General features: G+C 63.1%; 201 protein-coding genes, 1 tRNA gene, 1 other RNA gene, 1 pseudogene and 3 riboswitches (2 of these 207 only partly in view). Of the genes and pseudogenes, 87 read left to right on the top strand and 117 right to left on the bottom strand.

The window, feature by feature from the left end:
• A protein-coding gene (locus ACK2VC_RS14760) for a DEAD/DEAH box helicase (RefSeq protein WP_486731140.1) crosses the window boundary here: on the top strand, window positions 1–939 show its 3' portion. It extends 456 nt beyond the left edge of the window; the window shows 939 of its 1,395 coding nt (coding positions 457–1,395); the start codon falls outside the window, past its left edge; its stop codon occupies window positions 937–939.
• A 207-nt stretch (window positions 940–1,146) separates the two neighbouring features.
• On the opposite strand, the gene senA is transcribed toward ACK2VC_RS14760, so the two are convergent.
• Window positions 1,147–2,352, bottom strand: a complete 1,206-nt coding sequence (senA, locus tag ACK2VC_RS14755; RefSeq protein WP_486731139.1) for a selenoneine synthase SenA — start codon at window positions 2,350–2,352, stop codon at window positions 1,147–1,149.
• Window positions 2,353–2,421: 69 nt separating this feature from the next.
• Here senA and senB point away from each other — a divergent pair, with 69 nt between their 5' ends.
• From senB to ACK2VC_RS14740, 3 genes are read left to right on the top strand one after another with little or no spacing between them, the layout of a single operon-like run.
• On the top strand, window positions 2,422–3,429 hold the full coding sequence (gene senB / locus ACK2VC_RS14750) for a selenoneine biosynthesis selenosugar synthase SenB (RefSeq protein WP_486731138.1): 1,008 nt from the start codon (window positions 2,422–2,424) through the stop codon (window positions 3,427–3,429).
• Window positions 3,426–4,484 carry a selenide, water dikinase SelD gene (gene selD, locus ACK2VC_RS14745; protein ID WP_486731137.1) on the top strand — a complete coding sequence of 353 codons (1,059 nt, stop codon included), beginning with the start codon at window positions 3,426–3,428 and terminating at the stop codon, window positions 4,482–4,484. Before senB ends, selD begins: the two co-directional genes overlap by 4 nt.
• Window positions 4,481–4,930 (top strand): GNAT family N-acetyltransferase, encoded by a 450-nt coding sequence (locus ACK2VC_RS14740; protein ID WP_486731136.1) that lies wholly within the window; start codon window positions 4,481–4,483, stop codon window positions 4,928–4,930. Before selD ends, ACK2VC_RS14740 begins: the two co-directional genes overlap by 4 nt.
• Window positions 4,931–4,964: 34 nt before the next feature.
• Here the strand turns inward: ACK2VC_RS14740 and pbpC are convergent, their stop codons facing one another.
• From pbpC to ACK2VC_RS14710, 6 genes are all read right to left on the bottom strand, one after another.
• Window positions 4,965–7,199, bottom strand: coding sequence for a penicillin-binding protein 1C (gene pbpC / locus ACK2VC_RS14735; RefSeq protein ID WP_486731135.1), 2,235 nt, complete (start codon window positions 7,197–7,199; stop codon window positions 4,965–4,967).
• A gap of 16 nt (window positions 7,200–7,215) precedes the next feature.
• Window positions 7,216–12,972 (bottom strand): alpha-2-macroglobulin family protein, encoded by a 5,757-nt coding sequence (locus ACK2VC_RS14730; protein ID WP_486731134.1) that lies wholly within the window; start codon window positions 12,970–12,972, stop codon window positions 7,216–7,218.
• Window positions 12,973–13,212: 240 nt separating this feature from the next.
• A complete protein-coding gene (gene egtB, locus ACK2VC_RS14725; RefSeq protein WP_486731133.1) occupies window positions 13,213–14,445 on the bottom strand; it encodes an ergothioneine biosynthesis protein EgtB in 1,233 nt (410 codons plus the stop codon).
• Between the two features lie 78 nt (window positions 14,446–14,523).
• Window positions 14,524–15,486, bottom strand: coding sequence for an L-histidine N(alpha)-methyltransferase (gene egtD, locus ACK2VC_RS14720; protein ID WP_486731132.1), 963 nt, complete (start codon window positions 15,484–15,486; stop codon window positions 14,524–14,526).
• The gene (locus ACK2VC_RS14715) at window positions 15,452–16,018 is read right to left on the bottom strand and encodes a TlpA family protein disulfide reductase (protein ID WP_486731131.1); all 567 of its coding nucleotides are present in this window, start codon (window positions 16,016–16,018) and stop codon (window positions 15,452–15,454) included. Before ACK2VC_RS14715 ends, egtD begins: the two co-directional genes overlap by 35 nt.
• A 21-nt stretch (window positions 16,019–16,039) precedes the next feature.
• The gene (locus ACK2VC_RS14710; RefSeq protein WP_486731130.1) at window positions 16,040–17,113 is read right to left on the bottom strand and encodes a transglutaminase-like domain-containing protein; all 1,074 of its coding nucleotides are present in this window, start codon (window positions 17,111–17,113) and stop codon (window positions 16,040–16,042) included.
• A gap of 220 nt (window positions 17,114–17,333) precedes the next feature.
• Here ACK2VC_RS14710 and ACK2VC_RS14705 point away from each other — a divergent pair, with 220 nt between their 5' ends.
• The 8 genes from ACK2VC_RS14705 (at window position 17,334) to ACK2VC_RS14670 (ending at window position 26,758) form a co-directional block, all read left to right on the top strand.
• Window positions 17,334–18,041, top strand: coding sequence for an ABC transporter ATP-binding protein (locus tag ACK2VC_RS14705; protein ID WP_486731129.1), 708 nt, complete (start codon window positions 17,334–17,336; stop codon window positions 18,039–18,041).
• On the top strand, window positions 18,038–20,584 hold the full coding sequence (locus ACK2VC_RS14700) for an ABC transporter permease (RefSeq protein ID WP_486731128.1): 2,547 nt from the start codon (window positions 18,038–18,040) through the stop codon (window positions 20,582–20,584). The genes ACK2VC_RS14705 and ACK2VC_RS14700 overlap by 4 nt, the downstream gene beginning before the upstream one ends.
• On the top strand, window positions 20,584–21,672 hold the full coding sequence (locus tag ACK2VC_RS14695) for a lipocalin-like domain-containing protein (protein WP_486731127.1): 1,089 nt from the start codon (window positions 20,584–20,586) through the stop codon (window positions 21,670–21,672). The genes ACK2VC_RS14700 and ACK2VC_RS14695 overlap by 1 nt, the downstream gene beginning before the upstream one ends.
• 7 nt (window positions 21,673–21,679) lie before the next feature.
• Window positions 21,680–23,497 carry an ABC transporter transmembrane domain-containing protein gene (locus ACK2VC_RS14690; protein ID WP_486731126.1) on the top strand — a complete coding sequence of 606 codons (1,818 nt, stop codon included), beginning with the start codon at window positions 21,680–21,682 and terminating at the stop codon, window positions 23,495–23,497.
• A 451-nt stretch (window positions 23,498–23,948) separates the two neighbouring features.
• A complete protein-coding gene (locus ACK2VC_RS14685) occupies window positions 23,949–24,923 on the top strand; it encodes a thymidylate synthase (RefSeq protein ID WP_486731125.1) in 975 nt (324 codons plus the stop codon).
• 422 nt (window positions 24,924–25,345) lie between these two features.
• Window positions 25,346–25,540, top strand: coding sequence for a hypothetical protein (locus ACK2VC_RS14680; protein WP_486731124.1), 195 nt, complete (start codon window positions 25,346–25,348; stop codon window positions 25,538–25,540).
• Window positions 25,541–25,643: 103 nt separating this feature from the next.
• Window positions 25,644–25,973: an HPF/RaiA family ribosome-associated protein gene (locus ACK2VC_RS14675; RefSeq protein WP_486731123.1), complete on the top strand. Its 330-nt coding sequence runs from the start codon at window positions 25,644–25,646 to the stop codon at window positions 25,971–25,973.
• The gene (locus ACK2VC_RS14670; protein ID WP_486731122.1) at window positions 25,970–26,758 is read left to right on the top strand and encodes an RNA polymerase sigma factor; all 789 of its coding nucleotides are present in this window, start codon (window positions 25,970–25,972) and stop codon (window positions 26,756–26,758) included. Before ACK2VC_RS14675 ends, ACK2VC_RS14670 begins: the two co-directional genes overlap by 4 nt.
• Window positions 26,759–26,816: 58 nt before the next feature.
• Here the strand turns inward: ACK2VC_RS14670 and ACK2VC_RS14665 are convergent, their stop codons facing one another.
• On the bottom strand, window positions 26,817–27,668 hold the full coding sequence (locus ACK2VC_RS14665; protein ID WP_486731121.1) for a DUF5996 family protein: 852 nt from the start codon (window positions 27,666–27,668) through the stop codon (window positions 26,817–26,819).
• A gap of 199 nt (window positions 27,669–27,867) precedes the next feature.
• Window positions 27,868–28,203, bottom strand: coding sequence for a DUF5335 domain-containing protein (locus tag ACK2VC_RS14660; protein WP_486731120.1), 336 nt, complete (start codon window positions 28,201–28,203; stop codon window positions 27,868–27,870).
• A gap of 318 nt (window positions 28,204–28,521) precedes the next feature.
• Between ACK2VC_RS14660 and ahpC the strand changes: the two genes are divergently transcribed.
• From ahpC to ACK2VC_RS14620, 8 genes are all read left to right on the top strand, one after another.
• Complete coding sequence (gene ahpC / locus ACK2VC_RS14655; RefSeq protein WP_486731119.1) at window positions 28,522–29,085, top strand: alkyl hydroperoxide reductase subunit C; 564 nt, start codon at window positions 28,522–28,524, stop codon at window positions 29,083–29,085.
• Between the two features lie 135 nt (window positions 29,086–29,220).
• Complete coding sequence (gene ahpF / locus ACK2VC_RS14650; RefSeq protein ID WP_486731118.1) at window positions 29,221–30,816, top strand: alkyl hydroperoxide reductase subunit F; 1,596 nt, start codon at window positions 29,221–29,223, stop codon at window positions 30,814–30,816.
• A 120-nt stretch (window positions 30,817–30,936) separates the two neighbouring features.
• Complete coding sequence (locus tag ACK2VC_RS14645) at window positions 30,937–31,674, top strand: transporter (protein ID WP_486731117.1); 738 nt, start codon at window positions 30,937–30,939, stop codon at window positions 31,672–31,674.
• 118 nt (window positions 31,675–31,792) lie between these two features.
• Window positions 31,793–32,305, top strand: coding sequence for a dihydrofolate reductase (locus ACK2VC_RS14640; protein ID WP_486731116.1), 513 nt, complete (start codon window positions 31,793–31,795; stop codon window positions 32,303–32,305).
• Between the two features lie 253 nt (window positions 32,306–32,558).
• Complete coding sequence (locus ACK2VC_RS14635; protein WP_486731115.1) at window positions 32,559–34,811, top strand: Orn/Lys/Arg family decarboxylase; 2,253 nt, start codon at window positions 32,559–32,561, stop codon at window positions 34,809–34,811.
• A gap of 397 nt (window positions 34,812–35,208) precedes the next feature.
• Window positions 35,209–37,071 carry an AAA family ATPase gene (locus tag ACK2VC_RS14630; protein WP_486731114.1) on the top strand — a complete coding sequence of 621 codons (1,863 nt, stop codon included), beginning with the start codon at window positions 35,209–35,211 and terminating at the stop codon, window positions 37,069–37,071.
• Window positions 37,072–37,311: 240 nt separating this feature from the next.
• Window positions 37,312–37,722, top strand: a complete 411-nt coding sequence (locus ACK2VC_RS14625) for an MAPEG family protein (RefSeq protein WP_486731113.1) — start codon at window positions 37,312–37,314, stop codon at window positions 37,720–37,722.
• Between the two features lie 4 nt (window positions 37,723–37,726).
• Window positions 37,727–38,275, top strand: a complete 549-nt coding sequence (locus tag ACK2VC_RS14620) for a BON domain-containing protein (protein WP_486731112.1) — start codon at window positions 37,727–37,729, stop codon at window positions 38,273–38,275.
• Between the two features lie 415 nt (window positions 38,276–38,690).
• Here ACK2VC_RS14620 and ACK2VC_RS14615 read toward each other — a convergent pair whose 3' ends face one another.
• The 19 genes from ACK2VC_RS14615 to ACK2VC_RS14525 all read right to left on the bottom strand — a co-directional run bounded on the left by ACK2VC_RS14615 (window position 38,691) and on the right by ACK2VC_RS14525 (window position 56,564).
• The gene (locus ACK2VC_RS14615) at window positions 38,691–39,719 is read right to left on the bottom strand and encodes a P1 family peptidase (protein ID WP_486731111.1); all 1,029 of its coding nucleotides are present in this window, start codon (window positions 39,717–39,719) and stop codon (window positions 38,691–38,693) included.
• Between the two features lie 32 nt (window positions 39,720–39,751).
• A complete protein-coding gene (gene dcd, locus ACK2VC_RS14610) occupies window positions 39,752–40,318 on the bottom strand; it encodes a dCTP deaminase (protein ID WP_486731110.1) in 567 nt (188 codons plus the stop codon).
• A 109-nt stretch (window positions 40,319–40,427) separates the two neighbouring features.
• Entirely contained in the window at window positions 40,428–41,255 is an 828-nt protein-coding gene (locus ACK2VC_RS14605; protein ID WP_486731109.1) for an ABC transporter substrate-binding protein, read from the bottom strand.
• Window positions 41,256–41,356: 101 nt separating this feature from the next.
• Entirely contained in the window at window positions 41,357–41,911 is a 555-nt protein-coding gene (locus tag ACK2VC_RS14600) for an NADPH-dependent FMN reductase (RefSeq protein WP_486731108.1), read from the bottom strand.
• 170 nt (window positions 41,912–42,081) lie between these two features.
• Window positions 42,082–43,281: a LytR C-terminal domain-containing protein gene (locus tag ACK2VC_RS14595; protein WP_486731107.1), complete on the bottom strand. Its 1,200-nt coding sequence runs from the start codon at window positions 43,279–43,281 to the stop codon at window positions 42,082–42,084.
• A gap of 42 nt (window positions 43,282–43,323) precedes the next feature.
• Window positions 43,324–44,262, bottom strand: a complete 939-nt coding sequence (locus ACK2VC_RS14590; protein ID WP_486731106.1) for a type II secretion system F family protein — start codon at window positions 44,260–44,262, stop codon at window positions 43,324–43,326.
• 24 nt (window positions 44,263–44,286) lie between these two features.
• Complete coding sequence (locus ACK2VC_RS14585) at window positions 44,287–45,264, bottom strand: type II secretion system F family protein (protein WP_486731105.1); 978 nt, start codon at window positions 45,262–45,264, stop codon at window positions 44,287–44,289.
• A 13-nt stretch (window positions 45,265–45,277) separates the two neighbouring features.
• Window positions 45,278–46,645: a TadA family conjugal transfer-associated ATPase gene (locus tag ACK2VC_RS14580; RefSeq protein ID WP_486731104.1), complete on the bottom strand. Its 1,368-nt coding sequence runs from the start codon at window positions 46,643–46,645 to the stop codon at window positions 45,278–45,280.
• Between the two features lie 138 nt (window positions 46,646–46,783).
• Window positions 46,784–47,956: a CpaE/TadZ family protein gene (locus ACK2VC_RS14575; RefSeq protein WP_486731103.1), complete on the bottom strand. Its 1,173-nt coding sequence runs from the start codon at window positions 47,954–47,956 to the stop codon at window positions 46,784–46,786.
• Between the two features lie 93 nt (window positions 47,957–48,049).
• Window positions 48,050–48,481, bottom strand: a complete 432-nt coding sequence (locus ACK2VC_RS14570; RefSeq protein WP_486731102.1) for a TadE/TadG family type IV pilus assembly protein — start codon at window positions 48,479–48,481, stop codon at window positions 48,050–48,052.
• Window positions 48,478–49,020, bottom strand: coding sequence for a TadE/TadG family type IV pilus assembly protein (locus ACK2VC_RS14565; protein WP_486733253.1), 543 nt, complete (start codon window positions 49,018–49,020; stop codon window positions 48,478–48,480). The genes ACK2VC_RS14570 and ACK2VC_RS14565 overlap by 4 nt, the downstream gene beginning before the upstream one ends.
• Window positions 49,020–50,357: a Tad domain-containing protein gene (locus tag ACK2VC_RS14560; RefSeq protein WP_486733252.1), complete on the bottom strand. Its 1,338-nt coding sequence runs from the start codon at window positions 50,355–50,357 to the stop codon at window positions 49,020–49,022. The genes ACK2VC_RS14565 and ACK2VC_RS14560 overlap by 1 nt, the downstream gene beginning before the upstream one ends.
• Entirely contained in the window at window positions 50,338–50,643 is a 306-nt protein-coding gene (locus ACK2VC_RS14555; RefSeq protein WP_486731101.1) for a hypothetical protein, read from the bottom strand. Before ACK2VC_RS14555 ends, ACK2VC_RS14560 begins: the two co-directional genes overlap by 20 nt.
• A gap of 10 nt (window positions 50,644–50,653) precedes the next feature.
• The gene (locus tag ACK2VC_RS14550) at window positions 50,654–52,324 is read right to left on the bottom strand and encodes a type II and III secretion system protein family protein (protein WP_486731100.1); all 1,671 of its coding nucleotides are present in this window, start codon (window positions 52,322–52,324) and stop codon (window positions 50,654–50,656) included.
• A gap of 171 nt (window positions 52,325–52,495) precedes the next feature.
• On the bottom strand, window positions 52,496–53,368 hold the full coding sequence (cpaB, locus tag ACK2VC_RS14545) for a Flp pilus assembly protein CpaB (protein WP_486731099.1): 873 nt from the start codon (window positions 53,366–53,368) through the stop codon (window positions 52,496–52,498).
• A 176-nt stretch (window positions 53,369–53,544) separates the two neighbouring features.
• On the bottom strand, window positions 53,545–54,915 hold the full coding sequence (locus ACK2VC_RS14540; RefSeq protein WP_486731098.1) for a P-loop NTPase family protein: 1,371 nt from the start codon (window positions 54,913–54,915) through the stop codon (window positions 53,545–53,547).
• 98 nt (window positions 54,916–55,013) lie between these two features.
• Window positions 55,014–55,622, bottom strand: a complete 609-nt coding sequence (locus ACK2VC_RS14535) for an A24 family peptidase (protein ID WP_486733251.1) — start codon at window positions 55,620–55,622, stop codon at window positions 55,014–55,016.
• A gap of 92 nt (window positions 55,623–55,714) precedes the next feature.
• Window positions 55,715–55,918, bottom strand: coding sequence for a Flp family type IVb pilin (locus ACK2VC_RS14530; RefSeq protein ID WP_486731097.1), 204 nt, complete (start codon window positions 55,916–55,918; stop codon window positions 55,715–55,717).
• Between the two features lie 442 nt (window positions 55,919–56,360).
• Window positions 56,361–56,564 carry a Flp family type IVb pilin gene (locus ACK2VC_RS14525; protein WP_486731096.1) on the bottom strand — a complete coding sequence of 68 codons (204 nt, stop codon included), beginning with the start codon at window positions 56,562–56,564 and terminating at the stop codon, window positions 56,361–56,363.
• 841 nt (window positions 56,565–57,405) lie between these two features.
• Between ACK2VC_RS14525 and ACK2VC_RS14520 the strand changes: the two genes are divergently transcribed.
• The gene (locus ACK2VC_RS14520) at window positions 57,406–60,414 is read left to right on the top strand and encodes a sensor domain-containing protein (RefSeq protein ID WP_486731095.1); all 3,009 of its coding nucleotides are present in this window, start codon (window positions 57,406–57,408) and stop codon (window positions 60,412–60,414) included.
• A 108-nt stretch (window positions 60,415–60,522) separates the two neighbouring features.
• On the opposite strand, the gene ACK2VC_RS14515 is transcribed toward ACK2VC_RS14520, so the two are convergent.
• From ACK2VC_RS14515 to hrpA, 5 genes are all read right to left on the bottom strand, one after another.
• Window positions 60,523–62,478 (bottom strand): FUSC family protein, encoded by a 1,956-nt coding sequence (locus ACK2VC_RS14515; RefSeq protein ID WP_486731094.1) that lies wholly within the window; start codon window positions 62,476–62,478, stop codon window positions 60,523–60,525.
• A 439-nt stretch (window positions 62,479–62,917) separates the two neighbouring features.
• Complete coding sequence (gene gcvP / locus ACK2VC_RS14510; protein WP_486731093.1) at window positions 62,918–65,818, bottom strand: aminomethyl-transferring glycine dehydrogenase; 2,901 nt, start codon at window positions 65,816–65,818, stop codon at window positions 62,918–62,920.
• Window positions 65,819–65,996: 178 nt separating this feature from the next.
• Entirely contained in the window at window positions 65,997–66,377 is a 381-nt protein-coding gene (gene gcvH, locus ACK2VC_RS14505) for a glycine cleavage system protein GcvH (RefSeq protein WP_486731092.1), read from the bottom strand.
• A gap of 27 nt (window positions 66,378–66,404) precedes the next feature.
• Window positions 66,405–67,520 carry a glycine cleavage system aminomethyltransferase GcvT gene (gcvT, locus tag ACK2VC_RS14500; protein WP_486731091.1) on the bottom strand — a complete coding sequence of 372 codons (1,116 nt, stop codon included), beginning with the start codon at window positions 67,518–67,520 and terminating at the stop codon, window positions 66,405–66,407.
• Between the two features lie 74 nt (window positions 67,521–67,594).
• Window positions 67,595–67,699, bottom strand: a riboswitch (glycine riboswitch).
• 9 nt (window positions 67,700–67,708) lie between these two features.
• Window positions 67,709–67,808, bottom strand: a riboswitch (glycine riboswitch).
• Window positions 67,809–67,866: 58 nt separating this feature from the next.
• Window positions 67,867–71,820 carry an ATP-dependent RNA helicase HrpA gene (gene hrpA / locus ACK2VC_RS14495; protein ID WP_486731090.1) on the bottom strand — a complete coding sequence of 1,318 codons (3,954 nt, stop codon included), beginning with the start codon at window positions 71,818–71,820 and terminating at the stop codon, window positions 67,867–67,869.
• Window positions 71,821–71,845: 25 nt separating this feature from the next.
• On the opposite strand from hrpA, the gene argA reads away from it, so the two are divergent.
• Complete coding sequence (gene argA / locus ACK2VC_RS14490) at window positions 71,846–73,156, top strand: amino-acid N-acetyltransferase (protein WP_486731089.1); 1,311 nt, start codon at window positions 71,846–71,848, stop codon at window positions 73,154–73,156.
• Window positions 73,157–73,328: 172 nt separating this feature from the next.
• Entirely contained in the window at window positions 73,329–73,601 is a 273-nt protein-coding gene (locus ACK2VC_RS14485) for an oxidative damage protection protein (protein WP_486731088.1), read from the top strand.
• A 116-nt stretch (window positions 73,602–73,717) separates the two neighbouring features.
• On the opposite strand, the gene rpiA is transcribed toward ACK2VC_RS14485, so the two are convergent.
• Window positions 73,718–74,389: a ribose-5-phosphate isomerase RpiA gene (gene rpiA / locus ACK2VC_RS14480; protein ID WP_486731087.1), complete on the bottom strand. Its 672-nt coding sequence runs from the start codon at window positions 74,387–74,389 to the stop codon at window positions 73,718–73,720.
• Window positions 74,390–74,500: 111 nt separating this feature from the next.
• On the opposite strand from rpiA, the gene ACK2VC_RS14475 reads away from it, so the two are divergent.
• Window positions 74,501–74,926 (top strand): VOC family protein, encoded by a 426-nt coding sequence (locus tag ACK2VC_RS14475; protein WP_486731086.1) that lies wholly within the window; start codon window positions 74,501–74,503, stop codon window positions 74,924–74,926.
• Window positions 74,927–74,930: 4 nt separating this feature from the next.
• On the opposite strand, the gene eda is transcribed toward ACK2VC_RS14475, so the two are convergent.
• Together eda and edd are read right to left on the bottom strand one after the other, a co-directional pair.
• Entirely contained in the window at window positions 74,931–75,569 is a 639-nt protein-coding gene (gene eda / locus ACK2VC_RS14470; RefSeq protein WP_486731085.1) for a bifunctional 4-hydroxy-2-oxoglutarate aldolase/2-dehydro-3-deoxy-phosphogluconate aldolase, read from the bottom strand.
• A 36-nt stretch (window positions 75,570–75,605) separates the two neighbouring features.
• The gene (edd, locus tag ACK2VC_RS14465; RefSeq protein ID WP_486731084.1) at window positions 75,606–77,525 is read right to left on the bottom strand and encodes a phosphogluconate dehydratase; all 1,920 of its coding nucleotides are present in this window, start codon (window positions 77,523–77,525) and stop codon (window positions 75,606–75,608) included.
• Window positions 77,526–77,779: 254 nt separating this feature from the next.
• Here edd and pgi point away from each other — a divergent pair, with 254 nt between their 5' ends.
• Genes pgi through tal form a run of 4 tightly spaced genes read left to right on the top strand, consistent with a single transcriptional unit; the run spans window position 77,780 to window position 82,762 of the window.
• Window positions 77,780–79,429 carry a glucose-6-phosphate isomerase gene (pgi, locus tag ACK2VC_RS14460; protein ID WP_486731083.1) on the top strand — a complete coding sequence of 550 codons (1,650 nt, stop codon included), beginning with the start codon at window positions 77,780–77,782 and terminating at the stop codon, window positions 79,427–79,429.
• A 57-nt stretch (window positions 79,430–79,486) separates the two neighbouring features.
• Window positions 79,487–80,959 carry a glucose-6-phosphate dehydrogenase gene (zwf, locus tag ACK2VC_RS14455; protein ID WP_486731082.1) on the top strand — a complete coding sequence of 491 codons (1,473 nt, stop codon included), beginning with the start codon at window positions 79,487–79,489 and terminating at the stop codon, window positions 80,957–80,959.
• Window positions 80,960–80,963: 4 nt separating this feature from the next.
• Window positions 80,964–81,815 (top strand): SIS domain-containing protein, encoded by an 852-nt coding sequence (locus ACK2VC_RS14450; protein WP_486731081.1) that lies wholly within the window; start codon window positions 80,964–80,966, stop codon window positions 81,813–81,815.
• A gap of 11 nt (window positions 81,816–81,826) precedes the next feature.
• On the top strand, window positions 81,827–82,762 hold the full coding sequence (gene tal / locus ACK2VC_RS14445; RefSeq protein WP_486731080.1) for a transaldolase: 936 nt from the start codon (window positions 81,827–81,829) through the stop codon (window positions 82,760–82,762).
• A 20-nt stretch (window positions 82,763–82,782) separates the two neighbouring features.
• Here the strand turns inward: tal and ACK2VC_RS14440 are convergent, their stop codons facing one another.
• The 10 genes from ACK2VC_RS14440 to ACK2VC_RS14395 form a co-directional block, all read right to left on the bottom strand.
• A complete protein-coding gene (locus ACK2VC_RS14440; protein WP_486731079.1) occupies window positions 82,783–83,427 on the bottom strand; it encodes an FMN-binding negative transcriptional regulator in 645 nt (214 codons plus the stop codon).
• 45 nt (window positions 83,428–83,472) lie between these two features.
• Complete coding sequence (locus ACK2VC_RS14435; protein WP_486731078.1) at window positions 83,473–83,931, bottom strand: OsmC family protein; 459 nt, start codon at window positions 83,929–83,931, stop codon at window positions 83,473–83,475.
• Window positions 83,932–83,981: 50 nt separating this feature from the next.
• Window positions 83,982–84,833 carry an ABC transporter permease gene (locus ACK2VC_RS14430; protein WP_486731077.1) on the bottom strand — a complete coding sequence of 284 codons (852 nt, stop codon included), beginning with the start codon at window positions 84,831–84,833 and terminating at the stop codon, window positions 83,982–83,984.
• Between the two features lie 2 nt (window positions 84,834–84,835).
• The gene (locus ACK2VC_RS14425) at window positions 84,836–85,645 is read right to left on the bottom strand and encodes an ABC transporter ATP-binding protein (protein ID WP_486731076.1); all 810 of its coding nucleotides are present in this window, start codon (window positions 85,643–85,645) and stop codon (window positions 84,836–84,838) included.
• A 194-nt stretch (window positions 85,646–85,839) separates the two neighbouring features.
• Complete coding sequence (locus tag ACK2VC_RS14420) at window positions 85,840–86,877, bottom strand: ABC transporter substrate-binding protein (RefSeq protein ID WP_486731075.1); 1,038 nt, start codon at window positions 86,875–86,877, stop codon at window positions 85,840–85,842.
• 179 nt (window positions 86,878–87,056) lie between these two features.
• Complete coding sequence (locus ACK2VC_RS14415; RefSeq protein WP_486731074.1) at window positions 87,057–88,301, bottom strand: CaiB/BaiF CoA transferase family protein; 1,245 nt, start codon at window positions 88,299–88,301, stop codon at window positions 87,057–87,059.
• Window positions 88,302–88,314: 13 nt separating this feature from the next.
• A complete protein-coding gene (gene recR / locus ACK2VC_RS14410) occupies window positions 88,315–88,911 on the bottom strand; it encodes a recombination mediator RecR (RefSeq protein WP_486731073.1) in 597 nt (198 codons plus the stop codon).
• A gap of 218 nt (window positions 88,912–89,129) precedes the next feature.
• Entirely contained in the window at window positions 89,130–89,456 is a 327-nt protein-coding gene (locus ACK2VC_RS14405) for a YbaB/EbfC family nucleoid-associated protein (protein ID WP_486731072.1), read from the bottom strand.
• A gap of 72 nt (window positions 89,457–89,528) precedes the next feature.
• A complete protein-coding gene (gene dnaX / locus ACK2VC_RS14400; RefSeq protein ID WP_486731071.1) occupies window positions 89,529–91,436 on the bottom strand; it encodes a DNA polymerase III subunit gamma/tau in 1,908 nt (635 codons plus the stop codon).
• Window positions 91,437–91,534: 98 nt separating this feature from the next.
• Entirely contained in the window at window positions 91,535–92,158 is a 624-nt protein-coding gene (locus ACK2VC_RS14395) for a TetR/AcrR family transcriptional regulator (RefSeq protein WP_486731070.1), read from the bottom strand.
• A gap of 117 nt (window positions 92,159–92,275) precedes the next feature.
• Here ACK2VC_RS14395 and ACK2VC_RS14390 point away from each other — a divergent pair, with 117 nt between their 5' ends.
• The gene (locus ACK2VC_RS14390; RefSeq protein ID WP_486731069.1) at window positions 92,276–93,925 is read left to right on the top strand and encodes an isovaleryl-CoA dehydrogenase; all 1,650 of its coding nucleotides are present in this window, start codon (window positions 92,276–92,278) and stop codon (window positions 93,923–93,925) included.
• Window positions 93,926–93,990: 65 nt separating this feature from the next.
• Here ACK2VC_RS14390 and ACK2VC_RS14385 read toward each other — a convergent pair whose 3' ends face one another.
• On the bottom strand, window positions 93,991–94,854 hold the full coding sequence (locus tag ACK2VC_RS14385) for a DUF2182 domain-containing protein (RefSeq protein WP_486731068.1): 864 nt from the start codon (window positions 94,852–94,854) through the stop codon (window positions 93,991–93,993).
• Window positions 94,826–95,452, bottom strand: coding sequence for a DUF1326 domain-containing protein (locus ACK2VC_RS14380; protein ID WP_486731067.1), 627 nt, complete (start codon window positions 95,450–95,452; stop codon window positions 94,826–94,828). Before ACK2VC_RS14380 ends, ACK2VC_RS14385 begins: the two co-directional genes overlap by 29 nt.
• Before the next feature lie 285 nt (window positions 95,453–95,737).
• On the opposite strand from ACK2VC_RS14380, the gene ACK2VC_RS14375 reads away from it, so the two are divergent.
• A complete protein-coding gene (locus ACK2VC_RS14375; protein WP_486731066.1) occupies window positions 95,738–96,601 on the top strand; it encodes a patatin-like phospholipase family protein in 864 nt (287 codons plus the stop codon).
• An 18-nt stretch (window positions 96,602–96,619) separates the two neighbouring features.
• Here the strand turns inward: ACK2VC_RS14375 and ACK2VC_RS14370 are convergent, their stop codons facing one another.
• From ACK2VC_RS14370 to ACK2VC_RS14355, 4 genes are read right to left on the bottom strand one after another with little or no spacing between them, the layout of a single operon-like run.
• Window positions 96,620–97,249 (bottom strand): LysE family translocator, encoded by a 630-nt coding sequence (locus tag ACK2VC_RS14370; protein WP_486731065.1) that lies wholly within the window; start codon window positions 97,247–97,249, stop codon window positions 96,620–96,622.
• A 60-nt stretch (window positions 97,250–97,309) separates the two neighbouring features.
• A complete protein-coding gene (locus ACK2VC_RS14365) occupies window positions 97,310–98,245 on the bottom strand; it encodes a DMT family transporter (RefSeq protein WP_486731064.1) in 936 nt (311 codons plus the stop codon).
• Between the two features lie 58 nt (window positions 98,246–98,303).
• Window positions 98,304–101,384 (bottom strand): efflux RND transporter permease subunit, encoded by a 3,081-nt coding sequence (locus tag ACK2VC_RS14360; RefSeq protein ID WP_486731063.1) that lies wholly within the window; start codon window positions 101,382–101,384, stop codon window positions 98,304–98,306.
• Window positions 101,385–101,394: 10 nt separating this feature from the next.
• Window positions 101,395–102,447: an efflux RND transporter periplasmic adaptor subunit gene (locus tag ACK2VC_RS14355; protein WP_486731062.1), complete on the bottom strand. Its 1,053-nt coding sequence runs from the start codon at window positions 102,445–102,447 to the stop codon at window positions 101,395–101,397.
• 6 nt (window positions 102,448–102,453) lie between these two features.
• On the opposite strand from ACK2VC_RS14355, the gene ACK2VC_RS14350 reads away from it, so the two are divergent.
• Entirely contained in the window at window positions 102,454–102,639 is a 186-nt protein-coding gene (locus ACK2VC_RS14350) for a hypothetical protein (RefSeq protein ID WP_486731061.1), read from the top strand.
• A 155-nt stretch (window positions 102,640–102,794) separates the two neighbouring features.
• Here ACK2VC_RS14350 and ffs read toward each other — a convergent pair.
• An RNA gene (ffs, locus tag ACK2VC_RS14345) (signal recognition particle sRNA small type) lies at window positions 102,795–102,893 on the bottom strand.
• Between the two features lie 314 nt (window positions 102,894–103,207).
• Here ffs and ACK2VC_RS14340 point away from each other — a divergent pair.
• Together ACK2VC_RS14340 and ACK2VC_RS14335 are read left to right on the top strand one after the other, a co-directional pair.
• Window positions 103,208–104,806, top strand: coding sequence for a methyl-accepting chemotaxis protein (locus ACK2VC_RS14340; RefSeq protein WP_486731060.1), 1,599 nt, complete (start codon window positions 103,208–103,210; stop codon window positions 104,804–104,806).
• A gap of 122 nt (window positions 104,807–104,928) precedes the next feature.
• Window positions 104,929–108,651, top strand: a complete 3,723-nt coding sequence (locus ACK2VC_RS14335) for a bifunctional diguanylate cyclase/phosphodiesterase (protein ID WP_486731059.1) — start codon at window positions 104,929–104,931, stop codon at window positions 108,649–108,651.
• 82 nt (window positions 108,652–108,733) lie between these two features.
• Here ACK2VC_RS14335 and ACK2VC_RS14330 read toward each other — a convergent pair whose 3' ends face one another.
• Entirely contained in the window at window positions 108,734–109,111 is a 378-nt protein-coding gene (locus tag ACK2VC_RS14330) for a YidH family protein (protein WP_486731058.1), read from the bottom strand.
• Between the two features lie 54 nt (window positions 109,112–109,165).
• Window positions 109,166–110,650, bottom strand: coding sequence for a 4-hydroxy-3-polyprenylbenzoate decarboxylase (ubiD, locus tag ACK2VC_RS14325; protein WP_486731057.1), 1,485 nt, complete (start codon window positions 110,648–110,650; stop codon window positions 109,166–109,168).
• Window positions 110,651–111,107: 457 nt separating this feature from the next.
• On the opposite strand from ubiD, the gene ACK2VC_RS14320 reads away from it, so the two are divergent.
• Window positions 111,108–112,055: a lytic transglycosylase domain-containing protein gene (locus ACK2VC_RS14320; protein ID WP_486731056.1), complete on the top strand. Its 948-nt coding sequence runs from the start codon at window positions 111,108–111,110 to the stop codon at window positions 112,053–112,055.
• Between the two features lie 92 nt (window positions 112,056–112,147).
• Here ACK2VC_RS14320 and ACK2VC_RS14315 read toward each other — a convergent pair whose 3' ends face one another.
• From ACK2VC_RS14315 to ribBA, 4 genes are all read right to left on the bottom strand, one after another.
• A complete protein-coding gene (locus ACK2VC_RS14315) occupies window positions 112,148–113,320 on the bottom strand; it encodes a pyridoxal phosphate-dependent aminotransferase (RefSeq protein ID WP_486731055.1) in 1,173 nt (390 codons plus the stop codon).
• 217 nt (window positions 113,321–113,537) lie between these two features.
• Entirely contained in the window at window positions 113,538–114,005 is a 468-nt protein-coding gene (gene nusB / locus ACK2VC_RS14310) for a transcription antitermination factor NusB (RefSeq protein WP_486731054.1), read from the bottom strand.
• Between the two features lie 41 nt (window positions 114,006–114,046).
• On the bottom strand, window positions 114,047–114,544 hold the full coding sequence (ribH, locus tag ACK2VC_RS14305) for a 6,7-dimethyl-8-ribityllumazine synthase (RefSeq protein ID WP_486731053.1): 498 nt from the start codon (window positions 114,542–114,544) through the stop codon (window positions 114,047–114,049).
• A 65-nt stretch (window positions 114,545–114,609) separates the two neighbouring features.
• Complete coding sequence (ribBA, locus tag ACK2VC_RS14300; protein WP_486731052.1) at window positions 114,610–115,725, bottom strand: bifunctional 3,4-dihydroxy-2-butanone-4-phosphate synthase/GTP cyclohydrolase II; 1,116 nt, start codon at window positions 115,723–115,725, stop codon at window positions 114,610–114,612.
• Between the two features lie 135 nt (window positions 115,726–115,860).
• On the opposite strand from ribBA, the gene ACK2VC_RS14295 reads away from it, so the two are divergent.
• Window positions 115,861–116,361, top strand: a complete 501-nt coding sequence (locus tag ACK2VC_RS14295) for an ElaB/YgaM/YqjD family protein (RefSeq protein WP_486731051.1) — start codon at window positions 115,861–115,863, stop codon at window positions 116,359–116,361.
• 116 nt (window positions 116,362–116,477) lie between these two features.
• Here the strand turns inward: ACK2VC_RS14295 and ACK2VC_RS14290 are convergent, their stop codons facing one another.
• The gene (locus ACK2VC_RS14290; RefSeq protein ID WP_486731050.1) at window positions 116,478–116,975 is read right to left on the bottom strand and encodes a carboxypeptidase regulatory-like domain-containing protein; all 498 of its coding nucleotides are present in this window, start codon (window positions 116,973–116,975) and stop codon (window positions 116,478–116,480) included.
• 276 nt (window positions 116,976–117,251) lie between these two features.
• Between ACK2VC_RS14290 and ACK2VC_RS14285 the strand changes: the two genes are divergently transcribed.
• From ACK2VC_RS14285 to ACK2VC_RS14260, 6 genes are all read left to right on the top strand, one after another.
• On the top strand, window positions 117,252–117,992 hold the full coding sequence (locus ACK2VC_RS14285; protein WP_486731049.1) for a cysteine peptidase family C39 domain-containing protein: 741 nt from the start codon (window positions 117,252–117,254) through the stop codon (window positions 117,990–117,992).
• Window positions 117,989–119,458: a RimK family protein gene (locus ACK2VC_RS14280; protein WP_486731048.1), complete on the top strand. Its 1,470-nt coding sequence runs from the start codon at window positions 117,989–117,991 to the stop codon at window positions 119,456–119,458. The genes ACK2VC_RS14285 and ACK2VC_RS14280 overlap by 4 nt, the downstream gene beginning before the upstream one ends.
• The gene (locus tag ACK2VC_RS14275; protein ID WP_486731047.1) at window positions 119,455–120,672 is read left to right on the top strand and encodes a glutamate-cysteine ligase family protein; all 1,218 of its coding nucleotides are present in this window, start codon (window positions 119,455–119,457) and stop codon (window positions 120,670–120,672) included. Before ACK2VC_RS14280 ends, ACK2VC_RS14275 begins: the two co-directional genes overlap by 4 nt.
• Window positions 120,673–120,684: 12 nt before the next feature.
• Window positions 120,685–121,431 (top strand): N-formylglutamate amidohydrolase, encoded by a 747-nt coding sequence (locus tag ACK2VC_RS14270; RefSeq protein ID WP_486731046.1) that lies wholly within the window; start codon window positions 120,685–120,687, stop codon window positions 121,429–121,431.
• 207 nt (window positions 121,432–121,638) lie between these two features.
• Complete coding sequence (locus tag ACK2VC_RS14265) at window positions 121,639–121,992, top strand: hypothetical protein (RefSeq protein ID WP_486731045.1); 354 nt, start codon at window positions 121,639–121,641, stop codon at window positions 121,990–121,992.
• A 67-nt stretch (window positions 121,993–122,059) separates the two neighbouring features.
• Window positions 122,060–122,884, top strand: coding sequence for a hypothetical protein (locus ACK2VC_RS14260; protein WP_486731044.1), 825 nt, complete (start codon window positions 122,060–122,062; stop codon window positions 122,882–122,884).
• A 51-nt stretch (window positions 122,885–122,935) separates the two neighbouring features.
• Here the strand turns inward: ACK2VC_RS14260 and ACK2VC_RS14255 are convergent.
• From ACK2VC_RS14255 to dusA, 3 genes and pseudogenes are all read right to left on the bottom strand, one after another.
• Window positions 122,936–123,976, bottom strand: a pseudogene (locus ACK2VC_RS14255) (sigma-54 interaction domain-containing protein); the annotation flags it as partial.
• A 130-nt stretch (window positions 123,977–124,106) separates the two neighbouring features.
• Complete coding sequence (locus ACK2VC_RS14250; RefSeq protein ID WP_486731043.1) at window positions 124,107–124,577, bottom strand: BON domain-containing protein; 471 nt, start codon at window positions 124,575–124,577, stop codon at window positions 124,107–124,109.
• 109 nt (window positions 124,578–124,686) lie between these two features.
• The gene (gene dusA / locus ACK2VC_RS14245) at window positions 124,687–125,649 is read right to left on the bottom strand and encodes a tRNA dihydrouridine(20/20a) synthase DusA (protein WP_486733250.1); all 963 of its coding nucleotides are present in this window, start codon (window positions 125,647–125,649) and stop codon (window positions 124,687–124,689) included.
• 171 nt (window positions 125,650–125,820) lie between these two features.
• Between dusA and aptA the strand changes: the two genes are divergently transcribed.
• A complete protein-coding gene (gene aptA / locus ACK2VC_RS14240) occupies window positions 125,821–127,179 on the top strand; it encodes an omega-aminotransferase AptA (protein WP_486731042.1) in 1,359 nt (452 codons plus the stop codon).
• Window positions 127,180–127,260: 81 nt separating this feature from the next.
• Here aptA and ACK2VC_RS14235 read toward each other — a convergent pair whose 3' ends face one another.
• The 10 genes from ACK2VC_RS14235 to ACK2VC_RS14190 form a co-directional block, all read right to left on the bottom strand.
• Window positions 127,261–128,166 (bottom strand): DMT family transporter, encoded by a 906-nt coding sequence (locus tag ACK2VC_RS14235; RefSeq protein ID WP_486731041.1) that lies wholly within the window; start codon window positions 128,164–128,166, stop codon window positions 127,261–127,263.
• A 112-nt stretch (window positions 128,167–128,278) separates the two neighbouring features.
• Window positions 128,279–130,117 carry a translational GTPase TypA gene (typA, locus tag ACK2VC_RS14230; protein ID WP_486731040.1) on the bottom strand — a complete coding sequence of 613 codons (1,839 nt, stop codon included), beginning with the start codon at window positions 130,115–130,117 and terminating at the stop codon, window positions 128,279–128,281.
• A 110-nt stretch (window positions 130,118–130,227) separates the two neighbouring features.
• Entirely contained in the window at window positions 130,228–131,184 is a 957-nt protein-coding gene (gene truB / locus ACK2VC_RS14225) for a tRNA pseudouridine(55) synthase TruB (protein ID WP_486731039.1), read from the bottom strand.
• A gap of 38 nt (window positions 131,185–131,222) precedes the next feature.
• Window positions 131,223–131,609, bottom strand: coding sequence for a 30S ribosome-binding factor RbfA (gene rbfA, locus ACK2VC_RS14220; protein ID WP_486731038.1), 387 nt, complete (start codon window positions 131,607–131,609; stop codon window positions 131,223–131,225).
• Between the two features lie 101 nt (window positions 131,610–131,710).
• A complete protein-coding gene (infB, locus tag ACK2VC_RS14215; protein ID WP_486731037.1) occupies window positions 131,711–134,506 on the bottom strand; it encodes a translation initiation factor IF-2 in 2,796 nt (931 codons plus the stop codon).
• Window positions 134,507–134,557: 51 nt separating this feature from the next.
• Entirely contained in the window at window positions 134,558–136,117 is a 1,560-nt protein-coding gene (gene nusA, locus ACK2VC_RS14210; protein WP_486731036.1) for a transcription termination factor NusA, read from the bottom strand.
• Window positions 136,114–136,599, bottom strand: coding sequence for a ribosome maturation factor RimP (rimP, locus tag ACK2VC_RS14205; protein ID WP_486733249.1), 486 nt, complete (start codon window positions 136,597–136,599; stop codon window positions 136,114–136,116). The genes nusA and rimP overlap by 4 nt, the downstream gene beginning before the upstream one ends.
• A gap of 210 nt (window positions 136,600–136,809) precedes the next feature.
• The gene (gene rluB, locus ACK2VC_RS14200) at window positions 136,810–138,456 is read right to left on the bottom strand and encodes a 23S rRNA pseudouridine(2605) synthase RluB (RefSeq protein ID WP_486733248.1); all 1,647 of its coding nucleotides are present in this window, start codon (window positions 138,454–138,456) and stop codon (window positions 136,810–136,812) included.
• Window positions 138,434–139,267, bottom strand: a complete 834-nt coding sequence (scpB, locus tag ACK2VC_RS14195; RefSeq protein ID WP_486731035.1) for an SMC-Scp complex subunit ScpB — start codon at window positions 139,265–139,267, stop codon at window positions 138,434–138,436. Before scpB ends, rluB begins: the two co-directional genes overlap by 23 nt.
• Window positions 139,268–139,433: 166 nt before the next feature.
• Window positions 139,434–139,510 (bottom strand) — tRNA-Met (locus ACK2VC_RS14190).
• Between the two features lie 156 nt (window positions 139,511–139,666).
• Here ACK2VC_RS14190 and ACK2VC_RS14185 point away from each other — a divergent pair.
• The 4 genes from ACK2VC_RS14185 (at window position 139,667) to ACK2VC_RS14170 (ending at window position 143,052) form a co-directional block, all read left to right on the top strand.
• Complete coding sequence (locus ACK2VC_RS14185) at window positions 139,667–140,242, top strand: NUDIX hydrolase (RefSeq protein ID WP_486731034.1); 576 nt, start codon at window positions 139,667–139,669, stop codon at window positions 140,240–140,242.
• Between the two features lie 102 nt (window positions 140,243–140,344).
• Window positions 140,345–141,079: a leucyl/phenylalanyl-tRNA--protein transferase gene (gene aat, locus ACK2VC_RS14180; RefSeq protein ID WP_486731033.1), complete on the top strand. Its 735-nt coding sequence runs from the start codon at window positions 140,345–140,347 to the stop codon at window positions 141,077–141,079.
• 80 nt (window positions 141,080–141,159) lie between these two features.
• Window positions 141,160–141,882, top strand: coding sequence for an arginyltransferase (locus ACK2VC_RS14175; RefSeq protein WP_486731032.1), 723 nt, complete (start codon window positions 141,160–141,162; stop codon window positions 141,880–141,882).
• Between the two features lie 120 nt (window positions 141,883–142,002).
• Window positions 142,003–143,052, top strand: coding sequence for a quinone-dependent dihydroorotate dehydrogenase (locus ACK2VC_RS14170; protein WP_486731031.1), 1,050 nt, complete (start codon window positions 142,003–142,005; stop codon window positions 143,050–143,052).
• A 176-nt stretch (window positions 143,053–143,228) separates the two neighbouring features.
• Here ACK2VC_RS14170 and ACK2VC_RS14165 read toward each other — a convergent pair whose 3' ends face one another.
• The 3 genes from ACK2VC_RS14165 to ACK2VC_RS14155 form a co-directional block, all read right to left on the bottom strand.
• Complete coding sequence (locus tag ACK2VC_RS14165) at window positions 143,229–143,933, bottom strand: carbonic anhydrase family protein (protein ID WP_486731030.1); 705 nt, start codon at window positions 143,931–143,933, stop codon at window positions 143,229–143,231.
• 659 nt (window positions 143,934–144,592) lie between these two features.
• Entirely contained in the window at window positions 144,593–144,991 is a 399-nt protein-coding gene (locus ACK2VC_RS14160; RefSeq protein WP_486731029.1) for a diacylglycerol kinase, read from the bottom strand.
• Between the two features lie 7 nt (window positions 144,992–144,998).
• The gene (locus tag ACK2VC_RS14155; protein WP_486731028.1) at window positions 144,999–146,144 is read right to left on the bottom strand and encodes an alpha-hydroxy acid oxidase; all 1,146 of its coding nucleotides are present in this window, start codon (window positions 146,142–146,144) and stop codon (window positions 144,999–145,001) included.
• A gap of 197 nt (window positions 146,145–146,341) precedes the next feature.
• On the opposite strand from ACK2VC_RS14155, the gene ACK2VC_RS14150 reads away from it, so the two are divergent.
• On the top strand, window positions 146,342–147,130 hold the full coding sequence (locus tag ACK2VC_RS14150; protein ID WP_486731027.1) for an IclR family transcriptional regulator: 789 nt from the start codon (window positions 146,342–146,344) through the stop codon (window positions 147,128–147,130).
• Between the two features lie 70 nt (window positions 147,131–147,200).
• Here the strand turns inward: ACK2VC_RS14150 and pbpG are convergent, their stop codons facing one another.
• From pbpG to ACK2VC_RS14120, 6 genes are all read right to left on the bottom strand, one after another.
• Window positions 147,201–148,313, bottom strand: a complete 1,113-nt coding sequence (gene pbpG / locus ACK2VC_RS14145) for a D-alanyl-D-alanine endopeptidase (protein ID WP_486731026.1) — start codon at window positions 148,311–148,313, stop codon at window positions 147,201–147,203.
• Between the two features lie 140 nt (window positions 148,314–148,453).
• Window positions 148,454–149,530, bottom strand: coding sequence for a tartrate dehydrogenase (locus ACK2VC_RS14140; RefSeq protein WP_486731025.1), 1,077 nt, complete (start codon window positions 149,528–149,530; stop codon window positions 148,454–148,456).
• Window positions 149,531–149,557: 27 nt separating this feature from the next.
• Entirely contained in the window at window positions 149,558–150,625 is a 1,068-nt protein-coding gene (locus tag ACK2VC_RS14135; RefSeq protein ID WP_486731024.1) for a hypothetical protein, read from the bottom strand.
• 129 nt (window positions 150,626–150,754) lie between these two features.
• Window positions 150,755–151,213: an acyl-CoA thioesterase gene (locus tag ACK2VC_RS14130; RefSeq protein WP_486731023.1), complete on the bottom strand. Its 459-nt coding sequence runs from the start codon at window positions 151,211–151,213 to the stop codon at window positions 150,755–150,757.
• The gene (locus ACK2VC_RS14125) at window positions 151,213–152,058 is read right to left on the bottom strand and encodes a DMT family transporter (RefSeq protein WP_486733247.1); all 846 of its coding nucleotides are present in this window, start codon (window positions 152,056–152,058) and stop codon (window positions 151,213–151,215) included. The genes ACK2VC_RS14130 and ACK2VC_RS14125 overlap by 1 nt, the downstream gene beginning before the upstream one ends.
• 190 nt (window positions 152,059–152,248) lie before the next feature.
• A complete protein-coding gene (locus ACK2VC_RS14120; protein WP_486731022.1) occupies window positions 152,249–153,244 on the bottom strand; it encodes a diaminopimelate dehydrogenase in 996 nt (331 codons plus the stop codon).
• A 134-nt stretch (window positions 153,245–153,378) separates the two neighbouring features.
• Between ACK2VC_RS14120 and ACK2VC_RS14115 the strand changes: the two genes are divergently transcribed.
• A complete protein-coding gene (locus tag ACK2VC_RS14115; RefSeq protein ID WP_486731021.1) occupies window positions 153,379–153,822 on the top strand; it encodes a thioesterase family protein in 444 nt (147 codons plus the stop codon).
• 96 nt (window positions 153,823–153,918) lie between these two features.
• Here the strand turns inward: ACK2VC_RS14115 and ACK2VC_RS14110 are convergent, their stop codons facing one another.
• The 7 genes from ACK2VC_RS14110 to ACK2VC_RS14080 form a co-directional block, all read right to left on the bottom strand.
• A complete protein-coding gene (locus ACK2VC_RS14110) occupies window positions 153,919–156,570 on the bottom strand; it encodes a DUF349 domain-containing protein (RefSeq protein ID WP_486731020.1) in 2,652 nt (883 codons plus the stop codon).
• A 47-nt stretch (window positions 156,571–156,617) separates the two neighbouring features.
• On the bottom strand, window positions 156,618–157,418 hold the full coding sequence (locus tag ACK2VC_RS14105) for a competence/damage-inducible protein A (RefSeq protein ID WP_486731019.1): 801 nt from the start codon (window positions 157,416–157,418) through the stop codon (window positions 156,618–156,620).
• 23 nt (window positions 157,419–157,441) lie between these two features.
• On the bottom strand, window positions 157,442–158,299 hold the full coding sequence (locus tag ACK2VC_RS14100) for an EI24 domain-containing protein (RefSeq protein ID WP_486731018.1): 858 nt from the start codon (window positions 158,297–158,299) through the stop codon (window positions 157,442–157,444).
• The gene (locus tag ACK2VC_RS14095; RefSeq protein WP_486731017.1) at window positions 158,299–159,282 is read right to left on the bottom strand and encodes a sterol desaturase family protein; all 984 of its coding nucleotides are present in this window, start codon (window positions 159,280–159,282) and stop codon (window positions 158,299–158,301) included. The genes ACK2VC_RS14100 and ACK2VC_RS14095 overlap by 1 nt, the downstream gene beginning before the upstream one ends.
• Before the next feature lie 2 nt (window positions 159,283–159,284).
• A complete protein-coding gene (locus ACK2VC_RS14090; RefSeq protein WP_486731016.1) occupies window positions 159,285–160,103 on the bottom strand; it encodes a polysaccharide deacetylase family protein in 819 nt (272 codons plus the stop codon).
• A 5-nt stretch (window positions 160,104–160,108) separates the two neighbouring features.
• Complete coding sequence (locus ACK2VC_RS14085) at window positions 160,109–161,089, bottom strand: YVTN family beta-propeller repeat protein (RefSeq protein WP_486731015.1); 981 nt, start codon at window positions 161,087–161,089, stop codon at window positions 160,109–160,111.
• 106 nt (window positions 161,090–161,195) lie between these two features.
• A complete protein-coding gene (locus tag ACK2VC_RS14080; RefSeq protein WP_486731014.1) occupies window positions 161,196–162,365 on the bottom strand; it encodes an NAD(P)/FAD-dependent oxidoreductase in 1,170 nt (389 codons plus the stop codon).
• A 59-nt stretch (window positions 162,366–162,424) separates the two neighbouring features.
• Between ACK2VC_RS14080 and ACK2VC_RS14075 the strand changes: the two genes are divergently transcribed.
• Window positions 162,425–162,781 (top strand): FKBP-type peptidyl-prolyl cis-trans isomerase, encoded by a 357-nt coding sequence (locus ACK2VC_RS14075; RefSeq protein ID WP_486731013.1) that lies wholly within the window; start codon window positions 162,425–162,427, stop codon window positions 162,779–162,781.
• A 38-nt stretch (window positions 162,782–162,819) separates the two neighbouring features.
• Here ACK2VC_RS14075 and ACK2VC_RS14070 read toward each other — a convergent pair whose 3' ends face one another.
• Window positions 162,820–164,271: a wax ester/triacylglycerol synthase family O-acyltransferase gene (locus ACK2VC_RS14070; RefSeq protein WP_486731012.1), complete on the bottom strand. Its 1,452-nt coding sequence runs from the start codon at window positions 164,269–164,271 to the stop codon at window positions 162,820–162,822.
• 140 nt (window positions 164,272–164,411) lie between these two features.
• Here ACK2VC_RS14070 and ACK2VC_RS14065 point away from each other — a divergent pair, with 140 nt between their 5' ends.
• Entirely contained in the window at window positions 164,412–164,666 is a 255-nt protein-coding gene (locus ACK2VC_RS14065) for an acyl-CoA-binding protein (protein ID WP_486731011.1), read from the top strand.
• 21 nt (window positions 164,667–164,687) lie between these two features.
• Here ACK2VC_RS14065 and ACK2VC_RS14060 read toward each other — a convergent pair whose 3' ends face one another.
• From ACK2VC_RS14060 to ACK2VC_RS14050, 3 genes are read right to left on the bottom strand one after another with little or no spacing between them, the layout of a single operon-like run.
• The gene (locus ACK2VC_RS14060; RefSeq protein ID WP_486731010.1) at window positions 164,688–164,972 is read right to left on the bottom strand and encodes a polyhydroxyalkanoic acid system family protein; all 285 of its coding nucleotides are present in this window, start codon (window positions 164,970–164,972) and stop codon (window positions 164,688–164,690) included.
• Window positions 164,973–164,974: 2 nt separating this feature from the next.
• Window positions 164,975–165,964 (bottom strand): 2-hydroxyacid dehydrogenase, encoded by a 990-nt coding sequence (locus tag ACK2VC_RS14055; RefSeq protein WP_486731009.1) that lies wholly within the window; start codon window positions 165,962–165,964, stop codon window positions 164,975–164,977.
• A 13-nt stretch (window positions 165,965–165,977) separates the two neighbouring features.
• The gene (locus ACK2VC_RS14050; protein WP_486733246.1) at window positions 165,978–167,345 is read right to left on the bottom strand and encodes a sodium:proton antiporter; all 1,368 of its coding nucleotides are present in this window, start codon (window positions 167,343–167,345) and stop codon (window positions 165,978–165,980) included.
• A gap of 397 nt (window positions 167,346–167,742) precedes the next feature.
• On the opposite strand from ACK2VC_RS14050, the gene fdxA reads away from it, so the two are divergent.
• The 6 genes from fdxA (at window position 167,743) to nth (ending at window position 174,834) form a co-directional block, all read left to right on the top strand.
• Window positions 167,743–168,066, top strand: coding sequence for a ferredoxin FdxA (fdxA, locus tag ACK2VC_RS14045; RefSeq protein WP_486733245.1), 324 nt, complete (start codon window positions 167,743–167,745; stop codon window positions 168,064–168,066).
• A gap of 97 nt (window positions 168,067–168,163) precedes the next feature.
• Window positions 168,164–169,243, top strand: a complete 1,080-nt coding sequence (locus ACK2VC_RS14040) for an NAD(P)/FAD-dependent oxidoreductase (protein WP_486731008.1) — start codon at window positions 168,164–168,166, stop codon at window positions 169,241–169,243.
• 139 nt (window positions 169,244–169,382) lie between these two features.
• Window positions 169,383–169,483, top strand: a riboswitch (TPP riboswitch).
• 57 nt (window positions 169,484–169,540) lie between these two features.
• A complete protein-coding gene (locus ACK2VC_RS14035) occupies window positions 169,541–171,688 on the top strand; it encodes a TonB-dependent siderophore receptor (protein ID WP_486731007.1) in 2,148 nt (715 codons plus the stop codon).
• A 426-nt stretch (window positions 171,689–172,114) separates the two neighbouring features.
• Entirely contained in the window at window positions 172,115–173,350 is a 1,236-nt protein-coding gene (locus ACK2VC_RS14030; protein ID WP_486731006.1) for a polyhydroxyalkanoate depolymerase, read from the top strand.
• Between the two features lie 108 nt (window positions 173,351–173,458).
• Complete coding sequence (gene rsxB / locus ACK2VC_RS14025; protein WP_486731005.1) at window positions 173,459–174,187, top strand: electron transport complex subunit RsxB; 729 nt, start codon at window positions 173,459–173,461, stop codon at window positions 174,185–174,187.
• Window positions 174,184–174,834: an endonuclease III gene (gene nth, locus ACK2VC_RS14020; protein WP_486731004.1), complete on the top strand. Its 651-nt coding sequence runs from the start codon at window positions 174,184–174,186 to the stop codon at window positions 174,832–174,834. Before rsxB ends, nth begins: the two co-directional genes overlap by 4 nt.
• Window positions 174,835–174,841: 7 nt before the next feature.
• Here nth and ACK2VC_RS14015 read toward each other — a convergent pair whose 3' ends face one another.
• Window positions 174,842–175,423, bottom strand: coding sequence for a malonic semialdehyde reductase (locus tag ACK2VC_RS14015; RefSeq protein WP_486731003.1), 582 nt, complete (start codon window positions 175,421–175,423; stop codon window positions 174,842–174,844).
• Window positions 175,424–175,553: 130 nt separating this feature from the next.
• Between ACK2VC_RS14015 and ACK2VC_RS14010 the strand changes: the two genes are divergently transcribed.
• Window positions 175,554–175,976, top strand: coding sequence for a DUF1841 family protein (locus ACK2VC_RS14010; protein ID WP_486731002.1), 423 nt, complete (start codon window positions 175,554–175,556; stop codon window positions 175,974–175,976).
• 73 nt (window positions 175,977–176,049) lie between these two features.
• On the opposite strand, the gene ACK2VC_RS14005 is transcribed toward ACK2VC_RS14010, so the two are convergent.
• The 3 genes from ACK2VC_RS14005 to ACK2VC_RS13995 form a co-directional block, all read right to left on the bottom strand.
• Entirely contained in the window at window positions 176,050–176,403 is a 354-nt protein-coding gene (locus ACK2VC_RS14005; protein WP_486731001.1) for a c-type cytochrome, read from the bottom strand.
• 11 nt (window positions 176,404–176,414) lie between these two features.
• Window positions 176,415–176,741: a c-type cytochrome gene (locus tag ACK2VC_RS14000; RefSeq protein ID WP_486731000.1), complete on the bottom strand. Its 327-nt coding sequence runs from the start codon at window positions 176,739–176,741 to the stop codon at window positions 176,415–176,417.
• Window positions 176,742–176,893: 152 nt separating this feature from the next.
• Window positions 176,894–179,005 carry a preprotein translocase subunit TatB gene (locus ACK2VC_RS13995; RefSeq protein ID WP_486730999.1) on the bottom strand — a complete coding sequence of 704 codons (2,112 nt, stop codon included), beginning with the start codon at window positions 179,003–179,005 and terminating at the stop codon, window positions 176,894–176,896.
• A 120-nt stretch (window positions 179,006–179,125) separates the two neighbouring features.
• Between ACK2VC_RS13995 and ACK2VC_RS13990 the strand changes: the two genes are divergently transcribed.
• From ACK2VC_RS13990 to ACK2VC_RS13980, 3 genes are all read left to right on the top strand, one after another.
• Entirely contained in the window at window positions 179,126–179,980 is an 855-nt protein-coding gene (locus tag ACK2VC_RS13990) for an AAA family ATPase (RefSeq protein ID WP_486730998.1), read from the top strand.
• Between the two features lie 96 nt (window positions 179,981–180,076).
• A complete protein-coding gene (locus ACK2VC_RS13985; RefSeq protein ID WP_486730997.1) occupies window positions 180,077–180,679 on the top strand; it encodes a GNAT family N-acetyltransferase in 603 nt (200 codons plus the stop codon).
• Window positions 180,673–181,842, top strand: coding sequence for a vWA domain-containing protein (locus tag ACK2VC_RS13980; protein ID WP_486730996.1), 1,170 nt, complete (start codon window positions 180,673–180,675; stop codon window positions 181,840–181,842). Before ACK2VC_RS13985 ends, ACK2VC_RS13980 begins: the two co-directional genes overlap by 7 nt.
• Window positions 181,843–181,864: 22 nt before the next feature.
• Here the strand turns inward: ACK2VC_RS13980 and ACK2VC_RS13975 are convergent, their stop codons facing one another.
• Complete coding sequence (locus ACK2VC_RS13975) at window positions 181,865–182,695, bottom strand: response regulator (protein WP_486730995.1); 831 nt, start codon at window positions 182,693–182,695, stop codon at window positions 181,865–181,867.
• A 232-nt stretch (window positions 182,696–182,927) separates the two neighbouring features.
• Between ACK2VC_RS13975 and ACK2VC_RS13970 the strand changes: the two genes are divergently transcribed.
• From ACK2VC_RS13970 to parC, 3 genes are read left to right on the top strand one after another with little or no spacing between them, the layout of a single operon-like run.
• Complete coding sequence (locus ACK2VC_RS13970; protein WP_486730994.1) at window positions 182,928–184,940, top strand: DNA topoisomerase IV subunit B; 2,013 nt, start codon at window positions 182,928–182,930, stop codon at window positions 184,938–184,940.
• Entirely contained in the window at window positions 184,940–185,749 is an 810-nt protein-coding gene (locus ACK2VC_RS13965) for a lytic transglycosylase domain-containing protein (protein ID WP_486730993.1), read from the top strand. The genes ACK2VC_RS13970 and ACK2VC_RS13965 overlap by 1 nt, the downstream gene beginning before the upstream one ends.
• A gap of 1 nt (window position 185,750) precedes the next feature.
• The gene (parC, locus tag ACK2VC_RS13960) at window positions 185,751–188,060 is read left to right on the top strand and encodes a DNA topoisomerase IV subunit A (RefSeq protein WP_486730992.1); all 2,310 of its coding nucleotides are present in this window, start codon (window positions 185,751–185,753) and stop codon (window positions 188,058–188,060) included.
• Here parC and ACK2VC_RS13955 read toward each other — a convergent pair.
• Together ACK2VC_RS13955 and ACK2VC_RS13950 are read right to left on the bottom strand one after the other, a co-directional pair.
• Entirely contained in the window at window positions 188,029–189,333 is a 1,305-nt protein-coding gene (locus ACK2VC_RS13955; RefSeq protein WP_486730991.1) for a PAS domain-containing sensor histidine kinase, read from the bottom strand. The genes parC and ACK2VC_RS13955 overlap by 32 nt on opposite strands.
• A 365-nt stretch (window positions 189,334–189,698) precedes the next feature.
• Entirely contained in the window at window positions 189,699–191,129 is a 1,431-nt protein-coding gene (locus ACK2VC_RS13950; protein ID WP_486730990.1) for an aminotransferase-like domain-containing protein, read from the bottom strand.
• Window positions 191,130–191,303: 174 nt separating this feature from the next.
• Between ACK2VC_RS13950 and ACK2VC_RS13945 the strand changes: the two genes are divergently transcribed.
• The gene (locus ACK2VC_RS13945) at window positions 191,304–191,630 is read left to right on the top strand and encodes a DUF2917 domain-containing protein (RefSeq protein WP_486730989.1); all 327 of its coding nucleotides are present in this window, start codon (window positions 191,304–191,306) and stop codon (window positions 191,628–191,630) included.
• Between the two features lie 30 nt (window positions 191,631–191,660).
• On the opposite strand, the gene ACK2VC_RS13940 is transcribed toward ACK2VC_RS13945, so the two are convergent.
• The 4 genes from ACK2VC_RS13940 to ACK2VC_RS13925 form a co-directional block, all read right to left on the bottom strand.
• Complete coding sequence (locus ACK2VC_RS13940; protein WP_486730988.1) at window positions 191,661–192,854, bottom strand: aminotransferase-like domain-containing protein; 1,194 nt, start codon at window positions 192,852–192,854, stop codon at window positions 191,661–191,663.
• A 198-nt stretch (window positions 192,855–193,052) separates the two neighbouring features.
• Window positions 193,053–193,511, bottom strand: a complete 459-nt coding sequence (locus ACK2VC_RS13935; protein ID WP_486730987.1) for a RidA family protein — start codon at window positions 193,509–193,511, stop codon at window positions 193,053–193,055.
• A gap of 106 nt (window positions 193,512–193,617) precedes the next feature.
• Entirely contained in the window at window positions 193,618–194,496 is an 879-nt protein-coding gene (locus ACK2VC_RS13930) for a DMT family transporter (protein ID WP_486730986.1), read from the bottom strand.
• Between the two features lie 43 nt (window positions 194,497–194,539).
• Window positions 194,540–195,523, bottom strand: a complete 984-nt coding sequence (locus ACK2VC_RS13925) for a threonine dehydratase (protein ID WP_486730985.1) — start codon at window positions 195,521–195,523, stop codon at window positions 194,540–194,542.
• Window positions 195,524–195,618: 95 nt separating this feature from the next.
• On the opposite strand from ACK2VC_RS13925, the gene ACK2VC_RS13920 reads away from it, so the two are divergent.
• From ACK2VC_RS13920 to ACK2VC_RS13900, 5 genes are all read left to right on the top strand, one after another.
• On the top strand, window positions 195,619–197,106 hold the full coding sequence (locus ACK2VC_RS13920) for an aminotransferase-like domain-containing protein (RefSeq protein WP_486730984.1): 1,488 nt from the start codon (window positions 195,619–195,621) through the stop codon (window positions 197,104–197,106).
• Between the two features lie 66 nt (window positions 197,107–197,172).
• On the top strand, window positions 197,173–199,095 hold the full coding sequence (gene htpG / locus ACK2VC_RS13915) for a molecular chaperone HtpG (RefSeq protein ID WP_486730983.1): 1,923 nt from the start codon (window positions 197,173–197,175) through the stop codon (window positions 199,093–199,095).
• 115 nt (window positions 199,096–199,210) lie between these two features.
• Window positions 199,211–199,936 (top strand): AzlC family ABC transporter permease, encoded by a 726-nt coding sequence (locus ACK2VC_RS13910; RefSeq protein ID WP_486730982.1) that lies wholly within the window; start codon window positions 199,211–199,213, stop codon window positions 199,934–199,936.
• Window positions 199,933–200,253, top strand: coding sequence for an AzlD domain-containing protein (locus ACK2VC_RS13905; RefSeq protein WP_486730981.1), 321 nt, complete (start codon window positions 199,933–199,935; stop codon window positions 200,251–200,253). The genes ACK2VC_RS13910 and ACK2VC_RS13905 overlap by 4 nt, the downstream gene beginning before the upstream one ends.
• 230 nt (window positions 200,254–200,483) lie before the next feature.
• The gene (locus ACK2VC_RS13900; protein WP_486730009.1) at window positions 200,484–201,479 is read left to right on the top strand and encodes an IS30 family transposase; all 996 of its coding nucleotides are present in this window, start codon (window positions 200,484–200,486) and stop codon (window positions 201,477–201,479) included.
• Here ACK2VC_RS13900 and ACK2VC_RS13895 read toward each other — a convergent pair.
• The 5 genes from ACK2VC_RS13895 to ACK2VC_RS13875 form a co-directional block, all read right to left on the bottom strand.
• Window positions 201,458–201,649, bottom strand: a complete 192-nt coding sequence (locus tag ACK2VC_RS13895) for a hypothetical protein (RefSeq protein ID WP_486730980.1) — start codon at window positions 201,647–201,649, stop codon at window positions 201,458–201,460. The genes ACK2VC_RS13900 and ACK2VC_RS13895 overlap by 22 nt on opposite strands.
• A 267-nt stretch (window positions 201,650–201,916) precedes the next feature.
• Window positions 201,917–204,526, bottom strand: coding sequence for an alanine--tRNA ligase (gene alaS / locus ACK2VC_RS13890; protein WP_486730979.1), 2,610 nt, complete (start codon window positions 204,524–204,526; stop codon window positions 201,917–201,919).
• Window positions 204,527–204,657: 131 nt separating this feature from the next.
• Window positions 204,658–204,987 carry a hypothetical protein gene (locus tag ACK2VC_RS13885; RefSeq protein WP_486730978.1) on the bottom strand — a complete coding sequence of 110 codons (330 nt, stop codon included), beginning with the start codon at window positions 204,985–204,987 and terminating at the stop codon, window positions 204,658–204,660.
• Between the two features lie 122 nt (window positions 204,988–205,109).
• The gene (gene ugpQ, locus ACK2VC_RS13880) at window positions 205,110–205,868 is read right to left on the bottom strand and encodes a glycerophosphodiester phosphodiesterase (protein ID WP_486730977.1); all 759 of its coding nucleotides are present in this window, start codon (window positions 205,866–205,868) and stop codon (window positions 205,110–205,112) included.
• Window positions 205,869–206,347: 479 nt separating this feature from the next.
• Window positions 206,348–207,562, bottom strand: a complete 1,215-nt coding sequence (locus ACK2VC_RS13875; RefSeq protein ID WP_486730976.1) for an ABC transporter substrate-binding protein — start codon at window positions 207,560–207,562, stop codon at window positions 206,348–206,350.
• 260 nt (window positions 207,563–207,822) lie between these two features.
• Here ACK2VC_RS13875 and ACK2VC_RS13870 point away from each other — a divergent pair, with 260 nt between their 5' ends.
• The 6 genes from ACK2VC_RS13870 to ACK2VC_RS13845 all read left to right on the top strand — a co-directional run bounded on the left by ACK2VC_RS13870 (window position 207,823) and on the right by ACK2VC_RS13845 (window position 211,403).
• The gene (locus tag ACK2VC_RS13870) at window positions 207,823–208,203 is read left to right on the top strand and encodes a DUF2306 domain-containing protein (RefSeq protein ID WP_486730975.1); all 381 of its coding nucleotides are present in this window, start codon (window positions 207,823–207,825) and stop codon (window positions 208,201–208,203) included.
• 11 nt (window positions 208,204–208,214) lie between these two features.
• Complete coding sequence (locus ACK2VC_RS13865) at window positions 208,215–208,496, top strand: 2TM domain-containing protein (RefSeq protein WP_486730974.1); 282 nt, start codon at window positions 208,215–208,217, stop codon at window positions 208,494–208,496.
• Window positions 208,493–209,581: a sensor histidine kinase gene (locus ACK2VC_RS13860; protein ID WP_486730973.1), complete on the top strand. Its 1,089-nt coding sequence runs from the start codon at window positions 208,493–208,495 to the stop codon at window positions 209,579–209,581. The genes ACK2VC_RS13865 and ACK2VC_RS13860 overlap by 4 nt, the downstream gene beginning before the upstream one ends.
• A gap of 8 nt (window positions 209,582–209,589) precedes the next feature.
• Entirely contained in the window at window positions 209,590–210,390 is an 801-nt protein-coding gene (locus ACK2VC_RS13855) for a LytR/AlgR family response regulator transcription factor (protein ID WP_486730972.1), read from the top strand.
• A gap of 84 nt (window positions 210,391–210,474) precedes the next feature.
• Window positions 210,475–210,942: a DUF1499 domain-containing protein gene (locus tag ACK2VC_RS13850; protein WP_486730971.1), complete on the top strand. Its 468-nt coding sequence runs from the start codon at window positions 210,475–210,477 to the stop codon at window positions 210,940–210,942.
• Window positions 210,943–211,148: 206 nt separating this feature from the next.
• On the top strand, window positions 211,149–211,403 hold the full coding sequence (locus ACK2VC_RS13845) for a CsbD family protein (protein ID WP_486730970.1): 255 nt from the start codon (window positions 211,149–211,151) through the stop codon (window positions 211,401–211,403).
• 77 nt (window positions 211,404–211,480) lie between these two features.
• On the opposite strand, the gene ACK2VC_RS13840 is transcribed toward ACK2VC_RS13845, so the two are convergent.
• Window positions 211,481–212,434, bottom strand: a complete 954-nt coding sequence (locus ACK2VC_RS13840) for a DMT family transporter (RefSeq protein WP_486730969.1) — start codon at window positions 212,432–212,434, stop codon at window positions 211,481–211,483.
• Between the two features lie 204 nt (window positions 212,435–212,638).
• On the opposite strand from ACK2VC_RS13840, the gene ACK2VC_RS13835 reads away from it, so the two are divergent.
• The 5 genes from ACK2VC_RS13835 (at window position 212,639) to ACK2VC_RS13815 (ending at window position 217,379) form a co-directional block, all read left to right on the top strand.
• Entirely contained in the window at window positions 212,639–214,405 is a 1,767-nt protein-coding gene (locus tag ACK2VC_RS13835; protein WP_486730968.1) for a glutamine--tRNA ligase/YqeY domain fusion protein, read from the top strand.
• A 65-nt stretch (window positions 214,406–214,470) separates the two neighbouring features.
• Entirely contained in the window at window positions 214,471–214,998 is a 528-nt protein-coding gene (locus ACK2VC_RS13830) for a hypothetical protein (RefSeq protein ID WP_486730967.1), read from the top strand.
• Window positions 214,999–215,021: 23 nt separating this feature from the next.
• A complete protein-coding gene (locus tag ACK2VC_RS13825; RefSeq protein WP_486730966.1) occupies window positions 215,022–215,933 on the top strand; it encodes a Kiwa anti-phage protein KwaB-like domain-containing protein in 912 nt (303 codons plus the stop codon).
• 196 nt (window positions 215,934–216,129) lie between these two features.
• Entirely contained in the window at window positions 216,130–216,687 is a 558-nt protein-coding gene (locus ACK2VC_RS13820; RefSeq protein ID WP_486730965.1) for a hypothetical protein, read from the top strand.
• Between the two features lie 443 nt (window positions 216,688–217,130).
• A complete protein-coding gene (locus tag ACK2VC_RS13815) occupies window positions 217,131–217,379 on the top strand; it encodes a DUF3297 family protein (protein ID WP_486730964.1) in 249 nt (82 codons plus the stop codon).
• Window positions 217,380–217,457: 78 nt separating this feature from the next.
• Here the strand turns inward: ACK2VC_RS13815 and ACK2VC_RS13810 are convergent, their stop codons facing one another.
• The 3 genes from ACK2VC_RS13810 to ACK2VC_RS13800 form a co-directional block, all read right to left on the bottom strand.
• Window positions 217,458–217,967 carry a DUF1993 domain-containing protein gene (locus ACK2VC_RS13810; RefSeq protein WP_486730963.1) on the bottom strand — a complete coding sequence of 170 codons (510 nt, stop codon included), beginning with the start codon at window positions 217,965–217,967 and terminating at the stop codon, window positions 217,458–217,460.
• A gap of 90 nt (window positions 217,968–218,057) precedes the next feature.
• Window positions 218,058–218,534 carry an FKBP-type peptidyl-prolyl cis-trans isomerase gene (locus tag ACK2VC_RS13805; RefSeq protein ID WP_486730962.1) on the bottom strand — a complete coding sequence of 159 codons (477 nt, stop codon included), beginning with the start codon at window positions 218,532–218,534 and terminating at the stop codon, window positions 218,058–218,060.
• 112 nt (window positions 218,535–218,646) lie between these two features.
• Entirely contained in the window at window positions 218,647–218,928 is a 282-nt protein-coding gene (locus ACK2VC_RS13800; RefSeq protein WP_486730961.1) for a KTSC domain-containing protein, read from the bottom strand.
• A 228-nt stretch (window positions 218,929–219,156) separates the two neighbouring features.
• On the opposite strand from ACK2VC_RS13800, the gene ACK2VC_RS13795 reads away from it, so the two are divergent.
• The 6 genes from ACK2VC_RS13795 (at window position 219,157) to ACK2VC_RS13770 (ending at window position 223,843) form a co-directional block, all read left to right on the top strand.
• On the top strand, window positions 219,157–220,335 hold the full coding sequence (locus ACK2VC_RS13795) for an MFS transporter (protein WP_486730960.1): 1,179 nt from the start codon (window positions 219,157–219,159) through the stop codon (window positions 220,333–220,335).
• Between the two features lie 391 nt (window positions 220,336–220,726).
• Complete coding sequence (locus tag ACK2VC_RS13790) at window positions 220,727–221,605, top strand: PA4780 family RIO1-like protein kinase (protein ID WP_486730959.1); 879 nt, start codon at window positions 220,727–220,729, stop codon at window positions 221,603–221,605.
• Between the two features lie 50 nt (window positions 221,606–221,655).
• The gene (locus ACK2VC_RS13785; protein ID WP_486730958.1) at window positions 221,656–222,039 is read left to right on the top strand and encodes a hypothetical protein; all 384 of its coding nucleotides are present in this window, start codon (window positions 221,656–221,658) and stop codon (window positions 222,037–222,039) included.
• A gap of 588 nt (window positions 222,040–222,627) precedes the next feature.
• Complete coding sequence (locus ACK2VC_RS13780) at window positions 222,628–222,816, top strand: hypothetical protein (RefSeq protein WP_486730957.1); 189 nt, start codon at window positions 222,628–222,630, stop codon at window positions 222,814–222,816.
• 36 nt (window positions 222,817–222,852) lie between these two features.
• A complete protein-coding gene (locus ACK2VC_RS13775; protein ID WP_486730956.1) occupies window positions 222,853–223,029 on the top strand; it encodes a hypothetical protein in 177 nt (58 codons plus the stop codon).
• A gap of 85 nt (window positions 223,030–223,114) precedes the next feature.
• Window positions 223,115–223,843 (top strand): oxygen-binding di-iron domain-containing protein, encoded by a 729-nt coding sequence (locus tag ACK2VC_RS13770; RefSeq protein WP_486730955.1) that lies wholly within the window; start codon window positions 223,115–223,117, stop codon window positions 223,841–223,843.
• Window positions 223,844–223,864: 21 nt separating this feature from the next.
• Here the strand turns inward: ACK2VC_RS13770 and ACK2VC_RS13765 are convergent, their stop codons facing one another.
• The 4 genes from ACK2VC_RS13765 to ACK2VC_RS13750 form a co-directional block, all read right to left on the bottom strand.
• Complete coding sequence (locus tag ACK2VC_RS13765; protein WP_486730954.1) at window positions 223,865–224,479, bottom strand: hypothetical protein; 615 nt, start codon at window positions 224,477–224,479, stop codon at window positions 223,865–223,867.
• A 478-nt stretch (window positions 224,480–224,957) separates the two neighbouring features.
• Window positions 224,958–225,704 (bottom strand): sulfite exporter TauE/SafE family protein, encoded by a 747-nt coding sequence (locus tag ACK2VC_RS13760; protein ID WP_486730953.1) that lies wholly within the window; start codon window positions 225,702–225,704, stop codon window positions 224,958–224,960.
• Window positions 225,705–225,726: 22 nt separating this feature from the next.
• The gene (locus ACK2VC_RS13755) at window positions 225,727–226,554 is read right to left on the bottom strand and encodes a thymidylate synthase (RefSeq protein WP_486730952.1); all 828 of its coding nucleotides are present in this window, start codon (window positions 226,552–226,554) and stop codon (window positions 225,727–225,729) included.
• Between the two features lie 29 nt (window positions 226,555–226,583).
• Window positions 226,584–227,441: an ABC transporter ATP-binding protein gene (locus ACK2VC_RS13750; protein WP_486730949.1), complete on the bottom strand. Its 858-nt coding sequence runs from the start codon at window positions 227,439–227,441 to the stop codon at window positions 226,584–226,586.
• A gap of 22 nt (window positions 227,442–227,463) precedes the next feature.
• Here ACK2VC_RS13750 and ACK2VC_RS13745 point away from each other — a divergent pair, with 22 nt between their 5' ends.
• Window positions 227,464–227,701, top strand: partial view of a LysR family transcriptional regulator gene (locus ACK2VC_RS13745; RefSeq protein ID WP_486730947.1) — the 5' end (the start) only. The gene runs 788 nt beyond the window's last position; the window shows 238 of its 1,026 coding nt (coding positions 1–238); it begins with the start codon at window positions 227,464–227,466; the stop codon falls past the right edge of the window.

The following is a 227,701-nucleotide window of genomic DNA, read 5'->3' as shown; positions in this document are numbered from 1 at the left end:
GCGACGCCCGGCCGCCTGATCGATCACATGGAATCCGGCAAGATCGATTTCTCGCAATTGCAGATCCTGGTGCTGGACGAAGCCGACCGCATGCTGGACATGGGCTTCATCGACGACATCGAAAAAATCGTCGAAGCCACGCCGGCCTCGCGCCAGACCATGCTGTTTTCGGCGACGCTGGATGGCGTGGTCGGCAACATGGCGCGCCGCATCACCAACAACCCGCAAATCATCCAGATCGCCGGCTCCGCCACCAAGCATGAAAACATCCAGCAACGGATGCATTTCGTCGATGACCTGTCGCACAAGAACCGCCTGCTGGATCACCTGCTGCGCGACGTCACGCTGGATCAGGCAGTGGTGTTCACCGCCACCAAGCGCGACGCCGACACCATCGCCGATCGCCTGAACATCGCCGGCTTCGCCGCTGCCGCATTGCATGGCGACATGCATCAGGGCGCGCGCAACCGCACGCTGGACAGCCTGCGTCGTGGCCAGGTGCGGGTGCTGGTGGCAACCGACGTCGCGGCGCGCGGCATCGACGTCCCGACCATCACGCACGTATTCAACTACGACCTGCCGAAATTCCCGGAAGACTATGTGCACCGGATCGGCCGCACCGGCCGCGCCGGCCGCAACGGCCTCGCCGTCTCGCTGGTCAACCACGCCGAAGGCATGAACGTGAAACGGATCGAGCGCTTCACCAAGCAATTGATTCCGGTTGACGTGATCGAAGGTTTCGAGCCGAAGAAAACCGCCTCGGCCTCGCGTTCGAGCCACAAGCCGGGCGGCTGGAAGCCGGGCGACAATCGCGGCGGCAAGCCGGGTGCGGGCGGGCGCAGCTTCAGCAAGCCGAATGCCCCGCGCCGCGAAGGCAGCTTCAGCAAGGGCGCGCGTACCGGCGATAGCGGCGGACGCCGCTCCTACGGCGATCGCTAAGCGCGATACCCCGGGCAACAACTGATACGGCCGCTGGAAAATCCCCAGCGGCCGTTTTTTTATGCTGCGGCGGATTCTTCGGCAGTATTCATGCCGATCGCAATCAAAGCGGGAACAGGGCGCGAAACCGCACACGGTGCTGCTTGCTGCTGCACGGCAAGGCGAAGCAGCCCGGCATGCGCCTGGATGGCGAATCCGCAACAGAGATCAGAGTCCACAGGTACGAAAGCCGATGAACAGGTCGTCGCGCTCAGGCAAATAGAAATTGCGGTACTTGGGCGAACGCAGGCGGCCTCGGGTCGCGAACGAGGCTCCGCGTACCACCTGATGCGTGCCGAAAAACGGCGCCGAATATTCCCGGTAGGCATCGGCGGCGAAGCCCGGATACGGCTCGAACGGCGTGCAAGTCCATTCCCACAGGTCGCCCCAGCGCAAGGCCGGGTGCGCCGACAGTGCCGCGAATTCCCATTCGGCTTCGGTTGGCAGGCGGCGCTTGGCCCAGACGCAATACGCTTGCGCCTCGTACAGACTGACATGGCGCACCGGCTGGTTCGGCGCCAGCAGGATGCTGCGGTCGAAGCGGCGGTCGTACCATTGTCCTCGCGCATCCTCCCCCTGCGCGCGCTGCCAGTCGCGCGGCGCCCCACGTCCCTGCCGTTGCAGCCAGCGGCGCCCGCCGGCGCTCCAGAATTGCGCTCGCTGATAGCCGCCGTCGTCGATGAAATCCTTGAACTGCGCGTTCGAGACCAGCGTCGAATCCATCGTGAACGCCGGCACGTAGCACGGATGGCGCCATTTTTCATTGTCGAACACAAAGCCCTGATCCGGGACGCTGCCCAACTGCAGGGTACCGCCAGGAAAGCGGATTTCGCCCTGCGCCCAGGGCGCCGCGATTGCCGTGGCCAGCGCTGGCGGGCCGGCGATGCCGAGCGTCTGCAGGCTCATCGCCAGCGCTTCGCCATGCATGTCTTCGTGCGCCAGCACCAGCCGGTACGGATATAGCGCCTGGTCGTCGGCGCCGTCGAGCCGGGCCAGCTTGTCCAGCACCCGATCCAGCACTTCATGACAATAGGTCTTCAGCGCCCCGGCGCTCGGCAGCGGCAGTGTCCAGCGCGCATCGTGCGGCACCCGGTTCGAATCGAACCAGTCGTCGCCGCGCGACAGCAGCGAGGCGCGCCGCGCCGCGCCGGGCGCGCTCGAATGCGCCTCGCGCAGCACATACCACTCGGCGAACCAGGCGATGTGGCCGAACTCCCACAGCGGCGGATTCAGGATTTCCAGCAGCGGCACCTTGGCCGCCGCATCGAGGCCGGCCGAGAGGAAGCGTTCGAACAGGGCCAGCGTATAATTTCGCGCATCCTGCAATGCATTTGCCAACTGGTCGGCACTGGCGGTTCGGAAGGAATCATTCATCGGGATGGCCGGACAGGAGTCACTGCGGGCGCCACGGCGCCATTTCAGCCCAGCCACACAGCATCGCCAATGACCAGGCCACACATTCTCATTATCAGTCCGGCTTCGGCAAAAGCCAACAATGGCAACTGGCACACCGCCAGCCGCTGGGCGCGCTTCCTGCGCCAGCGCTACCGCGTAACCTTGCTTGCTGAACCTCAATCGCTGGCTGGTATCGCGGCCGATGCGCTGATTGCGCTGCACGCGCGGCGTTCAGCGCCGGCACTGGAGGCATTCCGCACCGCCTGCCCAGCCGCGCCGACGCTGCTGGTGCTGACCGGCACCGACCTGTATCACGATCTGGATAGCGATACCGTGACGCAACGCAGCCTGCAAGCGGCGACACGGCTGGTGGTGCTGCAGGAGGCGGCCTTGCAGCGGCTGGATGCCGATGCCCGCGCCAAAGCCTGGGTGATCCATCAATCGGCGCCAGCGCTCAAGTCATTCCAGCGGCAACGCGGACGCCATTTCAAGGTCACGATGATCGGCCACTTGCGCCCGGAAAAAGACCCTTTGACTTTCATGCGGGCCGCCGCGCTGGTGACCGTGCCGTCCATCTGCTTCAGCCACATCGGCGCCGCGCTCGACCCACAACTGGGGCGGGAGGCACAACAGGCGCAACAAGCGCTGTCCACCTACCGCTGGCTCGGCGCCCTGCCGCACGCTGCTGCGCGCCAGCACCTGAAGCGCCAACACCTGATGGTGATCGCCTCGGCGATGGAGGGCGGCGCCAACGTGATTTGCGAAGCGGTGACCAGCGGCGTGCCGGTCGTCGCCAGCGACATCGAAGGCAACCGCGGCATGCTGGGCGACGACTACGAAGGCTACTTCCCGGTCGGCGACAGCCGCGCGCTGGCGCGCCTGATCCAACGTGCGGCCGCCGAGCCAGCGTTCCACCAGCGGCTGTGGCGCCAGTGCGACGAGCGGGCGCCGCTGTTTGCGCCGGCGCGGGAAAAATCCTTGCTGCTGCAGTTGATGGATAATCTGGTAGGCGCAAACGCCCTTTCATCCCCAAAGCAAACGGAACCCCAACCATGAACGCCCCCACCGACCTGCCGCTCCGGCTCACTTCGTTTTCCCACGGCGGCGGCTGCGGCTGCAAGATCGCGCCCGGCGTGCTGTCCGAGATACTGAAAAAATCCTCCGGCTTCCCGGTGCCTAAGGAGCTGATGGTCGGCATCGAGACCGCCGACGACGCCGCCGTCTACAAGCTGAACGACGAGCAGGCGCTGATCGCCACCACCGACTTTTTCATGCCGATCGTCGACGACCCATTCGACTTCGGCCGCATCGCCGCCACCAACGCGATTTCCGACGTCTACGCGATGGGCGGCACGCCGATCATGGCGCTGGCGCTGGTGGCGATGCCGGTGGGCAAGCTGCCGCTGGATGTGATCGGCAAGATCATCCAGGGCGGCGAAGCGGTGTGCGCCGAAGCCGGCATCCCGATCGCCGGCGGCCATACCATCGATTCGGTCGAACCGATCTACGGGCTGGTGGTGCTGGGCCTGGTGCATCCATCCAAGGTCAAGCGCAATGCCGACGCCCAGGCCGGCGACCGGCTGGTGCTGGGCAAGCCGCTCGGCGTCGGCATCCTGTCGGCCGCGCTGAAAAAGGAGAAGCTCGACGCCGCCGGCTACGCCGCCATGATCGCCAACACCACCAAGCTCAACACGCCCGGCCCGGCGCTGGCACGGCTGGCCGGCGTGCACGCGCTGACCGACATCACCGGCTTCGGCCTGCTCGGCCATACGCTGGAACTGGCGCGCGGCGCCGGCCTGACCGCGCGGCTGGCCATGCCGCGCATTCCGCTGCTGCCGGAAGTCGAGCGGCTGGCCGAGGCCGGCTGCGTGACCGGCGCCTCCGGCCGCAACTGGGACGCCTACGGCCACGAGGTGCGTCTGCAGCCAGCGATTTCACCGGTGCAGCAAGCCTTGCTGACCGATCCGCAGACCTCGGGCGGCTTGCTGGTGGCCTGCGCCGCCGATGCGGTGGACGAGGTGCTGGCGCTGTTCCGTGCTCAGGGTTTTGCCGACGCCGCGGTGATCGGCGAGATGGCGGCCGGCGCCGCCGGCATCGAGGTAACGGCATGAGGGTACGGGTGGTGGAAGCGCGTTTGAGCGACGCGGCGACGATTGCCCCGCTGTTCGACGCCTACCGCCAGTTCTACCGGCAGGCGCCCGATCCGGCGCTGGCGCTGGCATACATCCACGAGCGGCTGGCCCTGCGCGAATCGGTGATCCTGCTGGCGCAGGACGAGCGCGGCGCGGCGCTCGGCTTCACCCAGCTCTATCCGTCATTTTCCTCGGTGGCGGCGCGCCGCACCTGGATTCTGAACGACCTGTACGTGCCGCCGGCGGCACGCGGCCAGGGTGTCGGCCGTGCGCTGCTGGAGGCGGCCAAGACCCATGCGCTGGCAACCGGCGCGCGCCGGCTGGACCTGTCTACCGCCCACGACAATCCGGCGCAGAAGCTGTATGAAACAGCCGGCTACGCGCGCGAGGAGGCGTTCTACCACTACAGCCTGGCGCTCGACTGACCCCATGAGGTAACGGCGGCGCGCAAGGCGCCTCCTAGCGCTTGCCGTTCGCAGGCAGCTTCGCCTTTTCGACTGCGCCGCGCACCTCGAAGCGGACCTGATCGACCACCGCATTCTTGCCGTCCACCAGCGCCAGCGTATGCCGGCCCGGCCACGGCATCCAGTCGTAGGCCAGGTCCGCCGATGTGGCGCCTTTGCCCTTGCACTTGCGCTGCGGCAGCAATTTCCCATCCAGCATCCAGCGGCCATTCGCCAAGCCTTGCGCCACGAAGCGCAGGCGCTGGTGCGCGGGCGGAATGTCGGGATCGAGCGCCACCAGCATGCCGGCGGTCGGATAGCGGATCGCCGGCTGGATTTGCTCCGGCGGTGCCAGTGCGATGAACTCCTGTTCGGTGCCGGCCAGGAAATACTCGCGGCGTGGCGCTTCCAGTCGATCCTGGTAGCGGATGTTGCGCACGCGGACGCCCGCCGGTGGCACGTCGAAGCCCGATGCCGAACGCGCCTGGGCCGGCAGGCGTCCGTGCAGGAACTGCATCACTTCCTGCCAGATCGGCGCGGCGCCGGTGACGCCGGAAACGTCCCACATCGGCGCGCCCGAGGCATTGCCGACCCACACCCCGACCGTATAGCGCCCGGAATAGCCGATGCACCAGTTGTCGCGCATGTCCTTCGAGGTGCCGGTCTTGACCGCCGCCGGCACCCGGCCGGCCAGGGCGTTTTCCAGGCCAAAGGTGACGGCGCGGGCGCTGCGGTCGGCCAGGATGTCGCTGATGATGAATGCCGCGGCCGGGTTCATCACCTGCCGCGGTTTTACGATAGGATCGCCGAGGCTGGTGCGCACCGGGCTCGCGCGGCCCTGATTGGCCAATGCGCGATAGGCATTGGTCAGCGCCAGTAGGCTGACGTCGGCGCTGCCCAGCGCCAGGCTGTAGCCGTAATAGTCGCCCGACTCGCGCAAGCCGAAGCCGAGCGCCTGCAGCCGCTGGAACAGGCGCTCGGGCGTCACCGTGACCAGGGTGCGCACCGCCGGGATGTTGAGCGACGAACCAAGCGCAGTGCGCAGGCTGACCAGGCCCTGGTAGCGGCGGTCGTAGTTTTGCGGGATGTACAGTCCGGCGGCGGTAGTCAGGTTGAGCGGCGCATCGTCCAGCAGCGAGGCGGCGGTCAGCCATTTCTGCTCGAGCGCCAGTTGGTACAGGAACGGCTTCAGGGTCGAGCCGGCCTGGCGCAGCGCCAGCACGCCGTCGACGTGGCGGGCGTCGGAGAAATCGCCGCTGGAGCCGACCCAGGCCAGCACATCGCCGCTGGCGTTGTCCAATACCAGCACCGCGCTGTCCTCGATGTTGCGCTCGGCCAGCGCCGCCAGCTGGCGCCGGATCGCCTCGCGCGCAAAACGCTGGGTGGCGGCGTCGATGGTCGAGCGTACCGGCTGGTTCGGCGCTTTTAATAAGCGCTGAGCCAGATGCGGCGCCAGTTGCGGGCCCGGGATCGAACTGCCGAAATCGGCGCGCGCCGTCAGCCGCGCCAGCGTCAGCTCGGTGATGCCGGCGATGCCATTGCACTCGGCGGCGGCCCGCTGTTCTTTCAGGATCGCGCAGGCGCGTTCCGCCACCTTGTTGGGGTGCGCGTTTGGCGCCCGCAGCAAGGCCACCGCGATGGCCGCCTCGCGCCGGTTCAGCCCGCTGGGATGCTTGCGGAACAGCACGCGCGACAAGGCGTGCACACCGACCAGCTCGCCGCGAAAGCCGACCAGATTCAGATAGGCCTCGAGGATCTGGTCCTTGCGCCAGCTGCGCTCCAGTTCCTGCGCCACCAGCGCCTGCGTCAGCTTCTGCGCCACGCTGCGCGGCGCCGCGCGCCGCCGCAAGTCCTCATCTAGCAGTCCGGCCAGTTGCATGGTCAGGGTCGAGGCGCCGCGCGTACGGGTATTCCACAAATTGCTCCAGGCGGCAGCCGTCACCGCGTTCCAGTCGACGCCGCTGTGCCGGTAAAAGCGCTGGTCTTCCGACAGGATCAGCGCGGTGCGCAGCGCCGGCGACACGTCCTCCAGCCCGACCCACGGCAGCCGGCGCTCGTGCAGGTTCAGGCGCAGCTGGTGGAGTGGCTCGCCGTGGCGATCGTACAAGACCGCCTCCGAGGAGCGGAAATCGCGCTGCACTTCGGCGAAGCTCGGCAGCGTGGCGGCGCCGGCGGCAACCGCCGGCAGCAACAGCACCGCCAGCACCAGCGCGCGCCGCCAGGACCCGAGCCGGTCAAGGAATTGCCTCATTGGCCGCGCTCTGCCATCACGGTTTGACGGTCACCGCCGGGTTCGGGCTTTCGCCAAACATTTCCGGCGCATACAGCGCGTCGACCCGGGTCGGCCGCAACTGGAACTGACCGGCATTGTTCAAACGGAAGGTGTAGCTCATGGTGAATTTTCCCTTCGGCACGTATTCGTAATAGCCGCGGAAAAATTCAAAACTGCGCTCCTCGTACGCCAGCCAGGCACTGTCGCTGGCGCGTTCGCCGCCGGTGGCGATCGCCGAATCGCGCCCCAGGCCGGAGCCGAGCAAGGTAGCGCCGGCCGGAATCGGATCGTTGACCACCACCCAGGTCATGTCGGTCTGGGCGTCGATCTCCAGGTTGACGCGGTAGATGTCACCGCGCGACCAGGCGCCCTTTTCCTTCTGCTCGACCGGCACGATGGTCTTGGTGATCCGGTAGCCGCTGGAAAACGGCTGCTTCAATTGCACCGCCGCCAGGCTTTGCACCGTGACCCAGGGCTTGCCGCTGCCGTCGTGCGCCAGCTTCAGTTCACTGGCGCCGACTGCCGCCGGCCACGGCAGCGACAACTTGCCGCCGCTTTGGATACCATTCTGCGCGGCCCAGCCGAAGCTCTGGCTCTTGGCCGGAGCGCCGCCCTGCTCCAGCGCGGCGCGCGTGGTTCCGGCCACTTTCTCGGCTTCGAACTTGCGTCCGAATTTTTCCAGCGCCAGCGCACCCCAGAGGTTGGCGGTGGTCGTGCCCCAGTGGCCGCGTTGCTGGCGCGCCAGGGCGCCGGTCACCAGCTTCGGCAGGTCGCCCTGCCAGGCCGGATGGTCGAGCATGGTCAGGATCAGGCGTGTCGCATTGCTGTCGCCGCTGGCCATCAGCCACCACCAGTAGTCGTTGCTTTCGCTGGAAAAGCCGAGGCGCGTGCCCTGGTAATTCAGGCGCGCGCGCACGATCTGCTCGGCATCCTGCAGGCGCTGGTCGCGCTCGGGAATCGCCGGCAGCCGCTGCAGCAGCGCGATCCAGTCGAGCACCGCCGAAGTCGGCCACAGGTTGGGCGCGATCTGGATCGAGCCCAGCATCTCGGGCCGCGCCCGGCCGTAGCGCGACAGCGCTTCCAGCGCCGCCAGCTTGCGCACATCGAGATCCTTTTTCGGCGACCAGTGCTCGCGCGTCAGCCGGCCTTCGACGAACGCCGCCAGGCCATCCAGCATCTGCTCGCGGTTGTGCTGCGGGATCGCGAAGCTGGCTTCGTGCGTCGCCGCCAGCAGATAGCTGGTCAGCGTATCGCTGCCGCGGCCGGCATCGCCGGCGCGCGGCGGGTAGTAATACGCCAGGCCGTCGCTATCGAGATAGGTCGGCAGGTCCGCCATGATGCGCTGCCACAGCGCATCGTCCTTCAGCCCCATCGCGCGCGACGCCTTCTGTTCCAGACAGGAATACGGATAGCGTTCGAAGAAGCGGCGCAGGCCTTCGCTGCTGCCCGAAAGTTTGGGCGCCAGCGCAATTGCGACGCTGCCGCGACCGGGCAGGCTGTCGGCCGGCGGCGCCAGCGGCAACGCAGCCTGGCGATCGAGCTGGAACAGCGTGGCCTGCTGCACCGTGACCGGCACCGCCGGCACCACCTTCTGCGTCACCCTGATCGCATCGCGCACCTTTTGGCCGCCCTGCTCCTGGGCGCTGACTTCCCACGCCAGTTGCGCGACGTCAGCCGGCACCGTGACCGGCCAGGCGATCTCGGCCGTCTGGCCGGCGGCGATGTCCAGCTTCCTGGGCGGGAGGTCGCCGGCCACGCCGCCCACCTTGGCGCTCACCTCGACCTGCATCGCACGTTGCGTGGTATTGCGCAGGGTCAGCATGGCGCTGAAGCGGTCGCCTTCGCGCACCAGCGGCGGCAGGCCGGAAATCAGCTGCAGATCCTGAGTTGAGCGGATGCTGGCGGCGCCGGTGCCAAACAGGCCTAGCCCACTGTCGGCCACGGCGACGATGCGGAAGCTGGTCAAGGCATCGTTCAACGGCACCTCGACCTGGGCGCGGCCATTGGCGTCCAGCACCATGGCCGGCTTCCACAGCAGCAGGGTATCGAACAGCTCGCGCGTCGGCGCCTTGCCGCCGCCGCCGCCAGCCGGAATCGCCTTGCGTCCGTAGTGGCGTTTGCCCACCACCTGCATCTGTGCGGTCGCGGTTTCCACGCCGTAGCTGCGCCGCTGCAGCATCGCCGGCAGCAGCTCCCAGCTAGTGTTCGGCTCCAGCTCCAGCAATGCCTCGTCCACCGCCGCCAGCGCAACCTCGGCGCCGGCCGCCGGCTTGCCGTCCGGCAGCATGACCTGCACCGTGACCTTGGCGACGCTGCGGATCGGATACGCCGGCTTGTCGCTGCTGACGTTCACTTTGAGCTGATGGGCGGCGCCGCCGACGGCGATCTCGGCGATGCCGTATTTATAGGCCGGCTTCGACAGATCGACGATCGGCCCCGGCGCCTGGTATTGGCGGAATTCGTGCCACCAGTTGATCGGCTCCTTCCAGCCCCAGCTGAAGAAGGAGTACCACGGCACCTCGCGCATGCACCCGCGCACTGCCAGCACCGAGACGTAGACGTTCGGCCCATACGCGGCCTTGACCGGCAGGCTGACGGTGGGATCGCTGCCGGACAGCTGCACCACCTGCGTTTCCAGCACGCCCTCGCGCTCGACCGCCACCAGCGCGGTAGCGTGGCGGAACGGCGTGCGCACCTGGAACTTGGCGGTCTCGCCGGGCTGATAGCTCTTCTTTTCCGGCAGGATGTCGATCCGGTCCTGGTTTTCGCCGTCGAACCACAGTTCGCCCTCGCGCGTGACCCAGAGCGAGGTATTGGCCATCGCCAGATTGCCGGCGCCATCCTTGCCCTGCGCCGTGATCACCACATTGCCCGATTCGAGCAGCTCGACCGAACACAGCAGCAGGCCGCGCGCATCGGACTTGCCGGAGCACAGCTGGCCGAGGTCCTTGCTGCTGGTCGTGTTTTCATAGGCGTAAAAGCCGCCGACCATGCGCTTGCGGTGCGAGCTGGTCTGCTTCGCCACCGCCGACAGCCTGATCGGCACGCCGGCCTGCGGCTTGCCGTCGGCATCGAGCGCGACGGCGGTCAGCGTCATTTTCTTTTTGACCGACACCCATTCACTACCCTTCAGGCCAACCACCACCGCCGCCGGCCACAGCGGCGACACGGTCGACACCGTCTGGATCTCGCCGTTGGGATCGGCGAAGGTCATTTCGGTCAGCAATTCCTGCGGCGTCTTCTGCGGCGGCAGGTTCTTGACCACGGTCTTGCCGGCGCCGTTCCTGTCCAGCGTGACCGCCAGCTTGTCGGCGACGATCTTTTGCTTGTCCTCGCCGCTGTCGTCGTTCAGGTTGAACGAAAAGCCGTCGTAGCCAGGGAAATGCACATATTTCGGCCGCAGCAAGCTGGTGACATGGACTTGCTGGCCGGAGGCGCCGCCGCCGTTCAGGTAGCTCAGCTGCACGTCCAGCGGCAATTCCTTCGGCGCCACCAGCGCCCCTTTGGGCGGCGTGATGCGCCCCTGCAGCAGCGGCAGGCGGAATTCCTCGACGCGGAATCCGCCGCTGTGGAAAGTGTTTTCATAGCCGCCATCCTGCGCGTCCGCCTGCTCCGCCGCGCTGCCGGCCCGGGCCGTGCCGCGGTCAAGGATCACCTGGTAGCGGCCGAGCTTGGCCTCTTTCGGAATCGGGAACACGGTCTGCGCCGCCTTGCGCCCGCGCCATTGCAGCGCAAACTGGAATTCCTGGCCGCTGCCTTGGTGCACGATGCGCACCCGGGTCGGTAGCCGCTCGGCCGGCACCAGCCCGAAACCCTGCATGGTTTCGGTGCGGATCAAGTGCTTCATCGACACCGTTTCGCCGGCGCGCAGCAAGCTGCGATCGAACACGGTATGCGCGCGCACGCTCGCTGCGCGCGCCTGGTCGATCGGCAGGTTGAAGCGGTAGGCTTCGATGCCGCGGTTCCATGAGCTCAGGGCAAACGCCATGTCGGCGCGTCCCTGGTCGTCGGTCTTGCGGGCCGACACGAACAGGCCGTCGATGCGGGCCGTGTCGTCGTTGTCCTTGCGGGCGCAGCTGCCATCCAGCGCCTGCGGCACCGGCGCCACGCCGTTGGCGCCGGTCCTGCCGCGCCACAACTCCTTGCCGTGGCAGTTCGAGATGCGCACATCGGCGTCCGCCACCGGCTTGGCGCCGTCGAGCGTAGTGACCCACACCGCGCCGTTGGCGCGCCCGAGCTTGACGTGCACCGCCAGATTGGTCACCAGCGCGCTGGTGCGCACGAACATCGGCGCCGGCTTGCCCAGCAGCGCGCTGCCGAGCCGCTGCGACTCCAGTTCCAGCACGTAAAAGCCGGGCGCCGGCAGCGGAATCCCGATCACTTCGAACGGGCGCAGGCCGTCCTTGGCGGCAGCGGACGGCGGCAGTTCCAGCTTTTTCACGCCCAGCGCGCGGTTCAGCAGACTCAACTCGCGCGTCTGGGTCATCCGGCCGTTCAGTTCCAAGCTGTTTTCGTGATAGTTCTCGACCTTGGCGATCCAGTCGATGATCGCGGCGTCGCCCTCGACCTTCAGGCTGGCGACGGTGCCGGGACTGGCGCGCTTGGCCGGCAGGTTGACCTCGACGTTGCGCAAGCTGAGCGGCAAGGTGGCGTCGGCATTCAGCTCTAGGATGCCGAACGGCGCCGCGGCGAACTTGGCCAGCGGCGGATAGGCGGCCATCTGCGCCTTCAGCGGAAACAGCGCGGCATTGGCCAGCGGCCGGCCGTCGATATCCTTGAACTTGTCGGGCAGCGTCAGCGTGAATTCCGATTTCTCCGCGAACGGCGGCTGGAATACCACTCCCATCACCGTTTCCTCGGCATCGGATTTGTCGAAGAACGGTGCCTTGCGGCCTGCCGCGCCGTTCAGCAGGATGCCTTCGGCCAGCTTGCGGCTGACGGGCGCGCTGAAGTTGATACGGACCGGCAGGATCGGTGCGCAGGCGGCGTTGGCGTTTTCGCGTTCGCAGCTGAAGCTGGCGGAAAACTCCTGGCGCACCCGGAAGTTGAACAATTGCTGGGCGCGCGTCGCCAGCCCGGACGGCGTGGCGATGCCGATATCCCATATCAGCCGCATGGCGGCGCCGGCCGGCAGGCGCTGCTGGCATTGCACGGTCGAGACCCGCTGCGGCTCGATATCCTTGGCGAAATGCTTCAACAGGTCGGCGCGCACCTGGCCCGCCACCAGCGTCACCGGAATCCGTTCCTGCACCCCTTCCGCTGCGCAATACAGATGCTGGCGCAGGCTGGCCTCGGTGGCGGCGCCGTTCTGCACCAGAACGAACACCTGTTCATCGTCGATGTCGGCGCCGCTGTAAGGAAAGGTCTGGAGCACGGCCGGGCCGCCGGTATTGAAGCGGAAGGCGGTCTTGCCCTCGAAGCCGGCGCCGGATAGCGCCTTGAAGCCGGGTTTCAGTGCGAAGGTGCAGCGCGTGCCGGGCGGCAGGTCGCGCACGAAATCGTAGACCCAGTTGCGCTCGTCGGCCCAGCGGCCGCTGCCCGCTTCGCCGCACTGGATATCGAACGGCGCTGGCGCTTTCGGATCGCCGAATCGGACGGCTGCTTCGGAAAAGGTAGCGCGGACCTGGCGCACCTGGGCCACTTCGTTCTGTGGGGAAAAACTGGTGATGGTCGCGGCCGCAGCGTTTTCTGCAAAGGCAAGCGCAAGTACCAATCCCATCCCCAACGCACGGGCGCGCCGAATCATTTTCATTGTTCTCTCCCGGGGCCAAGCTGGCTGCGCGCAGCGGACAATTATCAAATAGAAATTTGCAGTATCGTAACACCGCCGGCCGCTCATATACTCCATATGCATTAGGCAAATATCGTATATAAATTATGCGTTTTTCATGCATACCCCATTCATTTGGCTATGCACATATCGGACGTAGCGTTGGTGTCAGTGCGCAGGCGCCATGCTTGGCGCCCTGCCGGTTCGCGCACCGGCTTCAGCTCAAGCCGGCCCCGACTTCGCCAGGCGGATGCCGGAAAACTGCCAGCGCGCCGTGGCCGGGAAGAAATTGCGGTAGCTGCGGCGCGCATGGCCGGCCGGGGTGGCGCAGGACGAGCCGCGCAAGACGTATTGATTGACCATGAACTTGCCGTTGTACTCGCCGATCGCGCCGGCCGCCGGCGCGTAGCCGGGATACGGGGCGTAGCTGCTGGAGGTCCATTGCCAGGCGACGCCGAACATTTGCGCCAGACCGGGATGGGCCGCGGCCAACTCCCACTCGGTCTCGGTCGGCAGCCGCGCTCCGGCCCAGCGCGCATAGGCATCGGCCTCGAAGTAGGACAGGTGCAGCGCCGGCTGCTGCGGATCGAGCGGCTGCAGGCCGCACAGCGTGAACTCTTGCCAGCCGGCCGCCGGATTGCCGCTCTCGTCACGGCGCCAGTACAGCGGCTGCGTCAAGCCTCCGGCACGCACCCAGTCCCAGCCCTCCGAAAGCCACAGCGCCGGGTCGCGATAGCCACCGGCTTCGATGAAAGCCAGCAACTCGCCGTTGGTCACCAGCCGCGACGCCAGCTCAAACGGCTCGATAAACCGGCGGTGCCGTGGCGTTTCGTTGTCGAAGCAAAAAGCCGGGCCGGCGTGGCCGATCTCGGTCAGTTGCGCCTCGAAGTCGAGCCACTGCAACACCGCCGGCGCAAACACCGGCCGCGTGTCATAGGCGGCCGGCGCCAGCGGATTGGCCGACAGCAGGTGCTTGAGGTCGGTCTGCATCAGCTCCTGGTGCTGCTGTTCGTGCTGCAGGCCGAGTTGCAGCAGGCCGGCCAGCTCGGCACCCTGTTGCGGGGATCGAGGAAGCGCCAGCAAGTTGCCGATACGCCGGTCCACCTCGCGCCGATAGTCGTGCACCTCGGCCAGCGAGGGGCGCGTCAGCAAGCCGCGCTGCGGCCGCGGGTACTTGCTGCCGACGCCGTTGTAGTACGAATTGAACAGCATGCGGAAGGCCGGATGGCAGGGCCGGAAATCCGCCTCGAAGCGCTCCAGGATGAAGGTTTCGAAAAACCAGCTGGTATGCGCCAGGTGCCATTTGAGCGGGCTCGCATCCGGCATCGACTGCGCACAACAATCCTCGGCCGACAACGGCGTGGTCAGCGCCACCGACTGCGCGCGCACTTGGCGGAACGCGTCCAGCAGGGATTCGGGAGGCGTCGGTCTGCTGGTTCCATACGTTGCGTTCATCTGCCCCGGCTCCGCTTGGCGGCCGTGCCCGACGCACGGCACGGGATGAAAAATCGGGATCGCCGCGCGCGGGCGGCGTCAAACAGCGCGCGCATGGCACACCATGAACCAGCCGTGGTCATCGGTCCAGTTGTGGATGGCACCGAAGCCGGCCTGTTCCAGCAACTCGGTAAAACCGGCCGGCGTGTACTTGTAGCTGTTTTCGGTATGAATCCGCTCACCCTCCAGGAAACGGCGCTGGCCGCCGGGCCAGCGCACGGTGAGCTCGCTACGCGCTTCCAGGTGCATTTCGACGCGATTCTGGGCGGCATTGAAAAACCCGCGATGACGCCACTCGCGCACGTCGAAATCGGCATCCAGCAAGGTGTTCAGGTGCCGCAGCAGGTTCAGGTTGAAGGCGGCGGTGACGCCCAGCGTGTCGTCGTAGGCAGCCTCCAGGGTCGCCCGATCCTTGACCAGATCGACGCCGATCAACAGTCCGCCGTCGGCTGCGCCATTCGGCTGGCAGGCGCGGCGGATGCGGCGCAGGAAAGCCAGCGCCTGCGGCGGCGAAAAATTGCCGATCGACGAGCCCGGATAAAAGAACAGGCGCCGCTCCTCGCGCACTGCGGACGGCAACTCGAGGCTGCCGGAAAAATCCAGGCCGATGCCGGCCATCGCAATCGCCGGAAAGCGCTGCTGCAAGCGGGCCAGCGCCTCCCGCAAGAAATCGGCGGAGATGTCGAGCGCAACATATTGTTGCGGTTGCAAGACCGGGAACAGCCGCGCCGCCTTGGCGCAATTGCCGGCGCCGAGGTCGATCAGGGTCGCGCCGGGGCCGTTACACTGCGCGATCTGCTGCGCGTAGCGGTCGAAAATCGCGGCTTCGGTACGGGTCGGGTAGTACTCGGGCAGCGCGCAGATCGCTTCGAACAGGCGCGAGCCGAGCGTGTCGTAAAAATACTTCGGCGCAACATAAGCCGTGGCGGCCGTCAGTCCGGCCACCAGTTCATCCCGCACGGCTTCGTTATTTTCTTGCGCCTGTTGAATGAATTCTGCCAATGGCGGTGGTCCTGTCCAGTAGTTCGAGAATCGGCGCCTGCAAGCCGGCGTCATTCCAATCCGCTTCACCCACTAACTGATAACGCATCAAACCATTTTGATCGATCAGAAAACTGGAAGGCAAAACCCGTACCCGCCACGCCTTCATCACCGCCGATTCCGCATCGCGCACGATCATGAAATCGACCGGGACCGCGTCCAGGAATTGCTGGATGCGCGCCCGCCCTTCGCCGATATTGACTGCCAGAACCTTGAACCGACGACCCCCCAGGCGCTCCTGCAGTTGATTCAGCGAAGGCATTTCGTTGCGGCAAGGCACGCACCAAGTCGCCCAGAAATTAACCAGCACCACGCTACCCTTCAACGCCGCCAAGTCGACCTCGCCGCCCTTCAGGTCGGTCAGCACCAAGGCCGGCGCAGTCTGTCCACCGGCCCCCGAATATGCCTTCCAGTCGCCGGCGCGAGCGGCGCCCGAACATACAGCGACCAGGAGCCCTGCCAATACGAGCAAGCTGAAATGCGACGATTTCATGCTGGCCGCCGGCGCATCGAACTAGGCAGTGGTTTCGTTCACCGTGATCCGGTATTTGAAGTTGCCGGGATCGAGGCTATCGAGACGGGTCATCTTGTTTTGCTCCAGTGCTTCGGCCTGCGGGTACATGAAAAATCCGATCCTGCTCTTTGTGCTGCCCGGCAATTGCACGTCGTGCGCGTAGTTGAGCGCCAGCCAGTTCATTTCCCACGAGCCGAACAGGCGCTTGCGCGCGGCTTCCACCTTGGCATCGTTCAGCGGCAAGCCGCCGTTTTCTTCCAGCACCACCTTGCGCACGTCGGCCGGATCGACCGGCACCCAGCCGTAGCCGGTCAAATAGAATTCGGCGCGGCAATGCTGCGCCTTGGTAATGTCGCCGGCTTTGCCGAGCGACTTGTAGCCGAGACGCGAATCCGCCACCCGGATGCCGTACACGTCGCGCGCCGGCAGTCCGGCGGCGCGCGCCAGGCCGACGAACAGCGCATTCAGATCGGCGCACTTGCCGCCCAGGTTGGCGCTCTCCAGCATGGCCTTGATGTCGCCGACGCCGCAGCCGCGCACCTTGCCGTCGCGGAAAGTGTTGTCGACGATCCATTCGTAGATCGCGCGCCCTTTCTCCAGGTCGGTTTTGGCGCCGTTCGTGATTTCCAGCGCGGTCTTGGCAACGATGCCGTCGGTCGGCAGCAGCTCAGTAGCCGCCAGGTATTGTTTGCGCTCGGCCGCGCTCAGTTGCACGGCGGACGGCGCTGCGGACAGATCAACCGCGCGGTCGCGGGTGGCAAAGCGCGAACTCAGCTCGACCACCGGCTTGTTACCGCCCTTGAATTCGGCCACCAGGATGCCGGCGCCGTATTTCGGGTCGCGCACGATCTGGGTGACAGCGCCGTCAGCCTTGAACGAAGTTGCCAGCAGTCTCTGGTAATCGGACTCGACACTCGGCACCGGCAACCAGACCGTGGCGGGGGCGCCGGCGTCCAGTTCGACGCGCGTCGTGACTTCAAAGGTACGCCACTTTTCCTCGGCGGCAAAACTGAACGGCGCCATCGTGGCAGCCGAAAAGGCCGCGCCGGTTTTCAAAAACGAACGACGATCCATATTTTTTATCCACATATTTTGGGTTGCAATCGGATCCGGCCGCCGCCGCTTTTTCAATCCTGCAACGCCGCCCGACATCCACTAAACTAGCGAAGTTTATCGCATCCGATCCGCGCTCGCTGCCCGCTTTACCACGCTGCAAGCCGTGCATTGCCACCAGCCGCCCCTGCGCACGAGGCTCGCGGCGAGCACGGTTTTTCCCCTACAGGCGGCCCGCCACATGCAGAACAGCCCTCCGTCCGATCCCGCAGTTCCGGCCCTGGCACTGGAATGCCGCGCCATCCGCAAGTCGTACGGCAGCCGCCGCGTCGTCTTCGACGGCCTCGATTTCGCGCTGCGGGCCGGCGAGTATGTCGCCATCATGGGCGATTCCGGCGTCGGCAAATCGACCTTGCTGAATCTCATTGCCGGTCTTGACCACGCCGACGGCGGCGAGATCCTGATCGCCGGCCAGCCGATGTCGGCGCTGGATGACGACGCCGCCACACTGCTGCGGCGCGAGCGCATCGGCTTCGTGTTCCAGGCGTTTCACGTGTTGCCGCATCTGACGCTCCAGCAGAACGTGGCCTTGCCCCTGCTGCTGAATAGCCAGCCGTTGCCGCGTGCCGCGCAGATGCTGGCGGCGGTCGGCCTGCAGGATCGCGCCGACGATTTTCCGCGCCAGTTGTCGGGCGGCGAAATGCAGCGTGTGGCGATCGCGCGGGCGCTGGCGCACCGGCCGAAGCTGGTGCTGGCCGACGAGCCGACCGGCAACCTCGACCCCGATACCGCGCACGGCGTGCTGCAATTGCTGCGCGCCGAAATCAAGGCCAACGGCGCCTCGGCGATCCTGGTCACCCATTCGCCGGCGGCGGCCGCGACCGCCGACCGCATCCTGATCCTTTCACGCGACGGCCTGCAGCCGGCAGCGTCGCCACGCCGCGCATGAGCCACCCCCTTGCCGCGCGCTGGCGGACCAGCGGCTGGCTGCTGGCCGGCGAATGGCGCCTGCACCCGATGCGCGCGCTGGTGGCGATCGCCGCGATCGCGATCGGCGTCGCGCTCGGCTTCGCGATCCACCTGATTAACGCCGCCGCCTTCGACGAGTTTTCCGCCGCAGTCAAGAGCCTGTCGGGCCAGTCCGACCTGCAGGTGCGCGCGGCCGAGCCGACTTTCGACGAAGCGCTGTATCCCCTGCTGGCGCAGCGCGCCGGCGTCGCTCTCGCCAGCCCGGTGCTGGAAGTGGAGGCGCTCCTGCCCGGCCAGAAGACGCCGCTGACCATTCTCGGCATCGACGTCTTTCGTGCCGCGCAGGTGACGCCCGACCTGCTCGGCGTGGCCGCCGACGGCGCGCGTTTCGACATGCTGGCGGACGATGCGATTTTCCTGTCGCCGGCGGCGATGACCTGGCTAGCCGTGCAGCCGGGCGCATCAGTGATACTGCGCACCGGCAGCGGCAACCTCACACTGCGGGTGGCCGGCGGCCTGCGGCGCGCGCGCGCCGGCCAGCGCCTGGCGGTGATGGACATCGGCGCGCTGCAATGGCGCTTCGGCCGCCTCGGCCAGTTGTCGCGCATCTACCTGAAGCTGGCCGAGGGCGTCAATCGCGAGGCCTTCAAGAGTGATCTAAAGCGGGAATTCGACGGCCGCCTGCTCGCGCTGCAGACCGAGGAGCAGGAAGCGCGCAGCGCCAACATGTCGCGTGCCTACCGCGTCAACCTGAACGTGCTGGCGCTGGTGGCGCTGTTTACCGGCGCCTTCCTGGTGTTCTCCAGCCAGGCGCTGGCGGTGCTGCGGCGCCGCTCGCAATTCGCGCTGTTGCGGGTGCTCGGCCTGTCGCGCCGGCAATTGCTGGCGCAAGTGCTGCTGGAAGGCGCCGTGCTGGGCATCCTCGGCGCCGGCCTCGGTCTGGCGGGCGGCTATGGGGCGGCGGCGGCGGCGCTGCATTTTTTCGGCGGCGACCTCGGTGGCGGCTACTTTGCCGGCGTGCGGCCGGGCTTGTCGCTGCAGCCGCTGGCGGCCGCCGTGTTCCTGCTGCTGGGGCTGGCGGTGGCGCTGTTGGGCAGCGCGGCGCCGGCGTGGGAGGCGGCGCGCGCGCGGCCGGCGTCGGCGCTGAAAGCGGGCAGCGAAGACAGCGCGCTGTCGCGCCTGGCGACGCCGTGGCCGGCGCTCTCGCTGCTGGCGCTGGGAGCGCTCTGCACCCGTCTGCCGCCGCTGTGGAATCTGCCGCTATTCGGCTATCTGGCGGTGGCCTTGCTGTTGATCGGCGCCATCGCGCTGATGCCGCGCTGCGCGGCCTGGCTGTTCGGCGCGCTGGCACGGCTGCTGGCCGCCAGTGCGGCGGCGCGGCACGAAGGCAGCCGCACGGTGGCGACGCTGGCGCTGGCGCGGCTGGCCAACGCACCCAACCAGGCGGCGGTGGCGCTGGGCGGCGTCCTGTCCAGCTTTTCCCTGATGGTGGCGATGGCGATCATGGTGTCCAGCTTCCGCGTTTCGGTCGACGACTGGCTGACGCATATCCTGCCGGCCGACCTGTACCTGCGTTCGGGCGCCGTGCTGCAACCGGCGCAGCAGCAGGCGATCGCCGCCACACCGGGCCTGCTGCGAGCCGATTTCCTGCGCGCGCTGCCGCTGCTGCTGGACCCGGCGCGGCCGCCGGTGATGCTGATCGCACGCCCGATCGACGCCACCGCGCCGGAGCGCATCCTGCCGATCGTCGGCCAACCCTTGGCGCCGGAATGGCTGGACGGCACCCCGGTCTGGGTCTCGGAAGCGATGGTCGACCTGTACCGCGCGACGCCCGGCAGCCGCCTGCACCTGCAGTTGGGCGGAGCGTCGCACGAGTTGACGGTGGCCGGCGTCTGGCGCGACTATGCGCGCCAATCCGGCGCGATCCAGTTACGGCTGGACGATTACCGCCGCCTGAGCGGCGACGCCGCCGTCAACGACGCCGCGCTGTGGCTGGCGCCCGGCGCCGATTCCGCGCAAGTGATCGCGGCCTTGCGCAAGCTGCCGTTCGGAAGCGCGCTGGAATTTTCCGAACCGGGGCAGATCCGCGCCACCAGCCTGAAGATTTTCGACCGCAGCTTCGCGGTCACCTATCTGCTGGAAGCGGTGGCGATCGCCATCGGGCTGTTCGGCGTCGGCGCCACGGTGTCGGCGCAGACCCTGGCGCGCGCCAAGGAGTTCGGCATGCTGCGCCATATCGGCGTCACACGGCGCCAGGTCCTGAGCCTGCTGGCGGCGGAAGGCGGCTTGCTGACCGCGCTCGGCATCCTGGCCGGCTTTCTGCTCGGCTGGTGCATTAGCCTGATCCTGGTGTTCATCGTCAACCCGCAATCGTTCCACTGGAGCATGCAGTTGCACATGCCGTGGGCCTTGCTGGCGGCGGTGGCGGCGATCCTGCTGGCGTGCGCGACCTTGACGGCATTATTGGCGGGCCGGCAGGCGGTGGCGGGCAGCGCGATTCGCGCGGTGCGGGAGGATTGGTAATGCTGATTTCACGACGCTTCTGGCGCCAGGCTGTCGGCTGGCTGATCGGCGCGCTGAGCGCACTGGCGCTGGCGGCACCGCCGCAATTCGCGCCGGTGCTGCCCAACCAGCCGCTGGCATTTCCGCGCGACTTCGGCGCCCATCCGGAATTTCGCACCGAATGGTGGTACGCCACCGGCTGGCTGCAGACGGCGGACGGCAAGCCGCTCGGCTTCCAGCTCACCTTCTTCCGTTCCGCCACTGAACAGGACACCGCCAATCCGAGCCGCTTCGCGCCGAAACAACTGATCATCGCCCACGCCGCGCTGTCCGATCCCGCTGCCGGGCGCCTGCTGCACGGCCAGAAAAGCGCGCGCGAAGGCTTCGGCCTGGCCTACGCCAAGACCGGCGACACCGATGTCAAGCTGGACGACTGGCGCCTGCTGCGCGCCGCCGACGGCCGCTATCGCGCCACGCTGCGCACCGCCGATTTCACGCTCGATTTGAGCCTGACGCCGACCCAGGCGCCGATGCTGCAAGGCGAGCGCGGCTATTCGCGCAAGGGGCCGCGCCCGGAACAGGCCAGCTATTACTACAGCGAGCCGCAACTGCGGGTCAGCGGGCAGGTCACGCGCGCCGGCAAGCCGGTGGTGGTGACCGGCACCGCCTGGCTCGATCACGAATGGTCGACCAGTGTGCTGGATGCGGCAGCCAGCGGCTGGGACTGGGCCGGCATCAACCTGGCCGACGGCGGCGCGCTGATGGCGTTCCAGATCCGCGACCTGAGCGGCGCCAAATTATGGGCGCACGCGGCGCTGCGTGACGCCGCAGGGCATACTACGGCCTTCGGTCCGGACGAGGTCGAGTTCCAGCCGCAGCGGCGCTGGCGCTCGCCGCATACCGGGGCCAGCTACCCGGTGGCGACCGCGATCCGTACCGGCACCACAACCTGGCACCTGACCCCGCTGCAGGACGATTCCGAACTGGATTCGCGGCAATCGACCGGTGCCGTCTATTGGGAAGGGGCGGTCGAGGTCAGCCGCGACGGCCGGCGCGTCGGCCACGGCTACCTGGAACTGACTGGTTACCTGAAGGCACTCAAACTATGAGAATCCAATGAGCAATCCGAATCCGCGCGAATTACAAAAAGGCAGCCTGGCGCTACTGGCCGGCCTGCTGGCATTTCTCAAACCTTACAAACGGGAATTCCTGCTGGCCGGGCTGGCGCTGATCGTCGCCGCCGGCGCCACGCTGGCAATCCCGTATGCGTTCCGGCAAATGATCGACCTCGGGTTCGGCCACGGCGGCAGCGGTGGCAAAGGCATCGACGGCAGCCACATCGACCTGTATTTCATCGCCCTGTTCGGCGTCGCCTGCGTGCTGGGGGTGGCCACCGCCGCCCGCTTCTACATGGTGTCCTGGCTGGGCGAGCGGGTCACGGCCGACATCCGCAGCGCGGTGTACGCGCACGTGGTCACGCAAAGCCCGCAGTTTTTCGAAACCACCCAGACCGGCGAGGTGCTGTCGCGCCTGACCACCGACACCACGCTGATCCAGACGCTGGTCGGCACCAGCATTTCGATGGCCTTGCGCAACGCGCTGCTGTTCATCGGCGGCATGGCGATGCTGTTCGTCACCAGCATTAAATTGTCCTCGATCATCCTGGTGATGCTGGCGCTGGTGGTACTGCCGATCGTCTGGTTCGGGCGCCGCGTGCGGCGCCTGTCGCGCGATTCGCAGGACCGCGTGGCCGACGCCTCGGCGCTGGCCGGCGAAATTTTGAACGCGATGCCGACCGTGCAGGCCTTCACCCACGAAATGCTGGAGGCGCAGCGCTTTTCGACCAGCGTCGAGCGTGCCTTCGGCAGCGCCACCCAGCGCAACAAGGCGCGCGCGCTCCTGACCGCGATGGCGATCCTGCTGGTGTTCGGCGCCATCGTATTCGTGCTGTGGCTGGGCGCGCACGCGGTGATCGAAGGCAGGATGAGCGGCGGCGAACTGGGCCAGTTCATCCTGTACGCGGCAATCGTGGCCGGCTCGATCGGCGCGCTGTCGGAAGTGCTGGGCGACGCCCAGCGCGCCGCCGGCGCCACCGAGCGCCTGCTGGAAATGCTGGCGGTGCGCTCGCCGATCGCCTCGCCGGCGGTGCCGCAAGCGTTGCCGACGCAGCATGGGTCAACTACCGAAAACGGCGCCGCCCTCAGCCTGGAGCACATCCGCTTCCACTACCCGTCGCGCCCCGATACGGCGGCATTGGTCGACCTGTCGCTGGAGATCGCGCCGGGCCAGACCGTGGCCGTGGTCGGCCCCTCGGGCGCCGGCAAGACCACGCTGTTCCAGTTGCTGCTGCGCTTTTACGATCCGCAGCAGGGCACCATCCGACTCGACGGCGTCGATATCCGCCAGCTCGATTTACACACCCTGCGCAATACGATCGGCATCGTGCCGCAAGACACCGTGATTTTTTCCGCGAATGCGATAGAAAACATCCGCTACGGCCGCGTCGGCGCGACCGACGCCGAAGTGATCGCAGCGGCCAAAATGGCGGCCGCGCACGAATTCATCGAGCGCCTGCCGGAAGGCTACCAATCCTTCCTCGGCGAACGCGGCGTGCGGCTGTCGGGCGGCCAGCGCCAGCGCATCGCGATCGCGCGCGCCTTGCTGAAAAACCCGCCGCTGCTGCTGCTGGACGAAGCCACCAGCGCGCTCGACGCCGAATCCGAACGGCTGGTGCAAGGCGCACTGGAAGCGGCGATGGTCGGCCGCACCACGCTGGTGATCGCGCACCGGCTGGCGACGGTGCAGCGCGCCGACCGCATCCTTGTGTTGGAACATGGGCGGCTGGTGGAAAGCGGAACACATGCCTCGCTAGTGGCCCAAGGCGGCCTGTACGCCAGCCTGGCCGCATTACAATTCAACCTCGGTGTGGATTGATGCGCGAGACCAGGGCGGTTCATTGTTTCAGCCACGGCCTAGCCTACCGGTGTTTTTGAAGTTGCTGTTGCTGTTGACCTGCCCCCGCTTGGGACGCTGCCGCTGCTGCGGTGCCGAAATCGGATCAGAAACGAAACATGTCCGAGCGCAGCGAGTTGGTTTCGTTTCCCGATTTTGGCGGTGCGGCGGCGGGAAGCCGCAGGCCAGCGTCCTTGCGGTCGCCTTTCTTTGCTTACTTTCTTTGGCGAGACAAAGAAAGTAAGTGGCCGCCGGGCCACCCCCGGCTTGTCCCCACGAAGTGGCAAACGTTTTAATTGGCGAAATACGACACTGGGTCCCGCTTGATACATGTGGGAACGTCAGAGATACCACCAGTATTTTTAAAACCATTGAAAAACAGGACGGGAACTGTCATGTTTTTCTGCATACTCCCATATCAACGGAGAAATGAATGAAGCAATACCTCGACCTGGTACGCACCGTGCTCGAATCCGGCAACTGGCAGGAAAACCGCACCGGCACCCGCACCATCAGCCTGCCGGGCGCAATGCTGCGCTTCGACCTGAAGAACGACGGCTTCCCGGCGGTCACCACCAAGAAGCTGGCCTTCAAGTCGGCCATCGGCGAACTGTGCGGCTTTTTGCGCGCCACGCGCAGCGCCGCCGATTTCCGCGCGCTGGGCTGCAAGGTGTGGGATCAGAACGCCAACGAAAACGCCGAATGGCTGGCCAATCCGTATCGCCAGGGGCCGGATGACCTGGGCCCGGTGTACGGCGTGCAATGGCGCGCCTGGCCGGCCTACAAGTTGCTCGACGCCGATCAGGCAGCGCAGATCGCGGATGCGCAGGAACGCGGCTTCCGGCTGGTGTCCGCATTGCAGGATGGCGGCAAGGACAAGGTCTTGCTGTACAAGGCGATCGACCAGTTGCGCACCTGCCTCGACACCATCATCCACAATCCGGGCAGCCGCCGCATCCTATTCCACGGCTGGAACTGCGCCGAGCTGGACGCGATCGCACTGCCGGCCTGCCATCTGCTGTACCAGTTCCTGCCGAACGCGGCCACCAGGGAAATCTCGCTGTGCCTGTACATCCGCAGCAACGACATCGGCCTCGGCACGCCGTTCAACCTGGTCGAAGGCGCGGCGCTGCTGCATCTGGTCGGGCGCCTGACCGGCTACACGCCGCGCTGGTTTACCTACTTCGTCGGCGACGCCCACATCTACGAAAACCATCTGCCCATGCTGCGGGAGCAATTGACGCGCGAACCCTATCCAGCGCCGACGCTGCTGCTGTCGGACCGGATTCCCGACTATGCCCAAACCGGCCTGTATCAGCCCGAGTGGCTGCAGCAGGTCGAGCCGGGCGATTTCGCGCTGGACGGCTACCAACACCATGCGCCACTGACGGCGCCGATGGCGGTTTGACGTAACCGAGGCGGGGCGCTTTCGTTGCGGCATCATCAGCTGCCGCAGTTCTCGCCGCGCAGCGCCAATTGCTGTCCTTCAGCCATGGAAATCGGCGTCCGGCACGATACGGTACCGCGCCTTCCCTGCACGCAAATGCTCCATGGCCTGATTGAGCCGGCTCATCGGAAAATGCTCGGCCCCGGGGGCAACCTGCTGGCGTGCGGCAAACTGCAGCAGAGGTGATGCTCGCCGCGAAATCCGAACGACGGGCACCGCAATAGTCGACTTCGATTTCGACGTGACCGCGTCCAGAGGCCCGGCATCATACGCGTAACTTTCTACCCGTCCGCCGGCGGTCTTCGCGGCTCAGGCCCGAATGGCATACACGGCGCCCCCTTTGGGCAATTCAGATCGGACGCCGCACGGCCGGCAATACAAGAATGCAAACTCTCGATGCGGCGCCGAAATCTACGCCGGAAAATCTGCTCTGGAAACGGCGAAAAACCCTGGTTGTTCCGCTCCTGCTTGCTATATTGAAAATGAAAACGGAGTTCTCTTGGTTCCGGAACCGCTGCTTTGGCCCCGACGCTGCCCCCAAATGCCTGACCGGCAACAAGATTTGTCCTGACCATTGAACCAGAGCAAAGGCAGTAGTGGCAGCCGTCGCGCCGCCTTACCGCGGCACCAACCAGCTCGATATTTCAGCTCAACATGTTGGCGCCTATCGCCGGAGGCAATATGAAAATACTGATCAGCTCCCACGACATCCAGAAGCCTGCCCACCCCGAACTGGAGCACATGGTCGATAAACTGGCCAAGAGCCATATCGCGCTGCATCTGTCGAAATTTTCCCCGGACGCGATACAACTGCATGTGCGTCTGGAAAAAAACCCGCATCTGGCGCGCTATCAGGTCAAACTCCAGCTCGGCATGCCAGGCGCAAACCTGGAAAGCGCGGACGAATCGGATCAGATAACGGCAGCGCTACACAAGTCGTTTGCGGAACTGGAGCGGCAACTCGAGCGGCAGCTTGCCCAGGTACGGCGCGAAGCGGGAGGAGCGCCATGAAACGACCCGTGGTTTTGTCGCGGCTTGAGAGCGCGATCGGGAGTTCACCGGCCGCGCAGTCCGAGGCCTACGGCAATCTGGTGCGGCCGCTGCTGCCGCAACTGGAGCGCTTCGTGAAGCAGGAGTTTTCCTACCTCTGGGCGCGGGGGGACTTGACGGCGGACTACCCGGCCGCGCAAGACGTCGTGGACGAAGCGCTGGCGCGCGCTTACCAGCAACTGGGTCAGCGCCCCCGGCAGGCGGAACCGCTGCATTGGCTGTATCGGATTGCGCACGAGGTACTGGCGGAGATAGTCAGGCGCCGGCAGACCGAGGACGAGCGATTTCTCTCGCTGGATGCCAGGCCGCCGGTGACGCCGGATGAAACCATCGACGAGCGGGACGAGGCCAGGTATGAGTACTGGCAACCGGACGACACGCTGAAGCTGGAGGATCTGGTGCCGATTTCAGACACCACGCCCGAGACCACGGCAAGCGAACATGAAATGCGCAGGCATCTGCGCGCCGCCCTTGCCCACCTGCCGAGCACATGGCGCCGGGCGGTATGGCTGACCCAGGCTGAAGGGATGCCGCTTGGCGCGGTGGCGGCGACGCTCGGCGCCAGCGCAGAAGACGTACAGCGCTGGGTCCAGCATGCCGACGCATTCTTGCGGGCCAGGCTCGGGGAAGTGGATCTGCGCCCCGTCGAGCCGGGACAGATTCCGGCCTACTTCGCGCCGCTGCCTGCGGCATCAGCGCCGGAACTGGCTCAGGTATTCGACCAAATCACAGGAAACGGGAAATAGCCAATATTCTTGCAGCGCTCGCTCACCAAATGGCCACCGCGCTCGATCATCCTTGCCGTCATGACCATTCGCTGCCCGGCCGCTCAAGGGCAGCGCGGTCCCACTGGGCCAAAGTGGCGGCGGCATCATAGGTCGTTTGGAAGAACTGCAGCAGCGCCTCATCGGGAGCGGCAGCGCGGCGCACAGCCTCGTACGGAAAAATGAACTCCTGCACTTCGGGGCTGTAGCGCGCGCCCTCGGGAAGTCCTGGATACTCGGCGTAACCGACGGGCGCTGGATACGCATAGGCATAGAACGCCGGCTCGGCGATGGCGCCACCGCCCGGCCAGAAACCGCAGCTGCTGCATTCGTGAGAATAGGCTTCGACCATCACATAATCCGGGCAATGCGGTGCGCCGCCCGGATGGATGGGCGCGCGCCGTCCCGAGAAGCGGGTCGTTGCGAGGTCGAAGCTGCCCCAGAAAAAATGCACGGGGCTGGCCTTTCCGAGAAAGCGGCCGCGAAATCGCTTCAGCACCCGGTCCGCCTGCAGCAGGATCTGCCAGTAGCGGTGCGCGGCATCCGCATCGTACGCGGCATGCTGGCGGTCTTGCGCGAAGGGGATTGCGGTCACGACCTCGACCGGTGTCGGTTGCAGCGTCAGCTCGAAGCCAAGCGAGCGCAACGCCGCAAGATATGCCGCGTAAAAGTCCGCCACCGGGAGCGGCGCCAATCCAAACTGATGCGTCGCGCCGTCGCTGGCGCGCAGCGCGAGGGCATGGTCGATGAAATCGAAATCGACCGTAAACGCCCGCTCGCCGTACGGCATTGGCGAAGTCGTGAGGCCGCGCGCGGTCAGGTAGAACACCACCTGCCACCAATGATTTTCCATCGGCGCAAGCGCCAGCCGCGTCTTGCCGACGATTTGCATCCACATGTGCAGCGTCGCATAGGTGTCCGCCCACTCGGACAGAGGAAGCGGCGGCCACGCCGAATTTTCCTGTGCGCTCATCGCTCCTCCAGAATGGCATTCAGTGCATGCCGCTCACGGCAAATGGGCACGCCCTCCGCCGGCGGCACCTGCGATGGATACTCTTTTTTCCTGGCACAAGAGGCGATCCGCGTCGAGGTCAAGGCGCCGCCAGCATCAACGGATCGCGCAACTTGATGATGTGCCGGACATCGTCGCCATCGACCACCTCCAGGCTTCTCAATTCGGTCGCCAGTTGCTCGACGTACAGCTCACGCGGCTTGCCGATCCGATGGTCCAGCCCTTCCAGGATGACATCAAGCGTGTCGCTCTTCTGGTCGTAGGTGATGCCCAGAAGCGGCAGCCATTCCGCTTCGATCTGGCTACCCAGCGAAAGCGCATCGACTTCGACTTCGGCCCGCTTGCCCCCCAGGGCTTTCGAGATGCGGTCGAGGTAATCATGCCAGGCGGTTTTGTCCAGTTTCGAGAAAGCCATGAATGCCTCCATCTGTCGCGGCGGCACGGCAGCGCCCTTTTTGCGACAAATACCAATGTAGGCCGACGCATCAGCATGTACAAGCGAATTGCCCCAATAGCGCGACACGATTGGATCAAGGTCAACTTGCACTGATGTGGGGGCGGCAAGGCCAAGGGGCGACGGCTCCGGATTCATCCGTAACCGGTTTAGCAGCTATAATAGCTAAAACAAATTGAATTAATGATTTTAATCAATTATACAAATCATTCGCCAGCGGCCATAATAGGTCCGTGCTCATCTTTTAACCCCCCCTTTTTTAACCCGGAGGAAAACACCATGTCTCTGATCAACACCCAAATCAAACCATTCAAAGCCACTGCTTTCCACAATGGCAAGTTCATCGACGTCAGCAATGAGACCCTGCAAGGCAAATGGTCGGTGTTCGTCTTCTATCCGGCCGACTTCACCTTCGTCTGCCCGACCGAGCTGGAAGACCTGGCCGATCACTATGCCGAATTCCAGAAGCTGGGCGTCGAGGTGTACAGCATTTCGACCGACACCCATTTCGCGCACAAGGCCTGGCACGACACCTCGGAAGCGATCAAGAAGGTGACCTACCCGATGATCGGCGATCCGACTGGCGCCATCACCCGCAACTTCGAAGTCATGATCGAGGAAGAAGGCCTGGCGCTGCGCGGCACCTTCGTCATCAATCCGGAAGGCCAGATCAAGGTGATGGAAGTGCATGACAACGGCATCGGCCGCGACGCCTCGGAACTGCTGCGCAAGGTGAAAGCGGCGCAATACGTCGCCTCCCACCCGGGTGAAGTGTGCCCGGCCAAATGGGAAGAAGGCGCGGCAACCCTGAAGCCGTCGCTCGACCTGGTCGGCAAGATCTAAGCAGCCGCACAACGCTGTGCGCCCGGCACCACCAGCCGGGCGTACAGCAGGCATCGGGTTCATCCGGTGCCCTGAACGGGCAGCGCCACAAGCGCCGCCCGCGTTCCGAACCACTGTCATGAAAGGCGAACCGTCATGTTGGACACCAACCTCAAGGCCCAGTTGAAAGCCTATCTGGAAAAGGTCGCGCAGCCGATCGAGATCGTGGCGTCGCTGGACGACAGCGCAAAATCGCGCGAATTGCAGGAATTGCTGCAGGAAATCGTATCGCTGTCGGATCGCATCACACTGACCGAGCGGCGCGACGACGCCGAGCGCAAGCCCTCTTTTGCCATCAATCGCCCCGGGACCGCGATCGGCGTACGCTTCGCCGGCATTCCGCTGGGCCACGAATTCACCTCGCTGGTGCTGGCGCTGCTGCAAGTCGGCGGCCACCCGATCAAGCTGGACGATGCGGTGATCGAACAGATCCGCAACCTGGACGGCGACTATCAGTTTGAAACCTATTTCTCGCTGTCGTGCCAGAACTGCCCGGACGTGGTGCAGGCGCTGAACACGATGGCGATCATCAACCCGCGCATCAAGCATGTCGCCATCGACGGCGCGCTATTCCAGGGCGAAGTCGAGGCGCGCAAGGTGATGTCGGTGCCGACCATGTTCCTGAATGGCGAAGTGTTCGGCCAGGGCCGCTCCGGCGTGGAGGAAATCCTCGCCAAGCTGGATGCCAATGCCGGCAGCCGCCAGGCGGAAGAATTGAACACGCGCGAGCCGTACGACGTGCTGATCGTCGGCGGCGGCCCGGCCGGCGCCGCGGCCGCCGTCTATGCGGCGCGCAAGGGCATCCGCACCGGCGTCGTGGCCGAGCGTTTCGGCGGCCAGGTGCTGGATACGATGGCGATCGAAAACTATATCTCGGTCAAGGAAACCGACGGCCCGCATTTCGCGGCGGCGCTGGAACAGCACGTGCGCGCCTACGAGGTCGACATCATGAATTTGCAGCGGGCCGAAGCACTGGTGCCAGACAAGCTGATCGAAGTCCGGCTGGCGAATGGCGCGGTGCTGAAAGGCAAGACCGTGATCCTCTCGACCGGTGCCCGCTGGCGCGAAATCAACGTGCCGGGCGAGCAGCAGTACCGCAACCGCGGCGTCGCCTACTGCCCGCACTGCGACGGCCCGCTGTACAAGGGCAAGCGGGTGGCGGTGATCGGCGGCGGCAACTCCGGCGTCGAGGCGGCGATCGACCTGGCTGGCCTGGTCAGGCACGTGACGCTGATCGAATTCGATTCGGCCTTGCGCGCCGACGCGGTGTTGCAGCGCAAGCTGCGCAGCCTGCCGAACGTGAGCATCATCACCTCGGCGCAAACCACCGAAATCCGCGGCGACGGCGACAAGGTGGTCGGCCTCGACTACAAGGATCGCCGTACCGGCGCGATCAAGCAGGTGGATCTGGAAGGCGTGTTCATCCAGATCGGCCTGGTGCCGAATACCGAATGGCTGAAAGGCACGCTGGCCTTGTCGCGCCACGGCGAAATCGAGGTCGACGCCAGAGGCCAGACTTCCTTGCCCGGCGTATTTGCCGCCGGCGACGTCACTACCGTGCCCTACAAGCAGATCGTGATTGCCGCCGGTGATGGTGCCAAGGCTGCGCTATCGGCCTTCGATTACCTGATCCGCAGCTCGGTTTCGGACGAGGAAGACGTGGTGGCGCAGGACGCGGCGCTCATTACCTGAAGCAACGGCGGCGGCCGGCCTACCTCAAACAGATGGTCGCGCCGCCGCACCTCGTCCCCAGGCACGGGCGGCAGCAGGCTACACTGGAACTTTTTCGTCGTTCGTCCGTTCATTGCCTGCATGCCTACTTCCAACAGATTTTGGGTCACGCTACTGCTTCCGTTGTGCCTGCCGCCGGCGCTGGCGGGCCATCCCTTCGTCACCGACGACACCGGAACCCAGGGACGCGGCAACCGGCAATTTGAAGCCAATACCGACTGGAGCAGGCAAGACGATACATCGCTGCACGTCGTCAATTTCACCTATAGCCATGGCGCGCTGGAGAATCTGGATCTATTCGTCAACCTGCCGGCCGCGCTGACGGCGCCGGCCGGAGCAGACGACCTGTCGGCCGGCGCCAAATGGCGTTTTTACGAAAACGACGGCAGCAGCCTGGCAATCAAGCCGGCGCTGCGTTTCGCCACCGGCGACCAGCTCCGGGGCCACGGCAGCGGACGCGCCAATCTGGCCCTGACCCTGATCGGCTCGCATTATGCGGAACCCTGGGCGCTGCATGCCAACCTGGGAGCAGCCACCAATTGGCAGGCCGCCGACTCCACCCGCGCCGGCGAGCGCAAGCTGCTCTGGCAGGCATCGGCCGCGCTCTCCTACGATGTGCACCCGCGCTGGAAGATGCTGGCCGACATTGGCCTGGCCCGCAACCCGGACCCTGCCAGCCGCATCCACCCTGCGTATTTCCTGACCGGACTGATCTACTCGCCCGGCAAGAACCTCGATCTGGACGCCGGCGCCAAATTCGGCCTGAACCGAGCCGAAGTCGACCGCCAGTTCGGGCTCGGCCTGACGTGGCGCTTCTGACCGATATGCCGCCTGCCGCACGCGGCCCAGCCATGCCCACGGCACGGCCGATGCCGCTCTGGTAATCTGGCGCGTCCGCCGTCAAACTGCACGACTCTTTTTATCCACCGCTTTCGCCATGCCATCCATTGCTCCCTTCACCATCGTCGTCGCCACCGACGCCGCGCGCGGCATCGGCGTCCGCAACACCCTGCCGTGGCGCCTGCCGGAAGACCTGGCGCACTTCAAGCGGCTCACCACCGGCCACGCCATCATCATGGGGCGCAAGACCTTCGACTCGATCGGCCGGCCGCTGCCGAACCGGCGCAACATCGTCATCACTCGCAACCCGGACTGGCGCCACGCCGGCGTCGAGTCGGCACCCTCGCTGGCGACGGCGCTGCAACTGGCCGCGGGCGAGCAGGCCTTCGTCATCGGCGGCGCCCAGATTTATGCCGAAGCGCTGCCGCAGGCAAGCCGGCTGGAGGTCACCGAAATCGGCAAGGCCTTCGAATGCGATGCGCATTTCCCGCCACTCGACGCCGATCAATGGCAGGAAACGGCGCGCGAAGCGCATTACTCGGAGGGCGCCGGCTTCGATTATGCATTCGTCACCTACCGGAGAAAGCCGTCGGCAGGAATCTCGGAGTAAGCATATACTCCCTATACGCATTGTATTTTCCGCCTGAATTTATTATGTTTTTATAACATACTCTGATTTTCAGAGAAATCTGTGGTATCCGGCAACGGCGCCGAAACAGCGTGGAAATACAGGCTTTTTTCCGCCACCATCACCCCCATATCTGCGAAAATTCGACTTTCGTTTTTTTCGGCGCGCAAGCGGATTGGCTCGTTGGCCACAGCCCAGGCGTCTCCCAAGTAATCCGGTTTGATTGGAGACCTCGATGAAATTCCGCTTCCCGATCGTCATCATCGACGAAGACTTCCGTTCCGAAAACACTTCCGGCCTGGGCATCCGCGCGCTGGCCGACGCCATGGAAAAAGAAGGTATGGAAGTGCTGGGCGTCACCAGCTACGGCGACCTGTCGCAGTTCGCGCAGCAGCAGTCGCGCGCCTCCGCCTTCATCCTGTCAATCGACGACGAGGAATTCGGCGGCGGCTCGGCCGAAGAAACCGAGCACGCGCTGAAGTCGCTGCGCGCCTTCGTCGAGGAAATCCGCTACAAGAACGCCGACATCCCGATCTACCTGTACGGCGAGACGCGCACCTCGCGCCACATCCCGAACGACATCCTGCGCGAGCTGCACGGCTTCATCCACATGTTCGAGGACACGCCGGAATTCGTCGCGCGCCACATCATCCGCGAAGCGAAGTCCTACCTGGACGGGCTGTCGCCGCCGTTCTTCCGCGCGCTGGTGCACTACGCCAACGACGGTTCGTATTCCTGGCACTGCCCGGGCCATTCGGGCGGCGTCGCGTTCCTGAAATCGCCGATCGGCCAGATGTTCCACCAGTTCTTTGGCGAAAACATGCTGCGCGCCGACGTCTGCAATGCGGTCGAGGAACTCGGCCAACTGCTCGATCACACCGGCCCGGTGGCGGCAAGCGAACGCAACGCCGCGCGCATCTTCAACGCCGACCATTGCTACTTCGTCACCAACGGCACCAGCACCAGCAACAAAATGGTGTGGCACTCGACCGTGGCGCCGGGCGACATCGTGGTGGTCGACCGCAACTGCCACAAGTCGATCCTGCACTCGATCATCATGACCGGCGCGATTCCGGTGTTCCTGATGCCGACCCGCAACCATCTCGGCATCATCGGCCCGATCCCGCTCGACGAATTCAAGATCGAAAACATCATGAAGAAGATCGAGGCCAACCCGTTCGCGCGCGAGGCGAAGAACAAGAAGCCGCGCATCCTGACCATCACGCAGTCGACCTACGACGGCGTGGTGTACAACGTCGAAACGCTAAAGGAAATGCTGGACGGCAAGATCGACACGCTGCATTTCGACGAAGCCTGGCTGCCGCACGCCACTTTCCATGAGTTCTACCGCGACATGCATGCGATCGGCAAGAACCGCCCGCGCGCCAAGGAATCGCTGATCTTTTCGACCCAATCGACGCACAAGCTGCTGGCCGGCCTGTCGCAGGCGTCACAGATCCTGGTGCGTGAGTCGGAAGCGGTCAAGCTCGACGAAGACGCGTTCAACGAGGCTTACCTGATGCACACCTCGACCTCGCCGCAATACTCGATCATCGCCTCGTGCGACGTCGCGGCGGCGATGATGGAGCCGCCCGGCGGCACCGCGCTGGTCGAGGAAAGCATCCTGGAAGCGCTCGATTTCCGCCGCGCGATGCGCAAGATCGACCAGGAATGGGGCCAGGACTGGTGGTTCCAGGTCTGGGGCCCGGACAAGCTGGCGGAAGACGGCATCGGCTCGCGCGAGGACTGGATGATCCGCGCCGAGGACGACTGGCACGGCTTCGGCAAACTCGCGCCGGGTTTCAACATGCTGGACCCGATCAAGGCCACCATCGTCACGCCCGGCCTGTCGCTGGACGGCAAGTTCGGCGACAGCGGCATCCCGGCCTCGATCGTCACCAAATACCTGGCCGAGCATGGCGTGATCGTCGAAAAATGCGGGCTGTACTCGTTCTTCATCATGTTTACCATCGGCATCACCAAGGGCCGCTGGAACACCCTGCTGACCGCGCTGCAGCAGTTCAAGGACGACTACGACAAGAACCAGCCGATCTGGCGCATCCTGCCGGAATTCGCCGCCGCCAATCCGCGCTATGAAAAGATCGGGCTGTACGACCTGTGCCTGCAGATCCACAGCTTCTACAAGTCGCGCGACATCGCACGCCTGACCACCGAGATGTATTTGTCGGACATGCAGCCGGCGATGAAGCCGTCGGATGCGTTCGCCAAGATGGCGCACCGCGAGATCGACCGCGTGCCGATCGACGAGCTGGAAGGCCGCATCACCTCGATCCTGCTGACGCCCTACCCGCCCGGCATCCCGCTCCTGATCCCGGGCGAGCGCTTCAACCAGACCATCGTCGACTACCTGAAGTTCGCGCGCGACTTCAACGAGCGCTTCCCGGGTTTTGAGACCGACGTGCACGGGCTGGTGAAGCGGGAAGTCGATGGGCGGCGCGGGTATTTTGTTGATTGCGTGCGGCAGTAGGTTGGCTTGCGGCTTCCGGCTTCCGGCGGGCACCGTAAGGCGCCGCGTCGGAACCGAGGTTGTATGGAAATGGGCACCCTTGCGGTGCCCATTTTCTTTTGTCGCGCCGCCTGCGCCGATGCGAGCTTGCGGCCTGTTATTCCGAGTCGAATTAGCGGCACTTGAATTTCGTCGAGCAGCAGGTATCGGCGTGGCCCTTGGCGCAGATGGTTTCCGGATCTATGCCGCGCCCCTATCGCAGGAGGATGGCTGACGGCGAAGCGGCCCACCACCACACAGCCTGCCCACGAAAACCCCACCGTTGTTTTTCCTGCAAGCAAGGAGTATGGTTTGTATCCGTAGGCCCCCGTGTTACTTAAACGGGGGAAATCCAAACAATTAAATTTAATGAATCTAAATGGCCGAAATACTTATAAAAGAGTTTAGAGTTCCAAAAGAAGAAGTCGAGGCTGATGAACTTCAGCCAATCGATATGGCAAGATTAAGTCAATTTGTAGCTCTAACTGGAAAAAACGGTGCCGGCAAATCTCGCATTTTAAACAAACTACTTTTCTTCATTAATGCCAGAAATAATGCATTAAGTAGTAGAAGTCAGAACAAGGAAAATCTAAAAAATCTGCGGCGAGCAATAGCTGGCAATCCTGACAATCCCCAAATTACTACGTGGAAAAACCAAATTGCGGAGATAGAGCGACAAATTCTCTTTGAAACTAGCAGGATATTTTCATCAAGGCCCGATAATGGTCTTGTCGCGATACAGTTCGTCCCTAAAGCACTGATTTTGCACGATCCACGTGATTTAACGAAAGGGCAACTGCAGCAAGCACATCACAGTACTAAGCAGCTTGGTTTTGACGGTTTTGAGAAAAAATGCTTCTCTTATATTCAAGCAATTCAGGATCAGTATTGGGAAGCTACTCATCAAAATTCAGCAATTGAAAAAACAACGAAAGATCAAGTAGTTGAAGACTACGAAAGACTAACGGGGTTAATAAAGACTTTACTGAAAACCTCAATTGCTAGGTCAGTATCCGGCGACGCAATTTTGTTCGGAAAACCATTGGCTCAATCGAACTTATCGGACGGACAAAAAATATTAATTCAATTTCTCGTGGGGATGCACGCGCAAAAATCCGATCTCGAAAATACAGTTTTTTTGATGGATGAGCCAGAAAATCATCTACACCCTGCGGCGTTAATTGAATTTTTAGATGCTTTAGCAGAAAACGCCAAAGGGGCGCAATTCTTTTTTGCAACCCATTCGATTCCCTTACTTTCATATGTATCCGCAAAGGATCCTATGTCCGTGTGGTACGTCGAGAACGGAAAGTGCAGCAATGCGGGGCGACATCCGGAAAGGGTTCTGCAAGGTCTTTTAGGGGATGATGAGCAGATTGCGTATTTGCATACGTTCACAAGTCTTCCTGCTCAATTTGCAGCGATAAACTATGCGGTAGAAAGCCTGTTACCTCCGGCGATACTTCCATTAAATCCGGATGACCCACAAATCTCGCAAATAAATAAATTAGTATGTTCCGATCCGAACGGTACAACACGCACTCTGTTAGATTTCGGCGCAGGAAAAGGGCGCTTGCTGTCTGGGCTCTATGATGCCTTAAACTCGGTGGGGCAATCGATACAAGGAAAAATTGACTATGTAGCGTTTGATGCATGGGCCGATGATAAGGAAATATGTGAATCCGCCATTTCGGAGATATATGGAGACGGATTGCAACGATATTTCGGAAGTAGAGAGGATTTTTTCTCTTGCAAATCAGAAGCAAGCATTGATATTGTCGTAATGTGTAATGTCTTACATGAAATACCTCCAAACGATTGGCTTTTAGCCTTCAATCAGGAGTCATTAATATATCGTGCATTAAATCCGGAGGGCTTTTTATTAATAGTGGAAGATCAAAGAATTCCAACCGGAGAAAAAGCTCACCAGTTTGGATTTATAGTTTTAGACACCCCGCATTTGCGCACACTTTTCTCCGTAAATGATAGTGATTGTGCGAACAAATTATTTATTTCTCATGACTACCGTGGAGATGGGCGATTAAAAGCTCACTTAATCTCAAAAACTCTCCTAGATAGATTGACTCCTCAGACACGCACAGATGCAATTAGACAAATGCGAGCAACTGCGTTAGCCCAGATTCGGAGCTTACGAACTAAGCCGCCAAGTTATATGACAGGTCAGTCACACGGCTTTTGGACACAGCAATTCGCCAATACCTCATTGTTTCTAGAACAATAAATGCGTCTTAAGATAACAGCATTGGAATAGTGAATTCCCAGTTCTCAGATTTGACCGTATTGCGGACGTGTCCTGGACTCGAACGCGCCATCCACCAGTCGTTGAAAATAGGAGTATGGTCTCCAACCATCCAACTGACGCCCGAAAAAATCGATCTATAAATGGAGTATACAAAGCTGCCACGGCAACCCTGCCGCGCAAGCCAATCTGGGCATTCCCGCCCTTTCAGGAGAAAATGCCATGACCGCTCCCTCTGCCCTGGTCTTGACCGCCCTGATCGCCTGGACACTGCTGCTCCTGCTCCTGATGGAGGTGCTGCGCGCGCGTCTGGTCGTGATTGGCAGCGTCGCCGCCAACGCCTTCGCGCCGGACAACGCCGGCCTGTCGCCCTTCATGCAACGCCTGGCGCGCGCCCACGCCAATTGCCTGGAGGGCTTGCCCATCTTCGGCGGCCTGCTGGTGGTCGCGCTCGTGACCGGCAAGGCGGGGATCACCGATCCGCTCGCGCCCTGGCTGCTCGCGGCCCGGCTCGTGCAGTCGCTGATCCATCTGGCGTCCACCAGCGTGGCGGCGGTCAACCTGCGCTTCACCGCGTTCGCGATCCAACTCGGGATTGCCGCCTACTGGTCGTACCTGCTGCTGACGCGATAGGCCGGTGCCCCGCCGCGCCACTGTGGCTGGCATTCGCCATGAAGTCCGCAGGAGCATCTGGATAAAACGCTCCCGGCATCTAGTCCCGGCAGCGCGGCGCCTGGCGTGCCGGGTACCGCTGGCGTTGGCCGCGCTGGCATTCGCCGCGCATGCGGCGGACGAACGGGCCAATTTCTTCAACGACCCGTTTCTGCAGGCGACCAATGGCATCGCCGACTGTCCGGTGCCGCCTGGCCCTGCGATCACGCGCGCCGAGATGGAGGCGCAGGCGCACTCGCGCATCGAGCGCGGCACCAGCTGCTTCCAGTCGGGCCGCTGCCGCCTGCCGAACTCCTATCTGTACGACCAGGAGATCGTCCCGCGCGTCAAGAAGGCCATCCTCGCCGATGGCCGCTTCGCCGACACCAGCGTCTGGATCGAGGGCCAGCGGCGCTCGGTGTGGCTGAAGGGTTGCGTGCGGCAGCCGCAACAGGCGAAGGATCTGGAAGAACTGGTGCGCAGCCTGGACGACGTCGAAGCGGTGATTGACCAGTTGAGCGCCAAGGCGCGCTGAACGGCACCGGTAACCGCATGGCTCTGTCGCAGTTGGGTGTTGGAATTCATGCCAATGGCAAGCAAGGTGGAGTGAAACCAGGGTCAGAGTGAGGTAACCCGACTTTCCCGGACCAAGCACAGCGGCGCCAAAACCCGCGTGATTTGGAGCCTCATTCCTGTAGGCCGTTACTGGGGTCAGAGTAATTTTCGCGATGAAGCGCTGCGAAAAAAACTCGGCCCCCACATAACTCCGATGTCCCGGGGCAACTTCAACAGCCACTGCGACAGAGCCAATCGCATGGGAGTATGGGCAAAATGCGGACGCATTTCCTACGGCGCAGGATAACGATTAACGGAGTATCCTACCAGACTGGGTTGATCCGGCGGCCTCCGCCGCAGTTGCTCAAGGTCGCCGCCATCAGCAAAGTTCAGGATTACGACTTCGGCAGCGTCGCGCCGCGCAGGCGGCCATCCACGACGTCCGCAGCCGCCGGATAGCCGGCGATCGAGCAGGCGGCCAGCACCGCGCGCTGCACGGCGATCGCCATCACTTCCGCCGCCACCATCCCCAGCAGCAGCAGATTGCCGGTGCGGCCGGCAGCGCCGGTGCCGAGCGCGAAGATGGTGTCGCCGTCGTAGCTGGTATGGATCGGGTTGATGCTGCGCGCCAGCCCGTCGTGCGCCTGCTGCGCGATCTTTTGCGCCTGTGCCTTGGTCAGTACGGCGTCGGTGGCGATGCAGCCGATGGTGGTGGCCGTGCCTTCGAGCAGCGACAGCGGCAGTTCGCCGGCCAGGATCGCCGCCCGCGTATCGAGCAGCGCCGTGCCGTCCGCAGTGCGGGCGCCAGCCAGCACCCGGCCGCTCGCCGGATCGATCACGTCGCCGACCGCATTGACCGCGACGATGGCGCCGACCGTCAGGCCGTCGACCGTCAGCGAGGCGCAGCCGAGGCCGCCCTTCATCGCGCGCTGCGCGCCATACAGCTTGCCGACGGTGGCGCCGGCACCGGCGCCGACGTTGCCTTCCGCCGGCGGATTCGCGCTCGCCGCCAGGCAGGCCTGGTAGCCGCCGGCGGCGTCGGGCCGGATCTTCGGATCGCCGGAATCCAGATCGAACAGCACCGCGGCTGGAACGATCGGCACGCGCGCGACGCCGACGTCGACGCCGATGCCGTTCTCTTCCAGGTAGCGCATCGCGCCGGAAACCGAGTCTAGCCCGAAGGCGCTGCCGCCGGACAGCATGATCGCGTGCACCTTGTCGACCAGGTTGCAGGGCGCCAGCAGATCGGTCTCGCGCGTGCCGGGCGCGGCACCGCGCACGTCCACGCCGGCGGTCGCGCCGCCGTCGGCCAGGATGACGGTGCAGCCGGTGGGGCGGCCCGGGTGCGTGTAGTGGCCGACGCGGATTCCGCGCACTGAAGTGATGCTGCCCGGCGCGCCAGCGCCATCCATCGGCTGGGTCATGTCGATCTCCGCCATCGATTCAGAGGTGGGTGTCAGGTCTTGGGCAGGGTCACGCCGTGCTGCCCCTGGTACTTGCCGTTGCGGTCCTTGTACGAGGTTTCGCAGACTTCGTCGCTTTCGAAGAACAGCACCTGGGCGCAGCCTTCGCCGGCATAGATCTTGGCTGGCAGCGGCGTGGTGTTGGAAAACTCCAGCGTCACGTAGCCTTCCCATTCCGGTTCGAACGGCGTCACGTTGACGATGATGCCGCAGCGCGCATAGGTCGATTTGCCCAGGCAGATCGTCAAGACGTTGCGCGGGATGCGGAAGTACTCGACGGTGCGCGCCAGCGCGAACGAATTCGGCGGGATGATACAGACATCGCTCTTGATGTCGACGAAGGACTTCTCGTCGAAATTCTTCGGGTCGACGATGGTGCTGTTGATATTGGTGAAGATCTTGAATTCGTCGGCGCAACGGATGTCGTAGCCGTAGGACGAAGTACCGTAGGAGACGATCTTGTGGCCGTTGGCGGAGCGCACCTGGCCCGGCTCGAACGGTTCGATCATGCCGGTTTCGGCCGCCATGCGGCGGATCCATTTGTCGGATTTGATGCTCATGTGGGTCTGTCTTCAGGTTGAACGTGGCACGGTGCCGTCATGCGGCGGCGCGCCGCCGCAAATGGCACAGATTCTACGCGAAAACAAACCCGGCGCCGCGCCTGCCCGGCTATTGCGCCGCCTTGTATGATGGGAAAAACAACTGCTGGCCATCAACCCTGAAGTTGGCAATCGCCTTCTGCCCTTCGTCCGAGGTGATCCATTCGACCAGTTGCATCGCCCCCTTGTAGTTGATGTTCTTGTACTTGGCCGGATTGACCGCGATGATGCCGTATGGATTGAACATGCGCTTGTCGCCCTCCACCGCGACCATCAGGCCGGTCTTGGCGCGGTAGGCGCTGTAGGTGGCGCGGTCGGTCAGGGTGTAGGCCTGCAATTCGGCCGCCATGTTCAGCACCTCGCCCATGCCCAGCCCGGCCGAGACATAGGCGCCGCCTTTCGGCTGGGTGCCGATCTGCTTCCAGTACGCTTTTTCCATCAGGTCGGTGCCGGAGTTGTCGCCGCGCGAAATGAACTTGGCGCCGCTGTCGGCGATCTTTTTCATCGCCTGCAACACATCCTTGCTGCCCTTGATGCCGGCCGGGTCCGAATTCGGGCCGGCGATGATGAAGTCGTTGTACATGACGTCGCGCCGGTTGACGCCGTGGCCGTCGGCGACGAACTTGTCTTCCGCCGCCCGCGCGTGCACCAGCGTGACATCGACGTCGCCATTCTTCGCCAGTTCCAGCGCCTTGCCGGTGCCGACCGAGATCACATGCACACGGCTGTTGGTCCTGGCCTCGAACATCGGCAGCAGATAGGTCAGCAAGCCGGAGTTTTCGGTGCTGGTGGTGGTGGAGAGCTTGATAACCTGCTGCGCCAGCGCCGCCGGCGACGCGCCGATGATGGCAAGAGCGAGCAGCAGGGGTGTAAGGAATGGCGATCTGCGACGCGACATGGTTTTCTTCTCCGATCTGGTAACGCCCCCGAGGGGCTACCCGCGATGGTACTGCAAGTCGGAGAGGATGAAGGGCCGCACATCCTGCCGCTGCTCCGGACTCAGGCAGCGTGCTTTTTCACCCAGGCCACGTAGCGATCCATCCAGCCCTGCAGAAACTTCCCGGTGTCTGCGATGCCGATATTGCCGGGCCCATCAAACAACCCTTCCTTGTTCTGGACGAAGGCTTCCGGCTGACCCAGGGTCGGCATGTCGAGATAGGCCAGTACGTTGCGCAAGTGCTGTTGCGCAATCGCCGTGCCGATGGCACCGACCGAGATGCCGATCACGCCCGCCGGCTTGCCGGCCCAGGCACTGTGGCCGTAGGGGCGCGAGGCATTGTCGATCGCGTTCTTCAGCACGCCCGGAATCGAGCGATTGTATTCAGCAGTCACGAACAGCACCCCCTGGGCGGCGGCGATTTCCCCTTTCAGCCGCTTGACCGGAGCCGGCTGATCGGCATCGTGATCCTGGTTGTAGAGGGGCAGGTCGTCGATTTGCACCTGCTTGAAAGAAAACTCGGGCGGCGCCATCTTGGCCAGCGCATTCGCCAGCTTGCGGTTGAACGAATCGCGGCGAAGGCTGCCGACCAAAACGGCTATCTGGTAACTGCTCATGATGCTCTCCGGGAAAAATGTGGGGTGAATTGGCACGACTCGGACGTCGGTTCCGCTGGCAGGCGAAACCGCGCCTTGTGTCTTTTATAGCACCACCCTGGGAGACGCGCAGAGCATCACCGCACGCTGCCTATCATCCCGACCGAGATTGTCCGCAAAATGCGCCGGCCTCAACCTGCCTGCCCGCGCTGGGCTGCTTTCTGCGCGATCCCGGCCGAATCGGGCTCGGCGCCAAACAGCGCCACCGGAGTCAGCGCGTCTCTGCCCAGCACCAGTTGCACGTCGACGCCATGCGGCAGGCGCTGGTTGTCCAGCACGGCGGGAGGAGTTTCCATGCTCTGGCTCAAGCGCAGCGCTTCCGCCTGAAAGCCCTGCCGATACCGGATCGATGAGGCCGGTTCGCGGTACGGCTTCAGGTTGATCAGGTGCGCCGACGGCAAGCCGCGCTGCGCCAGTTGGACACCGATCCTTCTTGCGAGGCCGGTGACGCCATTGCCATTGGCGATTTCAAGGCGGAATGGCTTGCCGGCAACGGTGCCGGCGACGGTAGCCTGGATACCGTTGTCCGGCACCGCGCCGGTCCCGGCAGCCACGCTCGGGGCATCTTTCAGGTCGGGCGTCATCGCGCCAGTAGCCAGTTGTGCCTGCTCTCCCGCGGTTGGCAGGGTGCGCGCCGGATTCGCATTGGCCAGCGTCATCGCGCTGACGCTGGCCGGTTGCAGAGTAGCGGAGATGTGACGCGCATCGCCCTGCAGCGCAATCGAGGGCGCCGCGTCCGCGATATTTTCCGCCGCCGCTGGCGCGGCCTGCGCCACGGCATTGCCGTTGTACAGATCAGCCGCGCGCCCGAACGCGACGCGCGCTTTCTCCATCTCGCCCAGCTTCCGATATGCCAGGCCCAGGTTGTTGTAGGCCCGGGCGTTCTGCGGTTCCAGCGCGATCGCAGCATTGAAGGCGGCGATCGCCTGATCCAGGTTTCCCTGCAAATACCGGGTGTAGCCAAGATTGTTCTGGACGTGCGCCAGTTGCGGCTGGCTCTTCAGGATCGCCTCGAACTCCGCAACCGCCTGCTCCAGCTTGCCTTGCGCCGAATAGGTGGTCGCCAACGCATTGCGCGTCTCGAGATCGTCAGGGCGGTAGTTCAGCGCCTTGCGGTAGGCATCCTCTGCCTGCGCCAAGCGATTCTGCCCCTGATAGTAACGCCCGAGCTGGTAGAAGTCGCGTGCGCTGCTGGCGGCATCCCGGACGCGCAGCAACGGCTGCACCTTGAGTGTGGCGGCGGTGGTATCGGGCGCCACGGCTGGCGTCGAGCAACCGAGCAGGATCGGCGCGCTGCATACCAGCGGCAGCATAAGGCGTGCGAATTTCATGAGTGCTCCTCTCTCTTGCTACGTTTTGGCGGGGCTCAATATTCATTGACCGGACATGGTCGGCAGCAACACCCGATAGACCTGGATCATCGCCGGTCCGAGCAGCACCAGCATCAATGCCGGGAATATGCAGAAAATGAGTGGAAACAACAGTTTTAGCGCAATCTTCGCCGCCGCTTCTTCCGCGCGCTGGCGACGCTTGGTGCGCAAGTTCTCCGAATGGATACGCAAGGAATCGGCGATGCTGGTACCGAAACGCTCGGCTTGGATCAGCATCGAGACCAGCGTCTCGACATCCTCGACGCCGGTGCGCATGGCAAGATTGCGTAGCGCATTTTCCTTGCTGTTGCCGGCCCGCAGTTCCAGTGTAACCAGGTGCAATTCTTCGCTGACGGCCGGCGCACTGCTTGCCATCTCGTCGGCCACGCGGGCGATGGCGGCATCAATGGCCAGGCCGGCTTCAATACAGACCGTCATCAAATCCAGGGCATCCGGGAAATGCTCGAAGATTTCAAGCTGTCGTTCCCTCACTATCCTGCGCAGGACAAGATTCGGCAAATAAAAGCCGCTCGCGGAAGCCGCCAACAGATAAAACAGCATCTCATTAGCGGGCATGTTGGCGGATATCAGCAGCACGACCCACAGCACTAGAGGTGCTCCGATCGCGAGCAGGGTCTTGATGCCAAAGTAAATCATCGGCGCCGATTCACCGCGGAAACCCGCGTTCATGAAGCGGATGCGCAGCGCCGACTTTTCCCAACCCTCGTCCGGGACCGACAACTTGGCCAGCGGAGTCGACAGCTTGGCAATCCTGGCCACCCAATCCTGCTTCGCCTTTTTTTGCGAGGCGCCAGAATCGCCAGTGACCTGCTGCAAGCGCTGCTGCGCCGGTGTCGGCACCATGAAACGCATCAGCGCAAATGCGAAACCGAACACCGCCAGAAAAACCGCGACCAAAAAAATCACGTAAATATCGGACATGATGGCTATCTCCCCATTTCCCGGTCACACCCTGATACGTATGATCTTCCGCATCCAGAAAATGCCGATCACCATCATCAGCGCCATCGCGCCTAGCAGGTTATGGCCGGCCGGATCGGTCCATAACACCTGCATGAAAGTCGGATGGAGAGCGAAAAGCAGCGCCGCCATGACAAATGGCAGCAGGCTCAGAATCCACGCCGACAGGCGTCCTTCCGCCGAATAGGTGCGAATCTGACCGAACAATTTGAGCCGCTCGCGTACCATGTTGGCGATATTGCCAAGGATCTCGGTCAGGTTGCCGCCGGTTTCGCGCTGGATCTGCACCGCAACCACAAAATAGGCGATATCCGTACCGGGGACACGGACTGCAAGATTTTTGAGCGCGTCCGCGAGCGGTATGCCGTAATTGACCTCATCGAACATGATGGCGAATTCACCGGCGATTGGATCGACCATTTCCTCGCCGACCATTTTGATCGCCGATGGCAGGGAATGGCCGGCGCGCAGCGCGCGGCTCATCAAGTCCAGTGCATCCGGCAGTTGTTCTTCGATTCTGGCCATCCGCTTTTTTTTCTTGCCGAGCAAATACAGCCAAGGAATTCCGGCGACGAAGATACCGCACAAGACAGCAAGCGCAGTCGGTAATTCAAACAGCAGTGCCAGCATCAGCGCAACAAAACCACATGACAATGAGGTCAGAAAGAACTGCGACACATTGACCTTCAGGCCGGCCTGTTCGATCAGCTTGTCCAACGAGTGCACCCGGGGCATCCGCAAAAGCAGGCGCTGCAGCCGCGGCGTCTCGCTCAGCATGCGCTGCTTCAGGATGGAGACGTCCTTTTGCTCCAGATGCCAGCCGGCCGACATCATTTGCAAGCGGCGCGAAATGCGTTTCGCCTCCGGCCCGCGCGAGCCGTTCCAGAGGTTGTACAAACCCTCCAGCATCATGATCACGGCAACGAAGATGGCGATCGCGAACAGCAGATAAAGATAGTCCATGACGCTCCTCCGGTCAGCTATTTACCTCGTACAACTTGACCGGATCAAACAGCGTGTCCGGCAGGACGATGCCATGCACGCGCAGGCGTTCGACGAAACGCGGGCGCACGCCGGTCGCGCAGAAATGCCCCGCGACCGTTCCGGTTGCCGTAATCCCGGTCTGGCGGAAGGTGAAAATTTCCTGCATCGTGATGATGTCGCCCTCCATTCCGGTGATTTCCTGCAGGCTCACCATCTTGCGCTTGCCATCCGACAGCCGGGCAATCTGCAGCACGACCGTGATCGCCGAGCTGATCTGCTGCCGCGCCACTTTCGACGGCAGGTTCATGCCGGACATACCGATCATGTTTTCCAGTCGGATCAGGGCATCGCGCGGTGTATTGGCGTGGATCGTCGCCAGCGAACCCTCATGGCCGGTGTTCATCGCCTGCAGCATGTCCACCGCCTCGGCACCGCGGACCTCGCCGAGAATGATCCGATCCGGGCGCATCCGCAGTGCATTGCGCACCAGCGCGCGTTGGGTGATTTCTCCCTTGCCCTCGATGTTCGGCGGCCGGGTTTCCAGCCGTACCACATGCGGCTGCTGCAGCTGCAACTCGGCCGCATCCTCGATCGTGACGATCCGCTCCGTAGGGCCGATGAAGCTGGACAGCACGTTCAGCATCGTGGTCTTGCCGCTGCCGGTACCGCCCGAGATGATCAGGTTGATCTTGGCCTTGGCCAGGCCCTGGACCACCTGCGCCATGACCGGAGTCATGGTCTGATACTGAAGCATGTCATCCATCATCAGCGGCTTGACGGCAAAGCGGCGGATCGACATCAGCGGGCCGTCGATCGCCAGCGGCGGAATGATGACGTTGACGCGCGAACCATCCGGCAGACGGGCATCGACCATCGGACTCGATTCATCGACACGCCTGCCCACGCGCGAGACAATCTTGTCGATGATCTTCATCAGGTGCGCGTTGTCGTTGAAGCAGACATCGGTGGCCTCGAGCTTGCCGAAACGCTCGACATACACCCGCTTACAGGTATTGACCAGGATGTCGGAGATGGTGGGGTCGGCCATTAACAGTTCGAGCGGCCCCAGGCCCAGCATTTCGAACTGGATGTCGCGCACCAGGTTCTTGCGCTCCTGCTCGTTGATAACGACATTCTCGGCGCTCAGCAATTCTTCGACCAGAGTTTTCAGCTCTTCCTTGAGCTGCGCCGGCGTCATCGTCTCCATCACCTGCAGGTCGATCTGATCCAGCAACATCACGTGAATGCGCGCCTTCAATTCACGGTAGGACCGATTGTCGATGCTCCTGGCGATCGAGGCCGACATGCCGAAAGTGCCGGTTGCCCCGTTGCCAGTTTCCAGTCGCTCTCGTAATGACATGATTCTTCTCCCTGTGTCGGCATTCCTGATGCCGATGACCGTCTTATGCACTGACGATTGAGAAATTTCTCAATCGCGATAGGCCCGGCCGCGCTCCATCAACGACAACTTCTGCCAAAAAACGCCGCCGCACCGCCATCAAGCGCGCTTGAACACGCGCGAAATCCAACTGCCGCCCTCGCGCTCGGGCTCACGCGCCAGCACCTCGCTCCACTCGCTCAAGGTCTTGGTGATAGGACTGTTGCGAGCCAGGCGCGAAACCGGCATCCCCTGGTTCACGGAAGCAGCCGCCGCCACATAGTGATTGGGAACGGTGCGCCACACCTTGGCATTCAGCGATCGTTCGAGATCGGCCAACCCAATATCCCCGCCTTTTTCGTAGCGATTGATCACCAGATGCACCTTTTCCTTCGGATAGTCGAGGGTACGGAACACGTCCAGCAAACGCTTGCCGTCACGGATGAAGGGCAAGGTGATCTGGCACACCGGGAAGATCATGTCCGTGTGATCGAGTGCCTTGATCGTTTGCGCATCAAGGATGCGGCCGAGATCGAGCACGATGAAGTCGTACTGATTGCGCGCCAGCTTAAGCAGCGTGTCGATATGCTCAGGTTTGACTTCCATACCATGTGCCGGGTCTTCCGGTGCTGCCAGCACGGCAAGATTCGGGTCGACATTCACCATGCTGGAGGCGAGCAGGGCTGCGTCGAGCCGATGGATGCCACGGGCCACATCGGACAGGGTCGCGGACGGCTTCTGGTCCGACAGGAACAGGAGCGCATCGCCAAACTGCAGATTGAAGTCGAACAGCGCCACCTTCTTGTTCACCTGGGTAGCCAGCGCATAGGCCAGATTGGCTGCTAAAAAAGTGGCGCCGCTGCCGCCCTTGCACGACATGAAGGCCAGTATCTTGCCCTTTCTGGTCGGCGCGAAGCCGAGCTTGTGACGGATGCGGTCGATCGCCGCTTTCAGCGCATCGCGCTCGGCCGGGAATGGCAGCACCTCGCGCACACCGGCACGCATCGCCTGAATCAGGAAATCCGGGGACTGTTGCTCGCACAGGACGACGAATGCCATGTTCGGATAGATCTGGCCGAGACGCTCGAGCGGCTCGAGGTCGGTGCGACCATCGCAGGCGCTATCGACGATCAGCACGTCGGGAGCCTCCAGATCGGTGCGCGCGACCAACTGCTGCAGACTACCCTCGATCGCGTCGACGTTGGCGGCCAGCGCTGCGCCCTGAAGGCTGGCGACGATATCATCGAGGTGCCGTTTATTGGAAGAACTCACCGTAATGTGAAAGTTTTGCATGGCCGACACCTTGTCCGTTCCCTCTCCATCGACGATGGTCAATATTGGTTTCCTCATTTCTCACCTGTTGTCGTTGTAGCCGCCGGCGCCGACTCAGCTGCACACCGAGTTATCGGCGCTGGTCATACTTTCACGCGGCAGGGTCGTTGAAAACGATGGCATCCTGATCGTCAGCGGGACAAAAGGAATAAACGTATTGATATTTTTGGCGACGCTGACCGTCACCGATCGGCATGTGCTGACGCTGCAGCCCGCGGGCTGGTAATCGACGCTGATGTCGCTGGAATTCAGTATGCCCAGCATACCGACCATCTTGGATTTGATTGCCGGTGCGTCGACGTCGCACACCACCGCCAGTCGGGCGCCCATGCGCGTGACTTCAGCGGCCGTGTTCATATAAAAAAGGACGCGACTCGTCTCCATGATGCCGACCAGCAGGGTAATGAATATGGCGGCAATCAAGGCGAATTCGACTGCCACACCGCCGCGCTCTCCGAATCGACGAGGAGTCCCCTTCCGATTCATAATATTTGCCTCATCGTGCTGCCAATGTCGCTGAACCTCAGGCTGGCAGGAGCGCCGCTGGTCCAGAGCACAGCCGGGTTGACCCCGAAGTTGAACGTAAAGCCGGTGATCTTGACTTCGACCAGGTTGATGGTGCCACTGCCGGTCGACACGTTGGCGAAAGCGCCTCCCGGACATCCGCTCGAATCGACCGGATTGCAGACCACCACCATCGCTGTGGTCAGCCCGGGGGCAAGCGGAACGTCCGAGGCGCCGCAGGCGGGCTTACCGTACACGGCCAGGCATTTCGCCTGCGCGAGCGGATAATCCGCATCGGCCGGGTTGTATTGCGACAGCATCCGGGCCGAATCGCGCACCGCCTTGGCGAGCGTGTTGTACTGAAAAATTGCGCGGCCGATTTCGGCCACGCCAAACACCAGCATCACCAGCGGAATCAGGAGCAAGGCGAATTCCACTGCGGCGGCACCGCGCATCGCCGAGCGCGTGGCGGCCGGAAATGGCGTGATCTTCTGCGCGTGCTTTTTGAACAGGATACCCATCATTGCACCAGCACCGGGACTTTCGGCCCAGCGCCGTCAGGCGGACCGGGCAGGCCAACCGTGGCGCACGGACTGGCCGGATCGCTCGCCGGGGCGAGGTATTCGAGGTACATCTTGATGCCATCCACCGGCCCGCCGAATGTCCATCTCGGATCACTCGCCGGCTTGTTGCCGATCGGGTGCAGCATCAGCATGCAAGCCCATGAAACCAAGGGAGCCTGCTTGTTGGTATCAAAAGCCGGACAGGAAACCACCGGGAACATCTCGATGCGGCGGTCCGCGCCATTGCGGTGGACTGCGCTCGAACTGGGTGTTCCGCGGGAATCCAGGCCGGTCAGCGCGTCGCCCTGATAAGGCGTGTAGTTTTTGCGCTGATTCTTGAAGTCGGCATAGGCGTTCTTCGGTTCCGCAGTGGGCGGCAGCGGCGGCGGCCAGTTAGAAGGCGTATACGCGTAGCCGGTAAAATCCGGCACGCCGTCGGCTGGGCCTTTGTAGGCGCCATGATAGATGCCGAAACGGGTGTTCCAGGCATCATCGACACCGTTGTTGTTGCCCGGCTTTAACAGGATCGGGCTGCCGACGGATGGCAGATCGCAGACGCCGGTGCCGGACAGGATGTCCTTGATCTCGCGTGCGCCGCCGCCCTTGGAGCCGAAATCGACCCAACGGAACGATCCCTTGTTCGCCGCCATCGGATCGAGCGCGCCGGCGATCCATTGGCCCGGCGCCAAGGTGCTCAATTTCTCGTCGCAGATGGCCACCGGCAGCGCGCAATTGGTCTGCGCCGGCGCGATTGTCGCCACCGCGGTTGTCGCGACGGTCTGCGAGCCGATGCTGATGCCGGGCAGTGCATTGAGCATCTGGATGAACCAGCCACCAATGCCGGAACGACTCACGGTGCAGCGCGCGTACTTCATCAATTTGGCCGTTTCGTCTTCAAATTTCGGTTGATACGACCCGTTCAAGGTTTGACTGAAGGTCACGCTGCTGTTGGCCGCCAACGCCACCGGTTCGGTCTGGAACATGACCCGGTTGGCGCTACCGGTGGCGATCCCGGCCGCCTCGGCAATCGTCAGCTGTGTTGCGCTGGCTCCAGTCAGTTCGCGCGCCGCAGCCAGTGCGCAGGCGTCGCTGCTGTTTTGCAACTCCGTTTTTGCCACATAGAGTTTGCCCAAATCGAGCGCCAGGCCGACGAAGCCGATCAAGACCGCGATGGAAACCGCAACGACGACGGCGATGGCGCCACGCTGACGATCCCTTCCAGTGGATGCGTACCTCATGTTGGTCATCCTTCTGCTTTGATTGCCATCCTGGTTTCTACTGGCCGCTGCCGACACCAATGGTGAAGACGTTCGGCTGCGGAGTCGGGTCCTTGAACGATTTCTGATAACGGTCCATCGCCTCATGGGCTGCGCGGCCGTCCATGCCGCGAACCTGATCCGGGTTTTGCGACGCTGCAGGATTCAAGGTTTGCGCCGCGACGGCGGCCCGGACCGAATTCCCGAAGCTCGCATCCCATTGCGGTGTAGTCGGTGCGCAGGCTGAGAGCAGGCAGGTGGCTACCATCAGCAGGGCCAGTTCGCGCCGACCGCTGGCGACGAATGAGTGTTTGAAGGTAAGCATGGCGATCTCCTTATTTCACTTCAAAGCCCGAGGGACCGGATTGCGGCGCCCGCTCCTGCTCCGTCTGGGCGGCTTGAGCGCCAGCCGGTGCGGCTGGCTTGCCACCTTCCATCTGGCCACCCAGGAACAACTCGGCCCGGCTGGGATCGGTGACGCTATCGGTCGGCAGCGCATAGTCGGGCGGCAAGGGCTTGACCAGGTGCGGCGTGATCACGAATAGCAATTCGGTCTTGTCGGTCTGGAAATCGGTGCTGCGAAACAGCGCGCCGAGGACCGGAACTTCACCAAGCACCGGTAGCCCCTTGATATTGGCGGTGGCGTTGTTCTTGATCAGACCGCCGATGGCAAAGCTCTGGCCGTCGTGGAGTTGCACCGTGGTGGACGCCCGTCGGGTTGTGATCAAGGGCAGGATGTTGGTACCGGGGATACCGGTGGCGCTGACGCCGACGCCTTGACTCGACAACTCGGAGACTTCAGGCGCTACCCGGATATTGATGCGGCCGCCGGCCAGAACCGTCGGCGTGAACTTGAGACCAACGCCGAATTCCTTTTCTTCCAGGGTGATCGTGATGGCACCAGAAGCACCGCTCTGCGCCACCGGAATGAAGATCTTTCCGCCAGCCAGAAAACTACCTTCCTGGCCGCTGATCGCCATGACGTTGGGTTCAGCCAAAATGCGCACCAGGCCGTCGCGCCTTTCGGCCTCAAACGACAGTTGCGAACCATTCGATTTGGTCGCCGTCAGCGCGCCGCCCAGCGTGCCGGTCAGGAAATTCGACAGCAGCGTATACGCCCAACTGCCACTCGAGCCGCGCAGTGTGGTGCCAACCCCCAATTGGTCGAGCAGGGTTTTCGACACCTCGGCAACCTTCACCTCCAGCATCACCTGCTGCGGCGCCGCCACCGACAGCATGTTCACGATACGATCGTTGCTCCCTGTCCCACCCGGCGCACCGCCATCCTTGCGCACATAAGCCTGAGCAATTGCCAGCACCTGATCGGCCGCCATCGCATCGCTGACTACTCCGCTCAGCACCAGCGAATTGGCGGCGGTGGCGACCTTGATACTTCTTTCATGCGGCATCAATTGTGTCAACGTCGCCTGCACCGAAGCCGTATCGATACCCACCGACACTTCGACCATCGCGCAGCGCCCGCTCTTGTCCTGGAACATCAGATTGGTCGAACCAACCTTTTGTCCAAACAGGAAAAACTCATTGCGTGGCGCCTGCGAGGTAAGCGGTTCGACCCGGACCGTCTCCGGGTCGCCGATGGTGCGCAACCAGGCCGGTGAAGGCAGTTTCAACTGATCCAGATTCAGCATTCCCGATTTACCCTCGGGCAGGCTGACGTTGGCCGTCGGCGCCAGCTCACCCGCACAGACCGGGGTAAACACGGCTCGCGCGGGAGCGTTCGCGTTGGCCTTTGCCGGCGTACCCGGTTTGCCATCGGCCGCCTTGGCGAGCTGCATGTTGGTGCCGGCGCCGACCGACTTGGCGCCGGCCCGGACATTTCCGCCGACGTTACCACTCACCGCCGCCGCTTCGATCGCCTGCGCCTGGACCGTCAGCGGCAGCGCCACCAGCAGTGCCGCGGCGCCGGCCAGCCGCCCCCACCCCGACCGACGCGCCGTACCCGAATCATTCGCGCCCGACTTGCCTCTGCCCTCGTTATTGTTCATGCTTTCCCCCTGTTTCCAGCGATTGAACCGAACTGCCTTGTTGTGGAACGGCAGACCGCCCGGCACCGGCCGGCCGCCATCTTGCTTCGGCGATGTTCGACTCCCCCCGTCCCACCTCGCGACAAGCACGCCTGGCCGCCACGACATGGCCGGCGCGCCGTTCGAGGCCCCTCAATAGCATTGACTGATGCGCCCGGTGCCGGTGATGACTTCCTGGCACCATTCCTGTTTCGGCTCGCTCCTGGCAGCCGGCCTGGCGGGCCTGATCTTCTTGACTACGACCGGCTTGGTTTCCGCGGCGGCCACCAGCAGCGGAGCCGCCGGCTCCGGCCGCGTATAGAGCAGGGTCTGCTTGGTGGCGCCGCCGGTATCGGCCGGCGTCACATCCACCTGATTACGCAATACCAGCGACAACTGGCCGACGCTGCGCGCCAGATCGAGCTTCTCCGCCTGCTCCGGGGTTACTTCGAGCGTCACCGCATTGACGACTTTCGGCTTGGTGTCGTTCTGGTTCGCCTCTTGCGCCACAGCCAGTACCAGGATCCGCTCCAATACCAGCTTGGATATATTCAGATCCCGGTTACCGTTGCCTGTTTTTTTGACATCGTCCTGAGTGCTGACCAGGATGTCGACGAAGTTGCCCGGCAAGGCAAAACCGGCGACGCCAATCACGTCGTTGACGCGCACCGTCATCGCGCGCTTGCCCTCGGCGACCACGGCCGACAGCCCGCCAGTCGCGCCGACCGGTGCCAGCTTCGATTCCGTCACCGGTTCACCGCGCTGCAGGCTGACCTTGATCACTCTGGTATCGAGCGCCTTGAGATCGTTGAAACTGTCCTTTTGCACGCTACCGGCCGGCCAGTCGACCAAGCGGACCATGTCCGGAGTCAAACGCGTGCCGAGGTTGAGATCGATTGCCGCTACCGCGATCTTGTTGGTACTCAGGCTGCTCTGCTGCACCATCCAGCGCGAAGCCAGTACGACGGCTGACAGCGCCGCCAGGATCGAGATGCCAAGCATCAGAATGGCTCTGGTGTTTTTCATGATTTCCCCTGCAGATTGAATCAACCCGACGACTTGTCCATTTCACAAACAGCCGCCACCACCAAACTTAAAATCGCCCTGCCCTACCCTGCCCTGCCTCTCAATTCTGGCTATCGCGCAGTTCTACACTCCGCCACTCCCAGGCAAACGCAGATGCGCCCCTCTCCCATATGCGCTCACCGTTCCTTGTCCGCACGATCCTCGAGACGCCGCCCTGGGACCTCGCCCATGCCCTTTCTTCCCGCCATGAAGTAGTTATGCCAGGCCCAATCCAGAATCTGTGCGCTCAAGACTGGCGGACGGCTTTCGTAGCGCGCATAGTCCCTGACCTGCCCCAGCAGATCGCGCGGATAGCACGCCAAGAGCGGCCGGCCCTCGCGATGGTGGTATTCGTGCAGCAAATGCTGGAACGCGTCCTCGACGAACGAGATTCCCAATTCATCGCAGACCTGACGGAACACCTGGCGATACTGTTCCTCGGACAGTGCACCGATGTGGATCTTGTAGCCGAGCCTGCGCAGGAAGGCTTCGTCGGTCAGCTGGGCCGGATCGATATTCGAGGAAAACACCACGATCACGTCGAACGGGATCTGGAACTTGTAACCGGTATGCAGTGTCAGGTAATCGCGGCGCCGGTCGAGCGGCACGATCCAGCGGTTCATCAAATCCTGCGGCGACACAATCTGGCGCCCGAGATCGTCGATCACATACAGGCCGTTATTGGCCTTTACATGCGGCGGTGCCTGGTAATAGCGGGTACCGTCGTCGAAGTCGAGGTCGAGCGTGGCCAGTGTCAGTTCGCCGCCGGAAATCGCGACCGGCCGCCGGCAGGCCTCCCAGCGTGCATCGATCATGTTCCGGCGGCCAAGTGTGGCAGCCGTCGCTTTCTGCGGCATCAACCGGTGCACATGCGGGTCGAAAATCTGGATGATTTCGTTATCGATGGTGATCGCATACGGGATCGCGACGAAGTCGCGCATCAATCGGGTCAACTGTTCGGCGATATAGGTCTTGCCGGTTCCGGGCTGGCCGTACACGATAATGGCCCGGCCAGAATTCATCGCCGCGCCGAGCTGGTCAAGCACTGTACTACGGATGATGAAGCCGTCGAAACCGGCAGCCATCAGCTCGCGTGTATAAGTGACGCGCCGAATCGATTGGCGCTCGATCTGTGCCGCATAGGCTTCCAGGCTGACTGGCGCCGGGCCGGCGTACTGGCAGCGGCGCAGGTAGTCACCGGCGCGGGCACGGCCGGTGTCGGACAACTGGAAGAAGGTGCTGGCGCTGCTGTCACCGCGGCTGACCAGTTCGCACAGGTGTTCGGTGCGCATGAAATCGAGCACGCCCTCCAGCACGCTGACCGGCAGCTTGATGTGGCTGGACAGGTCGGCCAGACTGATCCGGCCGCGCAGGAACAGTATCTTGCAAACCAGTTCACTCAGGAACAGGAAGCTCAACCCGGTCTCCTCGACCGTGTGCGGCGACGGCGGCAGCACCTGCGCTGCATCGTCCGCGACCGTCTCCCCCAGCACGTTGAATGTTGTCATGCTCCCCCCAATCCTGTTCGATTTTGGCGGCCTTATTTTTGCCTTCGATTGCCGCCTGTCCTGTAACTATTGCTTGCCGTCCCGTCCGCCCGTCGCCGTCAAAAAACCTTCAGAAAATTCATACGTCCGCCCTGCTCCAGCACTACATAGATGGCGGTTCCCAGCGCGATCGCCAGCGCGTATGGCATCTTCCCCGCCGTTTCCGGAGCAGCGTCCACTTTAGGCATTTCGTGAAACACGGTCGCCTTGATCAGCGCGCTCATGAACATCAACCGCACATTTTCGACCAGGCGCCCGAACGTGTGATTCCGCCCCGCCGTCAGCAACGTCAATACGCCGCCGGCGATGAAGGTCACTAGAACCACTCCGATCGCCGCGTTCGGCCCGAGAAATGCGCCGACCATCGCCATCAGCTTCACATCGCCGGCGCCGAGCGCGCGCAGCATGTACAGAGGCAGCATGATGACCAGACCCAGGCCGAGGCCAGCCAGCGCCTTGGTGAAGCCAAGTGCGCCAGTCATGGAACTGACGAAACCGTAGCCTTCCGGCAGAACGCTGTTCAACAGCACCCCCAGCCCGGCTCCTAAAAACACCAGCCGGTTCGGGATACGGTGGTGCCTGAGATCGCTCCACGCCGCACCCAGCAGTAGTGCAAACAGGGGACCAACCCCGATCAGGGTCAGCTGCGCCGATGTCAAGCCATCCATCTTTTTCAATCACTCCGTCGTGTGTTTAGATGATAGGGACCGGGCACCCGCCCTCCGCAAGAATCTGCGAGCAGGCGGGTGCGATGCCATTCCTAGCAGCCGGCGGAGCTAAACGTGTAGTTGCCGGTTGGAGCGGCTCCAAGGAAGGTGCCGATGCTGTTGAAAATACCGCAGAGGTTTTTTCCCAACAGCTTGGCGCCAACGACGATGGCAAGGGCGATCAGCGCCGCCAGCAGACCGTACTCGATCGCGACCGCGCCTTCCTCTTCTCTGATGAAATTCCTGATTGCATCCATAACGAACTCCTTTTCAAATGAATCACATATGTGAGCTTCGAGTCATGACTACGCTTTGTGCAGGAGCTGTTATTTCGCAGAGTCCGGAACAGCTATCCGGTCCTGCTGCGCTCGCCTCCCCCGCGAACCCAGTATGTCCCACGCAAATTTTTTCCAGTTGATTAAACGCAAGGAAACGTTACCAGTCGAACATTTTTTACAGGGGCCATCGGATGTGACGCCAGGCCGGTTCCGTGCAAACTCGGGCTTTCGATGGCCAAGGAGACTACTGCCCATCATGTCCGGCAGCTCCCCTGACAGGAGGGTTGGCCCAGATCAGGGCCAACTGCGCTGGCGCCAAACTATCCATCTTTTTTATTCACTCCGTCGTGTGTTTCGATGCATAGGGACCGGGCACCCGCCCTCCGCAAGAATCTTCGGGCAGGCGGGTGCGATGCCACTCCTAGCAGCCGGCGGAGCTAAACGTGTAGTTGCCGGTTGGAGCGCTTCCGAGGAAGGTGCCGATGCTGTTGAAAATACCGCAGAGGTTTTTCCCCAGCAGCTTGGCGCCAACGACGATGGCAAGGGCGATCAGCGCTGCCAACAGCGCGTATTCGATCGCGACCGCGCCCTCTTCCTCTTTCATGAAATTCCTGATTGCATCCATAACGAACTCCTTTCCAAATGAATCACATATATGAATTTCGACTCATGACTACGCTTTGCGCAGGAGTTGTTATTTCGCAGATCCGGACCAGCTATCCGGTGCTGCTGCCCTCACCTCCCCGCGAACCAAGTATTTCGCCTTTGTCTTTTTTTTGATTGAGTAATCTCAATAAAAGACTACGCTTAGTCTTTTCATAGACAGTCTTGGATATTCGATATCGATCGCGAACTGGCCAGCCGCCTGGTTGAGACTGATCTATAGTTTCGGATCACGCCAGCCAGACTTGACTTCGGTTGATAAAGCTTCGACCACCTTCCCGCCAGAAGAGTGAGTGGCTCACAACTCGGTCGCGAAGGGAACCACCTCTGGTACTAGGGTTCCAGTCTTCGGTCACTATGTCCACGTCCGGCCCGTATCCGGATCATTCATGACTGGATATTCGGCCGGGAAGCATCCCTTGAGTTTTTGATCATTCGCTTTCGCCGCGACTTCGCGAAATCGCTCAACGCGCATTCCTTCTCGCACTGCGTGACCGGTCCCCGGCGCGCGACGCCCAAGGCCTCCGGGGCATCACCGCTCCAAAACGTGATTGGCCTTCCGTTCCGCGCCCATCCCTGCCCCACACCTCTCCTTCTGCGTGCCGCGCAGTGAAGCAGTCACGGAACCCACCCGGCCCTCAGCGAACAACCGAAAGAGGCGGCACGCGGCAAACATCCAATTCCGGTGAAGATGACGGCGCGGCCGGATTCATCAAAAATCCATGAGCCTTCGCATCATCCGTTGACCTTTATCAAATCCCTGTTCGTTATTTCCAATAATCATCAATTGGCATATTGAAACATTGACAGGCGTAAATCAGGAGGCTCGCAAGGATGATGTTTTTCGCAAGCCGCCCAACAATGACCCGACACCGACTCAAGCCATGATCTTTGCGTCACCTTTCATTCCGAAGGAATCGGATCCCGAGCTGCCGGGAGCGATCGCCGGCCTCGCCTGGTTCGGCGGCGTGCTCGTCACCCTGCTGGTGCCGCTGTTCTTTCTCGCCATCGGGTACCAGAACCAGGCTGCTCCGCTGGAAGCGGCGCTCCAGATCGGGGTACGTGAGCTTGCCGAACGCTCCAGCGCACACCTCGAACGTGCGAAGCCGGAATCCCAGCCCCGCCGTTCCGTGCGCGAGATCGGCGAGTCCCTGGCCTGGCTTGGAGACAGCGTCAATATTCGCGTCCGCGACGCCAACCAGCGGCTGCTGTTCGAAAAGACCCATGACGCGCGACCGCCTCTCATTACGCGCGGCACGACGCTGCCACAGGGCAAGGCCGAGATCTGGCAGGTCGAGCTAAGCAGCTCTCTGCGTCCGCTTCTGATCGTCACCATGCTGATGCTGATTCCGGGCGGGCTGCTCGGCCTGGTGACTTTTTTCGGACTCAAGGCGGTGCCGATGCGCGCCTTTCACCTGGCGCTCCAGGAAATCGCCGTCCGCAAGACTACCGAAGATCGGCTGGCCAAATCCCTCTCGATTTTCTCCGCTACGCTGGAATCCACGGCGGACGGAATTTTCGTCACCGATGTCGCCGGTCGTGCGGTGGTTGCCAACCAGCGCTTTCTCGATCTATGGAACCTGCAGGGCTCGGTCAGCACCGGCGCGGTGGACGGCGAAACCCTGTTCCGGCTGGCTGGGCAATTACGCGACCCGGATGCGTTTGTCAGTACGCAAAAGCACTTGACCCGGCACATCGAGGTCGACCACGGCGCCGTCCTCGAGTTGCGCGACGGGCGCCTGTTCGAGTGGAATTCCCGTCCCCAGCACGTGGATGGAAACGTCGTCGGACGAGTTTCCAGCTTCCGCGACATCAGCGAGCGTAAACGTGCGGAATCACTGCTGGCGGCGGAAAAGGAAGTGCTTGAGATGGTCGTCTGCGGCATCCCGCTAAAAGCTGCCCTGGACGTTCTGGCGCGCCATGTGGAGGTACTTTCCGGACAAATGTTCTGCACCATCCTGTTCCGGGAGAGCGGCGAAGACAGTGCCTTGCTGTGCGCCACCGGCCCCAACCTGCCCACGGCGATAGCTGAGGAAATTCTTGGCAAGGGGCAGGCGGCCATGGCCAGGATATTCGCGGACGTAAAAAAATGGGGAGATCGCCAGCAGCATGGATTGCCGGACGAATTCAGCGGCGTGATCGAAAACCTCGAAGCCAATCCAGCCTGGGCGCAGTACCAGAACCTGATCTCCAGTCGGGGTTTGCAAGCCTGCTTTGCGGTATCGGTCCAATCCGCCTCCAGGCAGGTGCTGGGGCTCATCGTCGCGCACTACCGCAAGCCGTCCGACCAGCCGCCCCATGATCGCGAACTGACCTGGGTCGCGGCCCACCTGATCAGCATCGCCATCGAGCGCCGCCAGGCGGAAGCACGGCTACAGATCCTGGCCCACTATGACGGCCTGACCCATCTGCCGAACCGCGACCTGTTCCGCGACCGCCTCAGCCGGGCCATGAGCCGCGCGGACCGGCACCGGGGCCTGGTAGCGGTCATGTTCCTGGATCTGGACCGGTTCAAGACCATCAATGACACTCTGGGCCACGACGCCGGAGACATTCTGCTGAGTGAAGTGTCGGCGCGGCTGCAGCGCTGCGTGCGGGAGGAGGACACCGTGGCCCGCCTCGGAGGCGACGAGTTCACCGTGATCCTCGGCGAGATCAGCAAGCCGGAAGATGCCGGCATCGTCGCCGCCAAGATCGTCGAAGGCCTGGCGCCGCCGATCCGCTTGAGCGGCCAGGAAACCTTCGTCACCCCCAGCATCGGCGTCACCATTTACCCGCTGGATAGCGATAACGCCGAGAACCTTCTGAAGAACGCCGACACCGCCATGTACCGGGTCAAGCAGGAAGGCGGCAATGGCTACCTGTTCTTTACTCCGGAGATGAACACCCTGACCACCGGCCGGCTGGAAATGGAAAGCGGGTTGCGCCGCGCCCTGGAGCGGGAGGAATTCATCGTTTATTACCAACCGAAGGTCGATCTGGCCACCGGAACGATCATCAGTGCCGAGGCGCTGCTGCGCTGGAGACATCCGGACTGGGGCCTAGTTTCTCCGAGCGAATTCATTCCCATCCTGGAAGAGACCGGGCAGATCGAACAAGTCGGCGAATGGGTGCTGAAAACCGTGTGCACCCAGATCCGCGCCTGGCAGAACGCCGGCATGCCGCCCTTGAACGTGGCCGTCAATCTTTCTGGCCGACAACTGCAGCGCAACAACCTGTCCGTCACGATCGCCCGGATTCTCGAAGAAACCGGGCTGGACCCTCGCTTCCTGGAACTGGAGGTCACCGAGAGCATGCTGATGCACGACCCTCAATACGCGGTCGACATGCTGATGCAAATTCGCGCCAAGGGCGTAGTGCACATCGACGTCGATGATTTCGGTACCGGCTATTCGTCGCTGAGCTACCTCAAGCGCTTTCCGATCGATGCGCTGAAACTCGACAAATCCTTCGTCGACGGCCTGCCCCACGACGAAGACGATATCGCGATCTGCCGCGCCGTCATCGCGCTGGCTCACAATCTCAAGCTGCGCGTCGTTGCGGAAGGAGTGGAAAATGACGAGCAGTTGGCGTTCCTCCACCATAACGGCTGTGATGTCATTCAGGGCTACATCGTCAGCCGACCGCTGCCCGCCGATGCCTTCGCCCAACTGGTACGGCAGCACCACCAGAATCCGCTCTGGTCCGCTGAAAATTCCCAACCGCGCATGGCTCTTGTCGATCAGCCGCACAAGTCACGCCCCTCGAAGACCTCGCACCGCACTGGCAGTCCTTCTGAAATCAAGATCCTGAATGTCTCTGTTGGTCGATAGTCGAAAAACAGCGGGTCAGGAATCCGACGAATCAGCTGAACAGGAAAAGCAAAAGGGGCTGGAGCTGCATTTTCCATGCTCGCGGAAATGCACCAATTACCACATGAATTACGGAGCTTTGGCTGCGCGCCGCGCGCGCGCAACGCCGAAGGTCAACAACGCCGCCCCTTCGATCAGGGCAGCGGCGATGTCGTCCAGGATCTCGGCGATCGCCCGGTCTTCTGCCCCGGATGCCAGCGCGCGCAGCCGGGCCGCGGTCAGTTCCGGAATGTCGATGCCAGCCAGCAGCAAGCCTTGCGCTTCGCTCACGATGCGCTGCGCCGCGGGTTCGGCCTGCGCGCGCTGCGCCGCCGCATGCAGATCGCCAATCGCATAGCCGAGATTGAGCACTGCCAGCATGCCAGTGGGCACACGCTCGGCCACCTCGCTGGCGCGCCCCAGGTGCAATGTCAGCCGCAGAATCTGGCGCGTCGTCTGCGCCTGCCAATCGGTGCCATCCGGGGCCTGGCGCCGCTCGATCAGCCGTTGCAGGTCGCGCCGCACGCGCTCGGCCGCTTCCATTGCCTGGCGCCCGGAATCGCGCGGCAGCAGGATGAAACTGCCGGCCACCAGGAATGCAACGCCGGTCAGCGCAAAAGCACCGCTCCAGACCGCGGCGGCATCGGTCACCGCCGGCAACACCGCCTGGCTGACCAGCAGAAAACCCATGTTGTAGTCGATCGCCGGCAGCGCGAAACGCGTGCTGGCGCGCGCCAAGCCGCCGACCAGGATGAAGGGCGCGACCGACAGCAGCAGTTCGGGCAGAGTCGTGATGTGGGGCTGCAGCAGGAAGCGGTAGAGCGTCGCCACCGTCACTCCGGCCAGGATACCCTTCAGCAAAGACGGCGCCACCTTTTGCGGCATCGCCATCGAGCCGAGCACCATTGAGAAGATGCAAACGCCCAGCGCCGCCAGCTCGGCCGCCGGCCAGCCGCTCCAGTAACCGAGCGCCGAGGCCGCAAAACTGACCGCGCCCGAGACCAGCCCGGTGCGCCGTGCCAAGGCCCATTCGCGCTGCGGCGCCAGGCGCGCGGCCCTGGCCCTGAACGCGTGGGCATCGGCCTTGTCGCCGTTCGAGTCGAGCATCGCCGCAGCCGCGAGCAACTGCTGCAGCGCGCCCTGCAGTCGCCACAGCGCCTTGCTGGTAGCCTCCGCTGGCGGCACCGGGATTTCCAATCCATCGGGACTCTTGCCCGCTCGCAGACGGTGCGCCAGCGCTTGCAGGTGCGCCACCAGATCGGTCGGAGTGTCAGCGCCGGCCTGCGTGCGCGTGCGCAGCGCAGCGCCAGCGGCAATCACGGACAAGGACGCCACTACCAGCGTATCGATATGGCGCAGGCGGCGATAGCCTTCAATCGAGCCCGCCGTCACCAATGGCGCTGCATTTTCGAGCTTGCTCAAGCCGGCCAGGATACGGCGCTCGGCCTCGGCACTTTCCGTACTGTCGTGCCTGCTCAGCAATTGCGCCACATGGGCGACCGCGGAACCCGCCACCTTGCGTACCCTCTGGTAAAACTCCTGGCGCTGCGCTTCCGGCGTCAGGAACCCGGTCACCAGCGTCACCACGACCACCCCGATCAGGGTGCATTCGACGCGGGCGGTGGCGATCCCCAGCGCGGCGTCCGGGGTCCAGATCGACGGCAGCACCACGATGGCGGCCGTCATGCCCGCCATCAGCGCACCGTAATAGTGCACACCGCGCAGCAGGTGGGTCAGGCCGGAAGCGAGTGCGATCCAGAGGCCGAGCAGCGCCAGCACCAGGTAGGGACTGGCAGGGATATGCATCAGGCCGAAGCCCGCTGCGCCACCGACCAGCGTGCCGACGATACGGAAGAACGCACGCTCCAGCAGCAGGCCGCGCGAGGATTGCGCCACCACCCAGATCGGCATCGCCGCCCAGTAGGCATTTTCGATATGCAAGAAGGATGCGATCGCAAACGCCAGCCAGGCGGCCAGCGCCAACTGCAGCGCATAGCCGGCCGCCGCCCGGTCAAGGCCAAGGGTGTTGCTCAGCCTTGCAAGCATCGGCTTTTGCATGAATGGTTTTGTGGGGCGTTTGATCTCTGGAATGCCCGCGCAGTACTCAGGCAGGATCGCTTTGCTATCCCGCCTGTCGTTCCCGCATGCTTTAAGCGGGAACCCAGCGGCGTTTGTGGCTAAACGATATCTTTCTACCGCGTGGTGACTAGCCGGGGGTAGCCCGGCGGCTACTTACTTTTCTTGTCTCGCCAAGAAAAGTAAGCAAAAGAAGACGACCGCGAGGACACTGCCCTTCGGGTTCCCGCCGCTGCACCGCCAAAATCGGGAAACGAAACCAACTCGCTGCGCTCAAACATGTTTCGTTTCTGATCCGATTTCGGCGCCGCAGCAGCGGCAGCGTCCAAGCGGGGCAGATCAACGCCAAAGGCAAAAGCAACGGCAAAACTGGAAATGCCGGTTGGCCCCTTGGCAGCCGGCACACATTCTATTCATATTCGGCAATCGGCACGCAGCCGCAGAACAGATGGCGGTCGCCATACGCATTGTCGGCACGCCCGACCGCCGGCCAGTATTTCTGCTGCCGCAGCGATGCCACCGGCCAGGCGGCAAGAGTGCGGCTGTAGCCATGCTCCCAGGCATCGGCGGTAACCGCCTGCGCGGTGTGCGGCGCATGCTTCAGCGGGTTGTCGAGACGATCAAATTCGCCGCTTTCCACCTTGGCAATTTCGGCGCGGATCGCGATCATGGCGTCGATGAAACGATCCAGTTCACGCTTGGATTCGCTTTCGGTCGGCTCGATCATCAGCGTGCCGGGCACCGGGAAACTCATGGTCGGCGCGTGGAAGCCATAATCCATCAGGCGCTTGGCCACATCTTCATTGCTGATGCCAGTGGCCGCCGTCAACGGCCGCAGGTCGAGGATGCACTCGTGCGCCACCAGTCCGTCGTGGCCGGAATACAGCACCGGATAATGCGGCGCCAGGCGGCGCGCGATGTAGTTGGCGGCGAGGATGGCGACTTCGGTCGCTGCGGTCAGCCCGGCCGCGCCCATCATCGCGATATACATCCACGAGATCGGCAGGATGCTGGCGGAACCGAACGGCGCCGCGCTGACCGCGCTGATACCGGCGGCGTCGCGCTGATAGCCGACGCTGCGCACGTTCGGCAGGAACGGCGCCAGGTGCGCGCCGACCGCCACCGGGCCGACGCCGGGGCCGCCGCCGCCGTGCGGGATGCAGAACGTCTTGTGCAGGTTCAGATGGCTGACGTCGCCACCGAATTGGCCGGGTGCGGCGAGGCCGACCAGCGCATTCATGTTGGCGCCGTCGATGTACACCTGGCCGCCGTGCGCATGCACGATCTCGCACAGTTCCCGGATGCCTTCCTCGAACACGCCATGCGTCGACGGGTAGGTCACCATCGCCGCCGCCAGATTCTTGCCGTGCAGTTCGGCCTTGGCCTGCAGGTCCGCCAGGTCGACGTTGCCGCGCTCGTCGCAGGCCACCACCACCACCTGCATGCCGGCCATGCTGGCCGAGGCCGGATTGGTGCCGTGCGCCGACGACGGAATCAGGCAGATGTTGCGATGCCCCTCGCCGCGCGCGGCGTGATAGGCCTGGATCACCAGCAGGCCCGTATATTCGCCCTGCGAACCGGCGTTCGGCTGCAGCGACACCGCCGCATAGCCGGTGGCGGCGCATAGCATGTCTTCCAGTTGATCGATCATTTCGCGGTAACCGACGGTCTGCTCGGTCGGCGCATACGGGTGGATCGCGGCGAATTCGGGCCAGGTGACCGGGATCATTTCGGAAGTCGCGTTCAGCTTCATGGTGCACGAGCCGAGCGGGATCATGCTACGGTCGAGCGCCAGGTCCTTGTCGGCCAGGCTGCGCAAATAGCGCAGCATTTCGTGCTCGGCATGGTAGCGGTTGAACACCGGATGGGTCAGGTAGGTGCTGGTACGCGCCAGCGCATCCGGGAACGCGGCATCGACACCGGCTTCGATGGCGTCGAACTCGGCAGCCGGCGATTGCCCTTCATGCGCAAAGATCGACCACAGCAGCGCCACATCCTCGCGGCCGGTGGTTTCGTCGAGCGAAATACCGACGTGATGGTCGTCGATCTGACGCAGATTGATGCCATGCGCGCGCGCTGCCGCGTGCAACCGGTCGGCCAGTTTGACCTGCACCATCAGGGTGTCGAAATACGCCTGGTTGAGGATGCCGTAGCCCATCCGGCGCAGGCCGGCTGCCAGCACGCCGGTATAGCGATGCACCCGCTGGGCGATGGTGCGTATCCCTTGCGGGCCATGGTACACCGCGTACATCCCCGCCATCACCGCCAACAGCACCTGCGCGGTGCAAATGTTGGAAGTGGCCTTCTCGCGCCGGATATGCTGTTCGCGGGTTTGCAATGCCAACCGGTAGGCCTGGTTGCCCTGCGCGTCCTGAGTCACGCCGACCAGGCGGCCGGGCATGCTGCGCTTGAATTCGTCGCGTGTGGCCAGATAGCCGGCATGCGGGCCGCCAAAGCCGAGCGGCACGCCGAAGCGCTGGCTGTTGCCGACCACCACGTCGGCCCCCCATTCCCCCGGCGGCGCCAGCAAGGCCAGCGCCAACAGGTCTGCAGCCACCACCACCAGCGCGCCCTTGGCGTGCAGCGCGGCGACGTATGCGCGGTAGTCGCGCACCTCGCCGTTCACGCCCGGATATTGCAGCAGCACGCCGAAGCAGTCGTGGTGCAGCGCCGTGTTGTCCTCACCCGCGCCGCTGCAGGTACGCACTTCGATGCCGAGCGGTTTGGCTCGGGTTTCAATGATCTCGCGCGTCTGCGGCAGAACGTCCTCCGCCACATAGAACACGTTCGATTTCGACTTGCCGACCCGCTGCAGCAGGGTCATCGCTTCGGCTGCTGCGGTACCTTCGTCCAGCATCGACGCATTGGCGATCTGCATGCCGGTCATGTCGGTGATCATTTGCTGGAAATTGAGAATCGCCTCCAGGCGCCCCTGCGAGATCTCCGGCTGATATGGCGTGTAGGCGGTGTACCAGGCCGGGTTTTCGAACAGGTTGCGCAGGATCACGCCGGGCGTGACAGTGTTGTAATAGCCCTGCCCGATCAGCGACTTGAACACTTGGTTCTTGCCGGCCAGCTCCTTCAGTCTGGCCAGCGCCGCCTGCTCCGGCAGCGCCTCCGAAAACTCGCCAAGCGGCAAGGCTTCGCGGCGGCGAATGCCAGCCGGCACGATGGCGTCGATCAGCGCGCCGCGGCTGGGATAACCCACCGCGGCCAGCATGGCTTGCTGTTCGGATTCGGAGGGGCCGACGTGGCGGGCGACGAAGGCGTCGCGCGCTTCGAGTTGGGACAGGCTGTGGCGGGTAGTCATGGTCTGGAGTGAGCGGAAGTGATGGCTGACAATTGGGATAGAAATTTCGGGGAAACGTGGCTCGTGCCGAATCGCCCGTACCTTTAACCTGCGCCCTTCCCGCGCAGGCGGGAACGCATGTGTTCCCGCCTAAACCCGCGGGAACGACATGGAGATACGCTGGCGATTCGAAAACGGGTCAGGCGCCGATAGTCTTGCCGTAGGCTGCGGCATCCAGCAAGCCATCCAGTTCAGCGGGATTGGCAGGCTTCAGCTTGAACAGCCACGCCTCATAGGCATTGGCGTTGATCTGCTCGGGCGCGTCGCCCAGCGACTCATTGACTGCCAGCACCTCGCCGCCGATCGGGGCGTAAATGTCGCTGGCGGCCTTGACCGATTCCACCACCGCGCATTCCTTGCCGGCCACCAGCGTCTGGCCGACTTTCGGCAGCTCGACGAACACGATGTCGCCCAGCGCATCCTGCGCGTATTCGGTGATGCCAACGGTCAGCGTACCATCGGCTTCGGTGCGCACCCACTCGTGCGATTCAGCGTATTTCAATTCTGCAGGAACATTCATTTGCGACTCCAGGGAAAAAATTTTGAATCAGGAAACCAGAATCTTGCCATTACGCACGAAGGGCAGCTTGACCACGCTCGCCGCCAATTTCTTGTCGCGGATTTCAACCTGCACCGTGTCGCCGAGCGCCACGCCGAGCGGCAGGCGCGCCAGCGCGATCGCCTGCTGCATGGTCGGGCTGAAGGTACCGCTGGTGATTTCGCCATCGCCTTGCGGCGTCAGAACTTTTTGATGCGCGCGCAGCACACCGCCCTTTTCGCGCAGCAGCAGTCCGAGCAATTGCTGCTTCTGGCCATGCTCGACCAACGCTGCCTTGCCGACAAAATCGCGCGGCGCCGTCAGATCCACGGTCCACCCTAGGCCGGCATCGAGCGGGCTAACCGTCTCGTCCATGTCCTGGCCGTACAGATTCATGCCGGCTTCCAGGCGCAGCGTGTCGCGCGCGCCGAGTCCGGCCGGGCGTACGCCGGCATCCGCCAGCGCCTGCCACAGCGTCACCGCCTGCGTTGCCGGCAGCGCGATTTCAAAACCATCCTCGCCGGTATAGCCGGTACGCGCCAGCATCACTTCGCCCAGCGGCGTGCTGGGCACGATCACGGCGCTGAACGCCTTGAGTTGCTCGGACGCTGCCTGGGTCTGCGGCAATACCTGCCATACCTTGGCGCGTGCCTGCGGCCCCTGCACCGCAATCAACGCCATTGCACCGTCACCGCTGCGGCGCTGCGTGATCGCGACTCCGCTGCCGGTTTGCAGGTTGTGCGCCTCGATCCAGGCAATGTCCTTGTCGGCGGTGCCGGCGTTGACCACCAGCCGGAACCAGTTTTCCGCGAAAAAATAAACGATCAGGTCGTCGATCACGAAACCGTCCGGATTCAGCATGCACGAATACAGCGCACGGCCGGGAATTTGCAGTTTATCGATGTTGTTGGCCAGCAATCCGCGCAGAAAGGCGCGGGCGTTGTCGCCCTGCAGATCGACCACGCACATGTGGGAGACGTCGAACATGCCACAGTCATTGCGCACCGCCTGGTGCTCTTCGATTTGCGAACCGTAATTGACTGGCATGTCCCAGCCGCCAAAATCGACCATGCGGGCGCCGGCGGCGCGGTGGGTAGCGTTTAAGGGCGTCTCTTGCAGCGTCATGGAAACCTCGTACCAATGGAATAGGGAAGCGAACCGGGCGGATCGAGCGTGTCAGCCCATCCCGCGCGTTACACGCAGACCCCTCTGTCCTTGGTACCTGAGAGATTACGGGATGAATCCCGTGCGCCCCTTCGGTGGGCGGTCCGCGTGCGCGGCCGCCGCTCTCCAGAGTTGGAAGAACCTGTCTTCCATCCCGTTCAGTCCTTTTGCCTGAGAGTTTTTGGGTGGTGCCCCTTCGGCCGCAACGCGCGCAGTGATGCAACGGCTGCTTTCTCCTGAACAGGACCTGCGAATATATGCGCTCCGCCCAACCATGTCAATTTTTACGGCAGGATTTCCGGCCCAGCTACCGCTGCATCGACTCCCACACTTTTTGCAGGCGCTTGGCCGACACCGGCATCGGTGTCCGCAACTCCTGGGCGAACAGCGACACCCGCAGCTCTTCCAGCAGCCAGCGGAACTCTGCCATCTTGGGATCGTTCTGATGCACGCCGTGGCGCTCCTTCTGCGCTCGTTGCCACGGCGCCGCCGCCTGTTGCCACTCTGCCATCAACCGGGCATCGCGCGTGGGATCGACGCGCAGTTTTTCCAGCCGCACATTGATCGCCTTCAGGTAGCGCGGGAAATGTGCCAATTGCGCATAATCGTTGTCGGCCACGAAACGCTTGCCGATCAACGCCTGCAGTTGTGCCTGCATGTCGGCGGCGGCCGCCGCGTGCGCCTTCGCCCCCTGCAACTTTTTCGGCAGCGCGTGGTATTCGGCCAGGATGTGCCCCGCCAGACGCGCGATTTCGTTCACCAGCAGGTTCAGGCGCGCCTTACCCTCGTCGCGGCGCTTTGCAAATTCGACGGCGTTTTGCGGCAAGGGCGGCTGCAGGCAGGCACGCTCCAGCCCGGCGCCGATGATCTGCTCGCGCAATTCTTCCTGCGAGCCGAGGGCGATGAATTGCATGCCCATTTGTTGCAGTCCGGGAATGTTTTTTTCCAGGAATTTCAGTTGCTCCTTCAATTGCAGCGCGAACAGCCGGCGCAGGCCGATCCGGTGCACCCGCGCCGCCTCGGCCGGATCATCGAATACCTGCAGTTCGCAATGCGTCGTCTTGTCCACCAGCGCCGGAAAGCCGATCAGGGTCTGCTTGCCCTGCCGGATTTCCAGCAGTTCGGGCAATTCGCCGAACGACCAGGTAGTCAGGTTCTGATGTTCGGCGGCATGCCCGGCGCCGGCATCGGCGCCACCCTGCGCTGCTTTGTCGCCCTGCCCCGCCTTGGCGACCGGCGCCGGCGCGGCAGCGGCCGGGGTGACGGCGCTTGCGGCAGGCGTCGCGGTTTGTTCCACCAGGCGCTGAAAGCTCTGGCGCGCCTGGCCGCCGAATTCGGCCTGCAGCGCGGCCAGGTTGCGGCCCATCTCCAGTTGCCGGCCATGTTCGTCGATCACCTTGAAATTCATGAAGTGATGCGCCGGCAGGGTTTCCAGCTTGAAGTCGCTGACCTTGGCGGCAATCCCGGTCTCCTCGCGCACGTCGGCGATCAAGGCGTCGAGCAGGCTGCCGCTGCCGAACGCTTGCCGCTCCTCGATCCGCGCGCAAAACCTGGCTCCAAAATCGGGCAGCGGCACGCAGTGACGGCGCAGTTTTTGCGGCAGCGACTTCAGCAGCAAATGCACCTTTTCTTTCAGCATGCCGGGCACCAGCCATTCGCAGCGCGTCGCCGACACCTGGTTCAAGGCATACAGCGGCACGCTCAAGGTGACGCCGTCGCGCACCGCGCCCGGCTCGAAGTGATACGACAGGCCCATGTCGATGCCGGCCACCATCATCTGCTTGGGAAACAGCTCGGTGGTGACGCCGGCCGCTTCGTGCCGCATCAACTCGTCGCGGTTCAGGTACAAGAGTTTCGGGTTATTGGCGCTGGCGTCCTTGAGCCACCTCTCGAAGGCGATACCGTTGCAGATGTCGGCCGGAATCAGCTTGTCATAGAACGCCGCAATCAGCTCCTCGTCCACCAGCACATCCACCCGGCGCGACTTGTGTTCCAGGTTTTCGATCTCGCGAACCAGCTTCTGGTTGTGCGCGAAGAACGGCGCGCGGGTGTCGAATTCACCGCCGACCAATGCATCGCGAATGAAGATTTCGCGCGCCTCGGCCGGATTGATGCGGCCGTAGTCGATGCGGCGCTGGCTGTACACCACCAGGCCGTAGAGCGTGGCACGCTCGTAGGCCGAGACTTGGGCGGTGCGCTTTTCCCAGCGCGGCTCGCCGTAGGATTTCTTCAGCAGGTGGCCGCCGATCCGTTCCAGCCATTCCGGCTGGATCTGTGCGATGGTGCGCGCATACAGACGCGAAGTATCGACCAGTTCGGCGGCGACGATCCACTTGCCCGCCTTCTTGCCTAGGTGCGAACCGGGCCAGATATAAAATTTGATGCCACGCGCGCCAAGATAGCTCGACTCATCTTCTTGCTTGAAACCGATGTTACCGAGCAAGCCTGTTAGCAAGGCGCCGTGCAACTGTTCATAGGTGGCTGGCGCCTCATTCAGGCGCCAGCCCTGCTCGCGCACGATGGTCAGCAGCTGCGAATGGACGTCGCGCCACTCGCGCAGCCGCAGTTGCGACAGGAAGTTAGCGCGGCAGTGTTCCTGCAACTGGCGGTTGGTCTTCTTGTGTTCGATCTCGTCGGCGAACCATTTCCAGATTTTCAAATAGCTCAGGAATTCGGATTTTTCGTCGACGAATTTCTTGTGCGCGGCGTCGGCCGCCGCCTGCGCTTCCAGCGGCCGGTCGCGCGGGTCCTGCACCGACAGCGCGGCGGCGATGATCAGCACTTCGGTCAGGCAAGCGTTGTCGATGGCAGCCAGGATCATGCGGCCGATGCGCGGATCGAGCGGCAACCGGGCCAGCTTGTGGCCGAGCGGCGTCAGCCGGTTGGCGTCATCCACCGCCCCCAGTTCCTGCAGCAGTTGGTAGCCATCGGCAATCGCACGCCCTTGCGGCGGTTCGATGAATGGAAAGCTTTCGACGTCGGTCAGGCGCAAGGATTTCATGCGCAAAATCACCGCCGCCAGTGACGAGCGCAGGATTTCCGGTTCGGTGAATTTCGGCCGCAGCAAGTAATCCTGTTCCTCGTACAGGCGGATGCAAACGCCGGCCGCGACCCGGCCGCAGCGGCCGGCGCGCTGGTTGGCAGCCGACTGCGCCACCGGCTCGACCTGCAATTGCTCGACCTTGTTGCGATAGCTATATCGCTTGACGCGCGCGGTGCCGGTATCGACCACGTAGCGGATGCCGGGCACCGTCAGCGAGGTTTCGGCGACGTTGGTGGCGAGCACGATGCGGCGCGCATTCGAGGCCTTGAACACCCGTTCCTGTTCTTGCGCCGACAGCCGCGCAAACAGCGGCAGGATTTCCACATGCGGCGGATGGTGCTTGCGCAACGCTTCGGCGGCGTCGCGGATCTCGCGTTCGCCGGGCAGGAATACCAGCACGTCGCCGGAGCCGATGCGCGCCAGCTCATCGACGGCGTCGACTACCGCCTCCATCAGGTCGCGCTGCCCTCGCTCCTTTTGCGCGGCGCTGGGAGCGCTGCCGGGCTTGACCTCGCTGCGATCGGCCGAATCGACCGGACGGTAGCGGATTTCGACCGGGTATAGCCGGCCGGATACCTCGATCACCGGCGCCGACTGCTCGCCGCGCGCGAAATGGCGCGCGAAGCGCTCGGCATCGATGGTGGCCGAGGTGATGATCAGCTTCAGGTCGGGCCGGCGCGGCAGCAACTGCTTCAGGTAGCCGAGCAGGAAGTCGATGTTCAGGCTGCGCTCGTGCGCCTCGTCGATGATCAGCGTGTCGTACTGGCGCAGAAACGGGTCGCTCTGGGTTTCCGCCAGCAGGATGCCGTCGGTCATCAGCTTGACCGAGGCGCCGGCGCTTAGCGTGTCGTTGAAGCGCACCTTGAAGCCAACATGCTCGCCCAGCGGCGAGCGGAGCTCCTGGGCGATGCGCTTGGCAGTGCTGGAGGCTGCGATGCGGCGCGGCTGCGTGTGGCCGATCAGGCCGTGCTGGCCGCGCCCGAGCTGCAGACAGATCTTTGGCAACTGGGTGGTCTTGCCGGAGCCGGTTTCACCGCAAACAATGATGACCTGGTGCGTGCGCAACGCGTCGCCGATTTCGGCGCGCCGCGCGGAAACCGGCAGCTCTTCCGGAAAGGTAATTGGCGGCAACGGGTTGCGCACGATTGGCGCCGGTTCAGGTTGCGGCCGGGCACGGCCACGGGGGCTGGTTTTTTGAGGCGGTTCGGGTACGGACATGACGGCTCGAATTATAATGCGCCTCATGGAAAATCCAGATCAATTCGTCGGCTGGCTACGCTCGGTCGCGCCTTACATCCACGCGTTCCGCGGCAAGACCTTCGTGGTCGCCTTTCCCGGCGAACTGGTCAAGGCCGGCGCGCTGCCGGTGCTGGCCCAGGACCTGTCGCTGTTGCATGCGCTCGGCATCCGCATCGTGATCGTGCACGGCAGCCGCCCGCAGGTCGAGGAGCAACTGGCGCTGCGCAATGTCGAGGCGCATTTTCACAACGACTTGCGCATCACCGATAGCGCGGCGCTGGAATGCGCGAAGGAAGCGGCCGGCGAATTGCGGCTGGACATCGAGGCCGCCTTCAGCCAGGGCTTGCCGAACACGCCGATGGCGCATGCGACGATTCGCATCATTTCCGGCAATTTCGTCACCGCGCGCCCGATCGGCATCATCGACGGCGTCGATCTGCAGTTGACCGGCATCACGCGCAAGATCGCCTACGAAACCATCCATCCGATCCTGGCCGCGGGGTCCATCGTGCTGCTGTCGCCGCTCGGCTTTTCCCCGACCGGCGAGGCATTCAACCTGTCGATGGAAGACGTGGCGGTAGCGGCGGCAATCGCCTTGCGCGCGGAAAAGCTGGTGTTCATCAGCGAAACGCCGATGATGACCGATGCCGCCGGTGCCGAAATCCGCGAGCTGTCGGCGCATCAGGCGGAGGCCGTGCTGGCCGCCGATTGCCTGCCGGCGGATTCGGCATTCTATCTACGGCATGCGATCCGCGCCTGCCATTTCGGCGTGCCGCGTGCACATATCGTACCGTTCGCGCTGGACGGCTCGGCGCTGCTGGAACTGTTCACGCACGACGGCGTCGGTACCATGATTTCCTATGAGAACCTGGAAAGCCTGCGCGAAGCGACGATCGAGGATGTCGGCGGCATCCTGAAACTGCTGGAACCGCTGGAGGCCGATGGCACCCTGGTCAAGCGCGGGCGCGAGTTGATCGAACGCGAAATCGACCAGTTCACCGTAATCGAGCATGACGGCGTGATTTTCGGCTGCGCCGCGCTATACCCGTTCCCGGAAGAACGGATGGCGGAAATGGCAGCGCTGACGGTGAACCCGGAAGCCCAGACCCAGGGCGACGGCGAGCGCATCCTGAAGCACATGGAAAACCGCGCGCGCGCCGCCGGCATGAAGAAACTGTTCGTGCTGACCACCCGCACCGAACACTGGTTCCTGAAGCGCGGCTTCGTGCGCGCGACGATCGACGACCTGCCGAAGAACCGCCAGCAGATGTATAACTGGCAACGCAAGTCGCTGGTGCTGATAAAGAACCTTTAACATCATTGCGGGACAGAGTTTGTGAGACGCCTAGGCGTCGAGCTACTCTATTCCCAACAAATCAAAACGAAACATCGAGCACGGTCAGCTACCGCAGAAAAATCTGTTGAGCACCCACCAACGACACCGGGTTCCCGCCTCCGCGGAAACCACATGAATCAAGGAGAAACACATGGCCCGCATGGTCCACTGCATCAAACTGAACCGGCAAGCCGAAGGACTGGATTTTCCGCCGTATCCGGGCGAACTCGGCAAACGGATTTATGAAAACGTGTCGAAGGAAGCCTGGGCCGCGTGGCTGCGGCATCAGACCATGCTGGTCAACGAAAACCGGCTGAACCTGGCCGATGCCAGCGCCCGCAAGTACCTGGCGCGCCAGATGGAAAACCACTTCTTTGGCGACGGTGCCGATGCCGCCGCCGGCTATGTGCCGCCGGCCCGCTAGCGCAGCGAGTCCGAGAGGATATCTGGCGGCTCCGTAATTAACAGGAGTATTTTAGAAATCGTCCAATTTATATACGGAAATAGCCGATTTTCAAGCATACTCCCTAATTTTACGAATCAGAACGTCAGCGCCCTGACGCCGTCCGGGGTACCCAGCAAGCAGACGTCGGCGCCGTGGCGGGCAAACAAACCAACCGTGACGACGCCGGCGATATTGTTGATTTCTGCCTCCAATTGCGCCGGCTGTTCGATCTTCATTCCCGCCAGATCCAGGATCAGGCAACCGTTGTCGGTCAAGAGCGGCTGGCCGTCCTTCATCCGCAGGCGCGGTTCGCCGCCCAGCTTGGCCAGTTGCCGCGCGACCGCCGCGCGCGCCATCGGAATCACTTCCACCGGCAGCGGAAACGCGCCCAGATAATCCACCAGCTTGGAGCCGTCGGCGATGCAGACGAACCGCCGCGCCACCGAAGCGACAATCTTCTCGCGCGTCAGCGCCGCGCCGCCACCCTTGATCATCGCGCCCTGCGGCGTGATTTCATCGGCGCCGTCGATATACACCGGCATCGATTCGACGTCGTTCAGGTCGAACACCGCGATGCCATGCCCGGCCAGCCGCGCCGCGGTGGCGTCCGACGAAGCCACCGCGCCTTTGATCCGGTGCTTGATTTTTGCCAATTCGTCGATGAAGAAATTGGCGGTGGAGCCGGTGCCGATACCAATGATCTGGCCGTCCACGACGTACTCGATGGCGGCACGCGCGACCGCCTGTTTCAACTGGTCCTGATTCATGATGTCCGCCTCAAAAAAAGAATCCGCGTATTTTACGCGCGCCACCGCGCACCGGCTTCGCGGCTTGCCACTACAATTCCGGTTCCATCCCTTTTCGCCCGAGGAATTCCGATGCCGACACTGCGCCCCTTCCACCTTGCCTTCCCGGTTCACGATCTAGCCGCCGCGCGCGCCTTTTACGGCGGCGTATTGGGTTGCGCCGAGGGGCGCAGCTGCGACGAATGGATCGACTTCGATTTCTTCGGTCATCAGTTGGTGGCGCACCTGGTGCCGACGCAATCGCGGCTGGCCGGCGCCAACGCGGTCGATGGCCACAATGTGCCGGTGCCGCATTTCGGCCTGGTGCTATCGATGGCCGAGTGGCGCGCCAAGGCCGAGCAGTTGCAGCGGGCGGGCGTGAAATTCGAAATCGAACCGCACATCCGCTTCCCCGGTTTGCCGGGAGAGCAGGGAACGATGTTCTTTTTCGATCCGAGCGGCAACGCGCTGGAGATCAAGGGCTTCGAGAACATGCAGCAGCTGTTCGCCAAGCAATGACCGGTTAGCCGCGCAGGCGGCTGGCCACCGTTGCCAGCGCGGTAATCCGCGCCCAGTCGCCGGCGGCCAGCGCATCTTTCGGCGTCAGCCAGGAACCGCCAACGCAGGCGACATTCCGGCAGGCAAGGAATTGCCTGGCATTGTCCGGCGAAATGCCGCCGGTCGGACAGAACACCATCTCAGGCAAGGGCCCGGCCAGCGCGTTCAGCATGCCGACGCCGCCTGCCGGCACTGCCGGAAACAGCTTTACCCGGCGAAAGCCGGCGGCGCGCGCCGCCATCACTTCGGACGGCGTCATCACGCCCGGCAACAGGCGCAAGCCGGAGGTACGAGCAGCTTCGATCAGCGCCGGCGTCAGCCCCGGCGAGACGCCGAATTCGGCGCCGGCATCGCGTGCGGCGATGAATTGTGCCGGCTCGGTCAGGGTGCCGACGCCGACAATCGCCTGCGGCACCTGCGCGGTGATGGCGCGAATCGCCTCCAGCCCGTGGACAGTACGCAACGTCACTTCCAGTACGCGAATGCCGCCGGCCACCAGCGCCTTCGCCAGCGGCACCGCCTGCGCCGGATCGTCGATTGCAATCACCGGCATCACCGGCGACAGCTGCAGGATTTCCAGCATGGTCACGCGTGGCAGTTTCATAGTCGCTCCAAGATCGATGTCCGCTGGCGGGGCGGCCTATTTGACCAGGATGTCCTCATCCGAGCCGGGCGCCTGATCCAGCACGTCATGCGTATTGTTGGTCGGCACCGGCGGCATCAGCGAGGATGCCAACGGCGGCGGCAACGCAAACGTGGCTCCGCCCTCTTCCGCGGTGCTGACCGCGGCGCGAAAGGTGGCAAACAGCTCGCGTCCCATGCCGACCTGGTTGGCCGACAAATCCGCCTGCTCGATCTCGCGCGCCTGCCACTCGGCGTCAGCCACCAATGCCTGCAGCAGGCCGGTAGCGGCGTCCAGCCGGATCAGGTCGCCATTGCGCACTTTCCCCAGCGGCCCGCCGGCCGACACTTCGGGCGAGACGTGAATCGCCGCCGGCACCTTGCCGGAGGCGCCCGACATGCGGCCGTCGGTCACCAGTGCCACCCGGTAACCGGCGTCCTGCAGGCTGCCCAGGGCTGGCGTTAGCGCGTGCAATTCCGGCATGCCGTTGGCGCGCGGCCCCTGATAACGCAGCACGGCGACGAAATCACGCTCCAGTTGGCCCGCCTTGTAGGCCAGCATGAAATCTTCCTGCGATTCGAACAGCATGGCCGGCGCCTCGATCGTCCGGTGCTGCGGCTGCACGGCGGACACCTTGATTACCGCCCGTCCCAGATTCCCGCGCAGCAAACGCAGCCCACCGTCGGCTGAAAACGGCAGCGCAACCGGACGCAATACTTCCTTGTCGGCACTATGGGCCGGTGCATCCTTCCAGACTGCCACACCATCCTGCAGGAACGGTTCGCGGCAATGCGCGCGCAAACCATGCCCGAGGATGGTCGTGACATCGTCATGCAGCAGGCCGGCATCCAGCAATTCGCGGATCAGGAGACCGGTGCCGCCGGCGGCGTGGAAATGATTGACGTCGGCTTCGCCGTTCGGATAGATGCGCGCCAGCAATGGGACCGCGGATGACAATTGGTCGAAATCATCCCAGTCGATGACGATGCCGGCGGCGCGCGCGATCGCCACCAAGTGCAACGTGTGGTTGGTCGAGCCGCCGGTGGCCAGCAGCGCGACGATGGCGTTGACGATTGCCTTTTCGTCGACCACGCGCCCGAGCGGGATATAACTTTGCCCCTGGTCGGTGATTTCCACCACGCGCCGCGCCGCAGCGGCAGTCAGCGCCTCGCGCAATGGCGTGTTGGGGTGGATGAAGGCGGCGCCTGGCAGGTGCAACCCCATCACTTCCATCAACATCTGGTTACTGTTGGCGGTACCGTAAAAGGTGCAGGTGCCGGGGGCATGATACGACTGTGCTTCCGACTCCAGCAATTCGTCGCGGCCGATTTTTCCCTGCGCATACAGTTGCCGGATCGCCGCCTTTTTCTGGTTCGCCAAACCGCTGGGCATTGGCCCGGCCGGCACGAACAGGGCCGGCAAATGGCCGAAATGCAGGGCTCCGATCAGCAGCCCCGGCACGATCTTGTCGCAAATGCCGAGCAGCAGTGCGGCGTCGAACATGTTGTGCGACAAGGCGATGGCGGTAGCCATGGCGATCGTGTCGCGTGAAAACAGCGACAGTTCCATGCCCAATTGCCCCTGGGTGATGCCATCGCACATGGCCGGCACGCCGCCGGCAAACTGCGCCACGCCGCCGGCCGCACGCACCGCATCGCGAATGATTGGCGGGAAACGTTCATACGGCTGGTGCGCCGACAGCATGTCGTTGTAGGCCGAGACGATTGCCACCGACACGCTCCTGGTTTGCTTCAACTTCAGCTTGTCGCCGGCGGGGGACGCGGCAAAGCCATGCGCCAGGTTGGTGCAGGACAGCGAACTGCGTTGCACCCCGGCACGCCGGGCGGCTTCCAGCCGGAACAGATAGGCGGCACGATATGGCGCACTGCGCTGGATGACCCGCGCGGTAACACCAGCCACGGTCGGGTGAACAGGCATGATCAACTCCTGGCTTGAAAACCGTGATGAAATTTTACTACACGCCGGAACTTGGATCGAATTCAGACATCGCCAATTCAACCCGAGTCAGGCCGGATTACTCCCCGATTTTTCTCCATGGAAAATACATTTCCAGGAAGAACAATCTTGTTTCTCGCGCAGAAACACTGGCATCACGTTACCGTTTTTGTAGTGAAATTACATATAAATCGAGTATATTTGACAGCTTTCCCTGTTTCCCTCCTTACATCGCCATGGACCAGCAGCCACCCAACCTGACCGCCAGCTCCGAATTCCAGGCGCTGCAACGGCATGCAGGTGACGCCCGGCACTGGCACATGGCGCAATTGTTCGCGCAGGACGCCGAGCGCTTTACACGCTTCTCGCTGGAGGCGGCCGGCCTGTTTCTGGATTATTCAAAGAACCGGCTCGACGCCCAGACCCTGTCGCTGCTGCTGGCGCTGGCGCACGCGCGCGGCGTCGAGGCGCGACGCGACGCCATGTTTGCCGGCGCCCCCATCAATACCACCGAGCACCGGGCGGTACTGCACACGGCTCTCAGGGCGCCGCGCGACGCCATGATCGAGCTGGACGGGCGCAACCTCAGCGCCGACGTCCATGCGGTGCTGGAACGCCTGTACGCGTTTGCCGCCAAGGTGCGCGATGGCCACTGGCTCGGCTATGACGGCCGACCGATTACCGATGTCGTGCACATCGGCATCGGCGGCTCCGATCTGGGGCCGAAAATGGTTTGTCAGGCGCTGCGCCCGCTGGCGCATCCGCGTATCGCGCTGCATTTCGTCTCGAACGCCGACGACCGCGATCTGGCGGCAGCATTGGCGCAAGTCGATCCGGCCACGACGCTGTTCGTGATCGCCTCCAAGACCTTCACCACGCTGGAAACCATGATGAACGCGCGCAGCGCGCGCGCCTGGTTTTTGCGACACGGAGCCGAAGCGGACCTACCGCGCCATTTCGTCGCGGTGTCGAGCAACATGCCGGCGGTGAAGAGCTTTGGCATCGATCCGGATAACATGTTCCCGATGCGCGACTGGGTCGGCGGTCGTTATTCGATCTGGTCGGCGATCGGCTTGCCGGTGGTGCTGGCAATCGGACCCGATTGTTTTGCACAATTTTTAGCCGGCGCCCACGCCATGGACCAGCATTTTCAAAGTGCGCCGCTGGAAGCCAACATGCCGGTGCTGCTGGCCGTGGTTGGCCTCTGGAACCGCAACTTTCTGGACTGCAGCTCGCTATCGATCGCACCCTACCACCAGGGCCTGAAATACTTCCCAGCCTATCTGCAGCAACTGGAAATGGAAAGCAACGGCAAGCGCGTAACGCTGGACGGCAAAGAACTCGGCGTCGCGACTTGTCCGGTGGTTTGGGGCGATGTCGGCACCAACGGCCAGCACGCCTATTTCCAGTTGCTGCATCAGGGCAGCGACATCACGCCGGTGGATTTCATCGCGGCGCTGCAGCCGGTACCGGGCTTTGCCGGCCATCAGACGGTCTTGCTGGCCAACTGTTTCGCGCAGTCGGAAGCGTTCATGCGCGGCAAGAGCCTGGAACAGGTGCGCGCGGAAATGCGGCAGCAAGGGATGGCTGCGGTCGACATCGCCGAACTGGCGCCGCACCGCACCTTTCCCGGAAACCGCCCCAGCAATACCCTGCTGATGGAGGAGTTGAGCCCGGCTGCGCTGGGCGCGCTGATTGCGCTCTATGAGCACAAGGTATTGGTCCAGGGCACGATCTGGGGTGTCAACAGCTTCGACCAATGGGGCGTCGAACTGGGCAAGCTGCTGGCCAAGAATATCGAGGAAGAATTGACCGGGGCGGCAGTGCCGGATCGGCACGACAGCTCCACCAATGGATTGATCGCACGGGCGCGCGCCGCGTTGTAGCCGGCCGCGCGCCCGCCCCTCGGCCACCATACCGCGCCCGGCAGAAAGTTTCGCATCATGGTTCTATCGGATTTCGACCTGATCCTGTTCGGCGGTACCGGTGATCTGGCGCTGCGCAAGCTGCTGCCGGCGATGTATGGACGTGAACGCGCGCTGGAATTGCCGCCGGCCGCGCGCATCGTCTGCATCGGGCGCAATCCGGGCAACGATGCCGAATTCCTGGCCATGGTTGAGCGCGACGTCAAGCCGTATATCGCGCCGGACCTGCTGCGCGAGGATACCTGGCAGACCTTCCGCCACCGGATTCGCTACTACGCCCTGGACGCTGGCGATCCGGCGGCGTATACCGCGCTGGCAACCGCGCTGCGCCCCGGTCCCGAGATCATACGGGTGTTCTATCTGGCGACGCCGCCGGCGCTGTTTGCCGGCATCTGTCGCAACCTGGCGGCCAGCGGCCTGGCGACACCCACCACCCGCGTGGTGCTGGAAAAGCCGCTGGGGCGCGACCTGGCCAGCGCGCGCCGGATCAATGCCGAAGTCGGCGAACTGTTTTCAGAATCGCAAATCTTTCGCATCGACCATTACCTGGGCAAGGAAACCGTGCAGAACCTGCTGGCGCTGCGCTTCGGCAACGTGCTGTTCGAGCCCCTGTGGCGGCGCGAATGGATCTCCGACGTGCAGATCACGATCGCCGAGGAACTGGGCGTCGGCAACCGCATGGATTACTACGAGACTTCCGGCGCGCTACGCGACATGCTGCAAAACCATCTGCTGCAATTGCTGTGCATTGTCGCCATGGAACCGCCAGTATCGATCACGCCGGATGCGGTACGCGACGAAAAGCTGAAAGTGCTGCGTTCGCTGAAGCGCCTCACGCCAACGGCGCTGGCGCAGAACGTGGTGCGCGGCCAATACCGCGCCGGTCACGTCGGCGGCGTCGCGGTGCCCGGCTATCGCCAGGAAGCAGCCGCCAATCCGGAGTCGCGCACCGAGACCTTCGTCGCGCTCAAGGCGGAAATCGATACCTGGCGCTGGGCTGGCGTGCCGTTCTACCTGCGCACCGGCAAGCGCATGGCGGACCAACTGGCGGAGATCGTAATCCGCTTCAAGCCAGTGCCGCATTCGATCTTTGCCCAGCACAACAGCAGCTTCCAGCCGAATTGCCTGGTGATCCGGCTGCAGCCGGACGAAGGCTTGCACCTGAACCTGATGGCCAAGACGCCGGGCGAAGGGATGCGCCTGAAGCCGGTGCAACTGGAGCTGGATTTCCGCACCAGCTTCAAGACCCCACGCATGGAGGCCTACGAGCGGCTGCTGCTCGACGTGCTGCGCGGCCAGTTGACGCTGTTCATGCGCAGCGACGAGCTGGAAGCGGCATGGGAATGGGTTGCGCCGATCCTGGAATACTGGGAGCAGGAAGAAAACGAGCCGATTCCGTATGCCGCCGGCACCTGGGGCCCGGCTGCGGCCAGCGCGCTGATCGGCCGCGACGGCTTGCAGTGGCGCGAAGAAGCGCTGCCGGAAATGTAGGCCGATGCTGCTCGATGCCATCCGCAGCCAGCTCGATGCGCTCTCGAAGTCGGAGCAGAAAGTCGCGCGCGCAATCCTGCATAATCCACGGCTGGCTCTGGCGTCCAATCTGGCCACGCTGGCGCGCAACGCGCAGGTGTCGGAACCGACCGTGGTGCGCTTCTGCCGCGCCATCGGCTACCACGGCTGGCGGGAATTCAAGCTGAGGCTGGCGCAAGGCGTGGCGCTGGCGCTGCCCGGCAGCGACCGCCCGTTGGCGCCTGGCGATCTCGCGGCGGACCTGGTCGACAAGCTCTGCAGCCGCTCAATCAATACCCTGCTCGATTTGCGCAATCACCTTGACCCTGATGCCATCCAGCGCGCACTGGCGGCGCTGGCGGCAGCCGGTAAAATCGAGCTGTACGGGCAGGGCAGCTCCGGCATCGTCGCTGCCGACGCGCAACACAAGTTTTTCCGCTCGGGCGTCCCGGCCATCGCCTACAGCGATCCGCATCTCCACAGCATTGCCGCCGCGCTGCTGAAAAGGGGCGATGCAGTGATCGCCATCTCCCAGCACGGCAACAGCGAGACGCTGCTGCGCAGCGTGCGGCTGGCGCGCAGAAGCGGTGCCGAGGTGGTGGTGCTGGCGCCGTCCGGCACGCCGCTGGCGGCGCTGGCCACGGTGCTAGTGCCGATCGACCTCGGCGCCAGCCAGGACCCGTACGCGCCGATGTCGGCGCGGCTGGCGCATCTGGTGGTGATCGATATCCTGGCGACCGGGCTGGCGCTGAAGCGCGGGCCGGAGTTCCGCAAGAAAATGCTGCAGGCGCAAAAGGCCCTGCAAAAATTCGACATGCAACTCGATTCCTACCTTTGAAAGAGAACTCGATGAATCAACTGCAGCAATTGAAGCAAAGCACCACCGTCGTCGCCGATACCGGCGACTTCCAGACCATGAAGGCATTCGCGCCGCAGGACGCCACCACCAATCCATCGCTGATCCTGAAGGCGGTGCAAAAGGACGAGTACCGGCCACTTTTGGAAGCAACGGTGCGCGAGCATGGCGGCAAGCCGGTGGCCGAGATCATCGACCGTCTGCTGGTCGCCTTCGGCCTGGAAATTCTCTCCATCATCCCCGGCCGCGTCTCGACCGAAACCGATGCCCGGCTGTCGTTCGACACCGCAGGCTCGATCGCCAAGGGCCGGGCGCTAATCGCGCTATACGAAGCGGCCGGCATTCCGCGCGAGCGCATCCTGATCAAGATCGCCTCGACCTGGGAAGGTATTCGCGCCGCCGAAGTGCTGGAGCAGGAAGGCATCCGCTGCAACATGACGCTGCTGTTTTCGCTGCCGCAGGCGGTCGCCTGCGCCGACGCCGGCGCGCAACTGATTTCGCCCTTCGTCGGCCGCATCTACGACTGGCACAAGAAATCCAGCGGCCAGGAATATGCCGGTGCCGACGACCCCGGCGTGCAGTCGGTACGGCGCATCTACACCTACTACAAGAAATTCGGCTACCGCACCGAGGTGATGGGCGCCAGCTTTCGCAACACTTCGCAAATTCTGGAGCTGGCCGGCTGCGATCTGTTAACCATCAGCCCGGAACTATTGCAACAACTGGCGGCGAGCAACGCGCCAGTAGCCCGGAGGCTGGACCCGTGCGCCGCGCGTGCCGCCCAACTGGAAAAACTGACGCTCGACGAAAAGGCCTTCCGCAGCATGCTCAACGACGACGCGATGGCGACCGAAAAGCTGGCGGAAGGCATCCGCCTGTTTTGCGCCGATGCCGTCAAGCTGGAAAAAATGATCGAAGCGCTACGCTGAAGCGTGGGCGCCGGGCAGCCTTAGCGCGACACGTTCGCTTTCTGCGCCACCGCATCGGCCATCGTCAGCGCTTCGGCATCGCCGCGCGCGCGCAGTGCCCGCACCACACCGTCACGATCCGCCGCCGAGCGGTTCTGGTTGACCTTCCACTTGCCGACCAGTCGGGCGATCGGAACTTCGAGGCCGACGATTCCGCTCAATTGCTGCTCGATGAACTCAGGCGGCGCGTCGGCCACCTTCCAGGGCGCGGCAAACCCCGCCTCCTGGCGGTTGGTCAGGCGGTTCACATGTGCCCGCAGCCAGGCGGCATCGTCGATCACCCGCAACGGACCGTAGGCATGCACCACCATGTAGTTCCAGGTCGGTACTACCTTGCCGGTTTCCTGCTTGGTTTGATACCAGGACGGCGTGATATAGGTGTGGGCGCCCTGGAAGATGGCCAGCACCTGGACCTCCGGATTGAACTCGCGCCACAGTGGGTTGCCTCGCGAGACATGCGCGCGCAGGGTGCCGAATGGCGCCGGCTCAGGATCGATTTCAAACGGGATGTGGTTGGCATTCAACCCGCCGGCATCCAGCGTCACCAGCGCGCCGAACGGCTGCGCGCCGATCAATTGCTGCAAGACCTCGACGCGCTTTTCTTCGAACTGGACGGGCAGATACATGGGGCTTCCTCGTGCGGTTGAATGGTGTGACGATCAGGCGCGCGGTCAGGCGTTCTCCACCACCACCTCGGCCTTCAGCGAATTGGCGATATAGCAATGGTGATGGGCCTGTTCGTGCATGTGCGCCAATACATCGGCGGCGGGCGCCGTGCCGGAAAAACCAATCTCCGGCCGCAGCACGATGCGCGTGATCGCCACCCTGCCCTCGCTGTTTTTTTCCATCACGCCATAGGCCGGATCGACGTAGCTGTCGACCACGAAGCCGGCGCGCGCCGCGAACGACAGGAAAAACAGCATGTGGCAGCTGGAGGTGGCGGCCACCAGCGCCTCTTCCGGGTCGACATTGGCGGCCTCCGACATCGGCAGCGGCACCGAGAGCGGCGAGGACGAGGCCGGCACACGGGCACCGCCGTCGAATTCCCATTCGTGGGCGCGGCTGTAACGGTTGTCGACGAACTTCTGCTGGTCGCGCTGCCAGCGGATCGTCGCTTCGTAGCGGTGCATGGTCCCCTCCATTCGCGGTCATCCTTTAAATTTTACGCGCACCGCTCCGGCTAGAGTTTCTCGGTCTCGCCCGCCTTCGGCTGCCATTTCATCAGGCGCTTCTCGACCACGCCGACCAGGCCGTCGAGCACCAGCGCGAACGCGGTCAGCACCAGGATGCCGGCGAACACGGTGTTGATGTCGAAAGTGCCCTCGGCCTGCAGGATCAGGTAACCGACGCCGCGCGCCGAACCCAGGTATTCGCCGACGATGGCGCCGACGAAGGCCAGCCCGATCGAAGTGTGCAGGCTGGAAAACACCCAGGAAGTCGCCGACGGCAGGTACACCTGACGCAGCAATTGGCGCGCGTTGGCGCCCAGCATGCGGGCGTTGGCCAGCACTACCGGACTGACTTCCTTGACGCCCTGGTAGACGTTGAAGAACACGATGAAGAACACCAGCGTCACCGCCAGCGCCACCTTGGACCAGATACCGAGCCCGAACCACATGGCGAAGATCGGCGCCAGGATCACGCGCGGCATCGAGTTGGCGGCCTTGAGGTAGGGATCGAGGATCGCCGAGGCCAGCGGCGACAAGGCCAGCCACAGCCCGACCGCCAATCCGAGCGTGGTGCCGATGCCGAACGCCAGCAGGGTTTCGGTCAGGGTCACCAGCAGGTGCGAATAAATCTCGGCCGGAAAATGTAGTGTGAACCAGGTGGCGTCGCCGAAGCCGACTTCCAGGCTGCCGCTGCCGATCGTGAACCATTGCCAGATGCGCAGCAGCACCTTGGCCGGTTCGCCGAAGAAGAACGCGGCTTTCGGGTCGCGCGAGACCGCATGCCAGAGCGCGAAGAACGCGACCAGCACCAGCGCCTGCCAGAAGCGCAGGTTCCTTGGGTTGGGTTTGAGGAGGCGCCACATGCTCAGACCGCCCGCTTCTGCTGTTGATAGCCTTTTAACACTTCGTCGCGCAGCACGCCCCAGATCTGCGCGTGCAGTTCGACGAAGCGCGGGTTGCTGCGCACCTCGGTGACGTCGCGCGGGCGCGGCAGGTCGATTGCGAATTCGCCGATCGGGCGCGTCGCCGGGCCGGCCGACAAGACCACCACGCGATCCGACATGCCGATCGCTTCGTCCAGGTCGTGGGTGATGAACAGCACCGCCTTCTTCTTCGCGCCCCACAATTCCAGCACTTCGTTTTCCATCAATTGCCGGGTCTGGATGTCGAGCGCCGAAAACGGTTCGTCCATCAGGATGATGTCGGGATCGCGGATCAGGGTCTGTGCCAGCGCCACGCGCTTGCGCATGCCGCCCGACAGCTGGTGCGGATAGCGGTCGCCGAAGCCTTGCAGGCCGACCCGCGCCAGCCAGTCCTGGCCCTGGCGCGCCGCTTCGTCGGACGCGACGCCGGCGAACTGCAGGCCGGCAATGACGTTGTCGAGCGCGCTGCGCCACGGCATCAGCGCCTCGGCCTGGAACATATAGCCGGCGCGCCGGTTGATGCCCAACAGCGGCTGGCCGAACACCTGCACCGTGCCGGAAGACGGCTGCAGCAGGCCGGCGGCGACGTTCAGCAGCGTCGACTTGCCGCAGCCAGTAGGGCCGACCACCGAGACGAATTCGCCCGGCGCGACCGCCAGCGTGGTGTCGGCCACTGCGGTGTAGCGCTGCGACGGATCGTCTTTCGAGACGAAGGTGCAACTGATATTTTCCAGCAGGAGCGCAGGGGTCATGGATAGGGATGCTGTGAGGTGTTGGCTGCGGCCGTCTCAAACCACAATACTTCCTTGTGCCGCCCCCGCGCTGGTGGGAATGCATGCATTCCCACCAGCGACATTGGCTCGTAACGCCGCTGGATTCCCGCCTGCGCGGGAATGACAGTCTCCTGCAAGTTTGTCGTAACTGAACCGCGTAACGGCTGCGGCCATCATTTGTATTTGGCGTTGGCCTTCTTGACGAAGTCGTTGGTGAACGTCTTCGCCAGGTCGATCTTCTTGTCGCGCAGATCCGGCTCGAAGGTCCGCAGCGTCTTGAGCGCGGTGGCCGGGCCGGCCGCGGGGAAGCTGCCGTCTGGCGAGATCGCCTCGCGCACCTTGGTGAAGGCGTCGATGTACAGCGCGCGGTCGCCCAGCAGGAAGTTCTCCGGCACCACCTTGATCAAGTCGGACGGGCCGGCCTTCTGAATCCAGTGCAGCGCACGCACCATGGCATTGGTCAGCGCCTGCACCGTATGCGGGTTTTTCGCCAGGAAGGCTTCGGTGGTGTACAGCGTCGCCGCCGGCATCGGGCCGCCGTAGATGTCGTTGGTGTCCTTCAGCGTGCGGGTGTCGGCCACCACCTTGACGTCGTTGCTCTTCTCCAGCATGGTGATCACCGGATCGAGGTTGGCCATGGCGTCGATCTGGCCCGAACGCAGCGCCGACAAGGCGCCGGCGGCGGTGCCGACGCCGATGAAGGAGACGTCGGTCGGCTTCAGCCCGGCCTTGGCCAGGACGAAATTGGCCATCATGTTGGTCGACGAACCGGGCGCGGAAACGCCGATTTTCTTGCCCTTCAGGTCGGCCAGCGACTTGTAGTCGGGCATGGTCTTGTTGGACACCACCAGCACGATCTGCGGCGCCCGCCCCTGCAGCACGAAGGCCGTGATCGGCTGCGCCTTGGCCTGCATATTGATCGTGTGTTCGTAAGCGCCCGAGACGACGTCGGCGCTGCCACCGACCAATGCCTGCAGCGCCTTCGAGCCGCCGGCGAAATCGGAAATCGTCACCTGCAGGCCTTCATCCTTGAAATAGCCGAGCTGCTCGGCGATCGTCAGCGGCAGGTAGTACAGCAGGTTCTTGCCGCCAACCGCGATCGAGACTTTTGGCTTTTCCAGGGTTTGCGCAAACAGCTTGCTGTTAAAGGTGAAATAGCCGAGCAGGAATAGCCCGATGGCAATCGCAAACTGCTTCCAGTTGAATTTCATATCGCCTCCTTGTATTTTTCTTGCCCGCGCTAACAACGGGAGTATATCGAAATTTTCTTTTTTATACGCTCGGAAAAAGCCATCTATTAATGGAGTATATGTATAACAAAGATATTGTACGGGTTGCCATCCAAGAATATCCGCTTTGCCGGCAATACGCGAATCTAAATCACCTACCTTTAAATCACCCCTTGCTGCCGCAGCGCCTCGATCTGCGCCGGATCGTAGCCCAGTGCGGCCAGCACTTCCTGGTTGTGCTGGCCCAGTTCCGGCCCCAGCCATTTGGTTTCGCCCGGCGTGGCCGACAGCTTGGGCGTGATCGCCGGCAGCTTGATCGGCGTGCCGTCGGCGAACGCGTGCTGCTCGAACATGTTGCGCGCCAAAAATTGCGGATCGCCCAGCATGTCGCGCACCGAATAGATCTTGCTGACCGGCACGTCGGCCTGCTTCAGCACGGCCAGCGCGGCGTCGATACCTTGCGTGTCGCACCAGGACTGGATCGCGCCGTCGATCTCGGCGGTGCGCGGCACGCGGCCGTCGTTGCGCGCCAGTTGCGGATCGCCGGCCAGGTCGGCACGGCCGATGGCGCACATCAGGCGCTTGAAGATGGCGTCGCCATTGCCGGCGATCACGATGTTTTCGCCGTCGCGCGTGGTGTAGGTGTTCGACGGCACGATGCCGGGCAAGGCGCCGCCGGTGCGCTCGCGCACCACGCCGGCATAGTCGTATTCGGGCACCAGCGACTCCATCATGTTGAACACCGCCTCGTACAGCGCGACGTCGACCATCTGGCCCTGCCCGGCGACGCAGGCGGCGCCGGGCTTGCCGTTCCAGCGGCCGCCGCTGGCGTCGCGGTGGCGCAGCGCCATCATGGCGCCGATCACGCCGTGCAGCGCCGCCACCGAATCGCCGATCGAGATGCCGACCCGCAGCGGCGGCCGGTCCGGGTGGCCGGAGACGTAGCGCAGGCCGCCCATCGATTCGCCGATGGCGCCGAAGCCGGGCAAATCCTTCATCGGCCCGGTCTGGCCGTAGCCGGACAGGCGCACCATGATGGTGGCGGGATTGATCCGCTTCAGCTCTTCATAGCCGAGGCCCCATTTTTCCAGCACGCCGGGACGATAATTCTCGATGATGACATCGGCGTCCAGCGCCAGCCGCTTGGCGATTTCCTGCCCGCGCGCATCTTTCAGGTTGAGCGTGACGCTCTTCTTGTTGCGCGCCTGCACCGACCACCAGAGCGAGGTGCCGTCCTTCAGCACGCGCCATTGGCGGATCGGATCGCCGCCGTCGGGCGCTTCGATCTTGATCACCTCGGCGCCGAACTCGGCCAGCATGCGCGAACAGAACGGGCCGGCGATCAGCGTGCCCAGTTCCAGTACCTTGACGCCGGCCAGCGGCCCTGCTGGTTTTGGCTCTGCCATCCGCGACCTCCCGCTAGGTCGAACGCCGGTCCAGCATCGCGCGCGCGATGGTGCCGGCGTCGACATACTCCAGTTCGCCGCCGACCGGCACGCCGCGCGCCAGGCGGCTCACCTTCAGCCCGCGCGCCTTCAGGTTTTCGCTGATGTAGTGTGCGGTGGCCTCGCCTTCGTTGGTGAAATTGGTGGCCAGCACCACTTCCGTGACGATACCGTTGGTGGCGCGCGCGATCAGCTTTTCCAGGTGGATGTCTTTGGGGCCGATGCCATCCAGCGGCGAGAGGCGCCCCATCAGCACGAAATACAGCCCCTTGTAAGTCAAGGTCTGCTCGATCATCAACTGGTCGGCCGGCGTCTCCACCACGCACAGCAGGGTCGGATCGCGCTCCGGATCGAGGCAGACCTCGCACACCTCGTTTTCGGTGAAGGTGTTGCACATTGCGCAGTGGCGGATTTTTTCCACCGCCTGCGCCAGCGCCCGCGCCAGCATTTCGGCGCCCGGCCGGTCATGCTGCATCAGGTGATAGGCCATGCGTTGCGCCGACTTCGGGCCGACGCCGGGCAGGCGGCGCAAGGCTTCGGTCAGGAATTCCAGGCTGGAGGGAGATTTCACGGGAGGTGTCGGTTGTGCAAAGGCAAGGTTGGCTGGCAGCGTTCTGGTCGGATCGAGTTTTTGTTGTCGTTCCCGCGTAGGCGGGAACCTAGTGGCGTTCGGGTTACATGACCAGCCCTTCTGCTAGAGCGAACCTTGTGCGACCTTCTGTTTTGATCAGTTGGGGACAGAGTAATTCGCCGCGCTGCGGCGGCTCAAAAACTCTGTCCCGCAATAAATTAGAAAGGCATCTTGAAGCCCGGCGGCAGCGGCAGGCCGGCGGTCATGCCCGCCATTTTTTCCTGCGAGGTCGCTTCCGCCTTGCGCACCGCGTCGTTGAAGGCGGCGGCGACCAGGTCCTCCAGCATGTCCTTGTCGTCCGCCAGCAGCGACGGGTCGATCGAGACGCGCTTGACGTCGTTCTTGCAGGTCATCACCACCTTCACCAGGCCGGCGCCGGACTGGCCCTCGACTTCGATCGTCGCCAGCTGCTCCTGCATTTTCTTCATGTTGTCCTGCATTGCCTGGGCCTGTTTCATCAGTCCCGCCAATTGGCCTTTCATCATGCTTCTTTCTCCTTGAATGGGTAAAACTGGTTTGGTCAGAATCGGCTTGGCCGTACTCTGTCCCGCAATTGCTCAAACTGGTCTGATCGACCCCGGCACGATGGTGGCGCCGAATTCGCGCATCACGGTCTGCACGAACGGATCGTTCTGTATGGATCGTTCCGCTTCGCGCTGCCGTAGCTCGCGCTCGGCCACAGCCTGCGCGTTGGCGGTATGTTGCACCGTTCCGGTTTCGGTGGTGACGCGCACGGTCTGACCGAAATGGTCGGACAAGGCCGCCTCCAGCTTGCCGGCGCTGCCGCCCGAAAGCAGCGTCTCGAGCGGAATGCGCAAATGGCAATGGACCTTGTTGCCGCCCTCGCGCTGCATCGTCAGTAATTCGCTTTGTTGGGCCAATTGCTGCGCCACTCCGCGTAACGGCAGGCTGGAAGCCAATGCCGGCCAGTTGCCGTCCCATTCGAACGGCGGCGCGGCCGCCGCCATTGGCTCCACGCGAGCCGGCCCATCCTCTTCCCACGGCGGACTCGCGGCGGCAAACGGTGCCGGCATTTGCCGTATGGCCGGCGCTATGACTGGTGCTTCAGTTTTTTTTTGAACGACGGCCGGTTCCGGTGCCGGTTCGGCAGCCGGCCGCGCGGCTGGTGGATCTTCTTCCCACGGCGGGTTAGCGGCGGTACGGCCGACCGCTTCCGCCGCCGGCGGCGGTGTCGGCACGGTTTTGGCGCCGCCGCGCGCTGCTTCCAGCGCGGCGCGCGCCGGGCTCATCGCGCGGGCCGCCGGCACGCTGGCATTGGCCGCCTGGGGCGCCGCATTCACGCGGGCGGCGGCCGGCACCGCAGCCGCAACGGCGCCGCCCGCTGGCAGCCCGGGCCCGGCATCGGTTGCAGGACGGAAGGCCAACATGCGCAGCAGCGTCATCGAAAAACCGGCGTACTCGTCCGGTGCCAACCCCAGTTCATTGCGGCCATGCACGACGATCTGGTAGTACAACTGCACTTCCTCGGCGTCGAACAGGCCGGCCAGGCGCAGCACGTCTTCGCGCTCCGGCAGGTCATCCGGCAGCGCCGCCGGCACCGTCTGCGCCAGCGCGATCCGATGCAGCAGCGTGCCCAGATCCTGCAACGCGGCGCTGTATGACAGGCTGCGCGCAGCCATGTCGTCGGCCACCGCCAGCAGGCCGGCGCCATCGTTCGCCGCCAGCGCATCCAGCACGCGCACCAGATACGACTGGTCGAGCGCGCCCAGCATGCCCTGCACCGCTTCCAGCGTCACCTTGCCGGCCGCGTAGGCGATCGCCTGGTCGGTCAGCGACAAGGCGTCGCGCATCGAGCCGTGCGCGCCCTGTGCCAGCAAGCGCAAGGCGGGTGCCTCGAATTCGATGCCCTCCTGGCCCAGGATGTTGTCGAGGTGATCGACGATATGGCCGGGCGGCATCTGCTTCAGGTTGAACTGCAGGCAGCGCGACAGCACCGTGACCGGAATTTTTTGCGGATCGGTGGTGGCGAGGATGAACTTGACGTGTTCCGGCGGCTCTTCCAGCGTCTTCAGCATCGCGTTGAAGGCGTGGCTGGAGAGCATGTGCACTTCGTCGATCATGTAGACCTTGAAGCGCGCATTCGACGGCGCGTACACCGCCTGCTCCAGCAATTGCGCCATCTCGTCGACGCCGCGGTTGGAGGCCGCGTCCATCTCGATGTAATCGACGAAGCGGCCGGCGTCGATCGCCACGCAGGCGTCGCACACGCCGCACGGCCGCGCGGTGATATCGCCATTGCCGTCGGCGCCGGTACAGTTCAGCGACTTCGCCAGGATGCGCGAGAGCGTGGTCTTGCCGACTCCGCGCGTACCGGTAAACAGCCAGGCGTGGTGCAGGCGCCGTTGCTCGAGCGCATGCGTCAAGGCCCGCACGACGTGTTCCTGGCCGACGAGCGTCTCGAAATTTCTGGGGCGATATTTGCGAGCGAGAACCTGGTAGGACATGGCATGGAGTAATGGAAGTATCTGCCGCATTTTACCCGACGGCGAGGACCTGCCCGCCGCAGTTTTCCTTTATTCGGTGGCCGCCGCGCGAATGCCGATCAGGCGCGGCCGGCGGCATCCAGATAGCCATGCACCAGCGCCCCGAGCTGGCGCCGGAATTCGGCGCCGGCCACCACCTGCGGCCGGCACAGCAGGGTCTGATATAACAAGCCATACACCGCCGCATGCACGGTATAGGCGGTTTCGCCGGACGGCAACGCCGCCGACGGCGCCGCTGCTTGCAATATCTGCTGCCAGATGTCGACGAACTGCGCATACAGGCTGCGATACGCGTCGGCGTCGGAAATCTGGCGCTCCAGTTCGATCAGCAGCGACCACTGCTGCGCCTGCGCCGCATGCATTTCGATCAACAGGTCGAGCACCGCATCGACCACTTGCGCCAGCGGCTGTCCGCGCAGCGTTGCCGCGCAAGCCAGCATCTGCGCGCCAACGCCCTTGAAACGCTGACGAATGCAATTGGCGGCGATCGAGCGCTTGCCGGGAAAATGCTCATACACCGTGCCCAGGCCGACCCCGGCGACGGCGGCGATCTCGCGCATCGTCAGCCGGGCGTAGCCCTTTTCCTGCAAAAGCCGAACAAACGCCTCCAGGATCGCATTCTGGGTGGCGATCGATCGGGACTGAACCGGCTTCCGGCGTGGCTTTAACGCGGCATGGTTCAACTTTTTCTCCACCGGCCAAAGACGAACACCCGGCTCCGGTGCCGGGGCTATGATGGACCGTGCATCGGCATGCGCGACTGCCCGCGCATGCAGCCGAATCATACAAGGAGATCGACCATGCAATGGCCCACCCACGAAGTCACCAACCAGGTACCGGAACTCGACGCCTACAATATGTTTACCACCGACGTCGCGCTGGCCGATGGCGTGCGGCGCGAACAGGCCGGCTGGCACGAACCGGAGCTGATCCGCTTCGGCGCCGAACTGGGGCGCACGGAAGTGCTGCGGCTGGGTGAATTGGCAAACCGCCATTTGCCGGAACTGGTCACGCATGACCGTCTCGGCAATCGCCTGGATGCGATCGAATTCCATCCGAGTTGGCATGAAATCCTCGGCATGGTGCGGCGCGAGGCGCTGCACGCGCTGCCCTGGATGCAACCGCAAGCGGGCGCCCAGGTGGCGCGTGCCGCCGCCTATTTCCTGCAGACCCAGGTGGAAACCGGCTCGCTGTGCCCGACCACCATGACCTTCGCCGCGATTCCGGTCCTGCAACAAGAGCCGGCCCTGTTCGCAAGCTTGAAGGACAAGCTGTTCTCACGCCAGCACGACCCGCGCGACCTGCCGCTGGAACAGAAGCACTCGATCATGATCGGCATGGGGATGACCGAAAAACAGGGCGGCTCGGATGTGCGCACCAACACCAGCGTGGCGCGGCCGCTTGGCAGCGGTCGGGGGCGCGGGGCCGAATACCTGCTGACCGGTCACAAATGGTTTTTCTCGGCGCCGATGTGCGACGCCCATCTGATCCTGGCGCGCAGCGAGGGCGGCCTGTCGTGCTTCTTCGTGCCGCGCTGGCGCCCGGACGGCAGCAAAAACGCGATCCTGATCCAGCGTCTGAAAGACAAGCTTGGCAACCGCTCCAACTCCAGCAGCGAAGTCGAATTCTTCGACGCCTATGGCCTCATGATCGGCGAGGAAGGTCGCGGCATCCCGACCATCATCGAGATGGCGAACTACACCCGGCTTGATTGCGTGATCGGCAGCGCCGGCATCATGCGCGCCGCCTTCGTTCAGGCCGCGCACCACGCCCGCCATCGGGTCGCCTTCGGCAAGCAGTTGGCCGAGCAGCCGCTGATGCAAAACGTGCTGGCCGACCTGGCGCTGGAATCCGAAGCGGCGACGCTGCTGATGCTGCGCCTGGCGCGTGCGGTGGAGGCGCCGCAAGACCCGCTGGAACGTGCCTGGCGCCGCATCGTGACGCCGGCGGCCAAGTTCTGGATTTGCAAGCGGGCGCTGGAATTCACCGGCGAGTGCATGGAAGTCTGGGGCGGAAACGGCTACGTCGAAACCGGGCCGATGGCGCGCCTGTATCGCGAGGCGCCGGTGAATTCGATCTGGGAAGGCTCCGGCAATGTCATGTGCCTGGACGTGCTGCGCGCGGTGGAACGCGAACCGGAAGGCTTCGCGCTGCTGCTGGAGCGGCTGGAAAAGGATACCGCCGGCCATGCCGGCCTGCGGCAACTGGTACAGGACGTCCGGCGCGACTTCGGCGCAGCGCCGGAACAGCGCGAAATGCCGGCGCGCCGGCTGGCGCAGCGGCTGGTGCTGGCGGTGCAAGGCAGCCTGATGCTGCAACAGGCGCCAAGCGCGATCGCCGAGGCATTCATCGGCAGCCGGATCGACGCCGAATGCGGACGTGTCTATGGAACGCTTTCCGCAGAAACCTTGCAACGGCAAATTCTTGATCGTGCATGGCCGAATCAATAGCTGAATCAGGCGGGGCGTTCTTCGCACACCAAAGGTCAACCCAAGGCGGGGCACCTGAGACGACTTTAAGGAGCGAAGAATGCCCATTGCGCGCCGGCGAGGAACAGGATACCGGCGATCATCATTACCACGCCCGCCACGCGGGCAACCACGGCGCCTACTGGCCCGAGCTTTTCCAGAAGCACGAACAACGTCAACCCGGCCACCCAAACAAGATTCATCACGCCGACGACGAACAGGATGCCCATCAACGCCCAGCAGCAGCCGAGACAATAGGCGCCATGCCGCATTCCCATTTCCAGCGCACCAAGCTTGCCGTCGCGCCAACGCGCCAGCAGAAACCCGAGCGGACTTTGGCAGCGCATCAGGCAGGCGCGTTTGAGCGGCGTCAGTTGGTACACGCCGACCGCGATCAGAATCGCACTGGCCACCCGCGAACTTGACATCGCCGTCACCGGCGACAGCAGTCCCGCATGGTGCAAGGCCCACTGTGCAAGCGTGGCGCACACACTAAAACCGACCCATACGGCCAGGTAGCCAAATCCGAAAAACAGCACGGGCAGCGGCAGGCGCGGTCCGCCCCGCCGGGCCTGTGCTCCGGCGAACACCAGCATCACCGGCACTGCCGAGGGCACCATCATGCCGACCATCATGGCGACCCACATGGCGAATACGATCAGGACATCAATCGCAGCCCATGGCCTATCCATCGACATATCCGTTCCAGCCATCATCGCGTCCTGTCCCATGGCCGAGGGTATTTGTTGGTCGAGATAAAGAAAGCAGGCCCATGCCAGGGCCGTGATCGCGATCAGGGCGCTCCAGATAGTGACGCGATCGCAGCTGCCCAGTCCGGCAAGCGGCGCCACCCGCGTGGACACGCCGGAACCGCTCGCCGGTCTAGGCGCTTTGCCAGGAAAACGGCGCATATTGTCCGTTGTTCTTGCCACTGGCGTCATCCCAGTTGAATCCCAGCGCGTGGATATGGCTGCGCGAGGCGCGGGCCAGCGCGAAGCGGTCGGCAGCCGGATGGCCGGTATGCTCGAAATGGAGCGGCTCGGTCTCGTCAGGATTCAGACCCATCGCACCCTCGGCCGCCATGTCGACGCGAGTCGGCGCCGCCACCGACCACTTCGCGCCGGCGCGCTCAAAGCGGATCGGGGCAACATCGACGCCAACGAACGATCCGACCAAACCCGCCAGCGCCGCCATCGGTCCGCCTGCCGCACCGCTGGAAATTGCGGTGATCGCATCGCGCTGCTCGGCACTGGCTTGCTCGTCGACAACGATCCCGACCGACCAATTACCCTTGTCCATCGCTTCCGGCGTCCGCCCGAGAATGATGAAGCCGAGGCCATCGAGCGATACCGCCCCATACTGGCCGCGATCGACCTGAAACGCCATCGCGAAAGCGCACGAACCCTTGCTCGGGGTGACCGCCATCCGTCCCGGTACACAAGGGCAAACGAAGTCGCAATTGCACGTCTCGTAATACTGGCCGCTGACTTTCCAAGCTGGGGTTGCCATGATCCGCCTCCGTGTTCTGCTGGTTGCGTCGCTGCAAATTCCATCGGGACATTACGCTGCCAAAGTTATTCCCCGTTCCGCGTGCACCGGTGAAGGCAAGCGACATGAATTGCCTTACCATTCAAAAATAGAACATTAAACCCGATCACGCCAGGTGAAAATAGGCGCATTCTTGCCTTATCCGAACAGTCACAACAAGTGCTTGATGATGGCGGGCAGCCCGGACCGATTCTTGGACACGCCGGAGTTACTGCTCTAGCCGGGAAACGGAGGAAATTTGCCACGATGAACGATCGCGGGGACAAACCAACGGCACTCGTACTGGCCGGCGGCGGCAGTTTCGGCTCGATCCAGGTCGGCATGCTGCGCGCGCTCGTGGCGCACGGCCTTGCACCCGATTTCGTGATCGGCGCTTCCGTCGGCGCCATCAACGGCGCCTACTTTGCCGGTGCACCGAACGCAAACGGCGTCGCCCGTCTGGAAGCAATTTGGAATGGCCTGCGCCGCCGCACGGTGTTTCCACTGGCCTGGCGCGGCTTGCTGGGCATGCCCGGCCACGGCGGCTTTGCCGTCGATCCCGCAGGATTACGCCGCCTGCTGGAACAATGCCTGCCGTATTCAATGCTTGAGCAGGCCAGTATTCCCTTGTATGTGGTGGCGACCGACTTGCTGCATGGCGGTACGGTGTGCCTGTCGAACGGGCCGGCAGTCGACGCGGTCCTGGCGAGTTGCGCCATTCCCGCCGTATTTCCGCCGGTGCGAATCGACGAGCAATATCTGGTCGACGGTGCAATCGCCAGCAATACGCCAATCAGCGTCGCCATCGAACTCGGCGCGCGGCGCGTCATCGTGCTGCCGACCGGATTCGCCTGCGCGCTCCAGGCGCCGCCGCGCAGCGCAATCGCCAGCGCGCTGCACGCGGTTACCCTGCTGATCGCCCATCAACTGGTGATGGAATTCGAACGCTGTCGGGAACAGGCCGAGATCATCACGGTACCGCCGCTGTGCCCGCTGACGGCGTCACCCTACGATTTTTCGCATGCCGGCGAGTTGATCGAGCGCGCCGCCGAGCAGACCGCGCGCTGGCTCGCTCGCGACGGTCTGGCCCGTCCACAGGTACCATCGGGGCTGCGCACGCACAGCCATTGAGGGCTGCTCGTCCCCGCATCAGCGGGCGGCAATCAAGCGCAGTCCAAGGCCGACGAAGATGGTGCCGGCAATCCGGTCCATCCAGGAGCCGGCGCGCGGATTGCGGCCCAGCCACTGCCCGACCGCGCCCGAGAAGTAGCCGAGCAGGCCGAACAGCAGTACTGCCTGGGCGGTGAAGACCAGTCCGAGTTGTGCCGTCTGCCAGTTCACCGCGCCGCGCTCGACGAGCACGAACTGCGGCAGGAAAGACAGGAAGAACAGCACCACCTTGGGATTGATCGCATTCGCGAACAAGCCCTTCGCAAACAGGCGGCGCAAGGATTCATTCGAGGCCGCCAGTTTTTCCACCTTGGTGGCGCCACTGCTGCGCCAGGCCTGCGCCCCGAGCCAGACCAGGTACAGCCCGCCGCAAATTTTCAACGTAGTGAACGCCAGCGGCGAGGCCGCAATCACGGCGCTGACCCCCAGCGTGGCCAGCAGCGTATGGCTCAGGCAGCCGAGCGCACAGCCGAGGCCAAAGGCGATCCCCTGTTTGCGCCCGCGCGAGATGCCGACACCCAGCACCATCAGGTTGTCCGGCCCGGGTGACGCGGTGATCAGGATGGCGGCCAGCAAGAAGCCAAGAAACTGTTCGGGAGCAAGCAGCACGGGTAACCTCGGCAACCAGAGTTAATCGGATGACTTCATCTTATCGCGCGCCGACCCGCTTCAGACAACCATCGAAATCGGCGCCGCACGCCGGGCCGGCAGGGTTGCCAGCAGCACGCCGGCCAGCGCGATCGCAAACGCCAGAATCTGAATGCCGGAGAGCGTTTCGCCCAGCACCAGTACGCCCACCAGAGCCGCCGAAATCGGCAGCGTCACGGTGAAAACCCCGGCCTGCGCCGCCGGCACGGCTTTCAGCGCGGTCATCCAGAGCCAGACGGTCCAGACGCTGGCGGCCAACGCGTAGAACAGCAACAGCAGCCAGATTTCCGGTTTCACCGCGACGAAATCGAAGCGCAGCGCCAGATAGAGGCCCATCGGCGTCATCAGCGCAAAGCCCCATAGATTGATGATGGCGCTGATCCGTTTGGGAGAGAGCGCGGAAGTCAATTTCTTGCCGATGACCGAATAGAAAGCTTCGCACAACACCGCGGCGATGACCAGAAGATTACCCAGCCACTCGCGGCCGTGCGCCGTGCCCTCCGCCACCGCACCACTCCCCTCCTTCGCGAATGCCAGCAGACCAATCCCGAGCGCGCCGCAGGCGACCGCCGCCCAGACGCGCAAACCGATGCGCTCGCGCAGGAAGACCCAGCTCATCAGCGCCACCACTGCCGGAATCGCCGACATGATGACGCCGGCCGATACCGCGCTGGTCATGCTGACTCCGAAAACCATGCAGATGGTAAACAGGAAGTTGCCGAAGAAGGATTCGAGGAAAACCAGTTTCCTGGTGTGCCACGACATCGGCAGTTCGGCAGCGGGCTTCTTCAGCCAATGCAGCATCGCCACGCCACCGATCCCAAAGCGCAACCACGCCAGCAGAAATACCGGCAAGGCCGCCGCCAGCGGTTTGGACAACGCGACGTAAGAGCCGACCAGCGACATGCTGAGGCCCAGGAAAGCATAGGCCGTCAGGCGGCCCGGGGTATAGCTCATTGGATCCTATAACTAATTTGAATGCATGAATCGGGGTGCCGCCGCAGCCGGATGATGTCTAGCCGGCGGCCGGTTCCGATTCGGACGCGAACTGTAGTGGCCCGGCGCCGGAAAAGCGATCCAGATACACGAAAATCACCGGCGTGATGAACAGCGTGATCACCTGCGACACCAGCATGCCGCCGACCACCGCCAAGCCCAGCGGCTGGCGCAACTCGGCGCCGGCGCCCAGGCCCAGCGCGATCGGCAGCGCGCCCATCGCAGCCGCCAGCGTAGTCATCATGATCGGCCGGAAACGCAGCAGGCAAGCGGTGCGGATCGCCTGTGCCGGGTTCTGGCCCTCGTTGCGCTGCGCATGCAGCGCAAAGTCGATCATCATGATCGCGTTTTTCTTGACGATGCCGATCAGCAGCAGGATGCCGATGGTGGCGATCAGCGTCAACTCGAAGCCGAAAAGATGCAGAGTCAGCAGCGCGCCCACTGCGGCCGACGGTAAGCCGGCCAGGATCGTGATCGGGTGGATGAAGCTTTCGTACAGCACGCCGAGCAGGATGTAGATCACGATCACCGCCAGCACCAGCAAGGCGATCTGGCTCGATTGCGAGGACTGGAACACCGCGGCGTCGCCGGCATACGAAGTAATGATGCTGGGCGGCAAGTTCAGCTCGGCCTTGAATTGCTCGATCTTTTTGGTAGCGTCGCCCAGCGAGGCATCCGGCGCCAGGTTGAAGGAAATCGTCACCGCCTGCAACTGGCCCTGATGGTTGACTGAAACCGGGCCCGCGGTGCGTTCGACGGTTGCCAGCCCCATCAGCGGCACCAGGGCGCCGGTCTTGCTGCGCACATGGATCTTGCTCAAGTCGGCTTCATCCTGCTGGCCCGAGTTGCTGTCCTGCAGAATCACCGAGTAGCTGTTGCTGCTGGTAAAGATGGTCGACACTTCGCGGTCGCCGAAGGCACTGTATAGCGCGGTGCGGATATCGGCCACCTGCACACCGGCGGCATTCGCGCGGTCGCGGTCGATCTCGACTTGCGCCTGCAGGCCGTTCAACTGCGAATCGCTGGTGACATCGCGAAACAGCGGTTCGGCGCGCATCTTGCCCTGCATTTTCTCCGCCCAATCGGTCAACTCGGCAGCGCGCACGCTTTGCAGCACATACTGAAAACGGCTCTTGCTGACGCGCCCGCCCAGACGCAGGTTCTGCACCGGCGTCATGAACACCGCGACGCCCGCCTGGCCGTTCAGCTTCTGCCGCAACTGTTCCAGCACCTTGTCCATCGGCTGGCGCGCGTTGCGCGGCTTGAGACCGACGAACAGGCGGCCGCTGTTGCCGCTGGTGACGCGCGAGGTCACGTCCGACACATTCGGATCGTTCTGGATTATGTCGGCGGTCCGGTTGATGATCTTCACCATGGTCGGGTATGACACATCTTGCGCGCCTTCGACCGTGACACTGATCTGGCCGATATCCTCACTCGGGAAAAAACCTTTCGGAATGGTCACGAACAGCAACACGGTCAAGACAAAAGTCAGGCCGGCAATTGCCAGCACCGTCTTGCCGTGCGCCAGCGCCCAGTCCAGTCCGCGCGCATAGGACGCCAGCACTGACTGGAACATTTTTTCAAACCGGCGCGCCAGCCAGCTTTCGTTTGCACCGGTATCGTGCTTCAGGTAGCGGCTGCACAGCATCGGCACCAGCGTCAGCGACACCACGGCCGAAACCAGGATCGCCAGCGACACCACCGCCGCGAATTCGTGGAACATCAGGCCGATCACGCCCGGCATGAAGAAGATCGGAATGAACACCGCCACCAGAGAGATCGAAATCGAGAGGATGGTGAAGCTGACTTCGCGCGAACCCTTCAGCGCCGCCGCCAGTGGCTCCATGCCCTGCTCGATGTAGCGCACGATGTTTTCCAGCATCACGATGGCATCGTCCACCACCAGGCCGACCGCGATCGTGATTCCGAGCAGCGAGATATTGTCCAGGCTGTAGCCCAGCCAATACATCAGTGCGAAGCAGCCGATCAGCGAAATCGGCAGCGACACCACCGGAATCGCGGTCGCCGACAGCCGTTTCAGAAACAGGAAAATCACCAGCACCACCAGGACGATGGTCAACAGCAGCGTCAGCTTGACGTCGTGGATCGCTTCGCGAATCGAGGTCGAGCGATCATTCAGTTGCTGCACGGTGATCGACTCCGGCATCTGCGCCTTGAATTGCGGCAAGGCCGCCTTTACCGCATCCACCACCGCCACCGTATTCGCATCCGGCTGGCGCTGGATCGCCAGCACGATTGACGGCTCGCCGTTGACCCAACTGCCGCTTTTGACCTGTTCCACGCTGTCTTCGACGTCGGCCACATCGCGCAACCGGGTACTCAAGCCATTGCGACTGTTGATCACCAGGTTACCGAACGCCGCCGCATTCAGCAATTGCCGGTTTGCCTGGATGGTCAGCGTCTGGCGCGGGCCGTCCAGCACCCCCACCGGGCTGTTGGAATTGGCCGCACGCAGCGCACCGGCCAGTTCGTCCAGCGTCATGTTGCGCACCGCCAGTTGGTCCGGCTTCACCTTGATGCGCACCGCATAGCGCCGCTGGCCGTACACCACCACTTGCGCCACGCCGTCGATGGTCGAAATCGACGGCGAAATCAGGTTTTCCGCGTAATCATTCAAATCCGACAGCGACAGCGACGGCGAAGTCAGCGCCACCACCAGCACCGCCGCATCGGCCGGATTGACCTTGCGATAAGCCGGCAAGCTGGTCATTTCCGGCGGCAGGCTACGCTGCGCGCGCAACAATGCCGCCTGCACGTCGACCGCGGCGGCGTCGATGTCGCGGTCGGGCGAAAATTCCAGCGTGATCGAGGTACTGCCAAGGGTGTTGGTGGAACTGATGGTGGCCAGGCCTGCAATCGTCGAAAACTGCTTCTCAAGCGGCGTCGCCACCGACGACGCCATGATTTCCGGACTGGCGCCAGGCAGCGAGCCGGTGACATTGATGACTGGCGTGTTGTAGCTGGGCAGCGCCGCAATCGGCAGCTTGGTATAGGCGAAAAAACCCAGCACCACTACCGCGATCGAAAGCAGCACCGTCATCACCGGACGGCGGATACAAAGTTCGGAAATATTCATTTACGAGGATTTACGAGGCGTTCTGGTTTTGTCCGGCGGCGCCGGCCGCTGCAGCCCGCGCTTCCCGGACCTTGGCGCCCGGGCGCAGGTTTTGCGCGCCTTCGACCACGATGCGGGCACCTGCCTGGAGGCCGGAGACCGCCGCCGCCCCATCGGCGATCGCCAGCACGTCGACCTTTTGCGTCTTCACGGTTTCGTCCGGCTGCACCACGTAGACGAAGGTGTCGGTCGGGCCGGTAATGACGCCCTGTGCCGGGACTGTAATCGCGTTCGCCAGCGTGCGTGATGTCAGGCGCACGCTGACAAAGGTGCCGGGCCAGAGCTTGCGATCGGTATTGGCGAAATGCGCCTTCATCAGGACCGTGCCGCTTTGCGTATCCGCGCTATTGTCGATGAACACCAGCTTGCCGGAGAGCTCGCTGCCGTCGGCCAGTTGCGCGATGATCGGCGCGTCGCCTTGTGGATAGCTGGCCCGGATATGCGTCAACTGGCGTTCCGGCACCGCGAAGCTGACCGCGATCGGGTCCATCTGGACGATCGACAGCATCGGCGCGCCGGCCGGCTGCGCCAGGCTACCGACATGCACGCTGATGGCGCCCAGCCGGCCGCTGATGCTGGCGCGGATCTGGTTGTAGCCGGCGGCGACATTGCTTGCCTGCAGCATGGCCTGATTGGCCTGCAGCGCGCTGCGCAGCGCATCGACCTTGTTGCGCGAACTGTCGACCACCGCTTGCGAGACGAAATTTTTCGCCAGCAATTCCTGGTTGCGCTTGAGCACCTGCTCGGCATCGGCCAGGTCGGCGCGCTGGCTGGCCAGTTGCGCCTGCGCCTTGGCCACGTTCGACTCGTCGGCGCGCGCATCCAGCGTAAACAACAGTTGGCCGGCCTGCACCTCCTGCCCTTCGCGCACGTGCACCGCACGCACCACATTCTGGATCTGTGGCCGCACATCGACATTGTTGATGGCGGAGACCGAGCCGTTCGCCTGCAGCACGATCGGCATCGATTGTTGCTGCGCCAGAGCGGTTTTGACGACTTGCGCCGGCTTGCTCGTTTTCGGCATCGCGCCATGAAGGCGCTCGCGTACGCTGAAAGATACGCCCAGCGCAACGGCCAGGAACACTATTATGAAAAGGAAATGCCGGGATCTCAGACGCATGGCAAAAATCAGGATGGAATGGTGAACCGGGAAGCAGGCGGGACGGGCGCTCGCTGGCTGCTGGAGAGTCTACGCGAATTCCCGCCGATACATTGAATCGCCGTACCGGCAAACAGCATGATATCTGGAAATATTTCTCGATACCGCAAGGATGATTCGGAATCGAAACCGACGCGGGGCTGGAGTTGATCCTGCGCGTCCGCAGCAATGTGACGCAACGCTGAATCGCATCTGAGCAGGAACAACCGGAAGAAGGCGAGCCTTGTCTGCGGCACTTGCGGGAAATGATTGTGGCTGCTTCGTTCCCGACCTGACCAGATTGACCATGCCGCAATGCGCAGGGGCCCGCCGAGGTGAATTGTACCGCATTGGGCCGGCGCGATGCGATTTTCCGGGCCCGCGCGAGCACGGCGTCTGTCCCGGCGCCGGAACGGTGCGACCGCGGCGCATGGCGCCGGCCCAACGCGACTTGTGAATTGGTTGATCCGCATCAAGCAAGAGCTGCCTGGCCGCCCTCTATACTCCAGCCGGCTAGATATTTCCAGGTAGAAATATTCGTTGAAGCCGGCCGCACGTGCCGTTTTCGGAAGGTGCGCCCGCACTGCGCCACCAGTCCCGCCATGCCGGCTGGACATGCCGTTTCACCCCTCTCCGGAGATTGACGATGTCGTTTGCAAACTTAAAGATCGGCCAGCGCCTGGGTGCAGCCTTCGGCATCGTGGTCCTGCTGCTGATCAGCATCACCGGGCTTGGCATCGTGCGGCTGGTCGCCCTGCATCAAAGCGCCGATCTGATCATCAGCGACCGCTATCCGAAGGTCACGCTGGCCAACCATGTGCTGGACGACATCAACCTGATTGCAATCGCCATGCGCAATGCGATGATTCTCGACGATCCGGAAAAGATCAGAGCCGAATTGGCGGTGATTCCGGCGGCGCGCAAAAACATCGACAAAAATCTGGCCCAGCTCGACCAGAAACTGTCCACCGCCAAAGGCCGCGCCATTCTCAAGCGCATCATGGACGGTCTGGCCACCTATCGCGCCGGGCAAAACCAGTTCCTGCAACTGATGGCCGACGGCAAAAAGCCGGAAGCCGGCGCCTTGCTGGTTTCCACCGTGATGCAGGCCCAAACAGAATACATGAACCACATCAAGGACCTGATCAGGCTGGTCGATCAATTGATTGACGAAGAAGGACCGCAAGCGGCGCACGAATATCGCTACGGCGTCGCCATCATGCTGGCGCTGGCGACCGTCGCCTCGCTGCTGGCGATCGGTTTCGCCTATTTCGTCACGCGCAGCATCACGCGGCCGCTGAACCATGCGGTGCGGATCGCCAATACCGTCGCCGCCGGCGATCTCGGCAGCCAGATCGAGGTCGCCTCCAGGGATGAAACCGGGCAGCTGATGCTGGCGCTGAAAAACATGACTCATAGCCTGATGACGATCGTCGGCTCAGTGCACAGCGGTACCGACAGCATCGCCACGGCATCCAATCAGATCGCTGCCGGCAACCTCGATTTATCGGCGCGCACCGAGGCACAGGCCAGCTCGCTGGAAGAAACCGCCTCCTCGATGGGACAATTCACCTCGACCGTCAAGCAGAATGCCGAGCATGCGCTGCAAGCCAGCCAGTTGGCGCTGTCCGCCTCCGGCATCGCCAGCAAGGGCGGGGCGGTGGTCGCCCAGGTGGTCGACACCATGGGCTCGATCAACGCCTCGTCGAAAAAAATCGTCGATATCATCGACGTCATTGACGGTATCGCCTTCCAGACCAATATCCTGGCCTTGAATGCGGCGGTAGAGGCGGCACGCGCTGGCGAGCAAGGGCGCGGCTTTGCCGTGGTCGCGGCCGAGGTGCGGCACCTGGCGCAGCGCTCGGCCGCCGCCGCCAAGGAAATCAAGACTTTGATCGACGATTCGGTAGACAAGGTCGATACCGGCGCCAGGCTGGTCGATGAAGCCGGCGCCACCATGAGCCAGATCGTCGACAGCGTGCGCGGCGTCACCGACATCATGAACGAGATCGCCGCAGCCAGCCGCGAACAGATCGCCGGCATCGAACAGGTGAACCAGGCGATCACGCAGATGGACAGCACCACCCAGCAAAATGCGGCGCTGGTGGAAGAAGCGGCGGCGGCGTCGGGATCGCTGCGGGAGCAGGCCGAGAGACTGCTGCTGCAGGTCAGCGTCTTCAGGCTCGGAGGCACGCCACCTGCGCAGGCGGCGCCAGCCCGTTTCGTTCCGCGACTGCCGGCCTGATGTCCTGAGCGGCCGTGGATGGCGGGGCGCCGTCATTCGCCGTGCGGCGCGTCAAAACTCCTGTGCCGGGGGTACGAATCTCGGTATGATTCGGTCCGCCCAACCAGGAAGACCGAAACTACATGGCGACCACGCAGAACAAATACGACAAGGAACGCTGGCTTTCATTGATGTTCCTGCTGGCCGGCCTGCTGGCCACCGGACTTGCCTGGCAACTCGGCAGCAAGCTGGTACAGCAGGAACAATCGGTGCAACTCGACGCACGCGCCAGGGACGCCGAGCACAGCCTGATGCGGCAGGTCAATGAGTACACCGAGGTCCTGCGCGGTTTCCAGGCCCAGTTCGCCGTCAATCCGCGCCTGCCGCGCCCTGCCTTTCAGCGCTTCGCCGAATCGCTCGGCCTCGAGCAACGCCTGCCCGGCATTCAGGCAATCGGCTTCAGTCCGCGCGTGACGCCGGCCCAGCGCCTGGCATTTTCCTCGACCCTGCAACGTGACTATGCCGACGTGCCGGGAACGGACGTGCCGGCCGTGCATGCGACAGGTTCCGCCAGCGACGCCCTGATGGTGCGCTATATCGAACCATTGGCGAAAAATCTCTCCGGGATCGGTTTTGACCACACCGCGGAGGCCAGGCGGCGCGTGGCGATCGAGCGCGCGCGCGACAGCGGCGAACTGGCAGTCAGCGCACGGGTGCGCTTGTTCGTCGCGCCCGGCAACATCGAAGGCATCGTGTTCTTCCTGCCACTGTATGAAGACGGCCGGATCCCGACCACGCTGGAACAGCGGCGCCAGCGCTTTTCCGGCGTGGTATTTCTGGCAATTCGCGTCGACGACATGCTGCGCAGCGTATTCGGCCCGGAGTTGCTGGACGATCTGGCGCTGCAGATCCGGGACCGGCCGGCAACCGAACTCGGCCAGGCCGCAGCCGGCAGCGGCTGGCACAACCTGATTTTCGACAGCCGCCGCTATCGCACCGCCTCTCCGGTCGAGGCAAATGCACCGGCGCCGGACCCGGCACTGCAGCGGCGGCTTGCGCTGCCGGTAGCCAGCACGGTATGGCAGATGGAGGTCAGCGCACAGCCAAAATTCGCGCGCCAATCGCAATCCTGGCTGCCGCCGGTGGCAGCCTTCGCCGGCGCCTTGCTGAGCCTGCTGGCATTTATGTTCATGCGCACGCTGCGTTATGCGCGCCAGGCAGCCGAGGCGCGCGCGCGCCAGGCCGAGCGGTCGCTTCATTCCAGGGATGAACAACTGGCGCAGATCCTGCAATCGATCGATGAGGTGCTGTGGACCGCCGAATATCCGGGCGGCGCGATCAGCTACGTCAGCCCGGCGGTCGAACGCGTGTATGGCTGGCCGGCGAGCGCCTTTTACCAGAATCCGCGCCTGTGGCTGGAATGCGTGCATCCACAGGATCGCGAACGGGTGCTGGCCTTCGGAGCCGATCTCAGCCGCAGCGGGCGGAACAGCCAGTCGGCGATTCACTACCGCGTCGTGCGGCCTGACGGCGTGGTGCGCTGGCTGCGCTACGCGGTGCGCTTCATCGCCGGCGACGTGCCCGGCAGCGGCCGCATCAACAGCGTCGGCAGCGACGTCACCGACGAATACCTGCTGCAGGAATCGCTGCGGCGCAGCAACCGCGCGCTGCGCGCCATCCATGAATGCGATACCAAGATCGCCGCCGCCGAAGACGAGCAGGCGCTGTTGCAGGCGATCTGCGAAGTGGTGGTCAAGGCCGGCTACCGCATGGCCTGGACCGGCCTGCTGACCCCCGACGGCGGCATTGCCCTGACCAACATCGCCGGCGACAGCCAGGAATATATCGACAGCATCCGGCGCCCGCTGGCCGAAGATCCGGGCCGCCTGCGCACCATCGACGCCGCGCTGAAGAGCGGCCGCCCGGTGGTAGCCAACGACTTCCGCCAGGAAGCGAATCTGCCGTGGCGCGACGAGGCGCTGCGCCATGGCTTCAACGCCAAGGTGGCGCTGCCGCTGGTGCAGGATGAGAGCGTGATCGGCGTCTTCAACGTCTATGCGGCGGAAGCCGATGCCTTCGACGGCGAGGAACTGGCCTTGCTGGAAGGGTTGGCGTACAGCGTGCTGGTGGCGCTGCAGGCCTTGCGCCACCGGGCGGGGCGGGCGACGGCGGAAGCGGCGCTATACCTGCGCCAGCGCGCCATCGAAGCCAGCGCCAACGCGATCGTCATCACCAGCGCGCGCCGGCCCGGCTTTCCGGTCGAGTACGTCAACCCGGCATACGAGCGGATGACCGGCTACAGCGCCGAGGAAATGCTGGGCCGCAGCCTGGCCATCCTGCACCGGGGCGACCGCGACCAGCCGGGGATCGCGGAAATCCGCGCGATCCTGGCCGAGCAGCGCGAAGGCGATGTTACCCTGCGCAATTACCGCAAGGACGGCACGCTGTTCTGGACCAGGCTGTATATCGCGCCGGTGCGCGACGATGCCGGCACCGTTACCCATTTCGTCGCCGCCAAATACGACATCACCGAAACCCGGCGTTACCAGGAACAACTCGAATTCCAGGCCAATCACGATGCGCTGACCGGGCTGCCGAACCGCAATCTGCTGGGCGACCGCCTGGGCCAGGCGATCGCCCAGGCGGCGCGCCTGCAGCATTCGTTCTGGGTCGCGTTCCTCGATCTGGATCACTTCAAGTTCATCAACGACACCCTCGGGCACGGCGCCGGCGATACCCTGCTGCAGGAGATATCGCACCGCCTGCAAGGCGCGCTGCGCGCCAGCGACACGGTGGCGCGCCAGGGCGGCGACGAATTCGTACTGATCCTGCCCGAATGCGACGATCAGTTGGCGAATATCGGAGTCGTGCAACGCATCATGAGCAGCATCGCCGCGCCGCTGCAGATCGGCAACCACCACTTCTATCCGACCTGCAGCATCGGTATCGCGCTCTATCCGGGCGACGGCAGCGACGCCGAGACCCTGATCCGGCATGCGGACGTCGCGATGTACCATGCCAAACAAAACGGGCGCAACAACTTCCAGTTCTTCACCGCCGCGATGAACGAGCGGGCGCTGGATCGGCTGCGGCTGGAAGCCGATTTGCGGCAGGCCCTCGATCGCAATGAACTGCTGCTGCACTACCAGCCGCAAGTCTGCCTGCGCAGCGGACGCGTGATCGGCATGGAAGCGCTGATCCGCTGGAACCATCCGCAACTGGGGATGATTGCGCCCAACCGCTTCATCGGGCTGGCCGAGGAAACCGGCCTGATCGTGCCGATCGGCGAGTGGGTGCTGCGCACTGCCTGTGGCCAGACCCTGGCCTGGCAGCAGGCCGGGCTGGGCGCGCTGCGCATCGCGGTCAATCTGTCGGCGCGCCAGTTTGGCGAGCCCGATCTGGCACCGTCGATCATCGGCATCCTGGCCGAAACCGGGCTGGCCGCGCAGTATCTGGAAATCGAATTGACCGAAAGCATGGTGATGAAGGATGTCGAGCGCAGCATCGGCATCCTGCGCCAGTTGAAGGCAGCCGGTCTGCATTTGTCGATCGATGACTTCGGCACCGGCTATTCCAGCCTGTCCTACCTGAAACGCTTCCCGCTCGACGTGCTGAAGATCGACCAGTCCTTCGTGCGCGACATCACCCAGCATTCGGACGGCGCGGCGATCGTCAGCTCGATCATTTCGCTGGCGCATAGCCTGCGCCTGCAAGTGATTGCCGAAGGGGTGGAAACGGCGGAACAACTGGCCTATCTGCGTCAGAACGACTGCGACCAGATCCAGGGTTATTACTTCAGCAAGCCGCTGGCGGCACCCGCTTTGGAAGAACTGCTGCGGCAGGGAAAGACGCTGGAGCTTGGCTAAGCTCGGTTATTACATACTCCTCGATAAAAATACCGATTTGCGCCGTGAAATCTTCGGTTTTGAGGCATACCCCATGAAGGACCTAGGCGGTGGCGACGAACCAGGCGGCCAAGCCGAGCGCCGTCACTGCCAGCGCCAGATTGATGAACGGACCGAACCAGACCGCGTAGCCGCGCGGGATCTCGGGCGCCGCCAGTTCGCGCACGAAACGGCGGAACTGCAGCGCCGACACCGCCGCCACCGCCGCGCCCAGCAGCAGGAAGATGATGCCGAACAGCAGCGAGGCACGGCCGTGGCCGGACGCCGCGCCGGCGCCGGCGCTGGCCGAGATCATCGCCAGGAATAGTCCGAAGCGTTCGATCACAAAGCCGAGGCCGATCAGGGCGATGGCGGTACGCTGCCACGCCAGCAAGGTGCGCTCGGCGGCAAAGAACACGCGCGGATCATTCAGATACGACATCGGCAAGCCTCCTTCCGCCCATTCCCGGGGCATGCGGGAATGGTGCGAGCGCGCTCAAATTCCCAGCTCCTGCCAGATGCGGTCCACCTTCTGCGTCACTTCGGCGCTCATGGCGATGGTCCTGCCCCACTCGCGGCTGGTTTCGCCGGGCCACTTGTTGGTGGCGTCGATCCCCATCTTGCTGCCCAGGCCGGAAACCGGCGAGGCGAAATCCAGGTAGTCGATCGGCGTGTTTTCCACCAGCGTGGTGTCGCGGCTCGGATCGACGCGGGTGGTGATGGCCCAGATTACTTCCTTCCAGTCGCGGATATTCACGTCTTCATCCACCACCACGATGAACTTGGTATACATGAACTGCCGCAAAAAACTCCAGACCCCGAACATCACACGCTTGGCATGGCCCGGGTAGGATTTTTTCATCTGCACCACCGCCATCCGGTAGCTGCAGCCTTCCGGCGGCAGATAGAAATCGGTGATTTCGGCAAACTGCTTTTGCAGCAGCGGAATGAACACTTCATTCAGCGCCACGCCCAGCACCGCCGGCTCGTCCGGCGGCTTGCCGGTATACGTCGAGTGATAGATGGGTTCGCGCCGCATCGTGATGCGGTCGATCGTGAATACCGGGAACCAGTCCTGCTCGTTGTAATAGCCGGTGTGGTCGCCAAATGGCCCTTCCAGCGCGTGCTGGTAGCCGGACGGATGCGCCGCGTCAGGGTAGATGTGCCCTTCCAGCACGATCTCGGCCGCAGCCGGCACCCGCAATTCGCTGCCGATCGCCTTGGTAACGTGGGTGCGGCTGCCGCGCAGCAAACCGGCAAACTGGTATTCCGACAGGCTGTCCGGCACCGGCGTCACCGCGCCCAGGATGGTGGCCGGATCGGCGCCGAGGGCCACGGCGATCGGAAACGGCTGGCCCGGATGCGCCACGCCATGCTCGCGGAAATCCAGCGCGCCGCCGCGCTGCGCCAGCCAGCGCATGATCACTTTATTGCGGCCGAGCACCTGCTGGCGGTAGATGCCGAGGTTCTGGCGCTTCTTGTGCGGCCCCTTGGTGACCACCAGGCCCCAGGTGATCAACGGCGCGACGTCGCCCGGCCAGCAATGCTGGATCGGCAATTTTGCCAGGTCGACATCGGCGTCCTCCCACACGATTTCCTGGCAGGCAGCGCCGCGCGATTCCTTCGGTGCCATATCCCACAGGGATTTGAGCATGGAACCCAAACCCAGCGCCTCCCTCAAACCTTTAGGCGGTTCCGGTTCCTTCAGTGCCGCCAGCAGGTGGCCGATGCGACGCAATTCGCCGACATCTTCGGCGCCCATGCCAAGCGCCACCCGGCGCGGGGTGCCGAACAGATTGCCAAGCACGGGAATGGTTTGGCCATCCGGGTTGTCGAACATCAATGCCGGTCCGCCGGCACGCAGGGTACGATCACAAATCTCGGTCATCTCCAGATAGGGAGAAACCGGAATGGAAATGTGCTTTAGCTCACCAAATTGTTGCAACTGCGCAAGAAAATCGCGCAAATCCGAATATTTCATGTTTTTTTACGGTTTTTTAGGGGTGAATGCCATTATCGAGAAATTCCCGCCAAGATGTTGATTTCGTTGATTTTTGTTGCAACGCAATAGAATTTTTAAGATATTTAAGTAATGATTTTGTATTTTGTTAGTATTGACTAGGCATAAACAGGTCCCTACAATTCGCGCAACTTGAGCAAACCGGGCCATCCGCCCAGCTCAGCTTTCCATGGGACCGGGGTCCCAACGACATTTTAAGGAGTGTTTTCAAAAGGCGTCAGCCTTGTCCCCCGACCAGTTGTTTGCAGCTGATTGCGCGCCATGGCGGTAGCCTCTCAGGCATCGGCAGACAACTCCGACGTCGACCGCGTGTGTGCCCTGCGGCCGGCGATATTGATTACGGTGCATGCGTTTTTTGCTGTCTGGCCGAGCTGCAGTGGGAGCCGGCGCGCGCACCGCAACGATTCAGGAGGTTCGTATGTTAAACGGAACAATCATGGTGCCGCTGGAACGCACCGAGGGCAGTGCCCGAAATCCCGCCCAGCCGGCATGGAAAATCTTCCTGCGCGACCTGAAAAGCGGCTGCGCCACCATCACCCATCACGCGCTATTGGTACTCGGCGCCTTCGCCATCGGCATTCTGGTGCTGATGTTCATCAAACCGGAACTGGCCGATCACCTCCAGCAGCTCTCCCCCTACAGCAGCGAGGTCGCCGCCGACGCGGAAGCTGACGACGCCACCGACCATTTACCACTGGTTGTCGCCGCCAGCGAGCAGCAACAGGCGCCAACCGCTACGTCGGCGCCCGACAGTAGCGCCAAAACCGCCGCCAGCGCCGATCAGCAGCAACAGCAATGGGTCACGCAATGGCTCTCGCGCCGCTATCGGGTGGCGCAGGATGCCACCAAGATGCTGGTCGCAGCCTCCTACTCGACGGCCCGCGACATGAAGTTCGACCCGCTCCTGATCCTGGCGGTGATGGCGATCGAATCCGGCCTTAATCCATTCGCCGAAAGTCCGATGGGCGCACAGGGATTGATGCAGGTAATGTCGAAAGTGCATCACGAGAAATTCCAGGACCTCGGTGGAGTCAAGGCAGCCTTGAACCCGGTCGCCAACATCAAGGTCGGCGCACTGATCCTGAAGGACTACGTCGCCCGCAGCGGCTCGGTCGAAGGCGGCTTGAAGATGTACGTCGGCGCCGCGGCCTTCGATAGCGATGCCGGCTACGGCTCGAAGGTGCTGGCCGAATACCGCCGCCTGAAGGATGTAGCGGCCGGCAAGAAAGTGCCGACCATCACCACCGCGCGTGCCGCGCCGAAGCCGCGCCCGGCCGCCGGCGATATTCCGGCGGAAGCGGAAAACCGGGCGACGCCGCAACTGCAGCAATCGAAGCTGGGCAACGACCAAATCGCCGCGCTGTAATCGTCATCAGTCCCGGGTCGCCACATCAAAAAGGAGCCAGCGGCTCCTTTTTTGCTTCCTGAACGCATTGTCGCCAGCGCCGAGCGGCCGGCTCACGCCCTGGCGGCGAGGAAATCGCGCAGCCGGCGCACAGCTTCCCGCAGGTTCTCCATCGAGGTCGCATACGAGATGCGCAAATATTGGCGCGCGGTATGCGGGCCGAAATCCAATCCCGGCACCAGCACCACCCCGGCCTGATGCAGGATGTCGATCGAGAAGCGGTCGGCATCGTCCGCCAGCGCACTGCAATCGGCGTACACGTAGAAGGCGCCATCCGGCATCACCGGCACGGCGAAGCCCAGTTCGCGCAAGGCCGGCACCAGGTAATCGCGGCGGCGCCGAAATTCATCCTTGCGCGCTTCGTACAGCGCCAGCGATTCGGGCAAGAAGCAGGCCACGCCGGCATGCTGGGCAATCGCCGAGGCGCAGATGAACAGGTTCTGCGCCAGTTTTTCGATCGGCGCCACCAGCGCTTCCGGCACCACCAGCCAGCCGAGGCGCCAGCCGGTCATGTTGAAATACTTGGAAAAGCTGTTGATGACGATCACGTCGGAGCCCAGGGACAGCGCCGAAAACGGTGCCGCGTCGTAGCTGAGGCCCTGATAGATTTCATCGACGATGGTAAAGCCGCCGCGCTCGCGCACGGTGGCCACGATCCGGCCCAATTCATCGGCCGCGATCGAGGTGCCGGTCGGGTTCGAGGGCGAGGCCAGCAGCACGCCGCGCGTGGCTTCATTCCAGTGCGCACGCACCATTTGATCAGTCAACTGGAAGCGCTGCTCGGGATCGCTGGCGATCATGCGCGCACGACCTTCGAAGGCGGCGACGAAATGGCGGTTGCAGGGGTAGGACGGGTCCGGCATCAGCACTTCCGCACCCGGTTCGACCAGCGCCGCGCAGGCCAGCAGCAACGCGGCCGAGGCGCCAGCGGTCACCACGATGCGGGAAGGCGCGATCTCCAGTCCGTACACCTGCCGGTAATGGTCGGAGATCGCCTGGCGCAACTGCGGCAGGCCGGTGGCCGAGGTGTATTGCATCTTGCCGTCGGCCATCGCCTGGCTGGCGGCGGCCAGTACCGCCGGCGCGGCGGTAAAGTCGGGCTCGCCGATCCCCATGTGGATGATGTGACGGCCCTCGCGTTCAAGGTCGGCGGCCATTTTCGCCAGTTCCATGACATGGAACGGCGCGATGCGGTCGAGGCGGGAGGCGAGCTGAATGGGGTGCATGGCGGAAGGTAGGAAAGGGCCGCACGGCGATTGCCGGCGGCCGGTACTATTCAGGGACGAGAGCGGTGTGCGGTAATCATATACTCTCAATACCAACCATCAATTCCGCAGGAAAAATGGCAGCTTTACTAACATACCCCCGGTTTAAACACCGGGAGCGGAGGCGGTGCAAGATCGCTCGCGTACTGCCCCGCTCCGAGGGCGGAGCCCGCAGCGCCTAGCGCTTGCCCGCCTCCACCTCGACCGGGCGGGCGCCGGCGGCGAACTTGTCCAGCACGCCGTTGACGTACTTGTGGCCATCGACGCCGCCGAACGACTTGGTCAGTTCGACTGCTTCGTTGATTACGACCCGGTATGGAATTTCCAGGTGCTGCCTCAGTTCGAAGGCGCCGATCAACAGCGCCGCGTGCTCGACCGGCGACAGCTGCGCCAGCGGACGGTCGATCAAGGGCGCCAGGCCATCGCGCAAGGCGGCGGCATCGCGGATCGTGCCGTGCAGCAGCGCATCGAAATGCGCGGCGTCGGCCTTGTCAAAGCCGTGCGCCTGGCGGATGTGGGCGTCGATGGCGCCTGCATCTTCATTGTTCAGCAGCCACTGGTACAGGCCCTGCAGCGCGAATTCGCGCGCCCGGTGGCGCGGCGTGCGGTTCTTGCTGGGGTTGGCATGAAGCGTTTTGTTGGTCATGAATTTCTCAAAGGCGAAACGATGCGTGCCGCCGACGGCAGTCAGTCGTCTTCGTCCTCATCCTCGGTAGCGTCGGCCAGTTCTTCCAGCGTGATCGTCAGATTTGCCATTTCGATCGCCACCCGCGCCGCATCGGCGCCCTTTTGCGCCATACGCGCCTCGGCCTGGCCGTCGTTTTCGGTGGTCAGCACCGCATTCGCGATCGGGATGCCGAAATCCAGCCCGACCCGGGTGATGCCGGCGCCGGATTCGTTCGCCACCAGTTCGAAATGGTAGGTCTCGCCGCGAATCACGGCGCCGATCGCGATCAGCGCATCGAATTGCTGGGTATCGGCCATTTTCTGCAGCGCCAGCGGGATTTCCAGCGCCCCCGGCACGGTGACGCGCAGGATGTCTTCATCCGCCACGCCCAGGCGCGTCAGTTCACCCAGGCAGGCGGCCAGCAGGCCGTGGCCGATATCGGCATTGAAGCGCGCCTGCACGATGCCGATGCGCAGGCCCTGTCCATCCAGATTCGTTTCACAGGTTCCAATGGTCATGGCTTTCCTTTATGCGCGGCTGCGCCTGATTAAAAATGCAAATGCTATTCGGACTGCGGAAACGCTTACTGGTTCGGGCTGCTTTGGTAGCCGACCACTTCCAGGTTGAAGCCGGCCATCGACGGCATCTTGCGCGGACTGGCGAGCAGCTTCATCTTGCCCACGCCCAGGTCCTTCAGGATCTGGGCGCCGATGCCATAGGTGCGCAAATCCATCCGGCTGGCGCGCGGACGCGGACGCGCCTCGGGCTCGTCCAGCGCCTGGAACTGGGCAAACAGCTGCTCGGCCGATTCCTCGTCGCAATTCAGCAAGACCACCACGCCGCGCTCGGCAGCCTGGATGGTAGCCATTGCCGCCGCCAGATTCCACGAGTGGGTGGTGGCCTGGGTTTCCAGCAGATCCAGGATCGACACCGGCTGATGCACCCGAACCAGCGTCTCGGTGTCGGCGCTGATGGTGCCGCGCACCAGCGCCAGGTGGGCGCAGCCGCTTGGCGTATCGCGGTAGGCAATCGCCTGGAACGGGCCGTGGATGGTGCGCACGGTGCGCTCGGCGATGCGTTCGACGATGCTTTCGTGCTGGCTGCGGTAATGTATCAGGTCGGCAATCGTACCGATCTTCAAGCCGTGCTCGCGCGCGAATTCCAGCAGATCCGGCAGGCGCGCCATGCTGCCGTCGTCCTTCATGATTTCGCAGATGACGGCGGCTGGCGTCAGGCCGGCCAGTTCGGCAAAATCGCAGCCGGCTTCGGTATGGCCGGCGCGCATCAGCACCCCGCCCTTCTGCGCCTTGATCGGGAATACATGGCCCGGCTGCACGATATCGGAAGGCTTGGCGTTGCGCGCCACCGCGGTTTGCACCGTACGCGCGCGGTCGGCCGCCGAGATGCCGGTGGTCACGCCTTCCGCGGCTTCGATCGATTGCGTGAAATTGGTACCGTAGGCGGTGCCGTTATTGGCCGTCATCAAGCCCAGGTTCAGTTGCCGGCAGCGCTCCTCGGTCAGGGTCAGGCAGATCAGGCCGCGCCCGTAGCGCGCCATGAAATTGATCGCTTCTGGGGTAACGAAATCGGCCGCCAGCACCAGATCGCCTTCGTTTTCGCGATCTTCTTCATCGACCAGGATGACCATGCGGCCAGCGCGCAGTTCGGTGATGATTTCTTGGGTAGTTGCAATAGACATGGTAACGATCCTGAACAGGCTGCCATTCTAATGGATTTCGCTGCTCCAAAGTTTTTCGCAAGGCCAAGGCGACGGGCTGGATGCGCCGGCATCGGGAATATTTACACACCGGTTGTAAGGATGTCGGGTACTCCCATGCCCAGCAGGGAACCCAGCGGGCCGGTCAGGCTGGCACGCCGCTTGCGTTTCAACGGACATGGGTTGCGCCTGCGGCGGCCGGCCGCATCGCCGCCGGTTGATGCCCAAGCCATTTTCGAGGAGCAATACGTGGACACATTCCCGCCGCAAGATCCGCATCCCGGATCGACCGAGCGCAATACCGAATCGGAGTCGGCAGCCCATCTAGCCGGCATGGCCCTGCGCGCCGAACTGGCGGATCTGAAAAATGACCTGGACGCGTTGATGTTGCATGAAGCCACCTTGTCGGATGGCGAGTTGAGCGAAGCCTATGCCCGCATCCTGGCCCGACTCGGTGCCTCCAGCGTCAGCGCCCGCGGGGCAGCGCAGGATGCCGGCCCGCAGTTGCCTTCGGCCTACCAAGCCGCCTGCGACCGTGTCAGGCAGCGGCCGCTGCTATCGGTGGCAGCCGTCGCGCTAAGCGGCCTTCTGGCCGGCTGGCTGATGAAGCGCCACTAATTGTTGATTTGTTGAGCACACCGGCAGAATTCGCGGTTTGCAACAATTTATCTGCGTAGCGCCCACCGTTTGTAATTTTTACAAACGATCGTTTTCCGCCCTGGCCAGCGGAGTTCCTAACTACCCGGCGCAGCGTCGGCGGGCGGCGCGGCGCGCTGCATCGAGCGCGGTTGATCGAGTCCGGCCTGCACCGCCGGCCAGACAAACACCAGACGCTTGACACCACGCCCGCCGCCGGCCTGGACGCTCTTGGTCTGCGCATGACCATTGACGGATGCACGGATGCGATAAGCACCGGCTTGCGGCATTTTGACCAGCAGCATCGGACCGTCGCAAGTGGTTTGCAGGATTGGCGTCTCGCCCTTGCCCAGGATGTCGACATTGACATCGGCCAGGTAGCTGCCGTCCTGCGCCGCGAAGGTGGACATCAGGTCGTAATTTCTGGCGGCCTGCTTCATCGCAGCCGACTCATCCAGGCCGACGCCGCCACACAGGTAGGTAACGCCGTTTTCAATTTTCGGCTGCATATCGGTTGTTTCTGGACTGGCCGAGGGCTGGGCCGCCGCCGTATACGCCAGCGTGCACAGCGCCAGAAAGAGTGCACTTGCCTTCATGATCAAACCTCCTTTCATCAGAAAAAAGAATACGCCGCCCGCCGTTCTTGCATGGCAGATACAGCCACTTCAATGGGACAGCGCCAGATGACAAACAATCCGACTAATTTGCAAAAATCATCATCCACGACGCCCGATGGTTGAACTTTTCACCAACCGACGTGGTTCTAAACAGGACTATTTATGGCTTATCCATTGCCAACCAGCCTTGCCAACAGATAACAGCATGCTGAAAAAATTCCGTTGTATCGCGGGCGGTACGCCCGGTGCGTTTCGATGAACGCTGGCCCCGCGTTCCGGCTTGCAGTCGATATCCTGCCGCAACCGGATGAAACCACCTGCGGACCGACCTGCCTGCAGGCGATTTACCGCTACTGGAAGCACGATGAGGCGCTGGCGACGGTGATCGGCCGCACCGGCAAATTCGAGCACGGCGGCACGCTGGCGGTGTTTCTCGCCTGCGATGCCTTGCGCCACGGCTATCGTGCCACGATCTACACCTACAACCTGACCGTATTCGATCCGACCTGGTTTACCGACCTCAGCGTCGATATCGGTGCCCGCCTGGCCTTGCAGCAAGAGGTGAAGGCTGATTACCGCCTGCAATATGCGACCGCGGGCTACCAGGATTTCCTGCGGCTAGGTGGGCGCTTGCGCATGACGCATCTGTCACGCCGCCTGATCCAGGCCATCCTGCGCCGCCAACTGCCGATCCTGACTGGCCTGAGTTCCACCTACCTGTACCGCACCGCGCGCGAATTCGGCCCGAACGACATGCCGGACGACATCCGCGGCTTGCCGGCCGGTCATTTCGTCATCATCGCCGGCTACAACCACCAACACCGCACCGTGCTGGTGATGGATCCGTATCAGCTCAATCCCTACCGCCAGGCTTCGGGCGGCTACTGGATCAGCATCGACCGCGTGATCTGCGCGATCCTGCTCGGCATCGTCACCCATGACGCCAACCTGCTGATCATCCACCCACCCCGAAAGCCGGCGCCGGCCGCATCATGAACAGCCTGCTGGTCGTCAATCATGCGCGCTGCTGGATGTTCGACGGCCCCGCCTTCCCCGCCGCCCGCGTCATGACCGCGCAAGCCTATCTGACCGAACCGGGCCGATTCGACCCTTGCCTCACCAGGATCATCAATCTCGCCACCAACGGCGCTTACCAGGACCGCGCCTGGTACGTCTCGCAATTGGCTGCGGCACGCGGCCAGCAGCCGCTGCCCGACCCGCGCACGCTGGCCGACCTGGCATCGCCGGCCTTGATCCGCCTGCTGACGCCCGCGCTGCAGCCACTGCTGGCGCGCGCACCGACGCCGGCCGGCACCGGCACACTGGAGTTTTACAGCTACTTTGGCCGCACTCCCGAGAAACGCTGGTGCGCGCTGGCAGCGCAAATATTCGCCTTGTTGCCGGCGCCGCTGCTCAAGGTGAGCCTTGCCTTCGACGCCGCCGGCTGGCATCTGGCCGGCGTCGAATGTTGCGACTGCGAGGCCGTGCCGGGCGCGCAGCGCGCTTTCATGCGCGAGGCAGCGGCTGGCTGGCTGCAAGCCTCAGGCATGCCGGGAGCGCGCCGGAAAACCGCCGCGCTGGCCATCCTGCACGACCCGGCAGCCAGCGAACAGCCATCGAATACGCTGGCCTTGCAAAAATTCGTCGGCGCCGCCGAACAGTTGCAGATGCACGCCGAACTGATTACCCGGAAAGACCTTGCGCGGCTACCCGAATTCGATGCGCTGTTCATACGCGCCACCACCCACGTCAACCACTACACCTACCAGGCGGCGCGCCAGGCCGCGCTGCAGGACGCCATCGTGATCGACGATGCCGACTCGATCATCCGCTGCTGCAACAAGATTTATCTGGCTGAACTGCTGGCGCACCACCATATCCGGCAGCCGCGCAGCATGCTGGTGCAGGGCGACAACCTGGAACGGACGCTGCGGCAGGTGATTGCAGCGCTCGGCCTGCCGTGCGTGCTGAAGCAGCCGGACGGTGCCTTCTCGCGCGGCATCCTGAAAGCCGAAACGGCCTCCGCGCTGGAAGCTGGCGCCCGCCGCCTGCTGCAAGACTCGGCGCTGATCCTGGCACAGGAATACCTGCCGACCGCGTTCGACTGGCGCATCGGCATACTCGACCGCCGGCCTTTGTTTGCCTGCAAATATTTCATGGTGCCGGGGCACTGGCAAATCGTGAAGAACGATCGACAAACACTGATCGAGGGCAAAACAGAAGCCTTGCCGATCGCATCCGTGCCGCGCGCGGTGGTGCGCATCGCGCTGCAGGCGGCAAACCTGATCGGGGCCGGCTTTTACGGCGTTGACGTCAAGCAGGTTGGCGCCGAGTGCTACGTGATGGAAATCAATGACAACCCGAACGTGGATGCGGGCCACGAAGACCATGTGCTGCAGGACCAACTGTATCGTGCCGTGATGGCGGTGTTCCGCCAGCGGATTGATGCCGCGCCGCCATGAACGCACCTACTCCTTATCCGCTGTTTTCCGCCTACGGCATCGAACTCGAATACATGATCGTGGCGCGCGATTCGCTCGACGTGCTGCCGATCGCCGACCATTGCCTGACGCAAGCGGTGGCCGGTGGCCAGCCGGCGCCGTTGCTCGAATGGTCGAACGAGTTGGTGCTGCATCTGATCGAAGTCAAGAACCCGAAGCCGCAGGCGCTGGCGCTGCTGCCGGCCGCGTTCCAGGAAGCGGTCCAGGCAATGAACCGCCGCCTGCGCGACTCGGGGGCGCAATTGATGCCGGGCGCGATGCATCCTTGGATGCGGCCGGCACTGGAGGCCCGTCTATGGCCGCATGGTCAGACCGAAATCTACCAAGCCTACGACCGCATTTTCGATTGTCACCGCCACGGCTGGGCCAACCTGCAAAGCATGCACGTCAACCTGCCGTTTGCCAGCGATGCCGAATTCGCGCGGCTGCACGCGGCGCTGCGGCTGCTGCTACCGCTGCTGCCGGCGCTGGCGGCCAGTTCGCCGCTGATGGAGGGCGAAGCGAGCGGCCTGCTCGACACCCGGATGGAGGTCTACCGGCACAATGCCAGTGCCTTTCCGGCAATCACCGGGAGCCTCATCCCGGAGCCGGTCACCGGCAGGCAAGACTATCGGCGACGCATTCTGCAACCGATGTACGACGCCATCGCCGCCGCCGACCCCGAACATGTGCTGCGGCACGAATGGTTGAATTCGCGCGGCGCGATCGCACGCTTCGAACGCAATGCGATCGAGGTTCGGGTGCTCGACGTGCAGGAATGTCCGCTCGCCGATCTGGCGATCGCCGAGATCGTGGTGGCACTGACGAGAAGGCTCTACCACCAGGCTGCCGCCGAGCAGGCGCAATTCGATACCCGGCGCCTGGCGCAGATACTGCAGGCCTGCATCCGCGGTGCGGAAGCGGCGGTGATCGACGATGCTGGCTATCTGGCCTTGCTGGACTTCCCGGCGGCGCGCTGCAGCGCCGGCGACTTATGGCAATACCTGATCGAAACCGTAGCGCCCGCCGAACTCAGCGCTGCCAGCCGCAGCGCGCTGGGCGCGATACAGCGCCATGGGCCGCTGGCGCGGCGCCTGCTGCACGCGCTGAATGGCGACTACCGACCGCAGCAGTTGCGCATGGTGTACCAGGAACTGTGCGATTGCCTGCAGCACGGACGGCAGTTTCTGCCCTGAACGGCTAGCGTCATGGCGCCCGGCAGATTCCTGCTGCTTAGCTGCGAACACGGTGGCTACCGGATTCCGGCGCCCTACCGCGCGCTGTTCCAGGGCCGGCAGGCATGGCTGCGCAGCCACTACGGTTACGACGCCGGCGCCTTGCGTCTGGCGCGCGAGATGGCGGCAGCACTGGACGCGCCACTGTACGCGGCCACCATCAGCCGCCTGCTGATCGATCTGAATCGCTCACCCGCGCATCCGCGCCTGTATTCGACGGCCACCCGCCACCTGGCGCCGGCGCAGCGGCGCGGTATTTTCGAGCAATACTATCTGCCGTACCGTAGTGCGGTCCAGCGCCGGATTGCTACCGCCATCGACGCCGGCCTGCGGGTGCTGCACGTCTCCTGCCACAGCTTCACGCCGGTACTGGACGGCAAGCTGCGCGATGCCGATCTCGGTCTGCTGTACGATCCGGCGCGTGCGGAGGAAGCCACGTTTTGCCGACACTGGCAAGTCGGCCTCAGAGCCGGCTTGCCGGGTCTGAAAATACGGCTCAATGCGCCTTACAAGGGAAGCTCCGATGGCCTCACCTCGTTCCTGCGGCGCCACTTTGACGGCACCCAGTATGTCGGCGTCGAGCTTGAAATCAACCAGCGCCACGTGCTGCGCGGCCAAGCCGGGTGGCTGGCAATGCGGCGCGCGATCGTCGAAAGCCTGCGCGCAACGCTCGCGGCCAGCGAGCGGGATCGCCCGATTGCCGGCACGCTGGCGGCCTGACTCAGGCACAGCCCGTTTGTCCTTGTAATAACTACCAGCCCGCGTAAAAACTACCGCCTTAACCGGGCTATTCTTGCGTGCCGGGCGCCAGCGCTGCGCGATATCGCCGCGCAATCGATCTGGCACATTTACTGCATGCGCAAACACGGGTCACCATCAACCTTATCGGGAGTTCCCATGTTGTCCCTGAACAGATTTCTTCCCTGCATGCTCGCGACGCTTACCCTGCTAGCGCTGACTGCCTGCAGCACCCCGAAGCCCACCGAGATGTCGTCCGCCTCCGCTGCCAGCATGGCGATGAGCGGTGCGACATCGGCCGCCGGCACGGTGCAGGCCGTGGAGCGGGTCGACCAGCAGGATGCCGGCATTGGCGTCGGCACGATCACTGGCGTCGTGGTCGGCCCCGGCATGGGCCAGCGCATGCGCCAGGACGGTCGGGCTTATCGCGTCACGTTGCGGATGGATGACGGCAGCCAGCAGATATTTGCCACCGAAACCGACCCCGGCTTTCGCGTCGGCGACCGGGTGCAGGTAGTGAATGGTGTGGTCCAGCATTACTGAATGGGGATATCCGATATTACCTGCTGGCCCGCGCTCTTAACCTGTTTTCGCGTCAAGGAGAAATCTCATGAGTACACCCGATCGGAATCTGACCGGAGCCTATCGCAACCCGCCTATGGATAGCAGCGCCAACGGCAGGCGTCCATTTTTTTCCGCCTTGCGCTGGGGCGCGGTCCTGGCCGGGGTGGTGGTTGGCGTGGCCCTGCAGATGGCATTGACGCTGCTCGGCGTGGCTACCGGTTTGTCCACGCTGGATGTCGGCCTCTCCGATGCGGCCAGTACCACCTATCCCTTGGTCTGGGCTGGCGTCAGTATGCTGGTCGCCGCCTTCGTCGGCGGCTACGTGGCGGCACGTGCCTCGGGCCTGAAACGCAAGAGCGACGGTCTGCTGCATGGTGCCACCGCCTGGGCCGTGACCACGCTGCTGTTCGTCATGCTGGCGGCATCGACCGGCGGCAGCATGCTGGGCGGCATCTTCGGCACCATGGGGGAAGCGATGAACCAGTCCGCCACGAATGGCGCGGCGGGCAGCCTGCTGAGCCGGCAATTTGGCAATGTCGATCCCGGCATCGCCGAACGCTTTGAACGCCAGATCCAGGCCGGCAACCGCAACGACGCGATACAGTTGCTGATCGGCTCCCTCAACATGGATCCGCAGCGCGCCGCCAGCATCGTCGATCAGGCCTTGATCGCCGCCGGCTCGACCGAGCAGGCCTCGCCGCAGGGAAGGGCTGCGGCAAACCGCTCGGTACAAATGGCTTCCGGCACCGCCTGGATGATCTTTGGCGCGATGGCGCTGTCATTGGCCTTGGGCATGAGCGGCGGCCTACTCGGTGCCAGCGGTACCCGCCGCATGGTCTGGAGCGGCGGCTCGGTGGCGCAGGCGGCCTGATTCGTTGCTTCACCGCCGGGAGCCGCCGGGCGGTGAGGACAGCCCGGGGATCTAGTCCCTGGCGTCGTCCGCAAGCGGCAGTGCCGCCTTGGAACGGCCATATTCTTCCAGCCGGTTGTACAAGGTTTTCAAGCTGATGCCCAAGATATCGGCGGCTCTTTTCTTGACGCCGGCACACATTTCCAGCGTGGCGAAAATCAGCCGGCGATCGGCCTCGGCCAGCGAGACACCGACCGCAATCGACAGCGTCAGCCCGGGCGGCGGTTCGGTCGCCTCGAGCGGCGTCAGCAGCACACTGTCAATCGTGCGGTCGGCCAGGATGAATGCGCGCTGAATATGGTTGCGCAGTTCGCGCACGTTGCCCGGCCAGTGATAGCCAGCCAACGCCGCGGCGGCGCCCGGAGCCATGCATTTGTCGGCGCCGTGAGCGCCGTTGAACTGATCCAGGAAATACTGCGCCAGCAACTCGATATCGTCTGCGCGTTCGCGCAAGGGTGGAATTTGCAGCGGAAATACATTCAGCCGATGGTACAGGTCGAGGCGCAGCGCACCCAGCGCCACTGCCTCGCGCGGGTCGCGGTTGCTGGCGGCGATGATCCGCACATCGGTTTCCAGTTCCTGGTGGCCGCCGATACGCATGAAGGAACCGCTCTCGAGCACCCGCAGCAACTTGACCTGCAACTCGATCGGCATCTCGGCGATCTCATCGAGGAACAGCGTGCCGCCGCTGGCGCGCTCGAAATAGCCCTTATGCTGCCGGTCGGCGCCGGTGAAGCTGCCTTTTTCGTGCCCGAAAATTTCGCTTTCAATCAACTGCGGCGAAATGGCGCCGCAATTCACCGGCAGGAAAATCTGCTTTTGGCGCAGACTCAGGTCGTGTATCGTCCGCGCCGCCAATTCCTTGCCGGTACCGCTTTCGCCGAGCAGCAATACCGAAGCTTCGGTTGGCGCCACCCGGCCGATCTGCGCATACAGTTTTTGCATCGCCGGCGAGGTCCCGCGCATCGCGCCAAAATGGCCAAGCCGGCATAGTTCACCGCGCAGCGCCCCGACTTCAGTTGTCAAGCCGGCCGCGCGCGGCACGCGCGCCAGCCGCTCGCGGGTATCGGAATCATTGTCCACAATCAATACATGCGGCATGCTTTCCTATCCCAGGTTGCGTCGCCACGCGGCCCCATCCGCGCCGCCATCCCGGTGCGCGGAAGCGGAAAAACCGTGGGCGTCAGCCGGCCTTGGCGGTCAACTTGTTGTCGACGTTCTTGACACCTTCGATGCCGCGCGCAATCCCCACCGCCTTGTCGATCTGCGCCTGACTAGCGACCGTGCCGCTCAAGGTGACGTCGCCCTTCGAGGTCTCGACATGGATATCGGTGCCCTTGACCTCGCTGTCTTCCACCAGCGCAGCCTTGACCTTGGTAGTAATCACGGTATCGTCCACTGCGCCGCCGGCCGCTGCCGCCATGTCAGAAGCCGCCGACGACATGCTGCCGGGACTGGCTGTGGAGCTTTCCGGTGCGGCGGCGGGAGCGGGTGACGGCGGCGCGCTGGCGTCCGGAGCAGGTGCGGCTGGCGCGCCGGTGTTGGCACCTGGAGCGGCATCACTGCCGGTATTGCGCTGGCAGCCGGCGAGCAACATGCCAAGGACAGTCATTGCCAGGAGGCATTTCGCGTTTCTGCTGAATAGCACAGTCATTTTTGTTCCTTTCAGAGATCGTGGGCACGTTTAGTGCCTCCTGATCTTGACCGCGATCTTTTCCATTAGTTCTTATGCAAGTATTGGCGCCATCGGAACCCAATGCGCTTCAGGCCGCCAAGCGCTGGCTGTGCGCCCACGCCCGCAGCAGCAGGCCGGGGTCGGCCGTGGCCAGCAGTTTCGGGTCGGACAACATCTGCCGGAAGGCGCGCGCGCCTGGCGTGCCGGCGGTCAAGCCCAGCATGTGGCGGGTGATGCTGTTCAGCTTCGGGCCGGAGCCGCCCTGGCGCGCCCGCCGCAACTGGTTTTCGATGTAAGGCAGCAGCGCCTGCAGCACTTCGGCGCGCGACTTCGGCTCTGCGCTGTCGGCGTAATAGCGCTGGTCGAAGGCCGCCATCAGATACGGGTTGTGATACGCCTCGCGCCCCAGCATCACGCCATCCACATGCTGCAGATGGGCATCGATCTCGGCCAGCGTCTTGATGCCGCCGTTGATGATGATTTCCAGGTGCGGGAAATCGCGCTTCAGGCGATAGGCGAACTCGTAGCGCAACGGCGGAATCTCGCGGTTTTCCTTCGGGCTCAGGCCTTTCAGGATCGCGTTGCGGGCGTGCACGATGAAGGTTGTGCAGCCGGCAGCGGCAATCGTGCCGACGAAATCGCGCACAAAATCATAGGAATCGACCGCGTCGATGCCGATCCGGTGCTTGACCGTGATATCGATTGCGACCGCATCGCGCATCGCCTTGACACAATCGGCAACCAGTTGCGGCTCCGCCATCAGGCAGGCGCCGAAGGCTCCTTTCTGTACGCGCTCGGAGGGGCAGCCGCAGTTCAGGTTGATCTCGTCATAGCCCCACTGTTCGCCCAGTTTGGCGCTCCTGGCCAGATCGGCCGGCTCGCTGCCCCCCAGTTGCAGGGCGACCGGATGTTCCTCCTGATTGAAATCCAGGTGGCGCGGCAAGTCGCCATACAGCAAGGCGCCGGTGGTCACCATTTCGGTGTATAGCCAGGTATGGCGGGTGATCTGGCGATGGAAGACGCGGCAATGGCGGTCGGTCCAATCCATCATCGGCGCCACCGAAAGGCGGCGCGCGGGCAACTTGGTGGGATTCAAGGCGGTGAGTCGCGGCAAAAGCAATATTGTACCGGCATCGGTTACGCCACGCCCTACCGAAACGGCGCCAAACGGTCTACCATAGGGGTGTGCTTGATCCATCATTTCACCAATAAAGGAGCAGCCATGCCGAATCCCAGCAGCCTGAATACCGATCATTTCTGGATGCCGTTCACCGCCAATCGCCAGTTCAAGCGCGCCCCGCGCCTGCTGGCGGCCGCGTCCGGGATGCACTACACCAGCGACGACGGGCGCCAGATTCTGGACGGCACCGCCGGCCTGTGGTGCGTCAATGCCGGCCACGGGCATCCAAAGATCGTCGCCGCGATCCAGCAACAGGCGGCGACGATGGATTTTGCGCCGACCTTCCAGATGGGCCATCCGAAGGCCTTCGAAGCCGCCAGCGCGCTGGTCTCGATCGCGCCGGAGGGATTGAACCGGGTGTTTTTCTGCAACGACGGTTCGGAAGGGGTCGATACCGCGCTGAAGATTGCGCTGGCCTATCACCGGGTGCGCGGCGACGGCCTGAAGACACGCCTGATCGGGCGCGAGCGCGGCTATCACGGGGTCGGCTTCGGCGGCATTTCGGTCGGCGGCATCGCCGGCAACCGCAAGCATTTCGGCCCGGCGCTGCCGGCGGTCGACCATCTGCGCCATCCGCTGAATATCCAGAAAAATGCCTTCACGCGCGGACTGCCGGAACACGGCGCGGAAATGGCCGATGAGTTCGAGCAGCGCGTGCTGGCGCTGCACGATCCGGCCACGGTGGCGGCGCTGATCGTGGAGCCGGTGCAGGGTTCGACCGGCGTCATCCTGCCGCCCAAGGGCTATCTGCAAAAGCTGCGCGCGATTTGCGACAAGTACGGCATCCTGCTGATTTTCGACGAAGTGATCACCGGTTTCGGCCGCCTCGGCGCGCCGTTCGCCGCCGATTATTTCGGCGTGGTGCCAGACATGATCGTCTGCGCCAAGGGCCTGACCAACGCCGCGGTGCCGATGGGCGCAGTGCTGGTGCGCCAGGACATCCACGATACCTTCATGGGGGCGGCGCCGGAAAACGCGATCGAGTTTTATCACGGCTACACCTACAGCGCCCATCCGCTGGCGGCGGCGGCGGCGGTGGCGACCATCGACGTTCTGAAGAGCGAACACCTGTTCGACCGCGCAGCGGCAATGGCGCCGTATTTCGAAGAGGCGGCGCACAGCCTGAAGGGCCTCCCCTATGTGAAGGACATCCGCAATCTGGGCCTGGTGTGCGGCATCGAGCTGGAGCCGATTCCGGGCCAGCCGACCGCGCGCGCCTTCGATGTCTTCCTCAAATGCTTCTGGGACAAGGGCGTGCTGATCCGCACCACCGGCGACATCATCGCGCTGTCGCCGCCGCTGATCATCGAAAAAAACCAGATCGATCAACTGTTCGGGGCGATTGCCGACATCCTGAAAACGCAGAGCGCAGTGGGCGCCAAGCAATCGGCGCTGGCCTGACCCGACCACGCCGAGGTTCAACAAAAAACCGCCGTTCGGCGGTTTTTTATCGGTTGGCAGCAAACTCCGCAGACGCAGGGCTCAAACGGTGGAATTGCCGGCCAGCACCCGACTGCCGCCGCGCAGCGCCGCCATTTCATTGCCGACCAATGCGGTCAGCACGATCGCGCCGCCGACCAGGGTTTGCTGCAGTGGCGTTTCGCCGGCCCCGAGCCAGGCCCAGAGCGGCCCCAGCAAGACTTCGATCAGCGCCAGCAGCGACAGCTCCGGCGCCGACAGCGAGCGCGCCGCGATTACCATCAGCATGCAGGGAAATCCAAGCTGGAAGAAGCCGAGCGTGGCCAGGATGCCGAGATCGTGCGCCGACACCTGCAGCGGCCATGCCAGCGGCAGCATCAGCAGCGCCGAGAACACGCCGCCGAGCAGCACCGCCGGAATCAGGTCGATCGCCTGCCCGGATTTTTTCAGCGTGATGACGTTGATCGATGCCGCCAGCGGCACGCCGAGCGCAATCGTCATCCCGGCCAGCTCGCGCGCGCCGACCTGCGCCAGGCTGCCGGCAAACATCCAGACCATACCGACCAGCGCCACCAGGATCGCCAGCCAGGTGCGCGGCGCAATCTGCTGGCGCAGGAATATCCATGCCAGCAATGCGGTCAGCAAGGGAGAGACGCTCATCACGATCAGCGTATTGGCGACCGTGGTCATGGTCAGAGCGATCATGAAGCAGCAAAACATCACGCACCACATCAGCCCGGAAACCAGGCCCGGCTTGCCCAGTCGAAGCAACACCGTCAGCGCCCGGCCGCGCTGCTGCCAGGCCAGCGCCGCCGCCACGAACAGGGCGGCAAACACGCTACGCCAGAATGTGACTTCAAAACCCTGCGCATTTTCCAGGTGACGCGTCAGCACGCCGGCCATGCTCCACAAGGTGGCGGCGCACACCATCAGCAAAACGGCACGGGAATGCGGTGTTAAAAGCGGCATGCAAGCACTGTTCCGGCGCGGATACTCCCGATATAGACCGTTAATACCGGGCGTAAAACGTATGATTTTTCAATATACCCTCAGGTTTACAGAAACCTGATGGGGAAAGCGGTCAGGCCGCTTCGCGCGATGCCTTCTTGCGTTCGTGTTCCTTCAGGTGACGCTTGCGCAGGCGTATGCTTTTCGGCGTGATCTCGACCAGTTCGTCGTCCTCGATGAACTCGACCGCGTATTCCAGCGACATCTGGATCGGCGGCACCAGGCGCACCGCCTCGTCGGTACCGGAGGCGCGCACGTTGGTCAATTGCTTACCCTTGATCGGATTCACCACCAGGTCGTTGTCGCGCGAGTGGATGCCGATGATCATGCCTTCGTACACCGGGTCGTTGTGCACCACAAACATGCGGCCGCGATCCTGCAGCTTCCACAGCGCGTAGGCCACCGCCATCCCGTCTTCCTGCGAAATCAGCACGCCGTTGCGGCGCCCGGCCAGATCGCCCTTGCTGGCATCGACCACCGCGTATTCATCGAAAATGTGGCTCATCAGACCGGTACCGCGCGTCAGGTTCATGAACTCGCCTTGGAAGCCGATCAGGCCGCGCGCCGGAATCTTGTATTCCAGGCGCACCCGGCCCTTGCCGTCCGCCTGCATGTCCTGCAGGTCGCCGCGGCGCCGTCCGAGTTCTTCCATTACCCCGCCCTGGTGCGCTTCCTCGACGTCGATCGAGAGTAGCTCGAACGGCTCGTGGCGCACGCCATCGACCATCTTGAACACCACGCGCGGGCGCGATACCGCCAGTTCGAAGCCTTCGCGCCGCATGTTTTCGATCAGGATCGTCAGATGCAGCTCGCCGCGGCCGGAGACCTCGAACGTGGTGTCGTCATCGGTCGGCGCCACCCGCAGCGCGACGTTCGACTTCAGCTCGCGCTCCAGGCGGTCGCGCAACTGGCGGCTGGTGACGAACTTGCCTTCGCGGCCGGCCAGCGGCGAGCTGTTGACCATGAAATTCATGGTCAGCGTCGGTTCGTCCACCTTCAGCATCGGCAGCGCGTCCGGCGTATCGGCGGCGCACACGGTGGTGCCGATGCCGAGCTCCTCGATGCCGTTGATCAGCACGATGTCTCCCGCCACCGCCTCGTCCACCAGCTTGCGCTCCAGGCCCTTGAAGGTCAGCACCTGGTTGATACGAGCCTTGCTCGGCGTATCGTCCGGGCCGTTCATGATAACCACGTCCTGCAGCGGACGCGCGCGGCCGCGGCTGATGCGGCCGATGCCGATCTTGCCGACGTAGGAGGAATAATCGAGCGAGCAAATCTGCAATTGCAGCGGGCCGTCCGGATCGTCGTCGCGCACCGGCACGTGCTGCAGGATCGCGTTGAACAGCGGCTTCAGGTCGCCGCTGCGCACCTCGGCGTTGAGGCCGGCGTAGCCGTTCAGGCCGGAGGCGTACACCACCGGGAAATCCAGTTGTTCCTCGGTCGCGCCCAGCTTGTCGAACAATTCGAAAGTGGCGTTGATCACCCAGTCCGGACGCGCGCCGGGGCGGTCGATCTTGTTGATCACGACGATCGGCTTCAGGCCCAGCGCCAGCGCCTTGCGCGTGACGAAACGGGTCTGCGGCATCGGCCCCTCGACCGCATCCACCAGCAGCAGCACCGAATCGACCATCGACAGCACGCGCTCGACCTCGCCGCCAAAATCGGCGTGGCCCGGGGTATCGACGATGTTGATATGGGTGCCTTCATACTCGACCGCGCAGTTCTTCGACAGGATCGTGATGCCGCGCTCTTTTTCCAGGTCGCCGGAATCCATCACGCGCGTGTCGACGTGCTGGTTGTCGCGGAAAGTACCGGCCTGGCGCAGCAACTGGTCGACCATGGTGGTCTTGCCGTGATCGACGTGGGCAATGATGGCGATATTACGAATGGCGGCGCGGATTGGGTTTGACATGATAGGCAGGGAAAATTCGGTTAGCCTGAGATTCTAGCATGTTGCGCCGCAAAACCCCGAAATCCTTTTACCGCTCCGGTACCCGACCATGCCGGGAAAGGAAAATGAAATCAATCACTTGCGCTCAATACCGGAGCATCGGGCGGCAGCGCCAGCAGTCGTTCCGGCAACAGCACGCCGTGTTCAGCCAGGATCGCGGTACCGAGAAACGCGCCTGCTTCGGCATAGACGCGCATCCGTCCGGCAGTTGCTGGAACCGGCAACCCTTCCTTGCCCAACGCCAAGCGCTGGCCGTGCAGAAAACGCGTTGCCAGCGCGGCCGACAGTTGCAGTGCCGGAAACGTGCCAACCAACGTGTCGGCCGGCGCCAACAGCCGCACCCGCTCGGCCGGCGACTGCGCGGCCATCTGCTCCAGCGTGATCGCCTGCGCCACCGTCAGCGCGCCGACCGCGGTCCGGCGCAGCGCCCGCAAATGGGCGCCGCAACCGAGCGCGGCGCCGATGTCTTCGCCCAGCACGCGGATGTAGGTGCCCTTGCTGCAGGTGACGCGCAGGCTCAGCAGTGGCGCCTGGTAATCCAGGCATTCGAGGCGATGGATCACGACCTCGCGCGGCTCGCGCTCGAGCGTGATGCCCGCGCGCGCATATTCGTACAAGGGCTTGCCGTCGCGCTTCAAGGCTGAATGCATCGGCGGAATCTGCCTGATCGGACCGCGAAAGCGCTCCAATACCGCTTCGATCTCGGCGGCGCCAACCGTCACCGGGCGACTCGCCAATATCTCGCCTTCGGTGTCGCCGGTGGCTGTGCGCACGCCAAGCTGCACCACCGTTTCGTAGGTTTTGTCCGCGTCCAGCAGGTCCTGGGCGAACTTGGTCGCTTCACCGAAGCACAAGGGCAGCAAGCCGGTGGCAAACGGATCCAGGGTGCCGGTGTGGCCGGCTTTCCTGGCGTTCAGCAAACGCTTGGCCTTGATCAGCGCATCGTTGCTGGAGCCGCCGGCGGCCTTGTCCAGCAGCAGCACGCCATCGATCGCGTCCCTGCTATTTTTGCGGGAGATTTGCATCATGATGAATGGACAATGCGGCGTCACCTGCCGCCGCATTGCTAATCGCTTGAATCCTTGGCGCGGGTGGCGTTCGCCTCGTCGATCAGACGCGCCATCTGAATGCCGCGTACGGTCGAGGTATCGTGCACGAAATGCAGTTCCGGCAAGGTATGAATCGTCAGCCGGCGGCCCAGTTGCATGCGCAGGAATCCGGCCGCCTGGCGCAAGCCGTTGATGGTGCTGTTCACTACCGCCGGCTGGTCCGCCAGCGTCGTGAAATACACCTTGGCGTGCGCATAATCCGGCGTCACCTGCACTTCGGTGATGGTAATCATCCCGACGCGCGGGTCTTTCAGCTCGAAGGCTATGATTTCCGACAGATCGCGCTGGATCTGCTCGGCCACGCGCAGGCCGCGCTGCGGAATCGATTTACTGTGTTTCGCCATGTTCGTCACCTTAAACAACGCAGCCCGGACGAAGGGGCCGTATGCGGCACTCCATCCGGGCTGCAACAACCGGCCCGCCATGACCGTCTACGAAAAGCGGCCTACAGCGTGCGGGCGACTTCCTGAACTTCGAAAATCTCCAGCTGATCGCCTTCCTTGATGTCGTTGAAATTCTTCAGCGACAAACCGCACTCGAAACCGGCCTTGACTTCCTTGACGTCGTCCTTGAAGCGCTTCAGCGAATCGAGTTCGCCGGTCCAGAGTACGACATTGTCGCGCAGCAGGCGTACCGAGGAGCCGCGCTTGACCAGGCCGTCCAGCACATAGCAGCCGGCGATCGCCCCGACCTTGCTGACATGGAACACCTGGCGGATTTCGACCAGCCCCAGGGTCTGCTCGCGCTTCTCGGGCGCCAGCATGCCGGACAGGGCGGCCTTGATCTCGTCCACCGCATCGTAAATGATGTTGTAGTACCGGATGTCGATGCCGCTCGCTTCGGCCAGCTTGCGCGCCGACGCGTCGGCGCGCGTGTTGAAGCCGATGATGACCGCTTTCGACGCCACCGCGAGGTTGACATCGGATTCGCTGATGCCGCCGACGCCGGCGTGTACCACCTGCACCCGCACTTCCGCGGTGGACAGTTTCTGCAGGGATTGCACCAGCGCTTCCTGCGAACCCTGGACGTCGGTCTTGATGATCAGCGGCAAGTTCTGCACTTCACCTTCGGCCATCTGCTCGAACATGTTTTCCAGCTTGGCCGCCTGCTGCTTGGCCAGCTTGACATCGCGGAACTTGCCTTGGCGGAACAAGCCGATCTCGCGCGCCTTGCGCTCGTCGGCCATCACCATCACGTCTTCGCCCGCCACCGGCACCTCGGTCAGGCCCTGGATCTCGACCGGGATCGAAGGGCCGGCTTCGGCGATGTTCTTGCCATTTTCGTCCAGCATCGCCCGCACCCGTCCGTAGGACGAGCCGGCCAGCACGACGTCGCCGCGCTTCAAGGTACCGGACTGCACCAGGATGGTCGCCACCGGACCACGCCCCTTGTCCAGCCTGGCTTCAATCACCAGACCCTTGGCCGGAGCATCGACCGGCGCCTTCAGTTCCAGCACTTCAGCCTGCAGCAACACCTGCTCCAGCAGCGCGTCGATCCCGTCGCCGGTTTTGGCCGAGACCGGGACGAACGGCGAGTCGCCGCCGTATTCTTCCGGCACCACGTTTTCCGCAACCAGCTCCTGCTTGACCCGATCCGGGTTCGCGGTCGGCTTGTCGATTTTGGTAATCGCCACCACCAGCGGCACGCCAGCCGCCTTTGCGTGTGCGATCGCCTCCTTAGTCTGCGGCATCACGCCGTCGTCTGATGCCACCACCAGGATCACGATGTCGGTCGCCTGCGCGCCGCGGGCGCGCATCGCGGTGAACGCTTCGTGTCCCGGCGTATCGAGGAAGGTAACGATGCCGCGCGGCGTCTTGACGTGATAGGCGCCGATATGCTGGGTAATGCCGCCAGCCTCGCCGGAAGCAACCTTGGTGCGGCGGATATAGTCCAGCAGCGAGGTCTTGCCGTGATCGACGTGACCCATGACGGTCACCACCGGTGCGCGCGGCAGCGCTTCCACGTCGGCGTGCGCCTGCCCTTCCTCGAGCATGGCTTCCGGATCGTCGAGCTTGGCCGCGTGCGCGACATGACCCATTTCTTCCACCAGGATCATCGCGGTTTCCTGGTCCAGCACCTGGTTGATGGTGACCATCTGTCCCAGCTTCATCAGGTGCTTGATGACCTCGGATGCCTTGACCGCCATCTTGTGCGCGAGCTCGGCCACCACGATGGTTTCCGGCACGTACACGTCCTTGACCACGGCCTCGGTCGGCGCCTGGAAATTGCTTTCATGGGCCTCGCCATGATGACTGCCGCGGCGCCCCTTGGGACCGGCGCGCCAGCCTTCGCGGCCGCCACCCGCGTTACCGCGGGTCTTGATGCCGAGGCCACGTTTCTTGGCGTCGTCCTGCCAGGTAGACGAGACGTTGGCCGATTTGATCGACTTCTTGTCGGCCACCACTGGTTTTTTCTCGTCCTTCTTCTCGCCGGGTTTCTTGTCGCCTGGCCGGTGCAAGGTGCCGTCAGGCCCCTTGGCCGCAGCCGCCGGTGCCGGCGGCTCGGGCGCCTTGATGACCTTGCGCGGCGTACTCATCATCAGCTTGATCTGCGCAACTTCGTCCTCGACCATCTTGCGCGCACGCTCGGTGGCCGCAGCCTTTTCCGCCGCTTCCTTGGCCAGCAGGGCGGATTTTTTCTTGTTTTCCTCGGCAGCAATCCGCTTCTTCTCTTCGGCCGAAGTCTCAACTCCCTTGGTCTCGCCCAGAGGCTCGGCAGCGGCCTGCTGCGCCGCGATTTCCGCCTTCTCGACCTCCTGCGCCCGAGCCAGTTTTTCCGCTTCCAGCTTTGCCAGGCGCTCCTGCTTCTCGCGCAAATCGGCTTCCTGACGCGCGATCAGTTCCGCCTGACGGCGCGCCTCCTCGGCACGCCGCTCCTGTTCCGCCTCATCAATCACCGGCGCGGCCGCAACCACCGGCGCCTCCTCGGCAACCGGCTCATCGCGTTTGATGAAGGTGCGCTTCTTGCGCACTTCGACCTGAATCGTGCGCGACTTGCCAGTGGCGTCGGCCTGCTTGATCTCGCTGGTTTCCTTGCGCGTCAGGGTGATTTTCCGCTTCTCGCCTTCGGCTCCGGTGCCATGCGCGCGCCGCAGATGCTCGAGCAGCTTGTCCTTGTCCTGTTTCGACAATACGTCCTCCGCCGAGTCCTTTTCGACCCCGGCCGAGCGTAACTGCTTGAGCAGAAGATCCGCCGGCATTTTCAGCTCGGTGGCAAATTGGGCTACATTGTTACTCGCCATTCAGTCCTCTTTTCTATGTGGCGCGACAGATGATCGATGGAATTCTCCAGATCACTTTGCTTCGGCCAGATCCCATGCCCTCGCCTGCAGGGCCTTGGCACGCTCATCATATTTGGCATCGATGAGCTTCATTTCATCGTCGGTCGCATCTTCAAATTCGTTCGCGATCAATTGCCGCGCACGCTCCGTCGGCAGCGCCAGAATCGCAGCGAACTCATCATAAGCCAGGCCGGCAAACGCCTGCAGCGTCTTGATGCCGCACAAACCGAGCTTGCCGGCGGTGACCCGATCCATGCCGTCCAGGTTGGCCAGCTCGGGTTCCATGCCGTCCATCCCCTCTTCCGACGCAATCGCCTCGGTCAGCAGGGCATCGCGTGCGCGGGTGCGCAATTCGTTGACGGTATCCTCGTCGAACGATTCGATTTCCAGCATTTCGTTGATCGGCACATAGGCAATTTCCTCGATGCTGGAAAAACCTTCTTCGGCCAGGATGTCGGCCACTTCCTGGTCCACGTCCAGCTTTTCCATGAACAGCGTGCGGATCGCAGTCATTTCCAGCGCCGACTTGTCGGCCGATTCCTCGGCCGTCATGATGTTGATCTGCCAGCCGGTCAATTCGGATGCCAGGCGCACGTTCTGGCCACCGCGGCCAATCGCTATCGCCAGGTTTTCCTCGTCGACCACCACGTCCATCGCGTGCTTTTCTTCATCCACCACGATCGATGACACATTGGCCGGCGCCAGCGCACCGATCACGAACTGCGCCGGGTCTTCCGACCACAATACGATATCCACCCGCTCACCGCCCAGTTCGCCAGTCACCGCCTGCACCCGCGAACCGCGCATGCCAACGCAGGTGCCGATCGGATCGATGCGACGATCGTTGGTGAATACCGCAATCTTGGCCCGCACACCGGGGTCGCGCGCCGCCGATTTGATCTCCAGCAGCCCCTGCTCGATCTCGGGCACTTCCAGTTCGAACAGCTTCATGATGAATTCGGGCGCGGTGCGCGACAGAATCACTTGCGGGCCGCGGGCGTTGCGATCGATGCGCAAAATATAGGCACGCACGCGGTCGCCAATGCGCAGGTTTTCCTTCGGAATGGTCTGATCGCGCGGCAGGCGCGCCTCGATCTTGCCCGATTCAACAATGGCGTCGCCGCGCTCCATGCGCTTGATGGTGCCGGTCACCAGCGCGTCGCCGCGCTCCAGGAAATCAGCCAGGATCTGCTCGCGCTCGGCATCCCGGATTCGCTGCAGCACCACCTGCTTGGTGTCTTGCGCAAAGCGGCGACCGAGGTCGACCGATTCGACCGGCTCTTCAATATAGCTATCAACTTCGATGTCGGGATCGCGCTCTCGCGCCTCGAACTGCAGTATCTCCTGGTCCGGCAATTGCAGCCCGGCTTCGTCTGGCACCACGCGCCAGCGGCGGAACGATTCAAATTCGCCTGTCTCGCGATCAATCGCCACCCGAATGTCGGCGTCGCCTTCATAGCGTTTTTTCGTGGCCTGCGCAAGCGCATGCTCCAGCGCTCCAAAAACGACGTCCTTGTCGACGTTTTTTTCGCGCGCCAGCGCATCGACCAACAACAAAATTTCGCGACTCATGCTTTGCGACTCCTAAAATTCACTTGCGGCACCAAGCGTGCCTTGTCCACGTCAGCGAGCGTAAACTCCAGCTTCGCCGGACCCTCATTTCCTTCAAATTCCAGCGCCAGCCGCTCGCCGTCCGGAATGCACAAAATTCCTTGAAACGACTTGCGATGCGCCGTGCCCGGCATTGGAACACGTAGTTTAACAATCGCCTCCTGCCCTGCAAAGCGCAGGTAATCGGCCATCTTTTTCAGCGGCCGATCCAGTCCCGGCGACGATACTTCCAGCCGTTCATAATCGACATTCTCGACCGTCAGCACATGCAGCAACTGATGAGTCGCCTTTTCGCAGTCATCGACGGTAATCGAACCGCGCTCCAGATGCTCCGGAGCAAAATCGATGAACACGCGCAGCAAGCCGCGCGCTCCGCGCTCGAAATCGACCAGCTCGTAGCCCATGCCGCCCAGAGTCGTTTCAATCAGATCCAGCAACTGCACCATCCGTCTCCGCTGATAGCCAAAAAGCACGCGCCCGGCAAAACACCCTGGCAAATTGCTCAACAAAAAAAAAATGGGCATCCGCCCATCTTCTTGTCGTTCGAACGCCACAACTACCCACAATATCTGGGGAAATGGCTTGTTAACTCAAAAATTATAACCGAGTCGGCGCGGTGTCGCAATCTTGATCTGCGGCAAGGGGCATTTGGATCACCCCTTGGAACGCCGGCGCGGCACACCCGGGACCACCGACAATCCGCGCGGCTGCCGCACGCTGCGGCGTCCGGCGTCCGGGAAACCGAGCGCCGTCTGCAATGGATCGGGCTGGCGGCTACGTGCCGGCTGGCCGCGCCGGCCTTGCTGCGGATTCGGCGCATTGCGCCCATACGGCCCCGACCCGCCATGGCCCGACCGCGGGTCTTTTTCAAAGGGGTTGCGATTGCCGTTGCTGACACCGATACGGTTACCGTTCTGACGGTCTTGGCCATCGCCGCGCTTGCTCGCCGGCTTGGCCTGGCCTGCTACCTTTTCCAGGCCGCAGGCATTCAGCAGTGCCCGCACCGCATGCTCGTCCAGCTCTTCCCAGCGCCCGCGTTTCAAGCCGCGCGGCAGGGTCATGCTGCCGTAACGGGTGCGGATCAGGCGCGAAACGGTCAGGCCGACTGCTTCGAACATACGACGCACCTCCCGATTGCGACCTTCGCCGATGACGACCCGATACCACTTGTTGACGCCTTCGCCGCCGCCGTCGACGATTTTCGAAAACTGAGCCAGCCCGTCCCCCAACTCAACCCCTGCGAGCAACTTTTGCCGCATGCCCTCTTCCAACTCGCCCAGCGTGCGCACCGCATATTCGCGCTCAATGCCGTAGCGCGGATGCATCAAGCGGTTGGCCAGATCACCGGAAGTGGTAAACAGCAGCAAGCCTTCGGTATTGAAATCAAGACGGCCCACCGCCAGCCACTTGGCTGCTTTCATGCTCGGCAAGCGGTCAAACACCGACGGCCGCCCTTCGGGATCGCTGTTGCTGACGATTTCGCCGGCTGGCTTGTGATACACCAGCACGCGCGGCGGACGTTTCGTGACTTTGCGCTGCAGCAGCTTGCCATTGATGCGCACTTGGTCGGTCGGCAATATCCGTTGCCCGGTATGAGCCGGTTCGCCATTGACCGAAACCCGGCCGGCAATGATCAGATCTTCCATGTCGCGGCGCGATCCCAGCCCGGCTTCGGCCAGCACCTTGTGCAGCTTCGGCGCATCGTCCTCGGCGGTCAGGTCGCGCCGCACATTCTTGCCCTGTGCCACCGGGCGCCGGCTGCTGCCGCCGGCATCCGCAGCCTCGGCGTCATGATCGAAATCTTCGGAAATCACGAATGAAAATACGGCGTCGGCGTCGCTCGCCGCTGGCCTCACCCCCTTGCCTGCGCCTGCCTTGCGCGCGGGGCCATGCGGTGATTTCTGGCCTTTCGCACCTTGCTGGTGGCGCCGCTGCCGCGGTGCGTCGGTGTCCGGAGTGCCACCGGCATTGGCGGCGGGCGCGCCGCCAGCATCCTGCGGCTCAGTGACGCGCGCGCGCCGATTCTTCAGATTACGCGGTCCGCGCAGACCGCGACGCGCCGGTTTTCCGGCGTTTTCGGCACCCGGCGTCGCCACGGTCTCGGCGGCACCCTGTTGCCCGCCGCCGTCAACGCGATGAGTCGGCGCGAGAGGCAAGGCCGCGGCACCGACGGCAGCCGCCTCGTCAACTACTCTCGGCTTGGCACGCGCCGTGCGCTTCTTGACCGGCTTCGGTGCCGATGGCGCAGCGCCCTGGTCCACTGGAGTCGAGTCGTCGTTACTGGAGATCGGAAGAGTCATCATTCAATTCTTGGTTGGACTGGCCGGATGCCGCTTGCGCGGCGAATTCGGGGGCTTGCTCGGAACCGAGCTCACGATGGAGAGAAAAATCCGCATCAGAAATATCCACGCCGGGCGCTGCTGCGTTCATCGCTGCGCCGGCAATCTCGACATCGGCCGCAGCCTGCCGGTCGGCATTCTCGGCCACGACAAAATCGATGGCCGTCTGATCCGCATCGGTTTCCGCTGCGCCGTCCGGCTGCTGCCAGGCCGGCAATATGCCATCCTGCAAATCGCCCTGCAATACTTCTTGCAAGGGCGGCAGCTGGTCCAGCGCCGACAGCCCGAGATCGTCCAGGAACTGGCGCGTGGTGGCAAACAGCGCCGGCCGCCCCGGTACGTCACGATGCCCGATCGCTTCAATCCAGCCGCGATCCTCGAGCATCTTGACGGTGTTCGAACTGACCGTAACACCGCGAATTTCCTCGATGTCGCCGCGCGTGACCGGCTGTCGGTAGGCGATGATGGCCAGGGTTTCCAGCGTGGCGCGCGAATATTTGGGAGGTTTTTCGGGATTCAGCCGATCCAGGTAGCGCTTCATCTCGGGCCGACTCTGAAAGCGCCAGCCGGTGGACAGACTGACGATCTCGATTCCCTTGTCGGACCACTCGGCCCGCAACTCTTCCAGCAATTGCCGGATGGTATCGGCACCGACATCCTCACCGCCCTCACCATTTTCCACGAACAGCTTTTTCAGCTCGTTGATCGACAACGGCTCGTGCGCACAGAGTAATGCGGTTTCGAGGACTTTCCTGGCCTCAGGAGTATTCATGTACGAGTGGCGTGCGGCTTGTGTTTATTAACTTCTTGCAGAAATAGGATTCAACGACAGGCATCCGTCGACGCCATCCGGCTCTAGAACCTGCACGAACCCGTTGATGCTGCTGTTCCGACGCCCAATTTGGAGGAAGTGTATTGATGGGCGGGAATATAAGACTTGGTTGCGGGGACAGGATTTGAACCTGTGACCTTCGGGTTATGAGCCCGACGAGCTGCCAGACTGCTCCACCCCGCGTCTGAAGAGTTGAACTATACATGGTATCCGCACGCATTGCAAATCTAATTGCCGCATCGGGTGATACACTTTAAAGATACCGTTGCCGCAGCCTGCCACGCCGCAAAATAATAACTGCATGCAAGAACAACTTCCCATTCACCATCTTTTCCGCTCATGAAATACTGTTCCGACTGCGCGCATCCCGTCGTTTTGCTGATCCCGCCAGGTGATAATCGGCCACGCCATGTATGCCAGCACTGCGGCACGATTCACTACCAGAATCCAAAGATGGTGATCGGATCGATTCCGGTCTGGCAACAGCAGGACGAAACGCAAGTGCTGCTGTGCCGGCGCGCGATCGAACCGCGTTACGGGTTCTGGACGCTGCCTGCCGGCTTCATGGAAAACGGCGAAACCACGACCGATGCCGCGGCGCGCGAAACGATGGAAGAAGCCGGCGCCCGGATCGATCTGCATGAACTGTTTTCGCTGCTGAACGTGACGCGCGTGCACCAGGTGCATATGTACTATCGCGCCACCCTGCTTGACCTCGATTATGCGCCCGGTCCGGAAAGCCTGGAAGTGCAAATGTTTACCGAAGCGCAGATTCCGTGGGACGAGATTGCCTTTGCGACCGTGGGCCACACCCTGAAATTCTTCTTTGCCGATCTGGCGCGCATCCGGCGCGAAGGCGGTGCCTTCGGCTTTCACACCGAAGATATCGTGCGGCCGATGCGGCGACCAGCTTGACCTCGAGCCATGTGACATGTCCGAAATTCACCAGGTTTCGCGTTATTCCTCCATGGACTTTGAACTGCCAACGACAGCATCCACATGCCCGGGGACGGGCGCATGATTCCATGGCTGACAGCGGATATGCCGTTTCCGCCGGTCGGCACGGCGCTGACGGCGGCAGATGGTGCCGCCGGCCTGCTGGCGGCCGGCGACGAATTGTCGCCGCAGCGCCTGCTGGATGCCTATCGGCACGGCATCTTCCCCTGGTTTTCGGATGGCCAGCCGGTGCTCTGGTGGAGTCCTGATCCGCGCATGGTGCTGTACACCGAGCGCTTCCGACGCTCGAACAGCCTGGGCAGGATGCTCAGGAAAATTGACCAGAGCATGCACGACGACCGCTATTGGGAAGTGCGCTTCGACAGCGCTTTCGAGGCGGTCATGCGCGCCTGCGCGGCACCGCGCCAGGAGCGCGACGGCACGCTCGCCGGCACCTGGATCAGCGAGCCGATCATTGCCGGCTACGGCGCCTTGCACCGGCAAGGCTACGCGCATTCCTGCGAGCTGTGGCGCGCGGGCGAACTGGTGGCGGGCGCCTACGGCGTGGCGCTCGGCCGCATGTTCTATGGCGAATCGATGTTTACCCGGGTCACCGACGGCTCCAAGGCGGCGCTCGCCTATTTGGTGCATTTTCTGCGCGCGAATGGCGTGGCGCTGATCGACTGCCAGCAGGAAACCGCGCATTTGGCCTCGCTCGGCGCGATCCCGATTCCGCGCGCGGAATTCATCGCCCATCTGTCAGCCGCCATCGAACAGCCGCCGATTGCGCACTGGCAACCGTTGCCGCTGTCCTGATCCCGACCGCAAAAATTTTGCGTGCCGGCCGGCATCCGGTGTAAATTGAAGCCGTTTTCCTCGTCGCCGGACCAACGCGCATGACGCACCTGAACGAGCTGCCCTTTTCGACGCTACAGTTTTACGCCACGGCACCGTACCCCTGCAGTTATCTGCCGGAGCGCCAGGCCCGCTCACAAGTCGCCACGCCGTCGCACCTGATCAACGCCGACGTCTATTCGCAACTGGTGAAAAGCGGCTTCCGGCGCAGCGGCATCTTCACCTACCGGCCGTACTGCGATGGCTGCCAGGCCTGTATACCGGTGCGCGTGCCGGCCGCCCAATTTGTCGCCAACCGCAGCCAGCGCCGCGCCTGGAGCCGGCATCAGGGTTTGGTGCCGCGCATCTCCAACCTGGCTTACGTGCCGGAACACTACGAACTGTACCTGCGCTATCAGACCACTCGCCACGCCGGCGGCGGCATGGACCAGGACAGCCGCGAGCAGTATGCGCAATTCCTGTTGCAGAGCAAGGTCAATACGCGCCTGGTCGAGTTCCGCGAAAATGACGGCACACTGCGCATGGTCAGCATCATCGACGTGCTGGACGACGGCCTGTCCTCGGTCTATACCTTTTACGATCCGGACGTCGCCAGCGCGTCCTACGGTACCTACAACGTCCTGTGGCAACTGGCCCAGGCCAAGGCTCTGGGCTTGCCGTACGTGTATCTCGGCTACTGGATACAGGAAAGCCCGAAGATGGCCTACAAGGTCAACTTCCGGCCGCTGGAAGCATTGCGCGGCGGGCGCTGGGACCGCTTGTAGCGCATCAGGCCGCAGGGGCGTGCGGGCAGGCTAAAATGGCGGCCGCGCGGCGGACCGCCTGGCCTGCCGCAGATGGCGCACGGCGCCTGCCACCGAATTTCTCAACCCTGTCCCGATTCCATGACCGTACCCGACAAACTGCTGTATGCGTTCGCGCGCCCCGCCTTGTTTTCGATGGACGCCGAAGCCGCGCACAACCTGACGCTGCCCTGGCTGAAGCGCGCCGCCGATTTCGGCCTGGGGCGCGTCATCGCCAAACCCCAGCCCGATCCGCGCAGCGTGATGGGGATCGAATTTCCGAATCCGGTCGGCCTGGCCGCCGGCCTGGACAAGGACGGCGCCTACATCGACGGCCTGGCGGCGCTCGGCTTCGGCTTCATCGAAGTCGGCACGGTGACACCGCGCGCGCAGCCTGGCAACCCGCAGCCGCGCATGTTCCGGCTGCCGCAGGCGCAGGCGATCATCAACCGCATGGGCTTCAACAATGGCGGCGTCGATGCCTTCGTCTCCAACGTGCAGGCCTCGCGCTTCTTTCAGCACAAGGAAGGGGTGCTGGGGCTGAACATCGGCAAGAATGCCGATACGCCGATCGAGCGCGCGGCGGACGATTACCTGATCTGCCTGAAGAAGGTCTATCCGTACGCCAGTTACGTGACCGTCAACATCTCGTCGCCGAACACCAAGAACTTGCGCCAGCTGCAGGACGCCGAGGCGCTCGACGCGCTGCTGCGGCAGTTGAAACAGGCGCAGCAAACGCTGGCCGAGCGCCACGCGCGCTACGTGCCGATCGCGCTGAAGATCGCACCGGATGTGGATGCCGAGCAGATCAAGATCATCGCCGACACGTTGCTGCGGCAGCGGATGGATGGCGTCATCGCCACCAACACCACCATCGCCCGCGACGCGGTGGCTGGCCTGCCGCACGCGGAAGAAAGCGGCGGCCTGTCGGGGCGGCCGGTGTTCGAAGCGTCCAACCGGGTGATCCGGCAATTGAAGGCAGAACTGGGCGATGCGCTGCCGATCATCGGCGTCGGCGGTATTCTGTGTGGCGCCGATGCGCGGGCAAAAATCGAGGCCGGCGCCGCGCTGGTGCAGCTGTACACCGGCCTGATCTACCGCGGCCCGGCGCTAGTGCGCGAGTGCGCGGCGGCCTTGCGCGGAATCCGCTGAAGGACAAGCCGCTCTGCACGCAAAACGAGGGGTATGCCTCGAAAAATTCGATTTTAAGGCCGGGATCGACGCGCCAACCATGGAGTATATGATTTCGACAGCGATCCCGGCACCGCCATCAAGTGCCGTCCTGCTTTTTCAGCGCATGCGCCGGTCCCACTGCAGCACGCGCCGCCTCAATCGAAGCGCACCTGGCCGGTTTCCACATCCAGCATCGCGCCCACCACCTTGATCTGCCCTTTTTCCGCCATCTGGCGCAGCACCGTGCTCTTGGCCAGCAATTCCTTGACGGTCAAATGGACGTTCGTTTCCGCCACCGCATCGACGAAGTGATGGTTCTTCGAACTGCGGTCGCTGCCGTGGGTATCGGGCGTGGCGTTCACCGCCGGCCGGATCTTGTCCACCAGTTGCGTCAGGTTGCCCAGCACCGCGCTGTCGCAGGCGCCCTTGACCGCGCCGCAATGGGTGTGGCCGAGGATCACCACCAGCTTGGTGCCTGCCACCGCCGAGGCGTACTCCAGGCTACCGAGGATGTCGGGGTTGACGATATTGCCGGCCACGCGCGCGATGAACAGGTCGCCGATGCCCTGGTCGAATACCAGCGCCGGATCGGCGCGCGAATCGATGCAGCTGACCACGCTGGCCAACGGATACTGGCCGTCGCGCCCGGTGGCTTTGGTTTGCACCCGCAGGTCGCGTTGTTCCATGTTGCCGGCAACGAAGCGGGCGTTGCCGTCCTTCAGCATCTGCAAAGCCTGCTCGGCGCTGATCGCAGCCTGGCGCGCCTTGGTCATCACCGGCGTCGCCGTGACTGATTGCTGAACCGGCTGCTGGGCGCAGCCGGCGAGCACGGCGGCCAGCAGCAGGGCGGAAAATTGCATTAGTGACGAATGCCGCATGCTATTTTTATTCATTTTTATCCTCCCTAAATAAGTGAGTTTTCTACGTTTTTCCTTCCAACCGACCGCATTATGCCGCTAATTTTTTGTCCATCCCGATTTTCGCTCCAGCGCGGACCGGCCAGCCGCAATCATACCGCCGGCGCGGAGGATGCCCGCTCAAGGGAAAAGCACGCCACACAAGGTCCACATTTGCATGTCCATATTCGGACTGACTGGGTGCAGGACCGGCGGCGGCGCCATGAACGAGTTGGAAACACGCTGAAAAAATCGGGACGGTGCGCGAGCAGCACCAGGTCGCCCGCAACATACCGGAAAACTGCGACCATAGACAAGGACGCAGCGGAGAAATTTGCAGCCGGGCCGACCCAGCGCTTTGAAGAGATGACGCGCCGGGCGGTCAGTGCGTGGCCGTGATCACGCCAGCATGATTGCCAGGTCGAAAATCAGGAGCCCAGCGCCTGTACCGCGCACACAATCAGCGCAATGCTGATGGCGGCGGAAGCCAGCATGGCCAGCGCCGCATGCAATTTGTTGGTGTTGACGGAAAATTTCTTCATGGCGCTGGCATCCGGAAAGTAATTGCCAGCCGCCATCTTACTCCGGTTGCGGCACGCCAACAAAAAATTGCCTTCCTGGTTTCAGGCGACCACCAGAGGCAGCACGATCACTGCCCAGCTAGCGAACGCCAGCGCAAAGGCCAGCATCACCGCCGCGCTGCCGAAATCCTTGGCCGTCTTGGACAGCGGATGGCGATCCAGTGAAACCCGGTCGACCGCCGCCTCGATCGCCGAATTCAGCAATTCGACGATCAACACTAGCACCAGTACGGCAATCAGCAGCAATTTGTGCAGCGCCGGCAGCGGCAGCAGCAAGGCAATGATGCAGCCGGGCACAACGACCGCCAGTTCCTGGCGGAATGCATGTTCGTTATGCCAAGCCGCCCTCAAACCCGCCGCGGAATAGCGGAAGGCCGCCAGAATCCGGCGCCAGCCGCTCTTGCTCTTGAATTCGCTGACCGCGACCGGTTCGTGCGGCATGGTCCTGTCAGTACGTGCCAGGCAGCAAAATATTGCGGTCGACCTTCTGCACGTCGGTCAAGCCGCACAGCGCCATCGTCACATCCAGTTCGTTCCGGATGATTTGCAGGCAATTGGTGACGCCGGCTTCCCCCATCGCCCCCAGTCCGTACAGGAAGGCGCGGCCAATATACACGCCGCGCGCGCCGAGCGCGAGCGCCTTGATCACGTCCTGGCCGGAACGGATGCCGCTGTCCATGTGCACTTCAATTTTCTTGTCGACCGCCTCGACGATCGCCGGCAAGGCGGTGATCGCCGATTGCGCGCCATCCAGTTGGCGCCCGCCGTGGTTCGAGACGATCAGCGCATCGGCTCCACTTTCCACCGCCAGCCGCGCATCCTCGGGGTCCATGATGCCTTTCAGGATCAGCTTGCCGCCCCAGCGCCGCTTGACCCACTCCACCTCTTCCCACGACAGCGCCTGATCGAACTGCTCGGCGGTCCAGGATGACAAAGAGGAGGTGTTCGACACGTTATGGGCATGGCCGACGATGTTACCGAACGTGCGCCGCGGCGTATTGGCCATGCCCCAGCACCAGCGCGGCTTGGTCATCATATTGATCAAGTTCGGCAAGGTCAGCTTGGGTGGCGCCGACAGGCCATTTTTCAGGTCCTTGTGGCGCTGGCCGAGAATCTGCAAATCCAGCGTCAGCACCAGCGCCGAGCAGTTGGTAGCCTTGGCGCGGTCGATCAGACGCGCCATGAAGTCGCGGTCGCGCAGGAAATACACCTGGAACCAGAATGGCTTGGTGGTATGGGCGGCGATGTCTTCGATGGAACAGATGCTCATCGTCGACAGCGTGAATGGCACGCCGAATTTTTCGGCGGCGCGCGCCGCCAGGATTTCGCCATCCGCATGCTGCAATCCGGTCAGGCCGGTCGGCGCCAGCGCCACCGGCATCGCCACCGGTAGCCCGACCATGGTACTGGCCAGGGTCCGGTTTTCCATGTTGACCGCAACCCGCTGGCGCAGCTTGATGCCGGCGAAATCACCGCTGTTGGCACGGTAGGTGGATTCGGTCCAGGAACCGGAATCGGCGTAATCGTAAAACATGCGCGGTACGCGCTTCTGGGCGAGAACTCGCAGATCCTCGATATTGGTGATGACGGACATGGCCGGACTCCTCTTTCAGAATGATGTTCACGCCGCCCTGCCGGCTGCGGCCGTTATTATCCCCCCGGAAACGGCAAGCCCAGCAAGATACCAGGATGAAATAAATCACGAATAAGCACAAAAAATATTCGTAAATATCTTTTTCAATTTTTCACATCGTGATATAAAGAGAGGATTCTGCAATATGTCTTCACTATATGAAAAACGATACAGAGTCTCAAACCAGTCACATCTCGATTCAAGTTATCGAACGCATGATCCTGCTGCTTGACACCCTCGCCAATTACCCGGATCCGGTCAGCCTGAAAGAACTGTCAAAAATCACCGGTCTGCACCCGTCCACCGCGCACCGTATCCTGAACGACATGGTGGTCAAGCGCTTTGTCGATCGCGCCGAGCCCGGCACCTACCGCCTGGGCATGCGCCTCCTGGAATTGGGCAATATCGTCAAGAGCCGGCTCAACGTGCGCGAGGCCGCGCAGGATTTCATGCGCGCGCTGCACCGCAAGACCGTGCAGACCATCAACCTGGCGGTGCGCCAGGGAGATGAAATCGTCTATATCGAGCGTGCCTTTTCCGAACGCTCCGGGATGCAGGTGGTGCGTGCCATCGGCGGCCGGGCGCCGCTGCACCTGACTTCGACCGGCAAGCTCTTTCTATCGGTGGATGACCCGAAGCAGGTACGCATGTATGCCACCCGTACCGGCCTGGCCGGCCACAATAAGAATTCGATCACTGATCTGGCCAAGCTGGAGCGCGAACTGGCGCAAGTGCGCGCGCGCGGCTATGCGCGCGACAACGAAGAGCTGGAACTCGGCGTGCGCTGTATGGCGGCCGGCGTGCGCGACGACAGCGGCAAGCTGGTGGCCGGTCTGTCCATCTCGGCACCGGCCGAGCGCCTGCAGGAGGAATGGCTGGATGACCTGGTCAATACCGCCAACCTGATTTCGGCGGTGCTCGGCTACCAGCCATCGGAGCCGCACTGATACCGGGAACAGGCGCCCCCAAAAAAAGCGAACCTCGGTTCGCTTTTTCATTTCTGCGCTGCCAGCCGGCTCAGCCCTCGCCCTTGGCTTGGGCGGCTCCCGACAAGTGCTGCGGCCGCAAGTCGCTCAGCCATTTGCGGATCCGCCCGGCATCCGCCAGTCGCGAAAACTTGCCCTTGGAATCGAGGAAAACCATCACGATCGAGCGGCCATCGATCTTGGTCAGCATCACCAGGCAGCGCCCGGCTTCGGAGATGTAGCCGGTCTTCTGCAAACCGATGTCCCAGTCCGGATTGGCCACCAGCCGGTTCGAATTGGCGTAGGCGAGCGTGTGACCGCCGCTGTCGACCATGTATTTTTCATCGGTTGAGTACTGGCGGATCAGCGGATGGTGGCTGGCTGCCAGCACCAGCTTGGCCAAGTCGTGCGCGCTGGAGACATTGTGGCTCGACAAGCCAGTCGGTTCCACATAGCGGGTATCGTTCATGCCAAGCGCCTTGGCCTTGGCGTTCATCGTTGCGACAAACGCCGGCAGGCCGCCCGGATAATTGCGGCCGAGCGCCGACGCCGCCCGGTTTTCGGAACTCATCAGTGCAATATGCAGCAGGTCGGCGCGCGTCATCCGCATCCCGACCCGCAAGCGCGAATGGGTATTTTTTTCCCGATCGACGTCGGCGTCGGAAATCTCCAGCACCTCGTCCATGTCTTGTTTCGCTTCGACCACGATCAGGCTGGTCATCAGCTTGGTGAGCGACGCGATCGGCAACGCCACCGTGGAATTCTTTTCAAACAACACCTTGGAGTCAGCCGGATCGATCACCAGCGCCACATTCGATTTCAGTTCCAGCGGGTCTTGCGTGTGGTTCAGGCCGGCCAGATCCCCGGCGGACAGCACAGCCGGCACCGCTGCCAGCGCCGGTTTGGCGGTCACGCGCTGATAGGCGATCTTGCGCTTGCCGCCCACCGTGACCTCTTTTCGCACCAGCTTTCCTTGTGTCCCGGACGAACTCGCGCTACGCCGTTTGACGGTCTTGGTTTTGGCGGCGGATTTTTTGGCTGCGGCCGGCTTCCTGGCACTCGCTTCGCTCGCATCCGCACTGGCGTTCGTTGGCGTTTTCGCTTGTGCCGGTAGATGCAGGACAATTGTTAGCGAAAACAGCGCTGCCAGCGCGGATTTGAACATCTGCATTCTCCCTGATTCTTGCGTACGATAAACGTATTGGAGTGTAGCAAAAGATTGAATATTCGCAAGTAAATTAAATAGTTAGGGCCACCATTTAAACAATTTTCTACTTGACGACCCCGGTTTCCCGGCAGGCCGCGTCATGCCAGTGCGGCGGCAATCGCGCGGCCGAGGTCGGCGGTGCCGGCCGTGCCGCGCATATCCGGCGTGAACGGGGCGTGCTGCGGCCCGGCCGTCAGCACCGCTTCGATCGCGGCCACCACCGCGGCCGCCGCATCCGGATGGCCGAGATGTTCCAGCATCATCGCGCCACACCAGATCTGCCCGATCGGATTGGCGACTCCCTTGCCGGCGATGTCGGGCGCCGAACCGTGCACCGGCTCGAACAGCGACGGGTAGCGCCGCTCGGGATTGATGTTGGCTGACGGCGCAATCGCAATGGTGCCGGTGCATGCCGGGCCAAGGTCAGACAGGATGTCGCCAAACAGGTTGGACGCCACCACCACGTCGAACCAATCCGGGTGCAGCACGAACTGCGCGGTCAGGATATCGATATGGTATTTATCCCACTTTACATCGGGAAAGCTTTGCGCCATGTCAACCACACGTTCATCCCAGTACGGCATCGTGATTGAAATGCCGTTCGACTTGGTGGCCGAGGTCAGGTGCTTCTTCGGCCGCCGCTGCGCCAGCTCGAACGCGAACTTCAGGACGCGGTCGACGCCGTGGCGCGAAAACACACTCTCCTGGAACACCACCTCGCGCTCGGTGCCTTCATACATCTTGCCGCCGACCGACGAATATTCGCCCTCGGTATTTTCGCGCACCACGTAAAAGTCGATGTCGCCCGGCTTGCGCCCCGCCAGCGGCGACGGGATGCCCGGCATCAGGCGGCACGGCCGCAGGTTGACGTACTGGTCGAATTCGCGCCGGAACTTCAGGAGCGAGCCCCACAACGAGATGTGGTCGGGCACGATCGCCGGCCAGCCGACCGCACCGAAGAAAATCGCATCGTGGCCGCCGATCCGGTCTTTCCAGTCGTCCGGCATCATTTGCCCGTGGCGGGCGAAGTAATCGCAATTGGCGAAGTCGAAATGATCAAAGACAAGATCGATACCGTAGCGGCTGGCGGCTGCTTCCAGCACGCGCAAGCCTTCCGGCATGACTTCCTGGCCGATGCCGTCGCCGGCGAGTACCGCGATCCGATGTTGTGTCATGGCATTGCTCCGTATTGATTAATGGGTTCAGGCAGCGGCATGCTGCCGCAATTGCTGAGCGACCGCCTCCGGATGCCGCATGCAAAAGGATTCCTGCAGCAGCAGTTGCAGATACGAGGCGTCAGTCACGTGCAGCGCGTTGTTCAGATACAAACGTGGCAACAGGCGTGCCGCCAGCCAGTGGCGGCCGCTATCGTTTCCGGCGTGGTCGGGGAAAAAGGTCAGGTTGAAGCTGGCCAAGCCCTGGGCGCCAAAGGCGGCGACGATTCGCACCAGCATGGCAGCGAAGGCATCGATGTCATCATCCGACAGGTCGGTCAGCCGGCTCTTGCCAGGAAACAGCGCCAGCGCATCGCCCATGACGCCGGTCGGCGCATACGGCACCAGCCACGCCGCCGCATTGTCCGCCGCCAGCCAGCGCGGGCCGTCGCGCTCGGCCGCCAGCAGATCGGCGCCATAGCAGCGTCCATGCCGCTGCCGATACGCATCCTCGGCGGCCAGTTCGCGCGCCAGCCGGTTGCCGGGATGTGCGGTCAACGCGACCTGCATGTGCGGGTGCAGTTGCGAGCCGCCGGCAGCCGGCAGGTAGTTCCAGGTCAGCAAGCCGTAGCTGTCGCTGCCGGCCAGTTCGCGGCGCAGGCAATGCGCAAAAAAATCGCGCGCCAGCTTGACGGTATCGGCCACCACCCTGGTCGGCAGTGGCGATGGTAGCGTGTGCGCCTGCGACATCGCGGCGATCGCCGAAATGTCATCGTAGGGAAACAGGTTGGGAAACAGCGTCGCTTCGCCGCGGCGCAATCGGCCGTCAATCGCACTGCTGCCGGCGGCCGCGAAATCCTGCAGGAATTCAGGCGCAAAGCGCGGCGTGACCCGGTTCACCTGCTCGGGGCAGAACGGGCAGCCGGCGCGGGTATTGTCTGCCAGCGCCGTCATGTCCGGCGCTTGTGGCGTCATGCCGGTGAAGTGGCAGATGCGGGCGCTGTCGCCGGTCAGCGGGTCGAAGCGGATTTCGCTTTCGATCCCGGCGCGGGCGAAATTCTGGCGCGGGTCGAGCAAGGCGGTCAGTTTTTTTTCGGAACGAAAGGCGATGCTCATGCTGGAACCCATCTCTTTTTTTTTGAAATCAGTTGGGGACAGAGTATCGCTACGCTTAACTCCGTCCCACAATGGATCGAAATTCGCTACGCTTAACTCTGTCCCGTAATGGATCGAAATTCGCTGCGCTTAACTCTGTCCCGCAATTCCCAAGATTGATTCCAGCAGCGCGCGCGTCGGCGCCGGAATCGGTGCCGGCCGGCGGCTGGCGCGATCCACATAGACGTGCACGAAATGCCCCTGCGCGGCCGCCGTTTGCTGGTCGGCGCGGAAAATCCCGACTTCATAGCGCACACTCGAATTGCCCAGTTGGGCCACGCGCAGACCGGCGATCACCGGCTCCGGAAACGCCACCGGTTGGAAATAATTGCAGCGGCTTTCAATCACCAATCCGATCACTGGACTGGTCTCGACATCCAGCACGCCGCCGGCGATCAGGAACTGGTTGACCGCGGTATCGAACCAGCTGTAATACACGACGTTATTGACATGGCCATACGCATCGTTGTCCGACCAGCGCGTGGTGATCGGATGAAAATGCCGATAAGCGGCGCGCGTGTGCGCTTGTTCCCTAGCCTGTTCTCCCATTATTTCCTCACCACAAAGGCAACCCCGGCCACCGCCAGCACCATGCCGGCCATCCCGAGCAGGCTGAACGACTCGCCAAACATGAGCCACGCCATCAGCGCGGTGGTCGGCGGCGTCAGGTACATCAGGCTGGCAACCCGGGTGGCGGCGCTCTTGCGCACCAGCGCATACAGCAGGAAAATCGCGCCGATCGACAAGGCCAGCACCGACCACAGCAGCGCGCCGATCAGGCGCGGCGTCCATTGCACCGTGTCCAGCGCCAGTGAAAAATGTTCAAACCAGATCGCGAACGGCAACACCACCACGATCGAGGCAGCAAACTGGACGATGGTGCCGGTACGCAAATCGAAGTGGGCACAGTATTTTTTCTGGTACAGCGTGCCGAAGGTGATCGACAACAGCGCGAACACGCACAAGCCGATGCTGGCGGCGGACAGGCCGGACAGGCTGATCTTGTTGGCCACCACCAGCGCCACCCCGGCCAGTCCCATCAACAAGCCCAGCCACTGCCGGCGCTGCACCGATTCGCCTACCATGCCGGCCGAGAACGCGGTCAGGATCGGCTGCAGGCCGACGATCAGCGCCGACAGGCCGGCCGGCATGCCGAGCTTGATCGCGCACCAGACCCCGGCCAGGTAGCCCGCCTGGATCAGCACGCCAGCCAGCGCCACATGGCGCATGCGGCCCAGCGGCCACGGCGCGCGCAGCAGCAACACCAGCGGCAGCAGGATGGCCAGCACGCCGACAAAGCGCAGCAGCAGGAAGGTCAGCGGTGGCGCATACGGCAAACCGTACTTGGCGACGATGAAGCCGGTGCTCCAGATCAGCACGAATACCAGCGGCATGGCCGCGACCCAGCGACCGGGAGGGATTCTTGACGCGCCGGCGTCGGTTGCTGCGGCAGCACTCATGTAGGCAATTCGAAAAGGATAACGGGACAGCGGGCCACACGGCTAGCGCAACCGGCGATTATAAAGTGCCGCGCCGTTTCCGGTAACCACTGGCCCGCACCCGATCCGTGCCGCCGGCTGCGCCCTACAGCAGTTCTTCACGTAATTGCGCCGCGCTTTTCGGCGACAGCAGGCCGGGCGCCACATCCAGCACCGTCCTGGCGCCGGCCTCGCCCTGCTGATGCAGCCGGAACGCGGCGCGCGCATACGCCACCAGCACGCTGGCGGTGAACTCCGGGTTGCTGTCGAGCTTCAGCGAATACTCGATCACCTGGTTATGGCTACCGCCATCCGCGCCGCTTTTGCCGCTGCGGATCACGAAGCCGCCGTGCGGCATGGCGCCGTGCTCACGCCGCAATTCCTGTTCGGTGATGAAATGCACGCTGGTGTCGTAATCGGCGAAATAATCCGGCATGCCGACGATCGCACGCTCCACCGCCGCCGCATCGGCGTGCGGCTCCAGCACCACGTAGCACTCGCGCGTGTGCTTGTCGCGCGTGGCCAGTTGCGGCAAGGCGCCGCTACGCACCTGCTCGACCGCGGCCGGCACCGGGATCGTGTATTGCACCGCGCCGCGCACCCCCGGCACGCGCCGGATGGCGTCGGAATGGCCCTGGCTCAAGCCCTTGCCCCAGAAAGTGTAGGTCGCCCCTTGCGGCAGCACCGCCTCGCCGTACAGCCGATTCAATGAAAACAGGCCCGGGTCCCAGCCAACCGCGATCAGCGCCGTCTTGCCGCCCTGGCGCGCGGCCTGGTCGACCGCGTCGAAATACTCGGGAATCTTCGCATGCGTGTCAAAGCTGTCGACCGTGTTGAACCAGGCCGCCAGTGCCGGACCTTGCTGCGGCAAATCGCTTTTCGAGCCGCCGCACAGGATCAAGACGTCGATCTGCTGGCGGAAAGCTTCGATCGCCGCCAGCGGATGCACCGGCACCCCGGCGCTCAGCAACGTCAACTGCGCCGGATCGCGCCGGGTGAAGACGCCGACCAGTTCCATGTCGGGGTTTTGCGCCAGCGCCGCTTCCACGCCGCGGCCCAGGTTGCCGTAGCCGGCGATGCCGATTCTGGTTTTCGTACTCATATCCTGACTTGCCTTCCCTCGGGTTGATCGTTGTTCGGATGGGCGGCATTATCCCCGAAAACCAGGGGTGATCCGGAACCGGTAAAATCCGCGGCTGCGCCGTACGCGGCATGACCAGCCCAGCGAGATCGACGATGGCCCGCCTGCAACTCGAATTTCCCGAAGAACAATACTGCTACTCGACCCGGATGACGGTGCGCGTGACCGACATCAACGCCGCTGGCCATCTCGGCAACGACTCGATGATTTCGATGATTTCGGAAGCGCGCGAGCGTTTCCTGTTCCAGTTCGGCGTGCGCGAAACGCGCGCCCACGGCATCGGCACCATCGTCACCGACCTCGCCACCACCTACCGGGCCGAGGCGCACGCGCGCGACCAATTGCTGTTTGAAGTCGGCGTCATGGATTTCAACAAGTACGGCGGCGACATCACGTTTCGCATCAGCCGTCCGAGCGACCGGAAACTGGTGGCGATGGCCAAGTCCGGCTTCATCTTTTTCGATTATAAAAACTCGCGGGTGGCGCCGATGCCGGTCAGCTTTCACGGCCGGTTTCCCCACGTGAATTGGGTAGGGTGACCCATGGTTTCATGTACTCCCACACAAGCACCATTATTCCGCCCGAAAATAAAAAGAAGTTTTAACATACTCCATAGCTGCCAAGAATAACCGAATTCACGCAACGCCAGCCGGGGGCGCCGCGATGCCGGGCAGGCGCAGCGCGGCGCACTTCGCCAGCAGCCGGCCGAGGCGCGCGCCGGCCTCCTGATCGCACACAGCCGGCAGGCCGCACAGCGCCAGCAGATACGCCGGTGCGGCCAGCGCCGGGTCGCCGTTTTTCAACTTGGCCGCCAGCACCTCGACCTGCAGTTGCAGGCGCTGGCGCGCCAGCGCCGGCGGGCTATCGACGCCGCACAGGATTTCCAGTTGCAGAATGTCCTGCAGCAGCGGCACACGGTTGCTTTCCAGGCGCTCGGCATAGCCGCGGTCGGCACCTTGCAGCGCGGCGTCGACGGCATCCAGCCGGGCGCGCAGCGCCTGTTCGAATGGGGCCGCCAGTGGCGCCAGCGCTTGCCAGCGCGCCTGCGCCTGTTCCCGCTCCGCCGCCAGCCACGGCTGGCCATCGGCCAGCCGTTGTTCCAGTTCCTGGCACAACCCCAGCTTGCCGTGCAGCGCCGCGTAGCCAGCTTCCAGCGCGCCGTGCCGGGCGCGCTCCAGTTGCGCCTGCAATGCCGCCAGCGCGGCGGCGCGGCGGCGGTTGATGCGCTCTTCCTGCGCGCGCGGCACCGGGCCGATTTGCGACCAGGCGGCCTGGTTCTGCCCGATCAACCGGCGCACCTCGGCCGGCGCCGCGCCAATCGCCTCTTCCAGTGCCTGGCACAGCGCCTGCTTTTGCTGCAGGTGGTGGCGCCGTTCCTGGTCGGCACTGAAATTTGCCTGCTGGCGCTGCGCGAACACGGCGTCGCAGGCGGCGCGAAAGCGTTGCCAGAGCTGTTGTTCCTGCCGGCGTTCGAGTGGCAGCGCCTGCGCCATGTCCTGCCAGCGCTGTTGCAATGCGCGCAGGGCTTGCGGCGTGTCGCGCGCGCCTGGATCCAGTTCCAGCGCGGCGGCGATCAATTCCTCGCGCCGCTTCGCCTCCGCCGCCTGCTGCCGTGCCAGCGGCTGCGCCACGCCTTGCAGCGCGGCGTCGAATGCGCGCTGCAGCCGCTTGTGATCCTTGCGATCGAGGCTACCCAGGCCGTGCCAGGCTTGCCGCATACGCGCGCAAAACAGCGCAGCGGCTTTCCAGTCGGGGCCGGGCTCGGCTTGCGACGCAGCCTGTTCCAGCTCCGCTGAATATTGCGCAATCTGGGTCAGCAACGCCTCGGCCTGCGCCAAATGTTCGCGCCGCTGGTCGGCCTGGCGGCTGAAGTATTCGGCGGCCGGTGCATAGGCGGCGCTGCAGGCGGCGTCGAACTGCCGCCACAAATCCTTGGGCGCGGCGCCAGCCGAGGCGTCCAGCGCCTTCCAGCGCGCACGCAAGGCGCCAACCTGTTGCGCCAGCTCGCGCGGCGGCAGCGCGTGGCGCGGCAATTCCTGCGCGCTGCCGAGCAGTTCCGCGCGCGAAACGTTGCCGCCCCAGCGCGCCCAGTCCTGCAACCGCGCCAGTTCGGAACGCGCCACCGCCAGGCGCGCGCCGGCCGCGGCCGGCGGCGCAATCGCCTGCAGTTCCGGCGCGCGCAGGCGAGTGTCGCAATCGAGCGCTTCCTGCAGCGCACCTTGCTGCAGCGCCGCTTCCAGCGCCAGCAGCGCTTCCCCGAACTGCTGCCGCGCCTTCGCATCATCCTGGCGCGGCGCGCGCGGCGGTGCCTTGCCGGATGCGGTCAGTTGCGCCAGCAGGGCCTGGAATTGCCGTTCCAGATCGGCTGCCTCATCCAACTCCGGCGCCAGCGCCGGCAGCGCCTGCCAGGCCTTCCGCAACTCGGTCGCGAGCAAGGTGTCCGGCGCCGCCGCCTGCCATTCGGCCAGCGCCTGGCGGCGCGCGGCAGCCGCCTGCTGGCGTTCTTGCGCGCGCTGCCAACCGGCACGAAAGGCCGCCCGTTGCTGCTCGAAATCGCGCTGGAAATGGCGCGGCAATGAGGCAGCTTCCGGCGCCGCCAGATGATTCGTCATCGCGTTTTCGAGTATCGCCAGCGCGCGCGCGATCTCTTGCGCCGGCGGCAGCTCCGGGGTGGCCAGCGTATCCTGCAACTGTCGCCAGCGCGCCAGCGTATCCAGTGCCGCGCGTTGCAGCGCGGCCTGCGCCAACAGGCGCGCCTCCAGGGCGGCACGCAGCGGCCGATACTGCTCCTGCTGCTCGGGCGCCACCGCCTGGATGGCTTGCCAGGCGCGATCGAGATCGGCGACCTGGTTCGGCAGCAGTTGCGGCTCGTCGCATAACTGTTGTGCGCTGTCGAGACAGGCTTGCGCCTGCTGCGCTGCCCGTTTCTGCTGCGCCAGCGTCTCCAGCCGCTGCTGCAATAGCCGCGCGACCCGCCGGTCGAGCTTGCGCATCGACGGCAGCAACCGCTCCAGCATCGGCTCCGACTGCACGCACTGCGCGGCCAGCGCACGGGCATCGGCGAACTCGCATTGCAGGATGAAGTCGACCGCCGCCGCTTCATCGCCGGCCAGTGCTCGGGCTTGCGCCAGCGCAGACTGTTTGCGCTCGGCCTGCAGCTCAGCCAGCGGATCGGCCTTCAGCGCCGGGGTCGGAGTTGACGCCGGCGCAGTCGCGGCCGGCGCGCCTTTGCGGCGCTTGAAAAGGTAATCGAACATGGTGGCCACAAGGTAAGCTGCACGAGGCATGAAATTCCAAAGGCGCCCATCATAGCAAGCGCGCCGCGCACTGCCGCTTACGGATACTCGACGGCAACCCCGAGCTGGGCCAGGCCGGCCAGCAACCGCTGGAACGCCGGTTCGACCTGCATCGCCTCACCCTTGACGCCCAGCTCGATGTGGCGGCGCGTGGCGGCATCGCCAACGGTTGGCAGGCTGAACACCTTAACACCCGGAAACTCGCTTTCCACCGCTTCCATCAGCGGCGTCAGCGTCGATTCCATCGTGTCATACAGCAGCACCGATTTTTCCAGCCGTACGACCCGGTGGAACAGGTCGGCGTGGTAGGTATCCAGCGCCCATTCGATCATCGGCCAGGCCATCACCGGAAAGCCGGGCGCGAAATAATGGGCGCCGCCGTTGCCGTTGCGCAGCGAAAAGCCGGGAATCTTGTTGTACGGATTCGGCACGATTGCCGCGCCTTGCGGAAATTCGCCCATTTTCAACCGATGCTGGTTGTCCGGCGCCGCCACGTCGGGCTGGACGCCGCTGGCGCGCGCCATGTCGGCGATGCGCTCCTCGATCAGGCGCTTCGCCTCCGGATGCAATTGCAGCGGTACCCCGAGCGCCGCCGCCGCGCATTGGCGGGTATGGTCATCCGGGGTGGCGCCGATGCCGCCGCAGGAAAAGACGATGTCGTCGGAAGCCAGCGTGCGACGCAGCGTGGCAGTGATCCGCGCGCGGTCGTCGCCGACGAACTCGGCCCAGCCCAGTTGCAGGCCGCGCGCCGCCAGGATTTCGACGACCCTGCCGAAATGCTTGTCGGTCCGTTTGCCGGAAAGGATTTCGTCGCCGATGATGATCAGTCCGATAGCCATGAATCTGGATGCCCTTCAGTGCGTTAATTGATGTCTTGCAAACGGGTCGCCGCTTCCCGCGACACCTCGGCACCCGGCGCCGCCTGCTGCTGCATCCGGTAGTGCGCCAGCGCGGCCAGACAGTAATGCTGGAACCACAAGCCGGTGAACACAAACACCAGCACGTACAGCCAGATCGCGCCCGCCGCCAGCAACGGCAGGAAGATCACCGACAGCACGCCTCCCAGCCACAGCATGCCGGGCGCCGCGCCCAAGGCGCCGCTGATCGCGCCGATCCAGAGTAGCGGCCAGCGATGCAGGCGCAGGATCGCCTCGCGCTCGGCGGCGCTGGCATGCTGCGCCAGCGCATCGTAGGCCATCACGCGACAGGTCAGCCAGCCCCACAAGAGCGGCTGCACCAACAGCGTGAACGGCGGAATCAGCGCCAGCGGCAAGGTCAGCAGCCACAGCGCGAGGAAAATCACGAAACTCGAGCAGAAGGTCCACAGGCTGCCTAGAAAGGTGCCGCCGTGCCGCTGTTCCAGCGCCGGGTAGTAACGGTAACTGACATGTTTGACCACCACCGGCACCGCCAGCGTGGCGACGAAAACCAAAGCGGTCAGGATCATCAGCGGCAGCAACACCCACATCGCGATCAGCGGCACGATCACGGTCTTGAGCGCGCCCAGCCCGACCCAGCCCAGCACGCGCCCGGCCACGCCAAAACCCTGGTGCTCGACGAACCAGGCCTGCAGCCAGTCGATCATCGGCTGCAGGCCGAGCCACAGCGCCAGCCCCCAGAGCGCGGTCGACAGCAGGAACGGGATCAAGGTCAGCAGCAGCATGCGCAGGTGCAATTGCGACCAGAGCGCACGGCCAAAGGCGAGCAAGGCCGCGCCCATCAGGAACGCTTCCTGCGCGCATATTCCAGCATGCGCTGCAAACCCAGCCACTGCTGCCCCCAGAAGCCGCTCCCATAGTCGCGTGCGCAGCCTTGGGGTGGCGGCAACTGGTCGCGGATGCCGGTCGCCACGAAGGTCTTGCCAAAACGGGCCGTGCGAAACAGGATGTCCCACACCGGAAACAGCACCGCGAAATTGTGGCCGCCAAGGGTGCCCTCGCCTTGCGATTCGTGACCGATGCCGATTGCGTGGTGCAGCCGGTGGTAGCGCGGCGACACCAGCAGGCGCTCGCCGACCGCGCCGAAGTGGATGCGCACGTTGGCATGCTGCAGGCTCTGCAGCATGCGCGAGGCCGCCACCAGCAGCACGTACTGGCCCGGCTCGACGCCGATCGCCAGCGCCACTAGCGCCATGTAGATGTCGCGCAGCAGGTCGTCCAGCAGATGATTGCGGTTATCAGACCAGAGATTCAGGTCGCGCTGGCTGTGGTGCAGGCTGTGCAACCCCCACCACCAGCCGAAATGATGGCTGGCACGGTGATACCAGTAATCGAAAAAATCCAGCACGAATAGGTACAGGAAAAAGCTCGCCAGCGGAACGTCGGTCACCCCCGGCCACAATTGCTCCAGGTTGAACGGGCTGATGCCCTGCAACCGCAATTGTTCGGCCAGCGCGTCGTACACGGGATTGAGCACGAAAAACACCGCGATGGTGAAGATGCCGAGCCGGTGGATGCAGGTATAGAGGAAGTCGATGCGGCGCGCACCGGGCGCCAGCTTCGGCTGCACCGGCAGCCACGCTTCCAGCGGCCGCAGCAGCAGGTATAGCAGCGCCAGTTCAAGGACGCCGATCATGAACCATTCGGTGCCGGTAAACGCATCTTCGGCCCAGGCGCCCAGCCCGGTGGCGTACATGAACGGCAAGACTACCTCCTGGAACAGCCAGCCCTGGACGGCGGCGAAGGCGCTGCTGAAAACATCCATCCTCATTCCTCGGCAATGGCGGCAGCCCGCGCCAGCGCGGCACGGTAGGCCGGATGCTGGCGCAGGGTAGCGAAACAAAAACCCTTTTGCTCCAGCCCTGCGATCAGCGGTTCCAATACCGCCGGCGCCCACGGCTCGCGGCGCGACCAGATGCCGAGGTGGGCCATGAAGATATCGCCATCCTGCAAGGCGACCAACGCGCGTTTCAGCAGCACCTCGTTCGGCCATTGATCGCTCGGCAGCTCATCACCGGAAAAGCCGGCCGCGGCCCAGCCGACGTGAGCATAGCCGCAAGCGGCGCCGGCGGCCTGCAGGTTGGGCGTCAGGCGTCCGCCCGGCGCGCGCCACAATGGCTCGAGCCGGGCTCCGGTCAGGTCGTGAAAGCGCTGCCCCACGCGCTTGATTTCGTCGCAATAGCGGCCGGCGTCCCATACCACCTTCCTGCCGGCATCGGCGCCGAATTGCGGTTTCATTTCCATGCGGCCGCCGGCCAGGTCGCGCACCACATACACATGGTCGAAAGTATGGCTGCCGAAGGCATGCCCTTCGGCCACGCGCGCCTTCCAGTACGGCGCCCAGGCCGGGTCTAGTGCAAAATCGCCGTTCACGGTCTTTTCATTGGCCAGGAAAAAGGTGGCGCGAATCCGGTGCCGCTTCAGGATCTGCGCAATCAGCTCGGCCTGCGAGTGGTTGCCGGTGTCAAAGGTGAGATAGACGGTAGCACGGCACTGGCCGGCCGGCGCCGATGCCGCGACCGGGGAAATCAGGCTGCCGGCCGCCAGCATCGCCACCGGCAGCCAGTATTTGGCGGCGGCGCGCATCACGACTACAAACGGGGGGAATGATTGGCGAAATAGATGCCGTGCGGCGAACGTCCGACCGGAATCGTCTTGATCACCTTCCTGCCGGAAATGTCGATCACCGCCACCTGGCGCACCCAGCGCAGCGTGGTCCACAAGGTCTTGCCGTCGGCGCTCACTTCCATGTCGTCGGGGCCGCCCGGGACGTCGATCGTACCGATGTTGGTCAAGGTCTGCTGGTCGATGATGTTGATGGTGCTGGAGACCCGGTTCGAGACGAAGGTGTAGCGGCCGTCGCCCAAGGCACGGAAATTATGCGCACCGGCGCCGGTCCGGATGCGCTTGACGATCTTCTGGGCCCGCCAGTCGATGACTTCGACATAATCGCGCCCCATGATGCCGACCAGCAGATAATTGCCGTCGGACGTCATGGCAATGCCAGCCGGTAGTTTGCCGACCGGCATCGTCCATTTGATCTGGTGCGTGGCAAGGTCGATCGCGCTGACCTGGTCACTGCCTTGCTGCGTGATGAAGGCGGTGGTGCTGGCCGCATCGAAGGCAATGTGGCTCGGCAGTTTCGGAAGCGGCAGGCGCGCCGTCAGCTTCAGATCCTTGCCGTTATAGCTATAGATATCCACCCGGTCCAGCCGCAATGCGGCCGAGACAAACCATTTCTGGTCCGGCGAAAAGCCGATCTGGTAAGGATCGATGACATCCTTGATGCGATGCTGAATGACGCCGGTTTTGGGGTCGAGGAAAATCAGTTCATTGCCGACCGCGCTGGCCACGATCAGCGACTTGTTGTCTGGCGTCGCCATCAGGTGATGCGGCTCCTTCCCCACCGAAAAGCTGTCTATCTTCTGATACGTTGCCTGATCCAGCAAACTGATGGTGGCATCTGCCGAATTGAGTACCACCACAACATTGGCCTGGGCCAGCGAAGCCACCGGCAGGCAGGCCAGGGCAAGCCAGAAGCGCAGCAAGAACGGGAACGGAAAACGGTGCATGGAAGTCGTTTGCAAAGGAGTGGAAGTGCATTTTACCGCGCCGCAATCGGCCCGATTCGGCTAAATCGCAGGGTTGTGCGCCGGCCGTAAAAACCTGGCATTTTTCCTATGAAATGGGGTTGGCGGCGCGGCAAGCGTTGCGCGCGGGCGACAGGTCGGCGGCATGCACGCCGAATGCGGCGATGTCGGATGGCAACGGGCGCCGCTGCACCAGCGCGGCGGCGATCCGGCCCAGCGCCGGCGCGGTCTGTATGCCGTAGCCGCCCTGCCCCGCCAACCAGAAAAAACCATCGGCGTCGGCCGCATAGCCGGCCACCGGCGTCTTGTCGGCCACGAACGAGCGCAGCCCGGCCCACTTGCGCAATACGCGCCCGATCTGCAGCGTACTGGCGCGCTCGATGCGGTCGGCGGCGAGCGCGACGTCCAGTTCTTCCGGCTGCACGTCCTGCGCCGGCACCGGATCTTCGTTGGCCGGCGAACCCAGCAACACGCCGGCGTCCGGCTTGAAATAAAACTGTTCGTCGATGTCGATCACCAGCGGCCAGGTGCTGATGTCGACTCCGGCCGGAGCGGCAAAGGTGAATGCGGTGCGGCGCTTGGGCACCAGACCAACCGGCGCCACCCCCGCCATGGTCGCAACCACATCGCACCAGGCACCGGCGGCGTTGATCACGATTGGCGCCGCGAAATTTCCAGCCGGCGTCTCGATTTGCCAGACGCCGCCGACGCGGCCGATGCGCAGCACCTCGGCGTCACACACCAGTTGGCCGCCACCGGCTTTCATGCCGCGCAAAAATCCCTGGTGGATCGCATGCACGTCCATGTCCATCGAGTCCGGCTCCAGCATCGCCCAGCTTGCGGCCACGGCATTCAACACCGGCACGCGCTGCGCGATCTGCGCGGCATCCAGCCACTCGATGTTTGACACCAGCGCGCGCGCCTCTTCATAGGCAAGTCGCACTTTGTCGCGCTGCTGCGGGCCGCCGATGATCATCGAGCCGCGCGGCGTCAAGAGCGGTTGCGCCGCAAAACCGGCCGGCGGATTCAGATAGAAGGCGCGCGAGGCGCTGCTGATCGCCCGCACGCAGGGATTGCCGTAGGTTTCCGAGTACAGCGCAGCCGAGCGGCCGGTGGCGTGATAACCAGGCTGCGCCTCACGCTCCAGCAAGACCACGCGCGCCTCGCCTGCCAAATGGTAGGCGACGGAGGCGCCGGCGATACCGGCGCCGATGATCAGGACATCGGTGGATTGAAACTGCGCGCTGCTGGCGGTCATGGCACGTCCGGTTTTTGGTTTACACTGCGGCCAGTATAAACAACCTTGAAAGACCATACATGACCAGCATCATGACCTCCTCCGGACTCGAATACGAAGACACCACCGTCGGCGAAGGCGCCGAAGCCAAGGCCGGCGATCACGTCAGCGTGCACTATACCGGCTGGCTGCGCAACGCCGACGGCAGCGCCGGCGCCAAGTTCGACTCCAGCAAGGATCGTAACCAGCCGTTCGAATTCCCGCTTGGCGCCGGCCATGTAATCAAGGGCTGGGACCAGGGCGTGCAGGGGATGAAGATCGGCGGCGTGCGGCGCCTGATCATCCCGGCTGCGCTCGGTTATGGCGCGCGCGGCGCCGGCGGCGTGATTCCGCCGAACGCGACGCTGATTTTCGAAGTGGAATTACTGGCCGTCTGACGGCTAGCTCGCTGGGCGCCCGACCAGACCTCGGGCGCTCATGCCGCCATCAAAGCCAGCATCACCAGCTTTTCGAATTCCGGCGCAAAGCGCCGGATGATGTGGTGCGGATCGGGCGCGACCGCCTCGTCGGTAACAATGCCGAACTGGACCCCGCCGTTGTAGCTGAGGATCGAAACGCCAACCCCGATATCGCCTGACTGCGGCACCCAGAACATGATCTGGTCGAGCTGGCTGCCGGCCAGGTACAGCGGCGCCTGCGGTCCCGGCACGTTGCTCATCACGGCCGTGGCCTTCCTGGCGAAGTAGTTCTGGATTTCGTTTTGCATCTGCTTCGGCGTCGCCCCCAGCACGCCGAGCAGAGCCATCGCCACCAGCGCCTGATAGCCGTCCTTCAGCTCGTTCATGCGGCGCCGCACCTCCTGCAAACGGCCGATCGGATCTTCCAGGCCGACCGGAAGCACCAGCGGCACCAACCCAAACGCGTTGCCGAGTTTTTGTTCGCGCCCCGACTTGCGCAGATTGACCGGCACCATCGCGCGCAGCGCGCAATCGATCGTTACCGTGTCGCCCTTGTCGCGCAGGTAGGCACCGATGGCGCCGGCCACGCTCGCCATCAGCACGTCGTTGACCGAGGCGCCGAGCGCCTTGCCGATCGCCTTGACTTCGGACAGCGGCAACGGCTCGCTCCAGGCCACGTGCTTGATGCCATGCGGTTTTCCTTTCAGGCGAGTGCGGGAATCCTCGGTCATCAAGGCCAGCCGGGTGGCGTCCTGCGTCAGCCGGGTCGTGGCCGGCGCCACCCCGGCAAAGCGCGCGATGAATTTCTGCGGGTCGGCCAGCATCCACAGATACTTGCTCCACATCAGGCCCGACAGGTTGATTGCCTTGATCGTGGTGCGGGTCACCGGTTGCATGATCTGCAGCCACGGATTTTCCTGTGCCAGTTGCGCCAGGCGCTGGGCCTGTGGCGCCGGCCGCGGCGGCGCGTCGGGTGCGGTGTCGAACATCGATAACAGCACGCCGACCAGCGCAATGCCGTCGGCGATGCAGTGGTGGATGCGGATGATCACCGCCTGCCGGGTGCGGCCGTCGGCGCCGATGCAGTTGTCGACCACCTGCATCTGCCACAGCGGCCGCTGCGGGTCCAGCGGCGTCGCTGACAGCGTCGCGACCAGCCGCTCCAGCGCCGCCTTGTTGTCCGGGCTGCCTTTTTTCAGGCGACTGTGCAGGATGTGCTGATCCAGATCGACTTCCTGCTCCTGCCACCAGGCGCTGCCCATCTCGTACACCACACGGCTACGGAAGCGGTCGTAAGGCAGCAGGCGCTCGGTCATGGTCTGGCGGAAGCGGCCAATATCCATCGGCCGGTCGAACATCAGCACCGCCACGATCATCATCAGGTTGGTGGCCGAATCCATGCGCAGCCACGCAGTATCGACGGTCGACATTTTTTCGCGATACAGCGCTGGGGAAACGGCTGGCGACATCGAATATCTCCTCTAGTCCCGCGCTGTCGGGGATGATTTTTATGTGCTATGTTGGCGGCGCTCATGATCCATTTGACATGTGCGCCGGATTTTTCAGCACACTATCACAGCGACCTCTTTTGATCCACCTGGAGAACACCATGACCTTGCAAGCCACCTTCGACCAAGCCGTAGCCGACTCCAAGAACCTGCCGGAGCGCCCCGACAACACGACCCTGCTGAAGATCTATGCGCTGTTCAAGCAAGCCACCAGTGGCGATGTCGAGGGCAAGCGACCTGGCTTCACCGACATGGTCGGACGCGCAAAATGGGATGCCTGGGACAGCCTGAAGGGCTTATCGAAGAACGAGGCGATGCAGCAGTACGTCGACCTGATCGCCGAATTGAAAGGGTAAGCAGCCCGGCTGCGGCAGCGCTCAGGCCTTGCCGCCAAAGACCTTCTTCATGTTTTTTTCGACCTGCGCCGAGATCTTCGGCGCAAACGCCTTCAGCAGGAACCCCAGCGTAATTTCCAGGTGTACCTCCTTCTCGTGCAGCGCCAGCGTACCGGACACGCCGCTGCGCTTGAAGTACAGCACGTTGCCCTCCCACTGTATGGCGAGTTCATATTCCTCGACCAGTTGATCGACCACTTTCTGCGCCGCTGCATGGGCTTTTTTGTGGCTCAGCTTGTGCGCCTGGCGGATGGAAATATCCGGCACGATCAACCTCCTTGCAAAGCTTCCGGGTTTAACAGGTTCGGCGGCATGGCGCCACCGAGGGCTGCGATCAGGTTGTCGGCGGCGCAGTTGGCCATCGCACGCCGCGTCGGCTCCGATGCGCTGGCGATATGCGGTGTCAGCACCACGTTCGACAGGCTCAGGAACTCCGGATTGAACGCTGGCTCGTGCTCGAACACGTCCAGCCCGGCCGCCGCGATTTGGCGCGCGCGCAGTGCCGCAATCAGCGCCACATCATCGACGATGCCGCCGCGCGCGATGTTGACCAAGGTGGCGCTCGGCTTCATCAGTGCCAGTTCGACTGCACCGATGGTGTGATGCGACTCGGGCGAATACGGCAGTACCAGCATCACATGGTCGGCCTCGCGCAGCAGTTGTTCCTTGCTGACGTATTGCGCGTGATTGCAGCGCGCTTCCAGTTCCGGCGCCAGGCGCGAACGATTGTGATACAGCACCCGCATGTCAAAGCCGAGCGAGCGGCGGGCGATGGCCTGGCCGATGCGCCCCATGCCGATGATGCCGAGCGTCGAACCATGCACGTCGGCGCCGAGAAGGGTGTCGTAACGCCATTTTTCCCAGTGGCCGGCACGCAGCCAGTGCTCCGCCTCGGTCACGCGGCGCGCGGCCGCCATCAGCAGCGCCCAGCCGAAATCGGCGGTGGTCTGATTCAGCACCTCCGGCGTATTGGTCACCAGGATGCCGGCATGGGTGGCAGCCGCCAGGTCGATATTGTTATAGCCGACCGCCATGTTGCAAATCGCCTTCAGTCCGGACTGAGCCCCGACACCAATCAGTTGTGCGCCAATGCTCTCGCTGGCGGTAGTCAGCAGACCGGCCTTGCCGACCACCTTCTGCTGCAGCTCGGCAGCCGAAAATACCCGATCATCCTGGTTCGACTCGACCTCGAAATGCGTGGCCAGCCGCTCGACGACGTCGGGAAAGACCGCCCGTGTCACCAGAATCTCCGGTTTCATTGAAGCGTCTCTATCAAAAGAAAATGAAGGTCATGACGATGAACAGCGGGATCAGGATCGCACCCGACCAGGCCATGTAACCGAAGAAGGACGGCATCTTGATGCCACGATCCTCGGCGATCGCTTTCACCATCAGGTTCGGCGCATTGCCGATATAGCTGTTGGCGCCCATGAAGACGGCACCGCAGGAAATCGCCGCCAGCGTCGGCCCCAGCTTGGTCATCAACGTCGCGGCGTCGCCGCCGGCGGTATTGAAGAACACCAGGTAGGTCGGCGCATTGTCCAGGAACGAGGACAGGATGCCGGTGGCCCAGAAATACATGGCGTTGATCGGCTGCCCGCTGCCATCGGTGACGGCATGCACGATCGGCGCAAATGCGCCCTCGCCGCCGGCGCGCAGCATCGCGATCACCGGAATGATGGTCACGAAAATCCCGGCGAACAGCTTGGCCACTTCCTGGATCGGCCCCCAGGCAAACTCGTTGCCCTGGTGCGCACTGGCCGGGGTGATCCGCAACGACACCACGATGACACCGATCAGCGCCAGGTCGCGCAACAGATTTTGCCATTCGACGGCGGTCCCCAGCACGGTAAAGGCGACGCCGCCTTGCCAGATGCCACTCATCAGCACCAGGCCGATGATGACCGCCAGCAGGAAGAAATTGGCCTTGCCTTCAAAGCGGAGTTTCGAGTCCGGCGTCGGGTCCAGTGCCGGCGGAAGTTGCTCTTCGCGGTTGCGGTAGTAATGGCTGTCCAGCAGATAGAAAATGATCAGCAGCGTGCAGCATACAAACAGCGTCTCCGGAAAAATATTCCGCACCGTCCAGAAGAAATCGACTCCCTTCAGGAAACCCAAGAACAGCGGCGGATCGCCCAGCGGCGTCAGCGAACCGCCGGCGTTGGCCACCAGGAAAATGAAAAACACCACGATGTGCGCGGCGTGCTTGCGGTTGTCGTTGGCACGGATCAGCGGCCGGATCATCAGCATCGCGGCGCCGGTGGTGCCCATGAAACTGGCAAGTACGGTGCCGATCGCCAGGATGCCAGTGTTCAAGCCGGGCGTGCCGTGCAAGTTGCCGCGCACACAAATACCGCCAGCCACCACGAACAGCGCGGTCACCAGCATGATGAAGGGGAAGTATTCGGCAGCAAACGCATGCATCGCGCCGGCGGCAGCAGTGCCGCCACCGAACAGCGCGGCGCACGGCAGCAGGAACGCCAGCGCCCAGGCCGCGCTGACCTTGCCGAAATGATGGTGCCAGAAGGTTGGCGTCAACAACGGGCATAAGGCAATCGATAGCAGCAGGCCGACGAACGGCAACGCCCACCAAGCCGACAACTGGCTGCCATCCAGTTCAGACGCGCCGCACCATAGCGGCATCGCGGCCAACAGGCCGACCAGGAATTTTGCTGCCAATTTTGCTTCTCCCCGAGTGTTGATTATTCTGGTGGCGCGTATTTTAGCCCGATTCAGCAAGGCCGGTCGTACCGGCGCGAGCGTTTGGCGACGCGCCTTGGCAGCGCGCGCCTGGCGCAAACAATTGGCGCGGACGCGGGTGACGCAGGTGGAAATCCGCCCCGACTTCCTCCCGGCCGCGGCGGTCTGGCGACACTGCAAGTATTCGTGGCCGGCGGCGCTCGCCAGCCCGCCGCGGCTCTCACCCGGTTTGGCGGAAGGAGTATATTGCCTTAAAATACAAGGCTTTGCGGCCGCTTGCGGGCAACCCTTGACGCCATGCGGCGGGCCGCCGTTCCAGGATTTTTTCGATAGGATTCCTATGACTCACGTTGTAACCGAATCGTGCATCCGCTGCCGCTATACCGACTGCGTTGATGTGTGTCCGGTGGACTGTTTTCGCGAAGGCCCGAATTTTCTGACGATCGACCCGGATGAGTGCATCGATTGCGCGGTGTGCGTCGCCGAATGCCCGGTCAACGCCATTTTTGCCGAAGAGGACGTGCCGGCCGATCAGCAGCAATTCATCAAGCTGAACGCGGACCTGTCGCGCAACTGGCCGGCCATTACCAAGACCCATGAACCGCTGCCGGACGCCGAAGACTGGAAGGACGTGCAGGACAAGCTGCAATACCTGGAACGCTGACGCAGACGTCGCCAGCCGCCATGCCGCCGAGAATTCACTCTTGCCGCGGCACCCAACCTTTGCCAGACACCCAATGAAACAGGAAGTTGAAAGCCGTATGAAACCCAGCGCCGCCCTTGCTGCCACTTCCGGCACCCAGTCGCCCGTCGAAACCGATGCCGTGATCATCGGCGCCGGACCGGTCGGGCTGTTCCAGGTATTCGAGCTGGGCCTCCTGGAAATCAAGGCGCACGTGATCGATTCGCTGCCGGTGGTGGGCGGCCAGTGCGTCGAACTGTATCCGGACAAGCCTATCTACGACATCCCGGCGGTACCGGTCTGCACCGGCCAGGAACTGACCGACAACCTGCTGAAACAGATCGAACCATTCGGTCCGACCTTCCATCTCGGGCAGGAAGTGTCGGTGGTCGAACGCCGCGACGACGGCCGCTTCAATCTCGAAACCTCGGCCGGCCTGCGCTTCATCAGCAAGACCATCTTCATCGCCGCCGGCGTCGGCTCGTTCCAGGCACGCCCGCTGAAGGTGGACGGAATCGAGCGCTTCGCCGATAGCCAATTGTTTTATCGAGTCAAGGATCCGGCGCGCTTCCACGGCAAGAACCTGGTGATCTGCGGCGGCGGCGACTCGGCGCTGGACTGGACGCTGGACCTGGTCGGCAAGGCGGAATCGGTCGTGCTCCTGCACCGGCGCGAGGAATTCCGCGCGGCGCCGGCCTCGGTCGCGAAGATGAAAGCCTTGTGCGACAACTACGATATGCAGTTGCTGATTGGCCAGGTCACCGGCTTCGAGACGCAAGACGAACGGCTGGCGCACATCAAGGTCACCGGCGCGGACGGCGTCACGCGGCGCCTGCCGCTGGACGACTTGCTGGTGTTTTTCGGCTTGTCGCCGAAACTGGGGCCGATCGCCGATTGGGGACTGGACATCGAACGGCGTCAGTTGAAAGTCGATACCGAAAAGTTCGAGACCAATGTGCCCGGCATCTTCGCGGTTGGCGACATCAATACCTACCCGGGCAAGAAAAAGCTGATCCTGTCCGGCTTTCACGAAGCGGCTCTGGCTGCTTTCGGCGCCGCGCCGTACATCTTCCCCGACAAGAAAATTCACATGCAATACACCACCACTTCGCCCAAGCTGCACAAGATACTAGGCGTGGAAAGCCCAGTGTTCGATTAACCCAGCTCACATACTGTACGGTGTATTTTTAATACCGCTTATTTTACAATCGAAAATAGGCCATTTTTGAATATACTCCTGCATTTATTAAATTTTTCAAAACTTGCCAGCAGGCACTGACAGTTTTGGCCTAGAATCCGCTTTTCGCTAGGGGTCCTGGAACGACAACGTTCCGGGTGAGAAATACCCTCTGAACCTGATCTGGATAATGCCAGCGCAGGGAAGCGCAACCAGTTTTCCCCTGTTTGCTTTCCCGCGCTTTTTTCGGGCGCTCGCGCCCTGCGGGATATAGCAAACATGTCAAGCCACCACCTTCCTTCGACTCCACTTTCATCGCGTGTCCTGGTTCTTGCCGCCTGCGCCTGGTATGCATCAGCCGTCGGCGCACAGCAAACCGAGCCGACACTGCCGGCAGTAGTGGTCAATGCGCCACCGGCGCCGCCGGTCAGGGCCGACAGCGCCAGCGTCGGCGGCTTTGGCAATGCGCCGCTGCTGCAAACCCCGGCCTCGATCCAAGTCATCACGCAGGAGCAGATGCAGAATCGCGGGATACGCCAAGCCACCGACGCGATGAAGTTCGACGCCAGCGTCAACGATGCCTACAACGCGGTCGGCTATGCCGAGCAGTTTTCGATCCGCGGTTTCGCGCTCGACAATATGTCCAGCTATCGCAAGGATGGGCTGACGATTTCCGCCGACGACGCCATCCCGCTGGAAAACAAGGAACAGATCGAAGTGCTGAAAGGCCTGGCCGGACTACAGGCCGGCGCCGCGACGCCGGGCGGCATCGTCAATTACGTCACCAAGCGCCCGACCGCGACCGAGCTGCGCTCGCTCACGCTGGAAGCGCGCGAGCGCGGCACGCTCTACGGCGCGCTCGATCTCGGCGGCCGCTTCGCCGACCAGCGCTTCGGCTACCGCATCAACGCCGCCGCCGAAAAATTGCGCTCGTATATCAAGGGCGCCGACGGCGAACGGCAATTCCTGTCCGGCGCCTTCGACTGGCGCATCAGCCCGCAGGCGCTGCTGCAATTGGACCTCGACTACCAGCACAAGGCGCAACTGACGGCGCCCGGCTTCCAGTTGTTCGATGGCGTCCGCTTACCAACCGGGATCGACCCCACCACCATGCTGAATGACCAGCCATGGGCCAGGCCGGTAAAAACCGACAGCAACAATGTCGGGCTGCGTTTCGAATACCGATTCAATGCCGACTGGCAGGCGACGCTGGCAGCCAACCGGAATGCCTTCCGGCGCGACGACTACACCGCGTTTCCGTACAGTTGCTCGGCGCTGGTCTACCCGGTCGTCGGTTTTTGCGCGAATGGCGACTACGACGTCTATGACTATCAAAGCGCTGGCGAAGCGAAAACCGTGCTGAACGGCCAGGCGCTGCTGCAAGGTAAATTTGCCACCGGACGCATCCGCCATGCGCTGACCATAGGCTTGTCCGCCTCCGGTCGCCGCGATGAATTCGGCGAGCCGGTCTATGACTGGATGGGCAGCAGCAACATCTACCAACCACAAATCGTGCCGGCCTCGACCAATTCCACCGGCCCGGTCTCGCTGCGCCGCAAGGAAACGCAAAGCGCGTTGTTCGCGCAAGATATCCTGAGCCTGTCGGACGCGATCCGGCTGCATCTCGGCGCCCGCCACACGCGGCTGCAACGCGATCAATTCGACGCCGACGGCAGCTTGAGCGCGCGCTACGACCGCGGCTATCTGCTGCCGAACGTGGCGCTGGTATTCGCTCCCGCGCCCCATTGGTCGCTCTACGGCGCCTATTCCGAAGGCCTGGAACAGGGCGGCATCGCGCCATTCGGCACGGCCAATGCCAACCAGATGCTGGACCCGAGCGTCTCGCACCAGCTTGAAATCGGCGTCAAGGCCGAACTGGCGCCCGACATCGCCATTTCCGCGGCGCTGTTCCAGATCAAGAAGCCGCTGGAAATCATCGACGGCAGCAACACCTACCTGCGCCGCGGCGACGCCGTGCACCGCGGCCTGGAACTGGCGGCACAGGGGCAAGCGACGCGCAACCTGGTGCTGGGCGCAAGCCTGATCGCGCTCGACGCCACCCAGCAAAACACCGGTGACGCAACACTGGACGGACGGCGCGTGACCAACGTGCCGAGCTTCAAGTCGGTGCTGTATCTGGATTATTCGGTGCCGCAATTGACCGGCCTGAACCTGAACGGCAGTTGGCAATATGCGGGCAGCAAGGCGTTCAGCCCGGACAATAGCGTCACCGTGCCCGGCTACCATGTGTTGAATCTCGGCGCGCGCTACGCGACCCGGATTGCCGGCAAGCGCACCACGCTGCGCTTTCAGGTCGACAACGTGCTGGATCGCTTCTACTGGCGCGATGTCACGCAGGAACTGGGCGGCTACCTGTTCCCGGGCGCGCCGCGCACCTTCCGCGTGTCGGCGCAATTCGATTTTTAAGCACGCCGGCGCCGCTTGTCAGGGCAACAAAGACTCGCGCGTCTTTCGTGCACCGCACCATATTCAATTCTGCAGAGCGGAACATTTGGTCAATTTTGACGAAATTTCCGGAATTTTGCTGTACTCGCGCAACGGCTTTTCGCTATGATTGACAGATTCCGCGTGGCAATGTGCGCCTGAAATTGCATTCAGGGCAGCGCTTGCTACGCGCGGGACATGATTGCCGGCAGGAAGCCAGCCACAGAAATGCAGGTCGCGGCTGACGCTTCCCTTCTACCCCGCCATCTGGTTTACCGAATCGTGCTGCCGGATATTGGAGCAGCAATATCACCGCAGGTTGCGATGGCAAATTGAAAAATGGTTTATGCTGCAACGCAGAAAAGCATGTTTTTCAGCCGGCATGGATCTGATCTGAAGAGGAGTCTCATGCTTTATCAACTGCACGAAATGAACCGCACCATGCTGACCCCGCTGATGCACTGGGCGGAGATGTCGGCCGAGCTATTCTCGAACCCGGTCTCGCCGCTGGCGCACACGCCGTATTCGCAGCGGATTGCAGCCGGGTATGAATTGCTGTACCGGCTCGGCAAGGACTATGAAAAGCCGCGTTTCAATATAGATAACGTGGCGCTCGGCGCACGGACGGTTGGCATCATCGAGGAAATCGTCGAAAAGCGGCCGTTCTGCAGCCTGCTGCATTTCAAGAAAGATTTGAGCGCTAAGGAGTTTTCCGCCCTGAAGCAGCCGACCGTACTGCTGGTGGCGCCGCTGTCCGGCCACCACGCCACCCTGCTGCGCGATACCGTCAGCGCCCTGCTGCCGCTGCATGACGTCTACATCACCGACTGGAGCGATGCGCGCATGGTGCCGCTGTCGGCCGGCGCGTTCCATCTGCACGACTACATTTACTACGTGCAAGACTTCATTCGCCGCCTCGGCCCCGACCTGCACGTGATTTCGGTGTGCCAGCCGACGGTGCCGGTGCTGGCGGCGATTTCGCTGATGGCCAGCGCCGATGATCCGAAGCTGCCGAAGACCATGATCATGATGGGCGGCCCGATCGATCCGCGCGAATCGCCGACCCAGGTCAACGACCTGGCCACTGAAAAGCCGTATGCCTGGTTTGAAAACACCGTGATCGACCGCGTGCCGGCCAACTTCCCCGGCGCCGGCCGCAAGGTATACCCCGGTTTCCTGCAGCATGCCGGATTCCTCGCCATGAACCCGCGCCGCCACGCGCAAAGCCATTGGGAGTTCTACAAGCACCTGGTCAAGGGCGACAATGCGTCGGCCGACGAGCACCGCAAGTTCTATGACGAATACAACGCGGTGCTCGACATGCCGGCCGAATACTATCTGGAGACGATCAAGATCGTGTTCCAGGAATTCCGCCTGCCGCAGGGCACCTGGGAAGTCGAAGGCAAGCTGGTGCGGCCGCAGGACATCCGGGAGGTCGCACTGTTTTCCATCGAGGGCGAGCTGGACGACATTTCCGGCTCCGGCCAGACCGAAGCTGCGCACGGATTGTGCAGCGGCATACCGAAAGCGAAAAAGAAGCATTTCACCGCACCGAAATGCGGCCACTACGGGATCTTTTCCGGTCGCCGCTGGCGCGAGATCATTTGCCCGCAAATCGGCGAATTCATCAGCACCCATCGCTGAAGCAGTCGCTTCCGCCCGTTTGCAACAGCCGTTTTCCGGTGCCGGAAAACGGCTTTTCATTTGGCGCCGCAGTTGGCGTCCGAACGCATTTGCCGGGATAATCATCCCATGTCGTCGAATCCTCCAGTCCCATCCCATGGCACCGCGCTTGCGGACCGCATCGAAGACCTGTTGCCGCAAACGCAGTGCACCAAATGTGGCTTTGCGGGATGCCGGCCGTACGCGGAAGCGGTTGCCGCCGGCAGCGCCGCTTACAACCAGTGCCCGCCCGGCGGCGCGGCCGGGGTAGCCCGACTGGCGGCGCTGCTCGGCCAACCGCCCCTGGCGCTGAATCCAGCCAATGGCACCGAACGGCCGCGCGCGGTGGCGCTGATCGACGAAGCCCTGTGCATCGGCTGCACCCTGTGCATCCAGGCTTGCCCGGTGGACGCGATCGTTGGCGCCGCCAAGCAGATGCACACGGTCATTCCGGACCTGTGTACCGGCTGCGACTTGTGCGTGGCGCCGTGCCCGGTCGATTGCATTGCGATGGTCGAGGTCACGCCCGGCCGCACCGGCTGGGATGCCTGGTCGCCGGCGCAGGCCGATACGGCGCGGGAACGCTTTGCACTGCGCCAGGATCGGCTGCAGCGCGAAGCGCGCGAAAACGACGCCCGGCTGGCGGCCAAGGCGGCCGCCAAGCTGCAGGAATTGAGTACTGAAACGCAGCAGACCCCGCAGCAGCAGGAGGAGGCAGCGCGCAAGAAGGCGATCATCGAAGCGGCGATCGAGCGCGCACGCTTGCGCAAGGAGCAAATGGCGGCGACGGACCGCGATCAACACCAAGAGCAACCATGAATGACGACAAACGACGCGAGATTTTCCTGAGGTTTCAGGCCGCCAACCCACATCCGACCTCAGAGCTGGAATACACCACGCCGTTCGAATTGCTGGTCGCGGTAATCCTGTCGGCGCAAGCCACCGACGTCTCGGTCAACAAAGCGACCCGTCGCCTGTATGCAGTCGCCAATACGCCGGCAGCGATAGCCGCGCTCGGGGTCGACGGGCTGACGCCGTACATCCAGAGCATCGGCCTGTATCGCACCAAGGCCAAGAACGTGGTTGAGACCTGCCGCCGCCTGCTGGCTGACTTCGACGGCCAGGTGCCGCGCTCGCGCGAAGCCTTGCAGTCGCTGCCGGGGGTCGGACGCAAGACCGCCAACGTGGTACTGAATACCGCCTTCGGCGAAGCGGCGATCGCGGTCGACACCCATATTTTCCGCGTCGCCAACCGCACCGGCCTGGCCCCGGGCAAGACCGTGGATGCGGTGGAACACAAGCTGATGAAGGTGGTGGCGCCCGAATTCCGGCTCAACGCGCACCACTGGCTGATCCTGCACGGGCGCTATACCTGCCTGGCACGCAAGCCGCAATGCTGGAACTGCATGATCGCCGACCTGTGCGAGTACAAGGCGAAAACGCCGCGGCCGGCCAGCGGCGTCTGACCCGCGATCAAACAACCTTGCAGGCCTGTTCGAACGACAGCCGCGGCGAGCGCGCGTGCAGATGCTCGCCATTGCCGTAACCGAGGCCGCAGACGAAATTAGCGCGCACCGAGGTGCCGGCAAAAAATTCCTGGTTCACCCGTTGCGGGCTGAAGCCGGACATCGGGCCGCAATCGAGCCCGAGCGCGCGCGTCGCGACGATCAGGTAGGCGCCCTGCAGCGAGGAATTGCGGAACGCGGTTTCCTCGATCTTGGCCGGATTGCCGGCAAACCAGGAGCGGGCATCGGTGTGCGGAAACAACTGCGGCAGCTTTTCGTAAAACTCCAGATCCATGCCGACGATTGCGATCACCGGCGCGCTGCGCGTCTTGTCCACGTTGCCGGGGTCCATGCAGGCCACCAGCCGCTCCTTGGCCTCGGCCGACTTGACGAACACCAGGCGCGCCGGCGAGCAGTTGGCCGAGGTCGGTCCCCATTTCATCAGTTCAAAAATCTGCTCCAGCAGAGCATCGTCCACCGGCCGGTCGGACCAGCGGTTGTGGCTGCGGGCGTGGCGAAAGAGCGTATCGAGTGCGGCATCGTTCAACATGACAATCCATCGTGAAATGAAAAAATGCCGTGGTTACGGCACAAAGCGTTGCGTATGGTAGCCGAATGCGCGTCCGCCTGTGGGCCGCCAAGCCGCTACAATGAAACCTTCACCGTTTTCGCGACCTCCGATGTTCAATCCATCCCAGCACGAAGTCCGGCAATTTTTTTGCGAAGTGCAGCGCAAGCAACGCCACAATCAAATCCTGACCCCGCTGGAAGCGATTGCGCGCGACTGGATCGTGCAGCATCCCGAATATAACGATGCACTGAGCGATGTCGAGCAGGCGCTGGCCGCCGACTACACGGTGGAGCACGGCCAGAGCAATCCCTTCCTGCACCTGGCAATGCACCTGTCGATCGCCGAACAACTGTCAATCGATCAGCCGCCCGGTATCCGCGCCGCCTTCCTGGCGCTGGCGCAACGCCTGGGCTCCGAGCACGAGGCGCATCATCAAATCATGGAATGCCTGGGCGAAATGATCTGGACGTCGCAGCGCAGCGGCCTGCCGCCGGATGGCGCGGCCTATCTCGAATGCGTCCAGCGGCGTTGAAACCGGAATTCTCCCCATCATAAAAAAAACCACGGCCAGCCGTGGTTTTTTTTGGTTTCAGAGCCTGCTGTGATTACTTGCGCAGCACCAGTGTTCCCGGCAGGCTGTGCAGGTATGCCGCAATGTTCTGGATGTCCTGGCGTGACAGCGCCTTCGCCTGGCCGCCCATGATCGCGTTACCGCGGCCATTGGCGCCGTTGGCGCCGCGCTGGTAGCCCAGCAGCGCATGCTCCAGGTAATCCTGGTGCTGGCCGGCCAGCTTCGGGTAGCTCGGATCGATCGGCGTGTTGTAGTCGGCGCCGTGGCAAGCGGCACAGTTGAACTTGGTGGCGGCGGCCTTGCCGGCTTCGGCATTGCCGCCCGCCAGCGCGCCGGCGGCGGCGGTCGCGCAGAATACGGCCACAAGCGAGGTGAGAATCTTGTTCATGTGCGTCCCCGTTATTTTTGTTGTGCGTAATAGGCTGCGAGATCGGCGATGTCCTGATCCGACAGGCCCTCGGCAATGCCGCGCATCGACGGATGCTTGCGATCGCCCTTCTTGTACGCATGCAGCGCGCTCTCGATGTATTTGGCGCTCTGGCCGCCTAGCATCGGTACCGCGTAGACTTCGGGGAAGGCGGTCTTGTAGCCGGGGATGCCGTGGCAACCGATGCACATGGCGACCTTGTCTTTCTCCTTGGCTGCGTTGGCGTTGCCGACCAGATCCGCAGCAACGGCAAAATTGGCAGCCGCCGCCAGCGCGAGAAGTGCGAATATTTTTTTCATATTGAGCGGAGTAGTAAGAAGCGGAACCGGTTTTTATCGCAATGCGCGGCAGAATTGATCCAAATCATTGCCCCGTAGCACAAAAAGTGACTAATTCTAACTCAATAATATTGCTTCGTCCAAACTCGTTTTGGGGTGTGGCGACGGTGTGATCAGGCTTGCCGGCGCCTGCGCTGTGTGGCGCGCTCCAGGGTTTCAAGCGTCGCGGCGTCGGAATTCTGTCGATTCCTGCCGGGCAACAGAAAAAAGCGCGGTGCCGCCAGCATGCGCCGCGCCAGCGCGCGCAGCACCAGCCGGCGCGCACGCCCTGGCACTTCGCGCGCGCGCAGTGCCAGCATCAGCGCGCAGCCGAAACCAACGCCGATGTTCAGCAAGCCGGTAACACCGACGCCGGCCAGCGCCAGCCAGAATTGCGGTGAAGTCAGGGCGTTCCAGCCGAGACTAGAGGCAGCCGCCACCAGCGCCCCCGTTGCCAGCGTCACTTGCCGCACGTCAAGCGGCAGGCCGAAAAATTCCGCCACTACCGGCACGATGCCGAGCAGCGTCGCCAGCGCCAGGTAGCCGGCGATGCGCGCCAGATTGCGCTCCAGCCAGTCGGCGCAGCGCTCGGCCCGGGCCGCGCCCAGAACTCGCACCAGGCGCCGGTTCTGCGCCAGCGACTGGCGCAAACGGCGCAGCGCGAACCAGTTATCGGCAGAGCCGGCCAGCAAGCCGGCCAGAAACAGCAGCACGCCGGTCGATGCGGCCAACAGCGGCGTTGCGCCCACCAGCGACAATTGCTCGAGGACGGCATGAGCCTCGCCGGCGCTCATCAACGGTATGCCGCGCAGCCAGCCGTGTGCCAGCGCCAACCCGCCCACCGTCGGCAGCACGGCCAGCACATTCCCTGCCAGCACCGCGCTCTGCGCCCGCAACAGATGGGCGATTTCGATCAGCAAGCGGCGCAACCCGGATGTCGTATCCAGCGCGCCCGTCCGGGCCGCCAGTGCCGGTGCGGTCGCCGCCGGCTGGCAGCCGGCCAGCCGCCCGCCGACGACAACCATCGCCAGAAAAATCGCGGCATAACCGAGCGCCGCAAAAGCGCCTTCAAAAAATCCGGCCATACCGGCGCCGGGGGTACTCAGGAAAATTTTTCCCACCACCGCACAGCCAGCGACACCGCCGCCGATTGCCGCCGCCTTCAGCAGTGCCCGGTATTCCCGGCGGTCACGCACGCGGTAACGCTCGCCGTGCGCGCTATTGCGCTCGACCGCCTTGCGCGCGCGCAACGCGAAACTGCGCTGCACCAGGCTATGGATCGACGAGCGGTGATGATGGGCGGCAATCAACTCTGCTAGCAGCTTCTGTGCCTGCACCTGCCCGTCGCCCTCGCTGTCGCCATCGGCGGCGCGCAAGTCGATCAGGCAGCCGATGCGCAGCAGTTGCGCCCGCATTCGCTCGACCTTGTACACCAGGCTGAGCGACACCCCGTATTCATCCAGATGCGCATAGATCTTGTCGGTCTGCGCCTGGCAAACCGCGATCAGCATGCGCACACTGCGCAGCGCGCCGACGTCATGCGCACCGGCAACCAGGAATTTCTCCAATTCACGCCGCAGCGCCATGAACGGCGTCGCCTGCAACGGCAGCCTGGCCCCCAGACGCTGGCGGAATTCCGGGCTGATGCCGACTGAAATCACCACCGTCGCCAGGTAAGTCAGGGCTTCATCGATCTGCTTGCGATAGGCATGGGCAATGCCATCGTCCGCCGCCAGTTTCCAGATGCGCCGCAGCATCTGGCGCTCCATCCCCAGCAACCAGTCGGCATCGGCCGGTCTGGGAAACATCGCGGTAAACAACGCCGACAGATCCATGTTGGCCGGCGCACGCGGCAACATTTTCCGGGCGACGCGCTGGCCGAGCTCGCTGAAGAAGGCCGGCTCGCGCGGCAGGCCTGTAGCGGAAAACAATTCCGGGCCGCTCGCTTCGCGCAAGGTTTTTTGCAGCGTGGCCTGCACCAGCCGGCGCAAGTCGCGATGGCCATCCAGCCAGTCCAGTAGGAAATGCACCCGCTGATAGCGCCCGTCCGCCGCCTGTTCGCTGCGCAGCCATTCGGCAACGTCGATCATCCAGTTGGCGCGCTGATCCCAGCCGGCAAACGGGTTGGCGCGGCCCATCAGCGCCGCTACCTGCGATTCGTCATGCAGGTGCGGCGTGTGCCGGGCACGGCTACCGCGGTGCAACCGGCGCCAGAATACACCGATCTTGAGCAAGAATATTTTCATGTGGAAAGGGTGGTTTGTTGCAGGTCGGCCACCGCCGGAGAGCATTCCCGGCGGCGCACGGCGGCGATCCTGATCTCGCTTATACTGGGGCATAATTTTTTTCTTCTCGATGACACCGCTATGCGACCAGACACCCGTTTCGAAGGTTCCCAGACTTATGTTGCCACCGACGACCTCAAACTGGCCGTCAACGCCGCCCTGCGGCTGCAGCGCCCGCTCCTGATCAAGGGCGAACCGGGCACCGGCAAGACCATGCTGGCCGAGGAAGTGGCGGCGGCGCTCGGTATGCCGCTGCTGCAATGGCACGTCAAGTCCACTACCAAGGCGCAGCAGGGACTGTACGAATACGACGCGGTGTCGCGCCTGCGCGATTCGCAGCTGGGCGACGAACGCGTCAAGGACATCCACAACTACATCGTCAAAGGCGTGCTGTGGCAGGCCTTCACCGCCGGCGAACAGGTGGTCCTGCTGATCGACGAGATCGACAAGGCCGACATCGAGTTTCCGAACGACCTCTTGCGCGAACTCGACCGCATGGAGTTCTACGTCTATGAGACGCGCGAAATGGTGACGGCCAAGCACCGGCCGCTGGTGATCATCACCTCCAACAATGAAAAGGAATTGCCGGACGCCTTCCTGCGCCGCTGCTTCTTCCACTACATCAAGTTTCCCGACAAGGACACGATGCAGGACATCGTCGGCGTCCATTTCCCGAACCTGAAAAAGGACTTGCTGGCGCAGGCCCTGCAGACCTTCTACGAAGTGCGCGATGTGCCGGGCCTGAAGAAAAAACCATCGACTTCGGAACTGCTGGACTGGCTGAAGCTGCTGCTGGCCGAAGACATCCCGCCGGAGGCGCTGCGCAGCAAGGATGCCAAGACCGTGGTGCCGCCGCTGCACGGCGCGCTGCTGAAGAACGAACAGGACGTGCACCTGTTCGAGCGCCTGGTGTTCATGTCGCGCGCTAATCGATAACAGGAGTATGCCTAAAAACCATGCGTTTTTCGCAGATTTTCCGGCGAACTTGAAAAATACTCCAACAAGTATGAAATTTATTTCCTGATCACGGCCATGATGCAGCTGCAACCGCTCACCCTTGCCGGCCGCCACGCAAGCCTGGAGCCGCTAACGCTGCAGCAGCGTGACGCGCTGGCGCTGGCGGCAGCCGATGGCGAGTTGTGGAAGCTCTGGTACACCTCGGTGCCGGCGCCCGAGGGCATGGCGGCCGAGATCGAACGCCGCCTCGGCCTGCAAAAGCAGGGCAGCATGCTGCCGTTCGCGGTACGCCGGCTCGACACCGGCGCGCTGTGCGGCATGACCACCTACATGAATATCGACAGCGCCAACCACCGCCTGGAAATCGGCTCGACCTGGTACGCCGCAAGCGCACAGCGCACCGCGATCAACACCGAAGCCAAGCTGCTGCTGTTGACGCATGCGTTCGAGACGCTGGCCTGCATCGCGGTCGAATTCCGCACGCACTGGATGAACCAGCAATCGCGCGCGGCGCTCGCCCGCCTTGGCGCCAAACAGGACGGCATCCTGCGCAACCACCAGCGGCTGGCCGACGGTTCCTTGCGCGATACCGTGGTGTTTTCCATCATCGCCTCGGAATGGCCGACGATTCGGCGCCATCTGCAATTCAAACTCGACCGCAAGGAAGTGCCGTGCTGATCGATTTCTTCTTCACGCTGAAAGACGCCAAGATCCCGGTCTCGATCAAGGAATTCCTGATCCTGCTGGAGGCGATGCAAAAGAGCGTGATCGCGCCCTCGCTCGACGATTTCTACTACCTGTCGCGCATGACGCTGGTCAAGGACGAAGCGCACTATGACAAGTTCGACCAGGCCTTCGGCCACTACTTCAAGGGCATCGAGGCGGTGTTCGACAAGAACGGCGAGATCCCGCTCGACTGGCTGGTGCAGCGCATGAAGCGCGAGCTGACGCCGGAACAGATCGCCGAGCTGGAGAAATTCGGCTACGACAAGCTGATGGACCGCCTGAAGCAGCTGATGGAAGAACAGAAGGAACGCCACGAAGGCGGCAGCAAGTGGATCGGTACCGGCGGCACCTCGCCCTTCGGCCACGGCGGCACCAACCCGGAAGGCATCCGCATCGGCGGCAAGGGTGGCAACCGCACGGCGGTCAAGGTGTGGGAGGCGCGCGCCTACCGCGACTACGACGACGAGCGCGAACTCGGCACGCGCAACATCAAGGTGGCGCTGCGCCGCCTGCGCAAGTTCGCGCGCGAAGGCGCCGAAGATGAACTGGCGCTGGACGATACCATCCGCGCCACCGCCAACAACGCTGGCTACCTCGACATCAAGATGCAGCCGGAGCGCAAGAACAACATCAAGGTGCTGATGCTGTTCGACGTCGGCGGCACCATGGACGACCATATCGCGCGCACCGAGGAATTGTTCTCGGCATCGAAGACCGAATTCAAGAACATGGAGTTCTACTACTTCCACAACTGCGTCTACGACTACATGTGGAAGAACAACCGGCGCCGCCACGCCGAGCGCTTCCCGACCTGGGACATCTTGCGCAAGTACAAGCCGGACACCAAGCTGATCTTCGTCGGCGACGCCACCATGAGCCCGTATGAAATCCTGCAGCCGGGCGGCTCGGTCGAATACAACAACGAGGAAGCCGGCGCGGTCTGGCTGGCCCGCTTCACCAGCGCCTTCCCGAAATTCATCTGGCTGAATCCGGAGCCGGAAGGGCTGTGGCAGTACCGCCAGTCGATTTCGGTGATCCGCCAGATCATGAACAACCGCATGTTCCCGGTCACCATCGACGGCCTGGAACGCGGCATGCGGCTGCTGAGCAAATAGGCAGATCGGCGAACCAAGCCAGCTAGCGCGTCAGCGGCAAAAACCTGTTCAGGACCGGCAGCAACTGCTGCCGCGTCAGCGGTTTCATCAGAAAACCGTCGCAGCCGGCTGCCTTCGCCTGAACCCGATCGTAGTGGAAGCTCGCGTCCGTCAAAAACACCACCGCTGGACGCAAGCTGCCGACGCGCTTCTTGATTTCAGCGCACAGATGATACGGATTGGCCTCGGGCGCGGCGGTATTGATCAGGACCAGCACCCGGGCGTGCACCGCACAGGCGTCCAGCGCGGCCGCCGCGCTAGCCACCTGCTCGACGTCGATCTGGTGCGGCGCCAGAATCTCGGCCAGGACATCGCGCAAGGCCGAGGAGTGATCGACCAGCAGCACGCCGTGGTTGGCCGCCGGGGCGGCCCGCATGCGCTCGTACTCGGCCGGATCGGTCAGGTCGAAATCGACCCGGTTGCGGCGACGCCGTTCCGGTACCGCTACCCGGTGCGCCGCCTGCAGACGGACTAGTGCCGCGCTGCGCTGGTCGAGCAGCGCGTCGAGCGCCTCGAACAGGCGGTTCCAGCGTATCGGCCGTGGCACGGAGGGATGCGGCAACTTGACCGAGGGCGAGCCGATCAGCAAGGCCGGGCGCAGCACGCTCGGGCCAAGGGTGGACAATGTCGCCAGCGCCGCCAGCTCGTCGCCATTCACCAGGAAGGCGTCGGCGTCCTGTAAGCTGTCGTCCGGCAAGCGGGAATAACGATAGCGGCGGCCCTGCTCGATCGGTAAGGTGGCGGCCAGAACGCTGGCTTCATGAGGTGGAAAGCCGATGAAGCGCAGTGCAATCGACGGCTGGGTAGCGGGCATATGGACCGGGCAAAGTGGGGAATGTTTTGCCATTTTAACAACTAAACGGCGTCAGGGCCTGCCGCTTGTTCCGAATGCCACAGCGCCGCCCGATCTCTGTACGCCACTGCCGCGAGGCGCTTTGCCGCTGCCGCAGCGCACGCTTTTTTTCATTAGAATGCAGCATCTTACGTTTTCCGCCCTTGGCGCGTGTTGAATACAAGCGCGCTTTTTTCCATCACGTCCGAATTGCATGGCCACCAAAAAAAATTCCGTATCCGATTACAGCGAATCCTCGATCCGTGTCCTGAAGGGGCTGGAGCCGGTCAAACAGCGGCCGGGCATGTATACCCGCACCGAAAATCCGTTGCACATCCTGGCCGAGGTAATCGACAACGCCTCGGACGAAGCGCTCGGCGGCTACGGCAAGGAAATCACGGTGACGCAGCATGCCGACGGCAGCATCAGCGTCGAGGATGACGGGCGCGGCATTCCGGTCGGCCTGCACCCGGAAGAACAGGTGCCGACGGTGGAAATCGTGTTTTCCCGGCTGCACGCCGGCGGCAAGTTCAACAAGGGCGCCGATGGCGCCTATGCCTTTTCCGGCGGCCTGCACGGGGTTGGGGTCTCGGTCACCAACGCGCTGTCGTCGCGCCTCGAGATCACGGTCTGGCGCCGCGACGAGCATGGCAACGGCGTGCACCGGATGGCGTTCGCCGACGGCGAAGTAATCGAACCGCTCTCCTCGGCACCGGCCGCGCGTGGCGACAAGAAATCCGGCACCCGCGTCACCGTCTGGCCCAACCCCAAATATTTCGACTCGGCCGCGATTCCGCAAGCCGAGTTGCAACGCCTGTTGCGCTCCAAGGCGGTCTTGCTGCCGGGGGTAGTGGTGACGCTGGTCAGCGCCAAGGCCGGCAAGAATGAAGAACAGCGCCAGACCTGGCACTACGAGCACGGCTTGCGCGGCTATCTGCTGGAAGCGCTAACCCAGGCCGGCCACGGCGATTTGCTGATCCCGCTGTTCGAGGGCGAACAATACGCGGCGGCCGACACCGACGGCTTTGCCGAAGGCGAAGGCGCGGCCTGGGTGGTGGCCTGGACCGAGGAAGGCAGCGTGGTGCGCGAATCCTACGTCAACCTGATTCCGACGCCAAACGGCGGCACGCATGAATCGGGCTTGCGCGACGGCCTGTTCGGGGCCCTGAAAAGCTTCGCCGAAATGCATTCGCTGCTGCCCAAAGGCGTCAAGCTGCTGCCGGAAGACGTCTTTGCGCGCGCCTCCTTCGTGCTCTCGGCCAAGGTGCTGGACCCGCAGTTCCAGGGCCAGATCAAGGAACGCCTGAATTCGCGCGATGCGGTGCGGCTGGTGTCGGGTTTCACCCGCTCGGCGCTGGAGTTCTGGCTCAACCAGCACATCGAGTACGGCAAGAAGCTGGCGGAGCTGGTGATCCGGCAGGCGCAAACCCGGCTGCGTTCGGCGCAGAAGGTGGAAAAGAAAAAATCGTCCGGGGTGGCGGTGCTGCCGGGCAAGCTGACCGATTGCGAGTCGCACGACATTTCCCGCAACGAACTGTTCCTGGTGGAAGGCGATTCCGCCGGCGGCTCGGCCAAGATGGGGCGCGACAAGGAATTCCAGGCGATCCTGCCGCTGCGCGGCAAGGTGTTGAATTCCTGGGAAACCGAGCGCGACCGCCTGTTCGGCAACAATGAAATCCACGACATCGCGGTGGCAATCGGGGTCGACCCGCACGGCCCGAACGATGCGCCGGATTTCAGCAACCTGCGCTACGGCAAGGTCTGCATCCTTTCCGACGCCGACGTTGACGGATCGCATATCCAGGTGCTGCTGCTGACGCTATTCTTCAAGCACTTCCCGCAATTGATCGAACGCGGCCACGTCTGCGTGGCGCGGCCGCCACTGTATCGGGTGGACGCCCCGGCGCGCGGCAAGAAGCCGGCGCAAAAACTGTATGCGCTGGACGACGGCGAACTGGCGGCGATCGAGGACAAACTGACGAAGGACGGCGTGAAGGACGGCGCCTGGAGTATTTCACGCTTCAAAGGACTGGGTGAAATGAATGCCGAGCAGTTATGGGAAACCACGATGAACCCGGATACCCGGCGCCTGCTGCCGGTGGCGCTGGGTGAATTCGACGCCGCGGCGTCGGCGCTGCGCTTCAACATGCTGATGGGCAAAGGCGAAGCAGCGGCGCGCCGCGCCTGGCTCGAAGAGCACGGCAACGAGGCGGAAGCCGATATCTGATGCAGCCAAAAGCCTATCTCGCGGCGTTATGCTGGGCAGCGTGCAGCGTGCTGCCGCTAGCCGCGCACGCCGACGTGTATGGCTATGTCGACGACCAGGGCATGGGGCATTTTTCCACGGTCAAGCTGGATGGCCGTTATCAGTTGTTCCTGCGCGGCGGCGACAAGCCGTTCGAGGCAGCCGACCTGCTGACGCCCGGCAAGCTGACGCGCCAACCGGCCGCGCCGGCATCGCCGCTGCTGCAAGCGCTGGCGCAACATCCGAACCTGAAAAAATACGAAGCGCTGCTGGAGCAGGCGGCGCGCGAATTCAAGCTCGAACCGGCGCTGCTGAAAGCCATCATGGCAGCCGAATCCGGCTTCAACCCCGGTGCGGTATCGCCCAAGGGCGCGGTCGGCCTGATGCAGGTGATGCCCGAGACCGCCGCCCGCTATGGGCTGCAGGCCGACAGGAAGAAAAGCATCGCGCAAAAGCTGACCGACCCCAAGACCAACATCCGCCTCGGCGCTCGTTACCTGCACGACTTGCACCTGCTGTTTCCACAGCGCCCGGACCTGGTGCTGGCTTCCTACAACGCCGGCGAAGGCGCGGTGCAGAAGTACGACAACAAGATTCCACCCTACCCGGAAACCCGCAATTACGTGAAGCTGGTGACCGAGTTCTACCAGTTGTATCAGCCGCCCGAACTGGCGCGCTTCCAGCGCATCCGCATGACGCTTCCGGCACGCCGGAATTTGCCGGAGCCAGTGCCGGAACTGTCCGAGCTGCCCAGCCTCCCGCCGTCCTTACCCGATCCATTTGCCGAATAAGATGACCGAACAAGCCAACCTGTTTGACGCCCCCGCCGCCGATGGCGAATCCCTGACCCTTGCCTCTTTTGCCGAACATGCCTACCTCGAGTATGCGATCTCGGTGGTCAAGGGGCGCGCGTTGCCGGATGTCTGCGACGGCCAGAAGCCGGTGCAGCGGCGCATCCTGTACGCGATGAACCAGTTGGCGCTGAATGCTGGCGCCAAACCGCGCAAATCGGCGGCAGTAGTGGGCGACGTGCTGGGCAAGCTGCATCCGCACGGCGACCAGTCGGTATACGACGCGCTGGTGCGCATGGCCCAGGATTTCTCGCTGCGCTATCCGCTGATCGACGGCCACGGCAACTTCGGCTCGCGCGACGGCGACGGCGCCGCCGCCATGCGTTACACCGAGGCGCGCCTGACGCCGATCGCCAAACTGCTGCTGGACGAGATCGACATGGGCACGGTCGATTTCCAGCCCAACTACGACGGCTCGACCGAGGAGCCGAAGCTGCTGCCGGCGCGGCTACCGTTCGCGCTGTTGAACGGCGCCTCCGGCATCGCGGTCGGCCTGGCCACCGAGATCCCGTCGCACAACCTGCAGGAAGTGGCGCAGGCGGCGGTGGCGCTGATCCGCAATCCGAAGCTGCCGCACGCGGAATTGATGAGCCTCTTGCCCGGCCCCGATTTTCCCGGCGGCGGCCAGATCATCACCTCGGCGACGGCGCTGGCCGAGATGTACCAGAGCGGGCGCGGCAGCCTCAAGGTGCGCGCGCGCTGGAAGATCGAAGACCTGGCGCGCGGCCAGTGGCAGTTGGTGGTGACCGAGCTGCCACCGGGCACCTCGTCGCAAAAGGTGCTGGAGGAAATCGAGGAGCTGACCAACCCGAAAGTCCGGCTCGGCAAGAAATCGCTGTCCGCCGAACAGCAGGCCAACAAGCAGCTGATGCTGGCCCAACTCGATGCGGTGCGCGACGAATCGGGCCGCGAGGCACCGGTGCGGCTGGTGTTCGAGCCGAAATCAAAAAACCTCGATCGGGACGAATTCGCCAACCTGCTGCTGGCGCATACCTCGCTCGAATCGAGCACCTCGATCAACCTGGTGATGATCGGCGGCGACGGCCGGCCACGGCAGAAGGGCTTGAGCCAAATCCTGCAGGAATGGATCGAGTTCCGCTTCGCCACCGTCACCCGCCGCACGCAGTTCCGGCTGCAGAAGATCGACGACCGCATCCATATCCTGGAGGGGCGCGAAGCGGTCCTGCTGAACATCGATGAAGTGATCCGCATCATCCGCCAATCGGACGAGCCGAAGCCGGCGCTGATTGCCGCGTTCCGCCTGTCCGAGCGGCAGGCCGAGGACATCCTGGAAATCCGCCTGCGCCAGTTGGCGCGGCTGGAGGCGATCCGAATCGCGCAGGAACTGGCCGAGTTGCGCAGCGAGAAGGAAACGCTGCACGAGCTGCTGGACAATCCGGCGGCGCTGAAGCGGCGCGTGATCAAGGAAATCGAGGCCGACGCCAGGCAGTTCGGCGACGCCCGTCGCACGCTAATCGAGGAAGCGGAAAAAGCGGTGGTCGAGCAGAAGGTGGTCGACGAGCCGGTGACGGTGATCGTGTCGCAGCAGGGCTGGGTGCGCGCGCGCGGCGGCCACGGGCACGACGCCAGCCAGTTCTCGTTCAAGGCCGGCGACCGCATGTACCGTAGCTTCGAGTGTCGCAGCGTGGACGATTTGCTGGCCTTCGATTCGGGCGGGCGCGTTTATTCGGTCTCGGTGGCGCTGCTGCCGAACGGCCGCGGCGACGGCGTGCCGGTGACGACCCTGATCGATCTGGCGGCGGGCGCCAGCCTGCTGCACTATTTCGCCGGTCCCGCCAACAGCACGCTGCTGTTGGCGTCCGACGCCGGCTATGGCTTCACCGCCCGCGCCGGCGACATGACCAGCCGCACCAGGGGCGGCAAGGCCTTCGTCACGCTGGATGCGGACGACAAGCCGCTGGCCCCGGCACCACTCGCCGAGGATGCCAGCGCCATCGCCTGCCTGTCGGCACGCGGACGGCTGCTGGTATTCGGCCTGCAGGAAATCAAGACGCTGGCCAATGGCGGGCGCGGCGTGATCCTGATGGATCTGGAACCGGGCGAGAAGCTGCTGGCGGCGCAGCCGATCAGCCAGAAAGGCGTGCTCGTTGCCGGCAGCGGGCGCGGCGGCAAGGCGCAGGAGGTGACGCTCTCGGCTGCCGCGCTGGCACCGCATATCGGCAAGCGCGCGCGCAAAGGCCGGCTGCCGACGGCAAAAATCAAGCCGGAGACGCTGGCGCCGGTGGCATAGCCGGCTGAGCCGTGGCCGGCTGCAGTCCGTCCACCAGCGGGATCGATACCGTCAGCGCCGTGCCCTTTCCGGGCGCGCTGTCGATCGCCAATTGTCCCTGCAGGTAGCTGATCCGTTCGCGCATCCCGACCAGCCCGAACGAACCGGACTTGCGCGCCGCGGCGGTGTCCATACCGACACCATCGTCGCCGATTTTCATGATCAGCATGCTATCGCCACGGCGTAACTCGATGGTGGCGCGGCCGGCCCGCGCATGGCGCACGATATTCGCCAGGGCTTCCTGCAGGACGCGGAACAAGGCGATCGCGCGCTCCTCCCCCACGGCGGCGTCGAAATCGGCGCCGCCGCCGATCAGCTCGCAGTCGATTCCGCTGCGCCGCTTGAAATCCTTGATCTGCCATTCGATGGCCGCGTGCAGCCCGAGATCGAGCACCGGCGGCCGCAGATTGTTGATGATGCCGCGCACCGACTGGATGGTCAGATCGATCTGCTGCAACGCCGCACCGGTCCGCTGGCGGAGGCTGGAATGCGGATTGCCGGCACGCGCCTGCAGGCGCGAAACGTCGATGCGCAAGGCCAGCAGGCTTTGTCCCAGTTCATCATGGATCTCGCGCGCGATGCGCTTGCGTTCTTCTTCCTTGACGTGCTCCCGGTGCGCGCCCAGATGACGCAGCAATTGCTGCGATTCGCGCAGCAACTGGTTGGCCGCAAGCAATTCGGCGGTGCGGCGGCGCACCTGTTGTTCCAGTTCGTCATGCGCCACTCGCAGCGCCTGCGCAACGTCGCGGCAGGCGCTGATGTCGCGCGCCGCACCGGCCACCGCCTCGACCGTGCCGTCGGCGGCCAGCACCGGCGCAAAAACGTATTCGTGACAGCCGCCCGCCCCGAGCGCCAGGGTAGACGGGGTTTCGTGCCGCACCGGCTGGCGGCTGTCGATCGCCTGCATGATCAGCCGCTGCAAGGTCGCCGCCAGTTCGGGCGGATAGCCGAGTTCGGAAAAATTCCTGCCGAGGATGTCGGCCGCCGGCCGTCGCAGCAATCCCGCAAACGCCTGATCGACGTCACAGAAACGGCCGTTCAGATCGAACGCGTAATGGAAATCGGACACTGCCGCCAGCGCGGTTTCAAGCCAGCGCGGATGAAGATCGGCATCGGCGCCCTGACGCGCCGCCGGCTGCGGTTCGCCCGCAGTTGTCGGTGGCCCGGCGTTCGGGCTGGCCGCCGCCTCGACGGACGGTAATCCGCCGCCTTCCGGAAACCCAAAAGCGCTCATGACTGCCTTCCTGTTGAACCAGCCGTACCCGGCAGGATTCGCGAGCTCCCGATATCGGGGCGCTTGCCCGGGTTGCTCCTGCCGCACCATCGCCCGACTCTATATCGAAGCCGGACAAGGTGGTCAATCCATCCATCGCAAAACGACCCGGTCAGAGCCCAAGGTGGAGCCGACGGTTCATGTCATTATTTACAATAGGAAGGAGTATATGAAAAACTCATTTGAGGTACAAGCAGAATATTGCACCACTGTTTAGAGTATATCGAAGGAGCAGAAAGTTGGTGAGGGCTTTTTTCGGCTGCGGCAGGCTGTGATCAAGCCTGTCCCGGCAGGGCCCGATTCGAGCCGGCCTTCGCCTGCACGCCTCAGGCAGCGTCGGCAGCCCGCGCCACCAGCACGCCAAGGTCGCGAATCGCCTGCGCAATCGCCGGGCTCCAACTGTTGCCATAGTTCAGCCGCAGGTAGTTGGTCTGTCGGCCGCAGGCGGAAAACAGTTGGCCGGGCATGAAGGCGATGCCGTTCTTGAGCGCGCGGCCATGCAACGCCAGCGCATCGACGTGGGGCGGCAACTGGATCCACAGCACGAATCCGCCCTGCGGTTCGGAAATCGCGCATTCCGCCGGAAAGGCGCGCGCCACCGCGTCCGACATTTGCGCCGCGCGCTGCGCCAGGGCGCGCCGCATCTTGCGGACCTGGTTGTCATAGCTGCTGCCGGTCAGGAAGTCGGCCATGACTTCCTGGAAAAAATGGCTGGTGGTTCCGCTCGACACCGTTTTCAGGAACGCGACCTGCCGCGCGTACTTGCCGGCCGCCACATAGCCGACCCGCAACGCTGGGCTGACCGCCTTCGAAAACGAAGAGCACAACATCACGTTGCCGGAGGTGTCGTAGGCCTTGACCGGCCACGGCCGTTCCGCGCCAAAACAGAGGTCGCCGAACACGTCGTCCTCGATCAGCGGCACCTGATGCCGCGCCAGCAGCGCCGCCAGGCGCTTCTTGTTGGCCTCCGGCATCACGCTGCCGAGCGGATTGTTGGCATGCGGAACGAACAGGCACGCCTGCACCAGGCCTTCGCCCAGCGCCAGTTCCAGGGCGTCGATCGAGGGCCCGGTCTTGGGGTCGGTCGGAATCTCGAGCGCCTTCATGCCCAGGCTTTCGATCAATTGCAGCAGCACGAAGTAGGTCGAGGATTCGATCGCGATCGTGTCGCCCGGCTTGGCCACCGCGCGCAGGCACAGGTTGATCGCCTCGGCACAGGAATTGGTGACGATCAGCTCGCGCGGATCGAGCTTGCCCCAATCGAGCGCACGCCGCGTCACCTGGCGCACCAGGTTCGGCTCGTTGATATCGAAACAGCTTTCCCGCGTCAGCAGGCTCGGCGCGCGGCGCGCGATGCTGCTGATGGCGCGCTGGATGCGCTTGACCGGCAGCAATTCATCGGACGGCCAGGCGGAACCGAGCTGGACCAGCCCGGGTGCGCTGTTGGCTTCCAGAACCTGCATCAGCAGGTTGTTGATGCCGACGAAGATCGGCTCTTTCAGCGCTGGCGTGCTGGCGATGCTGTGCAAGGTCCGCACCCGTTGCCGCACGTAAAACCCGGCTTGCGGCCGGGCATCGACCAAGCCGCGATCTTCCAGCAGGCGCAGCGCCTGCATCACGGTGCTGATCGACAGCCGCTTCTGCTGCGCCAGGTGGCGGATCGAGGGCAGGCGATCGCCTGGCGCCAGAACCCGGCTGGCGATCAACGCGCCCAGTTCGTCGGCCAGGTTCTCATAGAGGTTGAGTTGTGCGGACATATCGGCAGTGTGCTGCGAATGACGTCCGGCGGCAAGGATACAGTGCCGTCGTTTTTCGACCAGTACAGTTTAATCCAATGCCAACTGTGATGGTCACAATTTCAGTTTGCTGCATCTGTTCGGAACCTGGGCCGGCACCTATTCTGAAGCCCTGTCGAACCGAAGGAGAACGAGATGGAACCGAAAGTGATTGCCCGCGCAAGCAGCCGGATTGACTTCGATCTGCACGAAAACCATCCGCTGCGGATGCGCGGCGCGCGCGGCCGCAAGATCGAGGCGCTGGCCGGCACCATCTGGATAACCGCCTACAACGAGCTCACCGATTTCCAGCTCAGCCCGGGCCAGGTGTTCGTGGTGCCGACCGATGGCCTGACGCTGGTGGAGCCAATCGGGCGCGGCACGGTGCGGGTCGAGCAGGAAGCGTCGTGGGGGCACGGACTGCAGCGGCTGCTGGCAGCGCTGCCTGTGCGGCAGTTTGCGAAAAAGGAATGCGCCTGCTAGCGCCTGCGCCACCGGCGCAGGCACCGCGGCTTACATCCTGGCCGCAACCAGTTTGGCGAGCAGCGCCACACCTTCGCGGATTTTCGCCGGCGGCACGGTCACGAACGACAGGCGCAGCGTATTCGACTGCGGCGCGCCGGCATAGAACGGAGCGCCCGGCACGAACGCGACATTGTGCGCGATCGCCTCGTTCAGCAAGGCCATGCTGTCGATCTGCGGCGGCAGCGTGACCCAGATGAACATACCGCCTTCCGGCCTGGTCCAGCGCACGCCTGCCGGAAAAAATTCGTCCAGCGCCGCCAGCATCGCCTGGCACTGATCGGCATACAGCGTGCGGATGGTCGGAATGTGCTGCTCGAGGAAGCCATCCTTGATCACTTCATGCACCACCATCTGCGTCAGTTGCGCGGTATGCAGGTCGGCCGCCTGCTTGGCCTGTTCCAGCTTGCGCACCAGCGGCTGCGGCGCCACCACGTAACCGAGCCGGATACCGGGCGTCAGCACCTTGGAAAACGACCCCATATAGATCACGCCATCCGGATTCATGCCCAGCATTTTCGGCAACGGCGCATGGCGGTAGCTCAGGGCGCCATACGGATCGTCCTCGATCAGCGGCAGGCCGAGGCGGGCGCAGTTCGCCACCAGCGCATGGCGGCGTTCGAGCGACAGCGTGCGGCCAGTCGGGTTCTGGAAATTCGGCAGCGCGTACAGCATGCGCGCGCCCTGCCCGGCGGCGGCCACCGCGTCCGGCAGCAAGCCGTCGTCGTCGCTCGCCACCGACACCAGTTCGGGCCCGTACACCGAAAATGCCTGCAGCGCGCCGAGATAGCTGGGGGTTTCCACCAGCACCCGATCGCCTTCGTCGATCAGCACCTTGCCCAGCAAGTCCAGTCCCTGCTGCGAGCCGGACACCATCAGCACCTGCTCCGGCGCGATGCGCGCGCCGTCGGCCGACAGCGAATCGGCGATCCAGGCGCGCAGCGGCGCGTAGCCGTCGGACGGCCCATACTGCAGCGCCACCTTGCCCTGCCCGCTCAGCACACGCTCATAGGCGGCGCGCATCTGGGCGACCGGAAACGTGGCCGGCGACGGCAGGCCGCCGGCAAACGAAATCACTTCCGGGCGAGCGGTGATTTTCAGGATGTCGCGGATCACCGAGCTTTGCAGTTGCTGCGCGCGGCGGGAGAAATGCCATTGCATCGGACTGGGGTTTTCCATTTTCATGTTCGTCTCGCTGGTTTTATAGGGCAACTGCAACGCCTGCCAGTCACCGGGTTATCGGGTCTGCTCGTGACAGCCCATATAAAAACGGCACTGGATAAGTGCCGCCTTGCCTGTCGGGGCGGCCGCCAGCGATCGCCGGCGCCCTCCCCGATCCGGTTCGCGTGACTTGCCGCATCACGCCGATCAACGTCGGTGCGCTCAGGCGATTTCCGCAATCAATTCGATTTCGACGCAGGCGCCCATCGGAATCTGCGCCACGCCGAAAGCCGAACGCGCATGCTTGCCGGCCTCGCCGAACACTTCGGCGAACAGTTCGGAAGCGCCGTTGGTCACCAGGTGCTGCTCGGTGAAGTCGCCGGTGGAATTGACCAGGCTCATCACCTTGACGATGCGCTTGACCCGGTTCAGGTCGCCGCCGCAGGCCACCTGCAGCGTCGCCATCAGGTCGATCGCCACCGCGCGCGCAGCCAGCTTGCCTTCCTCGGTCGTCATGCCATGTCCGAACTGGCCAACCCAGGGTTTGCCGTCCTTTTTCGCGATGTGGCCGGACAGGAAGACCGTGTTGCCGGTTTGTACGTACATCACGTAGGCAGCGGCAGGCGTGGCCACCGCCGGCAGTTCAATATTCAGTGCGCGCAGTTTTTCGTAGTACGACATGGGTGCTCCAAAAAAGAATGCCATCGGGACAGTGCCGGATGGCAGGTTGAACAGGGTTGCTTGCCGCGCGATTATCTCAAATACGCTGCGTCCGGAGTAAACATCCTCAGCGCCGCACCGGCATGCGGCGCCCGATCGCGACCACCGCAATCACCGCGCAGGCGAACAGGATCTGGCGCAACTGCAGCGGTTCGTTGACGATCAGTGCCGCGCCCACCAGCGTCATGAACGGTTGCAGCAACTGGGTCTGGCCGACACGCGCGATGCCGCCCAGGGCCAGTCCCTTGTACCAGAAAAAGAAACCGATAAACATCGAAAACAGCGACACGTACAGGAACCCGGCCCAGGCCTGCGGCGAGGCAGTGACGCCGTAGCGCCAGCCATACCAGGCGGTGATCGGCAGCAGCACCGGCAGCGCCAGCACCAGCGCCCAGGAAATCACCTGTTGCCCGCCCATCGTCTGCGACAGCCGCGCGCCTTCGGCATAACCCATCGCGGCCGCGATCACCGCCGCGAACAAGGCCAGGTCGGCCGGGTGCAGACCGTTGCCGGCACCCTCGCCATCGATCAGTGCGAATGCCACCACGATGGCGCTGCCCACCAGCGCTGCCAGCCAGAATCCGATTGAAGGCCGTTCGCCAAAGCGCAGCGCGCCGAACAAGGCGGTCGCCAGCGGCAGGATGCCGAGCACGATGGCGCCATGCGAAGCCGGCACGTAGACCATCGCCACCGAGGCAAACACCGGGAAGCCGACCACCACGCCCAGCGACACCACGACCAGCGCCCGCCATTGGGCCGGGCTGGGACGGGAAGCGCCCAGATACCACAACAGCGCACCGGAACAAAAGGCGGCCACCACCGCGCGCCCGAGGGCGACAAAGATCGGGTTCAGTTCGGCCACCGCCATCCGCGTGAACGGCAGGGTCAGGCTAAAAATCGCCGCCCCGATCAAGCCCAGCCACATGCCCCTGGTTTCCTGCGTCATCGCCGTCCTCGCATCAATTTACGCCTGTCATCCTGCATCTTGTTCAGCCGCCCAGGATGCGCGCGAACTGCTCGGAATCGGCGTTGGCACCGGAGAGCGGCAGGCCGATCCTGCGCTGGCGCAGTCTGCTCCTGATCTGCAGCGCCGCCGCCAGCGCCGCCGCGCCCGCACCCTCCGCCGCATTATGGCTGGCGACATACAGCAGCTTCATCGCGGCCATCACTTCGTCGTCGGTCACGGCCACGATCTCGTCCACCTGCCGCACAATGATCTCGAGCGAGGCAGCGTCCGGCACCCGGCACGCCAGCCCGTCCGCCACCACCGTGGTCACCGGCGCGGCCACGCTCGTGCCGCTGGCGAAGGAAAGCAAATAAGCAGGCGCGTGGGCCGACACCACGCCGATGATGCGGCAGCGCAAGCCGAGCGCATTGCGCGTCGCCACCGCGGCGCAGATACCGGAACCCTGGCCGATCGGCACCAGCACGACATCCAGGTCCGGCTGCGCGGCAAACAACTCCAGCCAATAGCTGGCGACGCCGCACACCAGGTCGTGGTGGTACGACGGAATCATGTGCAGCGCGCGCTGCCCGGCCAGCACCAGCGCGTGCTCGCGGCTCTCCTGAAAGTCGCCGCCGTGCTCGACCAGTTCGACCCCCAGCGCGCGCATCGCCGCATTTTTTTCGCGGCTATTCCCTTCCGGCACCACGATGGTCGCCGCCAACCCATGCTTGCGCGCGGCAAAGCCGACCGATTGCCCGTGATTGCCGCGCGTCGCCGAAATCACGCCGCGTACCTGCGGCAGGCGCTCGCGCAGGCGCTCCATGTAAACCAGCCCGCCGCGCACCTTGAAGGCACCGACCGGCGTGTGGTTTTCATGCTTGATCCAGGCTTCGCAGCCGAGCGCCTGATTCAACAGCGGCCAGGAATACTGCGGCGTCGGCGGCATCGCGCGATAGACGATGCCGGCCGCGCTTTCGAGTTCGGCCCGGCTGGGCAAGCTGGACCGCTCCAGGGAATCCTCCGACATGCTCCCTCCTTGCAATTGAAACCCGATGCTAATCGACAAAGCCAGTACAGTGCCAGTACAATTTAAGAAATACTTGGGTACAGTGTGCCGGTGAAATGACCAATACAGCCAAAGCCCCATCCAGTGTGGCCCAGCCCGCCTCGGCCGCGGTTCCGATGCTGTTGTCGCGCCAGGCCGGCGATTCGCTGGTGCTGCAGATCACCCGTTCGATCCAGTCCCGGATCGACGACAAGCTGCTGCGCACCGGCAGCCGCATGCCGTCGATCCGCCAGTTCGCCGACCTGCACGGCGTCTCGCGCTTTACCGTGGTCGAAGCCTATGACCGGCTGGTGGCGCAAGGCTTCCTGGAATCGCGGCGCGGTTCCGGTTTCTATGTGCGCGAACGCGCGCCGATGACGATTGCCGGCAGTCCGGTGCGTAGCGCCGAGCTGCCGGCGCAACAGTCCCAGAACGTCGACGTCGTCTGGTTGATCCGCAACATGTTCCGCCAACTGCCGCCGCAGAAAATGCCCGGTTCCGGACTGCTGCCGCCGGGCTGGCTGGACGGCGAGCTGGTCGCCAACGGCTTGCGCGCCATCAGCCGCCAGAACGGCAACCTGCTGGTTGCCTACGGCACTCCGCAAGGCTTTCTGCCGCTGCGCCAGCAACTGCAACTGAAGCTGGTCGAACTCGAGATCGCCGCCGCGCCGGAACAACTGGTCACCACCGCCGGCGTGACCCAGGCGCTGGACCTGGTGGCGCGCCACTTCCTGCAGCCGGGCGATACCGTGTTCGTCGACGATCCGGCCTGGTTCCTGATGTTCGGCTCGTTTGCCACGCTGGGCGCCAAGGTGGTCGGCATCCCGCGCCTGGCCGACGGCCCGGACGTGGCGGCGCTGGCGCAGCTGGCGGCGCTGCACCGGCCGAAGCTGTACGTGATCAATTCGGTGCTGCACAACCCGACCTCGACCTCGCTGTCTGCCGCCAAGGCGTTCCAGATCCTGAAGCTGGCCGAGCAGCATGGCTTCACCATCGTCGAAGACGACATTTACTGCGACATGCACCCCGGTACGGCGGTCCAGCCGGCCACGCGGATCGCGGCACTCGACCAGTTACAGCGCGTGATCTACCTGGGCGGCTTTTCCAAGACGCTGGCGGCCAACCTGCGGGTCGGCTTCATCGCCACCTCGCCCGAGCTGGCCAAGCGCCTGGCCGACCGCAAGATCCTGTCGACCCTGACCACCAGCGAAATCGGTGAACGGGTGGTCTACAAGATCCTGTCCGACGGCCACTACCGCAAGCACGTCGACCGCTTACGCGGCAAGCTCGATGCGGTGCGCGAAAAGACCATCCGTCAGCTGGAGCGCACCGGCCTGACCGCCGACATCGCGACCCCGGCCGGCATGTTCGTCTGGGTCGACGCCGGCTGCGATACCAATCTGCTGACCGAGCAGGCCATGGCGCAAGGCTATCTACTGGCGCCGGGCAGCCTGTTTTCGCCGCACCAGTTGCCGTCCACGCGCATGCGCATCAACGTCGCCGCGATGTCGGACCCCGGCCTGTGGCGCTTCCTGGAACAGGCGATCGACGCCCGGCGGGCTTGAAATCGATGGCGCCACCCTTACTTATAATCACCGATTCTTCATTGTCCATTCAATAACGAGGTAAACATGGCTGCTTCCGACAGCAAGAACGACAAGCAAACACTGGGCTTTCAGGCTGAAGTCAAACAACTGCTGCACCTGATGATTCATTCCTTGTATTCCAACAAGGAAATTTTTCTGCGTGAACTGATCTCGAACGCGTCCGACGCCGCCGACAAACTGCGTTTCGAGGCGATCAACAACGCCGCGCTGTACGAAAGCGATCCCGACCTGAAAATCCGCGTCACCTTCGACCAGACCGCACGCACCATCACGATTTCCGACAACGGCATCGGCATGAGCCGCGAAGAGGCGGTCGAGCACCTCGGTACCATCGCCAAATCGGGCACCAAGGAATTCTTCTCGAAACTCTCGGGCGACCAGCAAAAGGACGCGGCGCTGATCGGCCAGTTCGGGGTCGGCTTCTATTCCGCCTTCATCGTCGCCGACCGCATCACGGTCGAGAGCCGCCGCGCCGGCGTCGCCGCCAACCAAGGCGTGCGCTGGGAATCGGAAGGCGCCGGCGACTTTACGGTGGAAGCGATCGAGAAAACCGCGCGCGGCACCGACATCACGCTGCACCTGCGCGAAGGCGAGGACGAATACCTGTCGGCGTGGAAGCTGAAATCGATCATCCGCAAGTATTCCGACCATATCTCGCTGCCGATCCTGATGCAGAAGGAAGAGTGGGACGAAGAGAAGAAGGAAACCGTCAAGCGCGACGAGTTCGAGACCGTCAACCAGGCCGGCGCGCTGTGGGCGCGCAGCAAATCCGACATCACGCCGGAGCAGTACAACGAGTTCTACAAGCACGTCTCGCACGATTTCCAGGACCCGCTGATCCATACCCACAACCGGGTCGAAGGCCGCAGCGAATACACCCAGTTGCTGTACATTCCGGCGCACGCGCCGTTCGACCTGTGGGACCGCAACAAGCGCGGCGGCATCCGGCTGTATGTCAAGCGTGTGTTCATCATGGACGACGCCGAACAGCTGATGCCGGTCTACCTGCGGTTTGTGAAGGGCGTGATCGATTCGGCCGACCTGCCCTTGAACGTCTCGCGCGAAATCCTGCAGGAGTCGCGCGACGTCAAGGTGATCCGCGAAGGCTCGACCAAGCGCGTGCTGGGCATGCTGGAAGAACTGGCCAACGGCGACGAGCAGGAACAGAAGGACAAGTACGCCACCTTCTGGAAGGAATTCGGCCAGGTGCTGAAGGAAGGCGTCGGCGAAGACCACGTCAACAAGGAGCGCATCGCCAAGCTCTTGCGCTTCGCCTCCACGCATAACGACTCCGACGCCCAGAACGTCTCGTTTGCCGACTATATCGGCCGCATTAAGGAAGGCCAGGACAAGATCTACTACGTCACCGGCGAAACCTACGCCGCCGCCAGGAACAGCCCGCACCTGGAAATCTTCGCCAAGAAAGGCATCGAAGTGCTGCTGCTAACCGACCGCGTCGACGAATGGATGCTGTCCTTCCTGCAGGATTTCGAAGGCAAGGAACTGGTGTCGGTGGCGAAAGGCGACCTTGATCTGGGCAAGCTGGAAGACGAAGCCGAGAAGAAGCAGCACGAAGAAACCGAGAGCCAGTACAAGGATCTGGTCGAAAAGATGAAGACCGCGCTGGCCGAGCAGGCCAAGGACGTGCGCGTGACCTTCCGCCTGACCGATTCGCCGGCCTGCCTGGTGGCCGACGAAAACGAATTGTCCGGCAACCTGGTGCGCATGCTGAAAGCCGCCGGCCAGAACGCGCCGGAATCCAAGCCGATCCTGGAAATCAACCCGGATCATCCGCTGGTGCAGCGCCTGAAGCAGGAAGACGCCCGGTTCGACGACTGGGCCCGCATCCTGTTCGACCAGGCCATGCTGGCCGAAGGCGGCACGCTGGCCGATCCGTCCGGATTTGTGAAGCGGCTGAACCAGATGCTGCTGCAGATCGCAAAGTAAAATAAGGCAGCCAAGCCCACCACCGGCCTGATGCGCAACCCGCGTTCAGGCCGGTTGGCTTTTCCAGATTCACTTCAACTCGCCAAGATGCGGCCCGCGCCGCCGCCCTGATCGCATGTCGTCTTCTCCCCGCCTCTCCAGCTTCGCCGCCGGCGCCCGCGATACCCTGCCGATGCTGGTCGGCGCCGCCCCGTTCGGCCTGATCTTCGGCACCCTGGTGGCACCGGCCCATCTGGCCGGCTGGCAGGGCCAGCTGATGTCGCTCGGCGTGTTCGCCGGCTCCAGCCAGTTCATCGCGGCCGGGTTGATGGCGACCGGCACCGGCATGCTGGTGATCTGGTTCGCCACCTTCATCGTCAACCTGCGCCATATGCTGTATGCGGCCACGCTGTTGCCGCGCGTGCACCATCTGCCGCGCCGCTGGCGCTGGCTGCTCGGTTTCCTGCTGACCGACGAAACTTTTGCGGTGATGGATGGCTACTACCGGCGCCATCCGCAGGCGCCGCTCGGCCACTGGTATTTTCTCGGCTCGGGGCTGTCGATGTACCTCAACTGGCAATGCTGGACGCTGGTCGGGATTCTGTTCGGCGCCATCTTCCCGCAGCTGCAGACGCTCGGCCTCGACTTCGCGATGGTGGCGACCTTCATCGCCATCATCGTGCCGCAACTGTTCCGCATGCCGCAGTTGGCGGCGGCTGTCGCGGCCGGTATCTGCGGCTATCTGCTGAAGGACCTGCCCTACAAGCTGGGGCTCTTGGCAGCGGTGGCGTTCGGCATCGGCGTCGGCCTTGCGCTCTCGCACTGGCTGGCGCGGCGTCATCTGAAACAGGTGCGGCCATGATCGCCACCGTCACCATCCTCGGCATGGCCGTGATCACGGCGTTGATCAAGGCCCTGATCTTCATCCTCGGCGAACGCGTGACGTTTTCGCCACTGGCCAGGCAGGCGCTCGGCTTCGTGCCGGTGACGGTGCTGACCGCGATCATCGTACCGATGGTGCTGGCGCCGCACGGCGCGGGACTGGAACTGACGTGGCGCAATCCGCAACTGGTGGCGGCGATCCTGGCGGTGCTGGTATGCGCGACGACCCGGCATCAGTTGCTGACGATCGGCGCCGGGCTGGCGATGTTCTTTGGCTGGCAGTTCTGGCTGGGATGAGTTGAATCGCGCCGGGTAGGGAAAGAGGCGCGCAGCGTCTTGCCGGCCCGCCGAGCCAAGATACCCCCTGACAGGCAGGCCAATCTCGGATTACAAATAAACGTTTTCGGAACATACTCCGCAAACGTGGATGGCGGTTTCAAAGACGAAGTGCAACACCGATCAACGGAAGGAGGGCGAGATGCGCTAGCATTCGAACCCTTTGACCAGCCAGTCGAAAGTTGCCGAATATGCGCTATACGCACCTCACCCGAGACGAACGATACCAAATTCACGAACTGCAGGCAGACGATCATTCAGTCAGCGAGATTGCGCGCCGGCTGGGGCGGCATCGCTCGACGATCAGTCGCGAACTGCGGCGCAACCGGGGCGTGCATCAATGGCGGCCTGGCCAGGCACACGATAAAGCCTTGGCACGGCAACAGAACAGTCGTAATGCGAGCCGGGTTGCCGACGCCGCCTGGTTGGCGGTTCAGGCCTATATCCGCCTGGACCTGTCGCCCGAACAAGCGATCCACCGCCTGACGCTGGAACGGGGCAGCCCGATCGGCATCAGTCATGAGAGCGTCTATCAACGGATCTACGCCGATCGGCGTGGCGGCGGCGATTTGATCCGGCACTTGCGCAGCCAGAAACCCCGGCGCCAGCGCCACGGCAGCGGCCGGCGGCGTCGGGGAATCCTGCCGGGCCGGATCGGCATCGAGCATCGTCCCCTGATGGTCGAGCAACGCCTGCGGCTGGGCGATTGGGAAGGCGACACCGTGATTGGCAAAGGCCAGCAAGGGGTGCTGGTGACGCTGGTGGAACGGCGGTCGCGCTTCACCCTGGCCGCCCCAGCCAACAGCAAGCAGGCCGAGGGCGTGGGTGCGGTGGTGGTCGATTTGCTCAGCCCGCATCGGCGGGTGTGCCACACCATCACCTTCGACAACGGATCGGAATTCGCCGACCACGCCTTGATCAGTGCCCGCCTGCGGGCCGATGTCTACTTTGCCCGCCCCTATCATTCCTGGGAGCGCGGCCTGAATGAAAACACCAATGGCTTGCTCCGGCAGTATTTCCCGAAGAACACCAATCTGAAAACCGTCAGCCAGCAAGCGCTCCAGGCCGCCGTCGACAAACTCAACCACCGCCCCCGCAAATGCCTTGGTTACAGAACCCCGCATGAGGTCTTTTACAACCTTGCTACACTTCCTCTGGATTTAGCCTATGTTGCACTTCGTGTTTGAAACCGCGGATCTGTTGCTTTTGCTTTTGCTTTTGCTTTTGCTTTTGCTTTTGCTTTTGCTTTTGCTTTTGCTTTTGCTTTTGCTTTTGCTTTTGCTTTTGCTTTTGCTTTTGCTGTTGGCTGTTGGCTGTTGGCTGTTGGCTGTTGGCTGTTGAAATCGCGCGCGAACATCGGAGTTAGTGGGGTCAGAGTTTTTTTTCGCGGCGCTTCATCGCGAAAATTACTCTGACCCCAGTAACGGCCTACAGGAATGAGACCCCAAACCACGCGGGTTTTGGCGCCGCTGCACTTGATCCGTGAAAGCAGGGTCAGAGTAATTTACGCAGTGAGGCCGGCGTAAAAAAACTCTGACCCTGGTTTCACTCCGCCTCGCTTGGCATTGGCCTGAATGTCAACAGCCAACTGCAACAGGGCCCAAAACACCCATGACGCCGGGCATTACGCGCGTTCGCGCACCCAGTCGGCGACGCCGTCCAGCGCCTTCGGCAGCCCGCCCGGATCGGTACCGCCGGCCTGCGCCATGTCGGGCCGGCCGCCGCCCTTGCCGCCCACCTGCTGGGCAACGAAGTTGACCAGCTCTCCCGCCTTGACCTTCGCGGTCGCATCCTTGGTGACGCCGGCGATCAGGCTGACCTTGCCGTCGTTGACTGCGGCCAGTACGATAGCAGCCGACTTCAGCTTGTCCTTCAGCTTGTCCATCGTTTCGCGCAGGGTCGGCACGTCGGCGCCGGCCAGCGTCGCCGCCAGCACCTTGATGCCGTTGATGTCGACCGCCTGCGCCACCAGTTCGTCGCCCTGGCTCGAGGCCAGCTTCGATTTCAGCGTCGCCAGTTCCTTCTCCAGCGACTTGACCTGATCCTGCACCTGGCCGATGCGCTGCGCCAGTTCTTCCGGCTGCGTCTTCAGCGCCGCGGCCGCTTCGTTGACGCGCGCCGCCAGCGACTGCACCAGCGCCAGCGCCGCTTCGCCGGTCACCGCCTCGACGCGGCGGATACCGGCGGCGACGCCGCCTTCGGAGACGATCTTGAACAGGCCGATGTCGCCGGTGCGGCTCACGTGCGTGCCACCGCACAATTCCTTCGAGCTGCCGATGCCGAGCACGCGCACCTCGTCGCCATACTTCTCGCCGAACAGCGCCATCGCGCCGTACTTGATCGCATCGTCGTAGGCCATGATCTGCGCCTCGGTGGCAGCATTGGCCAGCACTTCGCGGTTGACGATCTGCTCGACCCGGCGGATTTCATCGGCGGACAGCGGCGCGTTGTGGCTGAAGTCGAAGCGGGTCTTTTCGGCATCGACCAGCGAACCCTTTTGCGACACATGGCTGCCCAGCACTTCGCGCAGCGCCTTGTGCATCAGGTGCGTGGCCGAGTGGTTGCGCATGGTTTGCGCGCGCAGTGCCGTATCGACTTGCGCGCTGACCGTATCGCCGACCGCCAGCGTGCCGGCGGCGAGCCGGCCGTGGTGACCGAATACGTCGGCCTGGATTTTTTGCGTGTCGGCCACTGCAAAGCGCGCGCCGCCGGCGCTCAGCACGCCCGAGTCGCCGACCTGGCCGCCCGATTCGGCGTAGAACGGCGTGGTGTCCAGCACCACGATCGCCTCCTGCCCGGCGTCGATTTTCTGCACGGCGCTGCCGCCGACATACAGCGCGGCGACCTTACCTTCCTGCGCCAGGGTGTCGTAGCCGACGAAGCGGGTTTTTTCGCCGCTGTAGTCGAGCCCGGCATGGCTCTTGAACTTGCCGGCGGCGCGCGCCTGCTGCTTCTGCCGTTCCATCGCAGCGTCGAAGCCGGCTTCGTCCAGCTCCACCTCGCGTTCGCGGCAGATGTCGGCGGTCAGGTCGAGCGGGAAGCCGTAGGTGTCGTACAGCGTGAAGGCGGTTTCGCCGTCGAGCTTGCCGCCATCCTTGGCCAGCGCGCCTTCGAGAATTTTCATGCCGTGTTCCAGCGTCTCGCCGAAGCGCTCCTCTTCCTGCTGCAGAACCTGCGCCACGCGCGCCTGCGCTTCCACCAGTTCCGGATAGGCGCCACCCATTTCCTTGACCAGGTCCGGCACCAGCCTGTAGAAGAACGGCTTGGCCTGGCCTAGCTTGTGGCCGTGCCGCAGCGCGCGGCGGATGATCCGGCGCAGCACGTAGCCGCGCCCTTCGTTGCCGGGGATCACGCCGTCGACGATCAGGAACGAGCAGGCACGGATGTGGTCGGCGATCACTTTGAGCGAATTGCTGGCCAGATCGCTGGTATTGGTTTCGCGCGCGGCGGCCTTGATCAAGCTCTGGAACAGGTCGATCTCGTAGTTCGAATGCACGTGCTGTAGCACCGCCGCGATCCGTTCCAGCCCCATGCCGGTGTCGACGCAGGGGCGCGGCAGCGGGTGCATCACGCCGGCCTCGTCGCGGTTGAACTGCATGAACACCAGGTTCCAGATTTCGATGTAGCGGTCGCCGTCTTCTTCCGGGCTGCCCGGCGGCCCGCCCCAGACGTCCGGGCCGTGGTCGTAGAAAATCTCGGAGCACGGGCCGCAAGGGCCGGTGTCGGCCATCTGCCAGAAGTTGTCGGAAGCGTAGCGCGCGCCCTTGTTGTCGCCGATGCGCACGATGCGCTCGGCGGGCACGCCGATCTGCTGGTGCCAGATGTCGTAGGCTTCGTCGTCTTCCTGGTACACCGTGACCCACAGCTTGTCCTTGGGCAGGCCGTAGACGCCGGTCAGCAATTCCCAGGCGTAGTGGATCGCGTCTTTTTTGAAATAGTCGCCAAACGAGAAATTGCCGAGCATTTCAAAAAAAGTATGGTGGCGCGCGGTATAGCCGACGTTTTCCAGGTCGTTGTGCTTGCCGCCGGCGCGCACGCAGCGCTGGGCGGTGGTCGCGCGCGAATAATGGCGCTGGTCATGGCCCAGGAACACGTCCTTGAATTGCACCATGCCGGAGTTCGTGAATAGAAGCGTCGGGTCGTTGCCCGGCACCAGGCTCGCCGAGCGGACGATGGTGTGCTCTTTCGATTCGAAATATTTCAGGAACTTGTCGCGGATTTCAGCGGATTTCATGTTCTTTGGCCAAGAGGGAACGAAGCGTTGCAAACCGCTGATTATACGTGATCCCCCTGGCCGATTCAGCGCCGGACAGGCATGAAAAAGCCCGCCGTGGCGGGCGGCGGGCGAATAGGGAATGGTGGCGGTTACGAGGCTGTGCGTGCGTTATGCTTTTTCTGATAAATCTTGCGGCTGGCGCGATTTTCCTCATGCCGCAGCTTGCTGCGCTCGGCCGCGGTGACCTTGCCGTCGGCCTTGGCGACCTGCTCGTCGGCCGCGATCTTCCCTTCCCGCTTTTCGAGTTGCCGGGTTTCGGTAGGAGTCAGCGCCCCGGATTGCACGCCGTTGGCGATCCGTTCCTGCTGGTTTTGCTGGCGCTGGTCGACCCTGGGCGTTGCCGTATTCTGGGCAAATACCGGGGCGGCCAGCAGCACGAGGGCCAGCGCAGAGATCAGTTTTTCCGCATTTTTCATCATCTATCCCTTCAAGGTTTGGGCCATGAGCGGCTTGCTCATGTCGCATTAACCGCCCGGCCTGCGAATTGGATGACGCCCGTGCTGTAAGCAATGTAACCGCCGGTAACCGGCAGCCGCCGCGCCTAGCGGAAATCCGCGCCGATCAGGTCGATGCGGTCGGTGCAAATTGCATCGACACCCCAGGCAAACAATTCCCGCACCCGCTCCGGATCGTTGACCGTGTAGCACATCAGGCCGTAGCCGGCGCGTTTCACCGCCTGCGCCTGGGCCGGCAGCAGGTGCTTGTGATTGGTGTGCAGGGCCACCGCCTGCAGTTGCCGCAGCGGCTCCTGCCAGTCGCGCGGGACTTGGTCCATCAGGAAGCCGCGCGGGATCTCCGGCGCCTCCTCCCGGGCCGCCAGCAGCGTCTCGAAATCGAAGGAGGAAAACAGCGGCAGCGGCCCATCGCCCGCCTGCGGGGATTCGATCCGCCGTGCGAACAGGCTGCGCACCAGGCGCGCGGCGACGCGCCCGGTCTGCACTTCGAAGCCCGGCGCCGGCTTGATTTCGATGTTCATCCAGATACGCTCGGCGATGCAGAATTCGAGCACCTCGCGCAGGCCCGGCACCGGCTCGCCGCGAAATTCCGGGCCGAGCCAGGAGCCGGCGTCCAGCGCTGCCAGTTCGGCGGCACTGTAGTCGAACACGTTGCCGCTGCCGGCCACGGTGCGGCCGAGCTGCGGATCGTGCATCAGGATCGGCGCATCGTCGCGCGCCAGCATGACGTCGAACTCGATCGCGTGGAATCCGAGCGCGAGGCCGGCGCGGATGCCGGCCAGGGTATTTTCCGGCGCCAGAATGCCGCCGCCGCGATGGGCAATGATTTTCGGATAAGGCCACATGATGTGAAGAAAATTGCTCTGGAAGCCGATCGGCCCGCGGGCCAGCCGCCTCGAATCGGCACGGCGCATCCCTCGCCCATGGTTCGCGCCGATTGTCGCACGGCATCGGAATTTAGATTTCTTTCAGGTTCGCCAGGGTCTGGAACCCTGAGCGGCGCGAGGTGGATCAACGGGCACACATGCGGGCCGCGCCCCATTGAATACTGCAGATGATAGGCGCATGGGGTAATCGGCAACCAACGGGGTCTTATGCGAGTTGCCGGGCTACGCTGCCAAACGCATCGCCACGCTGCGCGGGCAAAAGGCGCTGTAACCGGTGGCGGCATCAATGCATTCATATACCCCCACACAAAGATACCATTTCCGTTCGTCAATATTATGGAATTACCACATACTCCAAGATTACTGGCGGCGGCTCTGTTGTAGTCATCCGTTCCACGCTCGCCAATTCCCCCATCCTGGGCGATGGCCGCGGGCGCTTATTTATTCGCTAATTTCGAGCGCGACGACAGCACCGCACGCTTGGCGTCAGCCGGGTTGGCGTATTGCACCAAACCATGCTTGACCTGCCCCAGCAGCAGGATCGAACTGTCGAGCGCCTCGTGGTCGTCCTTCGAGAATGGCCTTTGATAGGTCGCGATCACGCCGGGGATGCGCCGGTCGAGGTTTTCCAGCGCGTGCCTAATCGAGGGGCCGTCCATGTTGGGCGCGCGGAACAATGCGTTCAACAGCAGGAACATGGCATCGTAGGTTTGCGCCGCGCACATCGCGCACGGAATGTTCCTGACGTTGTTCATCTTGGCGTATTGCAGCACCAGGGCCGTGCTGCGCTCGTTCATCACGCCGTCCTGGACGAAGGTCTGGGGCATGACCGCGCCTTCGGCGGCGGCGCCGGCGAGATCGATGTGATTGCGAAAACCCACGCCCCAGGGTCCAGTCTGCTGCACCTTCCAGCCCAGCGCCTGGCGCCCCCTGGAAATGGTGGCGATGTCCGGTCCCAGCGCGTAGGTAAACACGACGTCGGCGCCGGCGTCGCGCGCGCGGGTCAGCGCCGGCGTCAGGTCGACCACGCCCTGCTTGAAGCGTTCGACGATCACCGGCTTCATGTGGCGCAGCGCCAGCAGCCGCTCGACATCCTGCAGCCCGCCTTCGCCATAGCCGGTATCGTCGGCGAACACCGCGATCTTCGACAGGCCACGGCGGTCGATCATTTCCTTCAGGATGAAATCGACCTGCAGCTGGTCCGCCATCGCAACCCGGAAGATGTAGTTGTCGGCGGCGGCTGGTGGCGCGAATTTCCTGGTGATCGCGGTACCGGTCGCGACCGGGATGATCAGCGGTACCCTGGCTTCCTGATAGACGTCGATCGCCTTCGCGGCGACGCCGGAATTGCAGTAGCCGATGGTGGCCACCACTTTCTCCTGGTGCACCAGCTCTTCGGCGATCGCACGGCCGATGGCCGGATCGGCCTTGTCGTCGCGTTCCACCAGTTGCAGCTTGCGGCCGCCGACGCCGCCCACCGCGTTGATTTCGTTGACCGCAATGCGCAGCGCGGAACGCACCGAAATGCCCATCTCCGCAGACTGCCCTTCAAAGGTGCAATTGGTGCCGATCTTGATCGGCGTCGTATCCTGTGCCGATGCATGCAGCGAAAAGCCGAGCGCGACAAGCCACATCCGGATCAAGGTTTTCATGGTCTCCTCCTGGCTGACATCCCGATTGTTATGTTTTGACGGGCGGCCCGTTCGGGACACTGGGCAAATCCAGTGTATTTGAGTTGTCATCAAGAAAACAGTAGTAAAAATACTGCATTAAGAGCTCAGCGCCGTGCCGGCACCCGGCGCCGCTTTCTGGCGGCTCGCGCCACGAAACCGGCGCTTCATCGCATTCCGCTGGCGGCCGCCGGCGACGCGCCCGACAATGCGCTCCATGTTCAATTCGCGGGAGGCGCAGCATGGGATTCACACCGATCATTCTGGTCCACGTAGCGGCGGCACTGGCAGCCGTCATCGTCGGCGGCATCACGTTCCTGCTGAAAAAGGGCAGCGCGCGGCACCGCCTGTTCGGCCGCGGTTGGGTGCTGCTGATGGCATTCGTTGCGCTCAGCTCGTTCTGGATCAAGACCAGCGGACACTGGTCCTGGATTCATTTGTTGTCGGTCGGCACGCTGGCCGGCCTTGCGGCGGCGATCTTTGCGATCGTTCATAAAAAGGTGCAGTGGCACCGGCGCGCGATGACCAATCTCTACCTGGGGCTGGTGATCGCCGGCATGTTTACCCTGATGCCGAGCCGCCTGCTGGGCGAACTGGTCTGGGGTTCGGTCGGACTCACTTAAGGAGAAGCAGCATGGAAAACCCTGTCAACTATCAAGACGCCAAGCGGCATGTCGAACGCAAGCTCGGTTTCTTCACCCATCTGGCGGTATATGCGCTGGTCAACACCGGCTTGATCGTGCTGAACCTGACGCTGACGCCGCAGCGCTTGTGGGCGCTGGCGCCGCTGTTCGGCTGGGGAATCGGGTTACTATTTCACGGCTTGGCGATTTTCCTGCATGCGCCGGGCGCGGCGTGGAAACAGCGCCTGATCGAGCACGAACTGAGTAAGCACAAGAACCCACCTTCCGCATGAATCTTTCTTCTCCGCTTGCAATGCGCGCCCGGCTGCTGGCGCGGCGCCTGCAGCTCGATTTCGCGGTCGTGAGCCTGGTCAATCTCGCCTGCGCCGTGGTGGTGACGTACATTATGCGCACCGGCTCCAGTTTTTGGGAAAACCTGGTGTTTTCGGTGTGCATCGGCACGCTGGCGGTCCTGCTGATCGATGGCTCCCGGGTCATGCTGTGGGGCGAGGGCGCACCGCCGAAACTGCCATTTTTCGCACTGGTGGCGCTGGCATCGCCGCTCGCCTACTTCCTCGGGCATGCGGCGGCGATGCGTCTTCTGGGCCTGCCCACGGAAGGCCTGCCGCTGAGCCAGCCCGAAAATGCGGTTGGCTTTATCAGCCTGACCGTGCTGGCCGGCTTGCTGATGACCGTCTTCTTCTGGAGCCGCGCCGAAGTGGCGGAACTGAAAACCGCCGCCGCCACTGAAAAGGCGCGCGCCGCCGCGGTCGAAAAGCAGGCACTGCAGGCGCAACTGCAACTGCTGCAGGCGCAGATCGAGCCGCACATGCTGTTCAACACCCTGGCGACGCTGCAAAGCCTGATCGCCTTCGACCCGCCGCGCGCGCAGCAGATGCTGGAGCAATTGATCCACTATCTGCGCGCCACGCTGTCGTCGTCGCGCGCCGAACAGACCACGCTGGTGCAGGAATTCGCGCTGATGGACGCCTATCTCGGCCTGATGTCGGTGCGCATGGGCGCACGCCTGTCGTACACGCTGGAATTGCCGCCGGACTTGCGCGACATTCCGGTGCCGCCAATGCTGCTGCAGCCGCTGGTGGAAAACGCCATCAAGCATGGGCTGGAACCCAAGATCGACGGTGGCCGCATCACGGTGCAGGCGCGCCGCGACGGCACTCTGCTGCACCTGTCGGTGGCCGATACCGGCCTCGGCCTGGAAGCATCCGCCGCCAACGGCAGCAGCGGCACCCAGGTCGGCGTGGCCAATGTGCGCGAACGGCTGCAGGCGCTGTATGGCAGCCACGCAAATTTTTCGCTTTCTTCCAACATGCCGGGCGGCGTGGTCGCGCGGCTCGAACTGCCCTTTACGTCATGATGCCAGGCATGTCCCCGCTTTCCGCACCGATGCGCGCCCTGATCGCGGAAGACGAACCGATCCTGGCGCAGGCGCTGCTGCAATCGCTGCAGCGGCTGTGGCCCGAGCTGCAAATTGCCGGCGCGGTCGAGAATGGCGTCGCGGCGGTGCGCGAAGCGCTGGCGCAGCGCCCCGACGTGCTGTTTCTGGACATCAAGATGCCCGGCAAGACCGGCCTCGAAGCGGCGCAAGAGCTGGCCGAGGACTGGCCGGAAGACGTGCCGTTTCCGCTGGTCGTATTCGTCACCGCCTACGATGAATACGCGCTGCAGGCGTTCGAGCAGGCCGCCGCCGATTACGTGCTGAAACCGGTCACCGACGCCCGCCTGGCGCAGACCGTGGCGCGCCTACAGGCGCGGCTGGCGACCCAGCACGAGCGCGACGGCGAGCTGGAGCGCATCCTGCAGCAGTTGCGCACGATCCTGCCGGCAGCGCCGGGCGGCCAGCGGCTGTCGATGATCCGCGCCGGCGTCGGCAATCAGGTGCGCCTGATCCCGGTGGCCGAGGTGGTCTACTTCGAAGCCGCCGACAAGTACCTGAACGTGGTGACCGCCGGCGGCGAAGCGCTGATCCGCACCAGCCTGAAGGAGTTGCTGCCGCAGCTCGACCCCGACCAGTTCTGGCAAATCCATCGCGGCACCGTGGTCAACCTGCGCCAGGTGCAGGCGGCGGTGCGCGACGACGCCGGCAAGCTGACGCTGCGCCTGCGCGACCGGCCCGAACAGTTGCCGGTGAGCCGCGTGTTCGCCTACCTGTTCCGGCAGATGTAAAGCCGCCGGAGCGCGTCCGGCCGCTGCTATGATGCAAGATCACGGCAGCGGAACCTCGGGAGCATCGTGGCAAGAATGATCAGAATGTTGGCGCTCGTCCTGTTTGTCATGCTGCCGGTCGGCATATTGGTTGCCGGCCAGTTCGGCCTGTTCAGCGGCACCCGGCCAAACGATATCGGCGTCCATGACGGCATGCTGAAGGCCCCTGGCGCCGATACGCACAACGTGGTTTCGAGCCAGGCCGCCTCGCAAGCGCACAACGCCAGCAACCTGATCGCGCCGCTTCGTTTCCAGGGTGACCCGGCCGCCGCTTTCGGCCGCCTGCAGGCTCTGCTGCGCAAGATGGACAACGTCACCATCGTCAGCGTCACGCCGGATTATCTGCATGCCGAGTTCCGCACGCGAACGCTGCACTTTGTCGATGACGTCGAGTTCCTGCTGGACGCGCAAGACGGCGTGATCCACATGCGTTCGGCGTCGCGCCTCGGACGCGGCGATTTCGGCGTCAACCGCGCCCGGCTGGAACGGATACGGGCCGCCTTCGGCGGCTGATACGGATTTGCAATCAAAGTGAGAACAAGGCGCGAAGCCGCAGACAGTGCTGGCGCACGGCAAGGCGAAGCAACACAGTTATCGCTTTGAGTGCGAATCCGTATGAACGGCCGGTCCGCGGCGCCGGCAAGACTTGGGGAAATGCTACTGCCATCCCTCCCCATCGTCCCGCCTGCCGCAGCCGCAAAAAATGGCTTGAACTTACCGTGGACGCCCTGCTCTTATCTCTGCAGTTGTCTTTTTTAAATCGTCATGAGGAAATCATCATGAACAAGGACCAAGTCAAAGGCACGGCCAAAAGGGTCGCGGGGAAGGTGCAGCAAAGCGCCGGTAAATTGATCGGCAGCCGTGAACAGGAAGCCAAAGGGCTCGGCCGGCAAATGGCCGGCAAGGCGCAAAAAGCCATGGGCGACGTCAAGGAAGCGATCAAAACCAAAAGCGCGACCAGCCGCCATCACTGATATCGCCGCGATTGCGGCACGCGTAAACCGCTGCATGAAATGCGGCGGAAACCAGCCCACTCCGGCGAGTGGGCTTTTTACATGCTGGAGGAAGACGCCGCGACCGCCGGCTTTTCCGGCGGCGCGCTGCCGCCGGCCGCCAGCCAGAGCACGCCGCCCAGCGTCAGGGCGCCGCCCAGCCATTGCCAGCCGGCGAGCGACTCGGCCAGCAGCCAGCCGGCCAGGCCGACCGTAACCACCGGCTCCAGCGTCGACAGCATCGACGCCAGCGACGCCCCCAGCCGTTTCAGCCCGGCAAAAAAAGCAATCACCGCCACCACCGTCGACACCAGCGCGACGCCGGCGACGCCGCCCCAGCCGGCGGCCGAGTGCGGCAGCCGCAGCGGCATGCCGTTCATGCCGCGCAACAGCACCAGCCCGCTCAGCACCACGGCGGCGGCCAGGCACACCACGGTGGTGGTCATGACCGGATCGAGGCCGCGCGTGATGCGGGTGCCGGCCACGATATACAGCGCATAGATCGCCGCCGCTGCCAAGCCGAGCCCGATCCCGGTCAGGCTGGCGCCGCCGGCGCCCGCGCTCAGGTTTGGCCCGATCACCAGCACCGTGCCCAGTCCGCACAGCAGCAGCGCACCGAGCTTGCGCATGGTGATGCGCTCGCGCAAGAAAACCGCCGCCAGCAGCGTGACGAGGGTCGGATAGGTATACAGCAACAGCGCCACCAGCGAAGCAGGCGCATGATTCAGCGCGGCGAAATAACACCAGGACATGCCGTTGTAACCGATGCCGCCCATCACCGCCAGCCACGCCAGCGTCGCCGGCGGCGGCCAGGGCAACCGGCGCAGCAACACCACCGCCAGCAGGATCAATCCCGCCAGCACGAAGCGCGGCAGCAGCACGCCATACACGTCGGCGCCATCGGCATACGCGAAGCGCGTGAAAATCGCCATCGCGCCAAAACCGATCGCCGACAACGCAATCAGCAATACCCCTTGCAACCGTTCACTGCCGCCGCTCGTTCCCTTGCTCATCCGAATCCGCTGCTCCACATTGTGTCGGCCATGCACCGACGCTGCGCCGACCGCGGCGCCCGCCGCCGGAATTGTAGCCCGCCCGCGCCGGCGACGGCCGACAATCCGGCGCCCGCGAGGGACAAGGGCCTCGGGCCTGCCCGCTACGGTAAAATGCCCCGAAACGCCATCCTCTCCATACCGAATCAAAAGACTCGCCAATCCATGAGCAACGAACCGAAAAACGGCGCAAAAAACGCCGCCCCAGCGCCGGCAGTCTCCAACTTCTTGCGCGCCATCATCGACGCCGACCTCGCCAGCGGCAAGCACGCCGGCCGCCGCGACCAACACCTGCATCCGCTGCCCACGGTCATCACGCGCTTTCCGCCCGAGCCGAACGGCTATCTGCACATCGGCCACGCCAAATCGATCTGCCTCAACTTCGGCCTGGCGCGCGACTACGGCGGCCGCTGCCATTTGCGCTTCGACGACACCAACCCGGAGAAGGAAGAACAGGAATACGTCGACACCATCATCGACAGCGTGCACTGGCTCGGATTTTCCTGGCAGCACGGCGACGGCCCCGAGCGGCGCGAGCACCTGTACTACGCCAGCGACTACTTCGACCAGTTGTATGCGATGGCCGAATACCTAATCACGTCCGGCCATGCGTATGTCGACAGCCAGAGCGCCGCCGAGATGGCCGCCCATCGCGGCAACTTCAACGAGCCCGGCAAGAACTCGCCCTACCGCGACCGCCCCGCCGCCGAATCGCTCGACCTGTTCCGGCGCATGAAGGCCGGCGAATTCGAAGACGGCACGCACGTCCTGCGCGCCAAGATCGACATGACCTCGCCCAACATGAACATGCGCGACCCGGCCATCTACCGCATCCGCCACGCGCACCACCACCGCACCGGCGACGACTGGTGCGTGTACCCGATGTACGACTACGCGCACCCGATCGAGGACGCGATCGAATACGTCACGCACTCGGTCTGCACGCTCGAGTTCCAGGACCACCGGCCGTTCTACGACTGGGTGCTGGAGCGCCTGGCCGAAGGCGGCTTCTTCCAGAAGCCGCTGCCCTACCAATACGAATTCGCGCGCCTGAACCTGACCTATGTCGTCACCAGCAAGCGCAAGCTGCGCCAGCTGGTGGAAGAAGGCATCGTCGACGGCTGGGACGACCCGCGGATGCCGACCATCGTCGGCATCCGCCGCCGCGGCTACACGCCGGAATCGATCCAGCTGTTCTGCGAACGCATCGGCGTCACCAAGTCCGACGGCTGGATCGACATGAGCACGCTCGAAGGCTGTTTGCGCGAAGACCTCGACCCCAAGGCGCCGCGCGCGGTCGCCGTGCTGCGTCCGCTGAAACTGATCATCGACAACTTCCCGGAAAACCTGTCGGAAGACTGCACGGCCCCGATCCACCCGCACCACCCGGAACGCGGCCATCGCAGCTTCCCGATCACGCGCGAACTGTGGATCGAGCAGGAAGATTTCATGGAAACGCCGAGCAAGGGCTACTTCCGCCTGTTCCCCGGCAACAAGGTGCGGCTGCGCTACGGCTACGTGGTCGAATGCACGGGCTGCGACAAGGACGAAAACGGCAACGTGATTGCAGTGCACTGCAACTACTTCCCCGACAGCAAATCCGGCACCGAAGGCAGCGCCAACTACAAGGTCAAGGGCAACATCCACTGGGTCAGCGCCACCCACGCGCTGGAAGCCGAAGTGCGGCTATACGACCGCCTGTTCACCGACCCGCAACCGGACGCCGGCGGCAAGGATTTCATGCAGGTGCTGAATCCGAATGCGAAGGAAGTGGTGACTGCTTATTTAGAGCCGGGGATGAAGCATGCGCTGCCGGAAGACCGCTATCAGTTCGAGCGGCATGGGTATTTTGTAGCGGATCGGGTGGATTCGAAACCGGGGAAGCCGGTGTTTAATCGGGTGGTGACGTTGAAGGATTCATGGGGGAAGTAAACGTATTTATCCGTAAGTCGAATGTTTAAGCCACTCCTGGCTCGGTTTCATGAACGGAAAATAGAATGGATGGAATCCGGTTTATTCTCGTGCTTGCCTGTATGTCCCCTCTATTCATTTTATGGGCCATCCGTGGGATCGGGATAATACCGTTCGAAATCTACTTCCCATCGTTCGTATTTTTGGCAGTTCTGCCAAATATTTATTTACTTTTCAGAATTTGGCAAGCAAAGCGATTAAACGATAGGAAGCGCATACACATCAGAGAGTTCACTGACAATAAAGAACACTTGCTAACTTTTATTTTTGCATTGCTGATCCCGCTTTACCAAACCAGTGTGAGCACTGAAAACGACCTATATTCAGCCTTGTGTGCGCTTCTGTTTGTGATTTTCATTTTTTGGCATATGCAGCTTTATTACATGAATTTTTGGTTCGCCATCTTCAGATATCGTGTGCTGTCTATAAAACTTGATTCGGCCAGCGGCGATTTTTCTGTTACTCATGTTTTAATTACACGCAGGGATAAATTACCCACTGGCCTGGAAATTAACCCACTGCGCGTTACGGATTTTTTACTGTTCGACAAATAACAAAAATATTACGGGGGAGCTGCATGAATTTTGATTTCAATAATATAGGGCTAGTTACGTTGATCGGATATTTTGAAGATACGTCCGCACTAAATCCAAGACACATTCAGATCCCGATTCACCCACAAGTTCAAGCGGAATTGAAGATCATGTTGGCCGCTACGGCGAAAAAAATGCAGTTGCCGGCATCGTCACCAAACCTACCGATCTTCGATCCAGCTGAAAAATACAGTTCGGAAGAATCTCTCCAATTACCCTTAGGGACGCCTTATGTCAGCGACTTGGCATTAACTGTTGCGCTTCAAAATTTACCGAGTGATGCAAACGCATTGAACGCAGTCTCTGAATTAGAGTATTACTACGCCGTATTCACGGATAATCGCAATAGAAAATTATTCGCGTTTCGCCGTGCAAGCCAGTTTAAAGGTGTAACTAAATCAAAATTAGCGTTTCTCAACGGCGGGGTCTTAACATTAATGGGCGAGGCTGTTTTCCGACTAGATAACGATTTCGACTATTTGGTAACAGATCAAACAATTTACATCTTACGACCAAGTGGTTTTGAGTTCACCACAAATGTATCCGGGCAGATTCTAAGAGCTGCCGCCGTCAATGCGGCCACTATTTCCCAAAGTGTTTTATTTTTAGATATTACTAGAATCAGTGATTACGCAACCCGCCATCCGCGCTCAGCTAGATTATTAGCCGCTATTCGCTCGCGGGATGATCTTCATTTGATTGATAGACGGTTGCTTGAATCAGCGTGTCAGAGTTTCGGTATCGTCATTGTGCAAAATCAAGATGGCACCATGATTGGACCAGATGCTGGACACGAATACGATTTTCTATGCATAATAGATCGGCGTGCATACACGGCAATATTAGTTCCCGGTCAGCCTGAAAAATATGAGGCCGCTAGCCGGGTTCAGAAGTAAAAACGATAGAGAATAATGCGATCAAGGAATAAAGGGGTCATAGTCAGATATCTACCACATCAATTACCACATGTCTTGCCTCACCAGCATCACGGTGACTCAGTTGTAGTCCATTCGTTCGCCCAGCGGCCAAACCCGATTAAAGGGGTCAGAGTCAAATATTTTCAAGATGTCACTACCCCTGCCGGCAGCACCCATGACCCCGATTCCAGACCTGAAGCGCGCGCGGACAATCGCGAGCTGGCTGGCTGCCGTCGCCTGCGCCTTGGGCACTGCCGCGGCCTTTGCCGCGCCGCCCGCCGAGCGCAGCGGCGCCTCCCAGTGGCCGCCATCGGTCTCGGCGAGCGAGGCGGCCTGGACCGCCAGTCGAACCCTGATCGCGCCGAGCGGAATAGCGGTCGATTTGCCTGAACCGGCTTCAATGTCGAACCTTGACGTTCGGCAGTGGTATCTGAATCAGGCAGCCCGGATTCCGCAATTGGTTGACTCGACGGCGACCCTTGAACAGCAAGCCAGGCAAGCTGTCGATCTACGAAATGCGTTCAGATCGGCGGCGCGCGCTGCAATGCTGGACCAGGAGGCTGCGGACATGCTTCGCGCCACGAATCCGAATCTCACATGGGATCAGGTCGTGCAAAAGTACTCGGCCGACTACTCCGGGGATGAATTGTGGCAACGGATAATTGCAGCGGCGCAGGGTACAAGGACTTCGGTAAACCGCTCGCTGGGCCTTACGCCGCCCAAGGAACCATGACGGACTTCAGCATACAAGACAACTGGTCGGACGTGCCTGAGTATGGCGGCAAGCCATTGTCGTGGAAGAGGTTGCGGGAGGCTCCTGATCGTTATGCCTTCCAAACGATGGTTGGATCTCAAGTCTGGAAGATCAGGCTGAACGACTTTCCAGACGAGCCTTTGTACACCTTGGTGGTGGATGGGCGAGAAATCATCCACTTTAACGAGTGGCCGCCGGAGTGGCGGAAGTAGCGGCTGACCAATAGAATTAAACGGGGTCAGACTCAATTTGTCTCTGCGATCCGGCCGACCAGCCCTACCCCTTCGCCAGACAAGAGGCGCTGCCCGCCTCGATGATCTTGATCCGTTTTCGCCTGCTCATGCCAAGCTGATCCCTGGCGAGGCAAGATACAATCCCGGTCACGCCTACATCCCGTCCTTACCGACGCATAGCCCAAGCCCATGACCGACACGACCCAACTCCCGCCGCTTCCCGATCGCCTTTCCATCAATCCACAGAGCTGCCACCACAACCCAGAGGTGCTGATGCACGAGGTCGGCATCAGGCTCAACGGCAAGGAACATACGAGCGTGGAAGAGTATTGCATCAGCGAAGGATGGATTGCCGTGGCCTCCGGCAAGGCCAAGGATCGCAAGGGCAATCCGCTGCTGATCAAGCTGAAAGGCCAGGTCGAGGCCTTTTATCGGTGACCCGGATACGGGCCGCAAATGAAAACGCCACGCACAAGCGTGGCGTTTTTTTTAGGCATCCGCTCTCGCGGACGCGCGTCAGAACTTGCCGATGAAGTCGGCCTTGCCGATCGCGACGCCGTTGTGGCGCAGGATGGCGTAAGCGGTCGTTACGTGGAACAGGAAATTGGGCAGACCAAAATGGACCAGGTAGTTCTGCCCCTGGAGCTGCATTTCGTAGGGCGCGCCCTTGTAGACGACGACCTCCCGCTCTTCGCTGCCGTTCACCTGATCCGGCTTGACGGTGTCGAGAAAGGCTAGCGTTTTCGCGATGCGCGCATGGAGTTCCTCGAAGGTCTGCTCGGTGTCCGCAAACGAGGGAATGTCGATACCCGCAAGCCGGGCGGCGATGCCCTTGGCATTGTCGCTGGCGATCTGCACCTGCTTGATCAAGGGAAGCATATCGGGATACAGGCGGGCCTGCAGCAGCACGGCCGGATCGATTTTTTTTTCGCGCGCATGCGCTTCTGCCTTGCCCAGAATGGCGTCCAGGCTGCGCAATTGTTGTTTCAGCAGCGGCACCGATGCCGCGTACATGGAAATGCTCATGATGGCTCCTCGTGAATAAGAAGAAGGAAGGATCAGCTTCGTTTTGAAAATAAAACCAGGCTGTCTTTTTTGGTTGCAACGACCTTTGATTCAGTGGTGATGACCATGCTCGCCATGCACGTGACCATGCGTGATCTCTTCCGCGGTGGCGGCACGCACGCTTAACACTTCCGCTCCTACGCGCAAGGATTTACCGGCCAGCGGGTGATTGCCGTCGAGCATGACCTGATCGCCCTTGATCTTGAGTACGGTGAAAACTTGCTCGTGCCCCGCATCGGTATAGCCTTGCAGCGTGCCGCCCACCTTGACTCCCGGCGGAAAGTCCTTCTTGGAAATCGTACGCATCAGGCTTTCATCGCGCAGGCCGAACGCGTCTTCCGGCGCGAGATTCATCGCGACCTTGAAACCGACTTCCTGCCCTTGCAGGGCGGCTTCCAGTTTCGGGAACACATTGTCATAACCGCCGTGCAGATACGCGACCGGGGTTTTGCCGTTCTGGATGACCTTGCCGGTACTTTCGGCAACGGTCAGACGCAGGGTGACCGCAGTGTCCTTGTCAATTTTCATGGGGCTTTTCTCGTATTAAAAGGAAGGATTCGGGGTTCGGGATTCAGTGCAGGCAGCAATATAAATCAAATGAAGAAACATCGAGGCATGAACGAACAGGTCAGGTCTTGCCTTAACTGCCCGCATCATCCTTGGGCGCTTTGAACAGATCCTCGAGCGCCTGCGATTTCCCTTGAGGCTGTACCCGCCCCCGGCGGCCCGCGTATTCCTCTTCGATGTTGTCGCGGTAGTAGCTCCAGGCCGCGCCTGAAGTCGACAATTTGCGCCACACGTCCTCGCTGACGCCCGAATAATCGATGGCGCTGCCATCGTCGAACTCGACCCGCAGGACACCTTCCCTCCTGTCGTAGCCGATCGCCCGGAGTTTTCCGGCATTGATCTTTTTCATTTCCATGATTGCCTCCATACGCGTTGAGGAATAAGTGTCAGAGTCAATTAAATACATAAGATAGTCAACAATCTGCTCCTATTACTCGCAGTGCTCGAAACCACCGAATCGAGAGCGAATATAAATTGGCATGCTGTAAAGTACGCACGACGTACTGGCTAACGAATCCAGATTCACCTGATTTTTGGTCGGATTCCTTCACCCGCTTAGCTTATTCACTTGGAGTGCAATCCGATGAAAGAACCGCGTTACGCCTGGGTTGTTGTCTGGGCGGCATTCGTCAATCTGGCGGTGATTTTCGGCGTCGCCTACTCGTTCGCCGCATTTTTTGAATCCTTCTCCACGGCATTCAACGCGCAGCGTGCCGACGTCTCACTGATCTTCGGCCTCTCCGGACTGGTTTATTTCGTGCTCGGCGCGGGCGCCGGCATGCTGGCCGATCGCTACGGGCCGCGGGTCGTCTGCTGCGCCGGCATGGCGTGCATCGCCGCCGCCTTGATTGCCAGCAGTTTCGCGACTTCGATGACGATGATTTATTGGTCCTACGGCGTCGGCGTCGGAATTGGCATCGCGCTGGTCTACACACCGGCGATCGGCTGCGTGCAACCCTGGTTCTCGCAGCGCCGCGGGCTGGCCGCCGGCATCGCCAGCGCCGGCATTGGCGCCGGCACGGTGGCGGTTCCGCTGCTGGCCGCCGCGGCGATCGTCGCCTTCGACTGGCGCGACGCCTTGCGGGCGATCGCGGCGGGCGTGGTCGTGGTCGGGATTGGCGCGGCCTATCTGTTGCGGCGTGCGCCAGCCGCATCGGCAGCCGCCGGCCAGGTGTCGGGCGTCAGCGTTGGGGAGGCCCTGCGCGACTGCCGATTCTGGTGGCTGTACCTGGGAGCCGTGGTGGCCGGCCCGGTCATGTTCATTCCCTTCGCCCATATCTCGGCGGCGGCACGCGACCTTGGTATCGACGAATCGCGCGCGGTCGGCCTGGTCGGCCTGATCGGCATCGGCAGCCTGCTGGGACGCTTCGTGATCGGCACGCTGGCCGACCGCATCGGCCGCACGCTGGCCTTGAGCCTGATGCAGGCGTCGATGGGCTTGTCGTACCTGGTCTGGTTCGGCGCCGGTGGCTTTCCGGCGCTGGCGTTCTACGCCGTATGGTTCGGCATCAGCTACGGCGGCATCGTCGCGCTGATGCCGGCGCTGTGCATGGACCTCTTCGGCGCGCGCGCGGTGGCCGGCATCATCGGCACGCTCTACACCGGCGCGGCGGTCGGCAACCTGCTCGGCCCGGTGGTCGCCGGCGCAGTATTCGATCGCAGCGGCAGCTACACGCTGGTGATCTGGAGTTGTATCGCCCTGTCAACGGTCGCCACGCTTACCTCGGCACGCTTGATTACATCGCGCCAACCGGCGTATTGAACAGTGCGCCGATCGGCACGCCGAGTACCAGCAAGGCAGCGGTAGCCGCAGGCTGGAGGAGCCCGAGCCAGTCAACCGCAAATGGAGTTCACAGCAATCGCCTGAATGCCTGGATCACTGCCGCGATTTTTCGTCGCAGCCGCATGAACGCTCCTTTCGCCTGCCCGTTTCGTCGTACGGCAAGTCAGGCCGGCTCCCTGCCCCGTCGCCGCCCCGGAGCAAGCTGACGGACGAGCGCGGGAAATAAGCCGCACTGCGGGCCCTGGCATTCGGGTCTGGCCCTTGCGATGCGCCTGACAACAGGCTGCATGCTGATACACTTTGCATCCCGCACGGTTATGGCGAAAGCCGTTCCACCTTCCCTGCCCTCCTTTCCGAGCCTCGTCACCCCATGAAAATCCCGAAAAGAATCCAGCCGCTCATCGAAGAGGGACTGGTTGACGCGGTCATCCGCCAGCTCATGAGCGGCAAGGAGGCGACGGTCTATGTGGTGCGCTGTGGCGACGAGATCCGTTGTGCAAAGGTCTACAAGGAGGCCAGTCAGCGCAGCTTCCGCCAGGCGGCCTCGTATCAGGAAGGCCGCAAGGTAAGAAACAGCCGGCAGGCACGGGCGATGGAAAAAGGCTCCCGCTACGGCCGCAAGATGCAGGAAGAGGTGTGGCAGAACGCGGAAGTGGATGCCTTGTACCGCCTTGCCGCCGCCGGCGTGCGTGTGCCCAGGCCGTATATCTGCTTCGAGGGCGTGCTGCTGATGGATCTGGTAACGGATGCCGCCGGCCACGTCGCGCCGCGGCTCAGTGACGTGGAGCTGACGGAGGAGATGGCGCTGGCATACCACGCGACCCTGCTGCATCAGGTGGTGCTGATGCTATGCGCCGGCGTCATTCACGGCGATCTATCCGAATACAACATCCTGCTCGATGCCGAGGGCCCGGTCATCATCGACCTGCCGCAAGCCGTCGATGCGGCCAGCAATATGCAGGCCGAAGCGATGCTCGCGCGTGACGTGGACAACCTGGCGACGTTTTTCAGCCAGTTTGCGCCGCAACTCGCGACAAGCCGGTACGGCAAGGAAATCTGGGCGCTGTACAGCGCCGGCCTGTTGCGCCCGGAAACCGTGCTGACCGGTCATGTGGCGGCCGACGATCGGCCCGCCGATGTGGGTGCCGTGATGCGTGAAATCACGCTCGCCCTCAAAGAACAGGACGAGCGGGTTCGGCGCATGCAGGAGATGCGCGAGTCTTCGCCGGCGCCTTGGGCACACCGCTAACGGCACACTGCTGGCCGGCAGCGCCAATGACAGATTTTTAGAGAACCGACATGGACGACCATTTGACGAAGGATGAATTCGAGGCGCTGGTGCAGATCCGGCAGATGAAAAAGGGAGTGCGGCCAAGCGCATGCGTGTCTCGGAACGCCAAGAAACTCATCGGACTGAAATACCTCACGAGCAAAAAAGACGGCACGCTGGCGCTCACTGAAAAAGGCGAGCAGACGGTGTTTATCAAACGCAGCATCGACGCACTACGGGCCATCGCAAACGCAGCCGCAGTGGCCGCGAAACCGGCTGCGATCGATGCGGACGTCGCCACTTTCCTGAGCAGGAAAGGACTGATCGCGCCGAACGCGAATGGATTCGAGCTCACCGAGCGCGGGCGGGAATCGCTGGCGGACATCCATGCGAGGGACGGCGGGCAGGCCTAGAGTGCCTGAAGACATCCTCATCGCGCCGGGACCACGAGCCCCAATTCGCCCACCAGCGACCGAGCGGAACAGCACTGAAAATGGGGTCAGAGTCAAATATCCGGACCTGTCTGCAGCCCGCAACACGACTTACTGATCTTGCCACCTTCGCGACAAATCGAGATCGCCGCGAGGAAAGTCGGGGCAGTCCGATCTGTCTTTTTCCACCCGCCCAGACCAAGCTTTCGGCGTCAACGCATAGCACCAAGTTGACGCGGGCAGCGCCGACTTGAGCGCGCCAAAATCCGGCCCGATGCCACAACGCCAAGCGACTGCCTTGTGTTGCGCGCGTTCCCACCCACACAGATCGTTTCGACTCCTTTTGAGTAGCGTCAATGTTGCCCTCCCCGACCTGTACTAGTCAAAGCTCGCACCCTATATTGAATTCTCAGCCCGACTGGCCACGCATGTCATGGCGTCGAAGCCATACGAACGGAGCGTCGAGCGTTACGACTTTGGCCTGTCGCGAGAGCGGCAAAGAAAGCCGGGCCTGTGCGGCATGGTTTTGAGTACCAGGGCTGGTAGTGCGGGCAACCACGCAACGGGGTTATGGTATTCGCCATCAGGGAAATTTATGATTCTCCCGCCAAAATGGCCTGCACGAATGGCGGCCCGGACGTGCGAAACATGAGCGGCTCGGGAATGGCAAGCAATCGGATGGAGCTCGACGCACGCAACAAGCGTGGCGAGATTCATGTCGACGCATGGGCAGGTGATTGCGTGTTCCAACAATTGTGATTTCATTGCCCTGAAACGGGCGCCTGGAGGTGTGTGATGAAATTTCTGATCGCGGTGGCAGTACTGGCCATGGTGGCAGGCTGCGCAACTGAACCAAACAGTAGTGGTGGCATGAGCGGCAGTTCCGGTTCCAGCTCTGGTGGCGGCTACGCTCAATCGAGTGTCAAGCAGAGTCCGTACTGGGCAGGTTGCTATTTTTATCCGGGCTGCTAGGACTTATCTGCATTAGAAACAGCGAGCCTATCGTATTCCTCCATCGCCGCTTTGGAGCAACATTTCACCCGGAGGTACGACGAGCATGCCAATCACCAACACTTCATCCGGAACCAATATCCAGGAAATTGCCGACGGCATTTATCGCATCAACACCGGGATCAACGCGATCCCGGGCGGCTTTTCCTTCAATCAGTATCTGCTCTTGGACGAGCAGCCGCTGCTGTTTCATACCGGGCCGCGCAAGATGTTTCCGCTGGTGCGCGAAGCGGTCGAAAGCGTGATGCCGGTCAGCCGCCTGAGCTTCATCGCGTTTTCGCATTTCGAGGCAGACGAGTGCGGCGCGCTGAATCAGTGGCTGGCAGCCGCGCCGCAGTCGGTGCCGCTGTGTGGCCGCATCGCGGCGATGGTGTCGGTCGATGATGTGGCCGACCGCCCGGCACGGGCGATGGCCGATGGCGAACAAATTTCGCTGGGCCGGCATGCGGTCAAGTGGCTCGATACCCCGCATCTGCCGCACGGCTGGGAAACCGGGTACCTGATGGATGGCACGACGCAGACCTTGTTCTGCGGCGATCTGTTCACCCAGAACGGTTTCGGTGAGAAGGCCGTGACGAAAGACGACATCCTTGACCCGAGCGAGGCGTTCCGCAAATCGCTGGATTACTTTTCACACTCGATTCATGCGCAATATCTGCTGGAAAAGCTCGCGCGTGAAGCGCCCACGACCCTGGCGTGCATGCACGGTAGCGCTTGGCGCGGTGACGGGGCAATGCTGCTGCGCGCCCTCGGCGAGCGGCTGACGGAAAAATAGGCTGGAATATCCGACGCAGGGTCAAATATCTGGCGGCGCCGTCACGCCAGCGCCACCCGGAATGCCGTCGCTGGCCCAGCGGTCGAAGCTGGCCATGATGGTGGCGTAGGTTTTCTGGCTGATTTCAGGCAGTGCGCCGCCGAGGATTTCCTTGGCTTGCGCAAAACCCTTTTCGACCGCGGCACGGATTGCCGCCAGCTTGGATGGGTCGTCGCCGATGGCGACCTTGGCGAAGCTCAGGATGCGTTCAGCCACCTGCTGCACGCCGAACTCGCCGTCTTCCGCGATCGCCGCTTTGGCCTTCGCGATCGTGGCCGGATCGGCTTGCAGGGTTTGCTCGCCGCTGGCGACTTTGGCGATGTTCAAGCCTTGCTGCTCCAGCAAGCCCATCAGCAAGTCGATGATTTCCTGCGCCTTGCGGTTCGACTCTTCCAGCATCGCGCCGAGTTCGGCGCCCGTCGCGGGAGCGCTGCCGCGCGGGTTGGCATAGGTCGCCTGCTCCGCTGGTCTGGCGCCAAGCGTGACTTTGTCTGCCTGGGCCGCGAGCGATTTGTCAGCCGCCCTATGCGGGTTTTCGCGCGCCGGGTTGGGAACCGGTGCCGAAACCGGGCTGATGGATGGAATGGCGAAACTCATGGCATACCCCTTGACGGAAAGAAACTGACAGGCGGATCACATCCTTCTCATGCCAAAACAATGGCTGCCGCCACAACACTCGGGATAACGGCGGGAATTCTGAAAACCTGATACGGAATCGATCTATTTTTTAAAATAATTTTCCGTAGGTGGCGGCAAGGCAGTGCATGGACAACGAAACGGGAGCGCCGGCAGGGGCACTTCTCACACGCGGCGCCGTTGCCGATCTCGGAAAGGCGGGTTGGGACAATCGATGCAAGCTATGCAGGCCTTGGCGAACTCCGATCAGTCAGGTGCTAGGCTGAATCGAAAATGGCGGGGTTGCCCGGCCTCGAACCCCGGTAAGCATCCTCACCCGCTATCATTTCCAAGCTCATCCTCATCATCCGCGCCAGGAAAAGATTCCAATCCGCACTGCCGGGAAAAATCGCTTCAAATATCAATTCAACCGCGGAACCGAAAGCCGGTCTTGCCCCCTTCAGTCCAGCAAGAGCCAGGCGAACCAGCCGCCCACCGTGAGCAGCAGAATCGAAACCAGGCGCTGGAGTTGCCGGACGTTCAACCCGGCTGCGGCACGCTGCCCCGCAATCGATCCGATCAGCATGAGCAGGCCGCAGATTGCCCCAAGCCGGAGATCGAGCCGCCCCTCCACCACATGCACTGCGGTACTGGTCAGCGCCACCGGGAACTGGATCGCCTGCCCGGCGACCACCGCGAACAGGACAGGCTGGCGCATTAATATCAGAAGCGGGATTACCAATACCGGACCGCCAGTACCTGTGAGTGCCGAGCCGAATCCCACCAGCGCGCCAAGCGCAAGCAAGGTATTCGTACCCGGAGGCTCGACCGGCTCCGCGCCGGGACCGGTCGAACGTAGCCCGCGCCAGCCGGCAAACAGAAGCAGCAGCGTGACGCCGAGCATCAATACCGTGGCGGGCAGCCAGCGCACCACCAGGGCACCGGCTGCCGCGCCGGGGAGCGCCGCCAGCAGCAGCGGAACGCAGCTCCTGACCAGTTCCCGCTGCCGGCGCAACGGCCCGAGAGCGACCAGCGCCGGCAATGCAAAGCCCAGCGACGACGCAGCGATCGCCTCCGGCAACGATACCGCGCCGAGCTTGGTCAGCACCGGAACCAGCAACACCCCGCCGATACCGCTGGCGCCGATCAGCGCACCAGCCAGCAGTACCGCAGCCAGCACCGTCAAGGTGCTTGCCACCGTCAGCATGGGACGGAAACCCCGCGCCTGCCTATATCGCGACCGGGGCCGCGATGTTCGGGCAGGGGTCATAGCCCTGCAACGTGAAGTCCTCGTAACGGAAGGCGAACAGATCCCGCACCTCGGGATTGATCTGCAGTGTCGGGAATTGGCACGGCGAACGCGACAGCTGTACCCGCACTTGCTCAAGGTGGTTCAGGTAGATATGGGCATCGCCGACGGTATGCACGAACTCTCCCGGCTTGAGGCCGGTGACCTGGGCCACCATCAGGGTCAGCAGCGCATAGCCCGCGATGTTGAACGGAATCCCGAGGAAAAAATCGCCGCTACGCTGATAGAGCTGGCATGAGAGCCGGCCGTTTGCGACATAGAACTGGAACAGCGCGTGGCAGGGCGGCAGCGCCATGTTGTCGATTTCCCCGGGGTTCCAGGCAACCACCATGTGGCGCCGGGAGTCGGGGTCGGTCCGGATCGATTCGACGAGCCGGCTGATCTGGTCTATTTCGCGGCCGTCGGCCGCCTTCCAACGGCGCCACTGGCGGCCGTAGATCGGGCCCAGTTCGCCGTCTTCCGCAGCCCATTCGTCCCAGATGGTGACGCCGCGCTCCTGCAGCCAGCGGGCATTGGTTTCGCCGCGCAGGAACCACAGGATTTCGTAAATGATCGACTTCAGATGCAGCTTCTTGGTGGTCAGCAGCGGGAAATCCTGATCCAGCCGGAAGCGCATCTGCAGGCCGAACAGCGAGAGCGTTCCGGTGCCGGTGCGATCCGTCTTGCGGGTGCCGTTGCGCAGGATGTTCGCCAATTGATCGAGGTACTGCTGCTCAGCCGGATTCGTTGCCATGGTATCGGTCGCCATTTGGTTATTCTTTGCCAATCCGCTGCCGTTCAGCGCGAGGAAACGGCGTCCTGTACTTCGGCGCGCAGCGCCCGTAGCAGTTCGCCTTGCGTTTCGACAAAACGGGAACTGCTGATGAAATCCTGGGTACGCGGCTTGGGCTCCTTGATGTCGACCGACAGCTTGATCCTGCCGGGCCGGCGGCTCATCAGAAGCACGCGGTCCGAGACGAACACGGCCTCCGCAACGTCGTGGGTAATGAAAATGATGGTCGGCTGGTATTCCTGCCAGAGCTGCAGCACCAGTTCCTGCATCATCAGCCGGGTCTGGGAATCGAGCGCTCCAAACGGTTCATCCATCAGGATGACTTCCGGTTCCGAGATCAGCGCACGGGCAATCTGCACCCGTTGCTGCATGCCTCCGGAAAGCTGGTATGGGTAGTGGCTCTCGAAGCCGGTCAGGCGCACCGCAGCCAGCAACTGTTCGGCCCGGTGCAGATACTCATCAGCCGGCATGCCGCGGGATTTGACGCCCAGCGTGACGTTTTCCAGAACCGTCAGCCATGGAAAAAGCGATGCCTGCTGAAACACGATCGAGCGGTCAGGGCCAGGCCCGGTGACCGGCGATCCGCCGAGAAGAACCCGGCCGGTACTGGGAAATTCGAAGCCGGCGATCATGTTCATGGCGGTCGATTTTCCGCACCCGGTCGGCCCCAGAATGCTGACGATCTCGGCCGTTTTTATTTTGACGTTGAGGGAATCGACCGCGAGCGTCGGCTCGTTCGAAGACCCCAGGCGTTGATATGTCTTCGAAACATTGTCGAAAACGACCTTATCTTCCCGCTCGCCGATTTCGGTGGCCATTTTCATATTGGTGTCGTACATGCTCCGTACATTATTCGTGTTCATTGCTTTCACTCCTCCGATTTAAATGGATTCTTCACTCATATGTTTTTGCAAGGTGTACTTTGCCGCGAATTTATCGGATCATGTGCGCGGCTCTTTTCAAATGAGAACGGACATGGCAAATCTTCGTAAGCTGGTTCATGTGGTTGCACTCGGGAAATCCGGAACTTTCGCATTGGCGGCCGACGCCGTACACCTGAGCCAACCGGCTTTCAGCCGTAGCATACAGTCCATCGAAGAAGAATACGGGGTCAAGCTATTCC

This window comes from Herbaspirillum sp. WTB6 (genome assembly GCF_057457785.1).
This window is presented reverse-complemented; position numbering and strand designations above follow the sequence as displayed.

Bases quoted from the DNA above. Each gene is read 5' to 3' on its own strand.
- senA (WP_486731139.1), bottom strand. From the start codon at position 2,352: ATGAATGATTCCTTCCGAACCGCCAGTGCCGACCAGTTGGCAAATGCA.
- senB (WP_486731138.1), top strand. From the start codon at position 2,422: ATGACCAGGCCACACATTCTCATTATCAGTCCGGCTTCGGCAAAAGCC.
- selD (WP_486731137.1), top strand. From the start codon at position 3,426: ATGAACGCCCCCACCGACCTGCCGCTCCGGCTCACTTCGTTTTCCCAC.
- ACK2VC_RS14740 (WP_486731136.1), top strand. From the start codon at position 4,481: ATGAGGGTACGGGTGGTGGAAGCGCGTTTGAGCGACGCGGCGACGATT.
- pbpC (WP_486731135.1), bottom strand. From the start codon at position 7,199: ATGAGGCAATTCCTTGACCGGCTCGGGTCCTGGCGGCGCGCGCTGGTG.
- ACK2VC_RS14730 (WP_486731134.1), bottom strand. From the start codon at position 12,972: ATGAAAATGATTCGGCGCGCCCGTGCGTTGGGGATGGGATTGGTACTT.
- egtB (WP_486731133.1), bottom strand. From the start codon at position 14,445: ATGAACGCAACGTATGGAACCAGCAGACCGACGCCTCCCGAATCCCTG.
- ACK2VC_RS14715 (WP_486731131.1), bottom strand. From the start codon at position 16,018: ATGAAATCGTCGCATTTCAGCTTGCTCGTATTGGCAGGGCTCCTGGTC.
- ACK2VC_RS14710 (WP_486731130.1), bottom strand. From the start codon at position 17,113: ATGGATCGTCGTTCGTTTTTGAAAACCGGCGCGGCCTTTTCGGCTGCC.
- ACK2VC_RS14705 (WP_486731129.1), top strand. From the start codon at position 17,334: ATGCAGAACAGCCCTCCGTCCGATCCCGCAGTTCCGGCCCTGGCACTG.
- ACK2VC_RS14700 (WP_486731128.1), top strand. From the start codon at position 18,038: ATGAGCCACCCCCTTGCCGCGCGCTGGCGGACCAGCGGCTGGCTGCTG.
- ACK2VC_RS14695 (WP_486731127.1), top strand. From the start codon at position 20,584: ATGCTGATTTCACGACGCTTCTGGCGCCAGGCTGTCGGCTGGCTGATC.
- ACK2VC_RS14690 (WP_486731126.1), top strand. From the start codon at position 21,680: ATGAGCAATCCGAATCCGCGCGAATTACAAAAAGGCAGCCTGGCGCTA.
- ACK2VC_RS14685 (WP_486731125.1), top strand. From the start codon at position 23,949: ATGAAGCAATACCTCGACCTGGTACGCACCGTGCTCGAATCCGGCAAC.
- ACK2VC_RS14680 (WP_486731124.1), top strand. From the start codon at position 25,346: ATGCAAACTCTCGATGCGGCGCCGAAATCTACGCCGGAAAATCTGCTC.
- ACK2VC_RS14675 (WP_486731123.1), top strand. From the start codon at position 25,644: ATGAAAATACTGATCAGCTCCCACGACATCCAGAAGCCTGCCCACCCC.
- ACK2VC_RS14670 (WP_486731122.1), top strand. From the start codon at position 25,970: ATGAAACGACCCGTGGTTTTGTCGCGGCTTGAGAGCGCGATCGGGAGT.
- ACK2VC_RS14665 (WP_486731121.1), bottom strand. From the start codon at position 27,668: ATGCAAATCGTCGGCAAGACGCGGCTGGCGCTTGCGCCGATGGAAAAT.
- ACK2VC_RS14660 (WP_486731120.1), bottom strand. From the start codon at position 28,203: ATGGCTTTCTCGAAACTGGACAAAACCGCCTGGCATGATTACCTCGAC.
- ahpC (WP_486731119.1), top strand. From the start codon at position 28,522: ATGTCTCTGATCAACACCCAAATCAAACCATTCAAAGCCACTGCTTTC.
- ahpF (WP_486731118.1), top strand. From the start codon at position 29,221: ATGTTGGACACCAACCTCAAGGCCCAGTTGAAAGCCTATCTGGAAAAG.
- ACK2VC_RS14645 (WP_486731117.1), top strand. From the start codon at position 30,937: ATGCCTACTTCCAACAGATTTTGGGTCACGCTACTGCTTCCGTTGTGC.
- ACK2VC_RS14640 (WP_486731116.1), top strand. From the start codon at position 31,793: ATGCCATCCATTGCTCCCTTCACCATCGTCGTCGCCACCGACGCCGCG.
- ACK2VC_RS14635 (WP_486731115.1), top strand. From the start codon at position 32,559: ATGAAATTCCGCTTCCCGATCGTCATCATCGACGAAGACTTCCGTTCC.
- ACK2VC_RS14630 (WP_486731114.1), top strand. From the start codon at position 35,209: ATGGCCGAAATACTTATAAAAGAGTTTAGAGTTCCAAAAGAAGAAGTC.
- ACK2VC_RS14625 (WP_486731113.1), top strand. From the start codon at position 37,312: ATGACCGCTCCCTCTGCCCTGGTCTTGACCGCCCTGATCGCCTGGACA.
- ACK2VC_RS14615 (WP_486731111.1), bottom strand. From the start codon at position 39,719: ATGACCCAGCCGATGGATGGCGCTGGCGCGCCGGGCAGCATCACTTCA.
- dcd (WP_486731110.1), bottom strand. From the start codon at position 40,318: ATGAGCATCAAATCCGACAAATGGATCCGCCGCATGGCGGCCGAAACC.
- ACK2VC_RS14605 (WP_486731109.1), bottom strand. From the start codon at position 41,255: ATGTCGCGTCGCAGATCGCCATTCCTTACACCCCTGCTGCTCGCTCTT.
- ACK2VC_RS14600 (WP_486731108.1), bottom strand. From the start codon at position 41,911: ATGAGCAGTTACCAGATAGCCGTTTTGGTCGGCAGCCTTCGCCGCGAT.
- ACK2VC_RS14595 (WP_486731107.1), bottom strand. From the start codon at position 43,281: ATGAAATTCGCACGCCTTATGCTGCCGCTGGTATGCAGCGCGCCGATC.
- ACK2VC_RS14590 (WP_486731106.1), bottom strand. From the start codon at position 44,262: ATGTCCGATATTTACGTGATTTTTTTGGTCGCGGTTTTTCTGGCGGTG.
- ACK2VC_RS14585 (WP_486731105.1), bottom strand. From the start codon at position 45,264: ATGGACTATCTTTATCTGCTGTTCGCGATCGCCATCTTCGTTGCCGTG.
- ACK2VC_RS14580 (WP_486731104.1), bottom strand. From the start codon at position 46,645: ATGTCATTACGAGAGCGACTGGAAACTGGCAACGGGGCAACCGGCACT.
- ACK2VC_RS14575 (WP_486731103.1), bottom strand. From the start codon at position 47,956: ATGCAAAACTTTCACATTACGGTGAGTTCTTCCAATAAACGGCACCTC.
- ACK2VC_RS14570 (WP_486731102.1), bottom strand. From the start codon at position 48,481: ATGAATCGGAAGGGGACTCCTCGTCGATTCGGAGAGCGCGGCGGTGTG.
- ACK2VC_RS14565 (WP_486733253.1), bottom strand. From the start codon at position 49,020: ATGGGTATCCTGTTCAAAAAGCACGCGCAGAAGATCACGCCATTTCCG.
- ACK2VC_RS14555 (WP_486731101.1), bottom strand. From the start codon at position 50,643: ATGCTTACCTTCAAACACTCATTCGTCGCCAGCGGTCGGCGCGAACTG.
- ACK2VC_RS14550 (WP_486731100.1), bottom strand. From the start codon at position 52,324: ATGAACAATAACGAGGGCAGAGGCAAGTCGGGCGCGAATGATTCGGGT.
- cpaB (WP_486731099.1), bottom strand. From the start codon at position 53,368: ATGAAAAACACCAGAGCCATTCTGATGCTTGGCATCTCGATCCTGGCG.
- ACK2VC_RS14540 (WP_486731098.1), bottom strand. From the start codon at position 54,915: ATGACAACATTCAACGTGCTGGGGGAGACGGTCGCGGACGATGCAGCG.
- ACK2VC_RS14535 (WP_486733251.1), bottom strand. From the start codon at position 55,622: ATGGATGGCTTGACATCGGCGCAGCTGACCCTGATCGGGGTTGGTCCC.
- ACK2VC_RS14530 (WP_486731097.1), bottom strand. From the start codon at position 55,918: ATGGATGCAATCAGGAATTTCATCAGAGAAGAGGAAGGCGCGGTCGCG.
- ACK2VC_RS14525 (WP_486731096.1), bottom strand. From the start codon at position 56,564: ATGGATGCAATCAGGAATTTCATGAAAGAGGAAGAGGGCGCGGTCGCG.
- ACK2VC_RS14515 (WP_486731094.1), bottom strand. From the start codon at position 62,478: ATGCTTGCAAGGCTGAGCAACACCCTTGGCCTTGACCGGGCGGCGGCC.
- gcvP (WP_486731093.1), bottom strand. From the start codon at position 65,818: ATGACTACCCGCCACAGCCTGTCCCAACTCGAAGCGCGCGACGCCTTC.
- gcvH (WP_486731092.1), bottom strand. From the start codon at position 66,377: ATGAATGTTCCTGCAGAATTGAAATACGCTGAATCGCACGAGTGGGTG.
- gcvT (WP_486731091.1), bottom strand. From the start codon at position 67,520: ATGACGCTGCAAGAGACGCCCTTAAACGCTACCCACCGCGCCGCCGGC.
- hrpA (WP_486731090.1), bottom strand. From the start codon at position 71,820: ATGTCCGTACCCGAACCGCCTCAAAAAACCAGCCCCCGTGGCCGTGCC.
- argA (WP_486731089.1), top strand. From the start codon at position 71,846: ATGGAAAATCCAGATCAATTCGTCGGCTGGCTACGCTCGGTCGCGCCT.
- ACK2VC_RS14485 (WP_486731088.1), top strand. From the start codon at position 73,329: ATGGCCCGCATGGTCCACTGCATCAAACTGAACCGGCAAGCCGAAGGA.
- rpiA (WP_486731087.1), bottom strand. From the start codon at position 74,389: ATGAATCAGGACCAGTTGAAACAGGCGGTCGCGCGTGCCGCCATCGAG.
- ACK2VC_RS14475 (WP_486731086.1), top strand. From the start codon at position 74,501: ATGCCGACACTGCGCCCCTTCCACCTTGCCTTCCCGGTTCACGATCTA.
- eda (WP_486731085.1), bottom strand. From the start codon at position 75,569: ATGAAACTGCCACGCGTGACCATGCTGGAAATCCTGCAGCTGTCGCCG.
- edd (WP_486731084.1), bottom strand. From the start codon at position 77,525: ATGCCTGTTCACCCGACCGTGGCTGGTGTTACCGCGCGGGTCATCCAG.
- pgi (WP_486731083.1), top strand. From the start codon at position 77,780: ATGGACCAGCAGCCACCCAACCTGACCGCCAGCTCCGAATTCCAGGCG.
- zwf (WP_486731082.1), top strand. From the start codon at position 79,487: ATGGTTCTATCGGATTTCGACCTGATCCTGTTCGGCGGTACCGGTGAT.
- ACK2VC_RS14450 (WP_486731081.1), top strand. From the start codon at position 80,964: ATGCTGCTCGATGCCATCCGCAGCCAGCTCGATGCGCTCTCGAAGTCG.
- tal (WP_486731080.1), top strand. From the start codon at position 81,827: ATGAATCAACTGCAGCAATTGAAGCAAAGCACCACCGTCGTCGCCGAT.
- ACK2VC_RS14440 (WP_486731079.1), bottom strand. From the start codon at position 83,427: ATGTATCTGCCCGTCCAGTTCGAAGAAAAGCGCGTCGAGGTCTTGCAG.
- ACK2VC_RS14435 (WP_486731078.1), bottom strand. From the start codon at position 83,931: ATGCACCGCTACGAAGCGACGATCCGCTGGCAGCGCGACCAGCAGAAG.
- ACK2VC_RS14430 (WP_486731077.1), bottom strand. From the start codon at position 84,833: ATGTGGCGCCTCCTCAAACCCAACCCAAGGAACCTGCGCTTCTGGCAG.
- ACK2VC_RS14425 (WP_486731076.1), bottom strand. From the start codon at position 85,645: ATGACCCCTGCGCTCCTGCTGGAAAATATCAGTTGCACCTTCGTCTCG.
- ACK2VC_RS14420 (WP_486731075.1), bottom strand. From the start codon at position 86,877: ATGAAATTCAACTGGAAGCAGTTTGCGATTGCCATCGGGCTATTCCTG.
- ACK2VC_RS14415 (WP_486731074.1), bottom strand. From the start codon at position 88,301: ATGGCAGAGCCAAAACCAGCAGGGCCGCTGGCCGGCGTCAAGGTACTG.
- ACK2VC_RS14405 (WP_486731072.1), bottom strand. From the start codon at position 89,456: ATGATGAAAGGCCAATTGGCGGGACTGATGAAACAGGCCCAGGCAATG.
- dnaX (WP_486731071.1), bottom strand. From the start codon at position 91,436: ATGTCCTACCAGGTTCTCGCTCGCAAATATCGCCCCAGAAATTTCGAG.
- ACK2VC_RS14390 (WP_486731069.1), top strand. From the start codon at position 92,276: ATGCAATGGCCCACCCACGAAGTCACCAACCAGGTACCGGAACTCGAC.
- ACK2VC_RS14385 (WP_486731068.1), bottom strand. From the start codon at position 94,854: ATGCGCCGTTTTCCTGGCAAAGCGCCTAGACCGGCGAGCGGTTCCGGC.
- ACK2VC_RS14380 (WP_486731067.1), bottom strand. From the start codon at position 95,452: ATGGCAACCCCAGCTTGGAAAGTCAGCGGCCAGTATTACGAGACGTGC.
- ACK2VC_RS14375 (WP_486731066.1), top strand. From the start codon at position 95,738: ATGAACGATCGCGGGGACAAACCAACGGCACTCGTACTGGCCGGCGGC.
- ACK2VC_RS14365 (WP_486731064.1), bottom strand. From the start codon at position 98,245: ATGAGCTATACCCCGGGCCGCCTGACGGCCTATGCTTTCCTGGGCCTC.
- ACK2VC_RS14360 (WP_486731063.1), bottom strand. From the start codon at position 101,384: ATGAATATTTCCGAACTTTGTATCCGCCGTCCGGTGATGACGGTGCTG.
- ACK2VC_RS14355 (WP_486731062.1), bottom strand. From the start codon at position 102,447: ATGCCGAAAACGAGCAAGCCGGCGCAAGTCGTCAAAACCGCTCTGGCG.
- ACK2VC_RS14350 (WP_486731061.1), top strand. From the start codon at position 102,454: ATGAAGGCGCTCGCGTACGCTGAAAGATACGCCCAGCGCAACGGCCAG.
- ACK2VC_RS14340 (WP_486731060.1), top strand. From the start codon at position 103,208: ATGTCGTTTGCAAACTTAAAGATCGGCCAGCGCCTGGGTGCAGCCTTC.
- ACK2VC_RS14335 (WP_486731059.1), top strand. From the start codon at position 104,929: ATGGCGACCACGCAGAACAAATACGACAAGGAACGCTGGCTTTCATTG.
- ACK2VC_RS14330 (WP_486731058.1), bottom strand. From the start codon at position 109,111: ATGTCGTATCTGAATGATCCGCGCGTGTTCTTTGCCGCCGAGCGCACC.
- ubiD (WP_486731057.1), bottom strand. From the start codon at position 110,650: ATGAAATATTCGGATTTGCGCGATTTTCTTGCGCAGTTGCAACAATTT.
- ACK2VC_RS14320 (WP_486731056.1), top strand. From the start codon at position 111,108: ATGTTAAACGGAACAATCATGGTGCCGCTGGAACGCACCGAGGGCAGT.
- ACK2VC_RS14315 (WP_486731055.1), bottom strand. From the start codon at position 113,320: ATGCACCCCATTCAGCTCGCCTCCCGCCTCGACCGCATCGCGCCGTTC.
- nusB (WP_486731054.1), bottom strand. From the start codon at position 114,005: ATGACCAACAAAACGCTTCATGCCAACCCCAGCAAGAACCGCACGCCG.
- ribH (WP_486731053.1), bottom strand. From the start codon at position 114,544: ATGACCATTGGAACCTGTGAAACGAATCTGGATGGACAGGGCCTGCGC.
- ribBA (WP_486731052.1), bottom strand. From the start codon at position 115,725: ATGTCTATTGCAACTACCCAAGAAATCATCACCGAACTGCGCGCTGGC.
- ACK2VC_RS14295 (WP_486731051.1), top strand. From the start codon at position 115,861: ATGCCCAGCAGGGAACCCAGCGGGCCGGTCAGGCTGGCACGCCGCTTG.
- ACK2VC_RS14290 (WP_486731050.1), bottom strand. From the start codon at position 116,975: ATGAAGGCAAGTGCACTCTTTCTGGCGCTGTGCACGCTGGCGTATACG.
- ACK2VC_RS14285 (WP_486731049.1), top strand. From the start codon at position 117,252: ATGAACGCTGGCCCCGCGTTCCGGCTTGCAGTCGATATCCTGCCGCAA.
- ACK2VC_RS14280 (WP_486731048.1), top strand. From the start codon at position 117,989: ATGAACAGCCTGCTGGTCGTCAATCATGCGCGCTGCTGGATGTTCGAC.
- ACK2VC_RS14275 (WP_486731047.1), top strand. From the start codon at position 119,455: ATGAACGCACCTACTCCTTATCCGCTGTTTTCCGCCTACGGCATCGAA.
- ACK2VC_RS14270 (WP_486731046.1), top strand. From the start codon at position 120,685: ATGGCGCCCGGCAGATTCCTGCTGCTTAGCTGCGAACACGGTGGCTAC.
- ACK2VC_RS14265 (WP_486731045.1), top strand. From the start codon at position 121,639: ATGCTCGCGACGCTTACCCTGCTAGCGCTGACTGCCTGCAGCACCCCG.
- ACK2VC_RS14260 (WP_486731044.1), top strand. From the start codon at position 122,060: ATGAGTACACCCGATCGGAATCTGACCGGAGCCTATCGCAACCCGCCT.
- ACK2VC_RS14250 (WP_486731043.1), bottom strand. From the start codon at position 124,577: ATGACTGTGCTATTCAGCAGAAACGCGAAATGCCTCCTGGCAATGACT.
- dusA (WP_486733250.1), bottom strand. From the start codon at position 125,649: ATGATGGATTGGACCGACCGCCATTGCCGCGTCTTCCATCGCCAGATC.
- aptA (WP_486731042.1), top strand. From the start codon at position 125,821: ATGCCGAATCCCAGCAGCCTGAATACCGATCATTTCTGGATGCCGTTC.
- ACK2VC_RS14235 (WP_486731041.1), bottom strand. From the start codon at position 128,166: ATGCCGCTTTTAACACCGCATTCCCGTGCCGTTTTGCTGATGGTGTGC.
- typA (WP_486731040.1), bottom strand. From the start codon at position 130,117: ATGTCAAACCCAATCCGCGCCGCCATTCGTAATATCGCCATCATTGCC.
- truB (WP_486731039.1), bottom strand. From the start codon at position 131,184: ATGATGCAAATCTCCCGCAAAAATAGCAGGGACGCGATCGATGGCGTG.
- rbfA (WP_486731038.1), bottom strand. From the start codon at position 131,609: ATGGCGAAACACAGTAAATCGATTCCGCAGCGCGGCCTGCGCGTGGCC.
- infB (WP_486731037.1), bottom strand. From the start codon at position 134,506: ATGGCGAGTAACAATGTAGCCCAATTTGCCACCGAGCTGAAAATGCCG.
- nusA (WP_486731036.1), bottom strand. From the start codon at position 136,117: ATGAGTCGCGAAATTTTGTTGTTGGTCGATGCGCTGGCGCGCGAAAAA.
- rluB (WP_486733248.1), bottom strand. From the start codon at position 138,456: ATGACTCTTCCGATCTCCAGTAACGACGACTCGACTCCAGTGGACCAG.
- scpB (WP_486731035.1), bottom strand. From the start codon at position 139,267: ATGAATACTCCTGAGGCCAGGAAAGTCCTCGAAACCGCATTACTCTGT.
- ACK2VC_RS14185 (WP_486731034.1), top strand. From the start codon at position 139,667: ATGAAATACTGTTCCGACTGCGCGCATCCCGTCGTTTTGCTGATCCCG.
- aat (WP_486731033.1), top strand. From the start codon at position 140,345: ATGATTCCATGGCTGACAGCGGATATGCCGTTTCCGCCGGTCGGCACG.
- ACK2VC_RS14175 (WP_486731032.1), top strand. From the start codon at position 141,160: ATGACGCACCTGAACGAGCTGCCCTTTTCGACGCTACAGTTTTACGCC.
- ACK2VC_RS14170 (WP_486731031.1), top strand. From the start codon at position 142,003: ATGACCGTACCCGACAAACTGCTGTATGCGTTCGCGCGCCCCGCCTTG.
- ACK2VC_RS14165 (WP_486731030.1), bottom strand. From the start codon at position 143,933: ATGCAATTTTCCGCCCTGCTGCTGGCCGCCGTGCTCGCCGGCTGCGCC.
- ACK2VC_RS14160 (WP_486731029.1), bottom strand. From the start codon at position 144,991: ATGCCGCACGAACCGGTCGCGGTCAGCGAATTCAAGAGCAAGAGCGGC.
- ACK2VC_RS14155 (WP_486731028.1), bottom strand. From the start codon at position 146,144: ATGTCCGTCATCACCAATATCGAGGATCTGCGAGTTCTCGCCCAGAAG.
- ACK2VC_RS14150 (WP_486731027.1), top strand. From the start codon at position 146,342: ATGAAAAACGATACAGAGTCTCAAACCAGTCACATCTCGATTCAAGTT.
- pbpG (WP_486731026.1), bottom strand. From the start codon at position 148,313: ATGTTCAAATCCGCGCTGGCAGCGCTGTTTTCGCTAACAATTGTCCTG.
- ACK2VC_RS14140 (WP_486731025.1), bottom strand. From the start codon at position 149,530: ATGACACAACATCGGATCGCGGTACTCGCCGGCGACGGCATCGGCCAG.
- ACK2VC_RS14135 (WP_486731024.1), bottom strand. From the start codon at position 150,625: ATGAGCATCGCCTTTCGTTCCGAAAAAAAACTGACCGCCTTGCTCGAC.
- ACK2VC_RS14130 (WP_486731023.1), bottom strand. From the start codon at position 151,213: ATGGGAGAACAGGCTAGGGAACAAGCGCACACGCGCGCCGCTTATCGG.
- ACK2VC_RS14125 (WP_486733247.1), bottom strand. From the start codon at position 152,058: ATGCCGCTGGTATTCGTGCTGATCTGGAGCACCGGCTTCATCGTCGCC.
- ACK2VC_RS14120 (WP_486731022.1), bottom strand. From the start codon at position 153,244: ATGAGTACGAAAACCAGAATCGGCATCGCCGGCTACGGCAACCTGGGC.
- ACK2VC_RS14115 (WP_486731021.1), top strand. From the start codon at position 153,379: ATGGCCCGCCTGCAACTCGAATTTCCCGAAGAACAATACTGCTACTCG.
- ACK2VC_RS14110 (WP_486731020.1), bottom strand. From the start codon at position 156,570: ATGCCTCGTGCAGCTTACCTTGTGGCCACCATGTTCGATTACCTTTTC.
- ACK2VC_RS14105 (WP_486731019.1), bottom strand. From the start codon at position 157,418: ATGGCTATCGGACTGATCATCATCGGCGACGAAATCCTTTCCGGCAAA.
- ACK2VC_RS14100 (WP_486731018.1), bottom strand. From the start codon at position 158,299: ATGGGCGCGGCCTTGCTCGCCTTTGGCCGTGCGCTCTGGTCGCAATTG.
- ACK2VC_RS14095 (WP_486731017.1), bottom strand. From the start codon at position 159,282: ATGGATGTTTTCAGCAGCGCCTTCGCCGCCGTCCAGGGCTGGCTGTTC.
- ACK2VC_RS14090 (WP_486731016.1), bottom strand. From the start codon at position 160,103: ATGCGCGCCGCCGCCAAATACTGGCTGCCGGTGGCGATGCTGGCGGCC.
- ACK2VC_RS14085 (WP_486731015.1), bottom strand. From the start codon at position 161,089: ATGCACCGTTTTCCGTTCCCGTTCTTGCTGCGCTTCTGGCTTGCCCTG.
- ACK2VC_RS14080 (WP_486731014.1), bottom strand. From the start codon at position 162,365: ATGACCGCCAGCAGCGCGCAGTTTCAATCCACCGATGTCCTGATCATC.
- ACK2VC_RS14075 (WP_486731013.1), top strand. From the start codon at position 162,425: ATGACCAGCATCATGACCTCCTCCGGACTCGAATACGAAGACACCACC.
- ACK2VC_RS14070 (WP_486731012.1), bottom strand. From the start codon at position 164,271: ATGTCGCCAGCCGTTTCCCCAGCGCTGTATCGCGAAAAAATGTCGACC.
- ACK2VC_RS14065 (WP_486731011.1), top strand. From the start codon at position 164,412: ATGACCTTGCAAGCCACCTTCGACCAAGCCGTAGCCGACTCCAAGAAC.
- ACK2VC_RS14055 (WP_486731009.1), bottom strand. From the start codon at position 165,964: ATGAAACCGGAGATTCTGGTGACACGGGCGGTCTTTCCCGACGTCGTC.
- ACK2VC_RS14050 (WP_486733246.1), bottom strand. From the start codon at position 167,345: ATGCCGCTATGGTGCGGCGCGTCTGAACTGGATGGCAGCCAGTTGTCG.
- fdxA (WP_486733245.1), top strand. From the start codon at position 167,743: ATGACTCACGTTGTAACCGAATCGTGCATCCGCTGCCGCTATACCGAC.
- ACK2VC_RS14040 (WP_486731008.1), top strand. From the start codon at position 168,164: ATGAAACCCAGCGCCGCCCTTGCTGCCACTTCCGGCACCCAGTCGCCC.
- ACK2VC_RS14035 (WP_486731007.1), top strand. From the start codon at position 169,541: ATGTCAAGCCACCACCTTCCTTCGACTCCACTTTCATCGCGTGTCCTG.
- ACK2VC_RS14030 (WP_486731006.1), top strand. From the start codon at position 172,115: ATGCTTTATCAACTGCACGAAATGAACCGCACCATGCTGACCCCGCTG.
- rsxB (WP_486731005.1), top strand. From the start codon at position 173,459: ATGTCGTCGAATCCTCCAGTCCCATCCCATGGCACCGCGCTTGCGGAC.
- nth (WP_486731004.1), top strand. From the start codon at position 174,184: ATGAATGACGACAAACGACGCGAGATTTTCCTGAGGTTTCAGGCCGCC.
- ACK2VC_RS14015 (WP_486731003.1), bottom strand. From the start codon at position 175,423: ATGTTGAACGATGCCGCACTCGATACGCTCTTTCGCCACGCCCGCAGC.
- ACK2VC_RS14010 (WP_486731002.1), top strand. From the start codon at position 175,554: ATGTTCAATCCATCCCAGCACGAAGTCCGGCAATTTTTTTGCGAAGTG.
- ACK2VC_RS14005 (WP_486731001.1), bottom strand. From the start codon at position 176,403: ATGAACAAGATTCTCACCTCGCTTGTGGCCGTATTCTGCGCGACCGCC.
- ACK2VC_RS14000 (WP_486731000.1), bottom strand. From the start codon at position 176,741: ATGAAAAAAATATTCGCACTTCTCGCGCTGGCGGCGGCTGCCAATTTT.
- ACK2VC_RS13995 (WP_486730999.1), bottom strand. From the start codon at position 179,005: ATGAAAATATTCTTGCTCAAGATCGGTGTATTCTGGCGCCGGTTGCAC.
- ACK2VC_RS13990 (WP_486730998.1), top strand. From the start codon at position 179,126: ATGCGACCAGACACCCGTTTCGAAGGTTCCCAGACTTATGTTGCCACC.
- ACK2VC_RS13985 (WP_486730997.1), top strand. From the start codon at position 180,077: ATGATGCAGCTGCAACCGCTCACCCTTGCCGGCCGCCACGCAAGCCTG.
- ACK2VC_RS13975 (WP_486730995.1), bottom strand. From the start codon at position 182,695: ATGCCCGCTACCCAGCCGTCGATTGCACTGCGCTTCATCGGCTTTCCA.
- ACK2VC_RS13970 (WP_486730994.1), top strand. From the start codon at position 182,928: ATGGCCACCAAAAAAAATTCCGTATCCGATTACAGCGAATCCTCGATC.
- ACK2VC_RS13965 (WP_486730993.1), top strand. From the start codon at position 184,940: ATGCAGCCAAAAGCCTATCTCGCGGCGTTATGCTGGGCAGCGTGCAGC.
- parC (WP_486730992.1), top strand. From the start codon at position 185,751: ATGACCGAACAAGCCAACCTGTTTGACGCCCCCGCCGCCGATGGCGAA.
- ACK2VC_RS13955 (WP_486730991.1), bottom strand. From the start codon at position 189,333: ATGAGCGCTTTTGGGTTTCCGGAAGGCGGCGGATTACCGTCCGTCGAG.
- ACK2VC_RS13950 (WP_486730990.1), bottom strand. From the start codon at position 191,129: ATGTCCGCACAACTCAACCTCTATGAGAACCTGGCCGACGAACTGGGC.
- ACK2VC_RS13945 (WP_486730989.1), top strand. From the start codon at position 191,304: ATGGAACCGAAAGTGATTGCCCGCGCAAGCAGCCGGATTGACTTCGAT.
- ACK2VC_RS13940 (WP_486730988.1), bottom strand. From the start codon at position 192,854: ATGAAAATGGAAAACCCCAGTCCGATGCAATGGCATTTCTCCCGCCGC.
- ACK2VC_RS13935 (WP_486730987.1), bottom strand. From the start codon at position 193,511: ATGTCGTACTACGAAAAACTGCGCGCACTGAATATTGAACTGCCGGCG.
- ACK2VC_RS13930 (WP_486730986.1), bottom strand. From the start codon at position 194,496: ATGACGCAGGAAACCAGGGGCATGTGGCTGGGCTTGATCGGGGCGGCG.
- ACK2VC_RS13925 (WP_486730985.1), bottom strand. From the start codon at position 195,523: ATGTCGGAGGATTCCCTGGAGCGGTCCAGCTTGCCCAGCCGGGCCGAA.
- ACK2VC_RS13920 (WP_486730984.1), top strand. From the start codon at position 195,619: ATGACCAATACAGCCAAAGCCCCATCCAGTGTGGCCCAGCCCGCCTCG.
- htpG (WP_486730983.1), top strand. From the start codon at position 197,173: ATGGCTGCTTCCGACAGCAAGAACGACAAGCAAACACTGGGCTTTCAG.
- ACK2VC_RS13910 (WP_486730982.1), top strand. From the start codon at position 199,211: ATGTCGTCTTCTCCCCGCCTCTCCAGCTTCGCCGCCGGCGCCCGCGAT.
- ACK2VC_RS13905 (WP_486730981.1), top strand. From the start codon at position 199,933: ATGATCGCCACCGTCACCATCCTCGGCATGGCCGTGATCACGGCGTTG.
- ACK2VC_RS13900 (WP_486730009.1), top strand. From the start codon at position 200,484: ATGCGCTATACGCACCTCACCCGAGACGAACGATACCAAATTCACGAA.
- ACK2VC_RS13895 (WP_486730980.1), bottom strand. From the start codon at position 201,649: ATGTTCGCGCGCGATTTCAACAGCCAACAGCCAACAGCCAACAGCCAA.
- alaS (WP_486730979.1), bottom strand. From the start codon at position 204,526: ATGAAATCCGCTGAAATCCGCGACAAGTTCCTGAAATATTTCGAATCG.
- ACK2VC_RS13885 (WP_486730978.1), bottom strand. From the start codon at position 204,987: ATGATGAAAAATGCGGAAAAACTGATCTCTGCGCTGGCCCTCGTGCTG.
- ugpQ (WP_486730977.1), bottom strand. From the start codon at position 205,868: ATGTGGCCTTATCCGAAAATCATTGCCCATCGCGGCGGCGGCATTCTG.
- ACK2VC_RS13875 (WP_486730976.1), bottom strand. From the start codon at position 207,562: ATGAAAACCTTGATCCGGATGTGGCTTGTCGCGCTCGGCTTTTCGCTG.
- ACK2VC_RS13870 (WP_486730975.1), top strand. From the start codon at position 207,823: ATGGGATTCACACCGATCATTCTGGTCCACGTAGCGGCGGCACTGGCA.
- ACK2VC_RS13865 (WP_486730974.1), top strand. From the start codon at position 208,215: ATGGAAAACCCTGTCAACTATCAAGACGCCAAGCGGCATGTCGAACGC.
- ACK2VC_RS13860 (WP_486730973.1), top strand. From the start codon at position 208,493: ATGAATCTTTCTTCTCCGCTTGCAATGCGCGCCCGGCTGCTGGCGCGG.
- ACK2VC_RS13855 (WP_486730972.1), top strand. From the start codon at position 209,590: ATGTCCCCGCTTTCCGCACCGATGCGCGCCCTGATCGCGGAAGACGAA.
- ACK2VC_RS13850 (WP_486730971.1), top strand. From the start codon at position 210,475: ATGTTGGCGCTCGTCCTGTTTGTCATGCTGCCGGTCGGCATATTGGTT.
- ACK2VC_RS13840 (WP_486730969.1), bottom strand. From the start codon at position 212,434: ATGAGCAAGGGAACGAGCGGCGGCAGTGAACGGTTGCAAGGGGTATTG.
- ACK2VC_RS13835 (WP_486730968.1), top strand. From the start codon at position 212,639: ATGAGCAACGAACCGAAAAACGGCGCAAAAAACGCCGCCCCAGCGCCG.
- ACK2VC_RS13830 (WP_486730967.1), top strand. From the start codon at position 214,471: ATGGATGGAATCCGGTTTATTCTCGTGCTTGCCTGTATGTCCCCTCTA.
- ACK2VC_RS13825 (WP_486730966.1), top strand. From the start codon at position 215,022: ATGAATTTTGATTTCAATAATATAGGGCTAGTTACGTTGATCGGATAT.
- ACK2VC_RS13820 (WP_486730965.1), top strand. From the start codon at position 216,130: ATGACCCCGATTCCAGACCTGAAGCGCGCGCGGACAATCGCGAGCTGG.
- ACK2VC_RS13815 (WP_486730964.1), top strand. From the start codon at position 217,131: ATGACCGACACGACCCAACTCCCGCCGCTTCCCGATCGCCTTTCCATC.
- ACK2VC_RS13810 (WP_486730963.1), bottom strand. From the start codon at position 217,967: ATGAGCATTTCCATGTACGCGGCATCGGTGCCGCTGCTGAAACAACAA.
- ACK2VC_RS13805 (WP_486730962.1), bottom strand. From the start codon at position 218,534: ATGAAAATTGACAAGGACACTGCGGTCACCCTGCGTCTGACCGTTGCC.
- ACK2VC_RS13800 (WP_486730961.1), bottom strand. From the start codon at position 218,928: ATGGAAATGAAAAAGATCAATGCCGGAAAACTCCGGGCGATCGGCTAC.
- ACK2VC_RS13795 (WP_486730960.1), top strand. From the start codon at position 219,157: ATGAAAGAACCGCGTTACGCCTGGGTTGTTGTCTGGGCGGCATTCGTC.
- ACK2VC_RS13790 (WP_486730959.1), top strand. From the start codon at position 220,727: ATGAAAATCCCGAAAAGAATCCAGCCGCTCATCGAAGAGGGACTGGTT.
- ACK2VC_RS13785 (WP_486730958.1), top strand. From the start codon at position 221,656: ATGGACGACCATTTGACGAAGGATGAATTCGAGGCGCTGGTGCAGATC.
- ACK2VC_RS13780 (WP_486730957.1), top strand. From the start codon at position 222,628: ATGGTATTCGCCATCAGGGAAATTTATGATTCTCCCGCCAAAATGGCC.
- ACK2VC_RS13775 (WP_486730956.1), top strand. From the start codon at position 222,853: ATGAAATTTCTGATCGCGGTGGCAGTACTGGCCATGGTGGCAGGCTGC.
- ACK2VC_RS13770 (WP_486730955.1), top strand. From the start codon at position 223,115: ATGCCAATCACCAACACTTCATCCGGAACCAATATCCAGGAAATTGCC.
- ACK2VC_RS13765 (WP_486730954.1), bottom strand. From the start codon at position 224,479: ATGAGTTTCGCCATTCCATCCATCAGCCCGGTTTCGGCACCGGTTCCC.
- ACK2VC_RS13760 (WP_486730953.1), bottom strand. From the start codon at position 225,704: ATGCTGACGGTGGCAAGCACCTTGACGGTGCTGGCTGCGGTACTGCTG.
- ACK2VC_RS13755 (WP_486730952.1), bottom strand. From the start codon at position 226,554: ATGGCGACCGATACCATGGCAACGAATCCGGCTGAGCAGCAGTACCTC.
- ACK2VC_RS13750 (WP_486730949.1), bottom strand. From the start codon at position 227,441: ATGAACACGAATAATGTACGGAGCATGTACGACACCAATATGAAAATG.